This window comes from Bradyrhizobium canariense, from assembly GCF_900105125.1.
Classification (GTDB): Bacteria; Pseudomonadota; Alphaproteobacteria; order Rhizobiales; family Xanthobacteraceae; genus Bradyrhizobium; species Bradyrhizobium canariense_A.
In genome coordinates this window covers 2,721,297-2,951,982 of the sequence record NZ_LT629750.1, presented here as the reverse complement: position 1 = coordinate 2,951,982, position 230,686 = coordinate 2,721,297, and the positions used below count along the sequence as shown (strand labels likewise).

The following is a 230,686-nucleotide window of genomic DNA, read 5'->3' as shown; positions in this document are numbered from 1 at the left end:
TTCAATCGCGGCGCCTATTTGGTGGAGGGGCTGGGCCATTGCGGCGCCTGCCATACACCACTGAACGCATTTGGGGCGAACAAGGCCGACCAGTTCCTGCAGGGCAACCGGATCGACAACTGGACGGCGCCGAATATCACCAATGATGAGCCGTCGGGCCTCGGCAAATGGTCAGTTGAAGAGGTCGTTCAGTATCTCAAGACCGGTCAGACGCGGACCACGATTGCCAGCGGTCCGATGAAGGAGGTCGTCGAATATTCGACTTCGAAGATGCCGGATGCTGATCTCAAGGCGATTGCGGTTTACCTGAAGGAGCGGGGAGCCGCGGGCGCGCCGGCGCCAGCGCCGATCCCCGCGTCGGATCCCCGCATGCAGGTCGGTGAGGCCATCTTTGTCGATACCTGTTCGGCCTGCCATACCCGCATCGGCGCCGGGATTGAGCACATCTTTCCTCGTCTTGCCGGGGACGCCATCGTCAGGCAGGACGATCCCACCACTTTGGTGCGGATTATCCTGACCGGCGTCAGGGGCGCAGGGACCGATGCGTTCCCGACATCGCCTGCGATGCCTTCGCTCGGCTATCGCCTCGACGACAGCCAGGTCGCCGCTGTCGTCACCTACATTCGCAACAGCTGGGGCAATGCAGCTTCAGCCGTTGACGCCGACACAGTGAGGGCTTTGCGGAGCAAAGTATCCGGTCCGCGCGAGCGTTCCGCTTCGCAGTAGTCTCTGCCAGTGGAGCGCTCTTGCACCGATCAGGAAGGCGCTCAAGACCGGGAGATGCATTATGACTGGTGCTGCAGTCTCAGATCAGGAAACGGTGTCGGGTGCTGCCGACATGCGGGTCGTCAGCACGTTTGAGACCTTGCCGAAGCTGCTCGACGCCGATCGTGAACTGCTTCGCGCCGGACGATGGTTGAACGTCGATTGCCTGCTGGGCCCGATCGGTCAGCCGTTGCTGGTTTCAATTCGCCAGGGCCGTATTGCCGAAATGTCCGCAATGCCCAAGATAATGCCGTCCTGGCGCTTCAGCTATACGGCGTCACCTCAGGCATGGATCGAGTATTGGCGGCCTGAACCCAGGCCCGGATGGCACGATCTGCTGGCGCTGACCAAGCGCGGCGAGGCGCATCTGGCCGGCGAGCTGCATCCGTTCATGACGCATTTGCAGTACTTCAAGGATCTGCTGGCGTTGCCGCGTTCCGTGCCGGCGGAGATGTCAGCATGAATGGACAGATAGAACCGATCACCGGCCGATACGTGCAGGTCGACATCAACGGCGTGATGCATCGTGTCTATTTCGAGGAAAACGGCTCGGGCATCCCGCTGGTCTGCCTGCACACCGCCGGCTCCGACACCAGGCAGTGGCGGTATCTGCTCTGCGATGCCGAGTTGACGCAGTATTACAGGATTATCGCGTTCGATATGCCCTGGCATGGCAAATCGAATCCGCCTGATGAAGCAACGGACGAGTACCTGCTGACGACGGCGAGCTATACGCAGAGCATCCGGGCGTTTTGCGCAGCGCTTTCGCTGCAGCGACCGGTGGTGATGGGATGCTCGATCGGCGGCCGCATCGTGCTCAATCTGGCGATTGATCACGCCCGCGAGTTTCGCGCGCTGATCGGGCTTGAAGCGGCCGACTTTCAGCAGCCATGGTACGATACCAACTGGCTCAACAGGCCCGACGTTCATGGCGGCGAAGTCTGTGCCGCGCTGGTGTCCGGGCTGATCGCGCCGCAGAGCCCGCAAAGCGCGCGCCGGGAAACGCTTTGGAGTTACATGCAGGGCGGGCCGGGGGTCTTTAAAGGCGACCTGCATTTTTACCGGGTGGACGGCGATCTGCGCGGACGGGTCGAAAAGATCGATACCGCGACATGTCCGCTTTATCTGCTGACAGGTGAATACGACTTCTCCTGCACACCCGAGGATACGCTGCGCACGGCGCGAAGCATTCCCGGCGCGCAGGTCACGATCATGGAGAAGCTCGGTCATTTTCCGATGAGCGAGAATCCGGCCCAGTTCCGGCAATATATCGCGCCTGTTCTTCACCAGATCCGGCAGGCCGGATGAGCGCTATGGCGCCCTCGACAGCCTGCCGATAGAATCGCGGAGCATGCGGCGGCAGCGTTGATGGCGAGGGTCTGATGCTCGGTGTTTCAAGGTCACCCTGCGACGCCGGCGTCATCCGCGCCACGCCCGTATTCCCGGTCGCCTTGTCGCAACGGCGCAAGCGGCTGACGCTGGCGGCGACGATCCTTGGATCGAGCATGGCATTCATCGACGGTTCGGTCGTGAACATCGCGCTCCCTGCGATCCAGCAGGCACTGCGCGCCGATGCAATATCCACGCAATGGATCGTCAACGGCTATTTGTTGCTATTGGGCGCGCTGGTCCTGGTCGGAGGCTCCGCCGCCGATCTTTACGGCCGCCGCCGGATCTTTCTGGTCGGTGTTGCGCTGTTTACGATGGCCTCGATTGCCTGCGGCCTCTCACCTGACATCGACGTGCTGGTCGCCAGCCGTGCGGTGCAAGGTCTTGGCGCGGCATTGCTGACGCCGGCCAGTCTCGCCATGCTCGGCGCGACGTTCGACGAGCATGAGCGCAGCCACGCGATCGGTGTATGGGCAGGCGTCGGTGCACTGACAGCCGCGGCCGGGCCGGTGCTCGGCGGCTGGCTGGTCGATCATGTGTCGTGGCGGGCAATTTTCCTGATCAATGTGCCGCTCGCGATTGCCGCGGCCGGTCTTGCGATCCTGTTTGCCTGCGAGAGCCACGATCCCCAGGCGAAGCGGCTGGACTGGAAAGGCGCCGCCGCAGTCGCGATCGGTCTTGCGGCAATTACCTGGGGGCTTGGCGCCATTCCGGCGTCGGGATTCCGCGACGTCTTCGTGCTCGGCGCGCTGGGGTTGGGCGCAGCCTTTCTACTGGCGTTCCTCGCCATCGAAGCGTATTCGCCCGAACACGCGATGATGCCGCTGTCGCTCTATCGCTCGCGCGATTTTTCCGGAACCAATGCGCTGACGCTGCTGGTTTATTTCGCGCTTGGCGGCGTGCTGTATTTTCTGCCCTTCGGCCTGATCCGGCTGGGTGGCTATTCCGCAACCCAGGCCGGCGCGACGTTCTTGCCGTATGCGCTGATCATGGGGTTTGGCTCGTCGTCCTCAGGCGCTCTGTCCGACCGTTTCGGTCCGCGGATGTCGCTGACGGCAGGGCCGATCATCACTGCCGCCGGATTGTTATGGCTCTCCTTCGCCGATTGGGGCGGGCCTTATTGGAGCAGCGTGTTTCCCCCGATTTGCACGCTCGCGGTCGGGATGATGATGACCGTTTCACCGCTGACGTCGACCGTGATGGCCTCGGTTGGCGAGGCCCACGCCGGCATAGCCTCAGGCGTCAACAACGCCGTTGCGCGAGTGGCGGGGCTGCTGGCCGTGGCGGCGCTCGGTGCTGTTTTATTCGCCAGCTTCTCACATCATCTGGCGGACATGGCGCCGGCGCACGCCAACGAGGTATTGAACGCGGTTCTGGCCGGACAGGCCGGCGTCACTGGCGCCGCAACTTCGGCATTCGAGCGCGCTTTGCGCACGGTGATGCTGGTTGCAGCGTCATGCGCCGCACTTGGCGGCATCATAGGCTGGTTGACGATCCGGCAGACCGGCGCGGCGATGAAAAGCTGACGCGCGTTATCGCCGGTCGTACTCGTCCGGCTCCATCGCCCACAGCCATTGGTCGTGGCCGGATGCGTAATTACTGTTGGTCTGTGCCGGATTGCGGTTGACCATCGGCCGCAAATACATCGGGTGCGTGGCGCTGCGCACTTCGTGCTCGATGGTGAACAATGGCTTGCCGCTCTCGAGATCGACGATATCGCGAAAACGGTATTGGTATTGGTTGTCTTCGCTATAGATCAGGCCGCGCTCCGACAACTGTCGATAGGGACCGGAGAAATTCGTGATGTACATCTGCACATGGTGGCCGTCATATTCCGGCTGCGGCCGGTCGGTCTCGCGAAATTGCAGATACTGGTCCTTGCCCATCTTCACGCGTGCGAGCTTGCCATCGCCGTTTTTGAGTTCGGCGGGCATCCCCATGATCTTTGGATAGAAGTCGCAAATGGCTTGCGTGGTGCCCATCGGCACGTCGAACTCAACATAGGGGATGCCGAGCGTGATGCGCCCGAAGCGCGCCGCGTCCGGCTCATAGCAGCGCACGCGGTTGCCCCACGGGCACGTCGCCTCGACGTAGTCGTTATTCTCCTTGAACGTGAACGCAGTACCGTCAAGCTTCCTGGCGACGGAGGCAAGCCGGCCGAGCAGCGCTTCACGGCCGGAAATCACGATTCCGGTATGGCCGCGCAGCACCTGCGCTTGGCCGCTCGGCAGGTGAAACTGGCTTCGGCCGACATTGACCCACATATTGCTGTCGGACACCATTAAATAGGGATCGCGGGTGAGCCCGAGCCCGGCGACATAAAATAGCGACGCCAGGCGCTGGTCGGGCACCTGGACGTTGACGTGTTCGAAATGGATCGAGTTGCCAAGGTCCTCGGCGGCGCGGTCGAATTGCTGCTGCATGGATACGGTCCCGGATGCGGATTGCGGCATATTATACTGCAGCGGAATGGACTAATCCAACAATTCGGCGAGACCGGGCAGGGCCACCAGCGGCGGAAATTGGTCAGGAGCACGCCGCCGCGACAGGGCTTTCGGCCCCGTCCATGCGCCGGACCGCCTGCAAGATTGGAGGTCGACAGGTGATGACCCGTCGCACTAGGATTTGAAGACAAACAATGTTTAAGAGTGCGCAGACGATTCCGTCCCGTACCAGAAAAGAGGCAAGGGAAACCATGACCGAACTATTTGAAAAGGGACTCAAGGTCCGCAAAGAGGTGCTTGGCGAGGACTACGTCAACAAATCGATCGCCGGCGCTGACGAGTTCACGCGCACGATGGCCGAATGGTCGACCGAGTTCTGCTGGGGTGCGTTGTGGACCCGGCCTGGCGTCGATCGCCGTACCCGCAGCATCGTCAATCTGGCGATGATCAGCGTGCTCAACCGCCCGCACGAATTGAAGCTGCACGTCAAGGCGGCGCTGAAAAATGGCCTGACCAAGGATGAGATCAAGGAGATATTTCTTCAGGTCGCCGTCTACGCCGGCGTTCCCGCGGGTATTGACAGCTTCCGCATTGCGCGCGAGGCGTTCAAGGAACTGGAAAACGGATAGGGCTTGGGACGAGTTTCCAACCCTTCGGTTGGTTGTATTCCAGCCGTCCGCGAGCAATGATGGGTTCAATCGACTGAAGGAAGCAATCGGGTCAGGAGCATCAAGACTCCGAGGCACCATAAACAGACAGGGGAAACGCAATCATGACCACCATCCGCCGCCATGTCCTGGCGACGCTCGCCGCCGTGACGCTGCTCGCGGCGCCGGCGGTATCCCATGCGGAGACCATCCGCATTGGATTGCCGACCAAAACCTATTGGCCGACGACGGTGGCCGAGGCGGCAAAGTCCCAGAAGCTGTTCGAAAAAGAGGGCATCACGGCCGAGTTGACGATCTATCGCGGTGGAGCGGAGACATTTGAGGCGATGGCCGCGGGTGCAGCCGATCTCATCCTCGACGCACCGTCGCTGCCGGCCGCCGGCCGCAAGAAGGGCGTGATGTCGAAGGTCGTTGCCAACGGAGCGATGGGCAATTTCGGCTGGCAGTTGATGGTGCTGGCGAAGTCGCCACTCGGCGTCAAGGATTTGAACGGCAAGAAGGTCGGCATCACATCGGCAGGTTCGGGATCGGATCTGCTGGCGCTGTGGACGGTTCAGGACAAGAAGATCGATTTCACCCGCGTGCCGGTCGGTGGCGGCGGGCTGGTGCCCAATCTGCTCGCCGGCAACATTGACGCCGCGGTGGTTTATTCGCCGTTGAGTTTTCAGATCGCCAAGTCGGGTGAAGCCAAGACCATCCTCGATTACGCCAAGGACGTTCCGCCGAACCTGACTTCGGGCTGGATCGCCACCGACAAATTCGCGCAGGAAAAGCCTGAAGTGCTGCAGAAGGCGCTCAACGCGCTCTATGGCGGGGTGATGTTCATGCGCAACAACCGCGAAGCGGCGATCAAGCTGATCGCCGATCTGTACGAAATGCCGGCCGATATCGCTGCCGCGGAATACGAGAATACGATCCTGCAGCTTGAGACCAATGGCGACATGAGCGCGCCCAATGTTACGGGCGCGCTTCAGCTTTCGCTCGATATGGCCAAGCTTGGCGGCATGAAGGATCTGGCGCCGGCATCCGAGATCATCTCGACCCAGTTCAAACCGGTGGCCACCAAACCCTGAGGCGAACGCGATGACCGGCACGCTTGGTATAAAGGCAGCGCGCCTCGCTGTCGTGCTGGCGGTGTTTGCAGTGTGGGAAGTGCTGTCGCGAACGGGAGCCGTCAGCCCCCGTTTGCTTCCCTCGGCATCCGATAGCCTTGCCATGCTGGGCGAACTGCTGCAGCGCGCCAGCGTGCGCAACGATCTTGTGGTGACGGCGAGCGAAGTGTTGACGGCCTTTGTTCTGGCGGTTCCCGTCGGCACCCTGATCGGCTTTCTGATCGCGGAGAATCGTTATTTCTCCGAAGTGATGAAACCGCTGCTGTTTTTCGCCTTCAGCATTCCAAAGTCGATCTTCCTACCGATGTTCATTCTGGTGTTCGGGGTCGGCTTCTCGGAAAAGGTCGGCTTCGGCTTCTTCTCCACGATCTTTATCGTCATCATGTCGACGACGACGGCGGTCGAATCCGTGAAGATCGAACATTTGACGGTGGCCCGCTCCTACGGCGCCACCGCCGTGCAGACGGCGTTTCGCGTCTATCTGCCGAGCATGCTTCCGGTGCTGCTCGAGGCGTTGCGGATTTCGATGATCTTCAACTTGACCGGCGTGATCCTTGCGGAGATGTATGCCTCGCGCGACGGTATCGGCCATCAGATCGCGACCTGGGGAGAAAATTTCCAGATGAAGCAATTGCTGGCCGGAGTCTTGATGATCGCCATCATTGCCATGACATTCAACGAACTCGTCCGATGGGTGGAAACGCGATGCAGCCATTGGCGAACATAACCCCGCTCAAGCTGGTTTCACGCGCCGGCGCGATTCAGGTCGACGGCGTCGGTCACACCTATCGGACCTCCGGCCAGGACGTCGTGGCGTTGTCCGACGTCTCGTTCGAGGTGAAGCCGGGGCGGTTTGTCGTGCTGGTCGGCCCCTCCGGCTGCGGAAAATCGTCGCTGTTGATGATGATGGCTGGGCTGCGGCGACCGACGTCGGGAACCATCCTGATCAGCGGCGCGCCGATCGATGTTCCCGATCCGAACCGGGTGGGCGTGGTGTTCCAGGAGCCCAGCCTGTTTCCTTGGCTCACTGCGGAAGAGAATGTCGAATTCCCGCTGACGCTGCGAGGCGTCGCAAGGAAGGAGCGGCGGGCCAAGGCGCAGGAAGCGCTGCAGCTGGTGGGGCTGGATGGCTTCGGGACGCGGCATCCGCATGAATTGTCCGGGGGCATGAAGCAGCGGGTCTCGATTGCGCGCGGTCTGGTTCAGGACCCGCCGGTGCTCCTGATGGATGAGCCGTTTGCGGCCCTCGACGAGCAAACCCGAATGACCATGGGCGATGAATTGCTGCGAATCTGGGCTGCGACCGGCAAGACGATCGTCTTCGTGACACACAGCCTGACCGAAGCGGTCTATCTCGCGGATGAAGTTGTCGTGATGTCGGCGCGTCCCGGCCGCATTGTGGACCGGCTCGAAGTGGCGCTGCCAAGGCCGCGCACGTTCGAAATGCTGAGCGGCGATACCTTCGGAAGCCTGCGCGACCGTATCTGGCGCCATATCCGCAAATCGGCGTGAGGCAAGACGATGTCGTCGACAACGCTGCGCCGCCTCATCATCATTACGCTGGTCGTGTTGTGGGAAGTGCTGCCACGCCTCGGTGTCATTCCCGAACTGTTTCTGCCGTCGCTGTCCTCGACCTTGGCCGCGGGCTGGAATGATGCCGCGGAATACGGGCAGGCACTGCTGGTGACGCTGTACGAGATCGCCGTCGCCATGGTGTTCGCATGTGGGGGCGGAATTCTCGCCGGCGCGATCGTCGGCAGCCTGCCGCGACCGCGCCTGCTGATCATGCCGATGGTCTCGAGCCTTTATGCGATCCCGCTCGTGATCCTCTATCCGGTCTTCACGGTTTGGCTCGGGATCGGCTCGGAGTCCAAGATTGCGTTCGCTTCGATCTACGGTTTCCTGCCGACCATGCTGGCGACCGCTGCCGGCATTCAAACCATCGACCCGCAACTCCTGCTCGCCGCCCGCAGCATGGGTGCGACGCTGAGCCAACGCGTCACGCGCGTGATCATTCCGGCCGCGATTCCCACCGTGCTGTCAGGCTTGCGGGTGGGAGGCGCCCTGGTCATCGTCGGCGTGGTCGTGTCGGAAATGCTGATCTCGTCGGCGGGGATCGGGTATCTGATTTCCCGTTACCGCACCATTCTGGAAAGCGCGCATGTGTTTGCGGGTGTGCTGCTGGTTCTGGCGCTGGCGGTCGCGTTCAACCTGCTGATCAGGCTGGTCGAGCGGCGGGCTGCGGTCTGGCAGACCGGCACACGCGCCGGCCGTGATGCGATGGCGCAAGAAATTCCCGCCGCCGGCTTGCAACCGGCGAATTCCTAACTGACTTCCTTGCGCACCGTGGCTGCGGCGTCGCTCATCGCCTTGAGCTTGCCGAACGCCACGTGGCGCGGCATGTATTTCATGCCGCAATCCGGCGCCGGGATCAGCCGATCGGCGGAGACGTATTTGAGTCCGGCGCGGATCCGATCGGCGATGACATCAGCGGTCTCGATTTCGGGATTACCGAGGTCGATCACGCCGAGCAGGATTTTCTTGGACGACAGATCCGATAGCACGCCGAGATCGAGTTTGGGCTGCGCAGCCTCGATCGAGATTTGCTCGGCGATGGAATCGTCGAGTTCGGCCAGAAACGAATAGCCTGACGGCTTGGTATCGCCGGGAACGACGGCGGCGTACCCGAAACAGACGTGAACGACGGTCGGTACGGTAAGGCCTTGCAGCGCGCGGTTGATCGCTTTCACGGCGTAGCGCTTGGCGGCTGTCGGGTCGTTTCGCACCCACGGCTCGTCGAGCTGGATGACGTCGGCGCCGGCTTTCTGCAGCTCCAGCGCTTCGGCATTGACCGCCGCCGCCATTGCCATGGCGAACTCTTCGTCGTCCTTGTAGAATTCGTTCTTGGCCTGCTGGCTCATCGTGAACGGGCCGGGCAGGGTGATTTTCGCAGCGCGGTCGGTGTTGCGGCGAAGGAATTCCATATCCCTCAACTCGACTGCGCCGTTGCGACGGATTTGCCCGACAACGCGGGGGACCGGGGTGGCCTGGCCGGAGCGAGAGGTGATGATGGCCGGGTTTTCGGTGTCGATGCCTTCCAGCGCCGTCGCAAAGCGGTTGGAGTAGCTCTCCCGCCTGATCTCGCCATCGGTGACGATGTCGATGCCGGCGCGCTCCATGTCTCTGATAGCAACGATCGTGGCATCGTCCTGCGCCTGCTCGAGGTAGGCGTCCGGAATCCGCCACATCTGCGTCATGCGGGTCCGTGGGACGGATTTTGACAGCATCTGGCGGTCGACCAGCCAATCGGGCTGCGGGTAACTTCCAACGACGGTGGTCGGCAACACATGTTTCGGTAACGCCAATGCTTCAACTCCCGCTGACCGGCTGATTGTTCTTGGAGCGAATGTATAGAGCATCCCGGGCGTGTGTAAACGCTGTCCCAGCCGGCGCGTCCCACGCCTCATCGAACCTCACCGCGGTCTCTTGCGTGGGGGCCGAACATCCCGACCGACGCGAGAAGCGCCGAACTGTCCACGGTCAGTGGCCTGCGAGCTTTTCGAATCGCGACACGGACGGTCTCGGACAGGCAATAATCTCACTTCATCGCGCAAGCCAAATGAAGCGCCGGATCAATCCGCCGATGCTGGCATGGTGGCGATGAATATGCGTTCGTGTAACGGCTGGCTGACCAGCGGTGGTTGCGGCGTGGCGCAGTCCAATCGCCTCAAACTGAGCCTTCTGCTCGTCACTCAGCTTGCCGTAGAAATCGTCCAGTGCGGCACGAACGGTCTTCACCGCTTGCAGCAGAATATTCAATCGTTTGCCGACCGCCTCGAGACGGGCCGGCGGCGTGATCGCTTCCTCCGCCTGGCACGAGTTCTTGAGCAGTTCCGCCGCTTTTGCGCTGGCGTCCTGGAGCGCCGCAAGACTGCTACGTTGGGCATCCGTTGGACGAATTTTCGCTTCGATTTCAGCCGCCGGCCAGCTGATTACGCCGGTTTGCGCGGCGCCGCAGCTTTGGGCGAGCGAGCTGGTTGCGCTTCGCCCGGCTTCGCCCTGACGTGCGTCCTGGCCGAGCGCATTCAGCCGCGCCTTCTGCTCGTCGTTCAGCAGGTCGTAAAATTTCTGCAATGGCGGCTGGACGATGGCGACTGCCGCAATCATCGCCTCGATCCGCATTTGCATGGAGGCGAGTCGAGCGGGCGCCGTCAACGATATCTGGGTTGGGCATGCGGCTCTGAGGTCTTGCGCTGCTTTTACCGAGGCATTCGCGAGGTCGTCGAGCGCCGCACGTTGGGTATCATTCGGCTGGATAGCCTGCTGGATTTGATCTATCGGCAGGCCGGCGATGTCGCGGCTGTCCTCGCCGCACATTTGCGCCAATTGGTCGTTTGGCCCGGCGGGAGATGTTGAGGCAGGTTGCTGGGCCGGGGCCTGCGGAGCGATGCCGCCTTGCGGCAAATAGCCTGCGAGGTCGTCGTAGCCATAGGGCGAGAAAATGCCGGCGTAGATGTCATCATAGCCATAGTCCCAGAACGGGCCGCCATATCCCCACATCGCGTAGTCGTACATGTCGTAATAGGCGAATGGCCAAAACAACGGGCCGACCCAGCCGTACCCGCCGTTGCGGTGTCGCCACCAGCCATCTCTGCCGCCGTGGTCGTGACGCCAGCCTCCCATGGCGGCGCTTGCAGCAATTTGAGCACGCGTATTTGGATTGCGCAGCGCGGTCGTGTTGCGCAACGCGCCGGCGACCGAGCGCGAGTTCAACGCATTGCGAACGGCGCGCGACCTTACGCTCGCGGCGCGATTGACGGCGGTGCTTCTATTCTGGCGCGAGGTATTCTGGCCCAAAGAAGCGTTTCGATTGGACCGCAATGTAGCGCTGCGGCCGGCAGTTCGGTTCGAGCCCCCGCGAACGGCAAAAGAGCGCTGCGCGTGGAAACTGGGGCGCGCCGCGGGCCGCGATATTGCCGACCGGCCGATGTGCCCTCCGCCGCCGCCAAAATGCGGGCTACCGCCGCCGCGCCCGCCGCCGAAATGCCCGCCACCGCCAAAATGACCACCGCCACCAAAATGGCCACCACCACCAGCAGCATGCGGGGCTCCTCCGCCGCGACCACCACCGCCGCGCTGCGGAGCCGCGTAAGCACTGGCTGCGACGACGAGCGCCAGAACTGCAACGGCATAAATTTTTACTTTTGACATTGCCCTTGACATGGCGCTCTCGCGCGGCCCGGTTACGTGAGCGAGCTCAGGTGCTCACGTGTCATAACGTTCACACAACGCCCGAGTTCCGAAGGCTGGAGCGCCGGTTCTCGGTATCTAATTGCAGGCTGCGCTGCGGAAGACAGTCTTACTGGTGTCGTCCAGTTGAGTTACTGACGCTCACGACCGATCTGCTTCCTGAGTCTGTACAGAAAATTCTGCCGGCGAAGAATCCTGATGACACCATCGCAATATCAGCTTTTAATGATGTCGGGCAGGCTGCCTGGAGGCGAGAGATGAGTAACCTCGTTCGCTACCGTGCAATGGAATCCTTGTGCCGGCAGAACGCGGTGTTCCGGCCCCTCGAGAGTTGGCGATTGCTGGCCGAAGCCGAGATGTGGCACCACAAAGCGCAGGAAGAGATCGCTTCTCGTTTTAAGCAACGCACTGACGTTTCGCCGGCCGAGGCGGTCACCCGAAGAACGTCCGATGCGCTGGACGACAGCCAATTGTTGGCGAGCTGAACTACAGTAATTGCGTGCGGCATGGCGGCTTCGCGCTTTCTGAACAGCGGAACCTCGCTTTCACACAGGGATTATCGTTGGTCTACCGAAAGGAACGGCCATGAAATCCACGACGCTTGCACTCGCCACGGCCCTGACGCTGTTCGGCGCATTCGCACACGCACAAAGCGGAGTTCCCAGCGGTCGTGGCTCGGTAACCGGCGACCCCGCGGCCAGCTCCGCCACTCCCGGTACCTCGCCGACCACGGGAAACGCGATGAAACCGAGCCGAAGCGGAAGCGGCACCTCCACCTCAGGAGGCAGCGATGCCAATGGAGATCAGGGCCGGGACAAGATGCCTGACAGCAGTCAAGGCGTAAGGCCTTTGAACAAGCAGAGCAAACCCGACAAAATGTAACACTTGGGGTCCGCATTCCCCGTGGTGTTGCCGGCGTATGTCTGCGCCAACGATTATGCCTGCGATTTCGTCCGTGAATGCAGCTGATGACGCAGACCCGGACCTCCGGCATGGCCGCCGGAGGCCCGGGTCGAGGGCCGCAGTTATTCGGCCAGTTCTGAATATGGCGTCGTCGGCACCTGGGCCTCGATCGCCTTTTCCTCAGCGATGATTTTTGGCTTGCGCAGCCAGACGTAAATCTGCGCCACGATCAGTACGACGCTGATGAGGAGAAAGAACGCACTGATCGGACGATCGATAAAGGTCGTCAGATCGCCCCGAGAGATCAGCAGGCTGCGGCGGAAGTTCTCCTCGAAGCGCGGTCCCAGCACAAATCCGAGCAGGATTGGCGCGGGATGGAAGTCGAGGCGCAGCAGGATGTAGCCGAGGATGCCGATGAACAGGGTCTCGCCGACCTGGAACATGTCGTTGTTGGCGGCATAGACCCCGATGCAGACGAAGAACATCGCGCTCGGATAGAGATAGCGGTAGGGAATGCTCAGCAGCTTCACCCACAGGCCGATCATCGGCACGTTGAGGATGACCAGCAGGATATTGCCGATCCAGAAGCTTGCGATCAGCCCCCAGAAGATGTCGGCGTGCTGGCTGATCAGTTGCGGGCCCGGAACGATGCCGTGAATGATGAGCGCGCCCAACAGCAAAGCCATCACGGTGTCGCCCGGAATGCCTAGGCTCATGGTCGGGATGAAATCGCCCTGCACGGAGGAGTGCGTTGACGCTTCCGGACATGCGACGCCCTCGATCGCGCCGTGACCGAAACGCTCCGGCGTTTTCGATATCTTCTTCTCGGTGGCGTAGGACACGAAGGAGGCGATGGTCGGCCCGGTACCCGGAATCAGCGCACAGAGGCTCCCGAGCAAGGTGCCGCGGATCATCGGGAAGAACGATTTCTTGAGGTCCGCCTTCGACGGGAACATGTCGGAGATGCCGACCTTGGCGTACTTCATATCGACGGCTTCGGTATTGTTGATGCTGTTCATGAATTCGGCGATGCCGAACATGCCGAGCGCCAGCGCGACGATTTCGACGCCGTCGAACAACTCAGTGATACCGAAAGTGAAGCGGGGTTGCCCGGTTTCGATATCCGATCCCACGATGCCGACCAGAAGGCCGAAAACCGTCATCGCGATCCCCTTGAGCGGCGATCCCTTGGCCAGCGTCGAGCCTGCGAGCAATCCCACCAGCATCAGTGAGCATACTTCGGCCGGTCCGAATTCGAGCGCCATCTTGACGAGGAACGGCGCAAGGAAAATCATCTCGGTGATGCCGAACGATGCGCCGACAAAGGCCGCGATGATGGTGATGCCGAGCGCCGTGCCGCCCTTGCCCTGCTTTGTCAGTGGAAACCCGTCAAGGCATGTCACCGCGTGCGGTGGATGACAGGGCAAGTTCAGCAGGATCGAGCAGATGGCGCCGCCATACTGCGCGCCGTAATAGACGCCGGAGAGCATCAGGATCGCGGGCACCGGCTGCATCCCGAAGGTCAGCGGGAGCAGAATGGAAATCGTGGCTACAGGGCCCATTCCCGGCAGCACGCCGACGAGGTTGCCGACCAGCACGCCAAGGAAGCAGTACATCAGGTTATGCGGTTCGAGCGCTACGCCAAAGCCGTAATAGAGATCCGTAATTGCAGTGGAGATCACAGGTTGACCCCGCGCAACAAGGGGAACGGGATGCTGAGCAGGTAATGGAACAGCAGGACCCCGAATACCGTGACACCGGCTGCCAGGATGGCCGACGATTTGTAGGTCGCTGTCTTGTCCCCGAGCGCGCAGACAAAGACGCAGGCGAATACAGCAGGGATCATGCCTGCGTATTGTCCGAGGATGATGAATAGGATCGGGCCGGCGATAATGCAGAGCCAGCCGAACCATTGCGGATTGTCCGGCAGGAACCTGGAGTCGTCAGGCTCAGATGAGGCCAGGGCGGTGCCGGCGATCAGGATGCCGAGGAACGCCAGGACAATGCCGAGCATGACCGGCATGAATCCGGGACCCATCCGGGCGAGGCTGCCGAACTTGTAGCCAGTGCCGATGACCGCGGCTCCGACGCCGATCAGCATCATCAGGCCGCCGGCATAATAGTCGCGTTTCAGCTTAAATCTGTCCTGCAACGGCGTATCTCCGGTAAGGTTTTTTCGGACCCTACCCGTAGTGGCGGGGCCTGTCGAGATTGCCCCGTGCTGCCATGCGCCGCAGGGTTGCCGCACCAGCCCAGGGGCGGCTGTATCGGCGCGGGTATTGCGAGTTGCTTAGGCAACGATCCGATATTTTCGGTTGTCACGACATCGCAGCTCGGAGGAGTTGCGACCGCCTGATGCCGATGTGGCGGCAAGTCTGGCTGCCAATCGGTGTTCGACGTGCGGCCCCAGAGAATGGTATCGGCGCCGGGGCGGCGGCCATTCTGCCGACGTTTGGCCAGCTTTCGCCTGAGTTCGAGGAGAGTGATATGAAAAAAGTGAATTCCGCCTCGGCCGCGTTGGCTTTGAGGTGCCGGTGTTGGGCAGCCGGAGTGGTGGTGGGCGTCGGCCTGGCGATCGCGGCTTTTACTTTTCACTCTCCCGTTTTGGCACAACCTGCGGCGGCGCAGGAATTGGCGGTGATCCCGCCCGACAAGGATACCGACCTCAAATTCTACCGAACCGACGGGACAATTCAGGAGGGCGTCGCGGCGCTCGAGCATATGACGTCCGATGCAAACCTCGTTGTCTGGGTTGCCGGAAATCAGTTCTTCGCGATGGACGAGGTGATCGGCGCTTTTCAAAAGGCCTATCCCGGCGTGACGGTTGGGCTGATCACGCTTCCCCCGGGCTTGATCCTGTCGGCGATTGAAGGCGGAGGCTGGCGTTACAACGGCAGGGAGTACCGATGCAGGCCCGACATCTATGCATCCGTCAATCTCGGGCATCTGCAACGGCTCAAGACGGCCGGTCTGATGCTTAAGTATGAGATCTACATGCACAATGAACTGCAGATGATGGTGGCCAAGGGCAATCCGAAGCGGATCGCCGGGATCGACGACCTCGTTCGCAACGACGTTCGAACCTCTCTGCCCAATCCGGTCAATGAAGGGATCATGCAGTTCTATGCGCGCAAGATACTGGAGCGGCACGGAATCTGGACGCAGATTGCGAATGGCCGGGAATGCGCATCCTGTCAGACCACCGAGCGTAACTGGTTTACCGCCGTGCACCATCGGGAAACCCCGGAACGTATTCGCGACGATAAATCCGATGTCGGCATCGTGTGGAAGACAGAAGTGATGCAAGCTCTGCGCCAGGGCGCTCAAGTAGAGGCTGTCGAGCTGCCTGCTTCCGACAGCCTGCGTGATGAAGTGTCGTACGCCGTGGGGGCATTGGAGAACGGCCGGCACAGGGAGAATGCCGACAATTATCTCGCTTTCCTCGCTACCCCCGCCGCACAGGACGCCTACGCGAAGTTCGGGTTCGTCAAAGCCCGGCCGGATGAGCTTACCCTCAAGCCGATCAATTGAATCCGACGGACGGTAGCCGGCGCGGGAAACCGGCGGACGGCCGGTGCGGCGGATGACCCCCGCTCGCCATGTCCCGGTTTAAGGCCGGCCGGCAGGTTGCGTCGCGAAAGGGCGAACGGTGCCGTCGGCGGTTTCCGGTAATTCGGTTGCCCCAGGGCCGTCCGGTTCGGTCCGGCACGCTCCGATCGCCGCAATCACGTTGAATTCACGATGAAACCCGCAAGCTAGGCTTGGCTATGATCTGCCAGGGCTTGTGATCTGCCAGGGCCATCGTCAGAATCATCGTAAGGCATCGGGGCATCAATGACTGCGGTAATTTACAATTTCGATCGCTGGAGCGAAACCAGTCCAATCGACGAGACGGAAAGGCTTGTGTCCGCTTTGGGACGGTACACGAGCGCGGAACTGCTCGAATTGTTGTATGTCGGCGAAGAGCCGGGATTTTTCGAGCTGATGCGCGGACTTTTCGCGCTTTCCGATGAGAGCCGGTTGATCTTGCAGAATTTTCTCACAGCTCTGCCCGGCCAGAAAATGACGATATCGATCGACCAAGAGGGCAGGTGCGTGCTGGCTCCCGAAACCTCTTCGCAATAGCGAAACAGGGCTTGGGGACAGTTCGTCGAGACTACCGCCACCATCCGCGGCGGCGGTATCCTTGCGCTGAGTCCCCATACCGTAGGCTGCGGAGCTCATCCGTTGGCACGCATCGCACGCTTCTCTTGCAGAATGGATTCGGAGATAAACTCGCCGATCCAGTCGCAGCGCTTGGCTTCGATGTGCCAGGCCATCGCCTCCGCCGAGGACGGCGCCGGGTCCGGAATGTCCTTGCGGACCTCCCTGCCATCCAGCCAGCCGCAGCTATGTGAGTAGCGGGTTTTCGAGACCAGGCTGATCGTTTCGCGCTGCTGCAACCGTGCATATCCGTCGGCTGGAAAAAAGGTACCAGCGAGTTCGACCGGGAACGGCAACTGGCGCACCAGCAAAAAGGTGCTGGCAGCTTCCGACTCCGACTCCGAAACCAGCACGCCGAACAGGCTGTGAATGGGGGCGATAGCGTCGGGCGCCACGCGTCCGTTGGGGTCGCGCATGACACCGGCGGTCGCCAGCGAGAGGTATTCGCCGTCAGGGCCCCAGCGGCACGCAATCAGCCACTCGCGGCTGTGGCTGCGGATCAGCGTTGGCTTGGCGTAATCCGACCGGGCAATATCGGCAGCCATCGCAACGACAAAGGCTTTGGCGAGCATTATGGTACTCCAAGACGTGGACGTTTCCGCCTGCCAGACTTTGCGCGACAGGCGTGAGGCCATCGTGAATAGACAGGAGATCGGATGCCCAACCTGTTTGCGCGCGCGGCCTCATCATTACTTGGCGATAGACCGGAGGCGGCCGACGATGCTGATGTCCGATCCCTGTTGCAGGCGCTGGGTTACGCGAGGGAAGCCGGCGCGGATCGCACTGAGAGCGGCCCTGAAACACGCCACCGCGCCTGCCTGCTGAAGCTGGCGTCGCGGTTTCGGCGTGTTTTCGAACTGGCCGCTCCGGACGCCCCCGGCCTGGTCATTTTTGGGGCCGAATTCGATCCCGAGCTTGCGGACCCCTTGCATGCCGGCAGTCCTGGGGTCGGTGTCTCCGGTGTCGGCCTCTCGCTGCAGGAAGCATTTCAAGGGTGCATCGGGGAGGGCGTTGAGTATCTGTCCCAATTGCAGACCGCCAATGATGTGCTGGAATTACCCGGCGCCGCCGGCCCGGCGGCGGGGCTCGGTCCGGCCGCACGGGAATTCCTCGCGACGTTTTCGGCGTACCACGGGCGCGCCGATGTCGAACTTTCATGGTGCCGCGTGACACGTCTCACCGATGGCAGGGAGGTCCTGTTACCCGCAGACCTCTGCCTGCGCCGGCCGTCGGGCAAGCAAGCGATCAAGCCGCCATTTCCGCTAAGTGCCGGATCAGCGGCCGGGAGGTCCTGGGACGCAGCCGCCCTGCACGGTCTGCTGGAGTTGATCGAGCGAGACGCGGCCAGTCTTTGGTGGCGGGGTGGCAACCGCGGCCGGTTGATTCCGCCTGAGCATGAAGCGCAAACCGCGGCCCGGGTTCTGCTGTCGCGGCTGCGGCAAAACGTTTCGTCGCGACGGAGCTGGCTGCTCGATATAACGACGGATATTGGAGTCCCCTGTGTTGCCGCGGTCTCCTGCAAGGCCGATGGCCTTGGCTTCGCTTTTGGTCTCGCCGCGCGGCCGACGCTGGCGGCCGCGGTGCGCTCAGCCGTTCTGGAAATGTGTCAGATCGAACTTGCGCACGAGGTTGTCGAAGCGAAGTGCACCGAACGCGGTGAAGCTGCGCTCAACGAGCGGGACCGGATTCACCGGCGGCGCGCCACCATGATCGTCGCCGATGAATGTCTTTTGCTGCAACCCGTAGCAGAGCGCGCGGAACATCTGAACTTCAACGTGAGCGATCCGGGCGCCTTGCTGCGGCTGATGGCGGATCGCCTCGACCAGTTCGGCATCGAGACCTTCAACCTCAATCTGACCCGTCCGCATTTCGCGATCCCGGTGGCGCGCGTGATTGCGCCCGGCCTGCAGCTCGAACCGTCCGAGCTCATTACGCCGCGATTGGCAGATATGATTGCGCAAACAGGCGGAGGTGCGAGCTATACGGGCGGCGTCGCGCTGATATAGTCGGTTGACCTCGGTGGGACTTTTCGATGCGGCGGGTCGCTAACGTTCAAGAGCTGGCTGAAAGCGAATTCGAGGCGGTGCCCGGAGCCGCGGCGCATCTTTCGGTTTCGTTGGTGGGACGGCTCACAATCAGATTCAAGGGCCGCCTGATCGAGCTTCGGACCCAGAAGGCCGGCGCCGTTCTCAGCTATCTTGCCTTGACCGAGACCAAACACGAAAGCCGCGAACGGCTCGTCGGTTTGTTGTGGAGCCGGTCGGACGAAGAAAAAGCACGGGCCTCGCTGCGTCAGGTCGTTCGCGAATTGCGTGCGGCCTTTGAGGAGGCGGGATGCAGCGGGTTCGTCGCGGGCAGGCTCTCGATTCATCTCGATGCCGAGAACGTGGAGGTCGATGTCGAAAGTATTATCCGGGCCGCCGAAGGCGGCAACGTCCACCCGCTGTTGCTCAATACTCCACAGCTTGGCGAACGGATTCTGGAAGGCATGGACGATCTCGATCCGTCATTCCGGGTCTGGGTGCTCGCAAAACGCCAGACCATTCATGACAGGCTGATGCGAAGCCTCGGCGCCGGTCTGGTGGCGGATGAGGTCGCCGCCGGCGCCAAAAGTCGGATCGCGACCGCGATCTTCAACCTCGATCCCACCCACGAGGAGGCCTGTTGCCATCTGATGCGGACGCACGCCGAGGAAGGCGACGTCGCCGGCGCACTACGCATCTACAAGGCGCTTTGGGATTTGCTGGACCGGGATTATGGCATGGAGCCGTCGCCGGTGACGGAAGAACTCGTTGCAAAGATCAAGCTCGGGGCCTTTGAAAGGCCGCTCGCCGATTCCGGCGCGCGCGGCGCAGCCGACAAGCGCACATTACGTGTGATCAACGGGAGCGTTGAGCATGCCATTCCGCTGGCAGCTGCGCAGATCAAGGCGCCGGCCAAAATGCGCCTCGTGCTGCAGCCTTTTGCCATGCATGGCATCGACAACGATCATGCCCATCTCGTTCAAGGGTTCAACCAGCACCTCGCCGCATCGCTTGTGCGTTTCCGGGAATGGAGCGTGGTCGATCGAGTGACTGCTGCTGTACCTCCCGCGCAGGATTCGGCGCCGCAATATTGCATCGAAGCTACTGCCTATCGGGCGGGCGACGATATCAATATGGTGATGGTGCTGAAAGACGACAGGACCGGTATTTACGTCTGGAGCGAGAGCTTCCGACTCGGTCTGAATAACTGGTTCGAAGCCCAGCAGCGTATTATCCGGCGCATCGCCATGTCGCTGAATGTGCAATTGTCGGCAGAGCGGCTGATGCGGCTTGCGGGCGAACCCGACGTTTCGCTCGATGCTCACGATCGCTGGCTGCGCGGTCAGAGTTTGCATTTCAAATACGATGCGGAAAGCTGGCAGCGTGCGGTCACCATCTTCCGCGATGCGATCCGGGAAAATCCCACGTTCTCGCCTTGCTACAGCAGCCTCGTGCAAATGAACAATGTCGAGCACTTTGTTCACCCTGGCGTGTTCCGCGATCTCGGCAAGGCAAAGGCGACGCTTGAACTTGCCAAGCGTGCCGTTCAACTGGATCCGGTCGATTCCAGGGCGCATCTGTGCTGTGGCTGGTCTTATGTGATGGCGCTGCGCGAGGCCGAGGCGGCGCCGCACATGGACCTCGCCTGTGAACTGAACGACAACGACCCGTGGACCTTGTTGTCCAGTGCAGCCTGTTGCGCTTTTTGCGGATCGATCGATCAAGCTCGGCTGCGGGCCGAGCAGTCGCTGGCTCTTTCGTCAGCGCCCTCATATCTCGGATGGGGTTACCATGGCATCATTCGTGTGCTGAGCGGCGAATATGCCGGCGCCCTCGAGGCCATCGATCGCGCGGAGGGGGTAATAAAGACGCTGCCTGCATGGCGGGCGGCGGCGCTGTTTCATCTCGGACAGTTGGACATGGCTCGGGAAGAGGCTCAGCGCTTCCTCAACGGAATACGTTCGTTTTGGATTGGATCATCCGCCCCGACCGACGAGGCCGTGGTCCGCTGGACCCTGGAAGCGCATCCGATCAGCGTAGGCGCGCGATGGGAAGTCCTGCGCGACGGATTGGGTGGCGCAGGACTTCCTGTCGAGGGTATCGTGCAGTTATCCTGATCACGTAGTTTCAGGAACAGATGCTGATCGTGTAGTCACCGATACGCTCGGCATGCACGCGGAATTTTTCGTCTTCGGGAATGACCGGTTCGATACCGTTGAAGAGGCGTTTGTAGAACGGCGGAAGCGGATAGGTTGCGCCCGGCTTGTTGAGCAGTTCTTCGGAATCGGCGATCATCACCTTGGGCGGCAGGCGCACCAATATCGTCTCCTGGTCGGAGGAGACGAACTTGATCTGCGTGAAGCGTTCCGGCACCGTCGCGAATACTTGTGCCTTGGCGAGTTGCTCCTTGAATTCGTCCATCGTGGTCGGGAGCGGGTATTCGTTGTCGTCGTCGAGATAGTTGTTGCCGGTGGCCCAGGTCTTCACCAGCTTGCCCCAGCGCTCGTGGTTCGTGACTTGCAGTCTTTCGATCGACATGGCTTCAGTCCTCCAGGGTTGGGTGACGCGGAATGAATCCGCCTCACAGGAATGCGGGCACGGCCTGGTGCAGGCCACCGATCTCAGCGGTGAACTCGACCAGCTGATCCATGCGCGCAATTTCGGGTACGTCTTCCAAGACATTTGTCGGGTAGTATTGAGCGGAGATCGCAGCGAGCGCTTCAGACAACGAACCCGCGTTACGTGCGACCGGGAGCGCATTATGTTCGAGCGCACCGAAGATCACTTCCGACACGATGATCGAGCCTAGCGGTCCAAGGTGCTGGCCCGGTGCCTGCGGCTGTTGCATCGCCTCGAACAAGATGAAAAACGGCAGCGGCGGATCATTCGCCAGCGTTTCGATGTCTTCAGCGGAAAGGCCGCCATAGCTTGGTTCGGAAGCCAGCCATTCACGGAGCCGGCTGACCCGGTAGGGACGATCGGCAAGCAGCCGCGAACTATCGATGAAGGAGGGCCGGCGGATCGCAATCTCGTCGATCAGCGCTTCCACGGACCACAATCCGGCGAGAGCCGCGCCGAGAAGATCGCGATAAAGCAGGCCAACCCGGTTGGTCGCGTCGACCGCGGGAAAGATCTGGTCGTTGCCCAGCCCGTCGCTGAGGAACGGGCCGATGCGCCGGCTGAAATTCGGCCGCGATCCCTGGATTTGGAAGAAGCGGGACCACCGCACGATCCATGTCGAGTCGAGCGGCATGTTGACGGGATCGTTCGCCGACGTTTTTTCCAGGGTCTTGCTGAGATCGTGGGTGGCAAGATCGTTGATCACGTATTCGGGCCGCACCATCGCGTGGCCGAAGCGGAACGCGCCATGGGAGAATTCGAGCGGAACCTGCCAGCCATTTCGCTCGCGCAGACCATGCATTGCAGGATCGTGGTCGGCAGGATCGTGGTCGGAATGCGCGGCGCGGTCAATGAAGCTCCGGGTCGGACCGCAATAGGCCGCGTGGATCGCTGGATGCAGCACACGCCGCATCAGATCGTTGCGGATGATGGCGTGATAGATCGATGTCAGGGCATCGCGCGCGCACAGAAACCGCTTGTAGGCGGCGCCGAGATTGGCGTTGATCGCCGTTGCGGGTTCGCCGCGACGTACGACATCGACCAGGCCGTTATGCAGCAGCGCAAACAGTGCAGTCAGCTGCGACATAATGGCGTGGTCGTCATTGCGGGGATCGGCGATCAGCGCTTCCGTCAGCGCAATGCGATGTCCGGCAATGCTTCGGTCGATCCCGGTGACATTCTCGGCTGGTGTCCGCGCGATGTCGCGGAACGGACAGCCGGACTCGACCTCCTTGTCTTTCCAGCGCATGCGACCGAGCCGCAGCTTCGTGCGACGTTCATCGTTCGGCGTATCCTGCGCATACACAAACGGAGAGCCGACAGGGCCGCTTCCAAACAGGGTTTCGAGTTTGAGCGCCGTGCGGCGCGCGTTGGCGGTATCGGCGTCGAGCGTTCCTGTCACCGAAAGCGGTATGGCCGAGTGCACGAGGTCATGCGCGACGAATTGCAGCAGGTATGTATAACCCGACGGTATAAGAGGATTTTCCCAGCGCTCTATCGTGGCGTCATCATGAGGCGGCCAGTTGAGTTCGGCATCCATCCGGCGGGACAACCGGTTCATCAGGGCGCGGACTTTTAGCGAATGTTCCGGCGCGGTTGACGGGTCGATGCCGTAGGCCTTGAACCGTTGTGAAGCGTTGGGCGTATTGAGGAAGTGTCGAAAGCCGGAAGGCATTCCGTGACGATCAGCGAGATCGTCTATCGGAGTTGTTCCCTTGATCGGAAGCGCGAATGCCTTGGTTGCGTTCTGCACGGCAGTTTCTCTCCGCTATCACGTTGCGAGACTGGCGGGTAAGCCGTGAAATTATCGTGATCTGGGAATCGAGCGGCGCTGCGTCGCTTGCAGCCGAAGCGCGCGCGACAAATGGCATCGCAAGATGAGGTGGGAATTTTCCGGCATGCGGAGTGTTCAGAGCGCAAACGGCTTGCGCGAGGCCGATTAGTTCGGCAACGGTGGGCGTTAAGCACGACAAAAGCCGGGCAGGGATCGCCTATCTACTTAAGTTGCGCTATTCGAAGGGGATTTTGCTGCAGTTTCGCTTGCCGAGTGCGCCGGCGCGGTTACAATGGCGGCAATAGTAATAAGATTATCACGTGGAGAGAAACGATATGACGAACACAATCCGGCCGCCTGTTTTTTGGTCATTGCGCGGTCTGCTCGGAGCTACCGCCATCGGCCTGTTGGCGACATCAGGTCAGGCTTTGGCCGCGGACCCGATCAAGTTCGGTGTCATCGCGGAAGCCCAGGCGATCGCGGGCGCATCCATCCCGCAGGCGGCACAACTGGCCGCGGATGAAATCAATGCCAAGGGCGGCGTCGACGGCCGCATGATCGAAATCGTCAGCTACGACAATCACAGCTCTTCGGCGGATTCGGTTCGCGCCTTTCAGCGCGCCGTCAACGAGGACAAGGTTCACGCCGTGATCGCCAGCTATGTCAGCGAGGTCGTGCTGGCGCTGATGCCATGGGCCTCACGCCTGAAGACGCCGATGGTGACTCCGGGCGCTGCCTCCAACGAGATTCCGCTCGGCGTTCACAAGGACTATGACAAGAACAAATATACCTTCCACGGTTATCTAACGTCAGCCTCGCTGGCGCTTTCGGTGTGCGATGCCGCCAAGGATCTTCTGGTCGACCAAAAACACATGAAGACCGCGGTCATCATGAGCGAGGACGCCGCCTGGACCAAGCCGCTGGATGTGGGATACGAGGCATGTCTGCCCAAGATCGGCCTGAAGGTGCTCGACCATATCCGCTTCTCGCCGGATACCACCGATTTCACGCCGATCTTCAACAAGATCGAGGGCTCGAAGCCCGACGTGATCATCACCGGCATTTCCCATGTCGGCGTGCAGCCCACGGTGCAGTGGAAGAACCAGCAGGTGCCGATTCCGATGCTCGGTATCGCTTCGCAGGCAACCAACGAGACCTTCGGCAAGGATACCAACAATGCCTCGGACGGCGTGCTCTATCAGGGCGTCTCCGGTCCGGGCGTAGCGGTGACGCCGAAGTCGATTCCGTTCGCCGAAGCCTTCAAGAAGAAGTTCGGCAACTATCCGTCCTATGCCGGTTATACGGCCTATGATGAGGTCTACTATCTCGCTGACGCGATCAAGCGCGCCGGATCGACCGACGCGGACAAGATGGTGGATGCGCTGGAAAAGACCGACTGGGAAGGCACCATCGGCCGCACCCAGTTCTATGGCAAGGACGACGAATTCACCCACGGCCTCAAATACGGCAAGGGCCTGATCACCGGCCTCATGCTGCAGTGGCAGGATGGTGCGCAGGTCTCCGTATGGCCCAAGGAAGTCGCCAAGGGCGAGTTGAAGTTCCCAAGCTTCATCAAGGTCACGTCGAACTAAAGTCTCGAATGAACAAGCTCCCGGGTCTTCCCGGGAGCCTTTTCATGTGTGTAGTTTCCCAATATGAGGCAGCGGTGCTGCCGCGGCCATTATAAATGCTTGCGTTACAGATCCTGATCGATGGCTTTGCCATCAGCGCGTTGTACGCGCTCGGTGCGACCGGTTTTACGCTGATCTTCGGCGTCTCCGGCGTACTCAATCTCTCACACGGCGCCATCATGGTGTTGGCAGCAGTGGCGGCATGGGCCGCCGCCAGCGTGCTGCATGTCGACACCTATTTTGGCGCGCTGATCGGAGTTGCGGCGGCGCTCGTCGCAGCCTTCGCCACCTATTTCGCGGTGGTGCAGCCGATCCAGAAATCGCGGCGTATTCCCAACGAGGAGAAGGAAATCTTCGTCCTCACCGGCACGTTGCTGTGGGGGATCATGATCCAGGAACTGATCGCCTATTTCTTCACCAACAACGCCAAGACCGTGCTTCCGATCGTTGAAGGGGTTGTCGACATCTTTGGCGTGCGCACGCCGAATAACGAAATCTTCACCGCCCTGGTCTGCTGCCTCGTGATCGGTCTGCTCTGGCTGCTGGTGAACCGCACCCGGACCGGCAAGGCGGTGCTGGCGGCGTCGATGAATCCGCGCGGCGTCACGCTGCTTGGGCTGGAACTCACCAGCATCTATATCGTGGTGTGGGCGATCTACGGCATCCTTGCCGGCATCGCCGGCGTGCTGCTCGGAATGTTCCTAGGGGTCAGCTCCTATAGCGTCGGACCGCTCACCGCGAGCGCGTTCTCGATCGTGGTGCTGGGCGGCCTCGGCAGCGTATCCGGCTCGCTGATTGCCGCGTTTGTGGTCGGCTATCTCGAAACCCTGACGGCCTATCTGATATCGCCGGCCTATCGAACCATTCCGGCGCTGCTGCTGTTGGTTATCGTGATGTACATCCGGCCTCAAGGCCTGCTCGGGAGGCGATGAGCATGGCTGACTTCTTTAAATCGCGGCTGTTCTTCATCTCGCTCGTGGTCGTCATTGTCGCCTCGACGCTGCCGCTCTACGTGTCCGGCTATATTCTCGGCCTGCTCACGGTTGCCTATTACTTCGGCGTATTCGCGATGTCCTGGGATCTCTTGTTCGGCTTCGCCGGCGAAGTGAATTTCGGTCCCACCTTTCTGATCGGCGTCGGCGCCTACACCGCGGGCATCCTCAACAATCAGTATGGATGGTCGGTGTATCTGTGCATCCTGCTTGGCGCGCTGGCTGCTGTGGTTGCGGGTTTCGTGCTGGCACTCCCGGCGCTGCGCGTGCGCGGTCCTTATTTCGGACTGACGACCCTTGTCGCCGTGCTGATGTTGCAGAATTTCATCGTGGTGTTCGCCGATCTCACCGGTGGCGAAATCGGTCTGACCATTCCTGACGTCATCACGATCGACGCCAACATCAACTACTGGATCGCGCTCGGCTTCATGACCATCAGCGCAGCTATCCTGTATGGGCTGTCGCAGTCGCCGATCGGCCTCGTGCTGCAGGCGAGCGGACAGGATCCGGTTCAGGCCGGCGCGCTTGGCTTCAACATCGTCAAGCATAAGCTCGCGGCTTTCATCGTCAGCGCCTTCTTCTCAGGGCTATCAGGCGCGTTGCTGGTGTTCTATTTCGGCACCGCGTCTGTCGGCACGGTGGTGGACGTGGCTGTCGGCGTGAACGTCATCGTCGCCGCGGTGCTTGGCGGGCGCCGCACCGTGCTTGGCGCGGCCCTCGGAGCGATCTTCCTGATCGTTGCCGGTGAATTCCTCAGGCCAACCGGTGAGCTGGCAACGTTCATCGTCTCCGCCGTTGCACTGCTCGTCGTCCTGTTCTTCCCCGGCGGTTTCCTCGGAGCGGCCCTTTCACGCGAGGCCCGCTCGTAATGGACACGACGACCAACAACGCACCCGTTCTCGAAGTCCGCGGCCTGACCAAGCGGTTCGGAGGGCTCACCGCCGTCAAGAATCTGAGTTTCGATTTGCGCGCCGGTGAAATTTTCGGCCTGATCGGCCCGAACGGATCGGGCAAGTCCACCGCGATGAAGAGCGTGATGGGCATCGAGCGCCCGACCGCGGGGGATGTCATCTTTCAGGGCGAAAACGTCGCCGGCCTTCCTGCGCACAAGATCGCGCGGAAGGGTTTCGGCATGGTGTTTCAGCATTCGCGGCCGCTGAACCGGCAGACGGTGCTCGAGAACATCATGGTCGCGCTGCTGCCGGACAGCCTGTTGATGCTGTTTGCCGACAAGGCGCTGACGGAACGGGCCAAGTGGATCGCCAACCGCGTCGGGCTGGGCGCTGTGATGGATCGGCGCCCGCCCACATTGCCATTCGCCGACCTGCGCCGGCTTGAGCTCGCCAAGGCCATCGCCCGGGACCCCAAGGTGGTGCTGGTGGATGAGCCGTTTGCGGGGCTGACGCTGGCCGAGGTCGGCACATTCTCGGAACTGATCCGCAGCTTCCGCGACGAGGGGCGCGCGGTGATGCTGGTCGATCACAACGTCAAGAGCGTCGCCGCGCTGGTCGATCGCGTGCTGGCGATGTATCTCGGCGAGGAAATCGTCACCGGCCGCGCCGATGAGGTGATGCGGAACGAGACCGTGCGGCGGGTCTATCTTGGCGGCGCGATCGAAACATCGGCGCGACCGGAAACCAGCTTCAAGGACAAGGTGCCGTTGCTGCAGGTCGAGAACGTCAGCGTCCATTATGGCAAGGCGCAGGCGCTGGAGAACGTTTCGATCCACGTGCATGAGGGTGAATTTGTCTCCGTCGTCGGCCTCAATGGCGCCGGCAAGACCACGCTGTTCAACACCATCTCGGGTTTCCTTCCCTATACCGGCGAGATCCTTCGCGGCGGCGAAAAGCTGCGCGGCACCAGCGCCGCGCGCATCGCGCGCAGCGGCATCGTGCAGTGTCCGGAGTCGCGCGAGCTGTTCGGCGAAATGACCGTGCGCGAGAATCTCGATCTTGGTGGTCAGCATCTGACCGACGAGGCGAGGGCCACGCAGCTCGCATGGTTGTTCGAGTTGTTTCCGATCCTGCAACAGCGTCAGGGCCAGTTGGCGCAAACGCTGAGTGGCGGCGAGCAACAGATGCTGGCGATCGGCCGCGCGCTGATGATGCAGCCGAAAATTCTGATCCTCGATGAACCGACGCTCGGGCTTGCGCCGGTCATTCTCGAGCTGTTGTCGAAGGCGCTGGAGAAGCTGCGTCAAACCACACCGATCACGGTGTTGCTGGGCGAGCAGAACGTGACCTTCGCGCTGCCCCATGCCGACCGGGTGTATGTGCTCGAACATGCCCGGATCGTGTGGGAAGGCGATCCCGGCCGCTTTGCCGCCGAGGCCGGCGAGGGTTACCTCTGAAGCCCTCATCTCTGGCCGGCATTCCCGATTAATCGGCTGTGTGATGTTTATCACATAACCGGCGATTGAATCGGCCTAGCCTCCTTGTCGAACAACAGGAGGCTCACATGCGCAAATTCATTCTGGTTACGGTGATGGTTCTGGTGTCCGCAACGGCGCAGGCCGGCGGGACGAGAGGTCTGACGCTGGCCTCGAACGACGATCCGGCCGTTGCTGAGCCGGCCGCGCCCGTCGAGACACCGAAAGCTGTCGAGCAACCTTCAGTCATTGACACCAAGACCGAGCAGCCGGCGGCGACACAGTGCCAGCCTGCCACGCCGAAAAACGCGGATGCTTCCGCAACCCCAGTGGCTCCCAAGGCCTCCGAAGCGCCCAAGGCGACGAGGCATACACACCGGCGCGCGTCGGTGGAAGCGCAGGTCATCTCCGAGCTGCATCGGCACGGCATTTATTGGTGATCTGTCCAAATTTTGCAGCGTGATTGCCGTCATAACCTATTGGTTTCAACCCAATCGATACTCCGCCATCACAAACGCGCCGCGGCCTGCGGGCGACAAGGGAGCTGAAAATGACCCTCTTCCGTAACCCGACAATCCGTCAGGCCGGCCTGGCGCTAGCGTTCGCGGTATCTGTCTCGGCGCTGTCGTCGACCTCGAGCTTTGCCTTCAGCGCCGAGGCGCAGCAGATGTGCACCGGCGACGCGTTTCGGCTGTGCAGTTCCGAAATTCCCAACATTCCCCGCATCACCGCTTGCATGATGAAGCATCGGACTGACCTGAGCACCGGTTGCCGGGCTGTGATGGATCGCGATCTGGCTCAGAAGCCGAGCAAGGTTGCGGCCGAATAAATGGCGGTCCCGGCTGCGACCCAGCGGCCAGGCTTTCCAAAGCAGCCTTCGTTGTGATCCGAGATCGCGATCCCTTAGCTCGCAGGCAGCCTTGAGCCGTCGATATCGCTGTTCGTGCTGCCAGTGCGACGTCACATCGGCTCCTGACTTGTTCAGGTGGACGTGTTGATCGATGTGGTCGACCCACGATACCGGAATGAAATGATGGTGCTGGCCGTCGGGCGAACTCTGCTTGGTGAGTTTGATCTTGTCGGAGCCTTGCAGGTGGTCGACTTTCCCGACCATCTTTTTATCGGACGAGATGACGTCCATGTGCTCTTTGATCTGCGCGGTATTCGTCATTTTAAGCTCCTGACACACTCCGAAGCTAACGCATGCACGCCGGGCAAGTTGCTATCTGCCTTTCGGCCGGGAAGCGTCACAGAGCCGGGAAGCGTCACAGAAGCGTCCAAAATAGGGAAGCCTGTCGTACCTAATCCCGAACCGGGTCCCATATCTGCGAGCGACAAATTTCCTCGCCTTCCTCGTCGGTCACCAGAATTGAGCAATGTTGCTGTCGCAGCTCAGGCCTGACGGAATAAAGCTCATTGGCAAGCCGATCCGCTGCATCGGCCGCCAAAATATCATCAGCCAGATCGAGGCCGTTCTGGTCGATGATCGTCTGCTTTCCAATCAGATCAAAATGATATCGAGGCATGGGTGAAGAACGCCGTGCCGGGAAAGGCGTTCCGGCCAATGATCGATGGTGCCGTAGTTCTTTGGTATCGCAGCGCCGTGTCAGCTATCTTCCGTCATCATGAAGACAAGACCTGTCAACGTCGCGCCGACCGCGAACGACAGCACGACGGCCGCTTCGAACAGGATCAATGGCGTCTGGGGACTGGAGCTGTCGCTGATCAGGGTCATGATCCCCGCTGGATCGAAGCGCGTCAGGACGATCACGAAAACCAGACCCATGGCGACCCCCATGGCGGCATGACTTGCCAGCTTCAGAGCGGATGAGAGCAATGCGGCCGATGTCTTTGTGCGCATGGATTTGACCGATTTTTCCAGGCGACGCAGCAACGCACGAGGTCGGCCCGCGGTTCCCTCCGCCGGCCGGCGCCGATGATGCTCCGGGCTAAAAAGCGAAGAGGGCGCGTTCAAAGGGGCGCCAGGTCAGATTTGACGCCGTGGTGCGGTTATGGAATGAGCCACTTTCAGCGGTGTTGAATGTGTCAGTGACCAAGAACGGCTTCCGGTGAAGCCCGGCATTGTATGAGTAAAAGGGGCGTCTGATGGGTATTCAAGTCTACGGCTTTTGGCGCTCGATTGCCTCATTTCGTGTGAGGGTTGCCCTGAAGCTCAAGGGATTGCCGTTCGAGGAAATCCCGATCGATATCCTTTCCGGAGAACAATTCGAGCCCGGTTATGCGGCCGTCAATGCCGAGCGCGTCGTGCCGACGTTTATCCATGACGGGCATTCCGTGTACCAGTCGCTGGCGATCATCGAATATCTCGACGATATCCACCCCACACCGCGGCTGATCCCGGAGGATGTGAAGGAGCGGGCCTATGCGCGCTCGCTGGCGCTGATGACGATCGCCGATGCGCATCCGCTGGTGACGCCTCGGGTCCGCAATCATCTGGCCGAAGCCTTCGGCGCCGATGCCAAAGCGATCGAGGCCTGGGGCAGGCATTGGACGACCGAAGGTCTTGCGACCTATGAACGGCTGCTTGCACGCCGGGCGCCAGCGCCTTTTGCGCTCGGTGCGGAGCCGGGGATCGCGGATATCTGCATTGCGGGCCAGGTTGTGACCGCGCAATACCTCAAACTTGGACTGGACGCTTTTCCCGCGGTGGCCGTGTTAGCCGGCCGTTGTTTTGAGATGCCGGCCTTCGCCACGTCTCATCCGTTCGAGCAACCGGGATTCAAGACGGCGAGCGCGCCCCACTAAGCGAGCCGGCCTCAGAGATCGAGGCCGAGCACCCGGGCGGCGTTGCCGCCGGCGATCTGGGCCAGCGTTATCTCGTCCATCCCGTGCACCCCTGCGATATGCCCGATCGGGTTATATTCGGCCATGTCAAAGGGGTAATCGGTGCCCATCACGATACGATCAGGGCCGAATACGTCGATCATGTACGCCAGCTGGTGATAGGTAAAAACCACAGTGTCGAGATAGACTTGGCGCAGATAGGTCGTCGGCGGCAATGGCAGCTCGCCATGGGCGTCCTGCCGCGCACCCCAGGCGTGGTCGATCCGGCCGGAATAGCCGGGGAGATATCCGCCGCCATGCACGGCCATCAGCTTCAGGTCGGGAAAGCGCGCCAGCGTTCCCGAAAAGATCAGGTTGTGAAGCGCCAGCGTCGTCTCCAGCGGATTGCCGAGAACGTTGTTGAAATAGAAGTGGGTCAGACGCTCCCCATGGGTGAAGCCGTTCGGATGCATCATGATGAATGCGCCGAGCTCCTCGGCCTTGGCGAAGAACGGGCGGAATTTCTCATCTGACAATTCCTGGCCATCGACATTGGTCAGGATTTCGACCCCCTTCAATTTCAGGTCGTTCATGACGTAGTCGAGTTCGCGGACCGCGATCTCGGGTTCCTGCAGTGTCACGACGCCGAGCCCGACAAAACGGTCCGGCCGACGCGAGCAATATTCGACGACGCCATCATTGGCGAGGCGATGCGCGGCTTCGGCGATTTTGGGATCGATCGAGTAATAACATTGGCCTGGCGCCGGTGCCACGACCTGAATATCGATCCCCATGCTGTCGAGGTCGCGCAGGCGGCGGTCGATCGTGGTCATGACCTCGCCGACATCCTTTTCCTGCTGTGCGTTGACCTCCCTGCTGGCGGCATCGGAGAAATGCGCCAGCGGGTTCCGGCTGATATCGATATGCGGTTTGGCGAGTTTCGCGGCCTGCGGGATCACGATGTGGGCGTGGATGTCGATGGTGGGGGAAGCCGGACGCCGGGCGAGGCCGTCGGCATCATGGATACGGGCGGCGGTGCGGCCATAGCGATTTTTGCGATCGATCATGGAGGTGCCTCGGCTTTCAGGAATTTTCGGCTATTGCCCCGCGCCCGATTTGGGATCCGTGATAATGGTCTTCTTCAACACTTCGAAGACGGACGCCGTGTCCTGATCGCCTAATCCCATCGCCATTGCCTGCGTGTAGACCGGCTGGGTCAGCGTAAACATCGGTGTTTCACAGCCGACATCGTCGGCGAACTGGGCGATGATCGCCATGTCCTTTTTCCAGGTCGAGACTTTCATGGTTGCGGGTTCATAGACGCCTTCGACCATCATTGGCGCGCGCATCTGGAACATCCGCGAGCCGCCCGCACCCGGACCGACCAGATCGACCACCATTTTCGGATCAAGCCCGGCGCGTTCCGCCAGCACCATCGCCTCGGCGGTGGCGACATTATGGATCGCGACCAAATGGTTGGCGACGAATTTCATCCGGCTGCCATTGCCGAATGCGCCGAGATCGGCGCTTTGCTTGGCAAAGTCGGCGAACAGGCCGGTGCATTGTGCGATGGCGCGGCTGTCGCCGCTGGCATAGACCACGAGATCGCGAAGCTTCGCCTGCGCGCCGGTTCCGCTGAGAGGGCAGTCCAGCGCGATGTGACCCGCTTTGTTCAGAATAGCCTCGAAGCGAAGCTTGTCGGCGAGGGCGAGCGTGCTGAGCTCGACCACAATCCGTGGCGGCTGCCCGGAATTGGCGATCGTCTGCGCGACGTCCATGACCGCGGCGGGCGTGGGCAGGCTCGTCATGATGATGGGAGTGTCACGAGCGACCTGCGTGGCGTCCGCCGCAATGATGACGCCGGCTTTCGAAAGCTCCGCTCGGCGCGCGGCGTCGATATCGAAGCCGATCACCCGCCATCCGCGCTCGATCAGATTGGGCGCGATCGCGCTTCCCATGATGCCGAGGCCAATGATTCCAACAGTCTTGTTCATGAAGGTCTCCAGCGGAGCAGGTGAACGGTTGCGATCCAGCTATGGCCGCGCCTTGAATAACTAGTGATCAAGCGATAAACAAGGACGAGGTCGCGTCAGTCGGCTACGTTGCAGTGCAGTGCAGCAATCGTTGTTCAAGGGAGACGCGTCATGAAGGTTACCGGCTTCAACCATCTGTCGATCGGTACCAAGGATCTCGCGGAGTCGGTAAAATTCTACGAGACTGTGCTGGGTATGGAGGCCATTCCCAGCTACAATTTTGGTTTCAAGACCAAATATCTCCGCTGCGGCGATCTGCAGTTGCACATCTTCGAACTCGAAGACCAGGTTCCGTTTTATCAGCACTTCGCGGTCGACGTGGATGACTTTCACGCCGCCTATGACGCGGCCAAGGCCATGGGTGCCCTGGATTCGACGGCGTTCCGCAATCCGGTGAACGAGCTTCCGGATGGCTGCGTGCAGATGTATCTGCGCGATCCCGCCGGAAATTTGATCGAGATCGACTGGCCCGATGTCGAGACGCTGGACCGCTCGCGAATTCCCGAGATGAAATTGCTGACTGAATTCGCCGAACAGGATGCGGAAGGACTGTCTGCGTCGCTCTATCTGGATCGGCCGCATCTCAAGCCCGCACGCCGGGCAAGGTAGCGAGGGTCGCACATGGCAAGTGTTGATCGGACGCCGGACACAAGCCCAGCCATGGGACCGGACCATGATGCCTACCTGGCCATGATCGCGCGCGCCAAAGCGCTCGTTCCGAAACTGCGCGATCGTGCGTCGCGGACCGAGGAGCTGCGGCGCCTGCCGCCGGAGACCGAACGTGACCTGCACGACGCCGGCCTGTTCCGGGTGGTGCAGCCGAAGCGGGTGGGAGGATCCGAATTCGATTATGTCGCGCTGGTCGATTGCGCCGATGCGCTCGGGCAGGGCGATGCGTCGGTGGCCTGGAATTTCGCCAACCTCGCCAGCCACCACTGGATGCTGGGCATGTTCGACAGGCGTGCGCAGGACGAGGTCTGGGGCAAGGATGCCAACACGCTGATCGCATCGTCGTTTATCTTTCCGGCCGGGCGCGCCCGGAAAGTCGATGGCGGATATCTGCTGCGAGGCAGCTGGCCGTTCTCGTCCGGCGTCGAGTCCTGCGAATGGAACATGCTTGCCAGCGTCGTTTCATCCGATGACGAAGCCGATGGGATCGAATACCGGATTTTTCTGCTCAACAAGCGGGACTACAAGGTCAAGGACACCTGGAACGCGGCCGGATTGCGTGGCACCGGATCCAACGACGTCGAAGTCGCGGGCGCCTTTGTCGCGGAGCACATGTCTGTCTCGGCGAGCGATCTCGCCGGCGGCCCGACGCCGGGAAGCAGCGTCAATCCGAACGCGCTTTATGCGCTGCCGGTGTTTTCGCTGTTTCCCTATGTGCTGTCGGGAGTGGCGTTGGGAAATGCGCAAGCCTGTCTCGACGACTATGTCGAAATCGCGCGGCATCGCGTTTCGACCTACAACCGCGCCAAGATCGGCGACATGCAGAGCACGCAGATCAAAATCGCTGAAGCTTCCGCCAAGGTCGATACCGCGCGGCTGCTGATGCGCTCGAACTGCATCGCGGCGATGACGGACGCCCGGCGTTACCACATTCCTCACATCGCGGCCAAAACGCGGTTGCGGCGCGACGGCGCCTTTTCGGTCAATCTCTGCACGGAAGCGGTGTCGCTTTTGTTTGCGGCGAGCGGCGCGCGCAGCCTGTTCATCTCAGGCGCCCTGCAACGCCAGTTCCGCGACGGGCACGCGATCAATTCTCACCTGGCTTTCAATTTCGATGCGGCCGGCACCAATTACGGTCGTGTTGCGCTTGGCTTGCCATCGGAAAACCTGACTCTTTGAGACTGCCGGATGACCGACGCCCCCAAGCACCCGACTAATCCGGATCCGGCCGCCGAACTGGCCAGCGATAGTTCCGCGATCGATCCGCGCGATTTTCGCAACGCGCTGGGCACCTATGCCACCGGTGTCACCATCATCACGGCGACGTCAGGGGATGGAAAGCCGTACGGCCTGACCTGCAATTCGTTTGCCTCGGTATCGCTCAATCCGCCGCTCGTGCTCTGGAGCCTGGGGATGTTTTCGCAAGGATTGAGCATCTTCCAGAACGCCAGCCACTTCACGGTCAATATCCTCGGCGCTTCGCAGCAGGCGCTCTCCAACAAATTCGCAAAGTCCTCGGAAGACAAGTTCGCGGGCGTCGAATGGACGCCGGGGCTTGGCAACGCGCCGGTGCTTGCCAATTGCGTTGCGAATTTCCAGTGCCGCGCCGCCAACCGCTATTATGGCGGTGACCACATCATTTTCTTAGGCGCGGTCGAGGCCTATGCCTATAACCGGCAGGAGCCGCTGCTGTTTGCGCGCGGCAGCTACGGCCTATTTAGCCCGCCTGACAGCGTCCCAGGATCGAACAGGTCGTCATGAGCAAGAAAGTCCCGCCCAAGCGTGCTCGTGCCAAGCAGCGGCGGCTTTCCCCGGATGATCGCCGCAAGGAATTCGTCGCCAAGGCGACCGAATTCTTTTCCGAAGAGGGATTTGGCGGCGGCACGCGCGATCTCGCGCGCCGGCTCGGGGTGACCCAGCCGCTGCTCTATCGCTATTTCCCGAGCAAGGACGATCTGATCAAGGAGGTGTACCGCACGGTGTACCTGGAGCCGCTCGATGCCAGCTGGGACAAGCTCTTGTCCGATCGCTCACGGCCCCTGCGCAGCCGGCTGCAGGAATTCTACAGCGCCTATACCAAGCTGATCTTCACGCGCAGATGGCTTCGGATCTATCTTTATTCGGGCCTGAAGGGGCTCGATATGAACCGGTGGTATGTCGGCATGGTCAGGGACAAGATCCTGAGCCGCATTGTCAGGGAATGCCGGCATGAGATGGGGTTGCCTGCGCAAGGCAAGCCGAGCGCGGCCGAACTCGAACTGGCCTGGGTCTTTCACGGCGGAATTTTCTATTACGGGGTCCGCAAATACATCTACGAATCTCCCGTTCTGGAAGACAAAGAGCAGGTGATCAGCGACGCACTGGAAACTTTTCTAAGCGGCTATCAGCGGACGTTCGCATCCGGGGCCGCGCGCGCGCCGGTCAAGGCGGTTGGATAGACCGGCGAGCGGCGTGGCTTCGGATTACAGCCTCGCCATTTCCCCGCGATACCAGTCGCCAATCTCGCTGGCGGTCATCAGCGCGACGCCATCGTGACCGATGACGTAGTCGAGCAATGCTTCCAGATATTTGATGCGATGCGGCACGCCGGTAATGTACGGGTGGATCGAGATCGCCATGATCCGCGCGTTGGTTGCGCCTTCCAAATAGAGCCGGTCGAACTGATCGGTGCAGCGCTTCAAAAACTGTTCGGAAGAGAGATGCTGCAGCGCATGGATCACGATGTCGTTGGTTTCCACCGAATATGGAACCGTGGTCATGACGCCGTGAGGTGTTGCGATATCCTGCGGAAGGTCGTCGATCACCCAGTCGGCCAGATATTCGATACCGTTGAGACGTAAAAGATCGATGGTCTCCTCGGTTTCGGTCAGGCCCGGGCTTTCCCATGACCTCGGCGATTTGCCTGAGAATTTCGCGATGGTGTCGACCGCCCGCTTGATCGCATCGGCCTGGTTCTCCAACTTGTGCATGGGGCCCTGAACAAATCCGTGGCCCATGAACTCAAAGCCGGCTTCGCGTGCGGCCGAAGCCACGCGAGGGTAGGAATTGCAGACATTGCCGTTCAACGCCAGGGTCACCGGCATGTTGCGGTCCGTCAACGCCTTGAACTGCCGCCAGAAGCCGGCGCGCATTCCGTATTCATGCCAGGACCAGTTGGGCACATCGGGCAGCAGCGGCTGGCCCATCGGCGGGCTCAGCACGGTTCGCGGCATCGCATTCTCGATCCGCCACTCCTCGACGTTAAGGATGACCCATACCGCGAGCTTCTTGCCGTCCGGCAACCGCAGTTTCGGCCGGTCGATTTGCGCCAGATAGGGAATGCGATCGGTAAAAGCCACGGCGAAAAACCTTCTTCAATTGGCCGCGGACTATTCCGCGGCGGTGGTCTGTTTCGAGCTAAGCTGCGGTGACCCGCGGCATGACTTTTTCTGCCATCAGGATCATCGACTGGCGTCCGAGCTCGGGGTCCTTCCAGTCCTTGCCGGCATAGAGCAGGGTGCCGAAGGTTCCGACCTCGTCCTGGAAAGCCAGCAACTGATCGGCAACGCTATCGGGGGTTCCATGGATGATCAACTTGTCGCAGATCATTTCGAGCGTCACCTCGTCGTCAGGCTGGTCGCGGCGCGTCTTGAACAGTTCGATGCGGCCGTTGGCTTTCAGTTTGGTCAACAACGAGCGGTAATAGTAAACATACGGCCCGTCCGGGTCGGTGGCGTAGGCCTTGGCCGTCGCCGCGTCCTTGGCGACAAAAACGCTCTTGGCGACGCGCCAGTTCGCAGGCTCGGCCGCGCGGCCGCCGCGCTTGCAGCCCTCGACATACCTGGGCCAATGGCTTTTCACCCAGGCCGGCATCAGGAAGTTCGCGGAAATCGGATCCCAGCCGCGTGCGGCGGCTTCCTCGACACCTTTTGAAAATGGCGCGACCGCGGTCACGACGATGGGCGGATGCGGCTGCTGCAATGGCCGCGCCACATATCCCTGGCCGACATCTTCGATCAGGGTCTTCTGCGTCGAAATGTTCCAGTATTTTCCCTTGATGTTGTAGGGCGCCTCGCCAGCCCAGATATCCAGAACCTGGTTGATCGCTTCCAGAAACATCTCGTTGCGATTGGCGTCGAGATTGCCGAACATCTCCGCATCCGACAGCAGTCCGCCGGGGCTGATCCCGAAAATCAGGCGTCCGTCGAGCATGTGATCGAGCATCGCCATCGAGGCGGCCACCGTGGCCGGATGGGTGTTCGGCATGTTGAGGGTACCGGTGCCGAGCCGGATCTGCCTGGTGGCGGCAGCGACCCACGCCAGAAACGCGATGCTGGAGGTGATGTTCTCGGCCTTGTCGGTAATGTGTTCCCCGACATAGGCCTCGGTGAAACCCAGCTCGTCGGCCAGCACGAAAGCTTCACGGTCCTCCTTGAGGGACTGCCGCCAATCCTTGTCGAGCGGATGGATCGGCATCGTGAAGAAACCCAGTTTCATTGCATGCCCCTCCCTGGGCCGAACTTTTTGCCGCGTCTTATGCCGCGCGTCCTTTACGCTACTATGCCACGTCCGAAAGTCGAATGTCTCTCAAATAATCGTTCGATAAACAAACTTGACCTTTAGGAGTCGCAGCCTTCTAATCGCAAGAAATACGCCGAAAAATTGGCCGGGGAGGACACGTCTGATGAAAGCTTCGGCTTTCAGTTACGCGCGCGCAACCAGCGTTGGAAACGCCCTCGACTTGCTCGTCGCGCATGGCGAGAAGGCGAAGGTGCTGTCGGGCGGCCAAAGCCTGATGCCCGCGATGAATCTCCGTTTGATATCTCCGGAACTGCTCGTCGATATCGGCGAGCTCGCCGAGCTCAGGGGAATTGAGCTCAAGGGCGATGTGCTCAGCATTGGCGCGCTGACGCGTCATGTCGATCTGTTGAACTCGCCTGAAATCGCGGTGCATGTGCCGTTGCTGACGCAAGCGATTGCCCATGTCGCGCATCCCGCAATCCGCAACCGGGGCACACTTGGTGGCAGCCTCGCCCATGCCGATCCCGCATCGGAATTGCCGGCCTGCATGGTGGCGCTCAACGCCACCATCATCGTTCGCGGTCAGGACGGCGAGCGGCGCGTAGCGGCCGAAGATTTCTTCACCGGAATTTACGAGACGGCGCTGTCGGCGCAGGAATTGCTGGTTGCCGTCGAGGTACCGGTCGCGCGAGAGGGCTCGGCGCACTTCTTTCACGAATTTGCGCGGCGGCATGGCGACTACGCCATCGTCGGCGTTGCGGCGCAGGCGATTGTGCAGGGTGGGGTTTTTTCCGATCTTCGCGTTGCATTCTTTGCGGTCAGTGACCGGCCAATCCTGGCTGCGGCAGCAGCGAGATTGGTCAATATTCCGGTCACGCCTGCAATCCTCTCTGAGGCATCGACGGCGCTCGGCGAAGAGCTTGATCCCCAGGAGGATCAGCAGGCGTCCGCCGCGATGCGCCGGCATCTTGCAAAGGTGTTGCTGGTTCGCTGCGTGTCCACTCTGCTGGACCGCACTGACCTTGACGGAGGGCCGGCGTGACGGCCCAACTGCTCATCCCGCCTGTGCCGATCTCGCTCAAGGTCAACGGCGAGCAGGTCGATGCGCATGTGCTGCCGCGCCTTAACCTCGCGGACTTCCTGCGCGAGCATTTGCACCTGACCGGAACGCATGTCGGTTGCGAGCATGGCGTCTGCGGCGCCTGTACGGTGCGCGTGAACGGTGACATCGTTCGCTCCTGCCTGATGCTGGCGGTGCAGACGCACAGCGCATCCGTCGAAACCATCGAGGGCTTGTCCGATAGCGGCGAAATCGCAGATCTGCAGGCCGCCTTTCACAATCGCAATTCGCTGCAATGCGGATTCTGTACGCCGGGAATGCTGATGGCTGCGCAGGATCTGCTGAAGCAGCGACCCGAGCCGGATCGCGAGCAGATCCGCGAGCATCTTTCTGGAAATTATTGCCGCTGCACCGGCTATCAGGCCATTGTCGATGCGGTCGAGGCCACGGCGCGAGCGCGCATGGAGCGCACGCCATGACCATGGCACCCGCAAGCCCTGAGGGTCTCTCGGTGCTGGACCGGTCGAATTCCTATATCGGCAAGGTGGTGCCGCGGCCCAACCTTGAGCGGCTGCTGCAGGGACGCGGGCTTTATGTCAGCGACATGGAGCTGCCGCGGATGGCGCATGTGGTGTACCTGCGCTCGCCCCATGCGCACGCCCAAATAATTGGAATCGACGCCGAGGCGGCAAAGCGCGTCCCGGGTGTCATCGCCATCGTGACCGGCAAGGAATTGTCCGCGGTCATCACGCCGTGGGTCGGCGTGCTCTCGCATATGAAGGGCCTCAAATCCGCGCCGCAGCATGCGATCGCGATCGACCATGTGTGCTGGCAGGGCGAGGCCGTCGCGGCGATTGTCGCGACCAGCCGTGCTGTGGCCGAGGACGCGGCGGAAGCCGTCCTGGTTGAATACAGGGAATTGGAGGCGGTGACGGACATGCGCACCGCGCTCGATCCGGAAACCCCGGTCATTCACGCCTCGCTCGGTGACAACCTCGCTTTCGAACGGAACCTTGATGCCGGTGCGGTCGATCAGGCGTTTGCCGATTCCGATGAGGTCGTGGAAGCGAACTTTATCTTCGGGCGGCATACCGGCGTGACGCTGGAGCCGCGCGCCGTGGTGGCCGACTGGAACGTCGCCGAGGCGCGGCTGACGATCTATCAGGGCACGCAGGCGCCGCACATGGTGCAGAACATCGCAGCGCTGCACTTAGGTCTGCAGGACTCGCAGGTTCGCGTGGTCTGCAAGGATGTCGGAGGCTCGTTCGGCATCAAGGTCCACGTCTACGCTGACGAGATGGCGACCTATGCGCTGTCAAAATTATTGCGCCGGCCGATCAAATATGTCGCTGATCGGGTCGAAAGCTTCAACACGGATATTCATGCCCGCGATCATCGCTGCAAGGGGCGGATCGGGGTCAAGCGCGACGGCACGATCACGGTATTCGAGATCGATGATCTTACCGGCATCGGTCCCTATTCGATGTATCCGCGCACCAGCGCCATCGAAGCCAATCAGATCGTCAATCTGGTCGGTGGACCCTACGTCACCAAAAACTATCGCGCGCGGGCCCGCGTCGTCTTTCAGAACAAAAACGTCATGTGCCAGTATCGTGGCGTCGGCCATCCGGTGGCGTGCTCGGTGACGGAAGGGCTGGTCGATCTGGCGGCGTTGAAGATCGGCATGGACCCGGTCGAGATCCGCCGCCGTAATCTCGTTCCCGATGACGCCTATCCCTGCGCCTCGGCCGCGGGTCTGAAGTTCGAACTGTTGTCGCATCACGCCGCGATGAACAAGCTGATGGCGATGATGAAGTATGACGCGCTGCGCGCCGAGCAGGCGGCGCTGCGGAAGAAGAACATTCATCGCGGCATCGGCATCGCGAGCTTCATCGAGATCACCAATCCGAGCGCGGCGTTTTACGGCGTCGGCGGCGCCCGCATCTCGTCGCAGGATGGCGTCGCGGTGCGGATGGACGCGACCGGATCGGTGATCTGCCAGACCAGCATCACGGAGCAGGGGCAGGGCTCGGAATCGCTGACGGCGCAGATCGTCGGCAGCGTGCTCGGCGTCTCGATGGAACGTGTCCGCGTTATCCTGGGCGATACCGACAACACGCCCTATGGCGGCGGCACCTGGGCCTCGCGCGGCGCCGGGATTGGCGGAGAGGCAGCACTTCAGGCCGCGAAGGTTCTGCGCAGCAATATCCTCGATGTCGCGGCGGCTATCCTGCAGTCCTCGCCATCCGAACTCGACATCGTCAACAACGCGGTCGTGAACGCAAGCGACGGCGTGCAGCGCATCGAATTGAACGAACTGGCGCGGATCGTCTATTTCCGCCCGGACACGCTGCCGCCGGGCCTTCAGCCTGAATTGATCGCGACTCGGCATTTCGTGCCCCGTGAATATCCGTTTGCCTTCACCAATGGCGTTCAGGCGTCGTGGCTTGAGGTCGATACCGATACCGGCTTCGTCAAGCTGCTCCGGCACTGGGTGGTGGAGGATTGCGGGACCATCATCAATCCGCAACTGGTCGACGAGCAGATCAGGGGCGGTGTGGTGCAGGGCCTCGGTGCCGCGCTGTTCGAGAAATGCATCTACGACGAGCGCGGCCAGCTCACCAACGCCAATATGGCCGATTACCTGGTGCCGATGTCCGGTGAAATGCCCGACATCGACGTAGGCCATGTGGTGTCGCCGACTGCCGAGACCGAACTGGGCGCGAAGGGCGCGGGAGAGGCCGGCACGGCGGGGGCGGCGGCCGCGGTGGCAAATGCCGTGAATGATGCGTTGAAGCCGTTCGGCGCTATTATTACCGAGATTCCCTTGACGCCGCAGGTTATCCTGACCGCACTGGGACGAATTTGAGCGACGATACAAACAAGATCAAATATAAATAGCCTGGGAGGACACTATGACAAAAAGCATCACCAAATCCGGATCGATATCCCGCCGCCGCCTTCTGACGACGGTCAGCGCGGGAGCCGCACTTGCCGCCTCGCCCTTTCGCATCAATCTTCTTCAGGCGCAGGAAGCCAATATCAAGATCGGCTTTCCGGTTCCTTTGACGGGACCTTACGGCGCCGAAGCACAGGACCAGGTGCGCGCCGCCCAGCTTGCCATCGCCGAGTTCAACGATGCCGGCGCTCTCAACGGGCGCAAGGCGGAATTGGTCGTGCGCGACGACAAGCTCAATCCCGGCGAAGCGGCAACGCGCACGCTGGAGCTGGTTGAAAAGGAGAAGGTCAATTTCGTGGTCGGCAGTCTTTCTGCCGCGGTCCAGCTTGCGATCAACAACGTCACCAAAGAGCGCGGCGTCATCTTCAATTCGATCAGCCAGTCCGATGCCATCAACGAGGCTGCTGATTTCAGCAAATACACGTTCCATGAAGCCTTGAATCCGCACATGACCGCTGGAGCGGTCGGACGCTACGCGTTTTCAAAATTCGGCAAGAAGGTCGCGTTCCTGACCGCCGACTATGCCTATGGGCACGAAATGGTGCGCGGCTTCCTCGAAGTCGGCAAAACCTTCGGCATCGAGAACCTCGGCGATATCCGTCATCCGCTCGGCACCACCGACTTCTCGACGCTGCTGCCGCGCATCCAGGCGCTGAAGCCGGATATTCTTTGCATCAGCAATTTCGGACGCGATCAGCAGATCGCGCTGAAACAGGCGACCGATTTCGGCGTCAAGAAGACCACGCAAATCATCGCGCCGCTGCTTTCCCATGCCAGCCGCGTCGCGGCGGGACCTCAGGCGTTCGAGGGCGTGATCGGCGGATGTTCTTTCTATTGGGGACTTGAGGAGAAATTCGCTTCCACCAAGGCCTTCAACGAAGCGTTCCGCAAGATGTATGACGGGAAATTGCCGACCGATTACGGCGCGCTCGGCTATGGCGGCGTCCGCACCGTGCTTGCCGCCGTCAAGAACGCGGGCAGCGTCGACACCGACAAGGTGATCGCGGCGCTGGAAGCGCTGAAATACGATTTCTACAAGGGACCGCAATATTATCGCAAATGCGATCATCAATCGGTCCAGTCGGTATTGGTCATCCAGTCGAAGTCAAAGGACTTGCGCAACGAGTCCGACGTCTTCCAGATCATCAGCACCGACGAACCCAATGAGGCAAATCTGCGAAGCTGCGAAGAGCTTGGCCACAAGGCCTGACGTCGTGAAACGGTGCGCGCCTTCGCGGGCGCGCATCGCTGTTTGGGGAAACGCATGGACGGTCTGAGCTTCGATCTCATCGCGCTGCAGTTGTTCGCCGGCCTTGCGCTGGGCGCGATCTATGTGCTGTTCGCGATCGGTCTTTCCCTGATCTTCGGCATGCTGACCGTGGTCAACTTTGCCCATGGCGCATTTTACATGGTGGGGGCCTATGTCGGGGTTTACATCCTCATGCTTGGCGGCAATTTCTGGATCTGCCTGATCGGGGTGCCGTTGGCCGTGGGACTGCTCGGTCTGGTCGTCGAGCGTTTCCTGATCCGGCCGCTCTATGGCCGGGGGATCGACTATCCGCTGCTGCTGACGTTCGGCCTCAGCTATGTGATGGTCGAACTGGTACGGATCGCCTTCGGAAAGACCGGAATTCCCTTCGATACCCCTGAGATCCTCCAGGGTGCGGTGAATATCGGCGTCGGTTATTTTCCGCTCTACCGTTTGTTCGTCATCGGCGCCGCCGCTGTCGTCCTGCTCGCGCTTTGGCTATTCCTGGAAAAGACCAGCTTCGGCCTGATCATCCGCGCGGGCGCGCGCGATCCGCAAATCGTCCGTGTGCTGGGAGTCAATGTCGCGCAGGTCTGGTTGATCGTTTTCGGGATCGGGACCGCGATCGCGGGCTTTGCGGGATTGCTGGCGGCCCCGCTGCAAGGCGTCATACCCGAGATGGGCGGGACCATCCTGGCCGAGGCCTTTGTCGTCACCGTCGTCGGCGGCATGGGATCGATCGGCGGCGCCGTGCTGGCGGGTCTTCTGGTCGGCGTCGTCGTCAGCATGACCTCGCTGTTCGCACCGGAAATGGGCAAGGTCTCGATCTTCGCGCTGATGGCGATCGTCCTGATCGTTCGGCCGCAAGGGTTCTTCGGCCGCGCCGGGCTGATGAGTTGAAGGTGCAGTCCGAGCCATGAATGAATTGACCGAGCCATACCTGCGGACGCAGGCGGCGCCTGAGAGCTGGTTTGAGTTCGCGACCCGGCATCGCGCCAGCCTCGCGAGCCTGGTCGTTCTGGTGTTTCCGCTGGTCATGCCGTTTACGGCTCTGGCCGCCAACATCCTGATCTATGGTCTCTACGCGCTCGGCTTCAATCTGGTTTATGGCTACCTCGGCCTATTGTCTTTCGGGCACGCCGCGCTGTTCGGGACAGGTGCCTATTTCTGCGGCATAGCGATCGCGCATTTTGGACTGCCCTGGTATGCGGCCATTGCGCTCGGCATTGTCGGCGGCCTGTTGATGGCGGCGCTGATCGGCGTGCTGGCCATTCGAACGCGCGGCATCTACTTCGCGATGGTGACGATGGCGCTCTCGCAATGCGTGTACTACCTGTTCTATGAGGCCGTCGACTGGACCGGCGGCGAGAACGGCCTTCGCGGCATCAATGTCCGCGATATCGGCATCTTCGGGTTCAAGCTCGATTTCATCAATCCGTTGACCCGCTATTATGTGATCGCGGCCTTCGTGATCGCAGCCTTCTTCGTGCTGTCGCGGATTTTGGCTTCGCCCTTCGGCGCCGTGATCGAAGCAGTGCGCGAGAACGAGGCGCGCGCCAAAGCCTCCGGATACGATGTGACCGCGACGCGCTTGATCACGTTCATCCTGTCCGGCGGGTTTTGCGGGCTGGCCGGTGCCCTGCAGGCGCTGCATTTGTCGATCGTGCCGATCGAAATCCTGCACTACGACACCTCGGGCATCGTGGTGATGATCGCGCTGCTCGGCGGCATGGGAACATTCTTCGGGCCGATGATCGGGGCTGCGGCATTTCTGCTGCTCGAGAATTTGGTCTCGGTCTGGACGGTGCACTGGCAACTCATTGTCGGAGCCATCTTCATGATCTGCGTGCTGTTCTTCCCGGCCGGCATTTGGGGAACGCTGATCCAGCGTGGCAAGCATGACTGACGCCAACGATCAATCGCGGCAAGTGATCCTGCGCACCAAGGGCGTCGGCAAGATGTTCGGCAAGTTCGTCGCGCTGAACAATATTTCGGCGGAATTTCCCAAGGGCGCGATCACCTCGATCATCGGCCCGAACGGCGCCGGAAAGAGCACCTATTTCAATCTGTTGTCCGGCGCGTTCGCGCCGACGAACGGGACTGTCGAGTTCGAAGGCCGCGATGTGACGGGATTGCCGCAGCATCGCTTCGCCCATATGGGGGTGGCCAAGTCGTTCCAGATTACCAACGTGTTTCCGCAACTGACGACGCGCGAGAATATCCGCATCGGACTTCAGGCGCTGGTGTCGCGCTACGATATGTGGCGTCCGCGCGCGAGGCTTCGCGAACTGACCGAACAGGCCGATGAATTGCTGGCACGGGTCGGCTTGTGGGAATCACGCGGCCGCACAGCAAAAACGCTGGCGCATGGCGAGCAGCGCGCGCTCGAAATCGGAATGGCGCTGGCAAGCCGGCCGCGGCTATTGTTGCTGGACGAGCCGACCGCCGGAATGAGCCCGGAAGAAACCCGCACCATGATGGACCTGATCGTCAAGCTCGCGAGCGAACGGACGGTCATTCTGGTCGAGCACAAGATGAAGCTGGTGCTCGGAATCAGCGATCGCATCCTGGTGCTGCATCACGGCGAGTTGCTTGCGGAAGGAACGCCGTCGGAGGTTCGCAAGAACGAGGCCGTGAAGCGGGTCTATCTTGGCCAGCGGGAGCACTGAGCGGATGTTGCAGATCAGCAACCTGAACGCCTGGTATGGCGCCAGCCACGTGCTGCAGGATATCGACATCGAGATCGCCAAGGGCGAGATCGTCTGCCTGATCGGGCGCAACGGCGCCGGCAAGACCACAACCCTGAAGTCCATCATGGGGCTTCTGGACAAGACGCGTGGGGCCGTCACGTTCAAGGGCAAGGAGTTGCTGGGCCAGCCGGCGCACCTGCGTTTCGCGCTTGGGCTCGCTTATGTGCCGGAAGAGCGGCGTATCGTGCAGGGCCTCTCGGTGCGGGAAAATCTTCGGCTGGGCCTCGTCGCTTCGCCCCAGAAGAAGCGGGAGGCTGAACTGATCGACGGCATCGCGAGCATTTTCCCGCGGCTCGCCGAGCGCCTGGATCAGGAAGCGGTCACGATGTCCGGCGGCGAGCAGCAGATGCTGGCGATCGCGCGGGCGATGATATCAAAACCCGATCTCATCATGCTCGATGAGCCGTCGGAAGGGATCATGCCCGTCTTGGTCGATGAAATGTTCGAACTGTTTCGCGCCATGAAGGCGCAGGGGACCACGGTGCTGCTGGTCGAGCAGAACGTGGAATTGGCATTGGATATTGCCGATCGCGCCTATGTCCTGGATCAAGGCACGGTGGTTCATCAGGCTTCGGCACGGGAATTGCTCGCAGACAGCGAGATCAAGGAGCGTTACTGCTCGGTGTGAGGGGCAGTTCGACTCTTAAAATTCCGGGACGAGCCAACCGAGTCCGGTCTGGCGCGTTATCCTGTTTCCGTTTCCTTTTAAAAAGGATGCCATTTTTTTGGCAAATTTCTGGGCCCGGAAATCGACGGCGGAGCTGACAAGCGAGGCAGCCGATAGCGGTGGTGACGAGACACACCCGCCGCGGCGAACATTATCCGCGCTAAATCTCGTCGGCATCGGCGTTGGCGGCATCATCGGCGCAGGCATTTTCGTGCTGACCGGACACGCCGCCGCGGCAAATGCGGGACCGGCGGTTACGCTTTCTTTTCTTCTCGGCGCCGTGGCCTGCGCGTTCGCCGGTCTGTGCTACGCGGAATTATCCTCGACAATCCCGATCAGCGGCAGCGCCTACACCTATGCCTATGCGACGCTGGGTGAACTTGTTGCCTGGATTATCGGTTGGGACCTGATCCTTGAATATGCGGTCGGCGCGGTCGCGGTCTCCATCGGCTGGTCCGGCTATGTCGTGAGTTTCGCGAAAGACTTAGGCCTGGTCTTGCCCGAACGATTCGTATCATCGCCCTTTGCCTTTGACGCAGCCCAACATGGCTGGTCGTCGACCGGGGCGGTCCTGAATATTCCGGCCATGGTGGTGATCGCGTTCATTACGACGCTGCTCGTGATCGGCATCCGGGAGTCGGCGAGGTTCAATGGCTTCATCGTCGTCGTGAAGCTGATTGTGATCGCACTCTTTATCGCTTGCGCGGCGCCAGCATTCAGCACGGCGAACTGGGTAACGCCAAGCAATCCCGGCGGAGCCTTCATACCTCCGAACGCCGGTATCGGCATTTATGGCTGGTCGGGCGTGCTGCGTGGCGCAGCCGTCGTGTTCTTTGCCTATATCGGCTTTGACGCCGTCTCCACCACCGCGCAGGAGGCCAAGTCGCCGATGCGTGATATGCCCATTGGCATCCTGGGTTCGCTGGTGATTTGCACGATCCTCTATGTCGCGGTCGGATTTATCCTGACCGGGATCGTGCCGTTCGACCGGTTGAACGTGTCTGACCCGATCGCGGTCGGCATCGATGCCGCCGGCGTAAGCTGGCTTTCTCCGTTCATCAAACTCGGTATCGTGTTCGGACTGACCTCGGTCATTCTGGTGTCGCTTCTTGGGCAACCGAGAATCTTGAGCACCATGGCGCATGACGGGCTGCTTCCGCCTGTGGCGGCACGAATTCATCCCCGCTTTCGTACGCCTTACATTGCCACCATCGCAACGGGCATTGTGGCGGCTGTCTTTGCGGGGCTGTTGCCGATCGGGCTGGTCGGAGAACTCGTCAGCATCGGGACGCTGTTCGCATTCACGATCGTATCGATCGGGACCCTTGTGCTGCGGATAACTGAGCCGGAACTGGTCCGGCCTTTCAGGTCGCCCGCCATCTGGATTGTCGCGCCGGGCGGAGCGGCCGTATCGGTATTTCTGATGTTCGGTCTGCCCGTCGATACCTGGATACGCTTGGGCATTTGGCTCGCGATCGGGCTGGCGATCTATTTTTTCTATGGCTCGAGACACAGCCGGATTGCAAATTCCCGTTGAGTTAAATCGATCGGTCTCAGTTTTATTGCCGCTTACAGCGCGTTGAAGAATTCGCCGCGGGCTTGCGGGTTTGGGCCTCGCTCAATTCGGCGGAAAAGCCGAGGCCCAGTGGTAGTGCGCAGAGCAAGGCGGCCTTGAACACCACGTTGAGGAGGGACCTCATTGATGTACTTACTCAGCCGCGGCGTTGCTCAGCACATCGGTTTGACGGGTTGTGACGACGACCTTGATGGCGTCTTCGACGCGCTCGCGGGCGTATCGCAGCGCGGTCGGCAGGTCGGCGAGCGCGAAGGTATGGGTATGGATTTTGGTCGCGTCGAATTTCTTCTCGGCCATCAGCGCCATCGCCCGTCGTGTCGCGCTCTTGCCTTCGCCGCGGATGCCATAGACATAGATGTTGTTCCTGACGATATGGGCGATATCCGTCGTGACCGATTCGTGCGGGAAGGCAGCGAGGCAGATTTTTCCGCCGCGGTTGGTCATATGAATGGCCTGATCGATCGTGGCCTCGCTGCCGGCGCACTCGACCACGTAGTCCGCGCCGATTCCGCCGGTGAGCTGCTTGACCACATCGACGGCATTTTCCTCTGATATGTTGATGACGCGGTCGGCGCCAAGTCCCTTGCCGATCGCAAGCCGCTTGTCGCGCGTGCCGGTCAGGATGACCGGGCTTGCTCCCAGCGCCTTCGCAACGGCGACGGCGAGGAGTCCGATCGGGCCCGGGCCGATCACGACAACGCTTTCCCCGGCCACGAGCCCGCCGAGTTCAGTGAGGCCATACATCGATGTGCCGGCGGTGACCACAAGCGTCGCCTCCGCGTCGCTCATCGTGTCCGGCACGTGCTCCACCGTGTTGATATGGTTGACCGCATATTCGGCAAAACCGCCATCGGTGGTGAAACCGTTGGCGCGATGACCCTTCTCGGGCTTGCCGTAATTCAGGCATGACGTGTACATGCCCTGGCGGCACCGCTTGCACTGGCCGCACCCAGCATGGATTTCCACGCTGACGCGCTGGCCGATTTCGAACTCGTCGACCTCAGGTCCAAGCGCTGCGATCGTGCCCATATATTCGTGGCCGGGCGTGAAGTTCTTGTTGAAGGGCAGGCCGCCCTGAATGCTGGCCGGTGAACCGCGGTGGATGATTTCGAGGTCGGTCGCGCAAATGGCGACGGCGTCGATGCGCACCAGCACCTCGGCGCGCTTTGGCACGGGGGTAGGCTTGTCGCGCAGCGATAGCTCGTCCGGATTGCCCAGCACCCAGGCTTTCATCAGCTCAGGCACGGGAAAATTGGGCGAGGTTTTAACACCGGCAGGATTGTACATGGGCGGCTCCCTTTTTGTTGTAGCTTAGCCGAAATCTGGCGGCGGTGTTAAGCCGGGCTATCAACTAATCTGTGAGGCTGACAATTTATAGACTTCAAGGGCGTCGGCATCGGCGCCGCGCGCTGACTTGGCCAGCCGGAATAATTGTGCGGCAAGCGCCGACATCGGCACCGGGCTCGACGTGTCGCGCGCGACGTCGACGACCGTATCCAGATCTTTCAGCATCGTCGCGATATGGCCGAGCGGCGGGGAATGAATGCCCTGCACCATGCGCGGCACGAACAATTGCAACGGAATTGAATCGGCAAAGCCGCCGGCGAGCGCCTCCGGCAGCCGGTTGGCGTCGATCCCGGCGTTGACCGCAAGGCGGGTGGCCTCGGCCAGCACCGTCATCGCGCACCCGACGATCACCTGGTTGCAGAGTTTGGTGGTCTGGCCTGCACCGGTCGGCCCCATATGCGTCAGCCGTCGCGCCATCGCCAGCACATAGGGTCTTGCCCTCTCGATATCGGCTGCATCGCCGCCGGCCATCACTGCGAGCGTTCCTTCTTCCGCGCCTTTGCTGCCGCCGGAGACCGGTGCGTCGATCCATGCCATGCCGTTGGCTTCCTTCAGCCGGGCCGCGATCGAGCGTGCCGCGTCGGGGTGGATGGAGGAGAAGTCAACGACGAGCTTGCCGGCTCCCGGCGCCGCCGCTAGGCCGTCGTGGCGGAACACCACTTCCTCCACCGCAGCCGCATCGGTGAGGCACATGAAGATGATGCCGGCGGTGGCGGCGACATCGCGAGGATGTGCGGCGAGCTTTGCGCCGGCCTCGACCAGCGCGGCCGCCTTGGCGGTGGACCGGTTCCAGACCGTGACGTCATGACCGGCGTTGATCAGCCGCCGCGTCATGGGAAATCCCATCATCCCGAGCCCGAGGTAACCGAGCTTTTCCGCTTGCCGTCCGTCTGATCCGCCAACCCCAGCCATCCGCTTCCCCTTTGGTATCACTGTTAAATGCTTGTCCGCTGGGCCATCCTTACCATACATCCCCGGCCGGTCGGAATGCGCCACGTCAGGCGCGGGCCGCGCGCGCCTTGCCTGATTGTTTGAACCATGAAAGATTTGGCCGGTGCCGTCTGCGAGGGCGTTCTCGGGGGTACGAAAGTGGAGTGGGGTATGATGCGGTTATCTTCGAAATGGATCCTGGTCGCGGCAACGCTGGCTTCGATTGTTGCGGGCGTGAGCTCATCGCGCGCGCAGCAGACGATCCGCGTCGGCTGGACCATCCCGGCCGAGGAATCGAAATACTGGATGATGCGCAGGCCGCGGGAATTCCCGGATATCGGCAAGACCTACAATATCGAATGGACGCAATTCCAGGGCACCGCGCCGATGACGCAGGCGCTCGCCGCGGGCGCGCTCGATTGCGCGACCCAGGCGCCATTGTCGCTGGCAAACGGCGTGGTCGGCGGAAATCTGAAGGCCTATATCGTCGCCCAACACGTCTACGAAAAACCCGGCGGCTTCTCGGTCTATTGGGCGGTCAAGGACGATTCACCGATCAAGACCATTGCCGATCTCAAGGGCAAGACCATCGGCATTTCCGTGATCGGCGGTGGCACCCAGGGGCCGTTCAACATGCTGCTGAAGCAAAATGGCGTCGACCCGGCCAAGGACATCAAGCTCGTCGAAGTCGGCTTCGCTGTCTCTGAAGACGCACTGCGTCAGGGCCGCGTCGATGCCGTCAACATGAACCAGCCGTTCGCAGCGCGCGCCGAGGCCAAGGGCGGCACACGCAAACTGTTTTCACTCAATCAGGCGATGCCGAACATTGTCCACATTCTCGAAGCCTGCAGGGCAGACTTTGTCGACAAGAATCCTGAACTGGCAAAGGCTTACGTGCGCGACATAACCTTGGGCATGAAGAAGGCGCTGGCCAATCGCGAGGAGACGCTCAAGGTCGTTTCCGAGGTACTGAAGGCGCCGATCCCGGTGCTCGATACCTATCTTCTCAAGGACAATGATTTCGGCCGGGATCCCGGTGCTGCGCCGAACTTCCCGGCGATCCAGAAAATGCTCGACATCTATGCGGAGACAGGAATGTTGCCGAAGATGGACGTCGCACAATTCAAGCATCCGACCATCGTCGCACCGCTGCAGTAAGCGACTGTCATTGCGAGCGCAGCGAAGCAATCCAGAGGGCTGGATCCGGTGCTACTGGATTGCTTCGTCGCGTTGCTCCTCGCAATGACGAGAAGAACGGCTGAACCGTTGCATTTCGAGTCAGACCCCAAGAGACGATACCCATGAAGAAATGGCGATCACGCGTGACGACCGATGGTCTCGACCGTGCGCCCCATCGCGCCTTCATGCGGGCGATGGGATTGGACGACGAGGCGATCGCCAAGCCGATGATCGGTGTCGTCAGCATGAAGGGCGAACAGACGCCCTGCAACATGACGCATGATTTCCAGGTGGCGGCGGCCAAGGAAGGGATCGCTGAGGCCGGTGGCACGCCGCGCGAATTTGCCACGATTTCGGTCTCCGACGGCATCAGCATGAATCATGAGGGCATGAAGTTCTCGCTGCTCTCGCGCGAGCTGATTGCCGATTCGATCGAGGCTGTGGTCCACGGTCTTGCCTACGACGCGCTGATCGGTTTCGGCGGTTGCGACAAGACGCTTCCCGGCGTGATGATGGGAATGATCCGCTGCAACGTGCCGTCGATCTTCATCTATGGCGGCAGCGCGCTTCCGGGGAAATTTGAAGGACGAACGCTGACAGTGCTCGATTCCTACGAGGCCGTCGGCGGCTTCATGACCGGCGAAATCGACCAGGCGACGCTGGCGGGAATCGAGCGGGCGTGTTTGCCGACGATCGGCGCCTGCGCGGGACAATTTACCGCAAACACCATGGCGATGGTTTCCGAGGCGATGGGGCTGACCATGCCTAACGTCTCGATGATTCCGGGCGTGTATGCCGAGCGCGCGCAGGTCGCGCGCAAGGCTGGGCGCCTGGTGATGCAGATGCTGCAGCGGGGCGGCCCGCTGCCGCGCGAGATCGTCACGCGCCGATCGCTTGAGAACGGCGCGGCGATCGTCGCCGCGACCGGGGGCTCGACCAACGCCGCGCTGCATTTGCCGGCGCTTGCCAACGAAGCCGGCATAGCCTTCACCATTGACGACGTCGGCGAGGTGTTCGCGCGCACACCGCTGATCGGTAATTTGCGTCCGGGCGGGAAGTATACCGCCAAGGATGTTTACGACATCGGCGGCACCGCCGTCGTGATCCGCGCGCTGGTCGAAAGCGGCCACATCGACGGCAATTGCCTGACGATTACCGGCCGGACGATCGCGGAAGAATATGGCAGCGCCAATGCGCCCGATGGTGAGGTGATTTATCGCACCAGCGCGCCGATCATGCCAGACGGCGGCGTGGCGGTTCTGAAGGGCAATCTGTGCCCCGATGGCGCTGTCATCAAGATTGCAGGTCTCAAGAAGCTGGTGTTTGAAGGTGCTGCGCGCGTGTTCGAGGATGAAGAACAATGCGTCGAGGCAGTGCGCCATCGCAAATATAGCGAGGGTGATGTTCTCGTCATCCGCAATGAGGGTCCCGTCGGCGGTCCCGGCATGCGCGAGATGCTCGGCGTCACGGCGCTGATCTACGGGCAGGGGATGGGCGAGAAGGTCGCGCTGATCACCGACGGACGCTTTTCCGGCGCCACCCGCGGGATGTGCATCGGCTACGCCTCGCCGGAATCATTCGTGGGCGGTCCGCTGGCGCTGGTGCGCGAAGGCGATCGGATCAGGATCGATGCCGGAGCGCGCCGCATGGATCTGATGATCGATGACAAAGAACTTGCGCAACGCCGACAGGCGTGGACGCCGCGGCCGCCGCGGCATCGGGCAGGGGCGCTTGCCAAATATGCCCGTTTGGTCGGACAGGCCCCCGGCGGCGCTGTTACGCACGATGGTGGGGCGGAATGGCCGTGGTTCGACTAGCGGCAGGGTTGATAATGGATGGATTTTAACGTAACAGGCGACGGCCACGACGTATCGTCAGCGAACGTATCATCGGCGAATTCCTTCTGGAGGGGCACAGATGCTAAAATGGCTCAAAAGTGCTGACAGCGACGATATTACGATGATCGTGTCCGGCTTTGTCGCGATGTTGGCGTTTTGTACGTTCGTGCTCGTTTGGTTTATCGAAGCGCCGGCGCCGGATTGCGGAAGGAATTGCAGCACGGAGTTCTCGTCGGTCAACCGGTAACGGGGGTTCACAGGATCGCCGTTCCGTCTCGGCCCGCGCCTCATCTTGAGCGCGAACAATCGTGCTCCAACACGTCTGATATCGATGATGACCTTCCGCGATGCTGAGGGATCGTCCGCTCGATTTGAAGAAAATGCGGCGGTCAGAATTGACCGGCAGGTCCGCTCCGAGCTACTTCATCCGCTTCCTGTTGGCCCGTTTCTTGATTGGTCCGTTCCCTGATGGAGCATCGCCAAGCCCTGCAAGTTTCCGCTATGCTTGGGCCGTCAATCCAGGAAAACCAGTAGCCAGCATGTGCCCGACGAACCGGTGTCGGGAAGAAGAGCAGAGATGAAGGTATTACCATCGCGGTTGGAGGTTCAGGCGCAATCCGTACCGTTGCGCGGGCAGGTGGCTGCGATGATCGAGATCGATCACGTTTCGCAGGTGTTTCAAACTTCCGCGCGCCAGGATCATCTGGCGCTATCCGATATCTCGCTGACCATCGAAGACGGCGCCTTTGTTTCCATTCTTGGTCCGTCCGGCTGCGGAAAATCGACGCTGCTTTATATCGTCGGCGGCTTCGTCAATCCGACCAAGGGCGTGGCGAAGGTAAAGGGCAAGGCGATCACCGGGCCCGGTCCGGATCGCGGGCCGGTGTTTCAGGAGTTCGCGCTGTTTCCCTGGAAGAGCGTGCTTGGCAATGTGATGTACGGCCCTCGCCAGCAGGGCGTGAAGCCGGCCGAAGCCGAAGCGCAAAGCCGAGCGCTGATCGAGATGGTGGGTCTCAAGGGGTTTGAGAATTTTTACCCCAAGGAATTGTCCGGCGGCATGAAACAGCGGGTCGCGCTGGCGCGCACGCTGGCTTATCATCCAGCGGTGCTGCTGATGGATGAGCCGTTCGGCGCGCTGGATGCGCATACGCGCACGCGCCTGCAGAACGACCTGCTCAATATCTGGGAGCGCGACCGCAAGACGGTGCTTTTTGTCACCCATTCGGTCGAGGAGGCGGTGTTTCTGTCCGACAAGGTCGTGGTAATGACGCGTTCGCCCGGCCGGATCAAGCAGGTCGTGGATATCGACCTGCCGCGGCCTCGCCGCCGCGCCGAGCTTTTGCTCGATACCCGTTTTCAGAAATACGTCGTCGATATCGAACGCATGATCGATGACACCGGCGAAGACGAGTTGCATCCATGATGTCGGCGCGCGCGCTGGTTTCCCGCTTGGCGCCATTGCTTGCCTGTCTCGGCCTGCTCGCGATCTGGCAGGTTGGGTCGCTGATCCTGAACAGCGACAGCTTTCCGACCGCGATGGAAGCGCTCCGCGCCGTCCCGGCGATCCTGGGCGACAAGGAATCGTTGATCAATATTCTTGCCTCGCTCCGCCGGATGGCGATCGGTTTTGGCATCGGCGTTGCCGTCTCTATTCCGCTGGGATTGATGATGGGCCGCAGCCGCGCGGTGGCGTCCTTCTTCAATCCGCTGCTGATGATTATCTATCCGGTGCCGAAGGCGGCGTTGATGCCGATCATCATGCTCTGGCTCGGGGTCGGCGACCTCTCGAAAACGCTCGTGATCTTTCTCGGCGTCAGCCTTCCCGTCATCTATCACAGCTTCGAGGGCGCAAAGGCGGTTGAGGAAAAGATGCTATGGTCGGGCGCCGCCATGGGACTGTCGGCGGCGCAGCGGATGTTCCGGATCGTACTGCCGGCGGCGCTGCCGGAAATCCTCACCGGCTGCCGCACCGGCCTGGTGCTGGCGCTGATCACCATGATCACCAGCGAAATGATCGCGCGACAATCCGGCGCGGGAAACATCCTGTTCAATGCGCTGGACATGGGACAGTACGACACCGTGTTTGCGATGATCATCATCGTCGGCGCGATGGGCATCGGTCTCGACGCCGCGTTCGAAAGACTGCGCCGCAGGCTGGTGAGATGGTCCGAGCCGCGTTTTGACATGCCCTTGAGCTTTTCATGAAGGCGCGCGCGATTACATCGGAAGTTCTGCTCGGCATTGCGCCGATCGCGCTGTTGATCGGCCTGTGGCAGGCGATTGACTCGTTCGGCTATGCGCCGGTGACGCTGCTGCCGCCGCCGGGCCTGGTGTTTGCGCGTCTCTTGCAGCAGTTGACATCAAGCGAATTTCAGCAGGAGATCGCCGCCACGCTGTTCCGGCTGTTTGCGGGTTTTGCGATCGCCGTCGTCTTCGGCGTCGCCCTCGGGCTCGCCGCGGCGGTGAGCCCAGCCACCAACGCCGTGGTGCGGCCGATCGTGCGGGTGCTGGCGCCGCTGCCCAAGGTCGCGTTATATCCGGCGCTGCTGCTATTGCTCGGATTTGGCCACGAATCGAAGATCACGCTGGTTGCGGCGGATGCGCTGTTCCCGATTTTGCTCTCGACCTATTACGGCGCCTCGATGGTCGAGCAGAAATTGATCTGGTCGGCGATGGCCGCCGGCACGCCGCGCCGCCAGATCCTGTTCAAAGTGGTGTTGCCGGCCGCGATGCCGTCAATTCTCACCGGCTGCCGGATCGGGCTTGTGATTTCATGCATCGTGGTGTTTCTGGCCGAGATGATCACCTCGACCGATGGCCTCGGCCACCTCCTGGTGACGGCGGCTCGGACCTTTCAGGCCGTCGACATGTTCGTTCCGTTGATTACGATTTCCCTGCTGGGATTGATCCTCAACGGCCTGTTGCAGGCGCTGCGGTCTTATCTGCTGCGCGGGTTTCCCGAAGTCTGACGCGGCTCGATTGTGGAGATAAAGCATGCTGGCCGATCGCATCGAGGCAAAATGGATCGACGCTTTCTGCGAGATTTTTGAGCGCTGCGCGGTCAAGCCGGGCGACACCGCCGCGATCCTCTCGGAGACGCAGTCGCGTGCGCTCAACGTTCATCTTGCGGAGTTGGCCTTGTTGCGAATGGGTGCGAAGCCATTCCACATCATCGTGCCGACGCCGCGCAACCGGCAGATCGTACCGATCCGTTCCACCGGCGCCAGCGAGGCGATCCAACGATTGGGGCCTGTCATCACCGCGCTGAAGCAGGCCGGCTTCGTCGTTGATTGTACCATCGAAGGGCTGATGCACGCGGTGGAAACGCCGGAGATATTGAAGGCCGGCGCGCGCATCCTGGTGATCTCCAACGAGCATCCGGAGGCGCTCGAACGCATGGTGCCCGATACGGCCCTGGAAAAGCGCGTGCGCGCAGCGGCTAAAATGCTGCGTGGAACGAAGCGGATGCGTGTCACTTCCAGGGCAGGCACCGAACTCGACGTCGATATGATCGGCGCTTCCACCGTTGGCGTCTGGGGCTGGACCGACAAGCCCGGCACGCTGGCGCATTGGCCGGGCGGCATCGTTGTCAGTTTCCCCAAGAGCGGCACCGTCAATGGCACGCTGGTGATGGCAGCCGGTGATATCAATCTCACCTTCAAGCGCTATCTGACATCGCCGGTCAAAATGACGCTGAAGGACGACTACGTCACCGATCTCCAGGGCGAGGGCGCGGACGCCATGATGATGAAGGCTTATCTCGCGGCCTGGGGCGACCGCGAAGCCTACGCAGTGTCACATGTCGGGTTCGGCATGAATCCGGCCGCGCGCTATGAATCGCTGGCGATGTACGACCAGCGCGATACCAACGGCACCGAACTGCGCGCGGTCGCGGGCAACTTCCTGTTTTCCACCGGCGCCAACGAATTCGCCGGACGCTACACCGCCGGACATTTCGATCTGCCGGTGATGGGCACCACGATCGAGCTCGACGGCGTTGCCGTGGTCCGTGAGGGCATGCTGCAGGATGTGTTCGGCTAGAATCTGATTTATCAAAATAGGGCGGTGAAATCGCGTCAGCGGGACTGTGCTCCCTCTCCCTATGGGAGAGGTGACACTGCGCATGCGGTGCGGATCGATCAGAATTTAATCCCGATCGAGAACCGGCGGCCGCGCCAATCCAAAATGCCTGAGCATGTCGACCAGCACCGAGAGGCGCTGCTCGCGATAGGCGTCGACATCGAGGCCGGAATAATCGAGGAAACCGGCGCCGGTCCGCAAGCCGATGCGCCCCTCCTGCATATTGCGAGAGATGACTTCAGGCGCGCGATAGCGGTCGCTGCCGAGCGCGCCCTCGAGATAGCGGCTGGCATAATAGAGAATGTCGCCGCCGCCCCAGTCGATGAATTCCAGAAGTCCCAGCACGGCATAGCGGAAGCCAAAGCCGTAGCGGACCGCCTTGTCGATATCCTCAGGCGTGGCGACGCCTTCTTCCACCATCCGCGCCGCTTCGTTCATGGCAAGCGCCTGGATCCGCGGCACGATGAAGCCGGGCGTGGCCGCGCACACCACCGGCACCTTGCCGATGCCCTCGAGCAGCGCTTTCATCTGCGCGATCACAGCCGGATCGGTTGCTGCGCCCGGCGACATCTCGACCAGCGGGATCAGATAGGCCGGGTTGAGCCAGTGCACATTGAGAAAGCGCCGGGGATGCTCGACCGCGCCGGAGAGATCATCGACCAGAATCGTGGACGTGGTCGAGGCGATGACGACATCGGGCCCGACGCATTTCGAGGCGGCGGCCAGCACCTCGCGCTTGAGGTCGACCATTTCGGGCACGCCTTCGAATACGATGCCCGCGTCAGCAAGGGCGGCGGCGCTATCTCGTGAGGGAACGACCGAGACCCGGGCAATGACAGTCTCGGTTTCATGCTCTTTCAGCAAGCCGAAGCGTGCCAGACTTGCCAGCGTCTTCCTGACTTCGTCGAGTGCCTCGTCCCTAAGTTTGGAAAATTGTTCGGCCGGGCGCGCCTTGACGTCGATCATAGTGACCGCATGGCCGGCATAGGCGAATGCCACCGCGATGCCACGGCCCATGCGGCCGGCGCCGAGACAGGCGATGGTGGGACGCGGAGCGCTCATCGGGCAAAACCTTCGCGCAGCAAAGTTTGCAGTTCGTCGCGGCTGAGATTGCCGAGGCCAAGGCTCGCGAGCGTGCGTCCGTCTTTCACAAAATCCTCGCCGCAGATCGCGCCGCCGATGGACAGAAAAGCTTTTGCCAATGGCGTTGCGATACCAGCGAGTTCGGCGACCGAAACCAGAAACGACAGGCCGAGGCGTAGATCTTCCTGCATATAACGATGTTCGGTCAGGATAATGCGCTCGCGCCAGTCACCGGAATCGGTCAGGCGCTCGTGCGAGCCGCGGCCATACATCCAGATCTCGCCTTCCGTGGCGTAATGATGCGCCAGCGGAAAGTGCGGGCTGCCGTAGCCAAAACCTTCGCGCACCGCGATGCGCTCAGAATCGAGCGCGTCGGTGACCCGACGGATTGACGCCTGGGTGCCTTCCTTGTGAATGTCCCAACGCTCGAAATGCTCCATTGCGCCGGCATTCATCACGATCAGCGGCGGATGAATGATCGGGCCGGCATTCATCAACGCGCCCGACAGCGCGTCGCCGCACGGCTCGATCACGCCGGGAAAGGCCTGTCCGATCACATCGAGCGCATGGCCTGCGGTCTTGAGCGGAAACAGGCCGACCGGCAGCCGCTTGGCGCGGATGGTGATGGCGACTTCGAACGGTCCATGCTTGCGCGTCAACCAGGGCAGCGTGCCGGTCTCGGCAAAACTCACGTTGGTGCGATTACCGGCGTCGTGTGCGGCTTTCGCAAAGATCATCGAGCCGAAGGTCGCCGGCGGCAGGAACACGACCTGTCCATCGCCAAGATGCGGCGCGAGTTGCTTCGCTATGTCCTGCTGGGCAAAGGCCGGGGCAGGGCACAGGATCAGTTCCGCACCGCCGACAGCTTCGGCAATGTCTGATGTCACCAGCGCGAGCTGCACATCGTGCCGGCCATCGGCATCCCTGAGGATGATGCGCGAGCCGGCTTTGCGGTGCGCCGCAATTTGCACCTCATCGCGCCGCCACAAGCGAACCTCATGGCCTTGCAATGCCAAATCGCCCGCGGCAGCAAAGGAACCATTGCCGCCGCCGAGAACCGCGATTTTCAAAGTTTCTCTCCTTGCGCGGGCGCCGACTCGTAAAGCTGTTTCAGCATGAAATGCTGCACCTTGCCTAGCGCCGTGCGGGGCAGGTCATCGACAAAGACGATGTCACGCGGCACCTTGAAGCGCGCGAGTTGCGTCAGCACATGCGCTTTCAAATTCTCCGCTTCGATCGTGCAACCTGCACGCCTGATAACGTAGGCCACCGGCACTTCATCCCATTTCGGATCGGGCCGGCCGACCACGCCGCATTCTGCGACCCCGGGATGCTCCAGCAGCACGCGCTCGACTTCTGCGGGATAGATGTTCTCGCCACCGGAAATAATTAGGTTCTTCTTGCGGTCATGCACCCAGAAATAGCCGTCGGCATCGCGCAGGCCGATGTCGCCGGTGCGGTACCAGCCGTTGTGCAACGCTTCCATTGTTGCTTGCTCGTTGCGCCAATATTCGATGAAGACGTTAGGGCCGCGGACCGCGATTTCGCCCGGAGTATCCGGCGGCAATTCGAGGCCGTCGTCGTCGATCACCGCCGCCTCGCAGCACAGGCCGGGCAGGCCGGTCGAGCCTTGCCGCGAAAGATCGCCGCCGAACCTTGTATAGACCGCGACCGGGCAGGTTTCGGTCGAGCCATAGACCTGAAGCACCGGCACACCGCGCGCGACAAAGCGCTCGATCAGATGCGGCGGCACGATGGTCGATCCCGTCGAGACTGCCTTCAGCGAAGACAGGTCAGTTGTTGCCCAGTTGGGGTGATCGGTCACGGCCTGGATGGTTGCCGGCACCAGCACCGTCAGCGTCGGGCGGGCGCGGTCGAATGCCGCGAGCGTGGCGTCCGGCGTGAAGCGCGAATGGATTGTCACGGTCGCGCCAAAATGCAGCGCCGGCGTGGTCTGGATGTTGAGGCCGCCGACATGGAAGAACGGCAGCACGGTCAGAACATGGTCCTCGGATGTGAGGCCGTGCATGTGCTGGCTCATCACCCCGTTCCACAGCAGCGCATCCTGCCGCAACACCGCGCCCTTGGGTCTTCCTGTTGTGCCCGATGTGTAGACGATCAGCAGCGGACAAGAGAGGTTGATGCCGGGGTTGCGGCCATCGCCGCGCCCTTGTGTCAGCAACTGACCAAATTTTTTTCCGTTGGCAGACGCGAAATCCAGCCCGACGATTTTAGTGTCAGGCAGGCTGGTTTCCAGCCCGGGCAAAACGTCTGCAAAGGCCCGCTCCAGCACAAGCACCTTTACCGCGGCGTCCGAGAGGATGAACGATTGCTCGGCTGCGGCCAGCCGCCAGTTCAGCGGCACCAGCATCGCGCCGAGCCGCGCGCAGGCATAAAGCAGCACGAGGTAATCGGGCCGGTTCAGGCTGAGGATCGCGACGCGATCGCCCTGGCTCACGCCGAATTTGGATTGCAGTGCGCGTGCCGTCTGCGCGATGCGCGCGTGGAACGCGGCATAGGTGAGAACGCTACCCTCGAAAATAATCGCGGCCTTGTCCGGCGCGAAGGCGGCATTGCGCTCGATCAGGTCGGAAAGATCCATTGTGAACTAGTCGTCCGATTCGCCGGTCTCGTACAGCGCCTCGCGGCCGATGCGATCGAGGCAGAGTTCGGCGGTCCATGGTAGCATCAGCGATCCGCAGCGGCTGTCGCGATAGATCCGCTCCAGCGGCAGCGATTTCAGCATGGCCTGTCCGCCGCAGGTCCGGATTGCCAGCGTTGCGATCTCGTTGGCGCCTTCCATGACCGAATATTGCGCGGCGTAAGCGCGCAGCACCTGTTCCTTGGTCGGATTGGCCCGGGCCTCGGTGATCGCCTGAAACCAGATCGCCTTGACCTGTTCGAGCTTGATCTGCATCTGCGCGACAGCGATCTGCTTGGTCGGATACATCCGGCGCTTGACCGGCGGTGTGCCCGGCACTTCGCCGCGCAGATAACGAACGGTGAAATCATAAGCCGCCTGCGCCAGCCCGACATAGGTCGGCGACAGCGTCAGGAACATATGCGGCCAACGCATCGCGGCCTGAAAATACACGCCGCGCGGCATCAGCGCCGCATCTTCCGGCACGAACACATCCTTGAACAGCAGCGTGCGCGAGACCGTGCCGCGCATGCCCAATGGATCCCAATCTCCGACCACGGAGACGCCGTCGGCCTTGGCGGGCAGGGCAAGATAGAGCGTGTTGCGGCGGGAGGCCTTTTCGCCTTCCGCGATCTCGGTGCAGAGTACGCCGTAATAATCGGCGTGACCGGAGAGCGAGGCAAAGATCTTCTTGCCGTTGACGAGCCAGCCACCCTTGGTGGGTTTCGCCTCGGTGCCGAACGCGACGCCCCCGGCCGCAGCCGCGCCGCCTTCGGAGAAGGGTTGCGAATAGATCGCGCCATCATCGACGATGCGCTTGTAGTGTATCGCGCGGCGGCGCTCGTGTTCGGCGCGGGTCGAGGCGTCCATGTCGAGATCGTCGGCCAACGGCCCGGACCACAAGGTCGAGCAGACGTGCATATTCCAGGTCAGCGCGGTCGCGCCGCAATAGCGGCCGATCTCGGCGGCAGCGATGGCGTAAGTCTGATAGTCCGCGCCAAGGCCACCCAGCTTTTTGGGGATGGCGATCCCGAGCAGGCCGGTGCGATGCAGATCCCGATAGTTCTCGGTGGGAAATTTCGCGTCGCGATCGTAGGCCGCGGCGCGGCCGGCGAAAACGGTTTGCCCAAGCCTGCGTGCTGAGGCGATGATTTCGGCCTGCTCGTCGTTCAGACGGAAGGCCTGCGGGTCGAACAGCGGTTTGTCCAGGATGATCTGCTCAGGATCGATTTTGACGGCTGGCATGATCATGACTCGGACCCTGATATTTCGTGGCTCATCGATAGAAAATCCGAGAGCGCCGTATTGAATTCATCGGGACGTTCCAGATTGGCGAGGTGGCCGACGCCCTCAAGTTCAACGTATTGCGCCGAGGGGATGTAGGTTGCCATCTTCGCCATCATGGGCGCCGGCGCGTTATTGTCTCGAGAACCTGACAACAGCATGGTCGGCACCGCGATATCCCTCAGCGCGTTGCGCAGATCGAATCCCATCAGCGCCAGCATGGTGGCGCGATAGGTCGCCGGCGGCACCGACGCCATGCAGTCGAGCGCCAGCTTCATGCCACCTGGGTCGGGATTGTCGCCGACCAGTTCTTTGACCAGCGTTGGCGCCAGCGATACCAGTGTTTCGCCGCGGTCGAGCGGGCCAAGCCGCGCATCGATGAACGATTTCTGCCAGTCGCCATCGGGCTTGCCGAACGCCGGGCTGGTCTGCGCAAGAACGACGGCGCTGGCGGCGCGCGGGTGCTTTATCAGCCATTGCTGCACGATCATGCCGCCGATCGAATGCCCGACAAGAATGGGCTTTGTCGCGCCGACCTGTTGCAGGAAATCCCGCAAGGCGTCCGCAAGCGTTGCGATGCTCACCGCAGGAAGTGACGCCGATCCGCCATAGCCCGGCATGTCCCAGGCCATGGCATGATAACGGCTGCTGAAAAAGTCGAGTTGCCCGCGCCAGGCGCGCGCCGCGCCGCCGATTCCATGCAGGAACACCAGCGGCGGCAGCGCCGCATCTCCGGCGGCCTCATAACCGAAGCGGCCATCGCTTGTTTTCATAGGCGCAAGATTCGGCACGCCAAACCTCTGTGTTGTCCGACCTGCCGATGCTAACAGGCCCTCGATGTATGAAAAGCAATAATTTTATACTTAAAGCAAGCCCGGTGGTGACCCGGTTGTCTGGCTGCTCGAACGGACCAAACCGAGCAGCCGGTGCGCCGGTTTCTTGCAAAAGCTTGAAGTATAAAATATATCTGGCTGCGCCATCGATCATTCATTCTGGAGGCTGCGCATGTCCGGACTGCCGCACTCCGCGCATGCACTTGTGACCGGGGGCGGAAGAGGCATTGGCCGCGCGATCGCCTCCGCGCTGGCGCAGGCAGGGGCAACGGTCACCGTGCTCGGCCGCAATCGCGCAAGCCTGGATGATGCCATTGCCGACGGTTCCGCGCATTTTGCGCAAGTGGCCGATGTGACGGATCAGGCCGCGATCGGTGCTGCAATCGCTGAGGCGGCGGCCCGGCAGCCGATCGATATCCTGATCGCGAATGCAGGCGTTGCCGAGTCCGCGCCGTTCGCGAAATCCGACGCGGCGTTGTTCCAGCGGATGATGGACGTCAATTTCATGGGCGTGGTTCACGCGGTGCAGGCCGCGCTGCCGTCGATGAGGGACCGGCCCCATGGCCGCATCGTCGCGGTGGCATCGACCGCCGGTCTCAAAGGCTATGCCTATGTCAGCGCCTATAGCGCGGCAAAGCACGCGGTTGTTGGCCTGGTGCGCTCGCTCGCATTGGAGCTTGCCGGCACGCACGTGACCGTCAATGCGGTGTGTCCCGGCTTTACCGACACCGATCTGCTCGCCGGCAGTATCGACAACATCATGAAGAAAACCGGCCGCAGCCATGATCAGGCCGTGGCCGAACTGGCCAAACACAATCCGCAGGGGCGCCTTGTGAAACCATCTGAGGTCGCCGACACCGTGCTCTGGCTATGCGGCGACGAAGCCGGCGCGATCACGGGACAAGCTATCGCGGTGGCCGGCGGAGAGATTTGATTGACCCGCGGCGCATGTCGCCCGGAACTGCATAACGATAACCGGTAAGGGAAACCCCATGAGCAGAGCAGCCAATCCCGTCACGTTGCCATTGGCGGATTATTCACCGGAACATTTCCTGCTGGCGGTGACGGACGGTGTGGCGCTGGTGACGCTCAATCGTCCCGAGCGGAAAAATCCGCTCACGTTCGAGAGCTACCGCGAATTGACGGATTTCTTCCGCGCTTGCGCTTTCGACGATGAGGTCAAAGTGATCGTGGTCACGGGTGCCGGCGGCAATTTCTCGTCCGGCGGCGACGTCTTCGAGATCATCGGCCCGCTGGTGCAGATGGATACCAAGGGTCTCACCGCCTTCACCCGCATGACCGGCGATTTGGTAAAGGCGATGCGGAGTTGTCCGCAGCCCATTGTCGCGGCCGTCGAGGGTATCTGCGCGGGCGCGGGCGCGATCGTCGCGATGGCGTCCGACATGCGTCTGGCCGCTGTTGGCGCCAAGGTTGCGTTCCTGTTCAACAAGGTCGGACTTGCCGGCTGTGACATGGGCGCCTGTGCGATCCTGCCGCGCATCATCGGGCAGTCGCGGGCGTCGGAACTGCTCTATACCGGCCGCTTCATGACGGCCGAGGAAGGCGAGCGTTGGGGTTTCTTCAGCCGTATCGTCGCGCCGGAGCATGTGCTGTCACAGGCGCAGCTGCTGGCAAAACAGATTTCCGAAGGGCCGACCTTCGCCAATACCATGACCAAGCGAATGCTGGCGATGGAATGGGCGATGTCGGTGGAGGAGGCGATCGAGGCCGAGGCGGTCGCGCAGGCGCTGTGCATGACGACGGCGGATTTCGCCCGGGCATTTGAAGCGTTTTCCAATAAAGTGAAGCCGGTGTTTCAGGGCAATTGAGACTTGCTGCGGAAATGCTTTAAGTTTAAAATAATTGGATGGTCTGACAGCTGAGCCGGAGGCTCTCATGAAGATCGCGATCATCGGCGGCGGGCCGGCCGGCCTCTATTCTGCGATCCTGCTCAAGAAGCAGCGGCCGGAGGCCGAGATCACGGTCTATGAGCGCAATCGCGCCGACGACACCTTCGGCTTCGGCGTGGTGTTCTCCGACGCGACGCTCGACAATTTCGAGAAATACGATTCTCCGAGCTATCGCCGCATCACCCAGGAATTCGCCTATTGGGACGATATCGCCGTGCATTTCCGCGGCACGGTGCATCGGGTCGGCGGCAACGGCTTCTGCGGTTGCTCGCGCCGCAAGCTGCTTTTGATCCTGCAAGAACGGGCGCGCGAGCTCGGCGTCACCTTGCTGTTCCAGGCCGATGTCGAGGACGAGGCGCGCTTTGCCGACGCCGATCTTGTCGTGCTGGCCGACGGCATCAACAGCCGCTTCCGCGACAAATATGTCGAGCACTTCCAGCCCGAGGTGGATGTCCGTTCCAACCTGTTCGCCTGGATGGGCTCGACGCGGCCGCTCGATGCTTTCACGTTTATTTTCCAGGAGACCGAGTGGGGTCCGTTCATCGCCCACGCCTATCAATATGAAATGGGACGCTCGACCTGGATCTTCGAGACCGATCCCAAGACGTTTGAGCGTGCCGGTCTTAAAGGCCTGAGCGAGACGCAATCCGCCGATCGGATGGCGGAGATTTTCGGCTGGTTTCTCGACGGGCACCAGCTGCTCACCAACCGCTCGATGTGGCGCAATTTTCCGATGATCCGCAGCCAGCGCTGGGTCAAGGACAACATGGTGCTGCTGGGCGATGCCAAGGCGACCGCGCATTTCTCGATCGGTTCGGGCACCAAGCTGGCGATGGAAGATGCGATCGCGCTGGCGGACGCCATGCATCGCGCGCCGACCATCGAAGCCGCATTGCAGCAGTATGAAGAGGGGCGCCGCGAAGAGGTCGAGAAGACCCAGCACGCGGCCGACGTGTCGCTGGTCTGGTTCGAGCATGTCGATCGCTTCTGGGATTTCGATCCCGTGCAGTTCGCTTTCGGCGTCATGACACGGGCCAAGGCGATCACGTATGACAACCTCACATTACGCGCGCCGGATTTTGTTGCCGAGGTCGACAGGGCCTTTGCGCGGCAGGTCCGAGACAAGGGATTTGACGTCGACACCGAGAAGCCGTTGGCGCCGATGTTCCAGCCGTTGCGATTGCGCGAACTGGAGTTGAAAAATCGCGCAGTGGTGTCGCCGATGTGCACGTATTCGGCGAAGGAGGGCGTTCCCGGCGACTTTCACCTGGTGCATTACGGATCGCGCGCCATCGGCGGCGCAGGCCTGATCTTTACCGAAATGACCTGTGTCAGCCGCAATGCACGGATCACACCGGGCTGCGCCGGACTGTGGAACGACGAACAGGAAGCCGCCTGGCGCCGCATCGTTGATTTCGTCCATGCCAATTCGGCGGCGAAGATCTGCCTGCAACTCGGCCATGCCGGGCGCAAGGGCGCCACCAAGCTGATGTGGGACGGCATGGATCGTCCGCTGGAGGAGGGCGGCTGGGATGTGGTGTCGGCATCGCCGATTCCCTACTTCCCGGACAGCCAGGTACCGCGCGAGATGGATCGCGTCGCGATGGATGCGGTCAAGGCGGCGTTTGTCGCGGCCGCCGAGCGCGGCGAGCGCTGCGGGTTTGACATGCTGGAGCTGCATTGCGCCCACGGCTATTTGCTCGCGAGCTTTATTTCGCCGCTGACCAATCAGCGCACTGATGCTTATGGCGGCGCGCTCACCAATCGCCTGCGTTTTCCGTTGGAAGTGTTCGAAGCGTTGCGGGCGGCGTGGCCGGCGCATAAGCCGATGTCGGTGCGCATTTCCGCCACCGACTGGGCTGAAGGCGGCATTACCAGTGATGACGCCGTGCTCATCGCCCGCGCTTTCGCGGAAGCCGGCGTCGATCTGGTCGATGTCTCGACCGGACAGACCGTGCGCGATGCCCAGCCAGTTTATGGACGCATGTTCCAGACGCCGTTCTCCGATCAGGTCCGCAACGAGGCCCGCGTAGCGACCATGTGCGTCGGCAACATCACGACCGCAGATCAGGTCAATACCATCCTCGCCGCCGGCCGCGCCGATCTGGTGGCGCTCGGCCGGCCGCATCTGGTGGATCCGTCGTTCACGCTCCGCGCGGCCGCCTGGTACGGCGCCTCGGATATTTCCTGCCCGCCGCAATATCTGCCGGGCAAGGAGCAGATTTTCCGCAACAGCGTGCGCGACCGACAGGATTTCGATGATCTGAAGCTCAAGGCCAAACCCAAGACCCGGGCGGAGCTGAAGTCGGAGGCGATCAAGCCGCTTGCGGCGGAGTAATCGACTATGCGACCTTAGATCATGATCCGATTGGACTGGATCGGATCATGATCTGATCTCTTGTTTGCGCATGATCTTTTCTGAAAACCGGTTCCCACTTTTCAGGATCATGCTCTAGCGCCGGTTGCGTAACGGGTTTGCGTGGAGTCGGGCGATGAAGGCGATTATCGTCGGAGGCGGTATCGGCGGCCTCACCACGGCGTTGATGCTGCGCGCCCGCGGCATTGGCTGCGAGCTTTTCGAGCAGTCGGACACGATCCGCGAACTTGGCGTTGGCATCAACACGCTTCCGCATGCGATCCGCGAACTGGCGGGCCTCGGGCTGTTGCAAAAGCTCGACGACATCGCGATCCGCACCGACGTGCTTTATTATCTCAATCGCCATGGCCAGGAAGTCTGGCGCGAGTCCCGCGGCATCGACGCCGGCCATGACGTGCCGCAATTCTCCATCCATCGCGGGCGACTGCAAAGCGTGATCCACCGCGCGGTCGAGGGGCGGCTGGGGCGGGAGGCGATTCACACCGGCTGCAGGTTGGGGGCCTTCACCCAGGACGAGGGCGGCGTGACCGCGTATTTCTTCGATCGTTCCGGCGCGCATACCGACACCGTGCGCGGCGATATCCTGATCGGCGCCGACGGTATTCATTCGCGGGTGCGCGAAGTCCTTTTCCCGGATGAAGGGCCACCATGCTGGAACGGGTTGATGCTGTGGCGCGGCGCGCGCGACTGGCCGGTGTTTTTGAGCGGCCGTTCGATGATCGTCGCCGGCGGCCTGCATGCCAAGGTCGTGGTGTATCCCATTGCGGAGGGGTCGAGCCCGGCAAGCCGTCTGACCAACTGGGCCGTGCTGGTGAAGGTCGGCGACGGTAACGCGCCGCCGCCGCGTCGCGAGGACTGGTCGAGGCCCGGCAAGCGCGAAGAACTGATGCCGCATGTCGCGCGGTTCTCGGTTCCCCATGTCGACGTGCCCAGCCTGATTTCGGCGACACCCGAATTCTACGAATATCCGACCTGCGACCGCGACCCGCTTCCCTATTGGTCATGCGGGCGGATCACGCTGCTCGGCGATGCCGCGCACCCGATGTATCCAGTGGGGTCGAATGGTGCCTCGCAGGCCATTCTCGACGCCCGTGCGCTGGCCGACGCGCTGGTGCGTTCCGAGCATCCGCGTCAGGCGCTGATGATGTACGAGCAAAAGCGGTTGCCGATGACGGCGGAGATTGTGCGCTCCAACCGGCGCGGCGGACCGGAAGGCGTGATCGATGCGGTCGAGCAGCTCGCGCCTGATGGCTTCGACGACGTCGAGCGGATATTGAGCTATTCGCAGCGCGAAGCGATCGTGCGTGGCTACGCCAGCAAGGCCGGATTTGCGGCGGTGCCGGGGCTAGCGGCGGTGCGGGCGTAGGCGACCCGCGGCCGTCATTGCGAGGAGCCACCGGGTCGGCGCGAAGCGCCGCCCGATGACAGGCTCCGCGACGAAGCAATCCAGTCTTCTTTCGGCGTCAGATGGATTGCTTCGCGGAGCCTGTCATCGGGCGCGCATTCGCGCGACCCGTTCGCTCGCAATGACGGCTAATGCTTTTTGGAGCCTCACGCCCCAGGCGGCGGTGGCAGGAAGTGAATGTTATATTCCGCGGCCATGGCCACCACGTCCTCCGGCTTTTGCTCCTTCATGTTGTGAAGGCCCCAGAACAGATCGTACAGCCGGCGGGTTGGCGACACCCAGAACAGCACCTTGGCGGTTTGATCGGATTTGTTGAAGATGCCGTGAGGCACACCCATCCCCAGCCGTATCAGATCGCCCGGTGTCGCCTGGGCCTCGGCGCCCGCAAGCATGAAATCCAGCTTGCCCTCCAGCATGTAGAGATATTCATCCTGGTCAGGGTGGATATGCGGCGGCACGAAAGTCCCTGGTGACAGCGTCGCGTGCCAGGAGAAGGAGTGCTCGGTGCAGCTCTTCGGCACATAGGTCTGGCCGAGGATATTCCAGGAAATGCCCTGCATGCCCTCGTTGGCGCGTGTAATGCCGGTGATCTCGCTCTTCATCGCCTTGTTCCTTCCTCCGTTGTGTCGGCCCGGTTTCAGTTAGCAGGCACGCAGTCCCTGGCGTAACGGTCGCCATAATTCTCGAACACCTTCTCGACGATCTCGGTCTGGAATTTGCCGTCGGGGCGTTTTGCGACTTTGGTCAGGTAGAAATCCTGGATCGGATAGCCGTTGGTGTTGAACTTGAAACCACCACGCAGCGAGGTGAAATCCGCTTTCTTCAGGGCCGCCGCAACGGCCTCCTTGTTGGTGAGGTCACCTTTAACGGCCTTGACGGCGCTGTCGATCAGCATCGCCGCATCATAGGCCTGGAAGGCGTAGGTGCCGGGCACGCTGTTATAGGCAGCTTCATAGCTGGCCACGAATTTCTTGTTCTGCGGATTGTCGAGATTTGGCGCCCAGTTGGCGCCCCCGAACATGCCGACCGCCGCGTCCTGCTGCGCGGGTAGCGTCGATTCATCGACCGTGAATGCCGAGAGGAACGGAATGCGATCGGCGAGCCCGGCCTGCTTGTACTGCTTCACCAGACTGACGCCCATGCCGCCCGGCATGAACGTGAACACGGCGTCGGGCTTGAGCGAGGCGATCTTGGAGAGTTCGACCTGGAAATCCAGCGCGCCCAGCGGGATGTAGCTCTCCTCGACAATTTCGCCCTTGTAGTCGATCTTGAACCCGGCGGCGGAATCCTTGCCGGCCTGATAGTTCGGAACCAGCACGTAGACGCGCTTGTAGCCGCGATCCTGCGCGACCTTGCCGAGCACCTCGTGGACCTGATCATTCTGGTAGGAGGTCACATAGAAAAACGGACTGCAGTTCGCGCCGGCGAAGCTCGACGGTCCGGCGTTCGGGCTGATGAGGAAAGTCTTGGAATCCACTAACGGCTTGTGAATCGCTTGAAGGATGTTGGAGAAGATCGGTCCCACCACGAAATCGACCTTGTCCCGCTCGAGCAGGCCCCTGACTTTGGTCACCGCGGCATCTGGCTTGAGCTCGTCGTCGACCACGACGACCTCGACGTCACGGCCAAGCATCTTGCCGCCGAGATCCTTGACGGCAAGCGCAAGGCCGTCGCGTGCCTGCTGGCCGAGCACGGCTGCTGGCCCGGACAGCGTCACAATGACGCCGATCTTGATTTTCTCCTGTGCGACCGCGTGATTGGCCGGGATGCCCAGCAAAATTGCCAATCCGACCAACTTGAATAGCTGTGTCATACTCGCTCCCAGTCGTTATCGGCTAATGCGAGGCTGAAACCCATCTCGTTGAAACGTTCGGGACGGGCAGCTTATTCCGATGAAAGGGCCTGCCGCAAGCAAGGCAACGCCAAGGCGGATGACGAGCATGCAAGCCGCGCGCCAATTATTTCAAACCTAAAGAAATCCAAAAAATGGTGCCGATTGCGGCTACCGGTGTTTTGACTTACAGCACCTGTGAGCTATTTATGGTCGGTATCACCGGGCGAACCAGCAGGCGCGAAGCAGTCACCGCGGTCGCGCCGCTGCGATACCCAAGGCAAAATGATTGCACCATGATCCTCGACTCCGAGACCAAGGCCGTTGAACAACCGCACGAGCATGGCGACGAGCTTAGATTGTGGCTTCGCCTTCTGACATGCACGACCTTGATCGAGGGCGAAGTGCGCGGCCGGTTGCGCGAGCGGTTCGATGTCACGCTGCCACGCTTCGACCTGATGGCCCAGCTCGACAAGGCGCCGGAAGGCATGACGCTGTCGGACGTCTCGAAGCGGATGATGGTCTCGAACGGCAATGTCACCGGATTGGTCGAACGCCTGGTCGAATCCGGCCATCTTGACCGCCGTACGTCAGAGTCCGACCGGCGTGTGCAGGTGATACGGCTGACGAAAGCCGGCCGCATCGAGTTTCGAAGGATGGCCGCCGAGCATGAGACCTGGATTGCCGATATCTTTTCGGATCTTACGCCGAAGGATGTGCGCGAACTGATGCGTCTTCTGGCCAAGACCAAGGGTTCGGCGCAGAAGTCCGCAAGCCGACGGGCGCCGTAAGCCCCGTGGCGGAGATCGACTACGAGGTCGAGTACAACAACCGGGCGCGGGTTCCGGAAAATCCATCGCTGATCGCCGGATGGGCAAGAGACGCCGCGGCCTATCGCGCGCGGTGCAAGCCGCGCGCAATTGCCTATGGTCCCGGCGTCCGCAATACGATCGATTTATTTCCCGCCGCTGGCGAGGGGCCGATCGTCGTTTTCATTCATGGCGGTTACTGGCAGGCGCTGGACGGTTCCTTTTTCAGTCACTGCGCGCGCGGGCTGAACGCCCATGGCTTCAGCGTCGCCGTTCCAAGCTACGACCTGTGTCCCGATGTCACCGTCAACGACATTATCGGGCAAATGCGCCACGCCTCGCGCGAACTGGCCCGGCTCGGACGCCCGCTGGTGATGAGCGGTCATTCCGCGGGCGGGCATCTTGCGGCCTGCCTGCTCGCGACCGACTGGGCCGCCATCGACCGCCCCTTGCCAAAAGACCTCGTCGTTGCGGCCTATACCATCTCGGGCCTGTTCGATCTTGTGCCGCTGGTCGAAACGTCACTCAACAGCGCGCTGCGTCTCGACCAGGCGGCGGCCCGCAGTGCGAGCCCGTTGTTCTGGAACGCGCCCGTGCGCGGAAGTCTCGATGCGGTTGTGGGCGAGAACGAAAGCGCGGAATATCTTCGACAAAGCAGAGCCATCGTCGATCGCTGGGGGGCGGCTGGTCTGCCGACGCGGTTCGGTGTGGTTCCTGAGGCGAACCATTTCACCGCGATCGCGCCGCTGGCCGATCCGGGTTCGTCGATGGTGTCGCGTCTGTTGCAACTGGTCCGCCGCTAGATTTCAAAAAGTGTTGGATCGGCCAAATTTGGGCTATTGCGCCAAATTACTTTAAGTATAAAATGTTTGGGAATAAAGCACTGCCGGACGGCCCAGTTATTGGTCTCAAAGCCTTTCATCCCGAACACGAGGGACGATGGAAATGTCGGGTGGAATTCCCAGCCTTGATTCATCGAGCCTTGGTTCACCCAGCCGTGGTTCATTCAACCTTGGCCCATCGGGTCACGTTGATGATTTTGCGCGGCGCAATCTTCCGCCGTTTGAGCAATGGCCGGAATTGCTGCTCGACCGGCCGGAGTTTCAGTATCCGGAATTTCTCAATGCCGCGGTCGAGCTGACCGACCGGATCGTCGAGAAGGGGCTCGGTGATCGCATCGCACTGATCGGCAACGGTCGCCAGCGCACCTACAAGGAACTGGCGGATTGGTCGAACCGCCTCGCGCATGCGTTGGTGGAGAATTACGGCGTCAAGCCTGGCAACCGCGTTCTGATACGCTCGGGCAACAATCCGGCGCTGGTTGCGGCATGGCTTGCGGCGACCAAGGCAGGCGCCGTCGTCGTCAATACCATGCCGATGCTGCGCGCCGGTGAATTGACCAAGATCGTTGACAAGGCAGAGATCGGTCTCGCGCTGACTGACAGCCGCATCGCCGACGAACTGGTCGCGTGCGCGAAGACCAGCCGGTTCCTCAAGCAGGTCGTGAATTTTGACGGGACGTCAAACCATGATGCCGAGCTCGATCGGGTGGCGCTGAACAAGCCGGTGCGGTTCGACGCCGTCAAAACCGGCCGCGATGATGTCGCCTTGCTGGGATTTACCTCCGGCACCACGGGCGAGCCCAAAGCGACGATGCATTTCCATCGCGATCTCCTGATCGTCGCGGACGGGTATGCGAAGGAAGTGCTCAACGTCACGCCGGACGATGTCTTCGTGGGATCGCCGCCGCTTGCCTTTACGTTTGGGCTGGGTGGTCTTGCGATCTTTCCGCTGCGGTTCGGCGCGACCGCGACGCTATTGGAAAACGCGGCACCGAGCGAGATGGTCAGGATCATCGAAACCTACAAGGCCACGATTTGCTTTACGTCGCCGACCGCGTATCGGGCGATGATGGCTGCGATGGACAAGGGCGCCGATCTGTCGTCGCTGCGTCTGGCGGTTTCGGCCGGCGAGACCTTGCCGGCGCCGGTTTTCGAAAGCTGGACCCGCAGGACCGGCAAGACGATTCTCGACGGGATCGGCAGCACGGAATTGCTGCATATCTTCATCACGAACCGGGTCGGCGACGCCGCTGCCGGAACCACGGGGCGTCCGGTTTCCGGTTACGAGGCAAAGATCGTCGATGAGGACATGAACGAATTGCCGCCGGGCACCGTCGGCAAGCTTGCGGTTCGCGGCCCGACCGGATGCCGCTATCTCGCGGATGTCAGACAGTCGAACTATGTACGCGACGGCTGGAATCTGACGGGCGATGCGTTCGTCCGCGACGACAAGGGCCGCTTGTGCTTCGTGGCCCGGTCGGACGACATGATTATCTCTTCCGGCTACAACATTGCCGGACCCGACGTCGAGGCCGCGTTGCTTAGTCATCCGGCGGTGGCCGAGTGCGGCGTCGTTGGTTCGCCCGACGAGGCGCGCGGCATGATCGTCAAGGCTTACGTGGTGCTGGCGCCCGGCAGCACCGGCGATGCCGTGCTGGTGATGGCGTTGCAGGACCATGTCAAACGCGAGATCGCGCCTTATAAATATCCGCGCGCAATCGAATTCGTCGAGCAACTGCCGAAGACGGAAACCGGCAAACTGAAGCGATTTGCCTTGCGGCAGATGGCTCACGCAGGCACAGGCTCATCGTCGGCAGGCATGGCGGCGGAATGAATAGATCCGAGGGAGACCGGCTAGTGAGCACACCAAAAGGGCCCACACTTGCTGTCGTGCAGGCTGCACGCGGCGAGGCCGCGAAAGATGGTCCGCAGATCTTGCAGCCAAGCGGTTGGCCGATGCCGAAAGGATATGCCAACGGCATGGCGGCCGATGGCCGTTTCGTGGTGACCGGCGGGATCATCGGTTGGGACAGCCAGGGGCATTTGGCCCCCGGCTTTGTCGCGCAGGTTCGTCAGACCCTGAGCAATATTTCGGCCATCCTTGCCGAAGGCGGCGCGCGCCCCGAGCATCTCGTTCGGCTCACCTGGTATGTCGTCGATATCGAGGAGTATCTGGCGAATTTGAAAGCGCTAGGGCAGGCCTATCGCGAGATTTTCGGCGTACATTATCCGGCGATGGCGCTGGTTCAGGTCGTGCGTCTCGTGGAAAAGGCGGCGCGGGTCGAGATCGAAGCAACGGCGGTGGTGCCGCGCTGACGTAACCGGTGTTTCGTCACCCCATGCGCAACCCTGGCTGATACCGGATGATCGAGGTCTTTCATCTCTGGCTTATTCGGGCGTGGATACATGAACGCGTAGCTCGCGCTTCCAAGCTAGCCCGTATCCGCTTTCGGGATAATTCGAACATCTCTTTTCCACGGCGTAGCGTCAGCCGTTGACCCCGAGCGGACCTAGACGCTTCTTATGCGGTCATGGAATGTGGTGTAGTGCAACTCAAGGAACGGGGGGCTAAGATGAAGTGTCTGCGCGTTTACTCGACAGCCGACGGCGAGTCCCACTTCGATGAGGTCGAAATTCCGACAACCTCTCGACAGGTTCACCCCAATGCCGCTGCATTCGAAGTGTCGGCGAAGTACGCGGCGTCAGGCATCCGTTTCACGCACATTCCGGCGGGTGCGCGACAGGTCGATTGGCATACAGTGCCGGAGCGCGTACTGACAGTGAGGCTGGATGGATCGGCAGAATACCAGACAAGTGACGGAGATGAGAGGCGCGTACCGGCTGGTAGCTTCGTCTTGTTTGAGGACGTGGATGGCAAGGGACACAAATCGCTACATTCGCCGGAAGAACAGACAGTGCTCTGGATTAGTCTGCCTCAGGGTCTCGAGAACCCTTGATGCTGAGTGGCAAAATCGGCGGTCCAGTTTAGCTCGGCTCTATGACCGTTCATGGCACTTTTCGGACCTTGTGCCTGTCCTGGCCGAAGTCCGTTCTTGGCGGCAACGCAGACTTGATCCGGTCGCTCGCTGATGTGGCCTTTAACCCATTTGAGACATCGAGCCAGCTTGCTTTCCTTGGAAGTTTCGTCAATATCGACCGTATGACTGTCGTCGTGATCACGTTTGCGAACTTGTGGTGGCGCTCCACTTAGGAGCGGCACGGCTTTGTCATTCACCCAACCGTCGCCGCCGTTCATCGGCTTGCGAGGTTGCTTGCATCAACAGTCCGATCGAACGGCGGTTCCTATCTGGAGAACCGCGATGCAACATTCGTCAGCCACCCTCCCTGTTATCTTGACCGGCGACAGAACCACCGGCCCATTGCACCTGGGGCATTACGTCGGTTCGTTGAAGAACCGCGTCACCCTTCAGACGACGCACCAGCAGTACCTGCTGCTGGCGGATGCCCAGGCACTCACGGACAACGCGCACAATCCTGGTCGATTGCGTGACAATGTCCTTGAGATCGCGACAGACTACCTGGCTGTCGGGATCGATCCGAACCTGACCACGATCTGTCTTCAATCGCATCTTCCGGCACTTGCCGATTTGACCCTGCTGTACATGAACTTTGTCACGGTGGCGCGGCTTGAGCGCAACCCAACCATCAAAGACGAAATCCAGGCACGAGGTTTTGGCAGAGATATTCCTGCAGGCTTTCTCTGCTATCCCGTTGCCCAGGCCGCCGACATCACCGGCTTCAAAGCAACGATTGTCCCGGTCGGAGAAGATCAAGCTCCATTGATCGAGCAAACCAACGAGGTCGTTCGCCGCATCAATCGCCAGGCTGGTGTTGACGTGTTGCCCGAAGCCCGCGCGCTTATTCCTCGCGTCGGACGCCTTCCCGGCATCGACGGTAAAGCCAAAATGAGCAAGTCGCAGGGTAATGCCATTCCGCTGTCAGCCACGGCCGATGAAATACGTGAGGCCGTCCGGCGTATGTTCACGGATCCAAACCATCTAAGGGCATCCGACCCGGGTCGCGTCGAAGGCAACGTGGTCTTCACGTACCTGGATGCGTTCGACGATGGTCACATTGCGGTTGAGGATTTGAAGGCACGCTATGTCCGCGGCGGTTTGGGCGACAGCATTGTGAAGAAACGCCTGGATGACGTGCTGCAGGCAGTTCTCGCGCCAATCCGAGATCGTCGCCGCGCGCTCGCTCGTGATCCCGGCTATGTGCTGCAAGTCATCAAGCGCGGCACTGCGGAAGCGCGTGAGATAACAGATGCCACTTTGCGGGATGTTCGCGCCGCGCTTGGTCTATTCATCCTGAACTAATCGGATTGGGGCCAAGCCAGGGTATGTCCGGATTGGCGCAAGGCCGACATGCCGCACGTCGTGAAAGTGTCCGCGTTTTGGGTATCAGCGGGCACTGAACGTGCCATCGGCATGTTTGGTATGCTCTAATTCCGATACGAGCTGTCGACCCGGTCGAGCTTCCGCAGCAGCGCCGGCCACGCCAGATCGCCATTGCGGTTCGGCAGGTTCGGGCGCGGCTTCACCTTGTCGAAGGTGGCTTCCAGGATGTCCTGTGGCGGATAGACCAGCTTGGTGTTGCAGGACAGCGCCATGACCTGCACCTCGCAGGCGCGCTCCATGCGATAGAGCAGGTTGAACGCCGCAGGAATGGTCCGTCCGACGACCAGCAGTCCGTGGTTACGTAACACCATCGCTTCGTGATCGCCGAGGTCGGCCACCAGCCGCTCACGCTCACCGACATCGTCGGCGATGCCTTCAAAGTCGTGGTAGGCGATGTGGAGAAACCGCATCGAGGTCTGCGCCAGCGGCAGCAATCCACACTCCATCGCCGAGACCGCCATGCCGGCCGGCGTATGGGTATGCGCGACGCAGTCGACGTCGCGCCTTGCCATGTGAATGGCGCTATGAATGACGAAGCCCGCGGCGTTGACGCCGTAGTCCGAGGCGTTGAACAGGGTGTTGCCGTCGACGTCGATCTTGATCAGGCAGGAAGCATCGATTTCTTCGTAAAGCATCCCGTAAGGGTTGATCAGGAAATGATCGTGCGATCCCGGCACGCGGCATGAGATGTGGTTGGCGATCATCTCGGTCATGCCGTACATCGCGGTGAGACGGTAGCAGGCGGCGAGATCGACGCGGGTCTGCCATTCCTCGGGGCTCACCTGTTCACGGACCGATTTGACGACTTTGATGGCAGGAGAACTCACGGGAGGGGTCATGGCGCTGCTCCGAAACGGTTTTATTTTCTGATTTCCGAAAAGTGCTTGATCGGCTGGTCGTCACGATAGCGGCAACCCCTGTTGCGCCGCAAGATGGGTCAAGCCGCCATCATTGCAACGCAGCCATCGCCGGTGCGCTGCGGCAGGGCTTTTCGGAGGTCAAAATCCGGTAAAAAACCTGTCGGCAGAAGTCGAAAGTCCGGCCGCGGCGCCCTACGGTCGCACCGCCGGGGTCTCGATCGGCATGCCCTGGGCGCGAGACATCAGATAGAGCTCGAGTTCGACCAGTTCCGGCGCGCCGTAATCATAAGGCTGCGCGCGCGTGCCGATCATGCAGTTGCGCAGCCGTCGCTGCAGCGAACCCAGCGATTGCCACTCCAGCCGGTATAGCGGATAGCCGGTCGGCTGGCCTTGCGTGATGGCCGAGCCCGCGAGGTGCTTCTCCCAATTATCGTCGTGGCAATTGGCGCAGGCCAGATTGAGCTGGCCCTGGCGATGCATGAATAGCTCGCGTCCCTTGGCGACGAAGGGTGCGAGCTGCGGATCGATTTCAGAGGCAATGGGAACGCCGCGCGATTGCTGCGCGACGAACGCGGTGAGCGCAAGCAGGTCGCGGCTCTCATAGGCAAGCGGTGTCGCCTGTTGATGGTTGGCGCGGCATAGATTGATGCGCTGTTCCAGATTAACGGGACGTCCAAGCGCCGGATCGAAGGCCGGATAGTGTGCCGCGACGTCCTTCATGCTTGCATGCGCGTTGCCATGGCAATCGGAGCAGGCCTTGCCCGCCGCGCCGGCCTTTGCATTCCACAACGCTTCGCCGTCCAGCACCCAGAGCATGCCGGGATTGGCGGTGTCGTCGTTCTGCATGGCCTGGGTGTCCGGCGTCATGAAGCTGTAGCCGGACCGGCGTTGCGCTGGCGGGATTTCGGTGCCGAGGAGGGGAGCGGCGGCGGCCGCCGCGATCAGCAGCGCCGCTATCGCGCAGATCGATCTCATTCGACGATGATGGATGCCGACGCGGTTTCGGTGAAACCTTTGTCGCCGATCCAGTCGAAATCGAATTTACCGCTCTCGGTCGCGACCGTGAGGAAGCTGATGAACGGGTTGGCTGCAATCGCCGGAAACAGATCGGCGCGAAAAATCTCGACGCCGTTGTAACGGCAGCTAAAGCTCGTGATGATATCGCGCGGAATAACTTCACCGGTCGCGGTGCGGCGATAGCCGGTCTCCATGATATGCGACATCAGCGTCTTGATCTCGATGATGTCGCCGCGTTTGGCTTTGGCCGGAACGTTGATCAGGGCCGATGCCATCAGATCACCTCCTCGGTGCAGGCAGCCAGCGTCACCACGACGTCGATGCTTGCCGACCAGAACGAGTCGTCCGACAGCCGCGCGATGGCGACGATCTTCTGGCTGTCGGCAAGACGGATGCGGGTTGCGATCTGGGCCCGGCCGGCGCGCGGGCCGAGATAGAAATTGCCGATATTCGGCTGGGGGTTCTTTTCGTTGAAGACGTGAATGCTTTTGACGTAATCATCGGGAGTCATCGGGCTCAGGACGCTTACGGTCATGGGCACGGTGTTGCCGTTCTCGACCAGTGGTGGAATGTCGAGCTTGACCCTGCCGGTCTTCACCACGGCCTCTCCGGTAACGTTCCGCATGGCGCTCGCGAGCATCGCAGGTGTCGCGTCCGCCGGTCTGATCGTCACGATGGGGACGGCGCCAAGCACGGCCGCGCCGCCGGCAAGGCCGAGGAACTGACGGCGGGTTGAGGCGTTCGGCTCCTGCATCGCTTCTTCTTCCATCATCCTAATCACGCAATGTCCCGAGATAGGCCACGATATCTTCGATCTGCTCGGCCGACAGCATAGGCTTGCCGCGCCATGCCGGGCCGACGCGATCGAGCCCGTCCACGCGGTAGAAGGACGGCATGATCGTTGCGGCATTGAAGCGCGCCGCGTCAACGAGCCGGAGCCGAAGCTGTCCCTCCGACCAGCGGCTGCCTGCACCGGCCAGATTTGGCGCAAGATCGCCCTGGAAATTCTGCTCGGGAAATGGGCCGCTGTGACACAGGATGCAAGTGCTGCTGCGATCAACGATCAGTGCACGCCCGCGTACCGGATCGCCCGGCGCACCGGTCAGCGAGTCCGGAATGGCGTCTCCCACGACGTCATAGCCGCGCAAGGCCTGGGCATCGGCCGCGCAGGGCAGGGCGGACACCGACGCGGCGAGCCACATGGCCGCTGAAAAAACTGCTGTCCTAACCAAACGTGTCCACCGTGATCGTTTTGAACCAGGCTTCCGCAATCGTCGCTTCGTGTTGGCGGACTTCGCGCGGCGCGTCGATGGGGCTGGTGATGTTGCCTTCGAGCTCGGCGAACTGGCCGTCCTTCGGCTGATAAACCCCTGACAGGGAAAACGCGTAACCGGGGGCGACCGTATTATAGCAGGCGCCATTGAGCCGGGGGATTTCGGGCGATTTTCCCGACATCAGATTGACGATGGCCGCCGCACAGGCCTTGGCCTCGGCGTTGGCGGCCGATGCTGATTTGGGGATGCTGCCGGCAATACAGGCGTCGCCAATGACATGAATGTCCGGCACGAGCTTCGAGGCGAACGTCACCGGATCGATCGGGCACCAGCCGGTATTGTCGACGGCGCCTGCGATCTCGGCGATGTGGCCGGCCTTTTGCGGCGGAATGACGTTGGCGACATCAGCGGTATAATTGCCGAAATCCGTGACGACCGTATTGGTCGAAGGATCGACCGACACGACCCGGCCGCCCTGCGACAGCGATATCCGCTCGATCATCCCCGGGTAAAGCTCCTTCCAGGCATTCTCGAACAGCCGCTGCTGGGGAAAGACATCCTTGGCATCGAGCAGCATGACCTTGGAGCGCGGCTTCCTGGTTTTCAGATAATGCGCCATCAGGCTGGCGCGTTCGTAAGGCGCCGGCGGACATCGTGACGGGCTCGCGGGAACCGCAAGCACGACAAGGCCGCCATCTTCCATGGCTTCGAGCTGCCGGCGCAGCAACGCCGTCTGTTCTCCCGCCTTCCAGGCATGAGGCATCTTGGCGGCTGCTGTCTCGTCATAGCCGGGCAGGGCGTCAAAGCGCAGATCGATGCCGGGCGACAGCACCAGACGGTCGTAGGCAAGCGAAGTGCCATCAGCCAGCCCAACGGTGTGCGTGTGCGGATCGATTTTCGTCGCCGCCTGAGCCATGACGGCGACGCCCTCAGCGGCGATCCTGTCATAGGTGAATTGCTGGGCGTCCAATTCGCGCAATCCCGCGATCACCTCGTTGCTGAACGGACACGCGGTGAAGGTCCGGTTTGGCTCGATCAGCGTGATCTGCAATTTCGGATCGATCCGCCGCAGCGCCCGTGCGCAGCTTGCGCCGCCAAAACCGCCGCCGATCACGACGACACGCGCCGCGGACTGCGCCAGCAACGGAGCGGGCAATGTCAGGGCTGCGGCGGCCGCCGCCATACCACGGACGACGTCTCGCCGCGTCTTCAGGCGCTGTGCGTCCATCAGCACGATCCGGTGGATGAGCGGCGGCCGCAAGGACCGCCGCTCCGGTTTAATCAGGCGAAGCTGATGTTCTGATCCCGCAGCGGCACCGAGCGAAGCCGCTTGCCCGTTGCCGCGAAATAGGCGTTCAGCACCGCAGGCGCCGCGACGCAGATCGTCGGCTCGCCGACGCCGCCCCAGAAACCTCCGCTCGGCATCACGATCGATTCCACCTTCGGCATTTCATTGATCCGCATCGAGTTGTAAGTGTCGAAGTTGGTCTGCTCGATATAGCCGTCCTTGACGGTGCAGCCGCCATAGATCAGCCCGGTCAGGCCGTAGACGAACGAACCGGCGATTTGCCGTTCGATCTGCGCGGGATTGACCGCGTAGCCGGGATCGGTGGCGGCAACGATACGATGCACCTTGATCTTGTTGCCGTCGCTCACGGATATCTCGGCTGCCGCTGCGACGTAGCTGCCATAGCCCATGTGCTGCGCGATGCCGCGATAGACACCCTGCGGCGCAGGTGTGCCCCAGCCGATTTTTTCGGCAACGGCATTGAGCACGGCAAGGTTCTTCGGATGCTTTGTCATCAGCTTGCGGCGGAACTCGACCGCGTCCTGGCCGGCCGCGTGGGCAAGCTCATCCATGAAGCATTCGAGGTAGATCGCGTTATGATTGACATTCACGCCACGCCAGAAGCCCGGCGGGACGTGCGGATTGCGCATGGCGTGTTCGATCAAGAGATTCGGGACCGAATATCCGATTGCTGCCTCGCCGCTCGCGGCCAGCCCCTGGAATGCGGCCGGATCCATGCCGTTGACCAGCGCCTCGGGTCGCAGGCTGAACAGGATCGATTGCCCTGATAAGCGCAGATGCAGCGCCGTCAGATTGTTGTCGGCATCGAAAGCGCCGGTCAATTTGCAATGCGTGATCGGATGATAGGTGCCGTGCTGCATGTCCTCTTCGCGCGACCACAGCAGTTTGATCGGCGTGCCCGGCATCTGCTTGGCGATGGCAACCGCCTGCCGGACATAGTCGGTCTGGCCGCGGCGGCCGAAGCCGCCGCCGAGCATGATCTTGTGCACGTCGCATTTGTCGGCCGGCAACCCGGAGACTTCCAGTGTCGCGGCGAAAGCGGCCTCGCCGTTTTGCGTCCCGCACCAGACCTCGCATTTATCCGCCGTATATAAAGCCGTGGCATTCAGCGGCTCCATCGCGGCGTGGTTCTGGTAGGGATAGTTATATACCGCCTCGACTTTCCTGGCGGCGCCTGCAAGGGCAGCTTTGGCATCGCCATTCTGGTTGCCGATAAAGGCCGGCTGGGCATCATCAAGACCTTCATCGAGCCATTTTGCGATTGTCGCGCTGGTGACCCTGGCGTTCTCGCCTTCATCCCAAACGATCGGCATGGCCTCGAGCGCGCTCTTGGCGTGCCACCAGGTGTCGGCGACGACGGCGACGGCATTGTCGTTGACCCGCACCACCTTCTTGACGCCTTTCATGCCCATCGCTTTGGCTTCGTCGAAGCTTTTCAGCTTGCCGCCGAATACCGGGCAAGCCTTGACCGCAGCGTTGAGCATTCCCGGGAGCTTGAGGTCGATGCCGTAGATCATCTTGCCGGTGGTCTTGTCGACGGTATCGAGCCGCTTGAGGCCCTTGCCGGCGATTTTCCAATCCTTGGGATCCTTCAGCTTGACGTCGGTCGGCGGCTCGACCTTGGCGGCGGCTTCGGCCACCTTGCCGAAGCTCGTCGTGCGCCCCGACGGCGTATGCGTAATGATGCTGTTGGCGGCGGTGCATTCCGACGCCGGCACCTTCCACTCATTCGCCGCCGCCTGAATCAGCATCAGGCGGGCGGTTGCGCCACCCTTGCGCACATACTCATGCGACGTTCTGATTCCACGGCTGCCGCCGGTGGAAAAATCGCCCCACACCCGCTTGCGGGCAACGCTCTGACCCGGCGTCGGATATTCGGTCGTGACCTTCGACCAGTCGCATTCGAGTTCTTCAGCAACGAGCTGGGCGAGGCCGGTGAGCGTGCCCTGGCCCATTTCCGAACGCGCGATCCGGATTACGACGGTGTCGTCAGGCCGGATCACCACCCAGGCATTGACCTCCGGCGGGATTTCGGCGGCACGCACGGCCTCGGGACCGCCAAAAGGAATATCGAAGCCAAGGGCGAGGCCACTGCCGACAGCGGCGGCGCCGACGACAAAGGCACGACGATTGAGCGCCGGCAGATTGAGCATTTGATTCATTTCCGCCTCCTCAAGCGTTCGCGGCGGCGTGAATTGCCTCGCGCACCTGTTTGAAGGTGCCGCAGCGGCAGATATTGGTGATGGCGTCGTCGATGTCCTGGTCGGTCGGCTTTGGATTGTCCTTGAGAAGGGCCGCCACCGCCATGATCATTCCGCTCTGGCAATAGCCACATTGCGGAACGTCGTCGTTGATCCAGGCTTGCTGCACCTTGTGCAGGGCGCCGTTGCTGGCGAGCCCTTCAATCGTGGTGATTTGCTTGCCGACGGCTTCGCTGACCAGCACGCCGCAAGAGCGCGTCGCAACGCCGTCAATATGAACGGTGCAGGCGCCGCATTGCGCGATGCCGCAGCCGTATTTGGTGCCGGTCAGGCCGACATTCTCCCTGATAGCCCATAAAAGCGGTGTATCTGCTTCGACATCGATATCGATTGTTTTGCCGTTGATAGTGAGGTTTGCCATCGCGTTCCCCTGTTTAGTCCAATCCATCGATTGAACTTCACCGCAATGGTGGACTGGAAACTGCAACAGTTCAAATCAAGATTCTGCGTTTGCAGAACGGAAGATCGTGGGTTTTCTGGTGTTGCCTTGCGCGCGGATTGTTGTCGATGGCGGCCGTCGCGTTATCGCGTGACGGTCAGGCGCAGGAAGCTCATCACGCTTCCGAGCGCGGCAAATCCGGCGCCGAGCGCCAGTGCGAGTGCTGCTCCCTCGCGATCGGCGAGCCCGAAGCACAAGGCCGCCAGCGCTGCGCCGGCCGTTTGTCCGATCAGGCGCGCCGTTGCCACGATGCCGCTCGCACTGCCACTGCGGTGCGACGGCGCGCTGGACATCAGGGCTTTCATGTTCGGGGTTTGAAAGAAGCCGAAACCGAGCCCGCAAATCGCCATGCGCCAGACGATATTGGCAACGCCGGGCGTTGCGGGAAGCATCGCCAGCAGCGCCATTCCGATGCCGAGCAACGCCAGGCCAATTCCGCCGAGAATGCCGGCGGGGTAGCGGTCAGACAGACGGCCGCCAATCGGCGCCATGATCGCCACCACGAGAGGCCAGGGCGTCATGAAAAAACCGGTCTCGACCTGCGAGCGCAGCAGCACGTCTTCGAAGTAAAACGGCAACGAGACGAACGCCAGCCCCTGGACCACGAACGAACAGACGGCCGTGGCGGCGGACAGCGCGAACATCGACCGCCGAAACAGGTCGATGGGCAGCATCGGGGCCGGATGATCCGCATGCCGGCGGGTCAAGACCCACCCCAACAAGAGCGCGGCGACCAGCTCGATCACGACGAGCGTCGGCGATGCCTTGTGGGCGGCGCTGCCGATCCCGATGATGAAGAGGCCGAGGCAGCTCGCGGCCAAAGCGGCGCCGAGAAAATCGAACGCATGCACAGCGCGCGGCGTCGGCGGCAAGGTCCTCCAGCCGATCAGGATCGCGATCACGCCGAAGGGAATGTTGATGGCGAACAGCCACGGCCAGTGCCCAACCGCCAATATGCCGGATGCGATGGTCGGGCCGAGCGTGAAGGCGGTGGCGACCACCAGCGCGTTATGGCCAAAACCACGTCCCAACATGCGGCTGGGGTAGACGAAGCGAACCAGCGCCGTGTTCACGCTCATGATGCCGCTGGCGCCCAGCCCCTGCAGGGCCCGGGCTATCAGCAGGCTGGGCAGCGACCAGGCCAGCGCACAGCCCAGCGAGGCCAGGGTGAACAGCAAGAGACCGCCGAGATAGATGCGCTCGTGGCCGACGATTTCGCCCAGCGCGCCCAGCGGCAGCAACGTTGCAACCAGCGCGATCTGGTAGACGTTGACGACCCAGATCACGTCCGCCGCACTGACATGAAGGTCTGCCGCAATAGCAGGCAGCGCGATGTTGGCGATCGCCGTATCCAGCGAGGCCATCGTGAGGGCGGTGAAGATCGCCGCAACGGCCCATCGCCGGCGTTCTGTCGGCAAACCGTCCATGACCGGCGCGGCAGGTTTCTTTGCCGCAATGGTATCCGTTGACATACTCTAGAGCTCTCCAGACAGGCGGCGATGCGATGACGCCGCCTGCGGCATGTACTACGGACACGGGGCGCTCCCCAGACGCGCCACTGCATGATGCGTATGCGATGGATCGGCCAAAATAATGCGTGAATGATCGGATTAATCGCCTTGGGCGCGGTTGCGTGCCCGATCGGTTGCTCGGATGAGCCGAAATCCGGCGCCTGTGCTATGTCCGCCGCCGACTTTCTGATAGCTTTCCCCGCGCCAGGCGATCGACTAGGTTTGGCGTGCAGTGCGACCGCAAACACCAATAAAGACGGTTGCCGGCCAGGGGAAGCGCTTTGAACGGACGGGCGGGCCGACGCACGGAAGTGGTGCGCGATAGTGGCGACAACAGTCATCGGCGTCTGTGGACCAGTTTGTGGGTTGCGCTGTTGCTGGCGATCCTGGGCTTTCTGGTCATCTATCCCGTTCTTACCCTGCTGCTGGGTGCATTGACCGACACCAATCCGGTAGTCGACGGCTTCAGCCTCAGCCATCTTTCGGTCGCCAACTTTCTCGCCGTCCTGGTCAATCCGAACGTCGCCGAAGCGCTGTTCAATACGCTTGTCGTCTGCGGTGGCGGGACCCTGATCGCGGTCGTGATCGGGCTGGCGTTCTCCTGGATCGTGGTGCGGACCAACACGCCGTTCAAAGGCTTCATCGCGGCGGCCAGCGTGCTGCCGCTGTTCGCGCCGCCGCTGGTCGCGGGCGTGGCATGGACCATCTTCGGCTCACCGAAGACCGGCCTCATCAACACCATGTTCAAGTGGGCGCATCTCGACTGGCACGTGAATTTCTATTCGCTGTGGGGATTGGTGTTCGTGTTCGGCATTTACTACGCGCCGTATGTCTACATGTTCACCGCTTCCGCGCTGCGCAACATGGATCCCAGCCTGGAGGAAGCCGCCGAAATTTCCGGCGCCAGCGCTTTCGCTACCCTGTTCTCGGTCACGTTTCCGTTGATCATGCCGGCGATCGTTTCCGGCATGCTGCTGTCGTTCATCGTGATGCTCGGCATCTACGGCATCCCGGCGGTGCTCGGCGCGCCGGCCAACATCAACGTGCTGACGACCTATATTTTCAAGCTCACCAATTGGTCGCCGCCGCTCTACAACACCGCAGCGGCGGTTGCGATCCTCCTGATGGTGGTGACAGGCTTGCTGGTGTTTCTACAGCAAAAGGTGTTGAGCGGACGCAGCTACACCACGGTTGCCGGTAAAGCGTATCGGCCGCGCCATCTCGATCTCGGTCCCTGGCGCTGGTTCACGTTCGGCCTCGGCATCGTCTATCTGCTGGTGGTGGTGATCCTGCCGGGTCTGGCATTGATCGTGGCGGCGTTCCGCAAGTTCATGTTCATCCGCGATGCCGCCAGCCTGTTCGACATGCGTCAATATTCGCTGATGCATTTCTACAGCATCTTCGACAACCCGTTGACCCTCAACTCGATCTACAACGCGATGGAGGTCGGCATCATCACTGCCGTGGTTGGCGGCGCGCTCGCCTTTGCGATCGGCTACACCATTCATCGCACCAACGTGCCGGGCCGCCGCGGGATCGATTTGATATCGACCATACCGGTCGCGATTCCAGGCCTCGTGATCGGCGTCGCCTATTTGTGGGCCTGGATCGGCATTCCCGGCGGGCTCTATGGCACCATCTGGATCCTGGCGCTGGCCTTCATCGCGCGCTTCATGCCGGATACGGTCAAGGCATTGTCGACCTCGTTCCTGCAAATTCATCGTGAGCTGGAGGAAGCGGCCTGGGTCTGCGGCAAAGGCATGCTCGGTACCATCAGGACGATCGTGCTGCCACTGGCGCGGCCGGGCGTCATCGCGTCGATGACGCTTCTGTTCGTGCTCGCCATTCGCGAGCTGGGCTCGTCGCTGTTTCTCTACACCAGCAACACCATGGTGATGTCGGTGTTGCTGCTCGATTATTACGAAGGTGGAAATCTCGGAAAGACCGCCGCATTCAGTCTGGTTCAGACGGTTTTGCTGGGTGTTTTGATCGGTGGCGCAAACTGGTTGTCGCGGGGCGCGGCTCAGCGCAGCGTCGCCCGCACCGGATAGATAAATAAAAAGGGAGGATTGGCCTTGAACAAAAAAATTATCGCCAAGATCGTCGCCAAGATCATCACCATGGCCGGCGTCGTCGGTCTCGGCTTTGTGTTGAACAGCGTACCGGCGCTGGCACAGCAGGAGGAGTTCGGCTCGCCCGAACTGATCGCAGCGGCCAAGGCCGAGGGAAAACTGGTGTTCTACACGGCGAATTTTGCCGAAGTCGAACAGGAAGTCATCAAGGAGTTCAACAAGCGCTTTCCGGAGATCAAGGTCGAGATGGTGCGCGCGCCGGGTGGCCAGCTTATCACCCGCGTCAGGACGGAGGCCGCGGCCGGCAAGCTGATCGCCGATATCGTCGATCATTCCGACCGTGCGCTGATGCTGCCGCTGGTCGATCTGTTCCAGGATTACGCGCCGCCGAATGCCGCCGACTACAATCCCGATGCGCTGATTTCGCCCAAGCTGTGGCCGCGCGCGACGGTGGTCTGGTCGATCGCCTACAACACCGAACTGGTCAAGGACCCGCCGAAGACCTGGATGGACCTGACCAAGCCGGAATACGACAAAATGACCGGGCAGGTGTTCGCCCAATCCGGCGGCACCACCTGGACCCGCATCATGTTCGAGCGTCAGGTGCTCGGCGAGGATTACTGGGCCAAGCAGGCCGCGACCCATCCGATCCTCTATCCGTCCGGGGCGCCGATGGCGGATTCGCTGGTGCGTGGCGAGGTTGCGATGGGTCCGCTGCTGTATAACGCGATCTACCCGAAACAGGTGGAGGGCGCACCGGTCAAGATTATCTTCCCGCCGGAGGGCGTGCCGGCCAATCCCTACGCCTCCGGAATTCCGAAGACGGCCGCCCATCCCAACGCCGCGAAACTGTTCCTCAACTGGTGCTTGTCGAAAGAGGGCCAGACTTTCATGATCAAGAATCTTGGCAACCTCACGTCGTTGAAAGTGGCGCCGTTCTATCCCGAAGGCTTCGATCCCAAGGTGGTCAAGGTCTGGCTTCCCAAGTTCGACGACTATGTGAAGTTGCACGCCGCCTGGGTTGCCGATTGGGACAAGACCTTCGGGTATCGGCAGTGATCGATGCGTCGATGAAGCGATTGCACCGATGACCGCAACTCTCGACGTTACCGATCTGCGCAAGCAGTTCGCGATCGGCCGGCCGGCCATCGACGGCGTAAGCTTCGCTGTGCCGGCCGGCGAGATCGTCGTCCTGCTCGGCCCGTCCGGCTGCGGCAAGACCACGACGCTGCGCTGTGTCGCCGGGCTTGAGCATCCGACCGATGGCGAAATCAGCATTGGCGGGCGCGTGGTGTCGTCGCCCATGCGCGGCATCCTGGTGCCGCCCAGGTCGCGCGACCTCGGCATGGTGTTCCAGTCCTACGCCGTGTGGCCGCACATGACGGTGCGGCAGAACGTGGTCTATCCGCTCAAGCACCGGAAGATCACGCGCACCGAGGCCAATCGCAAAGTGGAAGAGGCGCTGGAACTGGTCGGCCTGTCGGAATATGCCGATCGCCCCGTCGTGGCGTTGTCCGGCGGGCAGATGCAGCGCGTCGCGCTGGCGCGCAGCATTGTCTATCGGCCGCAACTTCTGCTGCTGGATGAGCCGCTGTCGAATCTCGACGCCAAGCTGCGGCTGCGACTGCGCGATGACCTGCGGGTCATCCTCAAGCAGACCGGCATGACCGCGCTTTACGTCACCCATGATCAGGCCGAGGCGGTCGTGCTCGGCGACCGCATCGGCGTGATGCGCAATGGCAAGCTGCTGCAGATGGGCACGCCGGACGAGATCTATAACCGGCCGGCCGATCTGTTCGTCGCCAATTTCACCGGCGCCACCAACGAACTGGTCGGCACGCTGGTTAGCCGCAGCGGCGAGTTTGGCGTGGTTGATTTCGGCGACGGGCGGCGAGGGGAGGCCGCATTGCTGCAATCGCTGAGCCCGGGCGAAAAAGTGCGCATCGCCTTGCGGCCGGAAAACATCGGCATCGGCAAACAGGACGGCGCCAACATATTTCCCGCGCGCGTTCTCGATCGCCGCTATCAGGGCACGCAGACCGTCTACGCGATCGATTTGTTCGGCCTGCGGCTGGAGGCGCTTGAACTCGGCACCGCGGCGCGCCATCAGGTCGGGGCGGAGACGCAAGTGTCGCTGCCTCGGGAGGCCTGCTGGGCCTATGGCGACAGCGGCCCGTCGCCCTATGAATAGCGGTCACCGAGGTGAATACGAGCCGGCCGCGCGTGCGATCGAAGGGACGTCCGCCTACGCGCTGTTAATGCAACGTAAATCCGCAATTTTATTGATTTGAAGCCCAGTACCTTTACGGCTTTGCGCTAGCTTCCCCGTATCGCCGGGGGAGCCATGTTTTTTGCGAAAATCCAGTCGCGCACTGCGTCAATTTCCGATGCGATCTACATCGAAGTCATCGCCACGCTTTACGGTACTATGGTTCCCATCCTTGTCGCCGGTGTCTGCCAGGCGATCGTGGGAACGATTTCGGTTGCGCAGACCGGGGATGATTTTACCGCAATCCTGACCGTTCTTGGCATCATTGTCGCCCTCGCGCGCATGCTCGTCGTGCTTACATTCCGGCGGAAGACCCGGCGGAAGCCGTTGCTCGATCGGTCCGAGGCGCTTGCCTGGGAACGGCGCTACGCCGCGGGCACCTTCACCACCGCTTTGCTTCTCGGCCTGTTCGCCGCCCGCAGTCTGTTCGTTGGAGACGCCATCTGTCTGGTGATGGCGGTCGGCATCGCATTCGGGTTTGGCGCTGGTATCGTCGCGCGGCTTTCATTGCGGCCGGTCGTTGCGCTCCTGGATTTCTGCGCCGTGGGACTGCCCGCGGTCGTGGCCACCTTCCTGAAGCAGTGGGACGTGCCGCACATTGCGATGGGCCTGATGTTCCTGGTCTTCATCGTCGCCGGCTTTGAAATGGTTCGGCTGTCCTATAACTCGACGCTCAACCAGATGACGCTGAAGCAGAAGTTCGAGCAGTTGGCCCGCATCGATCCGATGACCGGCCTGCTCAATCGCTCGGTGCTGGCGACCGACCTCGAGCGGATCGTAGCCGATGGCGGCAGCGGAATGGTAGCGGTCCAAGCGATCGATCTTGATCATTTCAAGGCCGCCAACGATCGCTACGGCCATCCGGTCGGCGACGCCCTGCTCAAGCAGGTCGCGGCGAGGCTGATGTCGGTCGCCGGTCCAGCCGACCTCATCGTCCGGATGGGCGGCGATGAATTCATTCTGGCTCAAAGGTCGGTAGGATCTCGCGGCGACGCGGAGTTGATGGCACAACGAATCTTCGAAACGATCAGTGCGCCCTACCATGTGGATGGCCATGAGATCGTGATTGGAACCAGCATTGGGATAGCGTTGTCGCCGGAACACGGGAAGACGGTCGAAGCCTTGCTTGCCCGATCGGACGCGGCACTCTATCGGGCGAAGGAACGTCGCGGCGGATATGTGCTCGCGAGCGAACCATCGAAGAGCCAGGACCGTCAGCACGCGGCCTGAGGGCTATTCAGCCGCGCCAAGACCCAGGCTCGCATAAATACGCCGCGCATAGGCGCCGAATTCGTCCGTGGTCTTGATCGGCAAGGCGCGCGGAAACGGCAGTTCGATCGGGAAATATTCCGCCATGCGCGCCGGGCCCGCGGTCAGCACGGCGCAATGGGAGGCGAGGAATACCGCCTCCTGGATGCTGTGCGTGACAAAGATGATTGTCTTGCCGCTTTCGCGCCAGATCCGCAGCATTTCGAGATTCATCTGCTCCCGGGTCAGCGCGTCGAGCGCGCCGAACGGCTCATCCATCAGGATCAGCTTGGGATCGTGAATGAAGGCGCGCGCGATCGCCGTGCGCTGCTGCATCCCGCCGGATAATTGCTGCGGGTATTTGTCCTCATAGCCGGCAAGCCCGACCAGATTGAGAAGATCACGCGCGCGCGCCCGCGCCGCCTGCATCGGAAGCCCGACGATCTCCGCCGGCAGCAACACGTTGTCGAGGATGGTGCGCCATTTCAACAGCAGCGCCTGCTGAAACACCATGCCAATGTCGCGCGCGGGATCGAACCGCGTCTTTGCGTTGCCGATTTTGACGATGCCGCCATCGGCGTCGTGAAGTCCGGCGAGTATTTTCAGGACAGTGGTCTTGCCGCAGCCGGACGGCCCGACCAGTGAGACCAGTTCGCCTTCCACCACATCCATGGTGACATCGGAAACCGCGAGAAACTCCGTCCCTCCGGATCGATAGACCTTGCGGACGTTACGCAGGCTGACGAAAGGCTCCTGCGCCGTCATGCCAGCCATTTCCCGAGATTGGCGGCAACGAAATCGTCATCGCTGAGATCGGCATGCTCGTTGCAGACACGGTCGATCTCCTGCATCTGGCCGGGGCTCAAACCCTCGGCCGGATCGAGGCACCAGATGCCCTCGAGCAGCCCTTGTCGCCGCAGAACTTCGTGGCAGCCGGCGATGCAGCCGTGAAAATTATGGGCGACGTCGAAGAACGCGCTGTTGCAATCGGTGACGCGCGCATCGAGCGCCAGCAGGTCGGCCGGCACACTGTCCTTGTGGCGCGCGGCCTTGCACCTTTCAAACTGCTTGATCGCGCTTGCGGTCCATACCGACCAGTGGCCGAGCAGCCCGCCGCGAAAATAGGTGCGCGTGGTGACGCCGTTGTCGCGCAGGTCGAACGGCAAGGTAAGGTCGAGCAGGATGTGATCGTCATTTCCGGTGTAAAGCGCGACGCGATCGAGCGCGCCGGCCGCGCTGACGCCGCGCAGGACGTCGAGCGTACGATAGCGATTGAAGGGAGCGATCTTGATGGCGATGACATTGTCGATCGCCGCAAAGCGCCGCCAGAAATCCGCGCTGAGGATGACGCCGCCGACCGCCGGCTGCAGATAAAACCCGACCAGCGGGATTTCCCGCGCCACCGCCTCGCAATGGGCGATGATCTCGTGCTCGGATGCTGATTTCATCGCCGCAAGGCTGAGCAGTCCCGCGTGATAACCGATGCCGCGCGCGATCTCGGCCTCTACAACGGCCTGCTGCGTCGGTCCGGCCAACCCGGCGACCAGCGCCAGCGGCCGCCTGGTCCAGTCTGATGCGGTCTCGGCGGCGAGTTCAAGCACCGGCCGGTACATGCCGACATCGCGGATAGCAAATTGCGTGGTGTGCACGCCGACCGCGAGCCCGCCGGCGCCGGCGTCGATATAATAGCGCGTCAGGGCGCGCTGGCGTCGGGCATCGAGCTTGCGGCTGGCGTCAAGCGCCAGCGGGTGCGCCGGCAGCACCGTGCCATCGGCAATCAGGCGCCGCACCTCGGATTTCATCTCGCTATGATGCATGGCGATACTTCCTATCCATATTCCGGACCGGCAACGGCAAACGGGAGGTCTGCGGCTTGTGTCGTGGCGCGGCCGAAGCGCATGCGCTGAAACGGCCGCTCACTGGTCCAGCCGGAGTTGGTCAGGCCGTCGAGAAATTCGCTTTGAGAGGTCACCGCGTCGATCAGCACCGGGCGGGTCTCGTTGCGAGCGATTTCATCGACTAGCGCAAGCGCGCTTTCCGGATCATCCGCAAACAAGGGGCCGATATGCCGGGCGGCGCGGCCGTCGCGAACGAGCGACATGGCCGCGCCGTTCGACAACACGCGCGAAGCGGGACGCGCGCTGAGTTCGCTCAGCAAATCGCCGCGGTCAAAACCCATGGCGCTGATATCGCGGGCGGCGAATTCGGTGAGATCGCAGGCCGATAATCCTCCGCGAGTTTGCGCGGGCGTCTGGGACTCCAGACGAAGGCGCCGCAATTGCAGCGTTGGCGTGAAGCCGAGGGGACCGTAGACGGCCGCGCCGGCGGGCGTTGCGTCAAGCCAGGTGGTAAGGCCCCGTTTTGTCGCGGTATCGAGACACGCATCGACCAATCGGGTCGCCAAGCCGCGACGGCGCCAGCTCGCGGTCACCAGCACCATGCTGATCCAGGCGTCGCTGGATGTATAGGGCAGTAGTGCTGCGGTGGCGACCAATTGGCCGTCTTTGTCGCGCACGCCGAACACGGTTCCTTTACTCAGGAAAAATCGCCAATCCGCTTCGTTCTGGTTCCAGTGCGCTTCGGCCGACAATGCGAGTCCGGCGAGCGCATCGCTGGGATCGAGCCGGACAATAGCAGGCTCGTCAATAACGGCCATCGCGCACCTCGTATTTGGTGGGCTTGCCAAGGCTCGGCATCGATCGCGCGACCCAGTCCGCGGTCCAGGCGATCAGTTGCGCGGTATCGACGATCGGCAGGCCGAATAGTTTTACCGCCTGCGATGTGTCGGTGAGCCATGCGGTCGGCTCTTCCTTGCCGACGATGACCGGTTCACGGCCGAGCCGTGCGCCGAACTTTGCCGCGAGGTCCCGCACGGCGAGGATCTCGTGACCGCTGACATTAATCGGCGAGGTCGGCGTGTCGCAATGGGCAAGGCAGCGCAACGCCTGCGCGGAAGCATCGCCCTGCCAGATGAAGTTGACATGGCCGAGGCTGACGTCGATCGGTTTGCCCTGCCATACTTTGGAGGCGATGTCGTGCAGCACGCCGTAGCGCATGTCGATCGCGTAATTCAGCCGGAACAGCCGGCCGGGGGTGGCGAACTTGTGTGAGAAATATTCGAACATCCGCTCGCGTCCAACGCAGGACTGCGCGTACTCGCCGGGCGGATTGGGCGCCATGTCCTCGTCCGAGCCTTTTCCATCGACCGGTACGAACGGATAGACGCAGCCGGTGGAGAACGCCACGATCCGCGAATCCCGGAAGGCTTGCGCGATCAGCACAGGAACATGGGCATTCATCGCCCAGGTCAGCGACAGGTCGCCCTCGGCGCCGAACTTGCGCCCGGCCATGAACACGATGTTCGGTATCTTCGGCAGCGAATGGATGGCGGCTTCATCGAGCAGATCGCAGTTGATGGTCTCGATGCCGCGACTCTCCAGCCAGATTTTCACACTGGCATCGCTGAAGCGTGCCACGCCGATGACCCGGCGACCGGGCACAGCCGCCTTGGCGAGACCGGCCAGCGTCGGTCCCATTTTGCCGGCGACGCCGAGGATCATGATATCGCCGTCGATCCTCGCGAGATCATCGATCAGCGCCTGGCTGGGCCGGCACAACAGATCCTCAAGGGCTGAGATATCAGGGATCGTCTCCGGCAGGTTGTCGCGCGTCAGCAGCATGTCTTGTTCCCGATTTTCTTATTGCAGCCTGACGTCCCTGACCACGAACAGCCGTTCGAGACCAAGAACCAGGCCGTACAGCGCGACGCCAAGTAACGTCAGAAACACCACCGCCATCACCATGGCGGGGGTGTCGAGCGAGGATTGCACCTGAATCATCAGGTAACCGAGGCCGCGATCGGAGGCGATGAACTCGCCGACGATCGCGCCGGCCACGGCCAGGATGGCGCCGACCTTCATCCCGGAAAACACATAAGGCAGCGAGCCCGGCAGCTGAATCTTGCGAAATAATGTCCAGCGCGACCCGCGCAACGATTTCACGAGGTCCAGGAGATCAGGTTCGACCTCGCGCAATCCACGCGCGGTGGTCAGCAGGATCGGAAAAAAGCAGATGCTGAACGCGATCAGGATATTTGGCAGGATCCCGTAGCTGAACCAGACAATGAACAGCGGCCCCAATGCCACCTTCGGAATCATGTTCAGCGTGACGAACAGCGGCAGCAGCAGCAGGCTCGCCAATGGCGACCAGCTGAACGTCACGGCCAGCGCAACGCCGACCAGAGCGCCAAGACAGAACCCGCCGAGAATTTCGATCGCCGTGACCAGGATATTCGGAAGCCAAGCATATTTGGCGGAGCCGAGTGTTGCAAGCGTCGCAAGCGGCGAGGGCAGAATGAACTTCGGCACATGAAACGCGTCGACCAGAACTTGCCAGAGCACGATCACGACGAGGTGCACGATCAGGATGATCGCCAGAGATCGCGCCGGTCGTGCTCCCTCACCGAGCAAGGTTTAACCCTCCAATACGCCGTCGCTTGACTAACGCAGAGTGCCAATCTAGCGCGACCGTCGCCAGGTTTCAACCATCTGGTTGATTAGAGAACTTAAGGCCGCAGCGCTTGCAGGACCAGGTCGACCACATGTTTGCGGCGGGCGCGCTTGGCGGCCGCGCTGCCGAGGTCCTTGCCGAAGATCGCCGACAGGGTAGGCGTATTCGAGAAAAAGAAGTAGCTGAGGCCCGCGATCGAAATATAGAGATGGACCGGGTTGACCCCCTTGCGAAAGATTCCGGCGCGCACGCCCTCGCGCAGGATCTTCGAAACCATGCTGACCAGAGGCGAATGCATGGCCTCGAGCTTTCTCGAACCCCGTACATGCCGCGCGCCGCCGCGGTTTTCATCGTTGAGAAGCAGGATGAAATCGGGATGGGCTGCGAGGTGATCGAAAGAACCCTCGATCAATTTCCGGATCGCCTGCTGCGGCGGCAGCCCCTCGAGGTTGAGCTTGCGCTCCTGGGCCCGGATTTCCTCGTAGACCCATTCAAGGACGGCGAGGTAGAGCGCGTCCTTGTCGCCGAAATAGTGATAAACGAGCTGCTTGTTGACGCCCGCGCGGTCGGCGATCTCGTCGACCCGCGCGCCGGCGAGGCCGCTATTGGCGAATTCGCGCCGTGCCGCCGTCAGCAGTTTTTGCCGCGTGCCGGCCGGGTCGCGCCGCTGCGGCTTTTTGTCGTTCGATCGTGGTTTAGGCATTTCCAACCAGATAGTTGACAATTCGGTCTGTCCCTTGTTGCATTGGTAGCGTCACGGGCGTGCCGCGACAAGGCCGCGCTTGCCAACAGGGAGCTTGCCATGAAGTGTCTTCGGATAGCGGGATTGGCGCTCGCACTCGCGGCGCCAGCGGCTCCCTTGCATGCCGCCGAGTCCGTCAATCTGATCTTGAACTGGACGCCGACGGCCGATCATTCACCGTTTTATTACGCCAAGGCGCAGGGCTGGTACGAAAAGGCCGGTATCGATCTCACCATCGAGGTCGGCAAGGGATCCGGCGTTTCGGCGCTGAAGGTCGGATCCGGCGGCTCGCCATTCGGTATCGCCGACCTCGCCACCATGCTGGTCGCGCGCAGCAAGGGCGCCGACGACGTGGCGCTAATGAGCATCTATGCCAATACCGGCCAGACCTTTTACTGGCTGAAAAGCTACGGCGTTAACGGGGTCAAGGATTTCCCCGGCCACAAGATCGGCAATCCGCCCGGCGATGCCTCGCGGGTGATGTGGCCGGCCTTCGCCAAGGCCGCCGGTATCGCGCCGGACTCGGTGAACTTCGTCAATGTCGGGCCGACCGCCAAGATCGCGGCGCTGAAGAGCCACACCGTCGATATCATCAGCGATTTCTACAACGAGCATGATCTAAAGGTGAGCGAGTTCGGCAGCGACCTTGGTTTCATCAACTGGAAGGATATCGGACTTAATCCTTACGGCAATTCATTGATCGTTAATGGCGCGTTTCTGCAGAAGAACCCGAAGCTGGTCGAGGATTTTGTCCGAATCACCCAGAAGGCCTATGCGGCCTGTGTCGCCGATGCCGCGCCGTGCCTGAAGGCATTGCTCGATCAAGTGTCCGGCCTCGACGAGCAGGTGCAGAAGAACCAGTGGGAACGGATCAAGTTCCTGATGACCGACGACTTCACCACGACCAAGGCGCTTGGCTGGATCGACGGCGAGCGGATGAAGAAGGATTACGAGTTGGTGCAGACCTATCTCGGCATGGAGAAGCCATTCCCGGTCGACAGCGCCTTTACCACTGGGATGCTCGATACCTCGATCAAGATGGATGCGAGCAAGGTGAGGAAGTGAAGAAAAAAGGAAAATTTAGATCGTCATTGCGAGCGTAGCGAAGCAATCCAGAACTGTTAGTGCTGGATTGCTTCGTCGCTTCGCTCCTCGCAATGACGCGAGGTTGGCATGCCTCACTGCTGCGGGATGCCGGAAGCTTTGACCACAGTGGTCAGCTTCTCGTAGTCCGCTTTCATCAGGCTCGCCAACCCATTCAGCGGCATCGGCTTGCCCGGGATGTCGGCGACCGCGAGCTGACGCTGAACATCAGGATTTTCCAGCGCCTTGTTGATCCCATTGTGGATTTTTTCGACAATATCATCCGGCGTTGCCGCGGGCACATAGATTCCGTACCAGGAAACATAGGACGCGCCGGGATAGCCGGCTTCGGCGATGGTCGGCACGTCAGGAAGATCCGGCACGCGCTTGTCGGTAAAGACCGCAAGCGGCTTTGCGGTGCCGTCCTTGATGTGCGGCAGCGCCAGCGCGAGGGACACGACCTCGAAATTCATCCGGTTCGTCATCAGGTCGACCAGCGCCGGCGGCTGGCCCTTGTAGCCGATATTGGCGAGATCGATGTTGGCAACATTGAACAGCTTCTTCGCGGTCAAATCGATCGACGAGCCGGTGCCTGGATTTCCGAAGTTGAGCTGACCCGGTCTCTTGTGTGCATATTCCACGAAGTCGGCGAGCGTCTTGACCGGCATTGAGGGATTGACGACGGCGACGCTTTGATTCCAGACCGCAAGTCCAACGCATTTGAAGTTCTGCATCGGATCCCAGCCGGCGTCCTTGTATAGAGTGGGATTGACCAGCACTGCAGGGCCTGTGACCAGCCAGGTGTAGCCGTCCGGATCGCTTCTGGCGACGGACGCTGTGCCGATGTTGCTGTTGGCGCCGGGTCTCGAATCCGAAACGATCGCCTGTTTCCAGTCGCGGCCGACCTGCTCGGTCACGGCACGGGCGACGATGTCGACGATGCCGCCCGCCGGGTAGGGCACGACGACATGGATCGGCCGGTCCGGATAGCTGCTCTGCGCCTGCGCGGATAAATCCGTGCCAAACAACAGCGCCGCAACGCTTGCGGCCAGAGCGGCCGCGCGGATTGCGCTCATTGATTCCTCCCATGGTCGCAACGTCGTTTCGTCGACGTGTTTTCTGATCCGATTGGCGTAACGAAGTCGGTGCTGTGGCGCGGTGTTTCCCTAGACGTTGGCAACGAGCGATCGAATGCTGCGCGCGAGGCCGAGGATTCGCGGCCCGCATTCGCGCTCGATCTGCTCGGCGCTGAATCGAAACGAGGGAATGCCGCAGTTCACCGACAGGCAGTCGCCCGCCGGCGTACGATAGAGCGGCGCCGCGACACCAAATATCTCCCGCCGCCACTCGCCAAGCGAGATGGCAAATCCCCGTTCCTTGCAAAGCTCAATATCCGGCAGCGTCCGTGTTCGAACGTATTCGATCTCGTCCGGGCGCTCCGTCCTGGTGGTTTGCACGTAGAGTTCGAGCTCTTCCGGGGTGGAGAGTGACAGCAATGCGCGCCCGACCGCCGTGGTGGCGAGCGATCCCGTAAACCCGACGTCGGGAATGTGCGGCACCGCGTCGGTGGTGCGCAGGGTTTCGACATAGATGAAGTCGAGACCGAACGGCATCGCGATCGATACGGTGCCGCCCGCATAGGCTGCGAAGTCGCGCATCAGCGGCCGCGCCAGTTGCCGGACTTTCAGCGCTGACAGCACGGGATATGCCGCGGCCAGGATGCCAAGGCCGAGCTCGAAGCGGCCCTTGGCATCGCGCTTGAGATAGCCGAGTTGCGCCAGCGTGTAGGTGAGCCGCGATACCGTCGGCCGGGACAGGCCGGTATGCAGCGCGAGGTCGGCGTTCGACAGCGAGCCGGGGCTGTTGCGGAAAGTGGCCAGCACATCCAGCCCATGCGCCAGGGTGGTCGCGAACGAGGGATCGGTTTGATCTCCCGCCATTTTGGACCGGGATAGCGCGGACGAACCTGAGGACGGTGCAGCCATGCTAAATAATGAACACGATATGAAATTTTGTCAATATATCGAAACATATTTGCCATCCGTTCTAATATGCGTTTAGATGTCGCTCCATCAGCGGGGAGACATCATGGATTTCGAGCTTTCCGGCCGGTCGGAACAGTGGCGCAAGAAGCTGCAGACGTTTTTCGATCAGGAGGTGCTCCCCCGTCACCGCGCCTGGGTCGACCACGTTGCGAACCATCGCGAAGCGCCGCCTTTCATGGGCGATCTGCAACAGAAGGCGCGGGCGGCGGGATTGTGGAATCTCGGTCTGCCCGAACTTGCGGCCGACGAGCCGGGGACCCGTCTTTCAAACCTTGAATACGCGCCGCTGGCCGAGATCATGGGGCGGCTGTTCTGGGCTTCTGAAGTCTTCAACTGTCAGGCGCCCGATGTCCCCAACATGATCGCGCTGCAGAACTGCGCGACATCTGAACAGAAGCAACGCTGGCTGCGGCCGCTGCTCGAGGCCAAGACCCGTTCGGCATTCGGGATGACCGAACCTGATGTCGCGTCGTCGGACGCCACCAATATCGCGACCAGAATGATCCGCGACGGTGATGACTACATCATCACCGGGCGTAAATGGTTCATCACCGGCGCGGCGCATCCGCGATGCAGTTTCCTGATCGTGTTGGGTGTGACCGACCCGGACGCGGAGCGAACCCGTCGCCATTCCTGCATCATCGTGCCGATGGACTCGCCGGGCGTCCGCCTGGTTCGGTCGCTGCGCTGGATGGGCTGCGAGGATCACGTGGCGCCGATCGGCGAACTCGCCTTTGACAATGTCCGCGTGCCCAGAGCGAACCTGCTTGGCGGAGAGGGCGAAGGCTTCAAGGTCTCCCAGGTCAGGCTCGGACCCGCGCGGATCCATCATTGCATGCGCTCGATCGGGCTGTGCGAGCTCCTGATCGAATTGATGATGGTGCGGTCGGCGGAACGCTCGGCGTTCGGCCGCACCGTGATTCAATATGACACCATACAACGCTGGATTGCCGAATCCCGTGTCGAGCTGGAGCAGGCGCGCTTGCTCGCCTATCGCTGCGCGTGGCGGCTGGATCAGAGCGGCCATCATGGCGCAAGTTCTTCCATAAAGACAAGTTCTTCCATAAAGAATTGGCGCGACGTGTCGCTGATCAAGGTCGCGGTGCCCGCGATGCTGCAGCGGATCGCCGACCGCGCCATGCAGGTGTTCGGCGCCATGGGCGGATCGGATGATACGCCGATCCATCAGGCGCTGGCCTGGGGACGCTTGCTCCGGATCGGCGATGGTCCGGACGAGGTGCACCTGCGGCAGATATTCCGCATGGAGCCGATGCCTTCGTGGTCGGTCGAAAGCTCGCCCTATCTCGCGGCGCATCCGTCATGACCTTGGAGTTCGTCATGTCCGGGTCATGCCCGGCCATGACGACAGAGAAACTCATTTCAAGCGTAGATGGACGAGGGAGGACAATGACATGACCGAGACAGCCAACAACGAAGCCCCCAAGGAAACCCCCAAGGAAGCCTCGGCATCGGTTGTCGCGCAGCACGCCGCGACTCTGAAAGCGCTGCCGTTTTCGGATACGCGCGATTTCGACGAGGCGGCGCGCGGCTTTCTGGGCACGATTGAGAATGCGAAGATTATGTCGGCGCAGGGCAGGGTGGTCTGGAGCCTTGAACCCTATGGCTTTCTCGCCGCCGCGGACGCGCCCACGACGGTCGACCCGAGCCTGTGGCGGCAGTCGCGCCTCAACATGCATCACGGCCTGTTCGAGGTAGTGCCCGGCGTCTACCAGATCCGCGGCCTCGACATCGCCAACATGACGCTGATCGAGGGCGATCGTGGCGTGATCGTGGTGGATACGCTGACCTCGATCGAAGGCGCGCGCGCCGCGATGGAGCTTTATTTCCAGCACCGCGGCAAGCGGCCGGTCACCGCTGTCATCTTCACCCACACCCATACCGATCATTGGGGCGGGGCGCGCGGTGTGCTGGACGACGAAACGCTGGCGAGCGGAAGCGTCCCGATCATCGCGCCCAATCTTTTCATGGAGCACGCCGTTTCGGAAAACATCATCGCGGGGCCGGCGATGCTGCGGCGCGCGCAATATCAGTTCGGGCCGTTCCTGGCGAAGGGGCCGCGCGGGCAGGTCGATTGCGGACTTGGCAAATCGATGGCGGCAGGCTCGGTCGCGCTGTTGCGTCCGACCGATCTGATCATCGCGACCGGAGACAAGCGAACCATCGACGGGCTGGAGTTCGAATTTCAGATGGCGCCGAACAGTGAAGCGCCGGCGGAAATGCATTTCTTCATTCCGCGCTACAAGCTGTTGAACCTGGCGGAAAACTGCACCCACAATTTCCACAATCTGTTGCCGTTCCGCGGTGCCGACGTGCGTGATGCGCTCGCCTGGTCGAAATATCTTGGCGAAGCGTTGCAGATGTGGGGTGGCAAGGCCGACGCCATGTGCGGCCAGCATCACTGGCCGGTCTGGGGCCAGGAGCGGATCGACACCATGATCCGCCAGCAGCGCGATCTCTATAAGTTTGCGCATGACCAGACCATCCGCCTGATGAATCACGGGCTCACGGCCCCCGAAATCGCCGAGACCATCAAGCTTCCGGCGAGCCTCGACGGTGCGTGGCACGGGCGCGGTTACTACGGCCATATCCGGCATAATGTGAAGGCGATCTACCAGAAATATCTCGGCTGGTACGACGCCAATCCGGTCAATCTCGATCCGCTGCCGCCGGTTGAGTCCGGCCGCAAATATGTCGAATACATGGGCGGCGCGGACGCGATCCTCGATCGCGCCGCCAAGGATTTTGCGAAGGGCGAATTCCGTTTCGTGGCGCAGGCGGTAAGCCATCTGGTGTTTGCCGAGCCCGACAACCAGCGCGCCCGCGCCATGCTCGCCGATACTTTCGAGCAGCTCGGCTATTCCGCCGAGAGCGCGACCTGGCGCAACGCCTATCTGTTCGGGGCGCAGGAATTGCGGCAGGGCATGCCGAAAGCGCCGCCGCGGCCGCCAATGCCGCGCGAGACGCTAGCGGCCTTGCGCACCGAGCAGCTATGGGACGTGCTCGGCGTCCGGCTCAACGGCCCCAAGGCCGAAGGCAAGCGCATCGTGCTCAACTGGAGTTTTACCGACACCAACGAGAATTTTGTTCTCAACCTCGAGAACTGCGCGCTGACCTATGTCGCGGGCGCGCAGGCATCCGCGGCAGACGCCAGCTTCACCCTGCCGCGCAGCACGCTCGACGAAGTGATCGCGAAGCAGACGACCTTTCCGGAAGCCGTGGCAGCCGGCAAGATCAAGTTCGCCGGCAATCCGATGCGGCTTGGCGAGCTGATGATGCTGATGGATGAATTCCCGCGCATGTTCGAGATCGTCGAGCCGAAGCGGACGGCGGTGGCGTAAGCGAAAAGCAGTCCAACGTCATTGCGAGGAGCGGAGCGACGAAGCAATCCATTCTTTCCTTCTGTGATGAGATGGATTGCTTCGCTGCGCTCGCAACGACGGTGAAGATATCGTAGCCCGGATGAGCGAAGCGATATCCGGGAGCGAATGCGATGCCGCCCCGGATATCGCTTGGCTCATCCGGGCTACGCTGCTCGCTCCAGTGATTCTGCTGTCCAGTTCTGTTTTCGAAATTATTTCGCTTCCTTGCCTGCTAGAAACAGCTGTAAGCCGAATCTGTCCCGCCCCAAACAGGGGCGTATCGCGATCGTCACGGACGCGGGGCGGGATGCGGTGGACGCGGCAGCGTCGGGCGTGTGACGTGATCGTAGGGCGGGTTTCCCGTGAGCGGTCAACGGCGCGCAGACGACAGATGTTGCTGCGGACGGCGAAGTCGTGTGGTCCTGACGCCTCGACGCCGGCGTCAAGTTCAGCGGAGGCGAAGTCGGCCCGACCGGGCTCTGACAAAACCTTCATCCGCTGGACGACGGTGACAAGAAAGCCCGATCACCGGGGAGAGCGCGAAGGAAACCGTTAAAACCATTGCGTGCGGGAATGCCGGGTGAACCCGGTGGACTCGTGGTGACTAACTCGTGTGCCATCTCACTTTTACACACGAGGCTGCGGGTGCGGCGGGCACCCGGCATTCCCCACGCCCTCCGGGCGGATGATTCCTGCACAACCCGGGCGCATCGCGCCGTGGGATCGCGGACGCGCATCTTTTTCTCGGCTGTTTGAAAATTTGGATCGAGGCTAGCGGCCGTCATTGCGAGCGCAGCGAAGCAATCCAGAGCCAAGTTGAAGATTCTGGATTGCTTCGTCGCTTCGCTCCTCGCAATGACGACGGAGTGTTTCGCTAGATCCCCAGATACGCCGCCTGTACCTGCTTGTTGTTGGCGAGTTCGGCGCTGGTGCCCTGCATGATCACATTGCCGCTTTCCAGCACGTAGGCGCGCTGAACCAGCGACAGCGCGCGGCTGACATTCTGCTCGACCAACAAGATGGCGGTGCCCATCTTGTGGATTTCGCCGATCTTCTCGAAGGTCACATCGGTCATGACGGGGGCCAGGCCCAACGAGGGTTCGTCAAGCATCAAAAGCCGCGGCTTCAGCATCAGGCCGCGGCCGACCGCGAGCATCTGCTACTCGCCGCCGCTCATGGTGCCCGCCAGTTGCTTCTTGCGGTCGGCCAATCGCGGAAAGATGCCATAGACCAGCTCAAGGGTACGGCTGCGTTCCGCTTTCGCCTTCGGCACGTAGGAGCCGATCTCGAGATTTTCCTGCACGGTCATGTCAGGGAAAACCTGGCGGCCTTCCGGCACATGGGCGATCCCCAATTCCGGAATTTTATGCGGCGGAAGCGACGCGAGATTGACGCCGGCAAACGTCACCATGCCCGATGTCATTTTCACGAGGCCGGAGACTGCGCGCAGGGTTGTGCTTTTGCCGGCACCGTTGGCGCCCAACAGGCCGACAGCTTCACCTTCGCCGATCTCGATGCTGACATTGTGGATCGCCGGCACCGACCCGTAGCTTGCGCTCACGCCTGATAATTGGAGCACTAGCTCTCTCCCGCGGTCGGTGGATGCACATAGGAGCCCAAATAGGCGCGGACCACCTCCGGATTTTCCACGATCTCCTTAGGGGAGCCTTCGGCGATCTTCTGCCCGTGATCGAGCACCACGATGTGACGGGCAACCGCCATGATGGCGCGCATCACGTGTTCGACGATGACGATGGTAAGCCCGCGCTGGGAGAGCTTTCCAATCAGGCCGACCGCCTGGTCGATCTCGGATGGATTTAGCCCGGCCATCACCTCGTCGAGCAGCAGCAGCCGCGGCTGGGTGGCCAGCGCCCGCGCCATTTCAAGCCGGCGCTGATCGATCGTGGTCAGATCCTTCGCCGGCGTGTTCTCCTTGGCCGCGAGGCCGACGAACTCGATCACTTCGCGGGCCTTCTCACGCGCGACAGTGGCGTTCTTGTCGCGCAGGAAAGCGCCGGTCATGACGTTGGCGAGCACGGTCATGGCGCCAAACGGCTTTGCGACCTGAAACGTTCGCGCCAGGCCGTGCGCGCAGATATCATGAGGTTTCAGGCCGACGATCTCGCGGCCATAGGCCATCACCGAGCCTGAGTCGGGCCGATGAAAGCCGGTGATCAGATGAAAGCTCGTGGTCTTGCCGGCGCCGTTCGGTCCGATCAGTGCGACGGTCTCGTTTTCCTTCACCGAAAAACTGACGTCCTGCACGGCGCGCAGGCCGCCGAAGCGTTTGCTCAATCCACGGATAATTAGCGCGTCTGCCATGGCTGTCGCCTACGCTCGCGCCGGACGGCGGTGGACATAGCGCTGATAGGCGTCGGTCACGACTCCGATCAACCCGGTCGGCCGCCACAGAATGACGGCCATCAGGATCAGGCTGTAGACGGTTAGTTGCAGACCGGCGATCGAGCTGCCGAGCCAGCTTTGCAACAGCGTGGATGTCGTCTCCAATAAGATGGTTCCGATCACCGGTCCCCATAACGTTCCGATGCCGCCGACGATCGACACCAGCGCGGCCTCGATCGAGATATTGAAACTGAAGGCGGTCGCGGGATCGATGAAGTAGATGTATTGGGTATAAAACGTGCCGGCCAGCGCGGTGAGGAAGGCGCTGATCATGTAGATGTTGCGCTTCATGCTCGGCGCGTTGACGCCGATGGCTTCGGCAGCGTCTTCATCCTCGCCGATGGCGACGAGATAATAACCCATCCAGGAGTTTTCGATCCGGTAGGTGATCGCGAGCCCGAAGGCGAGCAGTCCGAGCACGACGTAATAGTAAGAGGATTTTGCGTCGAACTGCATCATCAGCGGTGCGTTGCCGAGATTTGGAATGGTCGTGCCTTCGGCGCCCCAGGCGAAGTCGCGAAATTTCAGGAAGATCAGCATCAACGCTTGCGCGGTCGCGATGGTGGCGATGGTGAAATAAGGGCCGCGCAGGCGGAAACACAGCCAGCCGATCGGCAGGCTCGCCAGCATCGCCACCACGCCGCCCGCGACCATCCCGATCCAGGGCGAGATGCCGAAATCGACCTGCATGATCGTCGAGGTGTAGGCGCCCAGTCCGAAATAGGCGGCGTGTCCCAGCGACAACTGCTTGGCGTACCCGCCCATCAGATTCCAGGCGACCCCGATGAAGGAGAACAGCAGGATGCGGATGAAGATGTCGATCGCAAAACCGTTGGTGACCACCTGCGGCAGCACGATCATAACCGCGGCAAGCGCCGCGATCGAAAGCACGCTCCATTTGCTGATTTTGTGCACTAGCGCGCTCTCCCGCCGCCAAGACCGTTGGGCTTAAAGGCCAGCGTCAGAAGAAGCATGGCGAACACGACGATCAATCCGGAATCGGCGCCGACATATTGAATGCCGAGCGACTCCGCTACTCCCATCATCAGGCTGGCGATCAGCGCACCCATGACGTTTCCAAGCGTTCCCAGCACCACAGCGACAAACGCCATCAGCACGAAGACTTGTCCGACAAATGGGTAGGCCGAGTAGAACGGCATCAGCAGCGAGCCTGCCGCGCCGGCCAGCGCCAGCGCGATGCCGAGCGCGACGCAGAACACGCGGTTGGGATTGATGCCCATCAATGTAGCGACGTCCCGGTTCTGGGATGCGGCGCGCATCGCCTTGCCGAGATCGGTGGTGTGCAGGAACACCCAGAGCGCTCCGCTCAGGATCATCGCGACGACAAAGGCAATGAGTTTTGCCACCGGGATATAAAGGCCGCCGAGATGGAAGGCTTCATCCGAATAGGAGGTGTGGACGGTGCGGTAGTTCGCGCTGAACAACATCAGCGCGAGGTTCAGCAGCAGCAGCGACAAGGCAAATGTCAGGAAGATCTGGGGCATGTCGTTCGGCCCCAGCACCCTGCGGATCAGAAAATGCTGGATCAGCACGCCCGCCAAAAACAGCACCGGCATGGTGACGACCAGCGATACCAGCGGATCGATGCCGAAATAGGTGGCGAGAAAGAAGCTGATATACATCCCGATCATCACGAATTCGCCCTGGGCGAAATTGACGATCTTGACCACGCCGAAGATCAGCGTGACGCCGATGCTGACGAGCGCGTAGATGCCGCCGATGAGCAGGCCGTTGATCACGGCCTGGGTCACTGTCTCCAACATCTGATCCGACCGGCGTCAGGTTTTCAGCAGCGGTGCGCGGGCATCTTCCTTCGGAAACACGCTGGCCAGATCGCCGTTCTGCCACTGCACCCCGACCGGGCGGCCATATACGTTCTTGCCGTCGGGGCCGAATTTGACCTTTCCGCCCGGCGCCATTGCCGCGTAGCCCGACGAAACGTCGAGCGTCGACAGCGCTTCGCGAACCTTTTGCGGATCGGGGGAGCCTGCACGCTCCAGCGCGTCGGCGATCATGAAGGTCTGCGCGACCAAGCCGCCGGCATATTCGAACAGGAAATCGCCGGTGCGCTTTTTGTATTCGGCATTCACCTTCTGGGCGTTGTCGTCCATGTCGTGGTTCCAGTGCGCCACACCCTGCAAGCCTTCTGCGAGCTTGCCGACATTCTTGTAGAAATCCGGGATCACGAAGCCGCCGGAGCCGCCGTTGATCGCGATATCGAGGCCGACCTGCTTGACGGTCCGCACGATCAGAATGAGGTCGTTGAGGTAGGAAACCGAGAACAGGGCGTTGGCGCCTGACGATTTGACCTTGTTGATCAGCGGGCTCGCGTCGGTGAACCCGGCAGAGTAGGGCTCGAACATGACGATCTCGACGCCCTCGGCGGGCGCCAGCTCCTTGAGCCCGTTCGAGGTCGAGGTGCCGAACGCGGTATTCTCGAAGATCACGGCGACCTTCGGCTTGTCGCTGACGAGTTTCGCCATCTGCAACTGCGCCCGCGCAAACTGCGAGGCGCGCGCAAACGGCGTGAAGGTGTAGGTCCGTCCCTTGTTGAGCTGATCTGAACTCGAACCGGTAAGCAACGGCACCTTTGCGCGTTCCGCCACTTCGCTGGCGATCAGCGTCAGCGCGCTGGCGAAGCAGCCATGGATCGCCGACAATTTATTTCCGGTAATCAGCCGGTCGGTTTCGGTGCGGGTGACCGTGGTGTCGCTCTGCACGTCGGAGAGGATCAGGTTGAGTTTGGCGCCGCCGAGCGATTTGATGCCGCCGGCGTCGTTGATCATCTCGACCGCGAGTTTGGCCGCAGCGACGCAGCCGACGCCGATTTGCGCCATGCTTCCGGTGGTTGGATAAAGCGCGCCGATATTGACGGGGTCGGCGGCCCAGCCGCGCAATGGCACCGCGCCGAATGCGCCGGCGGCAAGCACGCCGCCTGTCTTCAGAAGGAATTGGCGGCGGCTCTGCGGCTTCGACAGAGTTGGATTTGCGCTGTTCTTGCGGCCGAGGACGGATTGCTGGCGATCTTTTTTCATATCGTCTCCCCCTGTGCGATCCGCCGCAGACTTCAGTCTGCTCGTCCGCTCGTTTTGTTATTCGGCGGGGATCGTAGTCCCGTTGAATATTGTTTACAATATAGTTTTCAATATTATTCTCCCCGATGCGGGCTGCGCCGGGTGCGGCGTCTCTCGATCGGAGAACATATGGCCGGAAAGCCACTCACACGGGCGGATGGGCGAGCGGCCAAATCCGGTTCGGCGCTCGAAGCGCCGGCGCGCGAACCCGCGGCAGCCATCATCATCGCGCGGAGTATCGAGGAAGATATCGTTCTCGGACGACGTCTGCCGCGAGAGCGTTTGATCGAGCAGGATCTCTGCGATCTGTTCCAGACCCACCGCGGCGACGTGCGGCTGGCGCTTTTCGAGCTGGAAAAAAAGGGCCTCGTCGAACGCATCCCCAATCGCGGCGCCATGGTCCGCGGACTAACGCCTCAGGAAGTGAAGGAGATTTACGCGGTTCGGGAAGAACTGGAAGTGATGGCGGTCCGCATCATTCCGTTTCCGGTTAGCGCGCAGGATATTGAACGGCTGGAAGAACTGCAGCGCCAGCACGCCGCAGCCGTCACTGCGGGCGAACTGCTGACCGTCTTTTACAGCAACCTTAGCTTTCACCAGGCTTTGTTCGGGCTCTGCGGCAATGCCAGCCTGATCGAAACGATCGATCTACTGGCGCAGAAGGTCTACGGGATCAGGTTCTACGCCAATGCGTTTCCTGAATCACTCGACCGCGCGCGCCTTGATCATCTGGATATGATCAAGGCGCTTCGCGGATCGCGGCGGGACGATTTGATCGCGCTCACCCGGCGTCACCTCAAGCCCTCTCCGGAAGCCTATATCAAGGCCTATGAGCGGCGCTTCGGCAAAACCGAGTCGATCCCCGGAAATTAATCTCGGCTATTCGGCGCTGCTCACCAGCTTGATGCGAGGCTTGGCGGCTTCCATCAGGCTGCGATAGGCGGCGAGGTAGTCGAGCGCCATGCGGCGCGCGGTGAAGCGTGTTTCAAACTGCTTGCGGATCGCGTTGCGGTTCAAATCCGGAAGCCGGTTGACGGCGGCCACAGCACTGGTTTCGTCTTCGACGATAAAGCCGGTCAGGCCCTCATCGATGATCTCGGGAACCGAACCGCGATTATAGGCGATCACCGGCGTGCCGCACGCCATCGACTCGATCATGACGAGGCCGAACGGCTCGGGCCAGTCGATCGGCAGCAGCAATCCGATAGCGCCGCTCAAAAAGTCTGATTTTTCGTGATCGCTGATCTCGCCGATATATTCGATAAGCGGGTGAGCCATCAGGGGACGAATAATCTCGTCGTAATATTCCTGGTCGGCGCGGTCCACCTTCGCAGCGATCTTCAGCGGAATGCCGCATCGGATCGCGATCTTGATGGCGCGGTCGACGCCTTTTTCGGGGGCGATCCGGCCCAGCACGGCGAGATAACCTGGAGTCACCGGCTGTGGCGTCAGCAATTTTTCCGGCAAACCATGATGGATGGTCCGCACCCAATTGGCCTGCGGTACCGGCCGCCGCTGCGCGTTGGAGATCGAAATCACCGGAACGGCGGAGAAGGTGGTGAACACAGGTTGATGCTCAGGCAGATCCAGTCTGCCGTGCAGCGTCGTCAGGAAGGGAGTCGGTTGCCGGTAGAACAGCGAGAACGGATAATAATCGAGATGAAAGTGGAGGAAGTCGAATTCCTCGTCGTCGCATTTTTGCCGAACGCGTTCCAGCATCACCATATGGAGCGCGTTGGGATCGCGGACGGAGCCGTCAAGGCGCAGCGCCCTTGGCCATGTCGCGTCCAGTTTCGCGGAGGTATGGGAGTCGCCGCTGGCGAACAGCGTCACGTCATTTCCCAGCGCCACCAGCTCCTCGGTCAGCCAATGTACCACCCGCTCGGTGCCGCCATATAGCTTGGGCGGTACAGCCTCCGTTAGCGGTGCAACCTGCGCGATGCGCATCTATCCGTCTCCTGTCATGGTCTGAGTGAAAAAAGCCCCACTTTGCGGTTGGCACCGGCATGCCGGACAGGGAACGTTTCTGCATATGCGAAGTTCCCAAAGAAGCGCACTTCCTCCACGCCAAGGCCATGCTGATGCCACCACGCCCGATCAGATTTGTGCCGTTGTTACTGGTGCAGAATTATTGCGCGGTGATGGCGACACGGTGGGAGCTGCAAGAAAGCACCCGCCGACCATTCGAGTGAAACACAGTGAGACAAGATTTCTTCTTCTCTACCAAAGGGTTTGCAGGCATATGGACAATCTTTCAGGATATGCGCACCGACCGCTCGCCTTCGTGCTGCGCTATCTCCGCCAGCGCCCAGGACCTCACGCGGTCATCCTGATCGCGGTTGCTGCAGCGGTAGCTTGTTCCGTGGGCACGCAATATGGCGTCAAGAACCTGGTTGACGGATTGACTGGCGGTCCGGCCCGTGCGGGCAGCGTATGGCTGGCATTCGTTTTTCTCATGTCGCTGATCGCGGCAGACAATTTTCTGTGGCGGATCGCGAGCTGGACAGCGAGCTTTACCTTTGTCGGTGTGACCGGCGACCTCCGCCGCGACATATTTCGTCATTTGACCGGACACGCGCCGAGCTACTTCTCCGACCGCCTGCCGGGAATGCTGACCAGCCGCATTACGGCCACATCCAATGCCGTCTTCACCGTCGAAAACATGTTTGTCTGGAATGTGATACCGCCGTGCTTTGCGACGGTTGCGGCGATTGCGCTGATCAGCACGGTCAGTCCGGCGATGGCGGGCGGGTTGATCGTCGTTGCCGTGGCCATGGTGTTTGCGCTGTTCAAGCTGGCCGCCGCGGGCAAGCCACTGCATGACGATTTCGCCAACAAGGCCGCTGCCGTCGATGGCGAGATGGTCGACGTCATCAACAACATGCCGTTGGTGCGCGCGTTTTGTGGTCTCAGATTCGAACACGACCGGTTTGATGAAACCGTCAACCGTGAATTGACCGCGCGAGGCCGTAGTCTCCGCTATCTCGAAAAATTAAGGCTCGCTCACGCCGCAGTTACGGTGGCCCTGATCATCGGTTTGCTGGCCTGGGCGATCATGCTGTGGCAACGTGGCGCCGCATCGACCGGCGATGTCGTTCTGGTCTGCACACTTGGAATTTCGATTCTGAGTGCGACGCGCGATCTTGCGGTGGCGTTGGTCGACGTGACCCAGCACGTCGCGCGGCTGACAGAAGCGATTGCAACGCTGCTGCTTCCGCATGAGCTGCAGGACCACCCTGAAGCCGAGCCTCTGGTAAAGGCAGGAGCGGCGATCACCTTCAACAACATCTCGTTCCGCTATCCCGGTGGTCTCAAGGTGTTCGAAAGATTCAACCTTCGTCTTCAGGCCGGCCAAAGGGTTGGGCTGGTTGGTCAGTCCGGCGGCGGTAAATCCAGCCTGTTCGTTTTGTTGCAGCGGTTCTACGACGTGCAGAAAGGCAGCATCACGATCGATGGTCAGGATATATCTCGCGTCACGCAGCAAAGCTTGCGCGAGGCGATCTCCGTCGTGCCGCAGGATATCTCGTTGTTTCAGCGCTCGATCCTGGAAAACATCCGTTATGGACGGCCGACGGCGACAGATGACGAAGTATTGCGCGCAGCCATCTCAGCCCGGTGCGATTTCGTCGAGACCTTGCCGGAGGGGCTCGCGACCATGGTCGGCGATCGCGGCGTAAAGCTTTCGGGTGGTCAGCGGCAGCGCATTGCGATTGCGCGCGCATTCCTGAAGGATGCGCCGATCCTGCTGCTCGATGAAGCCACCGCCGCACTCGACAGCGAATCCGAGGAAGCGATCCGCGAAGCATTGAGCCGCCTGATGCGCGGCCGCACCGTGGTTGCGATTGCCCATCGGCTGGCGACACTCCGCAATTTCGACAGGGTGGTGGTGTTGAGAGCCGGCAAGATCATCGAGGATGGTTCGCCGGATCGGCTGATGCAAGGCCAAGGCCCGTATCGTGAGCTGGTGACGCAGGAAATGAGCCGCCTTGCGACACATGCGGCCTGATGTATCGCGGTAGTGTTGAGTCCTAGTGCGTTTATCGCAAGGCCCGGGGAAACCGCGCGAGGTCAAATGCCAGCCGAAGTCGTAACTCAAGCCATGACGGCCAGAACCGTCGAACTGGTCGCAGAATCGCCTTTCTACATTCCGATGACAGGGCCCGCGGCGAGGCCGCGGCGCTCGCTCAAGCACGACGACACCTTCATTGTGCTGGATAGCCACGGCGACATCGGCGCATCCGCCGGTGGACCCGACGGGCTGTTCAATGCGGACACGCGTTATCTTGCCCGGCTGGAACTTGTCCTCAATGACGTCCAGCCATTGTTGCTCGGGTCGAATTTGCGCGACGACAATTCTGCGCTGACGATCGATCTCACCAATCCCGATGTGTACCGCGACGGCCGGATCGTGCTGCAGAAGGATATGCTGCACATTGTGCGCACGGTCTTCCTATGGCGCGGAACGGCCTATCAGCGCATCGGCATTCAGAATCACGGCGAGAACCAGGCAAGCTTTGACGTGACGCTGCTGTTCGACAACGACTTCGCCGATCTGTTCGAAGTGCGCGGCGAAAGGCGGCCCCGGCGAGGGGTCGGCACCAGCAAGCTGCTCGGCCCCACCGACGTCATGCTCGAATATAAAGGGCTCGACGGCAAGATCCGCGCCACGGCGCTGCATTTCGATCCGCGGCCGACGCGCCTTGCGGTGAATGCCGCAACCTATCATTTCGACCTGGCACCGCAGCAGTCAAGCTCATTGTTTGTAGCTGCATCCTGCAACAAACCGGCGCCGTTCAAGCCGGTTCCGTTCTTCCGGGGATTGCTGGCGCATCGCCGTGAAATGCGTCAGTCGACCAGGGGCGCCGCCAGCATCGAGACGTCAAACAACATTTTCAACGAGGTGGTGTGCCAATCGATGGCCGACCTCAATATGCTGATGACGGATACCGCGCAGGGGCGATATCCCTATGCCGGCATCCCCTGGTATTCGACGACATTTGGCCGCGACGGCATCATCACCGCGTTGCAGATGTTGTGGATCGATCCGCGGGTCGCACGTGGTGTGCTGAAACGGTTGGCATTTTATCAGGCAAAAACGACTGATCCGCTTGCCGACGCCGAACCTGGAAAGATCCTGCACGAGATGCGTGGCGGCGAGATGGCTTCGCTGCACGAAGTGCCGTTCGCGCAATATTATGGCAGCGTCGATTCGACGCCGCTGTTCGTGTTGCTGGCAGGCCTTTACGTCGAGCGCACGGGCGACGAGGAGACGCTGGTTGAGCTGTGGCCGGCGATCGAAGCCGCGCTACGCTGGATCGACGGCGCCGGCGATCCCGACCGCGACGGATTTGTCGAATATCAGCGCGCTTCCGAAAAGGGGCTTGCCAATCAGGGCTGGAAAGACTCCTACGACGCGATCTTCCATGCCGACGGCCGGCTGGCTGAGGGGTACATCGCGCTCGCGGAAGTGCAGGGCTACGTTTTTGCCGGCAAGCAACTGGCGTCGCGTTGCGCACTGCGTCTTGGCAAGACCGATCAGGCCCAAAAGCTCGAAGCGGATGCGAAGCAGCTCGCTGAGCGATTTGAGGACGCATTCTGGTGCGAGGAACTCGGGACCTACGCGCTTGCGCTCGACGGCGCCAAGCAACCGTGCAAGGTGCGGGCGTCAAACGCAGGGCAGCTTTTGTTTACCGGCATCGTTCGTGAAGACCGCGCCCGCAAGGTCGCCGCCGATTTGATGCTGCCGCACTTCTTCACGGGCTGGGGCATTCGCACCGTGGCGCGCGGCGAAGCGCGCTACAACCCGATGTCCTATCATGATGGCTCGATCTGGCCGCACGACAACGCGCTGATTGCGCTTGGGCTCGGGCGTTACGGGCTGAAGCATGCGGTAGAGCATGTGTTCAAGGGCCTGTTCGACGCTGCCGCCTATATGGATTTGCGGCGGTTGCCGGAGCTTTTCTGCGGTTTCAGACGCGAAAAGCAGCGCGGTCCGACGCTATATCCGGTCGCCTGCGCGCCGCAGGCCTGGGCAAGCGCGACGCCGTTTACGCTGCTCGAAGCAGCACTCGGTCTCGAATTCGATGTGCAGCGTGGTGAAATTCGCTTGCGCAATCCGCGCTTGCCGGCCTTCCTCAATGAGGTGGTGCTGCGCGATTTGCAGCTTGGCCCTTCAAGCGTCGATCTCCGTGTTCGCCGTCATGGTGATGACGTATCGATGGAGGTGTTGCGCACGCGCGGCCAGATTCAGGTTTCGATCGTGCTGGCTCATTAAAGCCGCACTCGATGGAGGAGGCCATATGCGCGTAAACCGCCTGGTCGCGTCGCTTGCCATCATTCTTTTATCGCTCGCGGCGGCTCCGGCCTGGACAGCCGACAACCCGGGTTCGCCGCCGGCAGCTAATAATCCGCCGGTATCGGCCCCGCCGCAAAATGCAACGCCGCCAGCCCCACCGAAAGAGCCTCCGCCTGCGCCGCCGCCATCGGTCACCATCCTTGGCGCGAAGGAGGCACATGGCGTGCTGGGCCGCGACGTTCGTAGCGCGGCGAATGAGGATATGGGGCACATCGTCGATGTGATCGTCGATCGCACCGGTACCGTGCGCGCGGCTGTGATCGATTTCGGTGGCTTTCTCGGTGTCGGCAGCCGAAAGATCGTCGTGGACTGGAACGCGCTGCGTTTCGGACGCGTTTCCGACAAGAGCGACGCCGTCACGCTTGAACTGACAAAGGACCAGGTCAAGGCCGCGCCTGAATACAAAGAGGATACGCCGATCGTGGTGCTTGGCGCCTCTGGCAATCTGGAACCGCTACAATTTGACGACCAATAGAGAAGCGGAGAGAGATCCTGTTCGCTCGCTCATCCATATACCCGATTGAGAGGAACGGTGGCGGTGATCGCGAGCGAGCGATTGGTGGCGATCGCAACGCGCCGTTGCGTGCTGAGCCGGGAGCTCCGCCGCCGAAACGGTCTCCTTCGCGCGAGAGCTTGCGCGGCCTCGACTGGTTTATCTTCTTTCTGGCCGATGTGCAGACCGGGTTCGGTCCGTTTGTCGCGGTTTATCTGACGACGGAAAAATGGACCCAGGCCCAGATCGGTCTGGTGTTGTCGATCGGTGGAATCGTCGGCCTGATCGGGCAGATGCCCGGCGGAGCCATCGTCGATGCTGCGCGCTCCGAACGGCTGGTGGCGGCGCTCGCGGTCGCGACCATCGGCACCAGCGCGCTCGGATATGCGGTATGGCCGATTTTCCCTGTCGTCGTGATGGCTGCGACACTGCACGCCGCCGCGAGCTGTGTGCTTGGTCCGGCCATTGCCGCGATCAGCCTCGGCCTGGTCGGGCCACATGCGATCGGCGAGCGGTTCGGACGCAATGCCCGTTTCGCGTCGCTCGGCAACGGAACAGCCGCCGCCGTCATGGGCACCTCCGGCTATTTGTTGTCCAGCCGCTCGGTATTTATCGTCACCTTTATCCTCGCCATTCCCGCATTGCTCTCGCTCGCCCGTATCCGTGAGCGCGAAGTTGATGCCACCCACGCGCATGGCGCTGTCGAGCCCGAGGTGGATGCCGTCAAGGTCACCAGTATCCTCAGCCTTATACGTCAGCGCGCGCTGTTGATCTTCGCCGGCAGCATCTTCCTGCTGCAACTCGCCAACGCGGCGATGCTTCCCTTGATGGCGGGCGTTGTCACCACCCGGTCGAGCCGGTGGGCGCCGGTGTTGATCGCCGCCTGTATCGTCGTGCCGCAGGCCATCGTGGCGTGGACGTCACCCTCGGTCGGGCGCAAGGCGCAGCAATGGGGACGGCGGCCATTGCTGCTACTTGGTTTTGCGGCGCTGGCGATCCGCGGTCTGCTGTTCGCGACCGTCAGCGATCCGTATTTCCTGGTGGCCGTGCAGATCTTCGACGGCATCACGGCTGCGGTCTTCAGCGTGATGGTGCCGCTGATTGTCGCGGACGTCGCGTGCGGCAGCGGCCATTTCAACCTTGCGCAAGGTATTGTCGGCACCGCGACCGGGATTGGTGCGTCACTGAGCACCGTGCTTGCCGGTTATGCCAGCGACAAATTTGGCAGCAGCGTCGCCTTCACCGGGCTTGCCGGCGTCGCGGCGCTGGGTCTTGCCCTGGTCTGGTTGGTGATGCCGGAAACGCGACGGAACGTGCCGTGAGGGCGGTCGCCACTTTTTTCGGATCATGCGCCTTAAGCCGACAACGCCTTCCGATACAGCGCGCCGTAACACGCTGCGGAGATATCCCAGCTGAATGACCGGGACATCGCGTTGCGGCGCATCGAGTTGAGGCGATCCTTGGTCGCGAAGGTCGTGAACGCGCGCCGGACGCCGCCAAGAAACGATTCCGTGGAAGGCTGGGTGAACAGAAATCCGGTTTCGCCGTCCAGGATGGTTTCCGCCAGCCCGCCGGTCTGATGACCGATCGGCAGAGATCCGAACTTCTGCGCGTACATCTGGCTCAATCCGCAAGGTTCGAACCGCGACGGCATCAGGGTGAAATCACTGCCGGCAAAAATCCGCCGGGCCTGGCCGTCGTTAAATCCGAGCGCGACGCCGATGGCGTCCGGCCGGCGGCGATGTGCTTCGACCAGAGCCTGTTCGATATGAGGCTCGCCGCTGCCGGTCACGACAATCTGTCCTCCGGCTTCGATGATCTCGTCCGCAGCCGATAGCACGAGATCGACGCCCTTCTGGTGAACGAGACGGGCAACGAGGCCGAAAATCGGACCGCGCGACACTGCCAACCCGAATTGCTGGCGTACGTAGTTGGCGTTCGCCCGCTTGCCTTCCCAATCCCCGGCACCAAATGGCTGCGCCAATTGCGCGCACACCTGCGGGTCCCAGCTTTCGTCGATGCCGTTCAATATGCCTGTCAATTGTGCTGCGTCGGAGCGAATGCGCAGCAGCCCCTCGAGCCCGCAGCCGAGCTCCGGCGTGGTGATCTCCCTGGCATAGGTCTCGCTGACCGTGGTCAGATGCGAAGCGTAGACAATGCCGCCCTTGAGAAAGGATAATTTATCGTAAAACTCGAGCCCATCGATATGGAAGGAGTTCTCCGGCGCACCGATCCGGCGCAGCGACTCTTTCGGGAACAGGCCCTGATAGGCCAAATTGTGGATGGTCAGGATGCTCGGGATCCTGACCGCATTCCAGGCGAGGTAGGCCGGCACAAGCGCGGCCTGCCAGTCGTTGGCGTGAACGAGGTCCGCTGCCCAGTTTCTGTCCACCATGCCCGCTGCCAACCGGGCTGCCGCCGAGGCAAATCGTCCGAAGCGAAGATCGTTATCGGGCCAGTCCCGCCCCGAGGCGTCGCCATAGGGGTTACCGGGTCGATCGTAGAGTTGCGGACACAACAGAACGTAGACGGGAAGACCGTCCCTGGTTGATGCCAGCCCAATCGTGCAGGCCGGCATTTCCGCCAGAGCCGGGCAATGGCCGATGATTTCAATATGGGTGAGTTGCTCGATGACGTCCTGATAGCCGGGAAGAAAAATCCTGACGTCGTTCCGAAGGCGCAGTGCGCGGGGGAGGGCGGCTGACACGGCCGCAAGACCGCCGACGCGGACGAAGTCGTCCATTTCCGTGGTGACGAACAGTACTTTCAAGAAGTGCCCTCGGACCAGCCTAAATTCCAGCTATGCAAGAATGGGTCCAGTTTTGCTTTGGAGTAAAATGCTCCGACACGGCAGGTCGATCTCAAGGGAAATGCTTCCCTGCCGTGTCGGCGCAATTTAGGGTCACGCCGCGCGGAAGAACGCGGCCCAAGAACGCGAAACTAAGGAGCTTTGGAAATGACCATAGCGGGAAACGATGAGGGTAATTTGACAAAGAGCTTCCAGGGCCTTCGCGTGCTTGATTTTTCGACCACGATCGCCGGCCCGCATTGCACGCGGATGCTGGCGGACATGGGAGCGGAGGTCATCAAGATCGAGTCGGCCGAAGGGGAGACGATGAGGACCCGCCCGCCGGTCCGGAATAAGTCCAGCTCGGCCTTCGGCCAACTCAATGCCGGCAAGAAAAGTCTCGTGCTTGATCTGAAATCGCCGAACGCGATTGAAGTCGTCCGCAAGCTGGTTTTGAGCGCGGATATTCTGGTCGAGAATTTTCGCCCCGGCGTGATGCGACGACTGAAGCTGAACTACGATTCGCTGCGGCAACTCAATCCAAAACTGATCTATTGTTCGATCTCCGGATACGGCCAGACCGGACCGTCAGCCGAACTGCCGGCCTACGCGCCGGTCATCCATGCGGCCTCCGGTTACGACATGGCTCATTTGTCGTACCAGCCGGGGCGAAGCCGGCCGGACTATTGCGGCATTTATCACGCCGACGTCGTTACCGGTGTCTATGCGTTCGGAGCCATCGCGGCGGCGCTGTATCAGCGTCGTGATAGCCAAAAAGGTCAGCACATCGACGTTTCCATGATGGAATCGATGCTCAGCCTGACCCTGAATGAAGTGCAGTGGTCGCAATTCGCGGTGGCGTCGCCGAGCCGCCCGATGTTCGGCCCGGTCGAGACCGCGGATGGTTATGTGATGATCGCCATCGCCAGCGAAAAGACGTTCCAGAACCTCGTCACGGCTGCCGGCCATACCGAATGGATCAGCGATCCGCGCTTTGCGAAATACACTGATCGGCGCACCAACTGGGAAGGCCTGATGGACGGTATCGAGACGTGGTCGCGCACCCTCTCGACCGAACAATGCCTTGCCGAACTCAACAAGAACGGAGTTCCCAGTTCGGCCTATCGCACCGTGGCGCAAGCCCTGTCCGATCCCCAGATCGCGCACCGCGGCGCGCTGGCCGAAGTGGAGGATGATGGCGGCACGTTCAAGGTCATGAATTTGCCGTTCCGGATGTCCGGAGCCAAGGTTTCGGCGGGCCGGCGCGCGGCGACGCTGGGCGAGCATACGGTTGTCTATCTCAAGGAGAGCGGTCTGTCGGAAGACGAAATCGCGGCCTTCACCGGAAAGCCTGCGATGGCCCTGCAGCGCTGAAGCGCATGTGGCCTTGCGCGTTTGTTTCGACTGCGCGGACGTGGCAGTGTCGGTCCAAGAGAATAATGAGCAAAAACCAACAAAAACATCGGGAGAGAAGCGATGAAGAGTTTCCAGGTTGTCGAGTTCAACGCTCCTTTGAAAGAGGTCGACCAGCCCACGCCGCAACCGTCGGGAACGCAAGTGCTGATCAAGGTGAAGGCGGCCGGCGTCTGCCACAGCGATCTGCACATCTGGGAAGGCGGTTATGATCTCGGCCACGGACGGAAGCCGCTTTCGCTGAAGGATCGCGGCGTCTCGCTGCCGCGAACGATGGGGCATGAGACGGTCGGCGAAATCGTGGCGTTCGGACCGGACGTCAAGGCCGGCGACAAGGCCGATCTCAAGGCCGGCGACGTCGCGCTGGTCTATCCCTGGCTCGGCTGCGGCAAGTGCGAGACCTGTCTCGCCGGCGAAGAGAATATGTGTCTGAAGCCCAATGCGCTGGGCGTCTATTGCGACGGCGGCTATGCCGACTACATGACGGTGCCGCACCCGCGTTATCTCCTGAATTTGAAGGGCCTCGATCCCGTCACCGCCGCGCCCTATGCGTGTTCCGGTGTTACGACCTACAGCGCGCTGAAGAAGGTCGAAGCCGATTTCAACACGCCGATCGTCATTTTTGGCGCCGGCGGCCTCGGCCTGATGGCGCTGTCGCTTCTGAAGGCAATGGGCGGCAAGGGCGCTATCGTCGTCGATATCGACGCACGCAAGCGTGAGGCTGCGGAAAAAGCCGGTGCGTTGGCGACGGTCGACGGCAAGGCGCCCGATGCGCTGGAACAGCTCGCCAAGAAAGCCGGCGGGCCGATCCGCGCGGTGATCGATCTCGTCGGAAATGCCGCCACTACCCAGCTTGGCTTCGACTGCCTGACCAAAGGCGGCAAGCTCGTGATCGTCGGGCTGTTCGGCGGCGGCGCGCCATGGGCGCTGCCGCTGATTCCGATCAAGGCCATCACCATCCAGGGCAGCTATGTCGGCAATCTCAGGGAAACCCAGGAGCTGCTCGATCTCGTGCGCACCAAGAAGATCGCGCCAATTCCGGTGACGCCGATGCCGCTTGCCAAAGCCAATGAGGCACTGGTTGATCTGCAGAAGGGCAGGCTGGTCGGTCGCGCGGTGTTGACGCCGTAGATAACTGTCATTCCGGATGGTCCGAAGGACCAGACCTCAGATGTGCAATTGCACATCGGGAAATCTCGAGATTCCGGGTTCGATGCTTCGCATCGCCCCGGAATGACATCAAACTCTCCGTCTCTTAAGGAAATTCCATGTCAGCTAACGACACATTCCATATCGCCGTGCTTGCCGGCGACGGCATCGGGCCTGAAGTGATGGCGCCGGCGCTCGAGGTCCTGCGCAAGATCGAGTCGAAATCGGGTCTGAAGTTTCGCTTCACCGACGCGCCGGCCGGCGCCAACCATTATCGCGAGACCGGCAAGTCGATGCCTGACAGCACCGTGCGGCTGTGCGAGGAGGCGGATGCGATCCTGCTCGGCGCCTGCGGCCTGCCGTCGGTGCGTTACCCCGATAATACCGAGATCATGCCGCAGGTGGAGCTGCGCTTTCACTTCGACCTCTATGCCGGCGTGCGTCCGGCGCGGCTGATCCCCGGCGTACCCAGTCCGATCGTCGGCGCCGACCAGCGCGGCATCGATCTGGTGGTGATCCGGGAATCCACCGAAGGGCTGTTTGCCTCGATGGGCAAGGGCGTCGTCACCGATACCGAAGCGCGCGAAACATTGGTGATCACGCGCAAGACGTCGGAGCGGCTGTTTGAATTCTCGTTTCGGCTGGCGGAGCGCCGCAAGGCGCGCGGGCGTGCCAATGGAGGATTAACCTGTGTCGATAAAGCCAATGTGTTCAAGGCGTTCGCGTTCTTTCGCGAGATGTTTGATGAGGCCGCTCAACGCCATCCCGACGTCAAGACCGACCGGCTTTATGTCGACGCCTGCTCGGCGATGCTGGTCAAACGGCCCTGGGATTTCGACGTGATGGTGATGGAGAACATGTTCGGCGACATTCTCTCCGACATGACGGCGGGCCTGATCGGCGGCATGGGCATGGCGCCGTCCGCCGACATCGGCGACCGTTACGCCGTGTTCCAGCCATGTCACGGCACCGCGCCCGACATTATGGGGCAGGGCAAGGCCAATCCCACCGGGATGATCCTTTCCGCGGCGATGATGCTGGACTGGCTCGCCGACAAGCATGGCCTTGAAGGCGCGACTGAGGCCGGCGAGCGCATCGAGAAGGCCGTCGACAAGGCCTATGCTGATGGCATCAAGCCGATGGAGTTCGGCGGCCGCAATGGGACCGCCGATATTGCGAAGGCAGTGCTCGCGGCGCTGTAGAGCGGTACGGCCCGGAGAGCGCTTTGCTCTCAACGTCTTCGCGCACGCGGGGACGACGCAATGTGGCGTGCATTCGCGCTCAGTGAGTCGCTACGGATTCAATTTTCAGACAGCCAGGAAAAACCCCAAACGCGCATCCGCGATCTCGCGGCGCGATGCGCCCGAGCTTTTACAAATACTTTCGCCCTGAGAGGGCGTGGGGAATGCCGGGTGCCCGCCGCACCCGCAGCCTCGCGTGCAAAGGGTGGAAAGCACACGAGTTAGTCACCACGAGTCCACCGGGTTCACCCGGCATTCCCGCACGCAATGGTTTTAACGGCTTACTTCGTGCTCTCCCCGGCGACGAATTCCTCTTGTCACCGTCATCGGCGGATTTAAGGTTTTGCCGGACCCGGTCGGGCCGACGTCACCTCCGCCAACTTGACACCAGCAACGGGTGCCAGGACCACACGACTTCGCCGTCCGCGTTGGCGCCGTTCGTCCGCGCGCCCGGCGATCGCTCACGGGCTCCTGCGAACCCGCCCTGCGACGCCATCGCGCGCCCGCCGCCGCCGCGTCCACCGCATCCCATGCCCAACGTCCGTGACGATCGCGATACGCCCCTCTCCGGGGGCCGGGACGGCGCGGGATATGGAGGTGTTTCCACCGGGCGGGAAACAGGAAAATTTTTGAGAAGGGGACTGGACTGCCCAAATCAGCGGACCGGGCGAGGAACTGGGATGACCGCAGCGCTATGCGGAACTCCAACGGAATCCGGAATCGCTGCGCTCGTCTGGAAGCCTCGGTTTTCCGGAAGCTGCCCCAACCCAGATATTGCCGAACGCCGTCACGTATGCGACGATCTGTAGCGTTACAAGAGGCCCAACATGGATGAAAGCCTGCCCGAACTGGGTGACCTCGAACGAGAGGTAATGCAGCTGGTTTGGGCCAACGGCCCGGTCACGGCGGAGGCCGTGCGTGAGCGGCTTTCTCGTCCTCTCAAGGAATCGACCGTTCGGACCGTGCTGCGAAGGCTGGAAGATAAGGGTTACACGACGCACACGGTCGATGGGCGAACCTATGTCTACCATGCGGCTGAGCCGCGCGGACGGGTTGCGGCGAAAGCCGTCCAGCGCATCGTTGACTGGTTCTGCAACGGTTCCGTCGAAGAGGTTTTGGTCGGCATGGTGGACACAGCCATGCTCGATCAACGGCAGCTGCGCATGCTTGCTGACCAAGTTGCGAAGGCGAAGGCGAAGGGAGGGAAAAAATGATGCTGGCGATTCTGGCGGAATCGGCGCTGCGCTCCTTGCTGCTCGGCAGCGTCGTATGGGTTGGCTTGATTCTTTTCCGTATCCAAAATCCGCATGTGCAGATGACGTCCTGGATATCAGTGCTGGTGGCGTCATTGTCGATGCCGCTGCTGATGCATTGGACCACGGTAACCATCACCTTGGATCCGTTGCCGGTACCGGCATCGGAAAACCTTTGGCCCGCCGGGAGTTCTCTGGCGGAGCCGCTTGGCTCGTCGTCGCTCCCGTCGGAATTCGACATCCCCGGTGCAGTTCACGGCAAGACGCACGAAGCCGTCAATGGGTGGGCCGTCGCGACGGCGGTCTACGCATTTGTTGCCGGAGCGCTGTTGCTGAGATTGGCCGTCGGCATCTACCTGACGTGGCGGCTGGTCCGTGCCGCGAAACCGATCCGTGAATCCTGGTGTGCCGGCGCAGACGTGCGCGTGAGCGTTGCCATCGGCGGCCCCGTCACCTTCGGCTCAACCATTCTGCTTCCTCCTCAATGTTTCGATTGGGATTCCCCGAAGCGGCAAGCCGTGCTTGTGCACGAGGGCGCCCACGTCGCCCATGGCGATTTCTACGTGCTGGTTTTGGCCTCGCTCAATCGTGCGGTGTTCTGGTTCAGCCCGTTTGCCTGGTGGCATCTGATCCGGCTGGCTGAGCTTGCCGAAATCATCAGCGACGCCCGTGCGATCGAAGTTCTTGAAGACAGGGTTTGCTACGCCGAGATTCTCCTCGATCTCATGCAGCATGGTCGGCAGGTGCCGGCGGGCCTGGAGATGGCAAGGGGGTGTACGGTCCACACCCGCGTTGCGCGTATTCTTGGCGCACCCGCCGTGCCTGCAAGGGCAGGGTGGCGGAAACGGATCTGGACCGCAGCGGCCATTGCGCCGGTTGTCATCGTATCTGCCGGCAGCATCGCCTACAGCACTTCGCCGGGATCGACGCCGGTCATTGGCGGCGCAGCGGACGCGACGACCGCCGTGCGCAAGCCGCAACTGGTCGATTTTTATTCGGTTGGTCCAGCATCGATCTTCGCCGTTTTTCGGGAAGGCAATGATCTCTTCGGACAACTCACCGGGCAGCGAAAGCTCCGATTCTCCGTGGAGCCGAACGGCGCTTATTCCTACCCGGCTGCCGCCGGCCAGATTACGTTCGCCATCGATGGCGAACGACGACCAGAGTTGATGTTGCGCCAGAACGACCACGACTTGCGAGCGGTTCGGATCGCCCAAATGTCCGGCCCGGGCACCGAGGCCGATGCAAGTCGGCTCGATTCGTATGTCGGCTGGTACGAGTTGACGGCAAACCGCGTGCTCACCGTAACCCGCGAGGGCGATCGGATGCTTGTGCAGGAGACGGGGCGATCGAAATTCGAAGTCACCGCTCATGGCGCCGATGCCTTTTCCAGCGACCAGGATGACCTCGTCATTTTCCTGCGCGACGACCAGGCAAAGGTGACCCGAATCCTGTTTCAGCAGCCGACGTCAGGCGCCCGGCTCGCGCCGCGGGTCGACGTTGCCAGGGCAACGATGGTCGAAGAACAATTTGCACGGCGAATTGCCGAAGCTCCGGATCGATTCAGAGAACAGATGCCGGTGCCAGGCAGCAAGGATGCGCTCCTGAGAGGGATCGCGGACATGCAACGCGGCACCCCGAACTATGACCGCATGAGTGCACCTTTGGCTGCCAGGGTCCGCCGTCAGGCCTCGGAGCTGCAGGCGATGCTGACAGCCCTCGGCGCGGTCGAGTCGATCTTCTTTCGCGGCGTCGGTCCTGGCGGTTACGACATTTATGGCGTGAAGTTCGCCAATGGGTTTGCCGAGTTTCGGCTTCTGCTGGGAACGGACGGCAAAGCGGACGATGTCCTGTTCCGGCCTGATGGCAACGATGCGCTCGGCGGGGTCGCCGCCTGTTCCGACGAGCAGGGTTTGAGATCTCACGGCGAGACCGCGCCGATCAAACTGCTGTTCTACAACAGCAGCGGGAGCGACATCCGCCTGTACAAGTTGGACTCCGAGGGAAAACGCACGGCCCAGGGCATGATCGGTGATAATATGTCATCCTCGGTCTTGACCTATGTCGACAGTCCATGGGTCGTCGCCGACACGTCAGGACAATGTCTGGAGATCGTCCTGCCGGGACAGCGCACCCGCTATCATAACGTCGAAGCGTCCGCTGCGGGCAGTCAGCCGGAGCACGCGGCGTCGCGGCGCACCGCTCCATTGGCCCGCAGCGAGGAGATGCTGCGCCAATATATCGAGGCCTTGGGCCGCGGCGAACCGAACTACGATCGCATGACCCCTGAAGTCGCGGCGCAGACGCGTCAGCAGCTTGCCTTGGACCAGGCAATTCTCGCCAAGCTTGGCGCGCTGCGAGCCGTCTCGTTTCGGGGCGTCACCGCTCTCGACAGCGACGTCTACATGGCCCATTTCGCCAACGGCTCGGCGGAATGGAGAATAGGCCTGGTCAAGGACGGCATGATCGGAAGGATCGCGCTGGGTCCGCAGTCCTGAGGCAATTCACAGGCCGCAAATTGCTGCGGAAGTCAGGCTCGATCTGACCGGGGGTTTGAGAGCCGCGCTCGGGACTCACTCGGGACTTGCGCTGAACAGCCCTTAGTGCTACGAGTCGTAGCGTTACGTCTTGTAGTCATGTTGAGGCTATAAGCGCTAGGTCATTACCCGCGCGCTGTAGCTTCGTATCTTTCGGGCCGTTGCTATGAGCAGTTCCGCAAAAGCCGAGGCCGCGCTGGCCCTCCACCGGTTTGGCATGGGGCCGCGCCCGGGATCGATTGCGGCCATCGAGGCGGACCCGCGTGGGGCTTTGATCGCCGAACTCGAGCGGTCGCCTTCAGGCCAGGTCGCGGCATCCGCGTTACCTTCAAGTTCGCTGCCTTCAAGTGCGTTGCCTTCAAGTTCTCGGGCTTTCCGCACGGTTGCCGATGCCAACGCGAAGCGGCAAGCCCGAACGATCGTCGCAACGCGAGCCCAGGACGAAGCGAAACGACAACAGATGTCGGAGGCATCCTCAATGGTTGAGGGCGCCGGGCAAGACGGTAACGAGATGGCGGCAAAGATCGCCGCCGATGCCGTTCCCGACCCAGGTCGGCCGATCTATCTCGAAGAGGCGAAGCTTCGCACCGAAACTGCTCTCAACGCCGAAATCGGATTTACCGAGCGGCTCGTCTGGTTCTGGTCCAATCATTTCTGCGTCTCGGCTGACAAGATCCAAAGCATGTCCGGCGCCTATGAGCGCGAGGCGATTCGTCCGCACGTGCTTGGCCGGTTCGCCGATATGCTGCTGGCCGCCGAGGGCCATCCGGCCATGCTGTTCTACCTCGATAACACCGCTTCGATGGGGCCGAATTCGATCGCCGGCATCAATCGCAACCGTGGCCTCAACGAAAATTTTGCGCGCGAAACCCTGGAGCTGCACACGCTGGGGGTTCGGAGCGGCTATAGCCAGGATGATGTCATCAGCTTCGCCAACGTGCTCACCGGATGGACCCTGGTGCCACCGGGCGACAACCCCGAGCATGGTGGCGAGTTCACGTTCAATCCGCGCCTGCACGAACCCGGCGCGAAGACGGTGATGGGCAAGGTCTACGAGGACGAAGGGGTGGAGCAAGGCCGCGCCGTACTCCGAGATCTGGCGGCGCATCCTGCGACTGCGACGCATTTGGCCACCAAGCTGGCACGCCACTTCGTTTCCGATACGCCGCCTGCGCCACTGGTTGAGAAGATGGCAAAGGCTTTCCTTGATACCGGCGGCGATCTCAAGGAGACGGCCAAGGTGATGGTCGCGTCTGCCGAATCCTGGACGCAGACGCCCACCAAACTCAAACGTCCAAGCGAGTGGGTCGTCGGCATCGTGCGCGCAACCGGCATTACCCAAGTCGACCCCGTGCGATTCACGGCAGGGCAGGCGCTTCTCGGCGAGCCGTTGTGGCGACCCTCGTCACCCAAAGGCTTTCCCGACGACGAGGCGAGCTGGATCGACGGAATTGGGCGGCGGCTGGATGTTGCCAACAACTTCGCTGAACGCGTAGCGGACAAGGTCGATCCCCATGATGTCATCGAGGCCGTCTTCGGATCGACTGTGTCGGCCGAAGTGAAGGAGACCGTGGGGCGTGCCGAAAGCCGTCAGCAGGCACTGGCGCTGCTGTTCATGTCGGCTGAACTCCAGAGGAGGTGACCATGACCTTTTGCCGCCACCTGCCCAGCCGTCGCGAGATGCTGATCGGTTCCGGCGCTCTCTTTGCCTGGACTCAAATGCCCAAGCTGGCACGAGCGGAAGGCCGCGATCCACGCATGCTCGTCATCGTACTGAGAGGCGCTCTTGACGGACTGGGCGCGGTGGCACCGGTCGGCGACCCCGACTGGATTAGCCTGCGCGGCGATCGCGCCCTGGTGCTCGACGGCAAAACGCCCGCACTGCCGCTCGACAGCTTGTTCGCGCTCAATCCCGCGATGCCAAACCTGCACCGGCTTTACAAGGCACAGCAAGCCTCGATTGTTCATGCCACGGCGACACCGTATCGCGAGCGCTCGCATTTCGATGGCCAGGATGTTCTCGAGAGCGGGGTGGCTCGGCCCGGCGCGATCGATACCGGCTGGCTCAATCGCGCTCTGCTCGCGCTGGCATCGGACGGCCGGGTGGATCTGCGCGGCAGCCGCGCCATCGGCGTGGGTCCGGTGACGCCCCTGGTGGTGCGAGGCAAGGCCCCGGTGATGTCCTGGGTCCCGCAGCAATTGCTTCCTGCCAGCGACGACACCCAGGCCCGCTTGCTGGACCTCTATCAGCACACCGATCCAGGACTTGCGGTTGCGCTTGAGGCGCGCATCCGCCTTGCGGCACTCGGCCCCACCGGAGGCGAGGCTTCGAAGTCCGCCGGCACCCCGCTGCCACCGCCCGGCATTGCGCGCGTGCGCGCCTATTTTGCCGATGCTGCCGGCACCGCTGCCCGCTTTCTCGCCAAGCCGGACGGCCCGCGTGTCGGAGCGGTGGGCTTTGTCGGGTGGGATACGCACATCAACGAAGGCGCGGCGTCCGGTCAGCTCGCCAATCTGCTGGGAGCCCTCGACGGCGCGCTGGCCGCTATCGAGACCAACATGGGCGAGGCCTGGCGCGAGACGGTGGTCGCGATCGTCACCGAGTTCGGGCGCACCGCACGCATCAACGGGACTGCCGGAACAGACCACGGTACAGGCACCGTCGCGTTTCTCGCTGGAGGCGCAATCCAGGGCGGACGCATGATCGCTGACTGGCCGGGACTGAAGCCCGGCCAACTCTATGAGGGACGCGACCTCAAACCAACCACCGATCTGCGCTCCGTGCTCAAGGGTCTGCTGAGGGATCATTTGAGAGTGGAAGAGAGCGTGCTCGCAAGCACCGTGTTTCCTGACAGTGCCAACATCGTGCCGACCGCCGGTCTTGTCGGCTAATCAAGGAGGTCTACCATGAAGCGATTGGCCGTTATCGTGTTGCTCGCGATTTCGAGCATCGTTCTGTCGTCCGAATTCACGACAGCGTCAGCCACCAAGATGGATGGCAGGTGTTGCGCGTCGTCCGATGGAGGCCGCTCCTACAGATACAGGATGGCGATGCGCAGGGCTGCGATCCCTCACACCTGCAGCGCCTATGCAGCTTCGTGCATACGCGATTCCAGCGCGCAGGCCGACAGCCTCCGGATGTGCGTGGCAGCGAAATCGCAATGCATGCAGACCGGCGTTCATGTCGGCCCTTACAGCGGCCGGCAATACGCCGGAATGCAAAAGATGTAGCTCCCACGCCGTGCTCGTGTCGGCATTCCGGGCTTCTGATGTCAATTCTCACCGGCCGCGAACTTGAATTTCTCGCCAGCTTGAACACAAGCTGGAAGAGACTCTATTGCAACGAACTCGCGCGTCTTTTGAATGAGCATGACGGCCCATGTGATACCCGACGCGAGACCCGGCCCGAAGCCGATTCCGTCGCTCCCGCAATCCGGCTTCTCGAACGGTTTCGTTTGCAGCCGGGAGGCTGAACTTCCCCGCGCTATTTTCCCTTGAACTGCGGCTTGCGCTTTTCCATGAAGGCGCGGCGGCCCTCGCGGAAATCCTCTGAGTCCATGCAGTCGGTACCGATCTGCCTGATCGCGTTCATGTCGCGATCGTCAGGGTCTTTCAGCACCTGCGCAATGGTGATCTTGGCAGCCTTGATCGCCAGCGGAGCATTGCCGGAAATGGTGCGGGCGATCTCCATGGTCTCGCCCCAGAGTTCGCCGGTGGGAATCACGCGATCGACCAATCCGATCCGCAGCGCTTCCGCAGAATCGATCCGCATTCCCGTGTACATCAGCAGCCGCGCCCACGAAGGGCCGACCAGCGAAACCAGATGGCGCAAGCCATCAAAGCCATAGGCGATGCCGAGCTTGGCGGCGGGAATGCCGAACTGGCTGTCCGTAGCGGCAATGCGGATATCCGCCGACATCGCGACCTGCATGCCGCCGCCGAGGCAGAAGCCGCGGATGCAGGCGATGATCGGTTTCGGATAATCGGCGAGCAGGGCGCGCTGCGCGGCGCTGCGCTTGGAATACTCTTCCGAGGCCTCTGCGTTGTGGCGGGTTTTCTCGAACTGGCTGATATCCGCGCCCGAGACGAACGCCTTGTCGCCGGCGCCGACCAGGATCACCACGCGCACCTCGGCATCGTCGCGCAGTTCGATCAGGGCCTGTCCCAGCCCCTCCCACATGTCGAGCGACATGGCGTTGCGCTTTTCGGCATTGTTGAAGGTGATGACGCCGACGCCATCGGCGATCCGTTGCAGGATCTTGCCGTCGGCATAGGGTTTGTCGCTGGTTTGGGGGACATCGAGCATCGGAGCTGCTTTCGGTGATGAAGCTATGATCGGTGGTTCAGACCGTGGTGATAAAGGGATCGAATTTCGCCCGCGCGAAGGCCGGTCGCGCCTGTATTTTAGTCCACCATTCGGTGACGCGGGGATGTTTCTGTGCCGTCACCTCATCCGGAGCGATTTCCTCGTCGATCCGCTTCACAAACGGCACCGCGGCGATATCGGCGATCGAATAGGCCCTGCCGACCAGCCAGCCGGCGGGTTTCAGCGCTTCTTCCATCCGGTCCAGAAGCTGATGGGTCAACTTGGCGCGCGCGGCGGCGCGCTCTTCCTCGGTGTAGGGCTTGCGCGCCACCCGTAACCAGGACTCCTGGCGCTCCTTGCTCGGGATGTTCTTGAGTTTCTCGGCCAGTTCTTCGTCCGACCATTGCGCCGCGACCTTTTGCAGATGGTGCCGCCAGTTGAAGATGATGAGATTGTGAATCAGCCCGTCGATATGCCTGATCCAGTTGCGCATCAGCGCGCGATCGTAGGGGCTGTCCGGCCGCAGCGGCGGATCGGGAAAAGTTTCGTCGAGATATTCGCAGATGGTGCCGCTCTCGTGCAGCGGCCGGCCGTCATGGATCAGCGTCGGAATCACGCCCAGCGGATTGATCTTCAGATATTCCGGCGAATGGTGTTCCATCTGCGCCATGTCGACCACATGGCCCTCATAGTCGAGGCCTTTTTCCTCAAGGCACAGCCGCACGCGACGCGATGCGCTGGAGCGCCAGCCGTGGTGAAGGATTATCATTGGCGTCTTCCGTTACGCGGAATTTTGATTGTATTGGAAGACTATCCATTCACTGCGCAAGATGGGCCGTCAATGGATGATTGGCGGCCTGGCTGAAAAACGCCGCTTCCTCGGCGGTGGCTTCCAGAAGCTGTTCATCCTGGTCATAGATGTCGTTGCGGAACTGAACGGTCTGGTCCTTTGTCATCCACGCCGTGAGATAGACCCAGGCCACCGGGACCTTCTTGGGTAGCGCGATGTCTTCGCGCTGGCCGGTGGCGATGGCGGCGTCGATCGCGGCGCGATTCCATTTCGGCATTTCTTCCTGCAGCAGCCACGCGGCGAGGTCGCGCACATTATCGACCCGTGCGCAGCCGTGCGAGTCGAAGCGGTAGTCGTCGCTGAACAGGCTGCGCTGGTTGGTGTCGTGCATATAGACCGAGTAAGGGTTCGGCATGTCGATCTTCACGGCGCCCAGCGCATTCCAGGTGCCCGACTGCTGACGCACCGTGAAGTTCGGCGTGTGGGCGCCGGACCAATCGACCGAACCCGGATCGATCGGGCTGTCGTGGGCATCCAGCACTTCCATGTGCATGCGGGAGAGATAACCGGGATCCTTGCGCATATGGGCGGAGATTTCAGTCTTCGCGATCGACGAGGGGACGGTCCAGGTCGGGTTGAGATTGACGCTGGTGATTTCGGCTGTGAGCGTTGGCGAAGGCTTTTCGGTCTTGCCGACGATCACGCGATAGCGCCGGACCACCTTGTCGTTCTCGACCGCCTCGGCGAATGTCGCGGGCAGGTTCACGACCACGTAGCGCTCCCCAAACGCGAAATTCATGTTTTCAAGGCGTTCGAGCGAGGCCTCAAGCTGCCTGATGCGTTTCTGCACGGGCACGTTAAGGGCGGCCAGTGTACGCGGCGTCACGATGCCGGTCGGCGCAAGGCCGTGGCGCGCCTGGAAACGCATCACCGCCTCGGTGACATCGGCATCGTAAGGGCCGGAGGCCTTGTCGGCGGCAAGATCGCCGCTGATCAGAAGACGCTTGCGCAGCACATCGTCATGCGGTCCCGGCACGCCGGATACGAATTTGGCATCAGTGGGAATCATCGGCCACCCGCCGCGCACCGCCAGATCCGAATAGCTCAGCGCGGCCTCCTTGATCCGCCCCGCCGTTCCCTGATCGAAGGTCGGCTCGTGTGACAGCGCCAGCGCCGCCGAGGAACGTGATTCCGCTGTTGATGCGGCCACGGGCTTTGCCACGGTTGCGGCGGCGGGTTTGGTCGGAGACGAGGCGCCGGAAGTGACCGTGCCCGCGCTTTGGCCGAATGCCGATGCGGTTGCAAACACGCTGGCAACGGCAATGAGTGTCAATCTTCGCATATCTGTTGCCCCTGGGATGCGCCGTGGCGCTGACGTTGAAAAATGAACAGGCTGGGCTCAAATCGGGCCGAAGAATCAGGTGAAGACTGATCGGCAAATGTTTCTGAATATTGGCGGGTCGGAGTTGCGTTCTGATTAAACCTGTGCGGCTGCTGCACCGCCGCAAGCGCTGGATTGCCTTTGCTATGTCTCCGGGATAGCTAATCAGGTTCGCGAAGCTATTCGCTGAAATAAAATGAATGTGGGTTTGGGAGGACGAATGCTGTGGAATCGTCGACAGGCGATTGCCGGATGTGGCGGTGCGCTGACCTTGCTGACGGGGCTGCCGACCGTTGCCGAGAGTAGCTATCCCAGCCAGACCATCAAGATCATCGTGCCTTATCCCGCCGGCGGCACGACCGACTTCCTCGGCCGCCTGGTTGCCGATCAGCTCCAGACCGGGCTTCGCGCCGGCGTTATTGTCGAGAACAAGCCGGGGGCCGGCACGACGCTTGGTGCGGAGCTGGTCGCAAGAGCCCAGCCTGACGGTTACACGCTGCTGATCGCAACTTCGACCACGCTCGCGATCAACAAGACGCTGTACAAGAAGCTGCCTTACGATCCGGTGAAGGATTTTACGCCGATCGCGCTGGTCGCCGGCGTGCCGTTTGCGCTGATCGTCAACCCTTCCGTTCCGGCAAATACGCTGTCCGAGTTCATCGCCTATGCCAAATCGAAGCCGGGGCTGGCCTACGGCTCGGCCGGCAATGGCAGTCCGCAGCATCTCGGTGCCGAGATGCTGAAAACGGCCGCGGGAATCGATATCCGCCACGTTCCATATCGCGGCAGCGTACCGGCGATGCTGGACGTGATCGCGGGACACGTTCCCTTCATGGTGGCGGATCTTCAACCCGCGCTGCCGCAGATTCGCGAAGGCAAGGTCAGGGTTCTCGGCGTGACCACGGCGAAGCGGGTCACGGCTGCGCCCGACATTCCGACCCTGGCCGAGAGCGGCCTTCCCGGTTTTGAGCTTGTCGCATGGCAGGGCGTGGTCGGCCCCGCCGGCATGCCGCGGCCGATCGTCGACCAATTGGCGGCGCAGCTTGCAAAGTTGATTGCCGATCCCGCCGCGCGCGACAAGTTCAAGATCGCCGCGCTGGAGCCGCTACCCGGATCGACCCCGGACAGCTTTGCCGCCTATGTGAAGACCGAAGTGGATCGATGGGCTGGCATCGTCACGGCTTCCGGCGCCGAGCTGGAATGACGCTGGCCATTCGCTTGGCTGATCTTTGGCTGAAACTCTCTCGAGATACGATTGATGGCCGAAATGACTGACTCTGATGTACTGATCGTGGGCGCGGGCCCGGTTGGGCTGACGCTGGCGATCGATCTGGCGTGGCGGGGAATCAACGTCACGGTCGCGGAAACGCGCGCCCGTGCCGCGCCTCCGGAGCCGAAATGCAATCACGTTGCCGCTCGCACCATGGAAACCTTCCGGCGGCTCGGCATCGCCGAACAGGTGCGCAACGCCGGATTGCCGGCCGATTATCCGCATGACATCAGCTATCGCACGTCGTTTACCGGGCGGGAACTGGCGCGCATTCCAATTCCCTGCCGTCGCGACCGCTTCACCATGACGGACGGTCCTGATTGCAACTGGCCGACGCCGGAGCCGCCGCATCGCATCAACCAGATCTTCCTTGAACCGATCCTGTTTGAGCATGCCGCCGCGCAACCGCGCATCCGCATCGTCAACCGGACATCGGTCGAAGACGTGGTGGTGGAGGATACTTCCGCAACCGTCAGCCTGCGCGATCTTGAAACCGGGACGGTGAAGCGTTTGAGCTGCCGCTTCCTCATTGGCTGCGACGGCGCACGCTCCGTCGTCCGCAAGGCGATGGGCGCGGAGCTGACCGGGGATGCCATCATCCAGCGTGTTCAGTCGACCTACATCCGCGCGCCCGGGCTGATCGATCGCCAGCAGTCCGCGAATGCCTGGGGCACCGGCGCGATCAATCCGCGGCGCTCCGGCATGGTGTACGCGATCGATGGCCGCGAGCGATGGCTGGTGCACAATTATATGAAACCCGGCGAGACCGAGTTCGAGGCGGTCGATCGCGATGCCTGCCTTCGGACCATTCTCGGCGTGGGAGCGGACTTCAAATACGACATCATCTCGAAAGAGGATTGGTACGGACGCCGCCTGATCGCCAACAAGTTTCGCGATCGTTGCGCGTTCATCGCCGGCGATGCGGCCCATATCTGGGTGCCCTATGCCGGTTACGGAATGAACGCGGGCATCGCCGATGCGATGAATTTATCCTGGCTGCTTGCCGCCCATCTCAACGGCTGGGCGCCGGCTTCGATTCTCGACGCCTATGAGGCGGAGCGCTGGCCGATCACCAGCCAGGTCTCGCGTTTTGCGATGTCGCACGCCGAGGCTGAAATTCGCCGCCGTGGTGCGGTCCCCGATGAAATCGAAGATGCGGGATCCGCCGGCGAGCTGGCGCGGGCGGAGGTCGGGCGTCTCGCCTATGAGATCAACGTGCAGCAATATGCCTGCGCGGGCCTCAACTTCGGCACCTATTATGATCGTTCGCCGATCATCGCCTATGATGGCACTGAGCATCCGGCCTATACGATGAGCAGCTATACGCCCTCGACCGTGCCGGGTTGCCGCACCCCGCATCTGTGGCGCGAGGGCGGCGCCTCGATCTACGACGCCATGGGACCCGAGTTCACTTTGTTGAGGTTTGATTCCGCCGTGGACGTTACCGCGCTGCAGGCTGCGGCGCGCGAGCGGGGCGTGCCGCTAAAGCTGCTTGAGATTGCAGAGCCCGAGACTGCCGCTTTCAACGGCAGCAAACTCGTGCTGTCGCGTCCGGATCAGCACGTCGCATGGCGCGGCGACAAACTGCCGTCCGATCCGCTGGCGCTGATCGATCACGTCCGTGGCGCTATAAATTAGAAAGGCTGGGCCGGACCAGCCATGACGTTTCGTGAAGCCGCCTGAAAATTGGCGGGTCAAACGTTAGTCTTCGTTCGCGGCGATCGATTCCATCAGAGACACGAGCTGACGTTGCACGGTCTGATCCTTGATCTTGCTATAGGCGCGCAGCAATCTCAGGCTGAACGAGCTATCGAGAAACAGCAGGCTTTCGACTTCCCGTGCCTTGCCGTCACCGTCGTAAAAGAACGTGACGGGCACATCGAGCGCGGTGGCAATTTGCTGAAGACGAGCAGCGCCGACGCGGTTGACGCCCTTCTCGTATTTCTGGACCTGCTGAAAGCTGACGCCAAGCTGCTCACCGAGCTCCGCTTGCGAAATTCGTTGCTCGACACGTCGCAATCGAATCCGCTTGCCCAGTTCAATGTCGGGTTTTCCGGCACTGCGCTGCTTCATCTTCTTTGCGGCTGATTTATTCATTCTGCTTTTACCGTCCTTCGGTCGAGAAGCCCCTGAACAGCTGGGTCAGGGATTCATCTTATATACCGCTTAGTTCGCTGGGATGGTGGAATTCTTAGCTAAGTCACGGGAATTTTGTCGCGCCAAAGGCCACCACAAGGCGGCCGGTCATCCGGCGCATTTGCAAAGCATAATAGGATAGATCGAACAGGAAATGCAATTCTAGGTTCAGAGGTACTATCTTCCGCCGGCCGGGGCAGGACTTAATTCTTATGGCAATTTGGAACTTATTTGGGGCGCTTCGAGGCGGAATGCCTGGAACTGGCTCTCCGGCACGGCGGCGATCAATGGCCCGGCTCCCGGCGGTGCCGCATTATTGATCGAGATAATCTTGTGCATCCGCTACATGAAGCCGGATTAATCCCGCAGATCGGCGTCAGGTTTGGCCCAGGCGCGGGGCGCGGCCAGCCACCAGGAATGATACCGACTTCATGATTCACGATGTTTCGATCCCCGCCGCGCTGATCGCAGGTCTGGTCAGTTTCCTGTCGCCGTGCGTGCTGCCTTTGGTGCCGCCCTACCTGATCTATCTGACGGGAGCGACGATCGAGCACGTCGCCAATGACGAACCCGCGTCCGCCTCACGGCGGGCCGTGATGATTTCAGCGTTCATATTCGTGCTGGGCTTTTCGACCGTATTTGTGGCGCTTGGCGCCAGCGCCTCCCTGATCGGCACGCTGATCCGCGCCTGGTCGGCGGAGCTGTCGATCCTTGCCGGCATCGTGATCATCATCATGGGGCTGCATTTCCTTGGGTTGACGCGGATTGGATTTTTGATGCGGGAAGGGCGCCTGGCGATACCCAAGCCGGTCGGGCTGTGGGGGGCCTATGTGATGGGCCTGGCCTTTGCGTTCGGCTGGACACCCTGCATCGGGCCGATCCTCGCAGCGATCCTGTCGGTTGCGGCCGCCGAGGCGACGGTGACGAAAGGTGCCGGCCTGCTTGCGGTTTATTCCGCCGGCCTCGGCATTCCCTTCCTGCTCGCAGCTTTCATGCTGGAGCGGTTTTCGTCGCTGTTCTCGCGGATGAAACGGCATCTCGCCAATGTCGAGCGGGCGATGGGCGTGCTCATGGTCATCACCGGCGTTGCCTTTCTCACCGGCGCGGTATCCACCGCCAGCATCTGGCTGCTGGAGACGTTTCCGGCGCTGCAGAATTTTGGCTAGAACGCATAACCCCGGCTTGCCAGCCGTCCGTTAAAGATTGCTGTCGGTAATCGCCGCGTAAACCATGGTCCGCAGCTCGCGCCGCAACGGATAGGCGCTCGACGGCAGCACCTGGGTCATGAAGATCGCGATCAGTTCCTCGGCCGGATCGATCCAGAACGATGTCGTCGCAGCGCCACCCCAGGCATATTCGCCGGCGCTGCCGGGGATTAATGTTTTGGCGGGTTCCATGGTGACGGAGAAGCCGAGACCGAAGCCGATGCCGTTGTAGGTCGCTTCGCTGAACAGCGAGCGCGACATCTCCGGCAGGTCGCGTCCGCCCGGAAGATGATTTGATGTCATCAGCGCCAGCGTCTTCGGACCGAGCAGCCTGACGCCGCCGAGTTCGCCGCCATTGAGCAGCGCACGGCAGAAGGTGAGATAATCGGCCGCGGTTGAGCACAACCCGCCGCCGCCTGAAATCAACGTGGGCGGCGACAGGAAAGAGCTTGTGGTCGGATCATCCTGCAGCGTCAGGCCGCCTTTGCGATCGGCAGCATGAAATGTCATGCCTCCTTGCGGGTCGGCCGAGTAACAGGCCGCGAAACGATGCACCTTGTCGGCCGGCACGAAGAAGTCGGTATCGTTCATGCCGAGCGGATCGAAGATCCGTTCTTTCAGAAACTGCTCGAACGGCCGGCCGCTGATCTTGCCGACGAGATAACCGATTACATCGGTCGAGACCGAATAATTCCAGGCGTCGCCGGGCGAGAATTCGAGCGGGATTTTTGCAAGATCCTCGATCATCGACTGCAGCGTGCCGGCCTTGATGACCTCGCCGATCTTCTTTTCGCGGTAGGCGGCGTCGACATTGGAGCGCTGCTGGAAACCATAGGTCAGACCGGAAGTATGCCGCAGCAGGTCCACGATCAGCATCGGCCGTGACGGCGGCTTGGTCAGGAAGCCCGGCGCGTTCCCGGCTGCGAAAACCCCAAGGTTTTTCCACTCCGGAATATATTTATGGACGGGCTCATCGAGCGCGACGCGGCCTTCCTCGAACAGCATCATGAAAGCCACGGTCGTGATCGGCTTGGTCATCGAATAGATGCGAAAGATGGTGTCGTCCTTTACCGGCACTTTGCGCTCGACATCGGCAAACCCCTGCACCGCGCTGTGGACCACCTTGCCACGACGATAGACCAGCAACTGGGTGCCGGGAAAGCGGCCGGCCTCGATGTAGCGATGCTTGAGATGATCCTCGATACGGTCGAAAGCGGCCTTGGACATGCCGGCGGATTCGGGCGAGGCGGGGGTCGGGGCTAACATCGGGCGTGTCTCCGGTGCTGTCGAGGGTTGTCTTGATAGCCGAAAAGTGCGCTCTGTTCCAACCGCTACATGCTTACCCCGGCCGGGTCGCTGGTGTAAGCTAGCGACCGCAATCGTGCACCCGCAGGACAGTCCCAATGCCCCAATTCAACGACACCGAATTGACCGCCGCCGTTATCGACAGCTTTGAGGAGACGCCGGACCCGCGGGCCAAATTCCTGCTTCAGGAGTTGGTGAAGTCGCTGCACGAATATGTCCGCAAGACCGATCTGACCTTCGAAGAATGGGAATATGCGATCGATTTCCTGACCCGCACCGGGCAGAAATGCACCCCGATCCGGCAGGAGTTCATCCTGCTGTCGGACGTGCTCGGGGTTTCGATGCTGGTCGATGCGGTGAACCACAGGGAACGCGAGGGCGCCACCGAGACCACCGTGCTCGGCCCGTTCTATGTCGGCGAACACAAACAGATGCCGCACGGCACCGATATCTCCGCCAATCTGCCGGGAGAACGCATGTTCGTGCAGAGCCGGGTCACCGACCTCAAGGGCAAGCCGCTGGCCGGTGTGCCGGTCGACGTCTGGCATGCCGACGATGACGGCTTTTACGATTCGCAAAAGGCGTCCTATGCGACGCAGGGGCCATCATCGCGGGCGCGGTTTGTTACCGACGCCGATGGCCGGTTCTTCTTTCGCACCATTCTGCCGTGCAGCTATCCGATCCCGACCGATGGTCCGGTCGGTGAGATGATCCTGCAGACCAGGCGGCATCCGATGCGGCCAGCGCATGTGCATTTCCTCGCCAATGCGCGGGGCTATGAGCCGCTGATCACTCACGTGTTTATCGACGGCGACAAGTATCTGGATTCCGACGTGGTGTTCGGCGTGAAGAACGATTTGATCGCCAAGATCGAAAAGCGCACCGACGCCGTGATGCCCGACGGCAAGCCGGCGACGACGCCGTGGCATTTGATGACGTATGAGTTTCATATGAAGCCGGGTCAGGGCACGGCGCCGCAGCCGCTTGGCGTCAAGGCGACCGAGGACGCCTAGCGTATACAATCCGAACCTCTTGCTCATTTATTGTGCGGCGCACAAGGATTGAGCGAATCGCAAATTTTAGAAGCGGCGCTCGAACTTGGAGCGCCGCCCGGCGCGATATCTAACATATTATAATTCCTGAATTTTTTGCGCTGCAGCGGCTTGGCACGAAGCTTGAATAGCCTATGCCGACGCCATCGAAGCCGTCCCTCGAAATCAATCATCCGAACTGTAACGCCGCTAGGCTGGGGCCTCCCCAGCGTGCGCTTCCGTGTCTGGAACGCGGCCGCGATGACACCGGACGAATCGACATTCAGCGCAGGCAGAAAGGAATCTTCAGTGAGCAAGCAGAACCCGACCTGGATCTCAGAATGGAAACCGGAGGACGAGGCGTTTTGGAACGCGACGGGCAAAACCGTCGCCAAGCGTAATCTGATCTGGTCGATTGTTGCGGAGCATGTCGGATTTTCCGTCTGGCTGATCTGGAGCATCGTCGCGACCAAATTGCCGCAGGCCGGCTTCCACTACACAACCGACCAATTGTTTCAGCTGGTGGCGATACCGGGATTGATCGGCTCGCTGATGCGATTTCCCTACACGTTTGCGGTGACGATGTTCGGCGGCCGCAACTGGACCATCTTCAGCGCGTCCGTGCTTCTCATCCCGACGCTCGGGCTCGCCTATTTCGTGAGCCAGCCCGATACCCCGTTCTGGCTGATGCTGCTGGTGGCGTCCACCGCAGGTCTCGGCGGCGGCAACTTTGCCTCGAGCATGGCCAACATCTCCTTCTTCTATCCCGACCGCATGAAGGGCTGGGCGCTTGGCTTGAATGCCGCCGGCGGAAATATCGGCGTCAGCAGCGTCCAGCTGTTGACGCCCATTCTGATGGGGGTCGGCCTTATCAACCTCTACCAGGCGACACCGGTTGCGGGGGTGTACCTCCAGAACGCCGGACTGATGTGGGTGCTGCCGCTGATCGTCGCGGTGTTCGGCGCGGTCTTCTTCATGAACAACCTCACCTCGGCCAAATCCTCGTTCAAGGACCAGCTCGCCATTGTCGGGCGCAAGCATACCTGGATCATGTCCTTCATCTATATCGGGACGTTCGGCTCCTTCATCGGTTACTCGGCGGCGTTTCCGTTGCTGATCAAGACGCAATTCCCGGCTGTCACGTTGGGCATCGCGTTCCTTGGACCGCTGGTCGGCTCGCTGTCGCGGCCATTGGGCGGCTTGCTCGCCGATAAGATCGGCGGTGCCATCATCACGTTCTGGAATTTCATCGCGATGGGCGCTGCAACGATCGGTGTTTTGTACTTCGTCGGGATCAAGGACTTCACCGGCTTCCTCGTGATGTTCCTTATCCTTTTCGTCACAACCGGAATCGGCAACGGATCGACCTACCGGATGATCCCGTCGATTTTCCGCGAGGAGAATCTGCGGAAGGCACAGGGCAAGGGCGAAGCCGGCCGGGCGCTCGCCATGAAGACCGCCAGCATCGAGAGCGGTGCTGCGCTCGGTTTCATCGGCGCGATCGGCGCCTGCGGCGGTTACCTGATCCCGAGCGGCTTCGGCAAGTCGATCGCCGTCACCGGTGGTCCGCAGCTCGCCCTGGAAATCTATCTGGCGTTCTACGCGACCTGCCTGGCGCTCACATGGTGGTTCTACCTGCGCAAGAGCCCGGTGGCGTCGGGCGCCACGAGCCTCGCCGAGGCGCGGGTGTGAAGGCTGCCTGAAGCGCCGCCAGCGCGTGCCGGAATTCCTCTGTGAGCGGCAGCGTCTGTTGAGGCGGCTTGGTTCTCTCACCCTCGCCCCGCTTGTGGGGCGAGGCGACAACAAGAGGAGTGAACAAACATGACACCTGATCAAGTCAACCTCGTGCAGCAGAGCTTTGCGAAAGTCGCGCCGATTTCAGAGCAGGCGGCCGTGCTGTTCTACGATCGTCTGTTCGAAGTCGCGCCCTCCGTGAAGGCGATGTTTCCATCCGACATGACGGAACAGCGCAAGAAACTGATGGCGACGCTGGCCGTCGTGGTGAACGGGCTCGGCAATCTGGAATCCGTATTGCCGGCCGCGAGTGCGCTGGCCAAACGCCACGTCAGTTACGGCGCAAAGCCGGAGCATTATCCGGTCGTCGGCGGCGCGTTGCTGTGGACGCTGGAAAAGGGACTCGGAGACGGATGGACGCCTGAAGTCGCGGATGCCTGGACCACGGCTTACGGGACGCTTTCCGGATTCATGATTTCCGAAGCCTATGGCCGCTCGCAGGCCGCCGAGTAGAGAGTAGCCGCCGTGAGCGAACCCCTGGTTGTCGTCGGTAACGGAATGGCGGCTGCGCGCCTGGTCGATGAACTCGCCAAGGTCGCGTTGGGCCGTTACGCCATCGCCGTGATCGGCGACGAGCCACGGCTTGCCTATAATCGCGTGTTGCTGTCGTCGGTGCTTGCTGGCGAGACGCAATCGCATGACATCGAGCTCAAGCCCGCGACATGGTGGCGCGACCGCGGCGTCACGTTGAAATATGGCTGCTTGGCCACCGAGATCGACGTCGGCCGGCGTGAGCTCAAGATCGCCAATGAAGAGAGCGTTTCGTTTTCCAGGCTGGTGCTCGCCACCGGTTCGATGCCGCTGTGGTTGAATTTACCCGGCGCGGATCTCGTCGGCGTCCATACCTTTCGCGATACCCGCGACGTCGATCTGCTGCTGACGCTGGCCGCGCAGAAAAAGCGCGTTGTCGTGGTTGGCGGCGGACTGTTGGGACTGGAGGCGGCCTATGGCCTTGCCAAGGCGGGCGCCCCGGTGACGCTCGTTCACTTGATGGACCGGCTGATGGAGCGCCAGCTCGATGCGCCGGCCGCGGACTTGCTGAAATCACTGGTCGAGCCGAAGGGCATCAAGGTCCTGCTGAACGCCAACACCGCGCGCATTCACGGCGATACCCGCGTCGAGGGCGTCGAACTGACGGATGGCCGAAAACTTGATGCCGATGCGGTGATTTTCGCGGCGGGCATTCGGCCCAATATCGCGCTGGCAAAGGAAGCCGGGATTGCCGTCAACCGCGGCATCGTCGTCGACGATCACATGCAGACCGCGGCACCGGATATCTTCGCGCTGGGCGAATGTGCCGAGCATCGCGGCATCTGTTACGGCCTGGTTGAGCCGGCCTACGAACAGGCGCGCGTTCTGGCACGGCATCTGGCGGGCGAAACCGCTGTTTATGGCGGCAGCGTGGTCGCGACCAATCTCAAGGTCTCCGGTGTCAGCGTATTTTCCGCGGGCGATTTCATCGGCGCCGACGGCAGCGAAACCATCATGCTCAAGGATATCAGGCGCGGGACCTATAGAAAGCTCGTGATATCCGAGGGCCGGCTCACCGGGGCGGTCCTGGTCGGCGATGTCGGCGACGCGCTCTGGTATCTCGAATTGATCCGCACCCGCGAGCCTGTCGCAAGCATCCGCAGCGGCATGATGTTCGGCCGCTCGTTTGCGGTCCGGCAGGAGGCCGCATAACCTGATGACGCGATCGCTCCCATGACAGCCATCGATCCCGCCTTGCGCGCCACCCGCACCACCTGCGCTTATTGCGGCGTCGGCTGCGGCGTGCTGGCGACGCCTGACGGCAACGGCGGTGCCGCGATTTCGGGCGACACCGAGCATCCCGCCAATTTCGGGCGGCTTTGCTCCAAAGGCTCGGCGCTCGGCGAAACGCTCGGGCTCGAGGGCCGGTTGCTCCATCCCATGATCCGCTGCAGCAACGGCGTCATGGAACGGGTGGCGTGGACCGACGCGCTCGACCATGTTGCCCATCGCTTTCATCACATCATCGCGCGCGACGGCCCGGGTGCGGTGGCGTTTTATCTCTCGGGGCAGTTGCTGACCGAGGATTATTACGTCGCCAACAAGCTGATGAAGGGATTCATCGGCAGCGCCAATGTCGATACCAATTCGCGGCTGTGCATGTCGTCGTCGGTCGCGGGACACAAGCGCGCGTTCGGCGCCGACACCGTGCCAGGCTGCTATGAAGATCTCGACGAAGCCGACCTGCTGGTGCTGACAGGCTCGAACGCCGCGTGGTGCCATCCGGTCTTGTTCCAGCGCATGCTTGTCAACAAGCAACGCCGCGGCGCGCGCATCGTCGTGATCGACCCGCGCCGCACCGATACCGCTGGAGACGCCGACCTGTTTCTCGGCCTCAAGCCGGGCACGGACACCGCGCTGTTCAGCGGACTATTGGTATATCTCGCCGACAATGGCGCGCTCGATCGCGACTACATCGAGCGCTATACCGCCGGCTTCGAAGACGCGATGGCGCGGGCGCGCAGCATCGCCGGCAGCACGGCGGCGACTGCGCTGGCGACCGGACTTGCCGAGAAAGATGTCGCCGCGTTCTTCCAGATGTTTGCGAACACGCCGCGCGTGGTCACGCTGTACTCACAAGGCGTCAACCAGTCGGCGCAGGGCACCGACAAGGTCAACGCCATCCTCAACTGCCACCTTGCGACAGGGCGGATCGGCAAGCCCGGTGCTTCGCCGTTCTCGCTGACGGGGCAGCCCAATGCGATGGGCGGACGAGAAGTCGGAGGGCTCGCCAATCAGCTCGCTGCGCACATGAATTTCACGCCGCCGGATATCGATCGGGTGCGGAGGTTCTGGAAAGCGCCGCGTATCGCGACACATGAAGGGCTGAAGGCGGTCCAGATGTTCGAGGCGATCGCGCGCGGTGAAATCAAGGCACTGTGGGTGATGGGCACCAATCCCGCGGTGTCGTTGCCGGATGCCGACGCCGCGCGGGCGGCGCTTGGTAAACTTGAACTGTTCGTGGTTTCCGAAAACGTTCGCTCCAACGATACCGTCAACTCAGGTGTGCACGTCCTGTTGCCGGCGCAGGCCTGGGGCGAGAAATCCGGCACCGTGACCAATTCGGAACGGCGGATCTCGCGTCAGCGCGCATTCCTGACCCCGCCCGGAGAGACCAAGCCCGATTGGTGGATCGTCGGCGAGGTCGCAAAGCGACTCGGTTTTGGCGCGGCTTTCAATTTCAACTCGGCGGCCGATGTATTCCGCGAACATGCCGCGCTATCGGCGTTCGAAAATGGCGGCAGCCGTGATTTCGATGTCGGCGCGTTGAGTTCGCTGTCGGACGAGGCGTTCGATGCGATGGCGCCGGTGCAGTGGCCGATACGCGCCGGCGAGGCGCCGCGGCCGCGCCTTTTCGCCGATGGAAGATTTTTTTCCAACGACCACAAGGCGCGTTTCATTGCACCGGAAGTGCCTGTCTTGCGGACCGAGACGACGGCGGCGAGGCCGCTGCGGCTCAACACCGGCCGCATCAGGGACCAATGGCATACGATGACCCGCACCGGCGCCAGCCCGCGGCTGGGTCAGCATCTGCCGGAGCCGTTCGTCGAAATTCACCCCGATGACGCGCTAAAATCCGGTGTGACCGACGACAGCTTTGCGCGCATCACCACCGATTACGGACAATGCATCCTCAAAGTCGTCGTCAGTGAGCGGCAGCAGCGCGGCATGCTGTTCGCGCCGATCCACTGGAGTGAGGAGACGGCGTCCGACGCGCGCGTCGGCGCGCTGGTGGCGCCATTTACCGATCCATATTCCGGCCAGCCCGAGAACAAGGCGACGCCGGCATCAATCGTGCCATACGAATATGTCTTTCGCGGCTTTGCGTTGTCGCGCGCGCTACTGGCCCTGCCGCCGCAGATCTGGTGGACGCGCGTGTCGGTCAGTGGCGGCCACGGCTATCTGCTCGCCAACAATGCCGATCTCGCGGGTTGGCAATCCTGGCTGCACGCCGCGGCCGGCGACGATCTCGCCGAATACAAGGATGTTGGCGGCGGGGTCTACCGGGCGGCGTCCTTTTCGAATGACCGCATCGAGACCTGCCTGTTCGTGGGGCCCGCGCGCGACGCCGGCGACTGGAATGTGGTCAAGAGCCTGTTTGCCGCGGAGGCCCTGAGCAACGATCAACGCCGGACCTTGCTGTCGGGCAGGTCGATGGACGGGCTCGCAAGCGCAGGCCCGGTGGTCTGCGCCTGTTTCGGTGTCGGCCGCACCACGATCTGTGATGCGATCGCAGCCGGTGCCGGCACCGCCGCCGAGATCGGAGCGCGGCTCAAGGCTGGAACCAATTGCGGTTCGTGCATTCCGGAATTGAAACGGTTGATCGCGCAGGCGCCTGTTCCCGGCGCTGATTCCGACCAGCGTCAATTGGCAACCGCTTCTAACTGAGATCTGTTCATTTTCGCTCCTCATGGTGAGGAGGCACTCTTGCGCCATCCTTCGAGACGGGCGACTGGACAACGCAAGCGCGTTATCAGGAGAACGCACTCCGATGGTTCCTTTTCGTCATGGCCGGGCTCGTCCCGGCCATCCACGTCTTCTTGTTTTCTGGCCGCAAAAACGTGGATGCCCGGCACAAGGCCGGGCATGACGAGTTTACGCGAGGGTCCAGTTTTGTTGGCTGCGTCATGAGTAAGACTCTCAAGAACGAGGCAATCGACGACGCCGACGATGTCATCTATGGTGCACCTCATTCCCAATGCAGGTGACGCCACACGATGATGTATCTCGATACTCCACCACGGCTTATTCAGGCCGAGGTTTTCTCGGCGATGCCCGATCAGTTCCGGCGCAAGGGCGTCAACACGGAATGGGCCGACGCCAACCGGCCGGGCCAGCCGACCGATTGCTTCATCGAAGGTCCGTCGTTCGACGCCGATGGCAACCTCTACATCGTCGATATCCCGTTCGGACGCATCTTCAGGATCGCGCCCGGCGGCCAATGGTCGCTCGTTGTCGAATATGAGGGATGGCCGAACGGGCTGAAGATCAGCCGCGATGGCCGCATTTTCGTTGCCGATTACCGGCGCGGCATTGTGGAACTCGACGCCCGAGCAGGGCGGATGATGCCGGTGCTGGCGTCGCGCAATTCGGAATCTTTCAAGGGGTGCAACGATCTGCATCTCGCCTCCAATGGCGACATCTATTTCACCGATCAGGGACAAACCGGCCTTCATGATCCGACCGGGCGGGTTTACCGGCTGGCAAAGAGCGGGCGGCTGGACTGCCTGATCGACACCGGCATCAGCCCTAACGGTCTGGTGCTCGATCCCGCGGAAGCCGTGCTGTTTGTGGCGATGACGCGCGACAATGCGGTGTGGCGGATGCCCTTCATGAAGGACGGCAGCGTCTCGAAGGTCGGCCGCTTCTGCTCGATGTTCGGTCCCAGCGGTCCCGACGGCATGACGATGGACAAAGCGGGTCGCCTGTTCGTGGCGCACGCATCGCTCGGCCATGTGTTTGTGTTTGCGCCCAATGGCGAGTTGATCGCGCGCATCAAATCCTGCGCCGGACAAAGCTGCACCAACGTCGCAATCGGCGGCAACAACAGCGACCGCCTGTACATCACGGAGTCGGTGACCGGCACCGTCATGGTCGCCGACATCAGCGTTATCAATTCGTCATTGCGAGGAGCGTGAGCGACGAAGCGTATATTTTTCTGTCATTCCGGGATGGTGCGAAGCACCAGACCCGGAATCTCGAGATTCTCCGATGTGCAATTGCACATCGTAGTTCGATGCTTTGCATCGCCCCGGAATGACGATCCTGACTATCTTCGGGCGTGTTCGTGACCCCGCCGGTTCGCAAGGACGGCAAGAGAGATAGCGAGGCAATCATGAGGCAGCGAATATTCGGCAACACTAACGTCGAAGTACCCGTGATCGGGCAGGGCACCTGGTACATCGATCGCGCGGACCGCAAGAGCGCGGTCGCTGCGTTGCGCCGCGGCATCGATCTCGGCATGACCCATATCGACACCGCCGAAATGTATGGCGATGCCGAACCGGTGGTCGCCGAGGCGATCGCGGGAAGGCGCGAGGATGTGTTTCTGGTCTCGAAGGTCCTGCCGAGCAACGCGTCGCGGCGCGGCACCATTACAGCCTGCGAGCGTTCATTGGCGCGGCTGAAAACCGATCGGCTCGATTGCTATCTGCTGCACTGGCGCGGATCGTATCCGCTCGCGGACACCGTCGCGGCGTTCGAGGAATTGGTCGATGCGGGGAAAATCCGCAGCTGGGGCGTCAGCAATTTCGATGCCGACGATCTCGACGAACTCAAAGCGGTCGCGGGCAACGGCAAAATCGTCTGCAATCAGGTGCTCTATCATCTGCAGGAACGGGCCATCGAGCACGCGGTCATTCCGTGGTGCAAGCAGCACGGCGTCGCCGTGGTCGCCTATTCGCCGTTCGGTCACAATGATTTCCCGTCACCGCGCAGCCAAGCGGGGCAGGTGCTGCAGACGATCGCCGATGCGCACGGCGCATCACCGCGGCAGGTCGCCTTGGGCTTCCTGACGCGCGATCCCCAGGTGTTCGCCATTCCGAAAGCCTCGACCTCCGAACACGCCGCCGACAACGCCGCGGCCGGCCAATTGACGCTGAACGAAAACGAGCTGGCGTTGCTGGATCAAGCGTTTCCGCGCGGCCCGAAGCCACGCGGCTTGCCGATGTTGTAGCGGACACGATCTTTTACAAAGTGTTTCAGCGGCTGCGGCGAGCCGTCGCGCTCAATCGCGCATATCGGCGTCCTGTTTTCGGTCCTTGCCGATCGCGGACATTTGTCGTTCCTTGAAAGCTCGCTTGATTCGATCATCTATTTTTTTCTGAGCTTAGCCGTTGACCCCGCCATCAGCCGTGTCCGCCAGGCTGGACCATGCTCCATTGCCTTTGCCCGCGAAGAAGCCGCCCGCACGTACCGCGCCGGCGCGAGCCGATCGGCCGTTCCGCGGCATCGCGCTGATCCTCGCATCGACGGTGTTTCTGGGGTCTTCGGACGTCACGTCGAAATATCTGTCGGCGACGCTGCCTTCGACCGAGATCGCGTGGATTCGATTTCTGGTGTTCGCGCTGATCATGTTTCCCGCGATGCTGCCGGGTTCGCCGCTTTATGCGCTGCAAACCAGGCGGCCCGGTCTGCAGGTCGTCCGGGGCGTCGCGCTGCTCGCGTCTTCGCTGTTCTTCATTTCCGGCTTGCGATTTCTCCCGATGGCGGAAGCGTCCGCCACCAGCTTCGTCTCGCCATTGTTCGTCACCGCGCTGTCGATCGTCTTTCTCGGAGAGAGCGTCGGCGTTCGCCGCTGGTTGGCGACCGCGGTTGGATTGATCGGTGTGCTGATCGTCCTGCGGCCGGGCTCCAGCGCATTTCATCCCGCTGCATTTTTTCCCATCGTGTCGGCACTGGCCTGGGCCTGCACCTTGATCATGACGCGCATGATGAGCGGCACCGAGCACGCGATCACGACCATGACCTATTCCGCGATCGTCGGTCTCGGCATTCTGTCCGCGCTGGTGCCGTTCGTCTGGGTCCATCCGAGCTGGCACGACATCTTCTTCGGCATTGTCGTCGGCATCGCGTCGACGGCGGGACAGTGGATCGTCGTGCTGGCATTTCGCTATGCGGATGCTTCCGTGCTCGCGCCGTTTTCATACACGCAATTGCTGTGGGTCAGTATCCTCGGTTTCATCGTGTTCGGCGAGGTGCCTGACGTCTGGACCGTAACCGGCGCCGCAATCATCGTCGCCAGCGGTCTTTATACCGCGCACCGGGAGCGGTTGCGGCGATCTGAGGTGTTGGTGCAGTCCGAGCCGTCGCCCAATCCCTGACGGCGTCCGATCGCAGAGCGTTCGGACGGTCCGCTCCGCTTTCGCCGTTTCCATCGCCATGTTTATGTGGAAGGGAAATACAACACATAATATCCGAGGGACACCCATGCGCGCTGCCATTTTCAGGAACGGCGAGATCGTGGTCGGCACGTTGCCCGACCCCAAACCGGCCGCGGGGCAGGTGCTGGTGAAGACGCTGGCCTGCGGCATTTGCGGCTCGGACTTGCACGCGCGCAAGCACGCCCATCGCATGGTCGAAATGACAAAGCACCTTCCCGGCCGCAAACCGATGGATTTGGCCCGCGACGTCGTGTTCGGCCACGAGTTTTGCTGCGAGATTCTCGATTACGGGCCGGGCACGCAGCGCAAGCTGAAAGCCGGCACCCGGGTGTGTTCGCTCCCCGCGCTGCTGACGCCGGAGGGCCCGCAGGGCATCGGTTATTCCAACGACAATGTCGGCGGCTATGCCGAGCGCATGGTGCTCAGTGAGGCGCTGCTGCTTGAAGTGCCGAACGGACTTGCGGCGGAGCATGCGGCGCTGACCGAGCCCCTCGCGGTCGGCGTTCACGCCGTGGCAAAAGCGAATGTGCGTGGCGGCGAGGTGCCGCTGGTGATCGGCTGCGGGCCGGTCGGGCTTGCGGTGATCGCAGCGCTGAAGATCAAGGGTTTGCATCCGATTGTCGCCGCGGATTATTCGCCGGCGCGGCGCGCGCTGGCCGAGAAGATGGGCGCCGATATCGTCATCGATCCCGCGCGCACGCAACCTTACGTGGCCTGGGCCGAGCACGCGGCGATGTCGCCGGAAGAAAAAGCGGCGCGGCCGCCGTTGCAGGCGATGCTGCCAGCGCTCAAGCCCGCGCTGATCTTCGAATGCGTCGGCATTCCCGGCGTGCTGCAGCAGGTGTTCGAAGGCGCGCCGCGCGATGCCCGCGTCGTCGTGGTCGGCGTCTGCATGGAAACCGATCGCTCCGAGCCGATGCTCGGCATCCTGAAGGAGCTGAATGTTCAATATGTGCTGGGCTACACGCCGGAGGAATTTGCCTATTCCCTGCGGTTGATCGCGGAAGGGCAGGTCGATGCGGCGTCGCTGGTGACGGCAAGCGTCGGCATCGACGGCGTGGCCCAGGCGTTTACGGACCTCGCCAACCCCGAGCGGCATACCAAGATCATTGTCGAGCCGTGGCGCTAGTGCCGCGCGAGAACGAGCATCCGCCCGTTCTCAGGCGTCTTCGTCCTACCCCGGGATATCGATCACGAGCCTGCCGGCTGCTGTCCCGTCTTTGAGGGCCTGATACGCATCGAGGATCGTATCGAGCGTGAAACGGCGCGGGTCGATGCGAGTCTCGATCTTTCCGGACTCCACCATTTTGGTCGCCTCGCGCAGGATTTCCCCATGATGCGCGCGGCCTTTGCCGGTCAGGATCGGCAGCAGCGTAAAGACGCCTGAATAGGTCGCTGCACGGAATGAAAGCGGCGCAAGAGAGTGGGTACCCCAGCCGAGCGCGCTGACGACGTGACCGAACTGCGCTACCGTATTGAACGAGGCATCCAGCACGGAGCCGCCGACGGTGTCGTACACCACATCGAATCCCCGGCCGGCGGTGTGTTGGGCGACGTAGTCCGAGGCCGGCGTCTGCTTGTAGTCGATGAAGACTGCGCCAAGTTGCTCGATATAGGTCTTGTCGTTGGCAGACCCGGTTGCGAACACTTCTGCGCCGTTGGCACGAGCGATCTGGACCGCGATACGGCCGACGCCGCCGGCACCGCCATGGATGAGAACGCTCTGTCCCGAGCGGACCTTGGCGCGATCGATCAGGCCCTCCCACGCTGTGATGACATTCAATGGGAGGCTAGCGGCTTCCCGCACCGTCAGATTGACCGGCTTTGCTGCCAGCAGATCGGCGTCGACAGCCGCATACTGCGCCAACGATCCCTGCAGGCCACCGACGCCGCCCGTCATCCCATAAATCTCATCGCCGTGCCGGAAACCGGTCACGCCGTCTCCGATCGCTTCCACAACCCCGGCAACATTCATCCCGAGGATGCCCGGCAGCGGATGTCGGGCGTGAGCGGCCTGGCCCGCGTAGATCTTGGTGTCCAGCGGAGTGACACCGCTGGCCTTGATCCGGATCAGGACCTGCCCGGTCCCGGGCTTGGGCCGGGCGATCGGGCCGACCCGAAAAGGTAGATTGGGACTGTCCAAAACCGCCGCCTGCATTGTATCCGTTGTAGCCATGGTGGATCCCTTCCGTTTCCGTCCCTCCAGCTAGGGTCATGCGGATTGTTTTGAAATCCAAATGAATGCATAAAATCCATTCAAAATTGAATGGATGCCGATTCCATGGAATGGAGCGATCTCCGGATATTTCTCGCGGTTGCCCGCGAGGGCACGCTTGGCGCAGCGGCGCGCAAGCTCGGGCAGAGCCAGCCGACCATGGGACGACGGCTGCGCGCGCTCGAGCAAGCGGTGGGGCAAACGCTGTTTCAGCGCACCGATGGCGGCTTCGTGCTGACCGACGAAGGATCGGCGGTGCTGTCGCATGCCGAGCGGATCGAGGAAGAGGTGCTGGCCGTCCAGCGGCAGCTTGCCGGTCACGACCGGCACCTTGATGGGGCCCTTCGCGTGTCCTCATCGGACTGGTTTGGTATCCACCTGCTGACGCCGGTGTTTGCCGAATTCACCAGGATGCAGCCGCGCGTGGTGATCGAATTGCTCACCGACGCCCGGCTTTACAGCCTGCCGCGGCGCGAGGCCGACCTGGCGTTTCGGATTACGCCGTTCAGGGAGCCTGAAGTGATTTCCCGCCGGCTGATGCACATTGAATACGGCGTCTACCTCAAATCAGGTCTCAAATCGCCGCGCCCGGGCGACGGCGCGGGGACGCCGATTATCACCATGGACACCGCGTTTGGCGGCGTGCCCGACGCCGTGTGGCTGCAACGCGTTCTTCCAAATGCCCGCATTGTGTCACGCAGCAATAATCGCGACGTGCAGGCGCAGCTGTGTGCGCATGGCGTCGGTGTCGCCGTACTGCCGCGGCCGCTCGGCGATACGCTCGCGGGCGTGAAGCGCATTGATCTCGGCGAGCAGCCACCCGGCCGGAACACCTATGTCGGTTATCATCGGGACTTGAAACGGCTGGCGCGGCTGCGCGCGTTGCTCGATCTCGTCATCGAGCGGCTGGCGAACTGAATAGCGGGATAACGACGTGGATCCCGGCACATTGCGCCCTCGGAGACATAGATGTTCAGCTCTTTGAAAACTAAATAATTCTACCCTCGTCGTCCCGGACAAGCGCGCGTAGCAAGCGCGATCCGGGACCCATACGCCGCGGCGGTAGTTGTCTTGTCGCGGTGGTCGACGGCTTTCTTCGACAATTAAGACCCTGTGGTTATGGGGCCCTGCTTTCGCAGGGACGACAATAAACAAAGTCCTCACACCGGCAGCGCGATCGAATATTTGACCTGGCTCAGCGCAAAGCTCGACTCGATCGAGGCGATGCCGTCGAGCCGCGTCAGCTTGTTTTTCAGGAACGCTTCGTAGGAGGAGAGGTCGGCTGCGACCACGCGCAACAGATAGTCGCGGTTTCCGGTCATCAGATAGCATTCGAGAACCTCATCCCATTTCGAAATCGCCCTGGCGAAACGATTGAGATCTTCCTCCTTCTGCCGCGCCAGCTTGATCGAGATGAAGACGCTGACATGCAGTCCGAGCGACTTCTGGTCGACGGTTGCGATGTAGCGCGTGATCACGCCGCGCTCTTCCAGCAGCTTGACGCGGCGATGGCATGGCGAAACCGACAGGCCGACCTTGTCGGCCAGCTCCTGCATCGTCATCCGGCTGTCGGATTGCAGCAGGCTGAGAATTTTGCGATCGATGGCGTCGAGCGTGGGCATTGGTATAAACTCTGGGTAATGGGGTCTGTAGTGGGAATTTATCCCAATTTTTGGCGGTATGTCGCGAGAATTTGAGATTTTTAGCGACCGCAGGCCCGCTAACATCCGGACTCAATCACCGTGTCCGGAGCACCACCATGGCCGTCGAACCCGCACGCCTCGAACTGCTGTCCGCGCTCGCACGCAAAGTCCTGTGGCTGTCGTCGTGGACCATCCATCACGCCAATCACATCCGGCCCAACACCGATGGCTTGAAGGTCGGCGGCCATCAGGCTTCGTCGGCGTCGCTCGCCAATATCATGTCGGCTTTATACTTCTCGGTACTGCGTCCGGAGGACCGCGTCGCGGTGAAGCCGCATGCGAGCCCGGTGTTTCACGCCATCCAGTATCTGTTCGGGCACCAGACGCGCGAAAAGCTGGAGAATTTTCGCGGCTTCAAGGGCGCGCAATCCTATCCGTCGCGAACCAAGGATGTCGACGATGTCGATTTCTCGACCGGCTCAGTCGGCCTCGGCGTCGCGCAAACGCTGTTCGCCTCGCTGGTGCAGGATTACGTCACGGCGCATGGCTGGATGAAGGACCGGCCCGAGGGGCGGATGATCGCGCTGGTCGGTGACGCCGAGATGGACGAAGGCAATATCTTCGAGGCGCTGCTGGAGGGCTGGAAGCACGGGCTGCGCAACACCTGGTGGGTGGTCGATTATAACCGGCAGAGTCTGGACGCCGTGGTGCGTGAGGGGCTGTGGGAGAAATTCGAATCCATGTTCCGCAATTTCGGCTGGGACGTGGTCATCGTGAAGTATGGCAGGCTGATGCGGGCGGCGTTTGCCGAGCCCGGCGGCGAGGCACTGAAGCAGTGGATCGATGCCTGCCCGAACCAGATGTATGCGGCGTTGTGCTTTCAGGGCGGGGCGGCGTTCCGCAAGCACCTGCGCGACGAGATCGGCGATCAGGGTGCGGTGTCGGAACTGATCGAGCGGCGCAATGACGACGAATTGCTGGCGCTGATGTCCAATCTCGGCGGCCACGACATGGCGAGCATGATCGAGGCTTTCGAGTCGATCGATCATGACCGGCCGGTTTGTTTCATCGCCTACACCATCAAGGGTGTCGGCCTGCCGTTCCAGGGACACAAGGACAACCATGCCGGATTGATGACGGTTGCCCAGATGGAGAAATGGCGCAGCACCCAGAACATCCGGCCCGGCCATGAATGGGAGAAGTTCGAAGGGCTGTCTCAGGACGCGGCGGAGCTGGAGGCTTTTCTGACAGAGGCGCCGTTCAATCGCGACGGCCGTCGCCGCCTGAGCGACGACGTCATCGAGGTCCCGCAGCAGCTTTCGTTCAAGCCGGCAGCGCAAATGTCGACCCAGCAGGGGTTTGGACTGGTGCTGAACGAGCTGGCGCGCGGGGATACCACACTGGCCTCGCGCATTGTCACCGCATCGCCCGACGTCACCGTGTCGACCAATCTCGGCGCCTGGGTGAACCGGCGCGGGCTGTTTGCGCGCGCTGAAAAGGCCGATTTGTTCCGGAGCGAGAAGATCCCGTCCACCTTCAACTGGGACTTTTCGCCAAAGGGCCAGCATATCGAACTCGGCATCGCCGAGATGAACCTGTTTATCCTGATGTCGGCGCTGGGGCTGTCGCACTCGATCAACGGGGCGCGACTGCTCCCGATCGCGACCCTGTATGATCCCTTCATCGAGCGCGGCCTCGATGCGTTGAACTACGCCTGTTATCAGGATGCCCGCTTCATGGTGGCGGCGACGCCATCGGGAATCACGCTGGCGCCGGAAGGCGGCGCGCACCAGTCGATTGCAACGCCCCTGATCGGGATGGCGCAGGATGGCCTCGCCTCGTTCGAGCCGGCGTTCGTCGATGAACTGGCCGTCATCATGGGCTGGGGATTCCAGCATATGCAGGGTGAAGCCGGCGAGGGCGGGTCGGTTTATCTGAGGCTATCGACGCGGACCATCGAGCAGGCGCAGCGGATCATGACGCCTGACCTGCAAAAGGGCATCACCGATGGCGCCTATTGGCTGCGCCCGCCCGGGCCGAACTGCGACCTGGTGATCGCCTATACCGGCGCGGTCGCGCCTGAGGCGATCGAAGCGGTGGGTTTTGTCGGTGAAAGCCACCGGGATGTCGGCCTGCTGGCCGTCACCTCGGCGGACCGGCTGCATGCGGGCTGGACCGCGGCGCGGAAGCTGCGCCGTGACCGGCGCGGCGTGGCGCATCTCAGCCACATGGAAAAGCTGCTGGCGCCGCTGTCGCGCGATTGCGGTATCGTGAGCGTGATCGACGGGCATCCGGCGGCGCTGGGCTGGCTCGGCAGCGTGCGCGGGCATCGCGTCGAAGCGCTCGGTGTCGAGCATTTCGGCCAGACCGGCACCATCGACGACCTCTACCGGCACTACGGCGTGGATGCCAACGCCATCATCGATGCGGCGGAAAGCCTCACCGTCGGCGCGCCCGTGCGGCACCGCAAAATGGCGGTATAGGATCTGAAATCGTCGTTCTGGGGCGCGCGAAGCGCGAGCCCGGAATCCATAACCACCATCGTGCGTATGGATTCCGGGCCTGCGCGATCCAAGTCGGCTATTGCCGACTTGGAAAATTCGTATGGCCAAACTCGGGTAAACCCGAGTTTGGGCGGCGCATCCCGGAATGACGGCTGAGGTCTTGCCACCCTCATACCCCCAATCTTATATCCAGCGTTCGCCGCAATGCGGCACCCCGCATATGGCGGTTCAATTTGCCCAGCTTTCGTGCAAGGATGCCTGCCGAACGCTCCGTTCCCCCTTCATTCGCTCCGAAATCAAGAGGTTTACGATGGTCAATCGCATGCAATTCTACATCGACGGCGCCTGGGTCGATCCCGCCGTCAAGAAGTCCACGCCCGTCGTCAACCCGGCGACCGAAGAAGCGATGTATGAAGTTGCGCTCGGCTCCAAGGCCGATGTCGACAAGGCCGTAGCCGCCGCCAAGCGCGCGTTCGAGACCTTCTCCGTGACCAGCCGCGAGGAGCGCGTGGCGCTGCTCTCCAGGATCATCGAGGTCTACAAGACCCGCATCAAGGACATCGGCGCTTCGGTCTCCGACGAGATGGGCGCGCCGCTGCCGATGGCGGAGAAGCTGCAGGCCGGCGCCGGCCTCGGTCACATTGTCGCGACCCTCGACGTTCTCAAGAACTATCATTTCGAGGAAACCATCGGCTCGGCCGTGGTGGTGCGCGAGCCTGTCGGCGTCATCGGCATGATCACGCCTTGGAATTGGCCGCTGAACCAGATCGCCTGCAAGGTCGCGCCCGCGCTCGCGGCCGGCTGCACCATGATCCTGAAGCCGTCGGAATTCACACCGACCTCGGCGTTGATCTTCGCGGAAATCCTGCATGAAGCGGGCGTGCCGAAGGGCGTGTTCAACCTCGTCAACGGCCTCGGCCCTGAGGTCGGCGCTGCCATGAGCGAGCATCCGGATATCGACATGATCTCGTTCACCGGTTCGACCCGCGCCGGCATCGACGTCGCCAAGCGCGCCGCGCCGACGGTCAAGCGCGTCAGCCAGGAACTGGGCGGCAAGTCGCCGAACGTCATCCTCGAAGGCGCCGACCTGACCAAGGCCGTCACCGGCGGCGTGATGCACATGTTCAACAACTCCGGCCAGTCCTGCAACGCGCCGTCGCGGATGATCGTGCCGCTGTCGAAGATGAAGGAAGTCGCCGCCATCGCCAAGGGTGTGGCCGACAAGACCAAGGCCGGCGATCCCCGTGCCGAAGGCACCACCATCGGTCCGGTCGTCAACCGCATTCAGTGGGACAAGATCCAGGGCCTGATCCAGAAGGGCATCGAGGAAGGCGCGACCCTGGTCGCCGGCGGCCCCGGCCTGCCGGAAGGCGTCAACAAGGGCTTCTATGTTCGCCCGACCATCTTCGCTGACGTCACCGAGAACATGACCATCGCGCGCGAGGAAATCTTCGGGCCGGTGCTCGTGGTCATGGGTGCCAAGAACGAAGACGACGCGGTGAGGATTGCCAACGACACGCCCTATGGCCTGGCGGGTTACGTCTCGGCCGACAGCGTCGAGACCGCTCGCAAGGTCGGCCGCAAGATCCGCGCCGGCAACGTCAATCTGCAGGGCGTGCCGAACGATCGCACCGCGCCGTTCGGCGGCTACAAGCAGTCCGGCAACGGCCGCGAATGGGGCAAGTACGGCTTCGAAGAGTTCCTCGAGGTCAAGGCGATCGCTGGCTTCAACGCCGCATAACCCAATCCTCGCGACCTAAGAAAAAGCCGGAGCGGATATTCCGCTCCGGCTTTTTTGTTGTTCGCGAGATCCGTTTGCTCCGCACCCTTGACCTCAAGGGGAGGGTGAGCGGGAACGCCTATCCCCCTAATGCTCCTTGCGTATTCACATAGAGCGCGTAGATCGACTGGCTCGAAGCCATGAACAGCCGGTTGCGTTTCAACCCGCCGAAGCAAAGGTTGGCGCAGCGTTCGGGCAGCGCAATGCGGCCGATCATCACGCCGTCGGGCGCGAACAACACGACGCCGTCGAGCTCGGGATCGCCCATGCCCCAGCCGCACCACAGATTGCCATCGATGTCGGCGCGCATGCCGTCCGGCGTGCCGGGGCCGGCATCGACGAACACGCGCTTGTTGGAAACCTTGTCGCCGCTATCAGCGACGTCGTAGGCGAGGATCTTGCGGGTCGGTACGCCGCGCGATTCAATCACGTAGAGAATCTTCTCATCCGGCGAAAAGCACAGCCCGTTCGGACCGAGCACGCCTTCGGCGACAATGGTGGCTTTGCCGGTCTCGGCGTCCAGCCGATAGACGTTCATGTCGAGCTCCGGCTCGGCCTTGTAGCCTTCGTAATTGCCGAGCAGGCCGAAGATCGGATCGGTGAACCAGATCGAGCCGTCCGATTTCACGACAACGTCATTCGGCGAATTCAGCCGCTTGCCATTGAAGGAGTCGATCAGCACCGTGATGGAGCCGTCATATTCCGTGCGGGTGACGCGGCGGCCACCATGCTCGCAGGTGACCAGGCGCCCCTGGCGGTCGCGGGTATTGCCGTTGGCGAAATTCGACGGCTTGCGGAAGATGCTGACCGCGCCGGTTTCTTCTTCCCACTTGATGATACGCTGATTGGGAATATCGCTGCACAGCAGGTAGCGTCCGTCGCCGAACCACACCGGGCCCTCGGCCCAGCGCAAGCCGGTGGTCAGCCGCTCGACGGCCGACAGTTTCAGCCAGTACTTTTCGAACCGGGGATCGAGTGCGTGGATTGCGGGATCTGGATAATAGGTCGCCGGACGCCAGCCGGCGGAATTTGATGCTGCTTCGGACATTTGCTGTTCTCGTTGTTCTCTGTGCTTCCTGACCAGTCCTGGTCTGCTATCATCGCAACCGTGCAGCGGCAAGCATCCGTGCCGGGGTGTGATGCGATGACCGAACACCCTGCGCGGTGTGCGGGGCATGTTTGTGTGCCATCGCTTGCCGCCATGTCATCGCCGCGCCATACTCGTTTCACGCGATAAAACAGAGGGATGAAATGCCACGCATATTGATGACCGGCGCCTGCGGGGGAATCGGCACAAGCCTGCGCAAACTGCTGCCGCCGATCTATCCGGACTTGCTGCTGAGCGACCTGAAACCGCCCGCCGATCTCGGCGCCAAGGAGAAATTCAAGGCCGCGGAACTGTCCGATCCGGCACAGGTCGAGGAAATCTGCGAGGGCATCGACGGCATCCTGCATTTCGGCGGCTTTTCAGTCGAAGGCCCGTGGGACAACATCCTGCAATCCAACATTATCGGTTGCTACAATCTGTTTGAAGCGGCGCGCAAAAAGGGCGTCAAACGCGTCGTGTTCGCCTCCTCGAACCACGCGGTCGGCTTCTATCCGCGCCATCACCGGATCGGGACCGATGTGACCGCGCGCCCGGACAGCCGTTACGGCGTCAGCAAGGTGTTCGGCGAGGCGGTGGGCGCGCTTTATGCCGACAAGCACGGACTGGCCGTCACCTGCATCCGGATCGGCAATTTCGGCGACAAGCCGCTGGACCATCGCCGGCTTTCGATCTGGCTCAAGCCGGAAGACCTGGTGCAGCTCTGCCGGATCGGGCTCGATCATCCCGATATTCATTTCGAAATTCTTTACGGCGCATCCTACAATGAACGCTCGTGGTGGGATAATCACCGCGCCTACGACCTCGGCTATCGTCCGACCGGCCGGGGCGAGGATTTTCGCGAGCATGCCATGGCCGAGCAGGCCAAGATCGGGCCCGATCCGGTCGGCGATTTCTACCAGGGCGGCGCCTTCTGCGGCATGGAGTTCGACGGCGACCGCAGCAGGATCGTGGACTGGAAATAACTCTTACGTCATTCCGGGCTGCGCGCGCTTGCAGCGCAGACCCGGAATCCATACTCATTGTCGTAATTATGGATTCCGGGTTCGCTCGTTTCACTCGCGCCCCGGAATGACGATCTGAATAGTGAGCGCCGGCAAGTAGCGCAAAGGAACTGAAATGGCTGACGGACTGCGCAAGGGTTTGACGAGTTATGGCGACGCCGGGTTTTCGCTGTTCCTGCGCAAGGCCTTTATCAAGGCGATGGGCTATTCCGACGACGCGTTGAATCGCCCGATCGTCGGCATCACCAACACCTATAGCGACTACAATCCCTGCCACGGCAACGTGCCCGAGATCATCGAGGCGGTGAAGCGCGGCGTGATGCTCTCGGGCGCGATGCCGATGGTGTTTCCGACCATCTCGATCGCGGAGAGTTTTTCCTATCCGACCTCGATGTACCTGCGCAATCTGATGGCGATGGACACCGAGGAGATGATCCGCGCCCAGCCGATGGATGCGGTGGTGGTGATCGGTGGTTGTGACAAGACGCTGCCCGCCCAAATCATGGCTGCGCTCAGCGCCGATCTGCCAACGGTCGTGATCCCCGTGGGGCCGATGGTGGTGGGCCATCACAAAGGCGAGGTGCTCGGCGCTTGCACCGACTGCCGCCGGCTGTGGGGAAAATATCGCGCCGGCGAGATCGACGATGTGGAGATCGAGGCGGTCAATGGCCGTTTGGCGCCTTCCGTCGGAACCTGCATGGTAATGGGCACCGCCAGCACCATGGCCTGCATCACCGAAGCCATGGGCCTGTCGCTGCCGATGAGCGCGACGATACCGGCGCCGCATGCCGAACGCTTCCGTTCCGCCGAAGCCAGCGGCAGGGTCGCCGCCGCGATGGCGGCTGCAAAGGGACCGCGCCCGAGTGAATTCCTGACGGCGGCATCGTTCAGGAATGCCCAGGTGGTGCTGCAGGCGATCGGTGGCTCGACCAATGGCCTGATTCATCTCACGGCCATTGCGAACCGCACCAGGCATCGCATCGATCTCGAAGCCTTCGACAAGCTCGGCCGCGAGGTACCGGTGCTGATCGACCTGAAGCCGTCAGGCGAGCATTATATGGAACACTTCCATCATGCCGGCGGCGTGCCGAAGCTGATGCAGCAGCTTGGTGACCTGATCGACCTCGACGCCAGGACCATCACCGGCCAAACGCTGCGCGATGTCGTCGCCGGCGCGGAGGAAGTCCCGGGCCAGGATGCGATCCGGCCGCGCAGCAGTCCGATCAAGCCGGAAGGCGCGATGGCCGTGCTGCACGGCAATCTCGCGCCGCGCGGCGCCGTGATCAAGCATTCGGCGGCGAGCCCCAAACTGCTGCAGCATACCGGGCGTGCTGTGGTGTTCGAATCCGTCGAGGATATGACGCTGCGGGTCGACGATCCCGACCTCGATGTCAACGCCGACGACGTGCTGGTGCTGCGCAACGCCGGCCCCAAGGGCGCGCCGGGAATGCCGGAGGCCGGCTATTTGCCGATCCCTCGCAAGCTGGCGCGCGGCGGCGTCAAGGACATGGTGCGGATATCGGACGCACGGATGAGCGGCACCGCGTTCGGCACCATCGTCCTGCACATTACGCCGGAATCCGCGGTGGGCGGTCCGCTGGCGCTGGTGAAGAACGGCGACATGATCCGCCTCGATGTCGCCAAACGAAGCATCGATCTCCTGGTTGACGCCGCTGAACTGGAAAAGCGGCGTGCGGCGCTCAAGCCTGCAACGACGCCGGATTGGGCCAAGCGCGGTTACGCGCATTTGTTCAACGAGACCATCCTGCAGGCCGATGAAGGCTGCGACTTCGATTTCATGCGCGGCAAGGGAAAAGGATAGCTTCTTCGTTCGCATAGACGGTCGTCATGCCCGCGAAAGCGGGCATCCAGTATTCCGGCGAGGTTGCGATTGAAGCGAGACGCGGCGGCGTACTGGATCATCCGCCGGAGCCTGTCATCGGGCGTCGCTTTAAGCCGACCCGGTGGCGGATGATGACATCCGCGTAAATCGCGATCGTCATCAGCTATCTCGCACGTGCGTTATGGGTTCGCGGCCTGATGTTCGATTGACAATCAAACGACCCCGATGGGATGATCCGGAAAACATCGGGGGAGACGATGGGCGGCCTGAGGAAAATTCTCGGTGCGGCCGCGGCTGCATCAGCGATCCTGGTGGCCGCAAGCGCGAACGCGCAGGAGGTGAAGCATTATCGCTTTGCCTATGATCAGCCGAAGACGACGGGCTACGGAATACTTGGCGATATTTTCGGCGACAAGCTCAAGGAATTGAGCAAGGGGACGATGCTGATCGACCAGTATGCCGGCGCCCAGCTCGGGCAGGAGCCGCAGGTGCTGCAGCTCGTGAAATCAGGCGATATCGAATTCTGCATTTCCTCCTCGGCCAACGCCGCGACGTTGTCGCCGGAGGCTGGCGTGATGTCGATGCACTTCCTGTTCCGCTCCGAAGCGCATCTGATCAAGGCGATCGCCGATCCCGAGGTATCCAGGGCGGTCAAGGCGATGATCGCGGAAACCGTACAGGGTACGCATGTCATTGCGCTGGCGACGCTCGGTCTTCGCGACATGTATTCCAAGCGCGAGATCAGGAAGATCGAGGATATGAAAGGCCTCAAGGTGCGGGTGCAGGCAACCCCCACCGAGGACGTCATGTTTCCGGCCTATGGTGCCCAGATCGTGCATATGCCGTTCGGCAGCGTCTATACGTCACTTCAGACCGGCGTGATGGATGTCGCGGAAAATGGCGTGAACGTGTATCTGGCGAACAAGCACTACGAAGTGGCGCCGGTGCTTTCGATGACCGAACACGAGGCCAATAACAGCCTGGTCTGGGTTAGTGACAAATTGTGGAACAGCCTGACTCCGGAACAGCAGGGATGGGTCCAGGCTGCGGCCGACGAGGCCAACCAGAAGCAGCCGGCCAAGGCGATCGAGCTCGAGCATCAGTCGCTATCGAAACTTAAATCGATCGGCGTGAAGGTGGTGGCTGACGTCGATAAATCGGGTTTTACGGCGATCGCCGATCCCTACCTCGACAAGCTCTCCAGGCAGCTCGGCCCGCATGCCGAGAAGATCAAGACGTTGATACGGGCGATCAACTAAAGCTGCGTGAGCGCGATGTCTGATTGACAATCTTGCGACCCCGATGGGATGATTGAGAAAATCATAACGGGGGGAAACAAGTGGCTTATCCGGCAAGGACAATCGGCGGGCTGATCGTTGCGTTCGCGATGGCGATCACGGCGAGCGCGGGCGCCCAGGAGGTGAAGCATTATCGCTTCGCCCACGACCAGCAGCTCAACTCCGGTTACAGCATTGCCTACGACATATTTTCAGCCAAGCTCAAGGAATTGAGCAAAGGCACTATGCTGGTCGACCAGTATCCCGGTGCGCAGCTCGGGCAAGAGCCGCAAATCCTGCAACTGGTCAGGTCCGGCGATATCGATTTCGCCATCGTCTCCTCCGCGAACACCTCCACGATCTCGCCGCAGGCCGGCGTGATGTCGCTGCATTATCTGTTCCGCTCCGAAGACCACAACATCAAGGCGCTCGCGGACCCCAAGGTCTTCGAGGCCGTGCGGGACATGATCGACGGCACCACGCAGGGCATTCATGCGATCGGGCTCGGCACCCAGGGCTTCCGGCATCTGTATGGCAAGAGGGAAGTGCACAAGGTCGAGGATCTCAAGGGTTACAAGGTTCGGGTCCAGGCCACCGCCACCGAAGATACCATGTTTGCCGCCTATGGCGCGCAGACTGTGCACATGCCGTTCGGCAGCGTCTACACATCATTGCAGACCGGCGTGATGGATTTTGGCGAGAACGCCGTCAACGTCTACCTCATCAACAAGCACTACGAAGTGGCGCCGGTGCTGTCGATGACCGAGCATGAAGCCAATAACGCGATCCTGTGGATCAGCGACAAACTCTGGCAGAGCCTCAACGCCGACCAGAAGCAGTGGGTGCTGGATGCGGCCAGGGATGTCAGCCAGCAGGAGCCCAAGCGGGCGTTCGATCTCGAACGCTCCGCGGCAACCAAGCTGCAGAAAATGGGCGTCAAGATCGTCGCCGATGTCGACAAGACGGGTTTTCAGAAGATCGCCGATCCCTATCTCGACAAGCTCGCCAAGGAGCTCGGTCCGCATGCGGAGAAGATCAAGACCCTGATCCGGGCGATCAATTAGTGCCCTATCCGCGCGTCGTCCCGGCCTGGCGCGCAATTGCGCGTGAGGCGCCGGGACCGATACGCCGCCGCCTTTTGGTCGGGCAACCAGGTAGACACTTTTTGCCAACAATGGACGCCGGTGGTTATGGGTCGCGGCGTTCGCCGGGACCACAGAGTTTGATCCGAGACGACGGAGAGCTTGATGGCCATCGCCGACAAACTGGTGTTGCAGCGGCAGCATCACCTGAAATGGCGGTGGCTCGACAGGCTTGAACTGGTGCTGATGATCGTCTGCGGCGTCCTGTGTTTCGGCTTCTCGCTGTCGGTCATGTTCGACATTATTACCCGCACCATCGGCCATCCCTGGCTGTGGCTGCAGGAAGTCACCTCGACGCTGTTTATCTATGGGATATTCATCGGTGCGGCGGTCGCCACCCGTCGCAACGACCATCTCTATCTGACCGCGATCTCCGAGGCGTTGCATGGCACCCCGCGGCTGATCGTCGAGATCGTGATCCGGCTGGTCGTTCTCGGCGTCGCGTTTTGCCTGATCTGGTTCGGCTACATCAATTATCTCAGGGGCTTTGGCAGTTTCCGGCTGCCGTCGGGTACGCCGATCGCCTCGCTCTACGCGGTGATTCCGCTGTCAGGCGTTTTGGTGGCGCTGTTCACGATCGAGCAGCTGGTGAACGGCATCCGCAATGGATTTGACCATCCAGAGCCGCCGGACGAGGACCTGCCGATTCCGGCAATCGACACCGGCATTCAGAAGAGGACGCTGCCGTGAGCGCGCCCATCGTCCTTGCGCTGATGTCGCTCTGCTTCCTGTTTTTCGGCTATCTCGGCGTGCCCGTGCCATTCTCGCTGATGGCCGGCGTTTTCGTCGGCGCCATGCTGACGGACGTTTCGCTTGCCGCGATCATCCAGAAGATTTTCGACGGCGTGGACTCCGAAGCCTTGCTGGCGATTCCGTTTTTCCTGCTGGTCGGCGAGCTCATGAGTTCGGCGAATGTCGTGGTACGGATCGCCAATTTGTCGCTGTCGCTGGTCGGGCATATCCGGGGCGGGCTGTCGCAGGTCGTCGTCGTCTTCAGCATGTTCTTCTCGGAAATGTCGGGATCGACCACCGCCGACGTCGCGGTCATGACTCGCGCATTGGGCGGGCCGATGAAGCGGGAAGGCTATAACCCCGCCTTCATTGCCGCGATCATTGCCTCGGCGTCCACGATCGCAGCGCTGGTGCCGCCGAGCATCACCGCCGTCGTCTACGGCGCGGTGGGCAATGTCTCGATTGCCGGCTTGTTCATGGCGGGCGTGGTGCCGGGATTGATGATCGGCATCGGGCTGATGATTTATTGCTATTTCTTCGGGCCCACCGGCATGAGCAAGCCGCGGGCGCCGTTACGCCAGGTGGTGTTTGCGACCGGCGATGCGGCGCTTCCGCTGATGATACCCGTGATCCTGCTCGGCGGCATTCTCACTGGCTGGTTCACGCCGACGGAAGCCGGTGTCGTTGCGGTGGTATGGATCATCGCCGTTGTCATTCCCGCGCTCAATCGCGGTCACCTGCGGAAAATCCCCTACGATTTCTGTCTCGCCGGCCTGATCTTCTCGCTGCCGTTGATCACGATCGGCGCCGCCAACGCCTTTGGCTGGATGCTCGCCTATCTGCGCGGCGCCATCGTGATCGCCGACTGGATCACCTCGATCGCAGGCAGCAATCCGCACTACATCATGTTGCTGATGGTGGCGCTGTTCACCGTCGTCGGCGATTTCATCGAGCCGGTGCCGACCATCATCATCTTCATGCCGCTGGTGAATGCGCTGACCCAGGCCGGCGACATCAACGGCGTGCATATGGGTGTGGTGCTGATCGCGACATTGGCGTTCGGACTGATCACGCCGCCCTATGGCCTGGTGCTGTTGATGGCCTCGAAATTCGTCGGCGTCAGCTTTGGCAAAGCGTTGCGCGCGGCGCTGCCGATCTACGTGGTGTTTCTGGTCACGATCTGCTTCACGATCTATTTCCCGAAAGTGGTGCTTTGGCTGCCCAAGCACGTGATTCCGGAATCGGTCGGTTGTTTCAAGTCACCGGCGGGGACGGGATATATCTGCCCGGATTGATAGCGTCCGCGTGGACCAAGTCGTCATGCCCCGCGAAAGCGGGGCATCCAGTAATCCGAGACCGAGCCTGAAGCCGAGATGCCGCGGAGTACTGGATCATCCGCTTCCGCGGATGATGACGGCCCAAACTATTTCATCTTGCTGGTGAACTTCTTCACCGCCACACGGAACTCTTCGCTGTGCATGCAGTCGATGATGGCGTCGCGCTCGGCATCGAGCTGCTGTTCGATCGGGGTCGTCGGCGCCCGATGGATCAGTGCCTTGGTGGCTGCGAGCCCGGCTGGAGCGTTTTGCGCCAGGCGTTGCGCCAGCTCACGGGTGGCGGCTTTCAGTTCGGCCGCCGGAACCACCTTGGCGAGCAGGCCCCAATCATAAGCCTGTGCCGCCGAAAAGCTGTCTTCCGCGAGGAAGATCTGCAAGGCGCGCCGCGTGCCGACGCTCGCCGCAAGGCCGACGGTTCCGCCGCCGTCCGGCGACACGCCAAGTTTTGAATAGGCTGGCGTGAAGCGGGCGTCTTCAGTGGCGATACAGAGGTCCGCCACGAAAGCGAGCGACATTCCGGCGCCGGCAGCCGAGCCATGCACGCTTGCCAGCACGATCTTCGGCATCCGCCGCAGCGTCGTGATGAAGGCGTGGTAGTGCTGCAGCAACTCGCCGACCACGGGCGCAATGGTATCGGTCGCCGCCGCGGCGCCGATGGTTTGCAGATCGCCGCCGGCACAGAATGCGCGGCCTTCACCTTCGATCACGAGCACCCGAATATCATCGGACGCCTCGACCTCGGCGCTGAGCTGTTCCAGTTTTTTGGCGATGGAAAGATCGATCGAGTTGAACGCGGTTGGCCGATTGAGCGTGATGGTCGCAATCGGGCCTTCGATCCTGAGCAGGGCCGGATCGTCGGGCAGGGAGGTGGTGGCGGGTATCGGCATGGGGATAGCCCTGAAGAACGTCGCTGGTCATTTAAATAGCAGAAGGGAAGAGGTGACAATCCCCGGCCAAGTCTGCAGAATATGGACAAACGGCCGGGCGGCTCACCGCATTGCAACAGCCGGAAGCGGGAGGGTTCGTGATGAGCATGGAAGCGACAGTCGACCGTCCGGTCTCCACCATCGATCCCTTTTCCCACGCGTTCCTGAGCGATCCCTATCCACACCATGAGGCGATGCGCGAAGCGGGGCCGGTGGTTTGGCTGGAACATTACGGCATCTGGGCGATGGCGCGACATCAGGAAGTTCGCGACGCGCTGACCGACTGGCAGACCTACTGCTCCGGAGCCGGCGTGGGTTTGAGCGACTTCCGCAAGGAACCGCCCTGGCGTCCGCCGAGCATCATCCTCGAAGCCGACCCGCCGTTGCACACGCGCACCCGCGCGGTGCTGACGCGCATCCTGTCGCCCGCGGCCATCAACATCCTGCGCGAGACGTTCGCGCGCGAGGCGGAAGCGCTGGTCGACCGTCTGCTGGAGCAGCGGGAGTTCGACGGCGTAGCCGATCTGGCCGAGGCTTACCCGCTGAAAGTGTTTCCGGACGCGGTCGGCATTTCCGAGGAGGGGCGCGAGAATCTGCTGCCTTACGGCAGCATGGTGTTCAACTCGTTCGGCCCGCGCAATGATCTGTTCGACAAGGCCATGGCCAACGCCGGGCCGGTGCGCGACTGGATCATGTCGAAATGCAGCCGTGCGGCGCTGGCGCCCAGCGGATTGGGCATGCGGATATTCGAAGCCGTCGACGCTGGTGAATTGTCCGAAGCCGAAGCCGGCATGCTGGTGCGCTCGTTCCTTTCGGCCGGTATCGACACCACCGTCTATGGGCTTGGCAACGCGCTATATTGCTTTGCGAGCAATCCCGAACAATGGACCATCCTTCGTGAGAGCCCGAACCTGATCCGCGGCTCGTTTGAAGAGGTGTTGCGGTTCGAAGCGCCGGTGCAGACCTTCTTCCGCACCACGACCAAAGCTGTGGACGTGGGCGGCGTGCATATCGGCGATGGCGAGAAAGTGCTGCTGTTTCTCGCGGCCGCCAACCGCGATCCACGGCGCTGGGACAAGCCTGACACCTTTGACGTCAGGCGCCGCGCGACCGGACACATGACGTTCGGCACCGGCATTCATGGCTGCGTCGGGCAGGCGGTGGCGCGGCTTGAAAGCGAGGCGATTTTTGGCGCTCTCGCCAGGCGCGTCGCCTCGTTCGAGATGACCGGCCAGCCGGAGCGGCGGCTGAACAATACGCTGCGCGGGCTCGACACCTTGCCGCTTCGCGTTGTACCGGTCTGACGGAATGGCGAAGCAACCTGTTTTAATTGTCGGCGCAGGGCACGCGGGCTTTCAGCTCGCGGCATCGTTGCGGCAAGCGGGGTATGGCGAACCGGTCTGCCTGATCAACGACGAGAGCCATCTGCCGTACCAGCGGCCGCCGCTGTCCAAGGCCTATCTGAAAGGCGGCGGCGCTCCGGACAGCCTGATGTTTCGTCCGGACAAATTCTATCGCGACCAGAACATCGAATTGATCGCCGACCGTGCTGTCGCGATCGATCGTGCCACGCGCCGGCTGCTGCTCGCCTCCGGCTCGTCGCTCGATTATGAGCATCTGGTACTGGCGACCGGTGCGCGTAATCGTTTGCTTGATATCCCGAACGCCAATCTTGAAGCCGTGCGCTATCTGCGGACGCTCGACGAAAGCGAAGCATTGCGGCAGTGGCTTGTGCCGGGCCAGCGGGTGGTGGTGATCGGCGCGGGGTTTATCGGGCTGGAATTCGCCGCCACGGCTCGCGCCAAAGGCCTCGACGTGGATGTGCTCGAACTCGGTACGCGCGTCATGGCGCGCGCGGTGACCGCGGAAATCTCGGAATTCTTTCAAGACCGGCACACCGCAGCGGGCATCCGGCTTTATCTGGGTGTGCAGGCCACCAGCATCGAGGGCCACGACGGCAAAGTGACAGGTGTGAGCCTCAGCGACGGCCGGCATGTGGCCGCCGATCTGGTCGTGGTCGGCGTTGGCGTCCTGCCCAATGTCGAACTGGCAGCGGAGGCTGGCCTGCCGGTCGCCTCTGGCATCATCGTCGACGAGCAGTTGCTGACTTCGGATTCGAATATCTCGGCGATCGGCGACTGCGCGCTGTACGCAAGCCAGCGTTTTGGCGGGTCGCTTCGGCTCGAGTCCGTGCAGAATGCCACCGATCATGCAAAATGTGTCGCGGCGCGGCTGACCGGTGACGCAAAACATTATGACGGGCTGCCCTGGTTCTGGAGCGATCAGGGCAGCGACAAGCTTCAGATCGCCGGCCTGACCACCGGATATGATCGCGTCGCGGTGCGCGGCGACCGGGAGCAGGGCGCGTTTTCCGCGTTCTGCTATAGGTCAGAGCAACTCGTCGGCATCGAGTCGGTCAATCGTGCCGGCGATCACATGTTCGGACGGCGTTTGCTCGCTGCCAACGGCTCGATTACGCCGGAGCAGGCGGCGGACATCAGCTTCGATCTAAAGAGCGCGTTGAGTTGAAGATTAGCTAAACAGATCCGTAGGGTGGGCAAAGCGCAGCGTGCCCACCAAATCCAATCGCACAAGAAATGGTGGGCACGGCGCGAGTGCGCCTCTGCCCACCCTACGAAGCTGTCCGTAAAATTTGTCGTCCCGGAGAACGCGGGTGTCCATACGCCGTGAACCATCATTAAGGCACCTTGGCAGACGTCTTGCACGATCAACAAACGCCGGTGACTATGGGTCCCGGCGTGCGCCGGGACGACGCGTGGAGATGGCCGTCTCGACTTCCGATATCGTTGGCATCGACGGCGCAGCGCCCATTCGCTGCACGCAGATCGACGCTGCAACGTTGGCGTAATTCAGCGCATCGCTAATAGGATTCCCCGTCGCCAGTTGCGCCGCCACCGCGCCGACAAAACAATCGCCCGCACCGGTGGTGTCGACAGCCTCGACGGCGAGGCCCGAAATAATCAGCGGTTTTCCATCCACCAGCGCGACCACGCCTCGCTTGCCTAACGTCACGCAGACGATCTTGTCTTTGCCGCCTCGCAAAGACCTAGCGGCTTCGATGAAGCGCGTGTGATCGTCGGTGTCGCGGAGTTCAGTCTTTGAGAGAAGACCGAGCTCGCTCTCATTGAGGATGAGAATATCGACGAGATCGAGCATTTCAGCGTCGAATTCGATCGCCGGCGCTGGATTGAGGATGGTTGTAGCGCCCACGGCGCGAGCCCGTTTAAAGAACGCGCTGATGGTGGGGAGCGGAATCTCGAACTGGCTGACGGCGATGTCGCCTTTTGCCAATAAGGGGGCCGCAACATCGGTGACGCCAACAAGCGCGTTCGCGCCGGGAATGACGACGATGGTGTTGTCGGCCTTGGCGATGGTGATGATGGCGGTTCCGGTCTGCGCTCCGGAAGTTTCCTGCACGAAGCTCAGGTCTATCTCCTGGGTGGCAAGAAACGCCTTCAGCTCGCGGCCGAACGCATCCTGGCCGAGCCGGCCGATCAGTGTTGTCGGCGCGCCGAGCTTTGCCGCCGATACCGCCTGGTTCGCGCCCTTGCCTCCGGGAAAATAAAGCACCTGCTGTCCGGCGATGGTCTCGCCGATCCGCGGGTGCCGGTCGGCGGTCGCCACCACATCCATGTTGATGCTGCCGGCAACGAAAACGCGGCCCATACCTGATCCCAAGATTTTCTAGTCCCAAAATTCCTTCTTGCGCCCGATTTGAAACTCCTGCTTGACGGCTTCGATATCGGCGAGCGTCGGCAATCCGGCCTCGTTGCCGAGCCGCTGGATCTTGTAGGTCGATGCAGCGCGCGCGAATTCGAAATGGTCGTGCCAGCTTTTGCCGGGATTGTTGAGATATGAAAACACATAAGCGCCATGAAATACGTCCCCGGCGCCGTTAGTATCGAGCACGCGCTCACGCGCAATCGGGAGCGCGGGCATGGTACGAACCGTGCCCGTCTCGTCGTACCAGACCAGGCCTTTTTCACCCTGGGTGATGCCGCCGACCCGGCAGCCCCGGCTCTTGAGATAATCCAGCATCTTGTCCGGCGTCAGATCCATCTGCTCGCACAGCCGCTCGGCGACGATAGCGATATCGATAAACTCAAGAAGCTCGTGGGTGTTGGTCCGCAGGCCGCCGCCGTCGAGCGAGGTCAGGATGCCGGCCTCGCGACACAGCTTGGCATAATGGATTGCGGCGTCCGGCTGATGACCGTCGACATGCAGCGCACGGCAGCCCTTGAGATTGAGCATGGGAAAGGGATGGATATGTTCGTCGTCGCGGCAACGCACGATGGCGCGCTTGCCATCCTTCGGCATGATGAAGGACAGTGACGAGGAATTGACTTTGCGCGGATGGATCGAGATCCCGTATTTCGCGCTCATGTCCTGAAACATCCGTCCGAGCCAGTCATTGGCCACGGTGGCGATCAGATCCGGCACGATTCCGAGCTTGGCACAGCAAAAAGCCGCTGTGACCGCATTGCCGCCGAACGAGACCGCGTAGGCGGATGCGACGTGCTTTTCGTCGCCGGTCGGCATGTGGTCGGTGATGAAGGTGACGTCGATATAGGTTTGTCCGATGAAGAGAGCCTGCATTCGTTTTCCGTCGTGGCTGATGGGTGGTCCCGGCCGCGGACATACATTAGCACCGCTTATGCCAGATCATTCGCTAAAATTATTCGCAACCGGACCGTTGGCGAGATAACCTTGGGGCAGACTACGATGTCCCCGGCGTCGGGCCTCCGATCTAACGGCCTGCGTCCGTTCCGGGTTCCGGACAGCGAGACCAAAGAGGGTGAATGATGACTGTCTATTCCGGTCCGGTGTTCGACATGGCAGTGAACCAGTTCGGGGTGATTGCCAATTACCTTGAAATTCCGATGGACGAGCGTGATCGCTTGCTGTTGCCCAAGCGTGCGATCACGGTTTCCTGTCCGATCCATCGCGACGACGGCTCAGTCGCGGTATTCGAGGGATATCGCGTTCAGCATCACCTCACGCTTGGTCCCACCAAGGGCGGTACGCGGTTTTCTCCCAGCGTCGATATCGGCGAAGTGGCCGCACTGGCGATCTGGATGAGCTGGAAATGCGCGTTGGTCGGTCTGCCCTATGGCGGCGCCAAGGGCGGGGTGAATGTCGATCTCTCCACCATCTCCAAACGCGAGCTGGAAGCGCTGTCGCGGCGCTATATGCAGGAGATGATTCCGTTCGTCGGGCCGCATACCGACGTGATGGCACCCGACATGGGCACCAACGAGCAGGTGATGGCCTGGTTCATGGACACCTATTCGATGTATCAGGGACAGACCGTGACCGAGATCGTTACCGGCAAGCCGGTAGCCTCCGGCGGCACCCTGGGCCGGCGCGAAGCCACCGGCCGTGGCGTCGCCTATCTCGCCGGGCGGGTGATGAGAGAATTGTCGATCGATACCAACAATGCCACGGCGGTGGTCCAGGGGTTCGGCAATGTCGGTTCCTATGCCGCGTTCGGATTGCATCAGTTCGGCCTCAAGGTGATCGCGGTCAGCGATCACACCGGCGCGCTTCATGATTCGGCCGGCCTCGACATTCCCGCCTTGATGCGGCACGCCACCACCCATGGCAGCATCGCCGGCTTTTCCAGCCAGTTGCAGTTCGATCCTGCGCAGATCCTGACTCTGCCCTGCGACGTTCTGGTGCCGGCGGCGATGGAGCGCGTGATCGACGCGCGCGTCGCGGAAAACCTGAAGTGCCGAATATTGGCGGAAGGCGCCAATGGCCCGACCACGCCGGACGCCGATCTGGTACTGGACAAGCGCCGGGATGAAGTCTTTCTCATTCCGGACATCCTCTGCAACTCCGGGGGCGTTGTCGTCAGCTATTTCGAATGGGTGCAGGATCTGCAGCAATTGTTTTGGGAAGAGGAGGAAGTGACGCGGCGCGAATATCACATCCTCGATCGCGCTTTTGAACTGATGCTCACGCGCGCCAGGACGGATGGTGTTTCCCACCGTACCGCGGCGATGGCGATCGGCGTGGAGAAGGTCCGCGCGGCCAAGAATACCCGAGGACTTTTCCCTTGATCACCGGGCTCGATCACGTCGTCGTCCTCGTCAGCGACATCGAGGCTGCTGGAGCGGCTTATCAGACACTGTTTGCGCAGGCGCCATCCTGGAAGAGCACGGGCGACGGCGCCGACCGCGTGCTGTTCACGCTCGACAATATGACGTTGGAGCTGATGGCCCCCAGCGGCGACGGCACGAGCGCTGATCGGATTCGCGCGGTTCTTGCGCAGCAGGGCGAGGGGTTGGCAAGTATCTGCTTCCGCACCGATGATATTTCGAAAATGCATCGCCGGCTGGACCGGCTGACGCTCAAGCCGGAACCGATCGCGGAAGCCAACAGCCGCGACGCTACCACCGGCGCCACGCTGTCGTGGAAGCGGACTCGTGCCGCGACCGACATGACACGCGGCGTGCGGATGTTTTTTCTTGAACTGGAAAATGAGCGCCCGCATTCCGTGCCGACGGCGTCGTCGCCAATGGTTGCAATGGATCATGTGGTGGTCGGCACGGCTGATCCCGAACGCGCCGCCGCACTCTATGGCGCGCGGCTTGGGCTCAATATGGCGCTTGACCGGTCGCATCCGGATTGGGGCCGGCTGATGTTCTTCCGCTGCGGCGATCTCATCGTCGAAGTGGCGCACCGGCCGGGCAAAGACGCGGCTGACACGCCGGACAGGCTGCGGGGTATTTGCTGGCGTGTTACCGATATCGAGGCGACACGGGCCCGACTCGTTGCAGCAGGCGTCGATGTTTCGGAGCCGCGCAAAGGCCGCAAGCCGGGCACCCGGGTGATGACGGTGCGCGATGGTACCTGCGGCGTTGCCACGCTGCTGGTAGAGCGGACGCCTCGGCCCGATAACGATCGCTAGAGTCCGATTCAGCATCGCTGAATCGAACTCGTCGCTTTATATTTTTTGGCATGATCTTTGCCGAAAACCGGTTTCCACTTTTCGGGATCATGCCCTAGGCATCCACGCCGATGACGTCCGCGACATTCCTGACGCCGTCGCGCGCCAGCAATTGCGAAAGTCCGGCTGTGATCGTGCGTACGACGCCGGGGCCGTGGTAGATCAGCGCGGTCAGCAGTTGCACCAGCGATGCGCCCGCGCGGATTTTGGCATACGCATCTTCGGCCGTGGACACGCCGCCGGCGCCGATCAGCACGTGGCGTTTGCGATCCATGCGTTTGAAGGTCTCGCGGATGCAGAAGTCGGCAAGTGCTGCCGCCGGTGGACCGGACACGGCGCCCGGCATCGCGCGCCAGATTTGCTCAGGGGTGCGCAACCCCTCGGGCTTGACCGGCGGCAGGTTGAACATGAAGCCGGCGACGAAATCCCGGCCGTCGGCCGCGGCCAGCACACGTTCGATCGCCTCGATACCGCCGAGCGGAGACACTTTCAGGAACACCGGCAGCCGCGGTCGGGTTTCACCGAGCGCCGTGAGGCAGGCATCGAGATGACCCGCGTCGGCAAAGAAATCGCGGCCGTCTACGGTGTTCGGGCACGACAGGTTCAGCATCAAATAATCCGCGTGCGGCGCCATGGCTTTGGCAGCCGCGGCGTATTCGCCGATGATCTGGTCCGCATTCAAGGGAGCCGCACCGGGCCCGCGATTGGTAACCACAAGGTTGATCCCCAGCGGCACCGGCAGGCGCATTCTATCCAAACGTTCGGCGATTGCATCGACGCCATCGTTCGGCAGCCCGTAATAGACGACGATGGCTTCGTCGTCGGGCAAGCGCCACAGCCGGGGTTTTGGGTTGCCGGCGGACGGGTCGATGGAGATCGAACCGATCTCGACAGAGCCAAAGCCAAGACCGGCGAGCGCTGGGATCGCCGAGCCGCTCTTGTCGAAGCCGGCGGCAAGCCCGATCGGGCTGGGGAAATGCAGGCCGTCAACGTTGGTTGCAAGCCGCTCGTCGTCGATGTGGGTGGTGCTTCGCATCGCGTTCGCGGCCCAGCCGAGATGCGAACCAGCCGCAATCGCGAGATGATGCGCGGCTTCGGGATCGAGCTGGAACGCGAGCGGACGAATAAGGGTCGAGTAGATCGTCATGGTGGATCATAAACACGTTGATGGCCGCATCGCCAGGCGGCGGAAGGTTGATGGTCGCCTGCCAGCGAGACGGCCAGGGGACATGATTCATTCTCAAACCGGGCCTTGCATGCTACATGCGAAGTCCTGTGCCGATGTTTTTTAAGAGAATGACAGGTCTTTACTGTGGCCAAGGCAAAACGAATTTTGAAATGGCAGCGCGATCCCGAGGGCATGCGGCTTCGCATCCTTGAGGCCGCCAAGCAGGAATTTGCCACGCATGGCCTTGCGGGCGCCCGTGTCGACCGGATCGCGGTCAAGGCCGGCGCCAACAAGCGCATGCTGTATTATCACGTCGGCAAGAAGGACGATCTCTATCTCGCGGTGCTCGAAGGCGCCTATGAGCAGATCAGGGTGGAGGAGCGCGGTCTCGATCTGGAACATCTCGATCCGCCGGAAGCGATCGAGCGGTTGATCAGTTTCACCTGGAATTATTTCATCCGCAATCCGGAATTTCTGGCACTGCTGAACACTGAAAATCTGGCGCGGGCGCGCCATTTGAAGCGATCGACCAAGGTCAAATCGATGCATTCGCCGTTCGTCGAGATGATCCGCACCGTGGTGCGGCGCGGCGTCGAAAGCGGCGACTTCCTGGTTTCGGTCGATCCGGTGCAGCTCTACATTTCGATCGCGGCGTTGAGTTTTTTCTATCTCTCCAACAGCGCGACCTTGAGCGTGATTTTTGGCCGCGATCTCTTGGCGAAAGAGGCCAGGGACGAGCGCCTCGAGCACATGGTGGCTTTGGTGCTGGCGGCCTTGACCGGAAAATCGACGGCCATTTTCGGCAGGAACAAAGCGCCAAAACTGCGTGCTTCGGCACATCATACCGCTTGAAACAAACGGGCCCCGGGGCGGTCCGGGTTAGACGAAAGGCCGCAAATTCGCCGATTGGAAAAGGCTAGACAGTATTTATCCAACGGGTTAATTCTGACTGGAAAGCGGCCTGCACAGGAGAGGAAATTGGCGGAATCACAGAGCGCCGGAAGCGTGTCGAAAGCGCTGAACGCTGCGTGGATTCGCCCGTTTTTGTTCCTGATTTTCATCGTCGTTGCCTGGGATCTGGCGATCCGGCTGTTCCGGATTCCGGCCTACCAGGTACCTGCGCCCGCCGATGTCGTTGTGGTGCTGTGGCAGGATTGGCCGGAATTGTTGCGGCAGGCGTGGCCGACGACCTACGCAACACTCGGCGGCTTCCTGTTGTCGGCTGCGTTCGGCATTCCGATCGCCATGCTGATTGCGGGATCAAAGACGGTGGAAAGCTACGTCTATCCGCTCTTGGTGTTCTCGCAATCGGTGCCGAAAGTCGCGATCGCGCCGCTGTTCGTGGTCTGGTTCGGCTTCGGCATCGTTCCTAAGGTTATTTCGGCGTTTCTGCTGGGGTTTTTCCCAGTGGTGGTATCAGCCGTGCAGGGCTTTAAATCGGTCGATCCTGATATGGTCGATCTCGCGCGCGCGATGCAGGGCAGCCGGTTCCAGGTATTCTGCGCCGTCAACCTGCCGCATGCGATGCCGTCGATTTTTTCCGGCTTGAAAGTCTCGGTGACGCTGGCCGTGGTCGGTGCTGTCGTCGGCGAATTCGTCGGTTCCAATTCCGGCATTGGCTATGTGCTGCAGCGCTCGATCGGCACGTTTGATCTGCCAACCATGTTCGCGGCGCTGGTGATCCTGGCGCTGCTCGGTGTCGTCTTGTTCTGGATCGTCGACCGGATCGAACGCTTTGTGATTCCCTGGCATGTCAGCCAGCGCGAGGACATCATTTTCGCCGCCTGAGCGGCGGGACATAAACAGCGGCCTATCCAAAGGCTGAAACAAAACACGAAGGGGAGGACGAGATGGTGCGGTTTGTGACGGCGTTTTCTGCAGCATTGATCTGGACGGCGCTCGCGGCGGCTCCCGCAGCCGCGGCGGACAAGGTCGTGCTGATGCTGAACTGGTATGTCTATGGCGAGCACGCGCCGTTCTATTATGGCAAGGCCAAAGGCATCTACGCCGCCGAGAATATCGATCTCGAAATTCAGGAAGGCCGGGGCTCTGCCGCGACCACGCAGGCCGTCGCGGCCAAGACGGCCGACTTTGGCTATGTCGATGTGCCCACCATGATGCGCGCGACGGTGAAGGGTGCACCGATCATCGCCACCGGCGTGTTGCTGCAGACCAGCCCGATGTCGGTGATGGGTTTGGCCGACAAGAACATTCGCAAGCCGGCGGATATCAAAGGCAAGACCGTGGCGATCACGCCGGCGGATTCGATGACGCAGATCTGGCCGCTGTTCCTCAAGAAGACCGGCCTGAAGGAAAGCGACTTCAACACCGTCGCCGGCGACGGCCAGACCAAGCTGAACGCCGTGATCAACGGACAGGCGGACCTGCTGCTGGGCTACGTGATGGACCAGTCGATGAAGATCAAGGACGCCACCGGCAAGGACGTCTATCCGATCAAGTTCGCTGACTACGGCATCAACATGGTTTCTTCCGGCCTCGTCGCCAACACCGACTACGTCAAGGCGAACGCCGATCTGGTCAAGCGCTTCATGTCGGCGACCACCAAGGCCGTCGAAGCCGCCGAGAAGGATCCAAAGGGTGCGGCGCAGTCGATCCTCGATGCCAACCCGAAGGGTGGCAAGATCGACACCCTCACGCAGGGCTTTGAACTGACGATCCCGCTCTACCGCACGCCGGAGACCAAGGACAAGCGGCCGTTCCAGGTGACCGATCAGAACATGACCGACAGCGTCAACCTGATGGTCGAGTATGGCGGTCTCGATGCCAAGGCCAAGGACAATCCAAAGGCGTTTTATACCAATGACTATCTGCCGAAATAGGGTCGCTCGTCATTGCGAGCACAGCGAAGCAATCCAGAAAGCCAGAAAAAAGTCTGGATTGCTTCGTCGCTTCGCTCCTCGCAATGACGGCCCTAGAAACGGCTTTCGAATGGACTGGACGAAATGAATCCGGCGATAAAGACAACCAGCGCAGTCCCATCGGGCGCGCATCTGCGCGTGGTGTCGGACCGTACTGCTGACCCCACCTCGGGGATTCAGCTTTCCGGCGTATCCAAAACCTATCGTTCGCGCGATGGCGACGTGCCGTCGTTGCGTCCATTGGATTTCCATATCAACGCGGGCGAATTCTTTGTCGTGGTCGGACCGTCCGGTTGCGGCAAATCCACGCTGCTCAAAATGATCTCCGGCCTGCTGCCGCCTTCGACCGGCGAGATTCTGGTCGAGGGCGAACAGGTGACGAGCCCGCACGGCAATGTCGGGATCGTGTTCCAGAACGCGTTGCTGCTGCCGTGGCGGAATATTCTTTCCAACGTCATGCTGCCGATCGACATGAAGCGGTTGCCGCGCGACGAATATCTGCCGCGCGCAAAAGCGCTGCTGAAGCTGGTTGGCCTCGAGGGCTTCGAGAAAAAGCTTCCCTGGCAATTATCCGGTGGCATGCAACAGCGCGCGTCGATCTGCCGGGCCCTGGTGCACGATCCCAAGATCATGCTGATGGATGAGCCGTTCGGCGCGCTCGATGCCATGACGCGCGAGCGCATGAATGTCGAGCTGATGCGGATTCAGCGCGAAACCGGCAAGACCGTGCTGCTGATCACGCATTCGATTCCGGAAGCCGTATTCCTTGCCGATCGCGTGCTCGTGATGACCGAGCGGCCCGGTGCGATCGCCGCGATTTACGACGTGCCGCTGCCGCGGCCGCGTTCGCTCGATGTCATGGCGGATCCGGTGTTCACCGAGCTGGTGCAGCGGATCCGCAAGCATTTCTTCACCCAGGGCGTGCTGGATTAAGGCTGAACACCATGCCGCTTCGTTTGGCCGTGCGGGATATCGCATTTTTTGAGCGGCCGGTTCGCTTTGTCAGGCCGTTCCGGTTCGGTGCCGTGGTCATCAACGCGGCATCGCAGGCGTTCGTGCGCGTCGAGATCGAGGTGGAAGGCAAGGGCACGTCGGTGGGCGCCAGCGCCGAAATGCTGGTGCCGAAATGGTTCGACAAGCGTCCGCAGCTTACGCCGGAAGAGACCGTGACCGAGCTGCGCCGCTCGCTAATGATCGCGCGCGAGCTCTATCTGGTTCGTTCCGGCTTTGACACGGCCTTCGGATTGCATGCCTGTCGCGTCGCGGCGCAGACAGAGGCTTGTGCGAAGGAAGATATCCCGCCGCTTGCTGCCGCCTATGGTCCTGCTGAAATCGACAAGGCGATCCTGGATGCGCTACTGCGCAGCGCCGGCGTCAATTTCTTCGACGGCATGATGGGGAATATTGCGGGGATCGATGCGGGTTTGTCGCCCGACCTGCAGGACGGCGACCTCGCGCAATTTCTTGCGGGCCGCAAGCGGCTGGAGCGCGTCGCCATCCGGCACACCGTTGGTCTCGATGACCAGGTCGAGGGAGTGGGCGGCGTTGCCGATGCCAGGGAGAATACCGGCGCACGCTATTTCAAGCTGAAGCTCAACGGCGATCCCGAAGCCGATGTCGCGCGGCTGATCCGCATCGGCAGGCAACTGGCCACGCTTTCCCGCGATTATCACGTCTCGCTGGATGCCAATGAGCAATATGCCGATCTCACGGCGCTTGGCGCGCTGGTCGATCGTCTTGACCGCGACAGCGCGCTGAAGCCGATCGCGGCAAAACTGCTCTATATCGAGCAGCCGATGCCGCGCGATATCACCAGGCAATCGCCGCTGGGCGAGCTCTCCCGCCGCGATTTCATCATCGATGAGGCGGACGATTCCTATGATGCCTTCCCCGCGGCGCGTGCGCTCGGCTATCGCGGCATCTCTTCCAAATCATGCAAGGGAATCTACAAGTCGGTCGTCAACGCGACGCGAGCTGCGAAGTGGAGCGGTAAGGGCGAAAAATTCTTCGTCACCGGCGAGGACCTGACCTGTCAGGCCGGTCTCGGCGTGCAGCAGGATCTCGCGCTTGGCGCGCTGATCGGCGTCACCCACGCCGAGCGCAATGGTCATCATTATGTCGATGGCTTTGGCGATGCGCCCGCCATAGAGGCACAGGCGTTTCTCGCCGCCCATCCCGATCTCTATGTCAGCGACGGCAACTCGGTCCGGCTGTCGGTCCACGACGGCGATCTACTCACGGGATCGCTGACGGCGCCGGGCTTCGCCTCATCAGTCCACCCGAATTGGTCGGCGCTATCAGCCCTGCCACAACCAAAAGCAAGAACAAAGGAGCAAGCAATATGACGACGCAACGTCTCGGCGTGATCATGAACGGTGTCACCGGCCGCATGGGACTGAACCAGCATCTGATCCGTTCGATCGTCGCTATTCGCGACCAGGGTGGCGTGCTGCTCGGCAATGGCGACCGGATGATGCCGGACCCGATCCTGGTGGGCCGCGACGCCGACAAGGTCGAGCGTCTTGCCAAGCGATTCAACGTCCAGCGCTGGACCACCGACCTCGACAAGGCGCTGACCGACAAGAATGACACCATCTTCTTTGACGCCGCGACCACGCAGGCGCGCCCGACGCTGCTGACGAAGGCGATCAACGCCGGCAAGCACGTCTATTGCGAGAAGCCGATCGCGACCAATCTCGACGAGGCCGTGGCGGTGCTGAGGCTTGCCAACGCCAAGGGCGTCAAGCATGGCACCGTGCAGGACAAGCTGTTCCTGCCGGGTCTGAAGAAGCTGGCGTTCCTGCGCGATTCCGGTTTCTTCGGCCGGATGCTCTCGGTGCGTGGCGAGTTCGGTTACTGGGTGTTCGAAGGCGGCTGGCAGGAGGCGCAGCGGCCGTCCTGGAATTATCGCAGCGAAGATGGCGGTGGCATCATTCTTGATATGGTCTGCCACTGGCGCTACGTGCTCGACAATCTGTTCGGCGAGGTCGAAAGCGTGAGCTGCACCGGCACCACCGATATTCCGGAGCGTTTTGACGAGAAGAACAAGAAGTACACCGCGACCGCGGACGATTCCGCTTACGCGACCTTCCGCCTCAAGGGTGGCGTGATCGCGCATATCAATATGTCCTGGGTGACGCGGGTTTATCGCGACGATCTCGTCACCTTCCAGGTCGACGGCACCCACGGTTCGGCGGTCGCCGGCCTCACCGAGTGCATGATTCAAGCGCGGCAAGCGACGCCGCGCCCGGTGTGGAATCCCGACGAAAAGCGCATGCACGATTTCTATGCCGATTGGCAGAAGCTGCCGGAGAACGTCGTCTACGACAACGGCTTCAAGGAGCAGTGGGAAATGTTCATCCGTCATGTCTGCGAGGACGCACCCTACAAGTATACGCTGCTGGAAGGCGCCAAGGGCGTGCAGCTTGCGGAATGCGCGCTGCAAAGCTGGCGCGAACGGCGCTGGATCGATGTCGCTCCGATCAAGGTGTGAGGGAATCACGACCATGAACAAACCGGTTTTGCCTGTCTCGTCGTATCAGCTGAAATTGCCGACCGCCGATCGTGGAATCGAGACCTATCGCCTCGCGGCGTCGCGGACGTTTCCTTCAAAACTGCAGGGCACGCTCAATCGCGTGGCGTTCTCTGCGGCGCATGTGGTGGCGGATCCGCTTGCCGACGCCGACCCGTGGCTGACAGCCGCCGTCGACTGGGACCGGACGATCGCCTTTCGCGAGCATATCTGGGACCTCGGTCTCGGCGTGGCCGAGGCGATGGACACCGCTCAGCGCGGCATGGGATTGGACTGGCCAACCTCGCTGGAGTTGATCAGGCGTTCGGTCGCGGCAGCCAAGGCAAGGGGCAATGCGCTGGTATTTTCCGGCGCGGGCACCGATCATCTCGCGGTGGAAGATGCCAAGAGCGTCGACGACGTGATCCGGGCCTATGAGGAACAGATCGCGGCGGTCGAAAAGGCCGGCGGCAGGATCATCCTGATGGCGTCGCGGGCGCTGGCAAAGCTTGGCCGCAATGCCGATGATTACGCCAAGGTCTACAACCGCGTGTTGTCGCAGGTGGCGCAGCCCGTGATTATCCATTGGCTCGGCGACATGTTCGACTCGGCATTGGCGAATTACTGGGGGACATCGAACCTGGATGAAGCCATGGATACCGCCGTCGGCATCATCAACGCGAATGCCGCCAAGGTGGACGGCGTCAAGGTCTCGCTGCTCGACAAGCAGCGTGAGATCGATATGCGCCGCCGGCTCGATGAGAACGTCAAGATGTATACCGGTGACGATTTCAACTATGCCGAACTGATCGCCGGCGATGCGCAAGGCTTCTCGCATGCGTTGCTGGGCATCTTCGACGCCATCGCGCCGGCAGCATCCTACGCGCTGTCGCGGCTGGCGGCGGGCGACGAGGCCGGTTTCCGCGACGTGCTCGAGCGGACCGTGCCGCTGTCGCGCCATATCTTCAAGGCGCCGACCCGGTTCTACAAGACCGGCGTGGTGTTCATGGCTTATCTCAACGGCCATCAGGATCATTTCACCATGGTCGGCGGGCAGGAGAGCGCGCGCTCGACGCTGCATCTGGCTGAACTGTTCCGTCTTGCGGACAAAGCGGGACTTCTCGCCAATCCTGAATTGGCGACGCGACGGATGCAGGCGGTCCTTGCGCTACGTGGCATCGAAAGCTGATGCGGGATTTCTCTTCTGATCATCGCTGGCTGTCGCTGAATACGGCGACGGTCCGCAAGCAGGGCGATCTTGCGCAGATCATCGACGCCTGTGCGCGGCACGGCATCCGTGCCATCGATCCCTGGCGCGACCAGGTGGCAGCTATCGGCCTCGACCGCGCGGCCCGCGTGGTGCGCGATGCCGGGCTCGAACTGTCGGGCTATTGCCGTGGCGGGATGTTTACCTCAGATGCCGCACGTCGCTCCGAGGTGCGCGATGATAACCGTCGTGCGATCGATGAGGCCAAGGCGCTCGGCGCGCCCTGCATCGTGCTCGTGGTTGGCGGGTTGCCGCAATATTCGCGGCCGGGAAGCGATGCTTCAAAGGATATCGTGGCCGCCCGCGCGCAGGTCGACGATGCCATCGCCGAGATGTTGGACTACGCAAAACAGGCCAACATGCCGCTGGCGATCGAGCCGCTGCATCCGGCCTATGCCGCCGACCGGGCCTGTGTGAATACGACCAGGCAAGCGCTCGATATTTGCGACCGGCTGGATCCGCAACGCACCGGGGCATTGGGGGTCGCGCTCGACGTCTATCACATCTGGTGGGATCCGGAGCTGTTGCCGCAGATCGCTCGCGCCGGCAAGGAGCGGTTGCTGGCGTTCCACGTCTGCGACTGGCTGGTGCCGACCAAGGATATTCTCAACGACCGCGGCATGATGGGCGACGGCGTGATCGATATCAAATCGGCACGCCGCGCAGTCGAAGCGCAGGGCTTCGCCGGTTACTCCGAGATCGAGATTTTCTCCAACGACTGGTGGGCCAGGCCGATGGATGAGGTCTTGCAGACCTGCATCGGGCGGCACCGGTCGGTGGTTTAGAGTTTAGAGCGTTTTCGAGCGAAGTGGATACCGGTTCGCGTGAAGAAAACGCGTCAAATCAAAGGTTAGAGCCTCGGTTCTGATTCAATCAGAACCGAAAAGGCGCTCACTCGATCACTTCGTCGGCAAGCGCCAGCAATGTCGGCGGAATCTCGATGCCGATGCTCTTGGCGGTTTTCAGATTGAGCGCAAACGGATACAGGGTCGGCTGCTCGAACGGCAGGTCAGCCGGCTTTGCGCCCTGGAAGACGCGGGCAACCAGCGCCGATGCACGCTCGAACGACTCCGTTAAATCGGGTCCGTAGGACATCAGACCGCCGTCCCGAACGATGAAGTCGTATTCATAGATCGCCGGCAATTTCTTGGCGACGGCGAATTCAAATACGCGCTTGCGATTGAGATTGGTCAGCGCGTCGGCGACCATCAGGATGGCATCCGGCCTATCGTTGTTCATGACCTCAAACGCCTCGTTGAAATCATCCGGCTCGCGGACGCCGACCGCCTGCACCGAAATTCCAATGGACTCGGCAACACTCGCTGAGGCCTGGTAGCGTAGCGTCATGCCCAGATCATCCTTGTTCCAGAGCATCGCCACCTTCCGAAGTTTCGGCGACAGTTCCTTCAGCAACGACAGACGCTTGGTCGTGAGCGCGGCCGCCACGTCCGAAATGCCGGTGATGTTGCCACCGGGATGGGCCAGGCTGTCGATCAGCTTGGTCTCGACGGGATCGCCGAGGCCGGTCGCCCCGATGATTGGAACACCGAGCGGCTTTGCGGCCAGCGCGGACGGAAAGCCGACGACCAGGATGGCATCAGTGCCGCTGGCTTTCAATTCCTGCAGCACTCCTGGAATTTTTGCGTTATCGCCCATCGAACTGCGGGCGTCGTAAGTCAGGTTTTGTCCGAGTATGTAACCGTGCTGCGCCAGCGTCTTGATGATAATCTTTCCGAATGGGCTGGCCTCGGTCATCGGCGCCACCGGGTGGAGCGTGCCGAGGTGGTAGGTCTTGCCCGGCGTTTGCGTGAAAGCGGCCCGAGGGTACGCCAACGCCGCGCCGCCAAGCATGGCCATGAACTCACGCCGCTTCATACTGGAATCCCTTCAGCCATTGGGCGTTTCGAGGACTGCAATAGCACGGGTTCACGCGTAAAGGCAGTTGATCGTGGAAGGGATCGCTTTTGCACCCTAGCGGACCTCGCACGGCACGCTCAAAAATCCGCGAAAGCGAACGCGCCCACCCCGAACCGGTGCGCCATTCAGCGCATAGCCGGGAAAGCGCGCTAAAAATCGTGAGATCGCGATGGCGCCTTCCAGCCGCGCCAGCGCCATCCCGGCGCATTGGTGCGGGCCGGTGGCAAAGGCCAGATGCCGGTTCGGCGTGCGGCCGATATCGAGCCCCTCGGGGTCTGCGAATTGCGCGGGATCGCGATTGGCGGCGCCGATGCACAGCGTTATCGGCGTCCCCGCGGGTAGCGCGACGCCGCCAAGTTCGACCGGTTCGGTCGTCATGCGATTGCCGAGCTGGTTCGAGCTTTCGAACCTCAGGATTTCCTCGACCGCGGTTTTGATCAAATCAGGATTTTCGATCAGCCGCTGCTTCTGCGCGGGATGGCCCGATAGCGCCACCAATCCGTTGCCGATCAGGTTGGTGGTGGTCTCATGTCCGGCATTGAGCAGGAAGATGCAGTTATGCAGCAATTCCTTTGAGGTCAGCCGCTCGCCATTGTCTTCACCCTGAATGAGCCGCGTCAACACGTCGCGTTCCGGATTGCCCGGTTCGGCCCGTCGCCGCTCGACCAGGATTTCCAGATAGGCGAGAAAATCCTTCACGGCGTTGTTGCCGCGCGCAAAAGCGTCAGGCCCGATCACCGGCTCCAGCGCGCCCAGGATCGCCAGCGACCAGTCGCGCAATGGCTCGCGCTCTTCGTGGGGCACATCAAGCAGATTGCCGATCACTTCAACGGGGATCGCGGATGCAAAATCGGCGATCAGTTCGACATTGCCTTTCGCAGCGAGGGCATCGAGCAGCCGATCCACCAGCGCGATCAGATAGGGCTCCATCTCCGCGATCGCGCGGGGCGACAGCGCGCCCATGATCAGCCGGCGCACGCGGGTGTGCGCGGGCGGATCGTTGAAAACGAGGCTGGTGGTGTGGTGTTCATAGAGCAGCGAATCGCCGTATTTCGGCGCGAACTCCTTCCTCTTGTCGGAACTGAAGAGTTTCGTGCTTTTGTAGGCGCTGACCAGGTCGTCATAGCGCGTCAGAAAATAGGAGCCGTTCGGCAGCCGTTTGACCGGTTCATGCTCCCGCAGTGCACGATAGGTCGGATAGGGGTCGGCATAGAACGCCGGGGTCAGTTTCTCGAGGTCGAAACTGGCCGCGAGTTCTGTCGCATTTGTATTCATGCTGCCATACTCTTTATGCGGGCCGATATGCCGTTTTCGCTCTTTCCGAAACCGCGGCGCCGTCTACAGTCCCGCACCGAAATACAGTCTCGTCAACCGACTGGAAATGAAAATGCACGCTCGCGCCGACACGGCTTCCGAAACCCTGCCTACCTGGCCGGACGATATTTTTACGATTTTGCAGCGGTTCGACGTCCGCCAAGTGCCCTATGTGCCGGATGCCGGACATTCGCAGCTGATCGAGCGCGTGCTGGCCACCCCCTCGATGCGGGCGGTGCCGCTGACCACGGAAGAAGAGGGCGTGGCGCTGCTGGCCGGGGCCTGGGCCGGCGGCCAGCGCGGCGCGCTGCTGATGCAGTCGAGCGGCGTCGGCAATTGCATCAACATGCTGTCATTGACCCAAGTGCTCCGCTTTCCGTTCCTGACGCTGGTGACGATGCGCGGCGAATGGGGCGAATTCAATCCCTGGCAGGTGCCGATGGGATCAAGCACGCAGGCCGTGTTCGAATTATCCGGGATCAAGGTGCTGCGGGCCTCACATCCCGATGAAGTACGCGAGGTCGTCGAGGCCGGGGCAGGGCAGGCTTATAACGCCTGTACGCCAACTGCCGTTTTGCTGTCGCAGCGTCTGATCGGTGCAAAGGTTTTCGTGAAATGAGCAAGGCTAATCTTCTCGAACGGCGCAGCGTTGTTTCCAGCCTGCTGGCCAAGCGCAAGGATGCCGTGGTGGTCGGCGGATTGGGCGCTTCGACCTACGATATCGCCGCGGCCGGTGACCACGATCGCAACTTCTATCTGTGGGGCGCCATGGGCGGCGCGGTCATGATCGGACTTGGCGTGGCTCTGGCACAACCCAAGCTGCCGGTGATCGTGATCACAGGCGACGGCGAGATGCTGATGGGCATCGGGAGTCTCGCGACCGTTGGTCTGCAAAAGCCCAAGAATCTCACGATCGTCGTGCTCGACAACGAGCGCTACGGCGAGACCGGCGGACAGGCGAGCCACACCGCCGCTACCGTTGATCTGGTCGGCGCTGCCAAGGCATGCGGCATATCTGACGTCCGGGCGATCGCCACCATGGCCGAGATCGAGGCCTTTGCCTCTGCAATCCAGGACGTTTCCGCCGGGCCGCGCTTTGCCAGCGTCAAGATCGATGGCGCCAATCTCGAGCGGGTGCTCGCCAATCGCGACGGCACCTTTCTCGTGAATCGCATCCGCGGCGCGCTGGGATTCAACGCGATCTAGCCCAGCCTTTTTCAGCCCAAGCCTGGTTTCGAGCGAAAGCAAGCGTCGGGCTTGACGCGGGCCGGCTACCGGCTCGCGCGCGGAAAACGTGTTAAATCAAAGACTTATAGAATCGGCTTGCTTCAACTCGGGCCGGGCGGGTGCCGCATCGTGCGTGGTGCGTTGCAATGAATTATTGACATTTGGTAAGGTGAGTGATTACTCACGTGCCTATGTCTACCTTGCGCATGACCAGCGACCTGCGGCGGCAACTCATTCTGGGTGCAGCCAAGCGTTGCTTTGCCCGCAACGGTTTTGCGGGCACCACGACCAAGAGCGTCGCGGCGGCCGCCGCGATCTCGGAAGGACTGCTGTTCAAGCATTTTCCGTCCAAAGCGGCGCTCTACGCCGAAATCCTCGCAGAGGAGTGCGAGGCCGATCCACATCTGGCCCATCTCCTCGGACAGGAGCCCTCGACCGGGACGCTCGTCGAACTGGTCAAAGGCATGGTCCGGCACTTCATGCAAATATCGGATGGGCCGGATGAAGAGGAAGCGCAACGCCTGCGGCTGATGACCACCAGTCATCTCGACGATGGCGAATTCGCAAGGATACTGTATGCGAAGGTCGGGAATCTGATCGGGCCGATATTTACTAACTCGCTGGATCGCGCCGTGGCGGCCGGCGAAGCGTCGCGTATCGGGAGCGAGCCGCTGAATCTGTTCTGGTTCGCGCACCACACGGTGCTGATGGCGGCGTTAACGAGACTTCCGGTTATCCCCTGTCTCGCTTACGGCAATGTCGCCGATCTCGAACGGCAGCTTTGTGAATTCATTCTCCGCGGAATTGGGCTCAACGAAACCGCGATTGTCTCGCATCTGGATCGCCAATTGTCACGGGATCCAGGGCAATCGGTAATTGCAGAAAGTGCATGACATGAATATTGCGACCGAAGCCCATATCGCGGGCAAGCCGATCGTCGAAAAACCGCGTGCGCGTCCGGTTCGGATGGTGCGCTGGTTCATCATTGTTGGACTGTTGCTCGCGTTGCTGGTGGGGGCGCTGGTCGGTTTCAACGCCTTCCGCGACCACGCGATCAAGCAGTTCTTTGCCGGCAACAAGCCGCCTCCGACATCGGTCGCGATCGCCGAGGCCAAGTCCGAAGTGATTCCGAACCTGTTGACGGCGGTCGGTGACCTCGCTGCCGTGCACCAGGTGAACGTCACCTCTGATGTCAGCGGGCGCATCATCGATATCATGTTTACCGCAGGTTCCACCGTAAAGTCCGGAAGCCCGCTGGTGCAATTGTTCGACGCTCCCGATCAGGGCGATCTCGCGAACTTCAAGGCGCAGGCCGTCGTCGCGCAACTGTCGCTGGATCGCGCCAAGCAGCTTGCGGCGCGTCAGTTCGGTCCGCAGGCAACCGTCGATCAGGCACAGGCGACCTATGACCAGGCCAATGCGGGTATCGCCAAAACCGAGGCACTGATCTCGCAAAAGCTGGTGCGGGCCCCGTTCGACGGCGAGCTTGGCGTTCGTCACGTCGAGGTCGGCCAGTTCCTCACCGCCGGTACGCAGATCGTGACGTTGACGGATTTGTCGATGCTCTACGCCAATTTCACGGTGACGGAGAAGCAGAGCGCGCAACTCAAGGTCGGTCAGACCGTGCGCGTGGCGGTCGACGCCTATCCCGGCCGCACGTTCGAAGGAAAAATCACCGCGATCGAGCCTCAGATCTCAACTGATACGCGCAACATCCATGTTCAGGCGACGATCGAGAATCCCGATCACATCCTGAAACCTGGGATGTTCGCGACCACGACGGTGGTGCTGCCCGACAACCTGCCGGTCATCACCGTTCCCGAAACAGCTGTCGATTATACGCTGTATGGCGACTCCGTTTTTGTTCTGACCGAGAAGACGGGGGATGACGGCAAGACCAGCCTGACCGCCGTGCGCACCTTCGTGCGTACCGGCAACCGGATTGACGGAAGAGCCGAAATCGTCAGCGGAGTGAAGCCCGGTGACCGGGTGGTCGCCGTGGGCCAGCTCAAGCTGCAATCGGGAGCGGCGGTATCGATCTCAACTGATCAGCCGCCGCCGATTCCGGCAAATCCGCCGCGTTACTGAGCATGATCCGGAAAACCGGGAACCGGTTTTCCGCTCAAACATAAAGAGATGAGATCATGATCCGATCTAATCGGATCATGATCTGAGCCTGGAGCGCATCGCGATGGTATGGACCGACATCTTCATCAAGCGGCCCGTGTTATCAGTGGTCGTAAGCCTGCTGATCCTCCTGATCGGATTCAAGGCCGCGACCAGCCTGCCGATCCGGCAATATCCGAAACTGTCGAACACGGTCGTCAATGTCACCACGGTTTATCCCGGTGCGTCGGCCGACCTGATCCAGGGCTTCATCACGACCCCGATCGAACAGGCCGTCGCATCGGCCGAAGGCGTCGACTATATGACGTCGTCTTCGGTGCTCGGAACCAGCACCATCCAGGTCTACATCAAGCTGAATTTTGATCCGAACCAGGCGCTGACTGAGGTCCTCGCCAAGGTGAACTCGGTCAAATATCTGATTCCGAAGGAATCGAACGATCCGATCGTGACCAAGACCACCGGCCAGACCACGGCCGTGATGTATCTCGGCTTCTCCAGCGAGGTGCTGTCGGGTTCGGCGATATCGGATTATCTGACGCGCGTCGTTCAGCCGGTGCTGTCGACGGTCGACGGCGTCGCTTCCGCCGATATTCTGGGCGGCCAGACGTTCGCGATGCGTTTATGGCTCGATCCGGTTCGCATGGCGGGTCGCGGCGTTTCCGCCGGCGACGTTGCCGCGGCGATTGCGGCCAATAATTTCCAGGCCGCCGCCGGTCAATCCAAGGGTTATTTCATCGTCTCGAACGTGTCGACCAATACCGACCTGCAGAATCTCGATCAATTCAAGCGCATGATCATCAAGTCCAAGGACGGCGGCTTTGTACGGGTGGAGGACGTCGCCACCGTCGAACTTGCGGCGCAAAGCAGCGACGCCAGCGTCGCCTTCAATGGCGAGCATGCGATCTTTATCGGCGTTCAGGCGACGCCGCAGGGCAATCCCTTGACGCTGGTCAAAGGCGTTCGCGCGTTGTTCCCGGAGTTGGAGCGCAACCTGCCGCCGTCAATGAAAATGAAGGTGGCCTACGATTCCACCAAATTCATTCAGTCTTCGATCGACGAGGTCGAGAAAACGCTGGGCGAAGCGATCATCATCGTCGTCGTCGTCATCTTCCTGTTCCTGGCCTCGTTCCGCTCGGTGATCATCCCGGTGGTGACCATTCCGTTGTCGCTGGTTGGCGTGTGCACCCTGATGCTGATCATGGGATTCAGTATCAACCTTTTGACGCTGCTGGCGATGGTGCTGGCGATCGGACTGGTGGTCGACGACGCCATCGTGGTGGTGGAGAATATTCACCGGCATCTCGAGGAGGGCAAACCCCCGGTGCAGGCCGCCATGCAGGGCGCCCGCGAGATCGTCGGTCCCGTCATATCCATGACGATCACGCTGGCCGCGGTGTATGCGCCGATCGGCTTCCTCGGTGGCCTGACCGGCGCGCTGTTCCGGGAGTTTGCGTTCACGCTGGCCGGCTCGGTGATCGTATCCGGCGTCATCGCGTTGACGCTATCGCCGATGATGTGTTCGGTCTTCCTGAAGAACGCCGAGGAAGGCCGATTTGCGAAGATCGTCAACAAGGTCTTTGGCGCGGTGACGCGCTGGTATGGCCGGCAGCTCGACCGTTCGCTCGATTATCGTCCGATCACCGCAATGTTCGCGCTGACCATCCTCGGGCTGGTCGGCTTCCTCTACATGCATACGTCGAAGGAGCTGGCGCCTGAAGAGGATCAGGGCATCGTGTTCGCGGTGACCAAGGCGCCGAAATACGCCAACATCGACTATGCGGATTTTTACGGCGAGAAGCTCGACAAGGAATTCGCCAAATTCCCGGAGACCGATCTGCGCTTTGTTTTGAACGGCATCAACGGTCCGCAAGGCGGCATCGCCGGCATGCTGCTCAAACCGTGGGATGAGCGAAAGCGCTCGGCGATCGCGCTCAAGCCGCTGGTTCAGGCCGAACTCAGCAAGATCGAAGGCGTCAGTGCATTCGCCTTCAACCTGCCGCCGCTGCCGGGCGGCCCCGGCGGCTTGCCGGTGCAGATGGTGATCAGCTCGACCGCCGGATTCCAGGCGGTTTACGAGCAAATGGTCAAGCTCAAGGACGCCGCGCGCAAGAGCGGATTGTTCATCGTCAGCGACAGCGATCTCGACTTCAATCAGCCGGTGGTTCGGATCAAGATCGACCGGACCAAGGCCAGCGATCTCGGCATCACCATGCAGAGCATTGGCAATACGCTCGCGACCTTGCTTGGCGGAAATTACGTCAACCGGTTCAACCTCGAGGGACGATCGTACCAGGTCATCCCGCAGGTGCCGCGCGACAAGCGGTTGTCGCCGGAATCGCTGGGCGAATATTACATCTCGACGGCGACAGGTCAGCAGGTGCCGCTGTCGACGCTGGTATCGATCGATACCGGGACCGATCCCAACGCGCTGACGCATTACAACCAGTTGAACTCCGCCACCTTCCAGGCCGTGCCGATGCCCGGTGTGACCGTCGGGCAGGCGGTCGATTTCCTCGAGGGTGAGGCCAAGAAGCTGCCGGCCGGCTTCAGCCACGACTATCTGGCGGATTCCCGGCAATATGTGCAGGAAGGCAACCAGCTCGCGGTGACCTTCGGCTTTGCGCTGATCATCATCTTCCTGGTGCTGGCGGCGCAATTCGAGAGCCTGCGCGATCCTCTGGTCATCATGATCAGCGTTCCCATGGCGATCGTCGGTGCGATGCTGCCGTTGTTCTTTGGCGTCGCCACGATGAACATCTATACCCAGGTCGGCCTGCTCACGCTGGTTGGACTGATCAGCAAGCACGGCATCCTGATGGTCGAATTCGCCAACGAGTTGCAGCTCAATGAGGGGCTCGACCGGCGTTCGGCGATCGAGATGGCGGCGCGGGTCCGGCTTCGTCCGATCCTGATGACGACCGCCGCGATGGTCACCGGCTTGATTCCGCTGCTGACGGCGAGCGGGGCGGGTGCGGCGAGCCGGTTCTCGATCGGGCTTGTCGTCGTCGCCGGCATGTCGATCGGCACGCTGTTCACGCTGTTCGTGCTGCCCGCGGTCTATGTGGCGATCGCCACCGATCACAGGGCGGGCGCCGAATCCAAGCGGGCCAAGGAAATCGCTGACTTCGATCTCGGCCCGAAAGTGCTCAAGGCGAGCTAACGCATTCCGGACCGTAGTTTGCAGGACGGCGGCCTTTGGGCCGCCGTTCGCATTTCAAGGTTGCCGTGATCTGCTGTCCTGACAGGCGCCCCTGCGTTGCGTCCAATGGCGCCCGGCGTTTCCCCGTGCAATTGTAACGGGGCAATTAGGGGATACCAGACATGACGACGCAGGACTTTTCGGCCGGAAATTATCGTTTCATCCCGGCCGTGTTTCAATATTCCAGCGGTGCGGCGGCCAATGCAGGCTTTGAGATCGAGCGCGTGCGTTTCGACCGGCTGCTTCCGTTAGCCGAGGGTTTCGCGCAAGTCGCGAAGTACATTCAGTCCGCCCGGCGGCCGCTGACGTCGTTTTGTGCCTGTGAATTGCGCTCGCCGGCGGTGTTTACCGAGGACGGGTTTCGGAAATTCAACGAGCACTACGTCAAGACGCTTGCGGAATGGGGGCTGTTCGACGGCACCACCAATCCGGTGGCGCGGAGCAATGTCTGCCTCGAGATCGATCCGCCGGCCGAGCCGTCATTCTATGCGTTTTCCTTCACCCGGCCGAGCGGCCATGCGACGCCGTCGTTCGTGATTGCCGGGGGCGCCGAAACACGAGGTGGAAGTGGAAGCTACCCCGAGCGCATCGTGCGCTATCGCGAGACCAGCGTGGAAGCGCTGAAGGAGAAAGTCCAGTGCACGGTCGGACAGATGGAGGATCGGCTTCGAACCTTTGGATTTAGCTGGAAGGACACCACGGCGGCGCAAGCCTATTCCGTGCGTGATTTCCACCCGGTCATGGTCGATGAACTGGTTCGCCGCGGCGCCATGCGTTCGGGCCTGACCTGGCATTTTGCCCGGCCTCCGGTGGTCGATCTGGAATTCGAGATGGATTGCCGTCGTGTGACGCGGGAAGTGTTGATCTGAAGGAGATTACTCGGCGTGCGGATCAAGCGCGTCGCGCAATCCGTCACCGACCAGGTTGAACGATAGCACCACGAGAAAGATCGCCAGCCCCGGCCACAGCGCCATCCATGGCGCGTTGCTCAGGAAGCGTTGCGCGGCATTCAGCATGCTGCCCCAGGATGGCCCGGGCGGCTGCTGTCCCAGGCCCAGGAACGACAGTGCGGCTTCGGCGATAATGGCCGCAGCAATGGAAAGCGTGGCCTGCACCAACAGCGCCGGCATGATGTTGGGCAGAATGTGAACCACAGCGATCCGCCAGGGCGGATTGCCGACAGCGCGCGCGGCCTCGACGTAGTCCTCGACCTTGACATTCATGGTCTGGCCGCGGGTCAACCTCACGAAGATCGGGGTTGCCGAAATGCCGATGGCGATCATGGCGTTGCCGAGGCTCGGACCCAGGAACGCGGCGAGCGCGATCGCAAGGATCAGGAACGGGCAGGCCAGCATGGCGTCGGTGATGCGGCTGATCAAGGCATCGATGAAACCGCCCCGGTAGCCGGACAGCAGCCCCAGCGGCACGCCGACGCTGAACGCGATACCGACCGAGATGGCGCCTGCCGTCAGCGAGGCGCGTGTTCCGTAGATCACGCGGCTGAGGACATCGCGGCCAAGATCGTCGGTGCCGAACCAGTGCAGCATCGAAGGCGGTTTGCGCACCATGGTCCAACTGGTGGCGATCGGATCGTAGGGCGCAATCAAGGGCGCAAAGAGCGCGAGCACAACAAACGTCGCGATCACGACCAGCCCCACGACCGCGCCCTTGCGCCGCAGCAGCCGGCGCAACGCGCGCCGGGCCGGGCTTTCCCATTCGCCGATCGCGGTAGCCGGCCTGGCGCCAAGCACTGCCTCGGTCATGTGCTATCCCTCAGTCGGGGATTGGCCAGGATGTAGGCGAGATCGGCGATCAGGTTCAGCGTGATATAGGTCGTGGCGGTGACCAGCACGACGCCTTGCACGACGGCATAATCGCGGTTGAATACCGCATCCACGATCAGCTTGCCGAAGCCGGGAATAGAGAAAATCTGCTCGGTCAGCACCGCGCCGGACAGCAACGTGCCGAGTTCGAGCGCGCCCAGCGTGATGACGGGCGTGAGCGCGTTGCGCAAGGCGTGTTTCAGGATCACGGCGCTTTCGGAAATGCCCTTGGCGCGCGCGGTGCGAATGTAATCGCTGTCGAGCACCTGCAACATGGCGGCACGGGTGTGCCGCATCAGGATAGCGGCGATGGCGTTTCCGAGCACAAAGGCCGGCATGATCGTTGAGGCAATACTGGCGCGCCAGTTTTCGGCAAGCGACACATAGCCCGATGCCGGCAGCCAGCCCAATTTGATCGAGAACAGGAAGATCAGCATGATCCCGAGCCAGAAATTGGGTGTCGAGATGCCCCACAGCGAAAACAGGTTTGCGGCGTAGTCCCAGGCCGTACCTTTCTTGACCGCCGAGACGATGCCTGCGGGAATGCCGATCAGGAGAGCGATCACGATCGCCATTGACGCCAATTGCAACGTGACGGGCAGTTTCTCCGCGATCAGGCTGCGCACCGGCTCCTTGTTGCGAAGCGACTCGCCGAAGTCGCCGGACAACACGCCTTTCACCCAATAGAGATACTGGACCGGGATCGGCCGATCGAGCCGGTATTGCTGGCGGATCTGCGCAATGACCGCGGGATCGCGCTCCTCGCCGGCCATGACAAGCGCGGGATCGCCGGGCAGCAATTGCTGCAGCGAAAAAATCATCACCGACACGAAGAACAGTGTCGGTATCAGCTGGGCCAGGCGCTTGGCGAGGAAATTCAGCATGGATTAACCTCGCGCAGCCGTTTTCATTTCAGCTTCAATCCCACCACGCGTATCAACCCATCCGGCATCTGCTTGTATCCTTCGAGCCTGGTGGTGTGCGCGATCAGGAGCGTGCGGTGATAGAGATAAATGATCGGCTCGTCGTTGAGCACGATCTTGGTCAGCTTCTCGTAAATCGGTTTGCGCTGTGCCGGGTCACTGACGAGGCGGGCATCTTCCATCAGTTTATCGGCTTCGGGATTGGAGTAGCCGCCGTCGTTCTGTGGCGCCTTGCTGTGCAAAAAGACGTAAGAATTCCCGTCGGGATCGATCCGGCCGCTCCAGTTGATCTGGAAGACCTGGAATTCACCGGCCTGGGCTTGCTTGAACGAGGTCGCAAATTCGATCACACGGATTTTGAGATCGAAACCTGCTTCGGCTGCCATCGATTGAACGACCTGCGCGACGGCTTCGTTCTCGGCGCCTTTGGTGACCATGTAGTCGACGCTGACGGGCAGGGCGACGCCGGCCTCTTTCAACAGCGCCTTTGCCTTTTCAACGTTCCGGGCCTGAATCGGAAACGACTTTTGATAATAGGGATGGACGGGACTGACCCACTGATTGCCGGGTGTGAATTCGCCATTGAATACGACCTGGTTGAGTGCTTCACGGTCGATCGACAGATCAAGGGCCTGCCGTACTTTCTGGGACTGGCTGAGCGCGCCTTTGCTTTTATCGTTGGCGATATTGATGGTGAGACCGAGATAGCCGAGCTCAGGCGCGGTCGACAGCACGAGACGCGGATCGGCGCGGACGTCCTTGATGTCGGTGGCCAGCACGCGCTCGATCAGGTCCAGTCCGCCGGATTTCAGATTGGCAAGCCGCACCGTTGCATCGACGATCGGGAGAAACACCACGCGGTCGATGAAGACGTTATCCTTGTTCCAGTAATCCGCGAATTTCTCGAACACGATGCGGTCCTGCGGCACGCGCTCGACGAATTTGTAGGGGCCGGCGCAAACCGGGTGCAGCCCGAACTTGTCGCCTTCCTCCTTGGCCGCCTTGGGGGAGACCATCATGCCGGCGCGATCGGTGAGCTGGGCGATCAGCGGCGCAAACGGGGTCTTGAGCACGAGTTTAATGGTCAGGGGATCGACGATTTCGACATGATCCACGCTCGCCAGTTCCGATTTGCGGAACGACGTCGGCAGCGTCATGTGACGCTCGATGGAGAATTTCGCGGCTTCCGCGTCCAACGGTTCGCCGTCGTGAAATTTGACGCCGGGCCGCAGCTTGATCGTCATCGCTTTGCCGTCGGCGGACGTTTCATAGGACAGCGCGAGCTGCGGCACGATGTTGAGTTTTTCGTCGATGTCGAACAGCTTGTCGCAGAAGGCGGAGAACACGATGCGGCCGACATAGGTGCGCGCGATCGATGGGTCGAGGATATCGGGGTCTTCGGCAAGTCCGATGCGTAACGTGGTCTGGGCTTGAGCACCCGCTCCGAGCGACAGCAACAGGGCAGCCGCAGCTATTGCCCAACGGTAAGCCTTCATTGTCTCGGTCCCCATTCACTGCAGCGCCGCTGTTGGCGCTATCCGACTATATCAACCCCGCAACAGCCGGCTACTTCCGCCTGCTTGTCCGGCCGGTCATCCGTTTCACCAATTATATTATCGAGCGTCATCCTGGTTTGTCCGCCATCGCCGCTTCGATGCTGATGTCGATGGTGTCGCGATCGGTAATGCCGGCCGGGTTTTTGCGCGTGGGCAGGAACTGCCGGAAATGCACCCAGCGTTCGCGGCTGACTTGTTCAAGCCGGTCGAGTTCACCCAACGGATCGAGATGGTCGTCGACACGCAGGTCAAGCGCCGACCATTCGTCATCGCCGTAAATCAGCAGCGCCGCCGATTGCTTGCCGCGTTTATCGCCGCCGGCACGTTCGCCGGCCTGCAGCGCCGCGATCAGGCGCTGTGCAAAAGGCATATTCTGGTTCGCCGTGTATGCCCTTGCGGTTTCGTCGAGCACGCCGGCGCCTGTCAGCATATTGCCGGCAATCGAGAAGCCATTGCCCTCGATATGTCCGCACCAGTCGACGCATTCCCGGCCCGTGTGGGACGCGATGCGGCCATTGGCGTCGATGACGTGGACCTGCCGGCTCTCGCGACCGCTATCGGCTGCGATCAGGGTTTCGATGATGTCACGCGGACTGCAGCCGTCGCGCAGCAGCTTCACGCCGTCGATGCCGTAATAGGGATTGACCAATGCCTGCGTCGCGATCGCACCGAGGCCTGGGGCGACGAAGGGAACGCGCGCGCCCGCGGCAAAGAACCGTGTCGCGACGGCGATGCCGAATTGGCCGGTCAATCCGTCGCGGGCGATGATTGACCAGGTCATCTCGGCCTTTACCTTCCGGCCGCGTAGCCCTGCATGCCGCGCGGGTTCGCGGCGGCCCGCCGGCGTTTGCCGATTTTCGAGGCCGCGGTGAGGCGGCCCTCCGACCAGCTCGGGCCGGTCTCGACGATATGGCCGCGGTCTTTCAGCGTATCGACGGTGGCCTTCGGCACCCGATCTTCCACCACCAGCACGCCGGGTCGTGCGGTGCGTGGCCAGAACGAGATCGGGAAATGCTCCGAATGCCAGGCGGGTGCGTCGATCGCTTCCTGCAGGTTCATTTTGGTGTGGACATGCCGCAGGAAGAATTGCGTGATCCATTGATCCTGCTGATCGCCGCCGGGCGAACCCCACGCCAGATACGGCTCGCCGTCGCGCAGCGCCATGGTCGGGCTGAGCGTGGTGCGCGGCCGCTTGCCCGGCGCCAGCGCGGCAGGATGATTTTCCTCGAGCCAGAACATCTGCGCGCGGCTGCCGAGGCAGAAGCCGAGTTCGGGAATGACCGGCGATGATTGCAGCCAGCCGCCGGAGGGCGTTGCCGAGATCATGTTGCCGGCCTGATCGATAATGTCGAAATGCACAGTGTCGCCGCGCACCTCGCCGAAGCGGCCGACGGTGGGCTCGCCTGCGCCCATGGCGCCGACGGCTTCCCGGTGACCTTCCTGACGGCGCAATTTCACCACCGCACCGAACCCCTCGACCGAGCCGGGGATGAAATCGAGCGAGGCCTGATCCGAGATCAACTTGCGTCGCTCGTCATTATAGGCATCGGACAGCAGCGTCGCGATCGGGATTTCGCTGAACTTCGGATCGCCATAAAACTTCTCGCGATCGGCGTAGGCAAGCTTGGCGCATTCGATTTGCAGATGAATAAACTCGGGGCCAGCAGGGTCGAGGCCATCAAGCGTAAATCCCTTGAGCAGCGCGAGCTGCTGCAGCATCACCGGGCCCTGGCTCCAGACGCCGGGCTTGCAGACGGTATAGCGGCCATAGTCGTAGGTCAGCGGCGCCTCGATGGTCGGCTGCCAGCGCGCCATGTCGTCGGCAGTGAGCACGCCGCGATGCGGCGCGCCGCTGACATCCATGACCTCCTGTGTCCGGCAGAATTGCCCGATGGCTTCTGCGACGAAGCCGTGCGACCAGGCTTTTCGTGCCCGTTCGATCTGCGCGACACGGTCGGCGCCCGCGCTTTCGGCTTCCTTTAGAATGCGGGCATAAGTCTCGGAAAGCCTTGGGTTGGTGAAGAGGGTGCCGGGCTTCGGCACTTCATTGTTCGGCAAATAGACCGCCGCCGACGTGGTCCAATGTTTCCTGAACAGTTGCTCGACGGTCTGGATCGTCGCCGCGGCGCGCTCCACCAGCGGATAGCCGTCACGGGCATAGGCGATGGCCGGTTCCAGCACATCGCGCAGCCGCAGCGTGCCGTAATCGCGCAGCAGCAGCATCCAGGATTCGAACGTGCCGGGGACGCAGGCGGCCAACAGCCCCGTGCCGGGCACCATGTCGAGGCCTTCGCCGCGGTAGTGCGCGATGGTTGCGCCTGCGGGGGCCGGGCCCTGGCCGCAGATCACCTCGGTACGGGCGCGTTTGACATCGTGCACGATGATCGGCACGTCGCCGCCCGGGCCGTTCAAATGCGGTTCCACCACCTGCAGCGTAAACGCAGTGGCGACACCGGCGTCGAAGGCGTTGCCGCCTCTCTCCAGAATGCCCATTCCAACCGCGGTAGCGATCCAGTGGGTCGAGGTGACGACCCCGAACGTGCCTTCGATCTCCGGCCTGGTGGTGAACGGATCGGGGTTAATATTGCTCATTGGAATCCATCATTTCGCTGGCGTCGTGGTGCGGGCGCACTTGACCACAGGGCGGGCGTGCTGCCAACCGCTCCGAAACAACGCTTTGCTCGCATCCCCGTGATCATGCGGGCGCAGCCACAGGTACTGGATTGTTAACGGCGTGGCAGGCAACGCCGTCGATCAGCGCCGGGACCTCTTTGCGGCAGCGGTCGAACACCAGCGGGCAGCGCGGATTGAATGCGCAGCCGGCAGGCGGATCGATCGGATTGGGAATTTCGCCCTTGACCGGAATCCGCTGGCGGCCCGACATCGCCAGATCCGGCACTGCACCGAGCAGCATTTTGGTGTAGGGCATTCGCGGGCGGCTGAACAATTCGCGGCCCTCCGCGATCTCGACGATACGGCCGAGATACATCACGCCGATGCGGCTCGCCATGTGCCTGACCACGGCGAGGTTGTGACTGATGAAGAGGTAGGTGAGACCGAATTTGTCCTGCAGGTCGCGCATCAGGTTCAGGATCTGCGCCTGCACCGACACGTCGAGCGCCGAGGTCGGCTCGTCGCAGACGATGAACTCGGCCTCGGATGCCAGTGCACGGGCGATCGCGATCCGCTGCCGTTGACCGCCGGAAAATTCGTGCGGATATTTCCAGCCATCGTCGGCATGCAGGCCGACCAGATTCAGCAACTCACCGACGCGCGCCTGAATGTTGCGCTCGCCCTGGATCAGATCGAATGCCCGTATCGGTTCGGCAACAATGGCATCGACCCGGAAGCGGGGGTTGAGGCTCGCATAGGGATCCTGGAAGATCATCTGGATCCGGCGGCGCAGCAGCCGGCGCGCTTGCGCTTGGCGGGGGTCGCTCATCGAGACACCGTCGATGACCACTTCGCCTGACGTCGGCGGCAATAACCCGACGACCATTCGGGCAACGGTGGTTTTTCCCGAGCCGGATTCGCCGACCAGCGCGAACGTCTCCCCCCGCTTGATGTCGAAGGTCACGCCGTCGACCGCCTTGAGAAATTCCAGATGGCCACCCTCGAGCACTCGGTTCAGCCACGGCTTCGAGACGTCGAACACGCGACGCAGATTTTTGACGTCGATGAAGGGCGCCGATGTCATGCTGCGGTTTCCTTCGCGGCAGCGTCGTAGAGATGGCAGGCGACGGATTGCGCGCCATGCCTGATCGGCTCCGGCCGTTCGACCCGGCAGCGATCGAACGCAAACGCGCAGCGCGGATTGAACGAGCAGCCGGGCGGGATTGCGGAAAGCCGTGGCATCGAGCCCGGGATCTGGACCAGGCGGGCGGCGTCGCCCGCAAGCGTCGGGATCGCGCCCATCAGGCCCTTGGCGTAGGGGTGCAGCGGATTCTGCACGACATCCTGCACCGGACCGATCTCGGCGATGCGGCCGGAATACATCACGGCGACGCGATCCGAGGTCTCGGCGATCACGCCCATGTCGTGAGTCACCAGCATCACGGCGGTGCCGTGGTCGCGTCCGAGACGCTTGATCAGCGCGATGATCTGCGCCTGCACCGAGACATCGAGCGCCGTGGTCGGCTCGTCCGCAATGATCAATTCCGGCTCGGCGCAAATCGCAAGCGCGATGACGACGCGCTGGCGCATCCCGCCGGAGAATTCATGCGGATAGGCATCGATGCGCTTGTCGGGCGCGGGAATGCCGACTTCGGCGAGCAGGTCGATGGCGCGTTTGCGCGCGGCGGTTTCTGTAAGACTGAGATGGGTCCTGATGGTCTCGACCAGTTGATCGCCGACGCGATACAGCGGATTGAGGCTGGTCAGCGGATCCTGAAAGATCATCCCGATCCGTTTGCCGCGGATTTTGCGGATTTCCTCAGGCCGCAGATTGTCGATCCGCAGACCGGACAGACGGATCTCGCCGCCGGCAATGCGGCCGGGCGGATCGATCAGGCCGATGACCGCAAGCCCCGTGACGGATTTTCCGGCGCCGGATTCGCCGACCACGCCCAGCACTTCGCCCTTGGCGATATCGAAGGAGATGCCGTCGATCGCGCGCAGCACGCTGCGGCGGGTGACGAATTCCACCTCGAGGTTACGCACGGAAAGAACGGGTTCGGTCATGCGGTCAGACCGTCGGAAGTTGCAGCACTTCTCATCGGAGTTTCGGATTGAGCGCGTCGCGCAGCCAGTCGCCGAGCAGATTGATGGAGAGGATCAGCGCCGCAAGCGCAAAGCCGGGGAAGGCGACAATCCACCATTCACCCGAGAACAGATAATTGTTGCCGATCCGGATCAAGGTGCCAAGCGATGGCATGGTATCGGGCATGCCGGCGCCCAGAAACGACAATGTCGCCTCCGTGATGATCGCGAGCGCCAGATTGATAGTGGCGATCACCAGGATCGGTCCCATCGTGTTCGGCAGGATGTGCCGCAGCATGATCACAGGCGCGGGAAGGCCGATCAATTGCGCCGCCGCGACGTAATCCCGGTTCTTCTCCACCATGACCGAGCCACGCACGGTGCGGGCATATTGCACCCAGAAACTCAACCCGATCGCAAACACCAGAACCGCGAGCGTACTCATCGCGTCGAGCCGATTGCCGAATACCGATTTGACGACGCCGTTGATGAGCAGCGCGATCAGAATGGCAGGGAAGGTCAACTGCACATCGGCGATCCGCATGATCAGGCTGTCGATAGGGCCGCCGAGATAACCGGCAATGAGTCCCAGCAAGATGCCCAGCGTTCCCGCGAACAGCACGCCGAGAACACCGACGGTCAGCGAAATGCGCAAGCCGTAAAGGATGGCGGAGAGGACATCGCGGCCCTGCTCATCGGTGCCGAGCAGGAACGGGCTTTGACCATCAGCGGTCCATAACGGCGCGATCCGCGAATTCATCAGTTGGAGCTGCGCCGGATCGAACGGATTTTGCACGGCAAGAACGGGAGCCAGGATCGCAACCAGAAAAAAAAGCACGGTCACGGCGGCCGCGACCATGGTGAGGCGGGAGCGACGGAACGAATAGAATACGTCGCTGTCGAGCGCGCGCCTGAACCAGCCACCAGCGGACAACCGCGCGCGGGACGCGCTCGGTTCGGCCTGGTGCGGAACGACGCTTTCGGACATGGGATATCTCGCCTTTACGCCGGACGGCCGATGGTCGAGCGCAGGCGCGGATCGACCACCGTGTAGAGGATATCGACCACGAGATTGATGGTGACGAAGATCAGGGACACCATCAGCAGGTACGCGGCCATGATCGGAATATCGACATTCTGCACCGCCTGCAGGAACAACAGTCCCATGCCCGGCCACTGGAATACGGTTTCAGTGATGATCGCAAATGCAATAACCGAGCCAAACTGCAGGCCGGCAACGGTAATGACGGGAACCAGGGTGTTCTTCAGCGCGTGACCGAAATGGATCGCCCGCGTCGTCAATCCGCGCGCCCGCGCAAAGCGAATGTAATCGGTACGCAGCACCTCGAGCATCTCGGCCCGTACCAGCCGCATGATCAGCGTCATCTGGAACAGGCCGAGCGTAATCGACGGCATGATCAGGGCCTTGAGTCCCGAGACCGTGAGCAGCCCGGTGGTCCACCAGCCGATCCGCACGACGTCGCCGCGTCCGAATGAGGGCAGCCAGCCCAATGTCACGGCAAACAGGTAGATCAAGAGGATGCCGATCAGGAAGGTCGGTAACGAGATTCCGATCAGCGATATCGCCTGGAACAGTTTTGCAAGAACGCTGTCGCGCCGAAGCGCCGAATAGACGCCCATCAGGATGCCGAACACCATCGCGAACACCGTGGCGCAGGCCGCGAGTTCCAGCGTTGCGGGCGCGCGCTCCATCAGGAGGTTGGCGACCGGCTGGCGGAACTGGTAGGACACGCCGAACTTGAACTGCATCGCGTTGCCGAAGTAGCGCGCGAACTGCACCAGCACGGGATCGTCCAGACCGAGCGACTTGCGGACCGCGGCGCGCTCGGCCGGCGGCGTGTCGAGCGAGACGATCTGATTGACCGGATCGCCGGCGAAGCGGAACATCGAAAACGATATGATCCCGACCGCGATCATGACGCCGATGGCCTGGATCGCCCGGCGGAGAGTGAAAGCGAGCATAGGTTCCTTTCACTTCTTTTTTGACGGGGCGCGCCTCATCGCGAACCCCAAATGAAAAATCCCGGAAGCGCTGAGCTCCGGGACCTTCTGCGGCAACTGTCCTATTCCTGTTTGGTCATCCAGTAGGGCAGCACCTGATTGTCGGCGCGCTGCACTACTTTCAGTTTTTTCGACACGCCCCAGGCCAGAGCCTGCTGATGCAGGGGAATATAGGCGTAGTCCTTGTTGGCGATTTCGAAAGCCTGCTTGATCAGTTGATTGCGCTTGTCGGTGTCGGTCTCCTGCAACACCTTGTCTGTGAGGGCATCGAAATCCTTGTTGCAGTAACCGCCGAGGTTGGTTTCGCCGCGCGGGGATTTGGGGTCGTCGCGGCAGCCCATGATGTCGTACATCACGTTGTGCGAGTCGAGCGTGCCGGGCGTCCAGCCCAGCATGTAGAAGGAGGTCTGATAGCCACCGGGCTTGAGGATCTTGGCGAAGTACTGCGCCTTGGGCTGCGCCAGCAGGTCGATCTTGACGCCGATGCGGGCCAGCATGCCGACCACAGCCTGGCAGATCGCGGCATCATTGACGTAGCGGTCATTCGGGCAGTCCATGGTGACTTCGAAACCGTCAGGATATCCCGCCTCGGTCAGGAGCTTCTTGGCTTCGACGGGATCGAATTTCGGCCGCGTGAAATCCTTGGAAAGTGCGAATAGCTGCGGTGCGATCATCAGCGCCGACGGGGTCGAGAGCCCGCGCATCACGCGGTTCTTGATCAGGTCGATGTCGATCGCCTTGTAGAAGGCTTCGCGGACGCGGACGTCCTTGAAAGGATTTTTCCCCTTGACGTTCGAATACAAAAGTTCGTCGCGGGTCTGGTCAAAGCCGAGAAAGATGGTTCGCAGTTCCGGCCCTTTCAGCACCTGCGCGTTGGGGCTCGCATCCACGCGCGAAATATCCTGAATCGGAACAGGCTCGATGATATCGACTTCGCCTGACAGCAGTGCTGCGACGCGCGTCGCATCGGAGGCGATCGGCGTGAAGACGATTTCCTTGAGATTGTGTTCGGGCTTTCGCCACCAGTTCGGGTTGGGCTTGAATACAGTTTTCACGCCGGGCTGATGGCTTTCGATCATGAATGGACCGGTGCCGTTGGCATGAAGCGAGGCGTAGCTTGGCGACGTGGCGGAGGCCGGCGTCGGCGCCACCGCGTTGTTCTCCTCGCACCACTTCTTGTCCATGATGTACCAGGTGTCCCATTGCGAATTCAGAATGGGATTTGGCTTGGTCAGGACGAAATCCACCGTGTAGTCGTCGACCTTGACGACCTTCACATCGGCATCGATACGGGTCTGCAGGTTCGAGCCCTTGGCGCGAACGCGGTCGGCCGAGAACACGACGTCGTCGGCGGTGAAGGGATCGCCGTTCTGGAACTTGATATTCTTGCGCAGATGAAATCGCCAGCGCGTCGGCTCCGGCGTTTCCCAGCTTTCCGCCAGCGCGGGGACAATCTTCAGATCCTTATCGCGGGCGACAAGTCCTTCATAGACCTGCCCGAGATGGGCGTGGGTGGTGGTTTCATTGAGCGTATCGGGATCAAGCGACTTGAGATCGCCCTGGTTGGCGTAGCGCAAGGTCTGGGCCGATGCCGGCGTCATCGCAAAAGCCATGATCGACGCGGTGGTCGCCGCAAGCAAGATTTGACGTACCCGCATGTGTCCCCGTTCTCCGTGACCCGCTATTCCCAGCAATATCGAGAGCGATTGCCGATCCATGTTGCCAGAGTTTGGCTGCCACGCAAGCGCGATTCCACGGTCAAAACCGGTTTGCGCGACCATGCCGTCATCACTAGCATGACCATAAGCAACGATACTGAGCGCGTTACATTCAACTTTCGGATTGGCGGATGGCGGAATTAAAGGCGGATGTTGTTGTCCTGGGCGCGGGTATGGTCGGCGTCGGCGCCGCCTTGCATCTGCAGAAGCGGGGGCGGGATGTGATCCTGGTCGACCGGCACGCCCGCGCCGGCGAGGAGACCAGCTTCGGAAATGCCGGGTTGATCGAGTCCGCCTCGGTTTTCCCCTATATGTTTCCCCGGGATTTCGGCCAGATCCTGCAATACGCGATGAATCGCGCGCCGCAGGTTCGCTATCAGCTTTCCGATGTGCCATCCTATCTGCCATGGCTAGTGCGCTACTTCCTGGCATCTTCGCCGGAACGGGCACTGCACAGCGCGATGGCCGAACTGCCCTTGATCCGGCGCAGCCTGATCGAGCATGAGGCGCTCATTGCGGAAGCCGAAGTACCGGAATTGCTGCGGCGGACCGGCTGGATCAAATTATTTCGCACCGACGCAACGCTGGCAAATGCCGTCGGCGATCTCGATCGCGCGAAGCAGTTTGGCGTCGAAGGCGAAGTTCTCGACAGCAAGGCGATCGCGGAGCGGGAGCCGAATCTGACCGGGGATTTCACGGGCGCGGTTTATTTTCCGGCGCCCGGCTTCATTCCCGACCCCGGCGGGTTGGCCAAGGCCTATGCGTCGCTGTTCGAGCGCAAGGGCGGACGCTTTGTCGTGGGCGACGCGCGAACCCTCGAACAATCCGCGCGCGGCTGGCGCGTGAGCGGCGCCAATGGCACGGTGGTCGCGCGTGAAGTGGTCGTGGCGTTGGGGCCCTGGTCGGACCTGGTGTTTCGCCCGCTCGGCTATTCCATCCCGCTTGGCGTCAAGCGCGGTTATCACCTGCATCTGGCGCCAGGCGGCAATGCCGTGCTCAATCATCCGGTTCTCGATTCAGACAATGGTTATCTGCTGGCCCCGATGAATCGCGGCATCCGTCTCACCACGGGCGTGGAGTTTGCTCGCCGCGACGCGCCGCCTTCGCCGATCCAGGTTCAGCAGGCTTTGCCGCGTGCGCGCGCCATGTTTCCGCTGGGCGATGCGATCGATGCCGAGCCATGGAAGGGCGCGCGGCCGTGTTTGCCCGATATGATACCCGTGATCGGCAAGGCGCCCCGCCATCCCGGTCTCTGGTTCGATTTCGGGCACCAGCATCACGGTCTGACCCTTGGCCCGGCAACCGGCCGCCTGCTGGCGGAGATGATGACCGGCGAGACGCCGTTTGCCGATCCCAAGCCCTATGCCGTCGAGCGCTTCGGTTGACCATAGCAGGCGAATGTTGCGGTGCGTCCTGCTTGGTCCTGACAGGCTGCTTGCGTGACCCGGCCTGTCGCGGTGATACTGTTGCAGGCAGGCACATCGCGATCAGGAGCGGACATGAAGGTAAACATCGAGATCGACTGCACGCCGCTCGAAGCCCGGCAGTTTATCGGGCTTCCGGATGTGCAGCCGATGCAAACGGCTGTGATGGACAAGCTACAGCAGCAGCTGATGGCCAACATCGAGAAGATTTCGCCGGAATCACTGATGCAGAGCTGGTTCACTTTTGATCCGAAGATCGCTGAACGATTCCAGGACATGTTCGTGACCATGGCTGGTCTCGGCGGTTCGAGTGTAAAGAAGTAGCCGCGGTTACGGCAGGAGGGCACCGGTGGAAGAACGTCGACTTCGCCCGCCCAGCCCGTTGCTGATGCTGGCCGAGGCGAGAGGCATATTCGAGTTCAACGCCAGCCTGCTGCTTTCGCCGCTCTTGATGCGCGCGCCGAAAGGCGATGGTCACCCTGTTTTGGCATTGCCGGGCTTCCTTGCCAGCGATCTGTCGATGGCGCCGATGCGGAGGTACCTGAGGGACCTCGGATACGACACTTACGCCTGGCGAATGGGTCGTAACGTCGGCGGCGTCTCGCGGATGCGGGCCGCGCTGCGGGATCGGCTCACCGAGATTCACACTGCGACCGGCCGCAAGGTCAGTATTATCGGATGGAGCCTGGGGGGCGTCTATGCCCGCGACCTCGCGCTGCAACTGCCTGACATCGTTCGCTCCGTCATCACGCTCGGGAGCCCTTTTTCAGGCGATGTGAGGGCGACCAACGCCACCCGGCTCTACGAGGCGCTGTCAGGTGAAACCGTCGATGACGCTTCCGAGCTTCGAATGGCGATTGCCGGTGATCTGCCGATGCCCACCACATCGATCTATTCACGCACCGACGGCATCGTGAACTGGCGAACCAGCGTGCTGCGTCCTTCCGATACCGCCGAGAATATCGAGGTCTATCTCGCCAGTCATATCGGGCTCGGCGTGAATGCCGCGGCGCTGTGGGCGATCGCGGATCGTCTGGCCCAGGCGGAAGGCGAGTTCAGTCATTTTGACCGATCCGGGCCGTTTGCCATTGCATATGCGCCTCCGAAAAATGCACAATCGGCCTGAACGCCAGAAGCGCCGTTAAGGCGCCGCGTGATCTTTCCCGGGAGGAGGAAAATATGGGTGACGCCAAAAAGCTGTCCTCATTGGACGCGTCGTTTCTGTACCTAGAGACTCCGGAAATGCCGATGCATGTCGGGAGCATGGCGATCTTCCGGCTGCCCGAGGACTACAGCGGCGACTTCTTCGAGGATTTCAAGGCGATGATCGCCGCGCGGCTGCACATCGCGCCGATCCTGAAAGCGCGACTGGAAAAGACCCCGCTGGACATCGATCATCCGTCCTGGGTCGAGGACGACCAGTTCGATATCGATCGCCATATCTTCCGCGGCAGTCTTCCCGCACCCCATGACCGCGCGACGCTGGAACGCATCGTCGGCTGGATGCATGCCAAGCTTCTCAATCGCGCCCGCCCGCTGTGGGAGTTTTATGTCTTTGAAGGCATGAAGGATCGCGAGATCGGGCTTTATTCCAAGATGCATCACGCCTGCATTGACGGCGGCGCAGGCGCGGCACTGACCAGCATGATTTACGACGTGACGCCGGTTCCAAGGGAAGTCGATCAGCCGACGGCGCAAAAGGTCGGGCAAGAGCCGCGCGATATCGCCGCCAACCTCCTCGATTCCTACCAGCGGCTTTGGCTGCAGTCTTTCGACGCCTCGGCCGCGGCCAAGAGCATCGATCTGCCGCGCACGGGCAAAAGCGATCTTGGCTCGATCCTGTTCGACAATGCGATGTACCAAATCGAGGCCGCGGTTAAGTTCGCCGGCAGCGTTCCCACCATGCTCAAAAGCGTGTCGGAGGTGGTCGGCAAGATCTCCGATCCGAAATCGCGCGACAGCATCGCCAGCATGATGTCGCCGCCGACCATCCTGAACAAATCGATTTCGTCAGAGCGCAGTTTTTCCGGCGTATCGATCTCGCTGTCGCAGGCAAAGGCGCTGGCGAAACAGGCCGGCGGCAAGCTCAACGACGTGGTGCTGGCGATTTCGAGCGGCGTGGTCAGGCGATATTTGGTGGAGCGCGGCGCGCTCCCGGCGAAGTCGATGACCGCCGCGGTGCCGATCTCGTTGCGTGAGGAGGGCAACACCGACGCCAACAATCAGGTGTTCGGCATGATCTGCTCGATCGCCACCAACATCGAAGACCCCAAGGCGCGCCTGGAAGCCATCATTGCGCAATCCACCAAATCGAAGGAAATGTCGCATCCGCTGCGGGCGCTGATGCCGCAGGTGTCCAATATCTCGATGCTGGGCTCGCCGATCCTGGTCCAGATCCTGGCGCTGCTGTACAGCCGCTCCAGCCTCTCAGACGTGTTGCCGCCGGCGGCGAACATCACCGTTTCCAATGTGCCGGGGCCGCGTCAGACGCTCTATGCCGCCGGTGCGGAGCTACTGAACATCTTTCCGGTGTCGATCTCGACCCATGGCCTGGCGCTGAACATCACCGTGCAGAGCTATCGCGACCAGCTTGATTTTGGCTTCATCGCTGGCGCCAACATCATTCCCCACGTGCAGGTCCTGTGCGACATGCTGCCGGGAGAATTCGCGGCGCTGCAAGCCGCCTTTGCGCCGCCAGCCGATCTCAAGAGCGCAAGCTGAGTGGGGGTTGAACCATGATCGAGATGCCGCCGCTACAGTTCGCCCAGACCAACGGGATTCGCATGGGCTATTACGAGGCCGGTCCGAAAACCGATATGCCGCCGGTCGTGCTCTGCCATGGCTGGCCGGAGATCGCGTTTTCGTGGCGTCACCAGCTCAAGGCGCTGAGCGCGGCGGGCATTCGCGTGATCGCGCCGGATCAACGCGGCTATGGCGCGACCGACCGGCCTGAGCCCGTGGAGGCTTATGACATCGAGCATCTGACGGGCGATCTCGTCGGCCTGCTCGATCACCTCAAGATCGACAAGGCTATCTTCGTCGGCCACGACTGGGGTGGTTTTATCGTCTGGCAAATGCCGCTGCGGCATATCGATCGTGTCGCCGGCGTGGTCGGGGTCAACACACCGCACACCAATCGGCCGTGGGCCGATCCGATCGAATTGCTGCGCGCCCGCTTTGGCGAGCACATGTACATCGTGCAGTTTCAGGACCCCGCACGTGGCGCCGACAAGATCTTCAACAGCCGGGTCGAGCAGACCTTTGATGCCTTCATGCGCAAGCCAGTGCCGCGCAGCGAAAGTGCGCCGCCGGAACTGCCGGTCGCTGGCGTCGGCGCGTCACCGAGACTCAATCTGGCGTTTCCACAAATGATTGCCGGTTACGACGCCAAACACGATCCGCGGACACCGATCCTGTCGCCGGAAGAGAAGAAGGTGTTTGTCGACACTTTCACCAAAACCGGTTTCACCGGCGGCATCAACTGGTACCGCAACATGTCCCGCAACTGGCAGCGTTCGGCTGACATCGACCAGACCGTGCGCGTGCCGTCGCTGATGATCATGGCCGAGAACGATCAGGTGCTACCGCCATCCTCGACCGATGGCATGGAAAAACTGATTCCCGACCTCGAGAAGTATCTCGTCCGCGGCAGCGGCCATTGGACGCAGCAGGAAAAGCCGGAAGAGGTCAGCGCCAAGCTGATCGAATGGCGTAGAAGGCGGTTCGTTTGAGCTGACTTGCAGGACCGTCATTGCGGGCGGAGCGAATCCAGACACCGTCATTCCGGGATGGTCCGAAGGACCAGACCCGGAATCTCGAGATTCCGGGTTCGATGCTTCGCATCGCCCCGGAATGACGGTACGAGACGCTTCGATCGCAATGACGGGTCGAGGTTGAGATCAGGCAGGAGACACTTACGTAATGGCGTCGACCAACAGATTGAGCCCGATCCCGCATCCGCCGACCAAGCCGGTGGTCGGCAACATGCTGTCGCTGGACTCCACCGCGCCGGTACAGAACCTGGCCCGGCTGGCGAGGGAATTGGGTCCGATCTTCTGGCTCGACATGATGGGCGCGCCAATCGTCATCGTCTCCGGCCACGACCTCGTGGAAGAGCTCAGCGACGAGAAGCGCTTCGACAAGGCGGTGCGCGGACCGCTGCGCCGCGTGCGCGCGGTCGGCGGCGACGGGTTGTTCACCGCCGATACCTCGGAGCCGAACTGGAGCAAGGCGCATAACATCCTGCTGCAGCCGTTCGGCAATCGCGCGATGCAGTCTTACCACCCGAGCATGGTCGACATTGCCGAGCAGCTCGTCAAGAAGTGGGAACGGCTGAACGCCGACGACGAAATCGATGTCGTGCATGACATGACCGCATTGACGCTCGATACCATCGGGCTGTGCGGCTTCGACTATCGTTTCAATTCGTTTTACCGGCGCGACTACCATCCCTTTGTCGCCTCGCTGGTGCGTTCGCTCGAGACCATCATGATGATCCGCGGCCTGCCGCTGGAAAATCTGTGGATGCAGAAGCGCCGGCGCGATCTCGCCGCCGATGTCGCCTTCATGAACAAGATGGTCGACGAGATCATCGCCGAGCGGCGCAGAAGCACCGACATCGCCGAGGGCAAGAAGGACATGCTCGGCGCCATGATGACCGGCGTCGACCGCGCCACCGGCGAACAGCTCGACGACGTCAACATCCGTTACCAGATCAACACATTCCTGATTGCCGGACACGAAACCACCAGCGGCCTGTTGTCATGCACGCTGTATGCGCTGTTGAAACATCCCGAGGTTCTCAGGAAGGCCTATGAGGAGGTTGACCGGGTGCTTGGGCCCGACGTCAACGTCAGGCCGACCTACCAGCAGGTTACGCAACTCACCTACATCACGCAGATCCTGAAAGAGGCACTGCGGTTATGGCCGCCGGCACCCGCCTATGGCATCTCGCCGCTCAAGGATGAGACCATCGGCGGCAAGTACAGGCTGAAGAAGAACACGTTCATCACCGTGCTGGTGCTGGCGCTGCATCGCGATCCGAGCGTGTGGGGGCCGAACCCCGATGCGTTCGATCCGGAAAATTTCAGCCGCGAGACCGAGGCCGCGCGCCCCGTCAATGCCTGGAAACCGTTTGGCAATGGCCAGCGCGCCTGCATCGGCCGCGGCTTTGCGATGCACGAAGCCGCGCTTGCGATCGGCATGATCCTGCAGCGTTTCAAGCTTATCGATGTCAACCGCTACCAGATGGTGCTGAAGGAAACGCTGACGATCAAGCCGGACGGCTTCAAGATCAAGGTGCGTCCGCGTACCGACCGGGACGGCGGTACTTATGGCGGCGCCCCCTCCGGGGCGGCGGTTGCCAGTGCGCCGACGGCGCCGCGCGCGCGAACGCGTCCGGGGCACAATACGCCGTTACTGGTGCTCTACGGATCGAACCTTGGCACCGCGGAAGAACTCGCTACCCGCGTCGCCGATCTCGCCGAGGTCAACGGCTTCGCCACCAAGCTCGCACCGCTCGATGATTTCGTCGGCAAATTGCCGGGGCAGGGCGGCGTCCTGATTTTCTGCGCGTCCTATAATGGCGCGCCGCCTGACAACGCCACGCAGTTCATCAAATGGCTTGGCAGCGACCTGCCGAAAGGCGATTTTGCCAAGGTGCGCTATGCCGTGTTCGGCTGTGGCAACAGCGACTGGGCCGCGACCTACCAGTCGGTGCCGCGTTTCATCGACGAGCAACTCGCAGCGCATGGCGCTCGCAGCGTCTATACGCGAGGCGAGGGCGATGCGCGCAGCGATCTCGATGGCCAGTTCGAGAGCTGGTTTGCAGCCGCGGCTCCGGCCGCAACGAAGGAGTTCGGGCTTGATTCGAATTTCAGCCGCAGCGCCGATGACGAGCCGCTCTACACGGTCGAGCCGGTAGCGCCATCGGCGGTCAATACCATCGTCACCCAGGGCGGCATCTCGCCGATGAAGGTGCTGGCCAATGCGGAGTTACAAAACAAGGCCGGGGTTAATGCTTCCGATCGCTCGACCCGGCATATCGAGGTACAGCTGCCGCCAGGAACCACCTATCGCGTCGGCGATCACCTCAGCGTCGTGCCGCGCAACGATCCGGTGCTGGTCGATTCCATCGCGCGCCGCTTCGGCTTTTTACCAGCTGACCAGATCCGGTTGCAGGTCGCCGAAGGCCGCCGCGCGCAATTGCCGGTCGGTGATGCCGTCTCCGTCGGGCGGCTGTTGACCGAATTTGTCGAGCTGCAGCAGGTCGCCACCCGCAAGCAGATCCAGATCATGTCGGAACATACGCGCTGTCCGATGACCAAACCAAAACTGCTTGCTTTTGTCGGTGACGACGCGGCTTCGACCGAACGCTACCGCGCAGAAATTCTCGGCAAACGCAAATCGGTGTTCGATCTCCTGGAGGAACACCCCGCCTGCGAGTTGCCGTTCCATGCCTTTCTCGAAATGCTGTCGCTGCTGGCGCCACGTTATTACTCGATCTCGTCGTCGCCGGCTGGTGAGCCCGCGCGTTGCAGCATTACCAGCGCGGTGGTCGTAGCCCCCGCGAGCTCAGGACGCGGCATCTACAAAGGCGTCTGTTCGAACTATCTCGCCGGTCGCCGCACCGGCGACACCATCCACGCCACGGTGCGTGAAACCAAGGCTGGCTTCCGGTTGCCGGATGATCCGTCAGCTCCGATCATCATGATCGGCCCCGGAACGGGTCTGGCGCCGTTCCGCGGTTTCCTGCAGGAGCGGTCGGCGCTGAAGGCCACGGGCGCAGCGCTCGGCCCCGCCATGTTGTTCTTCGGCTGCCGCCATCCCGACCAGGATTATCTCTACGAGGACGAGCTAAAGGCGTTCGCCGCCGAAGGGATTACTGATCTGCGTGTCGCATTCTCGCGTGGGGACGGACCGAAGACCTATGTGCAGCATCTGGTCGCGGCCGAGAAGGATCGGGTCTGGGCCCTGATCGAGCAGGGCGCGATCATTTACGTCTGCGGTGACGGCGGCAAAATGGAGCCGGACGTCAAGGCCGCGCTTGTGGCGATCTATCGCGAACGCTCCGGCGCCGACGCGGACACAGCGCAGCGCTGGATCGACGATCTCGGCGCCAAAAATCGTTACGTGCTCGACGTCTGGGCGGGCGGGTAAGATTTTTTCGGTCGTCCCGGCGTGCGCCGGGACGACGAGAGATTTTTGGCCTGTGCCACGCGAGCTCGCGTTACCGCGGCGGTAACCGTTCGAAGGTCGGCAATCCCTCCGGTATTTGATGGAAGGGCTGCTTGTCGACGGTATAGATCGCGATCTGCGCGGCGCCAAAAACCGTGGGATCGTCCAGCGTGCCGACTTTCAGGACCACGGCGGGCAGGCCCGGCCGTCGTGTCACGATATGCGTACCGCAGTCGGCGCAGAACTCCCGGGTGACCGCGCCCTCGAGATCGTTGCGCATGAATTTCTTGGGTGTTCCCTTGGTATAACTGAAGCCATCAGGCGGCATCAGGACGAACAAGTTCGGCGCACCGCCGCTGATATATTGGCATTCGCGGCAGTGGCACTGCGCCTTCAGCATCGGCTCGCCTTCGGACTTGTAACGCAGCTCACCGCAATAGCATCCGCCTTCCAGTTTCATGCTGCTCTCCCTGTGTTGTCGTCCCGCTCTATTTTTGACGCTTAAACTGCGTTTTGGCGGCCTCCGAACATCTCTCTATTCACGCTAATGAATCGCCTTCGCGACGGCCGCATGAGCATGCTTGTCGATCGCGTCGATAATCTGCGGCCACATCGGGATCGGCAGCGCATGGCCCATGCCTTCGATCATCAGGAGCTTTGCGCCGGGGATCGAGGCCGCAGTGTCCTTGCCACCCTCCGGGCGCACCAGCGGATCAACCGTGCCGTGAATGACGAGCGTCGGCGCCTTGACCGACGCCAGCCGCTCCTTGCGGCTACCCGACGCCAGGATCGCGCGGAGTTGACGCCCGACACCGGCGGGATTGAGCCCGCGCTCATAGGTGCGTTCGGCGCGCGAGCGATCCAGCGCTTCGTCTTCCGGGAAACGGCCGGCGCGCAGCACCTTCCAGGTCTGGGCAAAGCGAACGAAGTATTCTTCCTTGGTGGCCGGCGGCGGCGCCATCAGCACGGCGGACGCCTCGCGGCTGGGCGGCGGCACTTTTGGGTCGCCCGTCGTCGACATGATCGAGGTCAGCGATCGTACCCGCTGCGGAAACGTGATGGCGATCTCCTGGGCGATCATGCCGCCCATCGACGCGCCGACCAGATGCGCGGACGCAATGCCGAGCGCATCCATCAGCCCGATCGTATCCTTTGCCATGTCGGACAGTCGGTAGGGCGCCGCGACCGGGATCTTCAGGAACCGCAACTTTAGCAGTTCGAGCGGCGACAGGCGCTTGCCGCCGGTTAACCTGCTGGACTTGCCGATGTCGCGATTGTCGAAGCGAATGACGCGAAACCCGCGCGCGGCAAGCTGCCGGCAGAAATCGTCATCCCAGTGGATCATCTGGGCGCCCAGCCCCATGATCAGCAGCATCGGTTCGGCGTCGGCATTGCCGAAGATCTCGTAACAAAGATCGATGCCGTTGGCGCGGGCGGTCTGCGGCGGCTGATGGGCGAGCGAGTTCACCGGCTGTTCCCTCGGGGTATTCGGATAGGAGCTCTATGGCACGGTTTCCGGCGCTGCAGAAGGCTTTCCCGCCAATGCGTGCTGTTGACCGGCCAGCCGCAACGGTGTCGTATGAGTGAAAATGGCGAAGGCGAAACAGCCTCGCGATCATGGCGGGGAGGACGCCAATGGCCGACAAAAGCAACGATCCGGTCGCGATCTGGCAGACCATGATCGGCGAGATGGAGAAGGGATTCAATTCCTTCGCCAATCAGGCGATGACCTCGCCGGAATTTAGCAAGTCGATGAACCAGGTCGGCGGTGCGACGGCAGGCGCGCAGAAGCAGCTTGGCGATCTCATGGAGAAATATCTCGTCAGCATGAATCTGCCGAGCCGGGCACAGATGGTCGGCATGGCCGAGCGGTTGCAGTCGATCGAAGGCCAGTTGAACGAGATCAAGGCGATGCTGCATCAGGTGCAGCGCCAGTCCGCAACGGCGGATAACGACTATGCCGGTGCGCCGCGTCCACCGCGCACCAGGCGCCCGCCATCGGCGGATGGAGGGCAAAAATGAACGCCCCCGCAGGCCTCGATCTTGCGTCGATCCCGGAGCGGATCCAGTCCGAGGTGCAGCGCGCGATCCAGCGCAGCATCAAGGGCGTCGAATATTTCTCGACGTCGGGACCGTCGCTGGGTTCGACGCCGAAGGATATCCTTCATGTCCGCGGCACGATGAATCTGTATCACTATCGGCCGGTCGCTGACGAGATCTATCGTGTGCCGATCCTGATCGTGATGGCGACGACCAATCGCGGCTATATCCTCGATATGGTGCCCGGCCAGAGCTTCATCGAGTTTTTGCTCAAGCGCGGCTACGACGTCTACATGCTGGACTGGGCTGCCCCCAGGCCGGAAGAGAAGTCGCTGCGGATGGAGGATTATGTTCTCGACTTCATTCCGGATTGCATTCGTCGCGTGCAGCAGGATTCCGGCGAGACCGACGTCACGGTGATCGGCTATTGCTTCGGCGGCGTGCTGTCGCTGCTTTACGGCTCGATCTTCAACGACGGGCCGATGAAGAATTTGATCTGCTTTACGACGCCGATCGACTTCCGCGAAATGAAGCTGTTCCAGAATTTTTCGGACCGGCGCTATTTCGACGTCGACCGGCTGGTCGATAGTGTCGGCAACGTGCCGCCGGAAATGATCCTTTCGTCGTTCGAGATGCTGCGGCCGGCCTCGCGTGCCGCAAGCCAGGTGCAACTCTGGGAAAACATCTGGAACGACGAGTTCGTCAAGTCCTACCGGATGTTCGATCGCTGGGCGACCGATATGCTGCCGCTGGCGGGCGAGTATTTCCGTGCGATCACCAAGGATCTGATGTGGGACAACAAGCTGTTCAACGACACGATGTCGGTGGGCGGCCGGCCTGCGGATCTGTCCAGGATCACCGTGCCGATCCTGCACGCAGTGGCCGAGCACGATCACATCGTCCCCTATGACGCGGCGAAGCATCTGATTCCGAAGGTCGGCTCGACCGACAAGGAAGAAGTGATGCTGAAAGGCGGTCACGTCAGCCTTGTCGCCGGCGCCAACGCGATCAAGCGGCTGTGGCCGAAACTGGACTCCTGGTTAGGTGGAAGATCGATATGAGTGAAACACGTTCCTATCCGCGGCACGCCAAGACCGATGCCGGCGACATTGAATTCCGCCTGATGTCGCGAACGGACGAAGCCGCCGTGCTCGACTTCGCGCAAAAGCTTCCCGGCCATGATCTTTTGTTCCTGCCGCGCAATATCAGCGAGCCGAAAGTGCTGTCGGCATGGATCAACGAAATCGAGCGCGGCGCGATCAAGAGCCTGCTCGCGGTGAGGGCGGACAAGGTGGTCGGTTGCGGTACGCTGGTGCGTGATCCGCATTCGTGGTCGCCGCATGTCGGCGAGATCCGGATGGTGGTGTCGCTGGATGTTCGCGGCCAGGGCGTGGGGCGGGCGCTGTCGCAGGAAACCTTTGCGCTGGCTTTGGGCGCGGGCCTCGAAAAGCTGTCGGTGCAGATGACGGTCGATCAGCAGGCGGCGATCGCGCTGTTCGAAAGCCTTGGCTTCAAGGCCGAAGCGCTGCTGCGCGACCATGTCCGGGATGTCGACGGCAAGAAGCACGATATTGTCGTGCTCGGACATAACGTGGCGCAGGTCCGGGCCCAGATGGAGGCTTACGGGCTGCCTGGGGCGGTCCAGCACTAGGTGGTGTGGACTCTAAGGATTCCCTTTTAGGAGCAAATCAGATTCAAGGCTTCTTTTTGGGAGGCGGCCTTGGGTGTGATGGATCGGTTGGTTTTGAGCGATGCGGCTTGGGAGCGGATGGCGCCTCTGATTATAGGTCGGCCTGACCAGAAAGGCTCCACCGGGCGCGACAACCGGATGTTCGTGGAAGGTGTGCTGTGGATCGTGCGGACGGGCTCTCCCTGGCGTGATCTTCCGGAAGCGTTCGGGGATTGGAACAGCGTGTTCCGGCGCTTCAGTCGATGGAGCATCAAGGGTGTTTGGTGGCGGATCTTCGAGGCGATGTCCGACGACCCGGATTTCGAATATCTGATCGTCGATTCCACCGTCGTCCGGGCGCATCAGCACGCTGCCGGGGCGAAAAAAGGGGGTCTGAAGATCAGGCGCTTGGCCGCTCGCGCGGCGGCCTGAGCACCAAGATACATCTGGCCGTTCGCGGCCTGGGATGTCCGGTGCGCTTCACGCTTACCGCAGGTCAGAAGGGCGATGCACCGCAAGCCGCCGCATTGATCGAGGGATTGCCCGCCGAGATCGTTATGGCCGATACAGCCTATGACGCCGATCATTTGCGCGAAGCCATCGCCGCCAAGGGAGCGCTCGCCGTCATCCCCAACAACCCGTCACGCGCGCTCAAATATCCGCTCGACAAACATCTCTATGCCCAGCGCCATCTTGTCGAATGCTGCTTCTCCAAGCTCAAGCAATTCCGCCGCGTCGCCACCCGCTTCGAAAAGACCGCTCGAAATTACCTTGCCGTCATCACTCTCGCAGCCATCATCTTATGGATGCGATAAGTGTCCACACCACCTAGCGTTGCCGGTTTCCTGGCCAGATCGCTTCATAATCAGACTTATCACGAATTCGTGATATTGCGATGCAACATAGATATTGCATCGCACCATTAACTATGACAGAACAATTGGGCCCCGGGCCAAATCCGGACGGGGTGAGCCCATAGCTCAAACCTGAGGATGGAGAGACCCCATGACCACCGAAACCAACTCCGTGCTGAACAGCGTCAAGGATGCTTTCGCGCCCGTGACCGATGCCCTCAAGAACCTTGAGGTTCCCGAGGCTGCCCGCGAGTTCGTGAAGAAGACTGCCAATACTGCCAAGGACCGTGCCGCTGACATTCATGCTGGCTCGGAGAAGGTGACCTTCGCGATCGAGACCGCCGTTGCCGGTTCGGTCAGCGAAGTCGCCAAGATCAGCCGCAACATCCAGCAGGCGATCTACCAGGATGCCGAAGCTTTCTTCTCCGGTATCGATAAGCTCGCTTCCGCGAAGTCGCTGAACGAGGCGGTTCAGATCCAGTCCGATCTGGTTCGCGCCAGCGGCGAAGTGTTCGTGTCGCGGGCGAAGTCGACCACCGAATATCTCGGCAAGCTGGTCACCGAAGGTGCCAAGAACGCCCAGGATAACTTCTCGAAGGTCTACAGCAAGACCGCCTGATCGCGATCACCCGGCCAATACTTGTTCGAAGGCTCGCTCAGGCGGGCCTTCTTTTTTTGGCGTAACACTGGCTGGTGCGTGGACGCCCGGCTTGATCTCTACCGTCATTCCGGACGACGCGAAGCGGCGATCCGGAATCTCAAGATTCCGGGTTCGTGCTTCGCACGCCCCGGAATGACGGCGACGGGCACGTCGCGTTATGCTTGAATCCGATCAACTCTGCGGAAGTCTTCATGGCTCTCCCCGCCACATTCGTCATTAACGCTCCCGGCGACGTAGCGCGCGCGGCGGAGCTTCGGCGTGTCAAGGCGCTGGCGACGCTGGTTCTGGCCGCAACGCTGGCGCTGTTCGTCGTGGCGAAGGTGTTGCTGCCGCTGCATCCGGTGTTCGGCTTCGTTGCGGCGTTCGCGGAAGCCGCCACCATCGGTGGCCTCGCAGACTGGTATGCCGTGGTGGCGCTGTTTCGCAGGCCTCTGGGATTGCCGATCCCACACACCGCGATCATCCAGAGCAATCAGCACCGCATCGCGGACAAGCTCGGTGAATTCATCGAGCAGCATTTTCTCGAAGCCGGGCCGGTCGAAGCCAAACTACGCCAGATCGACTTCGGTTCTTTCATCGCCGACTGGCTGCGCGATCGCAAACGCAGCGCCGATCTTGCCCGCTTCGTGCTTCGTCTGTTGCCGGAAGCGGTCTCGGCAACGGAAAACTCTGGCCTGATGACGTTCATCGTCAGGCGCATCACCACGCAATTGCTGTCGATCGATCTCGCGCCGCTGGCCGCAGGCACGCTACGCGCCTTCGTGGCCGAGGGTCGGCATCAGGGATTGCTCGACGATCTCCTGCGCGCCATTCATCAATCGCTGACCCAGCCGGAGACCATGGCGCTCATTCGCGGGAAAATCCGCGATGAATTGCCGACGCTGCTTAAGCTTTATCGCACCGACAAATTTCTGGTGAACAAGATCGTCGCGTCCGCGACTTCATTCTTCGAAGAGGTCCGCAACGATCCCAATCATGCATTTCGCGGCGAGTTCGACCGCATGCTGCTGACGTTCGTGGACCGGCTCGGCAACGATCCGGCCTATGCCGATCGTATCGACGGCTTGAAACGCGATCTGCTGGCGCGGCCCGAACTCGGCGACCTCGCGCGAAACATCTGGTCGAACGCGCGGTCCTTCATCGAACGCAGCGCGGCCGGCGAGACCCAGGTTCTGCAGCATCATCTGGCGCGAATGTTCGCGGAAGCCGGCGAGGCGCTTGCGGGCGATATCGAGTTGCGCGGCGAGATCAACCAGGGCCTGGTGACCGTGTTCAGGAGCTTTATCGCGGATCAGAAAAGCGGCGTATCGAGCTTCATCTCCGATCAGGTCAAGGCGTGGGATATGGGACAGTTGCTACAACTGATCGAAATCAACATCGGCCGGGATCTGCAATACATTCGCTTCAACGGCTCGCTGATCGGCGGCCTTGCCGGACTGGCGCTCTATACCGCTGAATTCCTGTTGCGGTGGCTGTGACTTTTGGACCACGGCAGCCAGTTTAAATGTTGAGGCCCATTGTCTCGTCCGATGTCAGCGGCTTGAATGCAGGAATCGAGGCCCTAGCTTGATTCATGGATATGTTGCGTTGCGGAACGATTTGACGAGGTTTGCGTCTTTCCATTGATCCATTGGCCGGCTGCCGAGACGTAAGGAGCCCGGTCAGAACAGGAGATCCGATGTCCGTCGCCGCGCAGACACTTCACCCGCCGTCCAAGACGCTGATGTTTCTGGAAGGGCGAGCCATCCACGAACTGGGTGCCTTTCTTGGGGCCTTGCCGCTTCTCAGCCTCGCGCCACGAGGCGACGGACACCCGGTATTGGTATTGCCGGGGCTGGTCGCTTCCGACGTCTCGACGCGGCCGTTGCGCGCATTTCTGAAAAGCCGTGGCTATGCGGTCAGCGGCTGGCGTCAGGGCCGCAATCTCGGCCTGCGCGAAGGCGTGCAGCACGCGATGGTCGATCTGGTGCAGGAATTGAGTGACGCCCATGGGCGCAAGATCAGCCTTGTCGGCTGGAGCCTGGGTGGTCTTTACGCACGCCAGCTTGCCAAGATGATGCCGGATCGGGTGCGCTCGGTGATCACGCTCGGCAGCCCGTTTGCCGGCAGTCCGAAGGCGACGAATGCCTGGCGCGTCTATGAGATCGCGAGCGGCCGCCGCGCCGACGAAGAGGATACGCGCTTTGGCGGATCGTTGGCGGATACGCCGCCGGTGCCGACGACCGCGATCTTCAGCCGCACCGACGGCATCTGCGCCTGGCAGGGCTGCATGGAGAAAACCTCGGCGACGTCGGAAAGCATCGAGGTGGAAAGCAGCCATTGCGGCATGGGCCATCATCCAGCGGTGGTCTATGCGGTCGCCGATCGTCTGGCGCAGCCCGAAGGCAAATGGGCGCCGTTCGACCGCAGCGGCTGGCGCAGCGTCGTCTATCCCGATCCCAACAGGTAATCGCATCGCTGGCGCCAAGCCGGCGTTGTCGAGAATCCGAAAAACGCGGTATGCGTTGATACATGCCGCAGCCGCTTGCCCGCATCATCGAACAACTCAAGCGCGAACCTTCGCGCACCGGCTCTATCGTCATCACCGTGTTCGGCGACGCGATCGTGCCGCGTGGCGGTTCGGTCTGGCTCGGAACGCTGCTCGAGTTTTTCAAGGCGCTCGATATCGACAGCGGCGTGGTGCGCACCGCGATGTCGCGGCTTGCCGCCGATGGATGGCTTGAGCGTAATAAAGTCGGCCGCAACAGTTTCTATCGGCTGGTCAAGAAGGGACAGCAGACCTTCGATGCCGCAACCCGGCACATCTACGATCCGCCGCCGTCCGACTGGACCGGGCGTTTCGAACTGCTGCTGATCGGAAACGCCGGGGATCGCGATGCCTCTCGCGATGCGCTGAGGAACGCTGGTTTCGGAAGCCCGCTGCCCGGCGTATGGATCGCGCCATCGGGCGTGCCCGTTCCAGAAGAAGCCGCGGCCGCGATCCGCCTCGAGGTGTCCGCCGAGGACGAGAGCGGCCGGCGGCTGCTCGGCGAAAGCTGGCCGCTCGATCGTACCGCCGACGCTTATCTGAAATTCATGAAAACCTTCGAGCCGTTGCGTGGCTGGATTGTCCGCCGGGAAACCCTGTCGGACGCGGACGCTTTCACCGCGCGAATCCTGCTGATCCACCATTACCGCCGCGTGGTGTTGCGCGACCCGCTGCTGCCGACGGCTTTACTGCCCAAGGATTGGCCGGGCAGGGCGGCGCGCCAGCTCTGCGGCGAAATCTATCGCGGGCTACTTCCACAGTCCGAGCAATGGCTTGACCGCCACGCGACCAACGAACACGGGGCGTTGCCGAAGGCGAATGGCGAGCTGGCGCGACGGTTCGGTGAGACGTAAATATGTTACAAAAATAACTTGTTTTTTATAATTTATGTTATACGTTGGTGCCAAGAAATCGTGGGAGGCCGGCCATGTACACGCAAGCGCTCAACACGTCGGACGCCGAAGACCGCAACATCGAGGATGCCGGCCGCGCTGCGCAGTTTCAGGCGCGTATCGATGTTGACGATCGCATCGAGCCGAATGACTGGATGCCGGCGGCCTATCGCAAGACGCTGACGCGGCAGATTTCCCAGCACGCCCATTCCGAAATTGTCGGCATGCTTCCCGAAGGCAATTGGATCACGCGGGCGCCATCGCTGCGCCGCAAGGCTGCGCTGCTCGCCAAGGTGCAGGACGAATGCGGCCACGGACTTTATCTTTACGCCGCCGCTGAGACGCTCGGCACCTCGCGCGAGGAACTGGTCGATTTGATGCTCGCCGGCAAAGCCAAATATTCCTCGATTTTCAATTATCCGACGCTGACCTGGGCTGACATCGGCGCGATCGGCTGGCTGGTCGATGGCGCGGCGATCATGAATCAGATTCCGCTATGCCGCTGCTCGTATGGACCCTATGCGCGCGCGATGATCCGGGTTTGCAAGGAAGAGTCTTTTCATCAGCGCCAGGGTTATGAGATCATGCTGACGCTGTCGCGCGGCACCGAGGAGCAGAAGGCGATGGCGCAGAGCGCGCTCGATCGCTGGTGGTGGCCGGTGCTGATGATGTTCGGTCCGCCTGACAAAGCGAGCCAGCACAGCGACACCTCGACCAAATGGAAGATCAAGCGGTTCTCGAACGACGAACTGCGCCAGAAATTCGTCGACGCCACGGTGCCGCAGGCGCAGTATCTCGGCCTTACCATTCCCGACCCCGGCATGAAGCAGAACGCGGCGGGAAACTGGGAGTATAGCGCGATCGACTGGAACGAATTCAATCAGGTGCTGGCCGGCAACGGCCCGTGCAACCGCGATCGTCTGGCCGCGCGCCGCAAGGCGCATGATGAAGGCGCCTGGGTGCGCGAGGCCGCGCAAGCCTATGCCGAGAAACGCCGGCAACGGCAGGCCGCGTAAGCTGAACTCAAGGGAGGTCATGATGGCCACACCGAACAGTCCGCTCTGGGAAGTCTTTATTCGCAGCCGCAACGGCCTTGCGCATAAGCATGTCGGCTCGCTGCATGCGACCGATGCGACGCTGGCGCTACAGGCCGCTCGCGATATCTACACGCGGCGCGGCGAGGGGCTGTCGATCTGGGTGGTGCCGTCGAATGCGATCACCGCGTCTGATCCGTCCGAGAAGGGCATGATGTTCGAACCGGCGGAATCCAAGATCTATCGCCATCCGACTTTCTATGACGTGCCGGACGAAGTCGGACATATGTGATTTTCTTCCTCATGGTGAGGCCGGTTCACAGCACGGAAACCGTCATTGCGAGCCAACGGGTCGCGCGAATGCGCGCCCGATGACAGGCTCCGCGAAGCAATCCATAGGGCCTCAAAGCAAAGGCTGGATTGCTTCGTCGCTTCGCTCCTCGCAATGACAACGATATTGTTAGCTTAGGCAAGTTGGAAAACATGGCTGTCGCGTCCATTGCCGTCACCGAAACCCCACTGGTGCTGTACACGCTGCGTCGCGCCGACGATGCGCTGATTCTGGGGCATCGGCTGTCGGAATGGTGCGGTCACGCGCCGATGCTGGAAGAGGACATGGCACTTGCCAATATGGGTCTCGATCTGCTCGGCCAGGCGCGCGAGCTCTACGGTTATGCCGCAAAGGTCGAAGGCAACGGTAACGACGAGGACAAATTCGCTTACCTCCGTGACGTCAGGCAGTACCGCAACCTGCTGCTGGTGGAACAGCCGAACGGCGATTTCGCGCAGACCATGGTGCGACAGTTCTTCTATGCCGCTTTCGCCGATCTCTACTGGCGCGCGATGATGAAGTCGAGCGACCCGACACTCGCAGCGATCGCCGCCAAATCCGAAAAGGAAAGCGCCTATCATCTAAGGCATTCGTCGGAATGGATCGTCCGCCTTGGTGACGGCACCGAGGAAAGCCATCGTCGTGCGCAAACGGCGATCGACCTTCTCTGGGCTTACACCGGCGAGATGTTCCATGTCGACGGCAGCGAACGCGGCCTGATCGATGCCGGCATTGCGATCGATCCTGCGGCGTTGCGTCCGCAGTGGCTCAAGACCGTTTCCGAAATCGTAAGCGAAGCGACACTTGTTTTGCCCAAAAGCGACTGGATGCAGCAGGGCGGCCGCGATGGCCGGCACAGCGAGCATCTCGGTCATCTGCTCAGCGAACTTCAATCGATGCAGCGCACGTTTCCGGGTGCCACATGGTGACCACGACACTCAGCGATAGCGAATTGCGGCAGCGCGCATGGGACACTGCGGCGCAAGTCGTCGATCCCGAGATTCCGGTTCTCACCATCGCCGATCTCGGCGTGCTCCGCGACGTCGCGGTGAGCGATGGTCACGTCGAGGTCGCGATCACGCCGACCTATTCCGGCTGCCCGGCGATGAACATGATTGCGCTCGAAATCGAACTGGCGCTGGAGCGCGAAGGGTTTCGCCAGCCGAAAATTCGCACCGTGCTGTCGCCGGCCTGGACCACGGACTGGATGAGCGACGACGGCCGCCGCAAGCTCCACGACTATGGCATCGCGCCGCCGCAGGCTGGAAGCGGGCGCCGCGCCCTGTTCGGCGAACAGCAGGTGGCGTGTCCGCAATGCGGCTCTGGGGATACCGAAGTGCTCTCCGAATTCGGCTCGACCTCCTGCAAGGCGCTGTGGCGCTGCAAGAGCTGCCGCGAGCCGTTCGATTACTTTAAGTGCCATTGAGATCAGTCGCTCCATCCCGTCATTGCGAGCGAAGCGAAGCAATCCAGAGCCGCAAAACAAAGTAAGAGTGGATTGCTTCGTCGCTTCGCTCCTCGCAATGACGGGAAGTGAAGTTAAAGTAGAGAACAAAACTTTCGATGTCCTATGCACCACGTTTCCATCGTCTGGCGGTCAACGATCTGCGCCGTGAGGCGCCCGATGCGGTATCGCTGACGTTTACGATTCCCCAAGAGCTGGCGGACGATTACAGCTTCGCGCCCGGGCAGTACCTGACCTTGCGCATGACCATGGACGGCGAGGAAGTCCGCCGCTCCTATTCGATCTGCTCCGGGCCCGACGACGGCGAGCTGCGCATCGCGGTGAAGAAGGTCGATGGCGGCGCGTTTTCGAGCTGGGCTGCCGACGAGTTGAAAGCCGGCGACGAACTGGACGTGATGACGCCGACCGGCCGTTTCGGCGTCGCGCCCGCGCCCGGCGAGGCGCGGGTCTATGTCGGCTTTGCCGCGGGCTCCGGCATCACGCCGATCCTGTCGATCGTCAAAGGTGTGCTGGCGCGCGAACCCGATAGCCGGTTCTTTCTGTTCTATGGCAATCGTTCGACCGGTGGCATGCTGTTTCGTGAAGCGCTGGAGGAACTGAAAGACCGCTTCATGCAGCGACTGTCGGTATTCCACGTCATTTCAGGCGAAGAACAGGATATCCCGATCTTGCATGGCAGGCTCGATGGCGAGAAGGTGAGGGTGCTGTTGCGCTCGCTGGTCCCGGCGTCGAGCGTCGATCATGTCTTTATTTGCGGCCCGACCGGCATGAGCGAGGACATCGAGACGACCTGCCGCGACATCGACATTTCGGAAGACCGTATTCATGTCGAGCGCTTTGTTTCCGGCTTAGGCGGCAAGCCGCGCGCCAAAGCCATCGTACCGATAAGCGCGCCGCCAAAGGCAGTGGCCTCGCTCGTCATTGACGGCAAGCGCCGCGAGGTGCCGGTCGCGGAAGGGGAGTCCATTCTCGATGCCGCCTTGCGCGCCGGCATGGATCTGCCATTCGCCTGCAAGGGCGGCATGTGCTCGACCTGCCGCGCCAAGCTCGTCGAGGGCGATGCCGAGATGGAGGTGAACTATTCGCTCGAGCCGTGGGAGCTCGAGGCGGGATTCATTCTCACCTGCCAGGCGCGGCCGGTGTCGGAAAAGGTCGTGGTGGATTACGACCATGTCTAGGTGGGCGGGCGCGATCTAGATCTTCGGCGGTGGCGCCGAGCCCAGGATGCCCTCGATGGAAAGCCCGAGCGCCAGCAGCTTCGTATCGCTGCCGACGGGACCATCGATCTCGAGTCCGACCGGCAGGCCGCCCGGCGTCATGCCTGCGAATAACGACAGGCCGGGAATGCCGGCATTGCTGCCAGGGTCGGTGTTGCGGATCATGGTGTCGAACGTTGGCACCGGCTCATCGCCATTGATCGACATTTCGCCCGATCCTTTCTCCGTGTGGATCGCCGGGGCCGGAGCAACCGTGGTCGGAAACAGGATGCCGTCCAGATTGTTGTCGTGGAAATACGTCTCGTACATCTTCTGCAGCGCCGGCCGCTGTACCGTGATGGCATCCTGGTAGGCGGCGCCGAAGGCATCGGCGGTGATGGCGCCGAATGCGCCCTTGACGTCGGGGCTGGCGATCTTAGCGGCAATGTCGGCCAGCGTGATGCCCTCGATGCCGGAAGCCTTGAGATAGGCGGCGATATCGTCGATCGGTTCATGCAGTGCGACCGGGAACGAGACCTTGGCATTCTGTTCGAACAGTCCGGCGATATCGGCATCGACCAGAACGACCCCGGCATCCCTGAGTTTCGCGCGCGCAGCCCTGGCGACGGCTTCTACATCGCGATCAAGCCCGCTCCAGAACGCGGCGGGAATGCCAAGCCGCTTGCCGCGCAGTGGCTCCGCTTCGGCCATCGGAGTGCCGGTAATGACGGAGTCGAGTAACGCCACATCCGCGACCGTGCGGCCCATCGGCCCAACGGTGTCGCGGGTATGACTGATCGGAACCACCATGTTGGCATCGTGGTAGCGCCGTTGCGCGCCACCGTTGCCGACCGACGGTCGCAGCCCGACGGTACCGGTCAGCGCCGCCGGTACGCGGGTCGAACCGCCAGTATCGGATCCCAGCCCGCAAGTAGTGATGCGCGCAGCGATCGCCGCTGACGTTCCACCTGATGAGCCACCGGGAATCCGGGTCTTGTCATAGGGATTTCTCACGGGCCCTGCGAATGACGAGAGATTGGTGCTGGTTATCCCGAACGCGAGCTCATGCATGTTGGTTTTGCCGATGATGATGGCGCCGGCGTCCAGCAATTTCTGCAGCGACGGCGCATTCCCTGTCGGTCGCGCGTTCTGCAGCGCCGGGGTGCCGCCCGACGTCGGCATGTCATCGGTATTGATGTTGTCCTTGACGACAACGGGCAGACCGGCGAGGGGGCCGGTCTTCTTGCCCTCATCGACCTGAGCCGCTGCCGCCAGCGCCCCATCCCTGTTCAGGATAATGAATGCGTTGAGGTCTTTAAGTTGCTCCGCGCGTTCGAGCGCCGCCCGCACGGCGCTGACGGCAGTCGTCTTTTTGCTGCGGATGGAAGCGACGATCTCGGCCGCGGTAGGAGAACTGGAATCGGCCATTGCTGAACTCACTTTCCGAGAGAACGAAGTGCCGCACCGGCGACGGCCTTTGACGATATCAGGACATCGCGGCGCGAGAGAGACTTGTGGTCATGGACGCCTCCCGATTTGGAGTGGCCTGATATTTATCCCTTCGGCCGCTTGTCGAACACCCGCCTGGCCTTGCCCAGCGAACGCTCCAGCGTTTCCGGCGCAACCACCCTGATCTGCGTGCTGATGCCGATGGTGTTCTTGATAAAGGTCGAAACCTTCTCGGCATGAGCGGTCAAGCCGCTGCCGTCCCAGCTTTCCGGCCGCGCTTCCGCCAGCACCGTCATCTCGTCCATGCGGCCTTCGCGCGTCAGCTCGATGATGAAGTGGCCGCCGCACCAGTCGGTGGCGAGCAATACCTCCTCGATCTGGGTCGGGAACACATTGACGCCGCGCAGGATGATCATGTCGTCGGAACGCCCGGTGACCTTTTCCATGCGCCGCATGCCCGGCCGCGCGGTGCCTGGCAACAACCGCGTCAGATCGCGGGTGCGATAGCGGATGATCGGAAACGCTTCCTTGGTCAGCGAGGTAAAAACCAGCTCGCCCTTTTCGCCGTCGGGCAGCACTTGGCCGGTCTCGGGATCGATCACCTCCGGATAGAAGTGGTCTTCCCAGACGTGCAGGCCGTCCTTGGTCTCCACGCATTCCTGCGCGACGCCGGGGCCGATCACTTCCGACAATCCGTAAATATCGGTGGCGTCCATGTCGAACGCCGCCTCGATCTCGGCGCGCATCGCGTTGGTCCAGGGCTCGGCGCCGAAAATGCCGAACTTCAGTGACGATTTGCGCGGGTCGAGACCCTGTTTCTTGAACTCGTCCAGGATCGCCAGCATGTAGCTCGGCGTCACCGTGATGATGTCGGGCTTGAAGTCGTTGATGAGTTGCACCTGCCGCTCGGTCATGCCGCCGGAAACCGGCACCACCGTGCAGCCCAGCCGCTCCGCGCCGTAATGCGCGCCAAGGCCGCCGGTGAACAGGCCATAGCCATAGGCGTTGTGCATGATCATGCCGGTGCGGCCGCCAGCGGCGCGGATCGAGCGGGCCATCATGTCCGACCACATATCGATATCGGCCCTGGTATATCCGACCACGATCGGTTTGCCTGTCGTGCCGGATGAGGCGTGGACGCGGACCAGCTTCTCGCGCGGCACCGCGAACATGTTGAACGGGTAATTGTCGCGCAGGTCGGTCTTCACCGTGAACGGAAATTTGGCGAGATCCGCGAGCTGCTTGAAGTCGGATGGATGCACGCCGGCCTTGTCGAAGGCGTTTTTGTAGTGCGCGACGTTGGCATAGGCGTGCGCCAGCGACCAAGCGAGGCGTTTTGTTTGCAACGCCATGATCTCGTCGCGGGAGGCGCGCTCGGTCTCATCCATTTCGGCGTTGTAACCGCTTCCCTGGTTGGTCGAAGCCATCGCGTTTCCCTGAAATCAAATTTTAGTTGGTGTCGGTCTCTGCCGGCAGCCATGTCCCGCTGATGGCGCGGGAATGGCCGCGAAATTCTGCGATCACGGTATCATCAACGGTGACGCGCACATCATAGATGCCGGACCGCCCGCTGCGGGAAATTTCCTTCGCCGTTGCGACCAGCCGGTCGCCGAGCTTGCCCGGCCGGATGAAGGTGATGTTGCCCTGGGCCGCGACGACGCGGTCATTATGGGTGTTACAGGCAAAAGCGAACGCCGAATCCGCCAGCGTAAAGATGAAACCGCCATGGGCGATCCGCTGGCCGTTGACCATGTGCGGCTGGACGGTCATCGCCAGCGTCGCCTGGCCCGGCTTGATCTCGAGGATCTCCATGCCGAGGCCTTGGCTGGCGTCGTCTTCCTTCCACATCGCGTCGGCACAGGCGCGTGCGAGGTCATCTGGCGACAGCGTGGCCTTGACGTTCACAGCGGTCTCCCCGCAGTTCCAGACGGATCCAAGACGTTCTCCCTGAGTTGGCCCTGCCGAAGCCACCAGGACGGGTGCTTTCAGGTCCGTAAGCCACGGGCTTGTTGGAACAAGCCTCTTGAACTAAGCGATTAGTCAGCTAGTCATGATGCGAAGCGACCATGGTGTCAACGATCCCAATGGGCGTCAAATCGCGTTCGAAAAGTCTGGAATGTCCATGGCGTCAGCCCCCAAAATATCGGACGGTTTGCCCGTAGCCGTCGAGGCGCGCTGTGTCCGTCTGCTGGCGAAGGCCGACGATCCGGCTTCGCTGGCGCCGGTGGTCGAGCGCCGCGTGTTGTCACGGGCCGCCAACGAGGTGCTGATCGAGGTCAAGGCGGCGGCGGTCAATCCGTCCGACGTGAAGGCCGCCACCGGCCTGATGCCTTACGCCGTTTTCCCGCGCACATCCGGCCGCGACTACGCCGGCTGTGTGATCGATGGCCCGGCCGGCTGGGTCGGGCGCGAGGTATTCGGCTCATCGGGCGATCTTGGAATCCGGCGCGACGGTACGCACGCCACGCATCTTGCCGTCGAGGCCGATGCCGTGGTGGAGAAACCGAAAAACCTGTCGTGGGAGGAGGCCGCCGGTATCGGTGTTCCCTTCGTGACCGCGATGGAGGGCCTTCGCCGTGCCGGCATACCTGGGAACAACGAAACCGTGCTGGTCATGGGCGTCAACGGCAAGGTCGGTCAGGCCGCGACTCAAATCGCAACGTGGCACGGCGCGCGCGTCATCGGCGTGGTGCGCAAGAGCGAACCCTACGAAGGTCATGCCAATTCAAACGTCGAGATCATCGATGCCTCGGTAGTCGATGTCGCGGCCTGCGTTCGCGAGCTAACGGAAGGCAAGGGCGCCGATATCGTTTTCAACACTGTCGGCGATCCCTATTTCCAGGCGGCGCACAAATCGCTGGCTTTGCGCGGCCGTCAGATCCTGATCGCGACCATCGAACGGACCGTGCCATTCAACATTCTGGAATTCTATCGCGGCCAGCATACGTACGTCGGCATCGATACGCTGGGACTTTCGTCGATTGCGACCGGCGCGGTGCTCAGGGAGCTCGGTCCCGGTTTTGCCAGTGGTCATCTCAAGCCGTTCCCGATCAAGGCTGAT

General features: G+C 61.6%; 209 protein-coding genes and 1 pseudogene (2 of these 210 only partly in view). 130 read left to right on the top strand and 80 right to left on the bottom strand.

Annotated elements, in window-relative coordinates; translation table 11 throughout:
- From BLV09_RS14055 to BLV09_RS14040, 4 genes are all read left to right on the top strand, one after another.
- Positions 1-726: the 3' portion of a cytochrome c gene (locus tag BLV09_RS14055; RefSeq protein ID WP_146687746.1), read on the top strand. Its footprint begins 561 nt before the window's first position; the window shows 726 of its 1,287 coding nt (coding positions 562-1,287); its start codon lies off the left edge, out of view; it ends in the stop codon at positions 724-726.
- Positions 727-787: 61 nt separating this feature from the next.
- A complete protein-coding gene (locus BLV09_RS14050) occupies positions 788-1,228 on the top strand; it encodes a hypothetical protein (protein ID WP_244549080.1) in 441 nt (146 codons plus the stop codon).
- The gene (locus tag BLV09_RS14045; protein ID WP_146687745.1) at positions 1,225-2,073 is read left to right on the top strand and encodes an alpha/beta fold hydrolase; all 849 of its coding nucleotides are present in this window, start codon (positions 1,225-1,227) and stop codon (positions 2,071-2,073) included. The genes BLV09_RS14050 and BLV09_RS14045 overlap by 4 nt, the downstream gene beginning before the upstream one ends.
- Positions 2,074-2,147: 74 nt before the next feature.
- Positions 2,148-3,680: an MFS transporter gene (locus tag BLV09_RS14040; RefSeq protein ID WP_146687744.1), complete on the top strand. Its 1,533-nt coding sequence runs from the start codon at positions 2,148-2,150 to the stop codon at positions 3,678-3,680.
- A 6-nt stretch (positions 3,681-3,686) separates the two neighbouring features.
- On the opposite strand, the gene BLV09_RS14035 is transcribed toward BLV09_RS14040, so the two are convergent.
- A complete protein-coding gene (locus BLV09_RS14035; protein ID WP_146687743.1) occupies positions 3,687-4,577 on the bottom strand; it encodes a hypothetical protein in 891 nt (296 codons plus the stop codon).
- Positions 4,578-4,849: 272 nt separating this feature from the next.
- Here BLV09_RS14035 and BLV09_RS14030 point away from each other — a divergent pair, with 272 nt between their 5' ends.
- The 5 genes from BLV09_RS14030 to BLV09_RS14010 all read left to right on the top strand — a co-directional run bounded on the left by BLV09_RS14030 (position 4,850) and on the right by BLV09_RS14010 (position 8,706).
- Positions 4,850-5,227, top strand: a complete 378-nt coding sequence (locus BLV09_RS14030) for a carboxymuconolactone decarboxylase family protein (protein ID WP_100380494.1) — start codon at positions 4,850-4,852, stop codon at positions 5,225-5,227.
- Positions 5,228-5,370: 143 nt separating this feature from the next.
- The gene (locus BLV09_RS14025) at positions 5,371-6,339 is read left to right on the top strand and encodes an ABC transporter substrate-binding protein (RefSeq protein ID WP_100380495.1); all 969 of its coding nucleotides are present in this window, start codon (positions 5,371-5,373) and stop codon (positions 6,337-6,339) included.
- A 10-nt stretch (positions 6,340-6,349) separates the two neighbouring features.
- Entirely contained in the window at positions 6,350-7,105 is a 756-nt protein-coding gene (locus BLV09_RS14020; protein ID WP_146687742.1) for an ABC transporter permease, read from the top strand.
- Positions 7,084-7,890 carry an ABC transporter ATP-binding protein gene (locus BLV09_RS14015; RefSeq protein WP_244549079.1) on the top strand — a complete coding sequence of 269 codons (807 nt, stop codon included), beginning with the start codon at positions 7,084-7,086 and terminating at the stop codon, positions 7,888-7,890. The genes BLV09_RS14020 and BLV09_RS14015 overlap by 22 nt, the downstream gene beginning before the upstream one ends.
- Before the next feature lie 9 nt (positions 7,891-7,899).
- Positions 7,900-8,706 carry an ABC transporter permease gene (locus BLV09_RS14010; RefSeq protein WP_100380498.1) on the top strand — a complete coding sequence of 269 codons (807 nt, stop codon included), beginning with the start codon at positions 7,900-7,902 and terminating at the stop codon, positions 8,704-8,706.
- Here BLV09_RS14010 and BLV09_RS14005 read toward each other — a convergent pair.
- From BLV09_RS14005 to BLV09_RS38045, 3 genes are all read right to left on the bottom strand, one after another.
- Positions 8,703-9,743, bottom strand: a complete 1,041-nt coding sequence (locus BLV09_RS14005) for a 5-methyltetrahydropteroyltriglutamate--homocysteine methyltransferase (RefSeq protein ID WP_244549078.1) — start codon at positions 9,741-9,743, stop codon at positions 8,703-8,705. The genes BLV09_RS14010 and BLV09_RS14005 overlap by 4 nt on opposite strands.
- A gap of 238 nt (positions 9,744-9,981) precedes the next feature.
- The gene (locus BLV09_RS14000; RefSeq protein WP_244549077.1) at positions 9,982-11,151 is read right to left on the bottom strand and encodes a Spy/CpxP family protein refolding chaperone; all 1,170 of its coding nucleotides are present in this window, start codon (positions 11,149-11,151) and stop codon (positions 9,982-9,984) included.
- Between the two features lie 23 nt (positions 11,152-11,174).
- Entirely contained in the window at positions 11,175-11,480 is a 306-nt protein-coding gene (locus BLV09_RS38045) for a hypothetical protein (protein WP_244549252.1), read from the bottom strand.
- A 486-nt stretch (positions 11,481-11,966) separates the two neighbouring features.
- Here BLV09_RS38045 and BLV09_RS37240 point away from each other — a divergent pair, with 486 nt between their 5' ends.
- Both BLV09_RS37240 and BLV09_RS13990 read left to right on the top strand, forming a co-directional pair.
- Positions 11,967-12,113 carry a hypothetical protein gene (locus BLV09_RS37240; RefSeq protein ID WP_167558557.1) on the top strand — a complete coding sequence of 49 codons (147 nt, stop codon included), beginning with the start codon at positions 11,967-11,969 and terminating at the stop codon, positions 12,111-12,113.
- Positions 12,114-12,213: 100 nt separating this feature from the next.
- Entirely contained in the window at positions 12,214-12,510 is a 297-nt protein-coding gene (locus BLV09_RS13990; RefSeq protein WP_146687739.1) for a hypothetical protein, read from the top strand.
- Between the two features lie 143 nt (positions 12,511-12,653).
- Here BLV09_RS13990 and BLV09_RS13985 read toward each other — a convergent pair whose 3' ends face one another.
- Positions 12,654-14,147 carry a tripartite tricarboxylate transporter permease gene (locus tag BLV09_RS13985; RefSeq protein ID WP_433994422.1) on the bottom strand — a complete coding sequence of 498 codons (1,494 nt, stop codon included), beginning with the start codon at positions 14,145-14,147 and terminating at the stop codon, positions 12,654-12,656.
- Positions 14,148-14,209: 62 nt separating this feature from the next.
- Positions 14,210-14,683, bottom strand: a complete 474-nt coding sequence (locus tag BLV09_RS13980; RefSeq protein ID WP_244549076.1) for a tripartite tricarboxylate transporter TctB family protein — start codon at positions 14,681-14,683, stop codon at positions 14,210-14,212.
- A 74-nt stretch (positions 14,684-14,757) separates the two neighbouring features.
- Between BLV09_RS13980 and BLV09_RS13975 the strand changes: the two genes are divergently transcribed.
- Positions 14,758-16,062 (top strand): molybdate ABC transporter substrate-binding protein, encoded by a 1,305-nt coding sequence (locus tag BLV09_RS13975; protein WP_146687737.1) that lies wholly within the window; start codon positions 14,758-14,760, stop codon positions 16,060-16,062.
- A 303-nt stretch (positions 16,063-16,365) separates the two neighbouring features.
- Positions 16,366-16,656: a hypothetical protein gene (locus BLV09_RS13970; RefSeq protein ID WP_146687736.1), complete on the top strand. Its 291-nt coding sequence runs from the start codon at positions 16,366-16,368 to the stop codon at positions 16,654-16,656.
- Between the two features lie 95 nt (positions 16,657-16,751).
- Here the strand turns inward: BLV09_RS13970 and BLV09_RS13965 are convergent, their stop codons facing one another.
- Positions 16,752-17,369 carry a hypothetical protein gene (locus tag BLV09_RS13965; RefSeq protein ID WP_167558721.1) on the bottom strand — a complete coding sequence of 206 codons (618 nt, stop codon included), beginning with the start codon at positions 17,367-17,369 and terminating at the stop codon, positions 16,752-16,754.
- 21 nt (positions 17,370-17,390) lie between these two features.
- On the opposite strand from BLV09_RS13965, the gene BLV09_RS13960 reads away from it, so the two are divergent.
- Together BLV09_RS13960 and BLV09_RS13955 are read left to right on the top strand one after the other, a co-directional pair.
- A complete protein-coding gene (locus BLV09_RS13960; RefSeq protein ID WP_146687734.1) occupies positions 17,391-18,740 on the top strand; it encodes a YcaO-like family protein in 1,350 nt (449 codons plus the stop codon).
- A gap of 26 nt (positions 18,741-18,766) precedes the next feature.
- Complete coding sequence (locus BLV09_RS13955; protein ID WP_146687733.1) at positions 18,767-20,875, top strand: BTAD domain-containing putative transcriptional regulator; 2,109 nt, start codon at positions 18,767-18,769, stop codon at positions 20,873-20,875.
- A gap of 10 nt (positions 20,876-20,885) precedes the next feature.
- Here BLV09_RS13955 and BLV09_RS13950 read toward each other — a convergent pair whose 3' ends face one another.
- Positions 20,886-21,296: a hypothetical protein gene (locus tag BLV09_RS13950; RefSeq protein WP_100380509.1), complete on the bottom strand. Its 411-nt coding sequence runs from the start codon at positions 21,294-21,296 to the stop codon at positions 20,886-20,888.
- A 43-nt stretch (positions 21,297-21,339) separates the two neighbouring features.
- A complete protein-coding gene (locus BLV09_RS13945; RefSeq protein WP_100380510.1) occupies positions 21,340-23,130 on the bottom strand; it encodes a hypothetical protein in 1,791 nt (596 codons plus the stop codon).
- 356 nt (positions 23,131-23,486) lie between these two features.
- Between BLV09_RS13945 and BLV09_RS13940 the strand changes: the two genes are divergently transcribed.
- The 6 genes from BLV09_RS13940 to BLV09_RS38040 all read left to right on the top strand — a co-directional run bounded on the left by BLV09_RS13940 (position 23,487) and on the right by BLV09_RS38040 (position 28,971).
- Entirely contained in the window at positions 23,487-24,743 is a 1,257-nt protein-coding gene (locus tag BLV09_RS13940; protein WP_100380511.1) for an ABC transporter substrate-binding protein, read from the top strand.
- 95 nt (positions 24,744-24,838) lie between these two features.
- Entirely contained in the window at positions 24,839-25,714 is an 876-nt protein-coding gene (locus tag BLV09_RS13935; RefSeq protein ID WP_100380512.1) for a branched-chain amino acid ABC transporter permease, read from the top strand.
- Positions 25,715-25,716: 2 nt separating this feature from the next.
- On the top strand, positions 25,717-26,643 hold the full coding sequence (locus BLV09_RS13930; RefSeq protein WP_146687732.1) for a branched-chain amino acid ABC transporter permease: 927 nt from the start codon (positions 25,717-25,719) through the stop codon (positions 26,641-26,643).
- Positions 26,643-28,124: an ATP-binding cassette domain-containing protein gene (locus BLV09_RS13925; protein ID WP_146687731.1), complete on the top strand. Its 1,482-nt coding sequence runs from the start codon at positions 26,643-26,645 to the stop codon at positions 28,122-28,124. Before BLV09_RS13930 ends, BLV09_RS13925 begins: the two co-directional genes overlap by 1 nt.
- Before the next feature lie 107 nt (positions 28,125-28,231).
- Positions 28,232-28,582, top strand: a complete 351-nt coding sequence (locus BLV09_RS13920; protein ID WP_146687730.1) for a hypothetical protein — start codon at positions 28,232-28,234, stop codon at positions 28,580-28,582.
- 110 nt (positions 28,583-28,692) lie between these two features.
- Entirely contained in the window at positions 28,693-28,971 is a 279-nt protein-coding gene (locus tag BLV09_RS38040; protein ID WP_146691112.1) for a hypothetical protein, read from the top strand.
- A 120-nt stretch (positions 28,972-29,091) separates the two neighbouring features.
- On the opposite strand, the pseudogene BLV09_RS13910 reads toward BLV09_RS38040, so the two are convergent.
- The 3 genes and pseudogenes from BLV09_RS13910 to BLV09_RS13900 form a co-directional block, all read right to left on the bottom strand.
- A pseudogene (locus tag BLV09_RS13910) lies at positions 29,092-29,313 on the bottom strand (DUF2171 domain-containing protein); the annotation flags it as partial.
- Positions 29,314-29,443: 130 nt separating this feature from the next.
- Entirely contained in the window at positions 29,444-29,707 is a 264-nt protein-coding gene (locus BLV09_RS13905) for a DUF6894 family protein (RefSeq protein WP_244549075.1), read from the bottom strand.
- Between the two features lie 41 nt (positions 29,708-29,748).
- Complete coding sequence (locus tag BLV09_RS13900) at positions 29,749-30,003, bottom strand: hypothetical protein (RefSeq protein WP_146687729.1); 255 nt, start codon at positions 30,001-30,003, stop codon at positions 29,749-29,751.
- 245 nt (positions 30,004-30,248) lie between these two features.
- Here BLV09_RS13900 and maiA point away from each other — a divergent pair, with 245 nt between their 5' ends.
- Positions 30,249-30,908, top strand: a complete 660-nt coding sequence (maiA, locus tag BLV09_RS13895) for a maleylacetoacetate isomerase (protein ID WP_146687728.1) — start codon at positions 30,249-30,251, stop codon at positions 30,906-30,908.
- 11 nt (positions 30,909-30,919) lie between these two features.
- On the opposite strand, the gene BLV09_RS13890 is transcribed toward maiA, so the two are convergent.
- Together BLV09_RS13890 and BLV09_RS13885 are read right to left on the bottom strand one after the other, a co-directional pair.
- The gene (locus BLV09_RS13890; protein WP_146687727.1) at positions 30,920-31,993 is read right to left on the bottom strand and encodes an amidohydrolase family protein; all 1,074 of its coding nucleotides are present in this window, start codon (positions 31,991-31,993) and stop codon (positions 30,920-30,922) included.
- A gap of 30 nt (positions 31,994-32,023) precedes the next feature.
- Positions 32,024-32,920, bottom strand: coding sequence for an NAD(P)-dependent oxidoreductase (locus BLV09_RS13885; RefSeq protein ID WP_146687726.1), 897 nt, complete (start codon positions 32,918-32,920; stop codon positions 32,024-32,026).
- A gap of 150 nt (positions 32,921-33,070) precedes the next feature.
- Between BLV09_RS13885 and BLV09_RS13880 the strand changes: the two genes are divergently transcribed.
- The 4 genes from BLV09_RS13880 to BLV09_RS13865 are packed head-to-tail and all read left to right on the top strand — an operon-like array spanning position 33,071 to position 36,066.
- Positions 33,071-33,568, top strand: coding sequence for a VOC family protein (locus tag BLV09_RS13880; RefSeq protein WP_146687725.1), 498 nt, complete (start codon positions 33,071-33,073; stop codon positions 33,566-33,568).
- Positions 33,569-33,580: 12 nt separating this feature from the next.
- The gene (locus BLV09_RS13875; protein ID WP_146687724.1) at positions 33,581-34,807 is read left to right on the top strand and encodes an acyl-CoA dehydrogenase family protein; all 1,227 of its coding nucleotides are present in this window, start codon (positions 33,581-33,583) and stop codon (positions 34,805-34,807) included.
- Positions 34,808-34,816: 9 nt separating this feature from the next.
- Positions 34,817-35,389 carry a flavin reductase family protein gene (locus BLV09_RS13870; RefSeq protein WP_146687723.1) on the top strand — a complete coding sequence of 191 codons (573 nt, stop codon included), beginning with the start codon at positions 34,817-34,819 and terminating at the stop codon, positions 35,387-35,389.
- On the top strand, positions 35,386-36,066 hold the full coding sequence (locus BLV09_RS13865; protein ID WP_100380526.1) for a TetR/AcrR family transcriptional regulator: 681 nt from the start codon (positions 35,386-35,388) through the stop codon (positions 36,064-36,066). The genes BLV09_RS13870 and BLV09_RS13865 overlap by 4 nt, the downstream gene beginning before the upstream one ends.
- Positions 36,067-36,090: 24 nt before the next feature.
- On the opposite strand, the gene BLV09_RS13860 is transcribed toward BLV09_RS13865, so the two are convergent.
- Positions 36,091-36,966, bottom strand: coding sequence for a polysaccharide deacetylase family protein (locus BLV09_RS13860; protein ID WP_146687722.1), 876 nt, complete (start codon positions 36,964-36,966; stop codon positions 36,091-36,093).
- A gap of 58 nt (positions 36,967-37,024) precedes the next feature.
- Entirely contained in the window at positions 37,025-38,104 is a 1,080-nt protein-coding gene (locus tag BLV09_RS13855) for an LLM class flavin-dependent oxidoreductase (protein ID WP_146687721.1), read from the bottom strand.
- A 187-nt stretch (positions 38,105-38,291) separates the two neighbouring features.
- Here BLV09_RS13855 and BLV09_RS13850 point away from each other — a divergent pair, with 187 nt between their 5' ends.
- The 9 genes from BLV09_RS13850 (at position 38,292) to BLV09_RS13810 (ending at position 48,350) form a co-directional block, all read left to right on the top strand.
- Positions 38,292-39,170 carry an FAD binding domain-containing protein gene (locus BLV09_RS13850; protein WP_146687720.1) on the top strand — a complete coding sequence of 293 codons (879 nt, stop codon included), beginning with the start codon at positions 38,292-38,294 and terminating at the stop codon, positions 39,168-39,170.
- Positions 39,167-39,667, top strand: a complete 501-nt coding sequence (locus BLV09_RS13845) for a (2Fe-2S)-binding protein (RefSeq protein ID WP_244549074.1) — start codon at positions 39,167-39,169, stop codon at positions 39,665-39,667. Before BLV09_RS13850 ends, BLV09_RS13845 begins: the two co-directional genes overlap by 4 nt.
- The gene (locus BLV09_RS13840) at positions 39,664-42,057 is read left to right on the top strand and encodes a xanthine dehydrogenase family protein molybdopterin-binding subunit (RefSeq protein ID WP_146687719.1); all 2,394 of its coding nucleotides are present in this window, start codon (positions 39,664-39,666) and stop codon (positions 42,055-42,057) included. The genes BLV09_RS13845 and BLV09_RS13840 overlap by 4 nt, the downstream gene beginning before the upstream one ends.
- A 46-nt stretch (positions 42,058-42,103) precedes the next feature.
- Positions 42,104-43,357 (top strand): ABC transporter substrate-binding protein, encoded by a 1,254-nt coding sequence (locus BLV09_RS13835; RefSeq protein WP_146687718.1) that lies wholly within the window; start codon positions 42,104-42,106, stop codon positions 43,355-43,357.
- A 54-nt stretch (positions 43,358-43,411) separates the two neighbouring features.
- A complete protein-coding gene (locus BLV09_RS13830) occupies positions 43,412-44,296 on the top strand; it encodes a branched-chain amino acid ABC transporter permease (protein WP_100380532.1) in 885 nt (294 codons plus the stop codon).
- A gap of 16 nt (positions 44,297-44,312) precedes the next feature.
- The gene (locus BLV09_RS13825) at positions 44,313-45,302 is read left to right on the top strand and encodes a branched-chain amino acid ABC transporter permease (protein WP_146687717.1); all 990 of its coding nucleotides are present in this window, start codon (positions 44,313-44,315) and stop codon (positions 45,300-45,302) included.
- The gene (locus tag BLV09_RS13820; RefSeq protein ID WP_100380534.1) at positions 45,295-46,065 is read left to right on the top strand and encodes an ABC transporter ATP-binding protein; all 771 of its coding nucleotides are present in this window, start codon (positions 45,295-45,297) and stop codon (positions 46,063-46,065) included. The genes BLV09_RS13825 and BLV09_RS13820 overlap by 8 nt, the downstream gene beginning before the upstream one ends.
- 4 nt (positions 46,066-46,069) lie before the next feature.
- Positions 46,070-46,774 (top strand): ABC transporter ATP-binding protein, encoded by a 705-nt coding sequence (locus BLV09_RS13815; protein WP_146687716.1) that lies wholly within the window; start codon positions 46,070-46,072, stop codon positions 46,772-46,774.
- A 97-nt stretch (positions 46,775-46,871) separates the two neighbouring features.
- The gene (locus tag BLV09_RS13810) at positions 46,872-48,350 is read left to right on the top strand and encodes an amino acid permease (protein ID WP_146687715.1); all 1,479 of its coding nucleotides are present in this window, start codon (positions 46,872-46,874) and stop codon (positions 48,348-48,350) included.
- A 171-nt stretch (positions 48,351-48,521) separates the two neighbouring features.
- Here the strand turns inward: BLV09_RS13810 and BLV09_RS13805 are convergent, their stop codons facing one another.
- Positions 48,522-49,676, bottom strand: a complete 1,155-nt coding sequence (locus BLV09_RS13805) for a zinc-dependent alcohol dehydrogenase (protein ID WP_146687714.1) — start codon at positions 49,674-49,676, stop codon at positions 48,522-48,524.
- A 60-nt stretch (positions 49,677-49,736) separates the two neighbouring features.
- Entirely contained in the window at positions 49,737-50,648 is a 912-nt protein-coding gene (locus BLV09_RS13800; RefSeq protein ID WP_146687713.1) for an NAD(P)-dependent oxidoreductase, read from the bottom strand.
- Between the two features lie 192 nt (positions 50,649-50,840).
- Here BLV09_RS13800 and BLV09_RS13795 point away from each other — a divergent pair, with 192 nt between their 5' ends.
- The 7 genes from BLV09_RS13795 to BLV09_RS13765 all read left to right on the top strand — a co-directional run bounded on the left by BLV09_RS13795 (position 50,841) and on the right by BLV09_RS13765 (position 57,724).
- Positions 50,841-51,824, top strand: coding sequence for an ABC transporter substrate-binding protein (locus BLV09_RS13795; protein WP_433994421.1), 984 nt, complete (start codon positions 50,841-50,843; stop codon positions 51,822-51,824).
- Between the two features lie 143 nt (positions 51,825-51,967).
- Positions 51,968-53,662, top strand: a complete 1,695-nt coding sequence (gene ilvD / locus BLV09_RS13785) for a dihydroxy-acid dehydratase (RefSeq protein WP_146687711.1) — start codon at positions 51,968-51,970, stop codon at positions 53,660-53,662.
- A 100-nt stretch (positions 53,663-53,762) separates the two neighbouring features.
- Positions 53,763-53,930 (top strand): hypothetical protein, encoded by a 168-nt coding sequence (locus BLV09_RS37235; protein WP_167558720.1) that lies wholly within the window; start codon positions 53,763-53,765, stop codon positions 53,928-53,930.
- A 330-nt stretch (positions 53,931-54,260) separates the two neighbouring features.
- Entirely contained in the window at positions 54,261-55,106 is an 846-nt protein-coding gene (locus BLV09_RS13780; protein WP_146687710.1) for an ABC transporter ATP-binding protein, read from the top strand.
- Positions 55,103-55,888: an ABC transporter permease gene (locus tag BLV09_RS13775; RefSeq protein WP_146687709.1), complete on the top strand. Its 786-nt coding sequence runs from the start codon at positions 55,103-55,105 to the stop codon at positions 55,886-55,888. The genes BLV09_RS13780 and BLV09_RS13775 overlap by 4 nt, the downstream gene beginning before the upstream one ends.
- On the top strand, positions 55,885-56,652 hold the full coding sequence (locus tag BLV09_RS13770; protein ID WP_146687708.1) for an ABC transporter permease: 768 nt from the start codon (positions 55,885-55,887) through the stop codon (positions 56,650-56,652). Before BLV09_RS13775 ends, BLV09_RS13770 begins: the two co-directional genes overlap by 4 nt.
- Before the next feature lie 25 nt (positions 56,653-56,677).
- Entirely contained in the window at positions 56,678-57,724 is a 1,047-nt protein-coding gene (locus BLV09_RS13765; protein WP_146687707.1) for a peptidase M29, read from the top strand.
- Positions 57,725-57,829: 105 nt separating this feature from the next.
- Here the strand turns inward: BLV09_RS13765 and BLV09_RS13760 are convergent, their stop codons facing one another.
- The 5 genes from BLV09_RS13760 to BLV09_RS13740 are packed head-to-tail and all read right to left on the bottom strand — an operon-like array spanning position 57,830 to position 63,544.
- Positions 57,830-58,825: a 3-hydroxybutyryl-CoA dehydrogenase gene (locus tag BLV09_RS13760; RefSeq protein WP_146687706.1), complete on the bottom strand. Its 996-nt coding sequence runs from the start codon at positions 58,823-58,825 to the stop codon at positions 57,830-57,832.
- On the bottom strand, positions 58,822-59,916 hold the full coding sequence (locus tag BLV09_RS13755) for an NAD/NADP-dependent octopine/nopaline dehydrogenase family protein (protein WP_146687705.1): 1,095 nt from the start codon (positions 59,914-59,916) through the stop codon (positions 58,822-58,824). Before BLV09_RS13755 ends, BLV09_RS13760 begins: the two co-directional genes overlap by 4 nt.
- The gene (locus BLV09_RS13750; protein ID WP_146687704.1) at positions 59,913-61,448 is read right to left on the bottom strand and encodes a class I adenylate-forming enzyme family protein; all 1,536 of its coding nucleotides are present in this window, start codon (positions 61,446-61,448) and stop codon (positions 59,913-59,915) included. Before BLV09_RS13750 ends, BLV09_RS13755 begins: the two co-directional genes overlap by 4 nt.
- A 6-nt stretch (positions 61,449-61,454) precedes the next feature.
- Complete coding sequence (locus BLV09_RS13745; protein ID WP_146687703.1) at positions 61,455-62,738, bottom strand: acyl-CoA dehydrogenase family protein; 1,284 nt, start codon at positions 62,736-62,738, stop codon at positions 61,455-61,457.
- The gene (locus BLV09_RS13740; RefSeq protein ID WP_146687702.1) at positions 62,735-63,544 is read right to left on the bottom strand and encodes an alpha/beta fold hydrolase; all 810 of its coding nucleotides are present in this window, start codon (positions 63,542-63,544) and stop codon (positions 62,735-62,737) included. Before BLV09_RS13740 ends, BLV09_RS13745 begins: the two co-directional genes overlap by 4 nt.
- A 232-nt stretch (positions 63,545-63,776) precedes the next feature.
- Here BLV09_RS13740 and BLV09_RS13735 point away from each other — a divergent pair, with 232 nt between their 5' ends.
- From BLV09_RS13735 to BLV09_RS13720, 4 genes are all read left to right on the top strand, one after another.
- Positions 63,777-64,538: an SDR family NAD(P)-dependent oxidoreductase gene (locus tag BLV09_RS13735; RefSeq protein WP_146687701.1), complete on the top strand. Its 762-nt coding sequence runs from the start codon at positions 63,777-63,779 to the stop codon at positions 64,536-64,538.
- Between the two features lie 58 nt (positions 64,539-64,596).
- The gene (locus BLV09_RS13730) at positions 64,597-65,433 is read left to right on the top strand and encodes an enoyl-CoA hydratase family protein (protein ID WP_146687700.1); all 837 of its coding nucleotides are present in this window, start codon (positions 64,597-64,599) and stop codon (positions 65,431-65,433) included.
- Between the two features lie 67 nt (positions 65,434-65,500).
- Positions 65,501-67,852, top strand: a complete 2,352-nt coding sequence (locus BLV09_RS13725) for a bifunctional salicylyl-CoA 5-hydroxylase/oxidoreductase (protein WP_146687699.1) — start codon at positions 65,501-65,503, stop codon at positions 67,850-67,852.
- 154 nt (positions 67,853-68,006) lie between these two features.
- Positions 68,007-69,257: a flavin-dependent oxidoreductase gene (locus BLV09_RS13720; protein ID WP_146687698.1), complete on the top strand. Its 1,251-nt coding sequence runs from the start codon at positions 68,007-68,009 to the stop codon at positions 69,255-69,257.
- 185 nt (positions 69,258-69,442) lie between these two features.
- Here the strand turns inward: BLV09_RS13720 and BLV09_RS13710 are convergent, their stop codons facing one another.
- Entirely contained in the window at positions 69,443-69,898 is a 456-nt protein-coding gene (locus tag BLV09_RS13710) for a cupin domain-containing protein (RefSeq protein ID WP_100380554.1), read from the bottom strand.
- A 35-nt stretch (positions 69,899-69,933) separates the two neighbouring features.
- The gene (locus tag BLV09_RS13705; RefSeq protein WP_146687697.1) at positions 69,934-71,109 is read right to left on the bottom strand and encodes an ABC transporter substrate-binding protein; all 1,176 of its coding nucleotides are present in this window, start codon (positions 71,107-71,109) and stop codon (positions 69,934-69,936) included.
- Positions 71,110-71,423: 314 nt separating this feature from the next.
- Here BLV09_RS13705 and BLV09_RS13700 point away from each other — a divergent pair, with 314 nt between their 5' ends.
- From BLV09_RS13700 to BLV09_RS13685, 4 genes are all read left to right on the top strand, one after another.
- The gene (locus tag BLV09_RS13700; RefSeq protein ID WP_167559073.1) at positions 71,424-71,918 is read left to right on the top strand and encodes a MarR family winged helix-turn-helix transcriptional regulator; all 495 of its coding nucleotides are present in this window, start codon (positions 71,424-71,426) and stop codon (positions 71,916-71,918) included.
- A 5-nt stretch (positions 71,919-71,923) separates the two neighbouring features.
- Positions 71,924-72,739 carry an alpha/beta hydrolase gene (locus tag BLV09_RS13695; protein ID WP_100380556.1) on the top strand — a complete coding sequence of 272 codons (816 nt, stop codon included), beginning with the start codon at positions 71,924-71,926 and terminating at the stop codon, positions 72,737-72,739.
- A 142-nt stretch (positions 72,740-72,881) separates the two neighbouring features.
- Complete coding sequence (locus tag BLV09_RS13690; protein ID WP_146691111.1) at positions 72,882-74,612, top strand: AMP-binding protein; 1,731 nt, start codon at positions 72,882-72,884, stop codon at positions 74,610-74,612.
- 23 nt (positions 74,613-74,635) lie between these two features.
- Positions 74,636-75,094, top strand: a complete 459-nt coding sequence (locus BLV09_RS13685; RefSeq protein ID WP_146687696.1) for a RidA family protein — start codon at positions 74,636-74,638, stop codon at positions 75,092-75,094.
- Between the two features lie 619 nt (positions 75,095-75,713).
- Here BLV09_RS13685 and BLV09_RS37230 read toward each other — a convergent pair.
- Complete coding sequence (locus tag BLV09_RS37230) at positions 75,714-76,034, bottom strand: hypothetical protein (protein ID WP_167558719.1); 321 nt, start codon at positions 76,032-76,034, stop codon at positions 75,714-75,716.
- A 64-nt stretch (positions 76,035-76,098) separates the two neighbouring features.
- On the opposite strand from BLV09_RS37230, the gene trpS reads away from it, so the two are divergent.
- Positions 76,099-77,118 (top strand): tryptophan--tRNA ligase, encoded by a 1,020-nt coding sequence (gene trpS, locus BLV09_RS13675; protein WP_146687695.1) that lies wholly within the window; start codon positions 76,099-76,101, stop codon positions 77,116-77,118.
- Between the two features lie 125 nt (positions 77,119-77,243).
- Here trpS and BLV09_RS13670 read toward each other — a convergent pair whose 3' ends face one another.
- From BLV09_RS13670 to BLV09_RS13630, 9 genes are all read right to left on the bottom strand, one after another.
- Positions 77,244-78,038, bottom strand: coding sequence for a class II aldolase/adducin family protein (locus BLV09_RS13670; RefSeq protein WP_146687694.1), 795 nt, complete (start codon positions 78,036-78,038; stop codon positions 77,244-77,246).
- A gap of 213 nt (positions 78,039-78,251) precedes the next feature.
- Positions 78,252-79,034, bottom strand: a complete 783-nt coding sequence (gene soxA, locus BLV09_RS13665; RefSeq protein ID WP_146687693.1) for a sulfur oxidation c-type cytochrome SoxA — start codon at positions 79,032-79,034, stop codon at positions 78,252-78,254.
- The gene (gene soxZ / locus BLV09_RS13660) at positions 79,031-79,351 is read right to left on the bottom strand and encodes a thiosulfate oxidation carrier complex protein SoxZ (protein ID WP_146687692.1); all 321 of its coding nucleotides are present in this window, start codon (positions 79,349-79,351) and stop codon (positions 79,031-79,033) included. Before soxZ ends, soxA begins: the two co-directional genes overlap by 4 nt.
- Positions 79,351-79,848 (bottom strand): SoxY-related AACIE arm protein, encoded by a 498-nt coding sequence (locus tag BLV09_RS13655; RefSeq protein WP_433994393.1) that lies wholly within the window; start codon positions 79,846-79,848, stop codon positions 79,351-79,353. Before BLV09_RS13655 ends, soxZ begins: the two co-directional genes overlap by 1 nt.
- A 1-nt stretch (position 79,849) precedes the next feature.
- On the bottom strand, positions 79,850-80,278 hold the full coding sequence (gene soxX / locus BLV09_RS13650) for a sulfur oxidation c-type cytochrome SoxX (RefSeq protein WP_146687691.1): 429 nt from the start codon (positions 80,276-80,278) through the stop codon (positions 79,850-79,852).
- Between the two features lie 22 nt (positions 80,279-80,300).
- Positions 80,301-81,533, bottom strand: coding sequence for an FCSD flavin-binding domain-containing protein (locus BLV09_RS13645; protein ID WP_433994420.1), 1,233 nt, complete (start codon positions 81,531-81,533; stop codon positions 80,301-80,303).
- A 98-nt stretch (positions 81,534-81,631) separates the two neighbouring features.
- A complete protein-coding gene (locus tag BLV09_RS13640) occupies positions 81,632-83,812 on the bottom strand; it encodes a molybdopterin cofactor-binding domain-containing protein (protein ID WP_433994419.1) in 2,181 nt (726 codons plus the stop codon).
- 19 nt (positions 83,813-83,831) lie between these two features.
- On the bottom strand, positions 83,832-84,281 hold the full coding sequence (locus BLV09_RS13635) for a (2Fe-2S)-binding protein (RefSeq protein WP_167558718.1): 450 nt from the start codon (positions 84,279-84,281) through the stop codon (positions 83,832-83,834).
- Positions 84,282-84,442: 161 nt separating this feature from the next.
- On the bottom strand, positions 84,443-85,831 hold the full coding sequence (locus BLV09_RS13630) for an MFS transporter (protein ID WP_146687688.1): 1,389 nt from the start codon (positions 85,829-85,831) through the stop codon (positions 84,443-84,445).
- A 320-nt stretch (positions 85,832-86,151) separates the two neighbouring features.
- Here BLV09_RS13630 and BLV09_RS13625 point away from each other — a divergent pair, with 320 nt between their 5' ends.
- The 4 genes from BLV09_RS13625 (at position 86,152) to BLV09_RS13610 (ending at position 91,441) form a co-directional block, all read left to right on the top strand.
- On the top strand, positions 86,152-87,921 hold the full coding sequence (locus tag BLV09_RS13625; protein ID WP_244549073.1) for an ABC transporter permease: 1,770 nt from the start codon (positions 86,152-86,154) through the stop codon (positions 87,919-87,921).
- Between the two features lie 24 nt (positions 87,922-87,945).
- Positions 87,946-89,001 carry an ABC transporter substrate-binding protein gene (locus BLV09_RS13620; protein ID WP_244549072.1) on the top strand — a complete coding sequence of 352 codons (1,056 nt, stop codon included), beginning with the start codon at positions 87,946-87,948 and terminating at the stop codon, positions 88,999-89,001.
- A gap of 28 nt (positions 89,002-89,029) precedes the next feature.
- Positions 89,030-90,133: an ABC transporter ATP-binding protein gene (locus BLV09_RS13615; protein WP_146687687.1), complete on the top strand. Its 1,104-nt coding sequence runs from the start codon at positions 89,030-89,032 to the stop codon at positions 90,131-90,133.
- A gap of 153 nt (positions 90,134-90,286) precedes the next feature.
- The gene (locus BLV09_RS13610) at positions 90,287-91,441 is read left to right on the top strand and encodes a GGDEF domain-containing protein (protein WP_146687686.1); all 1,155 of its coding nucleotides are present in this window, start codon (positions 90,287-90,289) and stop codon (positions 91,439-91,441) included.
- A gap of 3 nt (positions 91,442-91,444) precedes the next feature.
- Here BLV09_RS13610 and BLV09_RS13605 read toward each other — a convergent pair whose 3' ends face one another.
- The 6 genes from BLV09_RS13605 to BLV09_RS13580 all read right to left on the bottom strand — a co-directional run bounded on the left by BLV09_RS13605 (position 91,445) and on the right by BLV09_RS13580 (position 96,671).
- Positions 91,445-92,233 carry an ABC transporter ATP-binding protein gene (locus BLV09_RS13605; RefSeq protein WP_146687685.1) on the bottom strand — a complete coding sequence of 263 codons (789 nt, stop codon included), beginning with the start codon at positions 92,231-92,233 and terminating at the stop codon, positions 91,445-91,447.
- Entirely contained in the window at positions 92,221-93,276 is a 1,056-nt protein-coding gene (locus tag BLV09_RS13600) for a dihydrodipicolinate synthase family protein (protein WP_146687684.1), read from the bottom strand. Before BLV09_RS13600 ends, BLV09_RS13605 begins: the two co-directional genes overlap by 13 nt.
- 11 nt (positions 93,277-93,287) lie before the next feature.
- Positions 93,288-94,115, bottom strand: a complete 828-nt coding sequence (locus tag BLV09_RS13595; RefSeq protein ID WP_146687683.1) for a GNAT family N-acetyltransferase — start codon at positions 94,113-94,115, stop codon at positions 93,288-93,290.
- Entirely contained in the window at positions 94,102-95,139 is a 1,038-nt protein-coding gene (locus tag BLV09_RS13590; RefSeq protein ID WP_146687682.1) for an NAD-dependent epimerase/dehydratase family protein, read from the bottom strand. The genes BLV09_RS13595 and BLV09_RS13590 overlap by 14 nt, the downstream gene beginning before the upstream one ends.
- An 18-nt stretch (positions 95,140-95,157) precedes the next feature.
- Positions 95,158-95,928 (bottom strand): ABC transporter permease, encoded by a 771-nt coding sequence (locus tag BLV09_RS13585; RefSeq protein WP_146687681.1) that lies wholly within the window; start codon positions 95,926-95,928, stop codon positions 95,158-95,160.
- Between the two features lie 95 nt (positions 95,929-96,023).
- The gene (locus BLV09_RS13580) at positions 96,024-96,671 is read right to left on the bottom strand and encodes a TetR family transcriptional regulator (protein ID WP_146687680.1); all 648 of its coding nucleotides are present in this window, start codon (positions 96,669-96,671) and stop codon (positions 96,024-96,026) included.
- A 99-nt stretch (positions 96,672-96,770) separates the two neighbouring features.
- Here BLV09_RS13580 and BLV09_RS13575 point away from each other — a divergent pair, with 99 nt between their 5' ends.
- Positions 96,771-97,775 (top strand): ABC transporter substrate-binding protein, encoded by a 1,005-nt coding sequence (locus tag BLV09_RS13575; RefSeq protein ID WP_146687679.1) that lies wholly within the window; start codon positions 96,771-96,773, stop codon positions 97,773-97,775.
- Between the two features lie 113 nt (positions 97,776-97,888).
- On the opposite strand, the gene BLV09_RS13570 is transcribed toward BLV09_RS13575, so the two are convergent.
- Together BLV09_RS13570 and BLV09_RS13565 are read right to left on the bottom strand one after the other, a co-directional pair.
- Complete coding sequence (locus tag BLV09_RS13570; protein WP_146687678.1) at positions 97,889-98,869, bottom strand: Bug family tripartite tricarboxylate transporter substrate binding protein; 981 nt, start codon at positions 98,867-98,869, stop codon at positions 97,889-97,891.
- A 90-nt stretch (positions 98,870-98,959) separates the two neighbouring features.
- Positions 98,960-99,733, bottom strand: a complete 774-nt coding sequence (locus BLV09_RS13565; RefSeq protein WP_167558717.1) for an IclR family transcriptional regulator — start codon at positions 99,731-99,733, stop codon at positions 98,960-98,962.
- A 148-nt stretch (positions 99,734-99,881) separates the two neighbouring features.
- Here BLV09_RS13565 and BLV09_RS13560 point away from each other — a divergent pair, with 148 nt between their 5' ends.
- On the top strand, positions 99,882-101,162 hold the full coding sequence (locus tag BLV09_RS13560) for an acyl-CoA dehydrogenase family protein (protein ID WP_146687676.1): 1,281 nt from the start codon (positions 99,882-99,884) through the stop codon (positions 101,160-101,162).
- An 88-nt stretch (positions 101,163-101,250) separates the two neighbouring features.
- Positions 101,251-103,197 carry an alkyl/aryl-sulfatase gene (locus BLV09_RS13555; protein ID WP_146687675.1) on the top strand — a complete coding sequence of 649 codons (1,947 nt, stop codon included), beginning with the start codon at positions 101,251-101,253 and terminating at the stop codon, positions 103,195-103,197.
- A gap of 895 nt (positions 103,198-104,092) precedes the next feature.
- On the opposite strand, the gene BLV09_RS38770 is transcribed toward BLV09_RS13555, so the two are convergent.
- Genes BLV09_RS38770 through BLV09_RS13525 form a run of 6 tightly spaced genes read right to left on the bottom strand, consistent with a single transcriptional unit; the run spans position 104,093 to position 108,677 of the window.
- Entirely contained in the window at positions 104,093-104,374 is a 282-nt protein-coding gene (locus tag BLV09_RS38770) for a hypothetical protein (protein WP_244549071.1), read from the bottom strand.
- A gap of 3 nt (positions 104,375-104,377) precedes the next feature.
- Positions 104,378-104,797: an ABC transporter ATP-binding protein gene (locus BLV09_RS38765; protein ID WP_244549070.1), complete on the bottom strand. Its 420-nt coding sequence runs from the start codon at positions 104,795-104,797 to the stop codon at positions 104,378-104,380.
- On the bottom strand, positions 104,797-105,540 hold the full coding sequence (locus BLV09_RS13540; protein ID WP_146687674.1) for an ABC transporter ATP-binding protein: 744 nt from the start codon (positions 105,538-105,540) through the stop codon (positions 104,797-104,799). Before BLV09_RS13540 ends, BLV09_RS38765 begins: the two co-directional genes overlap by 1 nt.
- Positions 105,541-105,549: 9 nt before the next feature.
- Complete coding sequence (locus BLV09_RS13535; RefSeq protein ID WP_244549069.1) at positions 105,550-106,536, bottom strand: branched-chain amino acid ABC transporter permease; 987 nt, start codon at positions 106,534-106,536, stop codon at positions 105,550-105,552.
- Positions 106,536-107,405: a branched-chain amino acid ABC transporter permease gene (locus BLV09_RS13530; protein ID WP_146687673.1), complete on the bottom strand. Its 870-nt coding sequence runs from the start codon at positions 107,403-107,405 to the stop codon at positions 106,536-106,538. Before BLV09_RS13530 ends, BLV09_RS13535 begins: the two co-directional genes overlap by 1 nt.
- A gap of 15 nt (positions 107,406-107,420) precedes the next feature.
- Positions 107,421-108,677 carry an ABC transporter substrate-binding protein gene (locus tag BLV09_RS13525; protein WP_146687672.1) on the bottom strand — a complete coding sequence of 419 codons (1,257 nt, stop codon included), beginning with the start codon at positions 108,675-108,677 and terminating at the stop codon, positions 107,421-107,423.
- A gap of 168 nt (positions 108,678-108,845) precedes the next feature.
- Between BLV09_RS13525 and BLV09_RS13520 the strand changes: the two genes are divergently transcribed.
- Entirely contained in the window at positions 108,846-109,589 is a 744-nt protein-coding gene (locus BLV09_RS13520; protein ID WP_146687671.1) for a GntR family transcriptional regulator, read from the top strand.
- A 6-nt stretch (positions 109,590-109,595) separates the two neighbouring features.
- On the opposite strand, the gene BLV09_RS13515 is transcribed toward BLV09_RS13520, so the two are convergent.
- Positions 109,596-110,663, bottom strand: coding sequence for a glycosyltransferase family 4 protein (locus BLV09_RS13515; RefSeq protein ID WP_146687670.1), 1,068 nt, complete (start codon positions 110,661-110,663; stop codon positions 109,596-109,598).
- A gap of 295 nt (positions 110,664-110,958) precedes the next feature.
- Between BLV09_RS13515 and BLV09_RS13510 the strand changes: the two genes are divergently transcribed.
- The 4 genes from BLV09_RS13510 (at position 110,959) to BLV09_RS13495 (ending at position 116,886) form a co-directional block, all read left to right on the top strand.
- Positions 110,959-112,722 carry an ABC transporter ATP-binding protein gene (locus BLV09_RS13510; RefSeq protein WP_146687669.1) on the top strand — a complete coding sequence of 588 codons (1,764 nt, stop codon included), beginning with the start codon at positions 110,959-110,961 and terminating at the stop codon, positions 112,720-112,722.
- A gap of 66 nt (positions 112,723-112,788) precedes the next feature.
- Positions 112,789-114,990, top strand: coding sequence for an amylo-alpha-1,6-glucosidase (locus BLV09_RS13505; RefSeq protein ID WP_146687668.1), 2,202 nt, complete (start codon positions 112,789-112,791; stop codon positions 114,988-114,990).
- Between the two features lie 25 nt (positions 114,991-115,015).
- Positions 115,016-115,546: a PRC-barrel domain-containing protein gene (locus BLV09_RS13500; RefSeq protein WP_146687667.1), complete on the top strand. Its 531-nt coding sequence runs from the start codon at positions 115,016-115,018 to the stop codon at positions 115,544-115,546.
- Between the two features lie 80 nt (positions 115,547-115,626).
- Positions 115,627-116,886: an MFS transporter gene (locus tag BLV09_RS13495; RefSeq protein WP_167559072.1), complete on the top strand. Its 1,260-nt coding sequence runs from the start codon at positions 115,627-115,629 to the stop codon at positions 116,884-116,886.
- Between the two features lie 32 nt (positions 116,887-116,918).
- Here the strand turns inward: BLV09_RS13495 and glgA are convergent, their stop codons facing one another.
- The gene (gene glgA / locus BLV09_RS13490; RefSeq protein ID WP_146687665.1) at positions 116,919-118,334 is read right to left on the bottom strand and encodes a glycogen synthase GlgA; all 1,416 of its coding nucleotides are present in this window, start codon (positions 118,332-118,334) and stop codon (positions 116,919-116,921) included.
- Positions 118,335-118,520: 186 nt separating this feature from the next.
- On the opposite strand from glgA, the gene BLV09_RS13485 reads away from it, so the two are divergent.
- The 8 genes from BLV09_RS13485 to BLV09_RS13445 all read left to right on the top strand — a co-directional run bounded on the left by BLV09_RS13485 (position 118,521) and on the right by BLV09_RS13445 (position 129,176).
- A complete protein-coding gene (locus tag BLV09_RS13485) occupies positions 118,521-119,726 on the top strand; it encodes a CaiB/BaiF CoA transferase family protein (protein ID WP_146687664.1) in 1,206 nt (401 codons plus the stop codon).
- Positions 119,727-119,828: 102 nt separating this feature from the next.
- On the top strand, positions 119,829-120,896 hold the full coding sequence (locus BLV09_RS13480) for an alcohol dehydrogenase (RefSeq protein ID WP_100380591.1): 1,068 nt from the start codon (positions 119,829-119,831) through the stop codon (positions 120,894-120,896).
- 137 nt (positions 120,897-121,033) lie between these two features.
- Positions 121,034-122,116 carry an isocitrate/isopropylmalate dehydrogenase family protein gene (locus BLV09_RS13470; RefSeq protein WP_146687663.1) on the top strand — a complete coding sequence of 361 codons (1,083 nt, stop codon included), beginning with the start codon at positions 121,034-121,036 and terminating at the stop codon, positions 122,114-122,116.
- Positions 122,117-122,982: 866 nt separating this feature from the next.
- The gene (locus BLV09_RS13465; protein WP_100380594.1) at positions 122,983-123,369 is read left to right on the top strand and encodes a BlaI/MecI/CopY family transcriptional regulator; all 387 of its coding nucleotides are present in this window, start codon (positions 122,983-122,985) and stop codon (positions 123,367-123,369) included.
- Positions 123,366-125,906 (top strand): M56 family metallopeptidase, encoded by a 2,541-nt coding sequence (locus BLV09_RS13460; protein WP_349536754.1) that lies wholly within the window; start codon positions 123,366-123,368, stop codon positions 125,904-125,906. Before BLV09_RS13465 ends, BLV09_RS13460 begins: the two co-directional genes overlap by 4 nt.
- Before the next feature lie 205 nt (positions 125,907-126,111).
- A complete protein-coding gene (locus BLV09_RS13455) occupies positions 126,112-127,587 on the top strand; it encodes a DUF1800 domain-containing protein (protein ID WP_146687662.1) in 1,476 nt (491 codons plus the stop codon).
- 2 nt (positions 127,588-127,589) lie between these two features.
- Positions 127,590-128,837: a DUF1501 domain-containing protein gene (locus BLV09_RS13450; protein WP_146687661.1), complete on the top strand. Its 1,248-nt coding sequence runs from the start codon at positions 127,590-127,592 to the stop codon at positions 128,835-128,837.
- A gap of 15 nt (positions 128,838-128,852) precedes the next feature.
- Complete coding sequence (locus BLV09_RS13445; RefSeq protein WP_146687660.1) at positions 128,853-129,176, top strand: hypothetical protein; 324 nt, start codon at positions 128,853-128,855, stop codon at positions 129,174-129,176.
- A gap of 253 nt (positions 129,177-129,429) precedes the next feature.
- Here BLV09_RS13445 and BLV09_RS13435 read toward each other — a convergent pair whose 3' ends face one another.
- The 3 genes from BLV09_RS13435 to BLV09_RS13425 are packed head-to-tail and all read right to left on the bottom strand — an operon-like array spanning position 129,430 to position 132,383.
- Positions 129,430-130,251, bottom strand: coding sequence for an enoyl-CoA hydratase (locus tag BLV09_RS13435; RefSeq protein ID WP_146687658.1), 822 nt, complete (start codon positions 130,249-130,251; stop codon positions 129,430-129,432).
- Positions 130,252-130,288: 37 nt separating this feature from the next.
- Positions 130,289-131,020, bottom strand: a complete 732-nt coding sequence (locus BLV09_RS13430; RefSeq protein ID WP_197685044.1) for a glutathione S-transferase family protein — start codon at positions 131,018-131,020, stop codon at positions 130,289-130,291.
- A gap of 49 nt (positions 131,021-131,069) precedes the next feature.
- On the bottom strand, positions 131,070-132,383 hold the full coding sequence (locus tag BLV09_RS13425) for a L,D-transpeptidase family protein (protein ID WP_146687657.1): 1,314 nt from the start codon (positions 132,381-132,383) through the stop codon (positions 131,070-131,072).
- Positions 132,384-132,642: 259 nt separating this feature from the next.
- On the opposite strand from BLV09_RS13425, the gene BLV09_RS13420 reads away from it, so the two are divergent.
- Both BLV09_RS13420 and BLV09_RS13415 read left to right on the top strand, forming a co-directional pair.
- Positions 132,643-133,626 (top strand): Bug family tripartite tricarboxylate transporter substrate binding protein, encoded by a 984-nt coding sequence (locus BLV09_RS13420; protein WP_167558716.1) that lies wholly within the window; start codon positions 132,643-132,645, stop codon positions 133,624-133,626.
- Between the two features lie 63 nt (positions 133,627-133,689).
- On the top strand, positions 133,690-135,330 hold the full coding sequence (locus BLV09_RS13415) for an FAD-dependent oxidoreductase (RefSeq protein WP_244549067.1): 1,641 nt from the start codon (positions 133,690-133,692) through the stop codon (positions 135,328-135,330).
- A 63-nt stretch (positions 135,331-135,393) separates the two neighbouring features.
- On the opposite strand, the gene BLV09_RS13410 is transcribed toward BLV09_RS13415, so the two are convergent.
- Positions 135,394-135,789 (bottom strand): helix-turn-helix domain-containing protein, encoded by a 396-nt coding sequence (locus tag BLV09_RS13410; RefSeq protein WP_100380604.1) that lies wholly within the window; start codon positions 135,787-135,789, stop codon positions 135,394-135,396.
- A gap of 470 nt (positions 135,790-136,259) precedes the next feature.
- On the opposite strand from BLV09_RS13410, the gene BLV09_RS13405 reads away from it, so the two are divergent.
- On the top strand, positions 136,260-136,994 hold the full coding sequence (locus BLV09_RS13405; RefSeq protein ID WP_146687654.1) for a cytochrome c biogenesis CcdA family protein: 735 nt from the start codon (positions 136,260-136,262) through the stop codon (positions 136,992-136,994).
- 30 nt (positions 136,995-137,024) lie between these two features.
- Here BLV09_RS13405 and BLV09_RS13400 read toward each other — a convergent pair whose 3' ends face one another.
- Positions 137,025-138,299, bottom strand: coding sequence for a serine hydrolase domain-containing protein (locus BLV09_RS13400; RefSeq protein WP_146687653.1), 1,275 nt, complete (start codon positions 138,297-138,299; stop codon positions 137,025-137,027).
- A gap of 137 nt (positions 138,300-138,436) precedes the next feature.
- Here BLV09_RS13400 and BLV09_RS13395 point away from each other — a divergent pair, with 137 nt between their 5' ends.
- From BLV09_RS13395 to BLV09_RS13350, 9 genes are all read left to right on the top strand, one after another.
- On the top strand, positions 138,437-139,351 hold the full coding sequence (locus BLV09_RS13395; protein WP_146687652.1) for an intradiol ring-cleavage dioxygenase: 915 nt from the start codon (positions 138,437-138,439) through the stop codon (positions 139,349-139,351).
- A gap of 279 nt (positions 139,352-139,630) precedes the next feature.
- On the top strand, positions 139,631-141,061 hold the full coding sequence (locus BLV09_RS13390; protein WP_146687651.1) for an MFS transporter: 1,431 nt from the start codon (positions 139,631-139,633) through the stop codon (positions 141,059-141,061).
- A gap of 129 nt (positions 141,062-141,190) precedes the next feature.
- On the top strand, positions 141,191-141,616 hold the full coding sequence (locus tag BLV09_RS13385) for a globin family protein (protein WP_100380609.1): 426 nt from the start codon (positions 141,191-141,193) through the stop codon (positions 141,614-141,616).
- A 12-nt stretch (positions 141,617-141,628) separates the two neighbouring features.
- A complete protein-coding gene (locus BLV09_RS13380) occupies positions 141,629-142,846 on the top strand; it encodes an NAD(P)/FAD-dependent oxidoreductase (protein WP_146687650.1) in 1,218 nt (405 codons plus the stop codon).
- 21 nt (positions 142,847-142,867) lie between these two features.
- Complete coding sequence (locus tag BLV09_RS13375; protein WP_146687649.1) at positions 142,868-145,582, top strand: nitrate reductase; 2,715 nt, start codon at positions 142,868-142,870, stop codon at positions 145,580-145,582.
- Positions 145,583-145,914: 332 nt separating this feature from the next.
- A complete protein-coding gene (locus tag BLV09_RS13365) occupies positions 145,915-146,832 on the top strand; it encodes an SMP-30/gluconolactonase/LRE family protein (RefSeq protein WP_146691103.1) in 918 nt (305 codons plus the stop codon).
- Between the two features lie 197 nt (positions 146,833-147,029).
- Positions 147,030-147,869, top strand: a complete 840-nt coding sequence (locus BLV09_RS13360) for an aldo/keto reductase (protein ID WP_146687647.1) — start codon at positions 147,030-147,032, stop codon at positions 147,867-147,869.
- A gap of 205 nt (positions 147,870-148,074) precedes the next feature.
- Entirely contained in the window at positions 148,075-149,016 is a 942-nt protein-coding gene (locus tag BLV09_RS13355) for a DMT family transporter (RefSeq protein ID WP_244549066.1), read from the top strand.
- Positions 149,017-149,122: 106 nt separating this feature from the next.
- The gene (locus BLV09_RS13350; RefSeq protein WP_146687646.1) at positions 149,123-150,205 is read left to right on the top strand and encodes a zinc-binding dehydrogenase; all 1,083 of its coding nucleotides are present in this window, start codon (positions 149,123-149,125) and stop codon (positions 150,203-150,205) included.
- A gap of 45 nt (positions 150,206-150,250) precedes the next feature.
- On the opposite strand, the gene BLV09_RS13345 is transcribed toward BLV09_RS13350, so the two are convergent.
- Positions 150,251-151,252 carry a zinc-dependent alcohol dehydrogenase family protein gene (locus BLV09_RS13345; protein ID WP_146687645.1) on the bottom strand — a complete coding sequence of 334 codons (1,002 nt, stop codon included), beginning with the start codon at positions 151,250-151,252 and terminating at the stop codon, positions 150,251-150,253.
- A 105-nt stretch (positions 151,253-151,357) separates the two neighbouring features.
- Between BLV09_RS13345 and BLV09_RS13340 the strand changes: the two genes are divergently transcribed.
- On the top strand, positions 151,358-152,209 hold the full coding sequence (locus tag BLV09_RS13340; protein WP_146687644.1) for a LysR family transcriptional regulator: 852 nt from the start codon (positions 151,358-151,360) through the stop codon (positions 152,207-152,209).
- Positions 152,210-152,451: 242 nt separating this feature from the next.
- Here BLV09_RS13340 and BLV09_RS13335 read toward each other — a convergent pair whose 3' ends face one another.
- A complete protein-coding gene (locus BLV09_RS13335) occupies positions 152,452-152,913 on the bottom strand; it encodes an Lrp/AsnC family transcriptional regulator (protein ID WP_146687643.1) in 462 nt (153 codons plus the stop codon).
- A gap of 137 nt (positions 152,914-153,050) precedes the next feature.
- Between BLV09_RS13335 and BLV09_RS13330 the strand changes: the two genes are divergently transcribed.
- Both BLV09_RS13330 and BLV09_RS13325 read left to right on the top strand, forming a co-directional pair.
- Complete coding sequence (locus BLV09_RS13330; protein WP_146687642.1) at positions 153,051-155,417, top strand: transketolase; 2,367 nt, start codon at positions 153,051-153,053, stop codon at positions 155,415-155,417.
- Positions 155,418-155,748: 331 nt separating this feature from the next.
- A complete protein-coding gene (locus tag BLV09_RS13325; protein ID WP_146687641.1) occupies positions 155,749-157,179 on the top strand; it encodes an aldehyde dehydrogenase family protein in 1,431 nt (476 codons plus the stop codon).
- Between the two features lie 118 nt (positions 157,180-157,297).
- On the opposite strand, the gene BLV09_RS13320 is transcribed toward BLV09_RS13325, so the two are convergent.
- The gene (locus tag BLV09_RS13320) at positions 157,298-158,266 is read right to left on the bottom strand and encodes an SMP-30/gluconolactonase/LRE family protein (RefSeq protein WP_146687640.1); all 969 of its coding nucleotides are present in this window, start codon (positions 158,264-158,266) and stop codon (positions 157,298-157,300) included.
- Positions 158,267-158,469: 203 nt separating this feature from the next.
- Here BLV09_RS13320 and BLV09_RS13315 point away from each other — a divergent pair, with 203 nt between their 5' ends.
- The 6 genes from BLV09_RS13315 to BLV09_RS13290 all read left to right on the top strand — a co-directional run bounded on the left by BLV09_RS13315 (position 158,470) and on the right by BLV09_RS13290 (position 165,616).
- Positions 158,470-159,288: an NAD-dependent epimerase/dehydratase family protein gene (locus BLV09_RS13315; protein WP_146687639.1), complete on the top strand. Its 819-nt coding sequence runs from the start codon at positions 158,470-158,472 to the stop codon at positions 159,286-159,288.
- A gap of 154 nt (positions 159,289-159,442) precedes the next feature.
- A complete protein-coding gene (locus BLV09_RS13310) occupies positions 159,443-161,149 on the top strand; it encodes an IlvD/Edd family dehydratase (protein ID WP_146687638.1) in 1,707 nt (568 codons plus the stop codon).
- A 278-nt stretch (positions 161,150-161,427) separates the two neighbouring features.
- Positions 161,428-162,429, top strand: a complete 1,002-nt coding sequence (locus BLV09_RS13305) for a TRAP transporter substrate-binding protein (RefSeq protein ID WP_146687637.1) — start codon at positions 161,428-161,430, stop codon at positions 162,427-162,429.
- Between the two features lie 128 nt (positions 162,430-162,557).
- Complete coding sequence (locus BLV09_RS13300; protein WP_146691101.1) at positions 162,558-163,511, top strand: TRAP transporter substrate-binding protein; 954 nt, start codon at positions 162,558-162,560, stop codon at positions 163,509-163,511.
- 183 nt (positions 163,512-163,694) lie between these two features.
- Positions 163,695-164,279 carry a TRAP transporter small permease gene (locus tag BLV09_RS13295; RefSeq protein WP_146687636.1) on the top strand — a complete coding sequence of 195 codons (585 nt, stop codon included), beginning with the start codon at positions 163,695-163,697 and terminating at the stop codon, positions 164,277-164,279.
- Positions 164,276-165,616 (top strand): TRAP transporter large permease, encoded by a 1,341-nt coding sequence (locus BLV09_RS13290; protein WP_146687635.1) that lies wholly within the window; start codon positions 164,276-164,278, stop codon positions 165,614-165,616. The genes BLV09_RS13295 and BLV09_RS13290 overlap by 4 nt, the downstream gene beginning before the upstream one ends.
- Before the next feature lie 128 nt (positions 165,617-165,744).
- Here the strand turns inward: BLV09_RS13290 and BLV09_RS13285 are convergent, their stop codons facing one another.
- Positions 165,745-166,539, bottom strand: a complete 795-nt coding sequence (locus BLV09_RS13285) for an enoyl-CoA hydratase/isomerase family protein (RefSeq protein ID WP_167559070.1) — start codon at positions 166,537-166,539, stop codon at positions 165,745-165,747.
- Between the two features lie 146 nt (positions 166,540-166,685).
- Between BLV09_RS13285 and BLV09_RS13280 the strand changes: the two genes are divergently transcribed.
- Together BLV09_RS13280 and BLV09_RS13275 are read left to right on the top strand one after the other, a co-directional pair.
- Positions 166,686-167,888, top strand: coding sequence for a cytochrome P450 (locus BLV09_RS13280; RefSeq protein WP_146687633.1), 1,203 nt, complete (start codon positions 166,686-166,688; stop codon positions 167,886-167,888).
- 4 nt (positions 167,889-167,892) lie between these two features.
- Entirely contained in the window at positions 167,893-169,113 is a 1,221-nt protein-coding gene (locus tag BLV09_RS13275; protein ID WP_146687632.1) for an NAD(P)/FAD-dependent oxidoreductase, read from the top strand.
- Between the two features lie 216 nt (positions 169,114-169,329).
- Here the strand turns inward: BLV09_RS13275 and BLV09_RS13265 are convergent, their stop codons facing one another.
- Both BLV09_RS13265 and BLV09_RS13260 read right to left on the bottom strand, forming a co-directional pair.
- Positions 169,330-170,271, bottom strand: coding sequence for a ribokinase (locus BLV09_RS13265; protein WP_146687631.1), 942 nt, complete (start codon positions 170,269-170,271; stop codon positions 169,330-169,332).
- Between the two features lie 18 nt (positions 170,272-170,289).
- Complete coding sequence (locus BLV09_RS13260) at positions 170,290-171,201, bottom strand: sugar kinase (protein WP_146687630.1); 912 nt, start codon at positions 171,199-171,201, stop codon at positions 170,290-170,292.
- 206 nt (positions 171,202-171,407) lie between these two features.
- Between BLV09_RS13260 and BLV09_RS13255 the strand changes: the two genes are divergently transcribed.
- Entirely contained in the window at positions 171,408-172,667 is a 1,260-nt protein-coding gene (locus BLV09_RS13255; protein WP_146691100.1) for a Glu/Leu/Phe/Val family dehydrogenase, read from the top strand.
- The gene (locus tag BLV09_RS13250) at positions 172,664-173,518 is read left to right on the top strand and encodes a VOC family protein (protein WP_146687629.1); all 855 of its coding nucleotides are present in this window, start codon (positions 172,664-172,666) and stop codon (positions 173,516-173,518) included. The genes BLV09_RS13255 and BLV09_RS13250 overlap by 4 nt, the downstream gene beginning before the upstream one ends.
- Positions 173,519-173,612: 94 nt before the next feature.
- Here the strand turns inward: BLV09_RS13250 and BLV09_RS13245 are convergent, their stop codons facing one another.
- Entirely contained in the window at positions 173,613-174,704 is a 1,092-nt protein-coding gene (locus tag BLV09_RS13245; RefSeq protein ID WP_146687628.1) for a quinone-dependent dihydroorotate dehydrogenase, read from the bottom strand.
- Positions 174,705-174,869: 165 nt separating this feature from the next.
- Between BLV09_RS13245 and BLV09_RS13240 the strand changes: the two genes are divergently transcribed.
- The 8 genes from BLV09_RS13240 (at position 174,870) to BLV09_RS13205 (ending at position 183,167) form a co-directional block, all read left to right on the top strand.
- Positions 174,870-175,577, top strand: a complete 708-nt coding sequence (locus BLV09_RS13240) for a TetR/AcrR family transcriptional regulator (RefSeq protein WP_174556538.1) — start codon at positions 174,870-174,872, stop codon at positions 175,575-175,577.
- Positions 175,578-175,703: 126 nt separating this feature from the next.
- The gene (locus BLV09_RS13235) at positions 175,704-176,513 is read left to right on the top strand and encodes an ABC transporter permease (RefSeq protein WP_146687626.1); all 810 of its coding nucleotides are present in this window, start codon (positions 175,704-175,706) and stop codon (positions 176,511-176,513) included.
- 62 nt (positions 176,514-176,575) lie between these two features.
- Entirely contained in the window at positions 176,576-177,565 is a 990-nt protein-coding gene (locus BLV09_RS13230) for an ABC transporter substrate-binding protein (RefSeq protein WP_146687625.1), read from the top strand.
- Between the two features lie 123 nt (positions 177,566-177,688).
- Positions 177,689-178,537, top strand: a complete 849-nt coding sequence (locus BLV09_RS13225; RefSeq protein ID WP_146687624.1) for an ABC transporter ATP-binding protein — start codon at positions 177,689-177,691, stop codon at positions 178,535-178,537.
- Positions 178,538-178,548: 11 nt separating this feature from the next.
- Positions 178,549-179,949: a hypothetical protein gene (locus tag BLV09_RS13220; protein WP_146687623.1), complete on the top strand. Its 1,401-nt coding sequence runs from the start codon at positions 178,549-178,551 to the stop codon at positions 179,947-179,949.
- On the top strand, positions 179,946-181,097 hold the full coding sequence (locus BLV09_RS13215; RefSeq protein ID WP_146687622.1) for a Gfo/Idh/MocA family protein: 1,152 nt from the start codon (positions 179,946-179,948) through the stop codon (positions 181,095-181,097). The genes BLV09_RS13220 and BLV09_RS13215 overlap by 4 nt, the downstream gene beginning before the upstream one ends.
- A gap of 13 nt (positions 181,098-181,110) precedes the next feature.
- Complete coding sequence (locus BLV09_RS13210) at positions 181,111-182,304, top strand: dihydrodipicolinate synthase family protein (protein ID WP_146687621.1); 1,194 nt, start codon at positions 181,111-181,113, stop codon at positions 182,302-182,304.
- Positions 182,304-183,167, top strand: coding sequence for a sugar phosphate isomerase/epimerase family protein (locus tag BLV09_RS13205; RefSeq protein ID WP_146687620.1), 864 nt, complete (start codon positions 182,304-182,306; stop codon positions 183,165-183,167). Before BLV09_RS13210 ends, BLV09_RS13205 begins: the two co-directional genes overlap by 1 nt.
- A gap of 106 nt (positions 183,168-183,273) precedes the next feature.
- Here BLV09_RS13205 and BLV09_RS13200 read toward each other — a convergent pair whose 3' ends face one another.
- The gene (locus BLV09_RS13200; protein ID WP_146687619.1) at positions 183,274-184,257 is read right to left on the bottom strand and encodes an ABC transporter substrate-binding protein; all 984 of its coding nucleotides are present in this window, start codon (positions 184,255-184,257) and stop codon (positions 183,274-183,276) included.
- 96 nt (positions 184,258-184,353) lie between these two features.
- Positions 184,354-185,574 carry a cytochrome P450 gene (locus BLV09_RS13195; protein WP_146687618.1) on the bottom strand — a complete coding sequence of 407 codons (1,221 nt, stop codon included), beginning with the start codon at positions 185,572-185,574 and terminating at the stop codon, positions 184,354-184,356.
- A 112-nt stretch (positions 185,575-185,686) separates the two neighbouring features.
- Here BLV09_RS13195 and BLV09_RS13190 point away from each other — a divergent pair, with 112 nt between their 5' ends.
- The 6 genes from BLV09_RS13190 (at position 185,687) to cnbZ (ending at position 193,035) form a co-directional block, all read left to right on the top strand.
- Complete coding sequence (locus BLV09_RS13190; RefSeq protein WP_100386716.1) at positions 185,687-186,232, top strand: thiamine pyrophosphate-binding protein; 546 nt, start codon at positions 185,687-185,689, stop codon at positions 186,230-186,232.
- On the top strand, positions 186,229-186,819 hold the full coding sequence (locus BLV09_RS13185) for a thiamine pyrophosphate-dependent enzyme (RefSeq protein ID WP_100380640.1): 591 nt from the start codon (positions 186,229-186,231) through the stop codon (positions 186,817-186,819). The genes BLV09_RS13190 and BLV09_RS13185 overlap by 4 nt, the downstream gene beginning before the upstream one ends.
- A 212-nt stretch (positions 186,820-187,031) precedes the next feature.
- On the top strand, positions 187,032-187,733 hold the full coding sequence (locus BLV09_RS13180) for a TetR/AcrR family transcriptional regulator (RefSeq protein ID WP_146691099.1): 702 nt from the start codon (positions 187,032-187,034) through the stop codon (positions 187,731-187,733).
- A 1-nt stretch (position 187,734) separates the two neighbouring features.
- Positions 187,735-188,928: an efflux RND transporter periplasmic adaptor subunit gene (locus tag BLV09_RS13175; RefSeq protein WP_100380642.1), complete on the top strand. Its 1,194-nt coding sequence runs from the start codon at positions 187,735-187,737 to the stop codon at positions 188,926-188,928.
- Positions 188,929-189,031: 103 nt separating this feature from the next.
- Positions 189,032-192,127 (top strand): MexW/MexI family multidrug efflux RND transporter permease subunit, encoded by a 3,096-nt coding sequence (locus BLV09_RS13170; protein ID WP_146687617.1) that lies wholly within the window; start codon positions 189,032-189,034, stop codon positions 192,125-192,127.
- 161 nt (positions 192,128-192,288) lie between these two features.
- The gene (gene cnbZ, locus BLV09_RS13165; protein ID WP_146687616.1) at positions 192,289-193,035 is read left to right on the top strand and encodes a 2-amino-5-chloromuconate deaminase CnbZ; all 747 of its coding nucleotides are present in this window, start codon (positions 192,289-192,291) and stop codon (positions 193,033-193,035) included.
- Between the two features lie 6 nt (positions 193,036-193,041).
- On the opposite strand, the gene BLV09_RS13160 is transcribed toward cnbZ, so the two are convergent.
- The 10 genes from BLV09_RS13160 to BLV09_RS13115 form a co-directional block, all read right to left on the bottom strand.
- Positions 193,042-193,929, bottom strand: coding sequence for an ABC transporter permease (locus tag BLV09_RS13160; RefSeq protein WP_146687615.1), 888 nt, complete (start codon positions 193,927-193,929; stop codon positions 193,042-193,044).
- The gene (locus tag BLV09_RS13155; RefSeq protein ID WP_146687614.1) at positions 193,926-194,873 is read right to left on the bottom strand and encodes an ABC transporter permease; all 948 of its coding nucleotides are present in this window, start codon (positions 194,871-194,873) and stop codon (positions 193,926-193,928) included. Before BLV09_RS13155 ends, BLV09_RS13160 begins: the two co-directional genes overlap by 4 nt.
- A 23-nt stretch (positions 194,874-194,896) precedes the next feature.
- Positions 194,897-196,408: an ABC transporter substrate-binding protein gene (locus BLV09_RS13150; protein WP_146687613.1), complete on the bottom strand. Its 1,512-nt coding sequence runs from the start codon at positions 196,406-196,408 to the stop codon at positions 194,897-194,899.
- Positions 196,409-196,535: 127 nt separating this feature from the next.
- On the bottom strand, positions 196,536-197,249 hold the full coding sequence (locus BLV09_RS13145) for a DUF1028 domain-containing protein (protein WP_146687612.1): 714 nt from the start codon (positions 197,247-197,249) through the stop codon (positions 196,536-196,538).
- Positions 197,250-197,257: 8 nt separating this feature from the next.
- Entirely contained in the window at positions 197,258-199,060 is a 1,803-nt protein-coding gene (locus tag BLV09_RS13140; protein WP_146687611.1) for a gamma-glutamyltransferase family protein, read from the bottom strand.
- Between the two features lie 103 nt (positions 199,061-199,163).
- Positions 199,164-200,165, bottom strand: coding sequence for an ABC transporter ATP-binding protein (locus BLV09_RS13135; RefSeq protein ID WP_146687610.1), 1,002 nt, complete (start codon positions 200,163-200,165; stop codon positions 199,164-199,166).
- Positions 200,162-201,148 carry an ABC transporter ATP-binding protein gene (locus tag BLV09_RS13130; RefSeq protein WP_146687609.1) on the bottom strand — a complete coding sequence of 329 codons (987 nt, stop codon included), beginning with the start codon at positions 201,146-201,148 and terminating at the stop codon, positions 200,162-200,164. Before BLV09_RS13130 ends, BLV09_RS13135 begins: the two co-directional genes overlap by 4 nt.
- Positions 201,149-201,179: 31 nt before the next feature.
- A complete protein-coding gene (locus BLV09_RS13125) occupies positions 201,180-202,154 on the bottom strand; it encodes an ABC transporter permease (protein WP_146687608.1) in 975 nt (324 codons plus the stop codon).
- Positions 202,155-202,168: 14 nt separating this feature from the next.
- On the bottom strand, positions 202,169-203,149 hold the full coding sequence (locus tag BLV09_RS13120; protein WP_100380652.1) for an ABC transporter permease: 981 nt from the start codon (positions 203,147-203,149) through the stop codon (positions 202,169-202,171).
- Positions 203,150-203,250: 101 nt separating this feature from the next.
- A complete protein-coding gene (locus BLV09_RS13115) occupies positions 203,251-204,846 on the bottom strand; it encodes an ABC transporter substrate-binding protein (RefSeq protein WP_146687607.1) in 1,596 nt (531 codons plus the stop codon).
- A gap of 191 nt (positions 204,847-205,037) precedes the next feature.
- Between BLV09_RS13115 and BLV09_RS13110 the strand changes: the two genes are divergently transcribed.
- The 6 genes from BLV09_RS13110 (at position 205,038) to BLV09_RS13085 (ending at position 213,488) form a co-directional block, all read left to right on the top strand.
- Positions 205,038-206,291 (top strand): NAD(P)/FAD-dependent oxidoreductase, encoded by a 1,254-nt coding sequence (locus tag BLV09_RS13110; protein ID WP_146687606.1) that lies wholly within the window; start codon positions 205,038-205,040, stop codon positions 206,289-206,291.
- Between the two features lie 114 nt (positions 206,292-206,405).
- A complete protein-coding gene (locus tag BLV09_RS13105) occupies positions 206,406-206,654 on the top strand; it encodes a DUF6489 family protein (protein ID WP_100380655.1) in 249 nt (82 codons plus the stop codon).
- 64 nt (positions 206,655-206,718) lie between these two features.
- Positions 206,719-207,456 carry a lipase family alpha/beta hydrolase gene (locus BLV09_RS13100; RefSeq protein ID WP_244549162.1) on the top strand — a complete coding sequence of 246 codons (738 nt, stop codon included), beginning with the start codon at positions 206,719-206,721 and terminating at the stop codon, positions 207,454-207,456.
- Positions 207,457-207,509: 53 nt separating this feature from the next.
- The gene (locus tag BLV09_RS13095) at positions 207,510-209,051 is read left to right on the top strand and encodes a WS/DGAT/MGAT family O-acyltransferase (protein WP_146687604.1); all 1,542 of its coding nucleotides are present in this window, start codon (positions 207,510-207,512) and stop codon (positions 209,049-209,051) included.
- Positions 209,052-209,065: 14 nt separating this feature from the next.
- Positions 209,066-210,061, top strand: coding sequence for an alpha/beta fold hydrolase (locus BLV09_RS13090; protein ID WP_146687603.1), 996 nt, complete (start codon positions 209,066-209,068; stop codon positions 210,059-210,061).
- Positions 210,062-210,251: 190 nt separating this feature from the next.
- Entirely contained in the window at positions 210,252-213,488 is a 3,237-nt protein-coding gene (locus tag BLV09_RS13085) for a bifunctional cytochrome P450/NADPH--P450 reductase (RefSeq protein WP_146687602.1), read from the top strand.
- Positions 213,489-213,558: 70 nt separating this feature from the next.
- Here BLV09_RS13085 and BLV09_RS13080 read toward each other — a convergent pair whose 3' ends face one another.
- On the bottom strand, positions 213,559-213,966 hold the full coding sequence (locus BLV09_RS13080) for a GFA family protein (RefSeq protein WP_146687601.1): 408 nt from the start codon (positions 213,964-213,966) through the stop codon (positions 213,559-213,561).
- A gap of 84 nt (positions 213,967-214,050) precedes the next feature.
- Positions 214,051-214,974 (bottom strand): alpha/beta fold hydrolase, encoded by a 924-nt coding sequence (locus tag BLV09_RS13075; RefSeq protein WP_146687600.1) that lies wholly within the window; start codon positions 214,972-214,974, stop codon positions 214,051-214,053.
- Between the two features lie 167 nt (positions 214,975-215,141).
- On the opposite strand from BLV09_RS13075, the gene BLV09_RS13070 reads away from it, so the two are divergent.
- From BLV09_RS13070 to paaE, 13 genes are all read left to right on the top strand, one after another.
- Complete coding sequence (locus BLV09_RS13070; protein ID WP_146687599.1) at positions 215,142-215,528, top strand: hypothetical protein; 387 nt, start codon at positions 215,142-215,144, stop codon at positions 215,526-215,528.
- Entirely contained in the window at positions 215,525-216,607 is a 1,083-nt protein-coding gene (locus BLV09_RS13065; RefSeq protein ID WP_146687598.1) for an alpha/beta fold hydrolase, read from the top strand. Before BLV09_RS13070 ends, BLV09_RS13065 begins: the two co-directional genes overlap by 4 nt.
- Complete coding sequence (locus BLV09_RS13060; protein ID WP_146687597.1) at positions 216,604-217,197, top strand: GNAT family N-acetyltransferase; 594 nt, start codon at positions 216,604-216,606, stop codon at positions 217,195-217,197. Before BLV09_RS13065 ends, BLV09_RS13060 begins: the two co-directional genes overlap by 4 nt.
- A gap of 69 nt (positions 217,198-217,266) precedes the next feature.
- Positions 217,267-218,030 (top strand): IS5 family transposase gene (locus BLV09_RS13055; protein WP_146686312.1). Its coding sequence is split into 2 segments (ribosomal slippage): positions 217,267-217,602 and positions 217,605-218,030, totalling 762 coding nucleotides; the frame shifts between segments, so codons are not numbered across the junction.
- Positions 218,031-218,220: 190 nt separating this feature from the next.
- Positions 218,221-218,688, top strand: coding sequence for a phasin (locus BLV09_RS13050; protein WP_146687596.1), 468 nt, complete (start codon positions 218,221-218,223; stop codon positions 218,686-218,688).
- Between the two features lie 233 nt (positions 218,689-218,921).
- Positions 218,922-220,208, top strand: a complete 1,287-nt coding sequence (locus tag BLV09_RS13045; protein ID WP_146687595.1) for a DUF445 domain-containing protein — start codon at positions 218,922-218,924, stop codon at positions 220,206-220,208.
- Positions 220,209-220,408: 200 nt separating this feature from the next.
- A complete protein-coding gene (locus BLV09_RS13040) occupies positions 220,409-221,179 on the top strand; it encodes an esterase/lipase family protein (protein ID WP_146687594.1) in 771 nt (256 codons plus the stop codon).
- Positions 221,180-221,241: 62 nt separating this feature from the next.
- Complete coding sequence (gene paaX / locus BLV09_RS13035; RefSeq protein ID WP_146687593.1) at positions 221,242-222,111, top strand: phenylacetic acid degradation operon negative regulatory protein PaaX; 870 nt, start codon at positions 221,242-221,244, stop codon at positions 222,109-222,111.
- Positions 222,112-222,185: 74 nt separating this feature from the next.
- Positions 222,186-223,166, top strand: a complete 981-nt coding sequence (paaA, locus tag BLV09_RS13030) for a 1,2-phenylacetyl-CoA epoxidase subunit PaaA (RefSeq protein WP_146687592.1) — start codon at positions 222,186-222,188, stop codon at positions 223,164-223,166.
- A gap of 22 nt (positions 223,167-223,188) precedes the next feature.
- Positions 223,189-223,476: a 1,2-phenylacetyl-CoA epoxidase subunit PaaB gene (gene paaB / locus BLV09_RS13025; RefSeq protein ID WP_100380669.1), complete on the top strand. Its 288-nt coding sequence runs from the start codon at positions 223,189-223,191 to the stop codon at positions 223,474-223,476.
- A gap of 191 nt (positions 223,477-223,667) precedes the next feature.
- Positions 223,668-224,444, top strand: coding sequence for a 1,2-phenylacetyl-CoA epoxidase subunit PaaC (gene paaC / locus BLV09_RS13020; RefSeq protein ID WP_146687591.1), 777 nt, complete (start codon positions 223,668-223,670; stop codon positions 224,442-224,444).
- Positions 224,438-224,941: a 1,2-phenylacetyl-CoA epoxidase subunit PaaD gene (gene paaD, locus BLV09_RS13015; protein WP_146687590.1), complete on the top strand. Its 504-nt coding sequence runs from the start codon at positions 224,438-224,440 to the stop codon at positions 224,939-224,941. Before paaC ends, paaD begins: the two co-directional genes overlap by 7 nt.
- Before the next feature lie 137 nt (positions 224,942-225,078).
- Positions 225,079-226,158 (top strand): 1,2-phenylacetyl-CoA epoxidase subunit PaaE, encoded by a 1,080-nt coding sequence (paaE, locus tag BLV09_RS13010; RefSeq protein WP_146687589.1) that lies wholly within the window; start codon positions 225,079-225,081, stop codon positions 226,156-226,158.
- Between the two features lie 15 nt (positions 226,159-226,173).
- Here paaE and iaaH read toward each other — a convergent pair whose 3' ends face one another.
- From iaaH to paaI, 3 genes are all read right to left on the bottom strand, one after another.
- Positions 226,174-227,604: an indoleacetamide hydrolase gene (iaaH, locus tag BLV09_RS13005; RefSeq protein ID WP_146687588.1), complete on the bottom strand. Its 1,431-nt coding sequence runs from the start codon at positions 227,602-227,604 to the stop codon at positions 226,174-226,176.
- Between the two features lie 125 nt (positions 227,605-227,729).
- Positions 227,730-229,052: a phenylacetate--CoA ligase PaaK gene (gene paaK / locus BLV09_RS13000; protein WP_146687587.1), complete on the bottom strand. Its 1,323-nt coding sequence runs from the start codon at positions 229,050-229,052 to the stop codon at positions 227,730-227,732.
- 22 nt (positions 229,053-229,074) lie between these two features.
- A complete protein-coding gene (gene paaI, locus BLV09_RS12995) occupies positions 229,075-229,530 on the bottom strand; it encodes a hydroxyphenylacetyl-CoA thioesterase PaaI (protein WP_167558715.1) in 456 nt (151 codons plus the stop codon).
- Between the two features lie 217 nt (positions 229,531-229,747).
- Here paaI and BLV09_RS12990 point away from each other — a divergent pair, with 217 nt between their 5' ends.
- Positions 229,748-230,686, top strand: the 5' portion of a protein-coding gene (locus BLV09_RS12990; RefSeq protein WP_146687586.1) for a quinone oxidoreductase family protein. The gene runs 87 nt beyond the window's last position; only the first 939 of its 1,026 coding nucleotides appear in the window; the start codon lies at positions 229,748-229,750; its stop codon lies beyond the right edge, outside the window.

Excerpts from the sequence above, each read along its gene's own strand:
- BLV09_RS13565 (WP_167558717.1), bottom strand. The coding sequence starts at position 99,733 with ATGGCGGGAGATCAAACCGATCCCTCGTTCGCGACCACCCTGGCGCAT.
- paaC (WP_146687591.1), top strand. The coding sequence starts at position 223,668 with ATGGCTGTCGCGTCCATTGCCGTCACCGAAACCCCACTGGTGCTGTAC.
- BLV09_RS13520 (WP_146687671.1), top strand. The coding sequence starts at position 108,846 with ATGGCCGGAAAGCCACTCACACGGGCGGATGGGCGAGCGGCCAAATCC.
- BLV09_RS13255 (WP_146691100.1), top strand. The coding sequence starts at position 171,408 with ATGACTGTCTATTCCGGTCCGGTGTTCGACATGGCAGTGAACCAGTTC.
- BLV09_RS13950 (WP_100380509.1), bottom strand. The coding sequence starts at position 21,296 with ATGTCGATCGAAAGACTGCAAGTCACGAACCACGAGCGCTGGGGCAAG.
- BLV09_RS13275 (WP_146687632.1), top strand. The coding sequence starts at position 167,893 with ATGGCGAAGCAACCTGTTTTAATTGTCGGCGCAGGGCACGCGGGCTTT.
- paaB (WP_100380669.1), top strand. The coding sequence starts at position 223,189 with ATGGCCACACCGAACAGTCCGCTCTGGGAAGTCTTTATTCGCAGCCGC.
- BLV09_RS13445 (WP_146687660.1), top strand. The coding sequence starts at position 128,853 with ATGAAGCGATTGGCCGTTATCGTGTTGCTCGCGATTTCGAGCATCGTT.
- BLV09_RS13555 (WP_146687675.1), top strand. The coding sequence starts at position 101,251 with ATGACCGAGACAGCCAACAACGAAGCCCCCAAGGAAACCCCCAAGGAA.
- paaE (WP_146687589.1), top strand. The coding sequence starts at position 225,079 with ATGTCCTATGCACCACGTTTCCATCGTCTGGCGGTCAACGATCTGCGC.
- BLV09_RS13280 (WP_146687633.1), top strand. The coding sequence starts at position 166,686 with ATGAGCATGGAAGCGACAGTCGACCGTCCGGTCTCCACCATCGATCCC.
- paaK (WP_146687587.1), bottom strand. The coding sequence starts at position 229,052 with ATGGCTTCGACCAACCAGGGAAGCGGTTACAACGCCGAAATGGATGAG.
- BLV09_RS13645 (WP_433994420.1), bottom strand. The coding sequence starts at position 81,533 with ATGGCGGCGGCCGCCGCAGCCCTGACATTGCCCGCTCCGTTGCTGGCG.
- BLV09_RS13720 (WP_146687698.1), top strand. The coding sequence starts at position 68,007 with ATGAAGGCGATTATCGTCGGAGGCGGTATCGGCGGCCTCACCACGGCG.
- BLV09_RS13955 (WP_146687733.1), top strand. The coding sequence starts at position 18,767 with ATGCGGCGGGTCGCTAACGTTCAAGAGCTGGCTGAAAGCGAATTCGAG.
- BLV09_RS13970 (WP_146687736.1), top strand. The coding sequence starts at position 16,366 with ATGACTGCGGTAATTTACAATTTCGATCGCTGGAGCGAAACCAGTCCA.
- BLV09_RS13480 (WP_100380591.1), top strand. The coding sequence starts at position 119,829 with ATGAAGAGTTTCCAGGTTGTCGAGTTCAACGCTCCTTTGAAAGAGGTC.
- BLV09_RS13160 (WP_146687615.1), bottom strand. The coding sequence starts at position 193,929 with ATGACCGAGGCAGTGCTTGGCGCCAGGCCGGCTACCGCGATCGGCGAA.
- BLV09_RS13430 (WP_197685044.1), bottom strand. The coding sequence starts at position 131,020 with ATGATAATCCTTCACCACGGCTGGCGCTCCAGCGCATCGCGTCGCGTG.
- BLV09_RS13985 (WP_433994422.1), bottom strand. The coding sequence starts at position 14,147 with ATGTACTGCTTCCTTGGCGTGCTGGTCGGCAACCTCGTCGGCGTGCTG.
- paaX (WP_146687593.1), top strand. The coding sequence starts at position 221,242 with ATGCCGCAGCCGCTTGCCCGCATCATCGAACAACTCAAGCGCGAACCT.
- cnbZ (WP_146687616.1), top strand. The coding sequence starts at position 192,289 with ATGACGACGCAGGACTTTTCGGCCGGAAATTATCGTTTCATCCCGGCC.
- BLV09_RS13560 (WP_146687676.1), top strand. The coding sequence starts at position 99,882 with ATGGATTTCGAGCTTTCCGGCCGGTCGGAACAGTGGCGCAAGAAGCTG.
- paaD (WP_146687590.1), top strand. The coding sequence starts at position 224,438 with ATGGTGACCACGACACTCAGCGATAGCGAATTGCGGCAGCGCGCATGG.
- BLV09_RS13750 (WP_146687704.1), bottom strand. The coding sequence starts at position 61,448 with ATGGATCTTTCCGACCTGATCGAGCGCAATGCCGCCTTCGCGCCGGAC.
- BLV09_RS13140 (WP_146687611.1), bottom strand. The coding sequence starts at position 199,060 with ATGAGCAATATTAACCCCGATCCGTTCACCACCAGGCCGGAGATCGAA.
- BLV09_RS13760 (WP_146687706.1), bottom strand. The coding sequence starts at position 58,825 with ATGAGCGCTCCGCGTCCCACCATCGCCTGTCTCGGCGCCGGCCGCATG.
- BLV09_RS13880 (WP_146687725.1), top strand. The coding sequence starts at position 33,071 with ATGAAGGTTACCGGCTTCAACCATCTGTCGATCGGTACCAAGGATCTC.
- BLV09_RS13770 (WP_146687708.1), top strand. The coding sequence starts at position 55,885 with ATGAAGGCGCGCGCGATTACATCGGAAGTTCTGCTCGGCATTGCGCCG.
- BLV09_RS13050 (WP_146687596.1), top strand. The coding sequence starts at position 218,221 with ATGACCACCGAAACCAACTCCGTGCTGAACAGCGTCAAGGATGCTTTC.
- BLV09_RS13135 (WP_146687610.1), bottom strand. The coding sequence starts at position 200,165 with ATGACATCGGCGCCCTTCATCGACGTCAAAAATCTGCGTCGCGTGTTC.
- BLV09_RS13145 (WP_146687612.1), bottom strand. The coding sequence starts at position 197,249 with ATGACCTGGTCAATCATCGCCCGCGACGGATTGACCGGCCAATTCGGC.
- BLV09_RS14025 (WP_100380495.1), top strand. The coding sequence starts at position 5,371 with ATGACCACCATCCGCCGCCATGTCCTGGCGACGCTCGCCGCCGTGACG.
- BLV09_RS13940 (WP_100380511.1), top strand. The coding sequence starts at position 23,487 with ATGACGAACACAATCCGGCCGCCTGTTTTTTGGTCATTGCGCGGTCTG.
- BLV09_RS13085 (WP_146687602.1), top strand. The coding sequence starts at position 210,252 with ATGGCGTCGACCAACAGATTGAGCCCGATCCCGCATCCGCCGACCAAG.
- BLV09_RS13690 (WP_146691111.1), top strand. The coding sequence starts at position 72,882 with ATGTCGGGTGGAATTCCCAGCCTTGATTCATCGAGCCTTGGTTCACCC.
- BLV09_RS13930 (WP_146687732.1), top strand. The coding sequence starts at position 25,717 with ATGGCTGACTTCTTTAAATCGCGGCTGTTCTTCATCTCGCTCGTGGTC.
- BLV09_RS13505 (WP_146687668.1), top strand. The coding sequence starts at position 112,789 with ATGCCAGCCGAAGTCGTAACTCAAGCCATGACGGCCAGAACCGTCGAA.
- BLV09_RS13155 (WP_146687614.1), bottom strand. The coding sequence starts at position 194,873 with ATGCTGAATTTCCTCGCCAAGCGCCTGGCCCAGCTGATACCGACACTG.
- BLV09_RS14045 (WP_146687745.1), top strand. The coding sequence starts at position 1,225 with ATGAATGGACAGATAGAACCGATCACCGGCCGATACGTGCAGGTCGAC.
- BLV09_RS13935 (WP_100380512.1), top strand. The coding sequence starts at position 24,839 with ATGCTTGCGTTACAGATCCTGATCGATGGCTTTGCCATCAGCGCGTTG.
- BLV09_RS13510 (WP_146687669.1), top strand. The coding sequence starts at position 110,959 with ATGGACAATCTTTCAGGATATGCGCACCGACCGCTCGCCTTCGTGCTG.
- BLV09_RS13700 (WP_167559073.1), top strand. The coding sequence starts at position 71,424 with ATGATCCTCGACTCCGAGACCAAGGCCGTTGAACAACCGCACGAGCAT.
- BLV09_RS13315 (WP_146687639.1), top strand. The coding sequence starts at position 158,470 with ATGCCACGCATATTGATGACCGGCGCCTGCGGGGGAATCGGCACAAGC.
- BLV09_RS13735 (WP_146687701.1), top strand. The coding sequence starts at position 63,777 with ATGTCCGGACTGCCGCACTCCGCGCATGCACTTGTGACCGGGGGCGGA.
- BLV09_RS13065 (WP_146687598.1), top strand. The coding sequence starts at position 215,525 with ATGAACGCCCCCGCAGGCCTCGATCTTGCGTCGATCCCGGAGCGGATC.
- soxZ (WP_146687692.1), bottom strand. The coding sequence starts at position 79,351 with ATGGCATCGGCCCTGATCAACGTTCCGGCCAAAGCCAAACGCGGCGAC.
- BLV09_RS13630 (WP_146687688.1), bottom strand. The coding sequence starts at position 85,831 with ATGTCAACGGATACCATTGCGGCAAAGAAACCTGCCGCGCCGGTCATG.
- BLV09_RS13485 (WP_146687664.1), top strand. The coding sequence starts at position 118,521 with ATGACCATAGCGGGAAACGATGAGGGTAATTTGACAAAGAGCTTCCAG.
- BLV09_RS13090 (WP_146687603.1), top strand. The coding sequence starts at position 209,066 with ATGATCGAGATGCCGCCGCTACAGTTCGCCCAGACCAACGGGATTCGC.
- BLV09_RS13540 (WP_146687674.1), bottom strand. The coding sequence starts at position 105,540 with ATGGCAGACGCGCTAATTATCCGTGGATTGAGCAAACGCTTCGGCGGC.
- BLV09_RS13515 (WP_146687670.1), bottom strand. The coding sequence starts at position 110,663 with ATGCGCATCGCGCAGGTTGCACCGCTAACGGAGGCTGTACCGCCCAAG.
- BLV09_RS13210 (WP_146687621.1), top strand. The coding sequence starts at position 181,111 with ATGAACAAACCGGTTTTGCCTGTCTCGTCGTATCAGCTGAAATTGCCG.
- BLV09_RS13745 (WP_146687703.1), bottom strand. The coding sequence starts at position 62,738 with ATGATCATGCCAGCCGTCAAAATCGATCCTGAGCAGATCATCCTGGAC.
- BLV09_RS13405 (WP_146687654.1), top strand. The coding sequence starts at position 136,260 with ATGATTCACGATGTTTCGATCCCCGCCGCGCTGATCGCAGGTCTGGTC.
- BLV09_RS13825 (WP_146687717.1), top strand. The coding sequence starts at position 44,313 with ATGAATGAATTGACCGAGCCATACCTGCGGACGCAGGCGGCGCCTGAG.
- BLV09_RS13590 (WP_146687682.1), bottom strand. The coding sequence starts at position 95,139 with ATGCTGCTGACGCGCGACAACCTGCCGGAGACGATCCCTGATATCTCA.
- BLV09_RS38040 (WP_146691112.1), top strand. The coding sequence starts at position 28,693 with ATGACCCTCTTCCGTAACCCGACAATCCGTCAGGCCGGCCTGGCGCTA.
- BLV09_RS13175 (WP_100380642.1), top strand. The coding sequence starts at position 187,735 with ATGAATATTGCGACCGAAGCCCATATCGCGGGCAAGCCGATCGTCGAA.
- BLV09_RS13670 (WP_146687694.1), bottom strand. The coding sequence starts at position 78,038 with ATGACCCCTCCCGTGAGTTCTCCTGCCATCAAAGTCGTCAAATCGGTC.
- BLV09_RS13360 (WP_146687647.1), top strand. The coding sequence starts at position 147,030 with ATGAGGCAGCGAATATTCGGCAACACTAACGTCGAAGTACCCGTGATC.
- BLV09_RS14030 (WP_100380494.1), top strand. The coding sequence starts at position 4,850 with ATGACCGAACTATTTGAAAAGGGACTCAAGGTCCGCAAAGAGGTGCTT.
- BLV09_RS13450 (WP_146687661.1), top strand. The coding sequence starts at position 127,590 with ATGACCTTTTGCCGCCACCTGCCCAGCCGTCGCGAGATGCTGATCGGT.
- BLV09_RS13655 (WP_433994393.1), bottom strand. The coding sequence starts at position 79,848 with ATGATGGAAGAAGAAGCGATGCAGGAGCCGAACGCCTCAACCCGCCGT.
- BLV09_RS13420 (WP_167558716.1), top strand. The coding sequence starts at position 132,643 with ATGCTGTGGAATCGTCGACAGGCGATTGCCGGATGTGGCGGTGCGCTG.
- BLV09_RS13965 (WP_167558721.1), bottom strand. The coding sequence starts at position 17,369 with ATGGCCTCACGCCTGTCGCGCAAAGTCTGGCAGGCGGAAACGTCCACG.
- BLV09_RS13150 (WP_146687613.1), bottom strand. The coding sequence starts at position 196,408 with ATGAAGGCTTACCGTTGGGCAATAGCTGCGGCTGCCCTGTTGCTGTCG.
- BLV09_RS13070 (WP_146687599.1), top strand. The coding sequence starts at position 215,142 with ATGGCCGACAAAAGCAACGATCCGGTCGCGATCTGGCAGACCATGATC.
- BLV09_RS13335 (WP_146687643.1), bottom strand. The coding sequence starts at position 152,913 with ATGCCCACGCTCGACGCCATCGATCGCAAAATTCTCAGCCTGCTGCAA.
- BLV09_RS13725 (WP_146687699.1), top strand. The coding sequence starts at position 65,501 with ATGAAGATCGCGATCATCGGCGGCGGGCCGGCCGGCCTCTATTCTGCG.
- BLV09_RS13400 (WP_146687653.1), bottom strand. The coding sequence starts at position 138,299 with ATGTTAGCCCCGACCCCCGCCTCGCCCGAATCCGCCGGCATGTCCAAG.
- BLV09_RS13385 (WP_100380609.1), top strand. The coding sequence starts at position 141,191 with ATGACACCTGATCAAGTCAACCTCGTGCAGCAGAGCTTTGCGAAAGTC.
- BLV09_RS13115 (WP_146687607.1), bottom strand. The coding sequence starts at position 204,846 with ATGCGGGTACGTCAAATCTTGCTTGCGGCGACCACCGCGTCGATCATG.
- ilvD (WP_146687711.1), top strand. The coding sequence starts at position 51,968 with ATGAAGAAATGGCGATCACGCGTGACGACCGATGGTCTCGACCGTGCG.
- BLV09_RS13740 (WP_146687702.1), bottom strand. The coding sequence starts at position 63,544 with ATGAAAACAAGCGATGGCCGCTTCGGTTATGAGGCCGCCGGAGATGCG.
- BLV09_RS13410 (WP_100380604.1), bottom strand. The coding sequence starts at position 135,789 with ATGAATAAATCAGCCGCAAAGAAGATGAAGCAGCGCAGTGCCGGAAAA.
- BLV09_RS13460 (WP_349536754.1), top strand. The coding sequence starts at position 123,366 with ATGATGCTGGCGATTCTGGCGGAATCGGCGCTGCGCTCCTTGCTGCTC.
- BLV09_RS13095 (WP_146687604.1), top strand. The coding sequence starts at position 207,510 with ATGGGTGACGCCAAAAAGCTGTCCTCATTGGACGCGTCGTTTCTGTAC.
- BLV09_RS13060 (WP_146687597.1), top strand. The coding sequence starts at position 216,604 with ATGAGTGAAACACGTTCCTATCCGCGGCACGCCAAGACCGATGCCGGC.
- BLV09_RS13805 (WP_146687714.1), bottom strand. The coding sequence starts at position 49,676 with ATGTACAATCCTGCCGGTGTTAAAACCTCGCCCAATTTTCCCGTGCCT.
- BLV09_RS13040 (WP_146687594.1), top strand. The coding sequence starts at position 220,409 with ATGTCCGTCGCCGCGCAGACACTTCACCCGCCGTCCAAGACGCTGATG.
- trpS (WP_146687695.1), top strand. The coding sequence starts at position 76,099 with ATGCAACATTCGTCAGCCACCCTCCCTGTTATCTTGACCGGCGACAGA.
- BLV09_RS13780 (WP_146687710.1), top strand. The coding sequence starts at position 54,261 with ATGAAGGTATTACCATCGCGGTTGGAGGTTCAGGCGCAATCCGTACCG.
- maiA (WP_146687728.1), top strand. The coding sequence starts at position 30,249 with ATGGGTATTCAAGTCTACGGCTTTTGGCGCTCGATTGCCTCATTTCGT.
- BLV09_RS14020 (WP_146687742.1), top strand. The coding sequence starts at position 6,350 with ATGACCGGCACGCTTGGTATAAAGGCAGCGCGCCTCGCTGTCGTGCTG.
- BLV09_RS13830 (WP_100380532.1), top strand. The coding sequence starts at position 43,412 with ATGGACGGTCTGAGCTTCGATCTCATCGCGCTGCAGTTGTTCGCCGGC.
- BLV09_RS13260 (WP_146687630.1), bottom strand. The coding sequence starts at position 171,201 with ATGCAGGCTCTCTTCATCGGACAAACCTATATCGACGTCACCTTCATC.
- BLV09_RS13815 (WP_146687716.1), top strand. The coding sequence starts at position 46,070 with ATGTTGCAGATCAGCAACCTGAACGCCTGGTATGGCGCCAGCCACGTG.
- BLV09_RS13170 (WP_146687617.1), top strand. The coding sequence starts at position 189,032 with ATGGTATGGACCGACATCTTCATCAAGCGGCCCGTGTTATCAGTGGTC.
- BLV09_RS13110 (WP_146687606.1), top strand. The coding sequence starts at position 205,038 with ATGGCGGAATTAAAGGCGGATGTTGTTGTCCTGGGCGCGGGTATGGTC.
- BLV09_RS13850 (WP_146687720.1), top strand. The coding sequence starts at position 38,292 with ATGAAAGCTTCGGCTTTCAGTTACGCGCGCGCAACCAGCGTTGGAAAC.
- BLV09_RS13375 (WP_146687649.1), top strand. The coding sequence starts at position 142,868 with ATGACAGCCATCGATCCCGCCTTGCGCGCCACCCGCACCACCTGCGCT.
- BLV09_RS13320 (WP_146687640.1), bottom strand. The coding sequence starts at position 158,266 with ATGTCCGAAGCAGCATCAAATTCCGCCGGCTGGCGTCCGGCGACCTAT.
- BLV09_RS13300 (WP_146691101.1), top strand. The coding sequence starts at position 162,558 with ATGGCGATCACGGCGAGCGCGGGCGCCCAGGAGGTGAAGCATTATCGC.
- BLV09_RS13800 (WP_146687713.1), bottom strand. The coding sequence starts at position 50,648 with ATGGCTGGGGTTGGCGGATCAGACGGACGGCAAGCGGAAAAGCTCGGT.
- BLV09_RS13610 (WP_146687686.1), top strand. The coding sequence starts at position 90,287 with ATGTTTTTTGCGAAAATCCAGTCGCGCACTGCGTCAATTTCCGATGCG.
- BLV09_RS13415 (WP_244549067.1), top strand. The coding sequence starts at position 133,690 with ATGACTGACTCTGATGTACTGATCGTGGGCGCGGGCCCGGTTGGGCTG.
- BLV09_RS13245 (WP_146687628.1), bottom strand. The coding sequence starts at position 174,704 with ATGACGATCTACTCGACCCTTATTCGTCCGCTCGCGTTCCAGCTCGAT.
- BLV09_RS37230 (WP_167558719.1), bottom strand. The coding sequence starts at position 76,034 with ATGAACGGCGGCGACGGTTGGGTGAATGACAAAGCCGTGCCGCTCCTA.
- BLV09_RS13885 (WP_146687726.1), bottom strand. The coding sequence starts at position 32,920 with ATGAACAAGACTGTTGGAATCATTGGCCTCGGCATCATGGGAAGCGCG.
- BLV09_RS13605 (WP_146687685.1), bottom strand. The coding sequence starts at position 92,233 with ATGGCTGGCATGACGGCGCAGGAGCCTTTCGTCAGCCTGCGTAACGTC.
- BLV09_RS14035 (WP_146687743.1), bottom strand. The coding sequence starts at position 4,577 with ATGCAGCAGCAATTCGACCGCGCCGCCGAGGACCTTGGCAACTCGATC.
- BLV09_RS13120 (WP_100380652.1), bottom strand. The coding sequence starts at position 203,149 with ATGCTCGCTTTCACTCTCCGCCGGGCGATCCAGGCCATCGGCGTCATG.
- BLV09_RS13705 (WP_146687697.1), bottom strand. The coding sequence starts at position 71,109 with ATGACACAGCTATTCAAGTTGGTCGGATTGGCAATTTTGCTGGGCATC.
- BLV09_RS13835 (WP_146687718.1), top strand. The coding sequence starts at position 42,104 with ATGACAAAAAGCATCACCAAATCCGGATCGATATCCCGCCGCCGCCTT.
- BLV09_RS13865 (WP_100380526.1), top strand. The coding sequence starts at position 35,386 with ATGAGCAAGAAAGTCCCGCCCAAGCGTGCTCGTGCCAAGCAGCGGCGG.
- BLV09_RS13960 (WP_146687734.1), top strand. The coding sequence starts at position 17,391 with ATGCCCAACCTGTTTGCGCGCGCGGCCTCATCATTACTTGGCGATAGA.
- BLV09_RS13190 (WP_100386716.1), top strand. The coding sequence starts at position 185,687 with ATGCACGCTCGCGCCGACACGGCTTCCGAAACCCTGCCTACCTGGCCG.
- BLV09_RS13045 (WP_146687595.1), top strand. The coding sequence starts at position 218,922 with ATGGCTCTCCCCGCCACATTCGTCATTAACGCTCCCGGCGACGTAGCG.
- BLV09_RS13365 (WP_146691103.1), top strand. The coding sequence starts at position 145,915 with ATGTATCTCGATACTCCACCACGGCTTATTCAGGCCGAGGTTTTCTCG.
- BLV09_RS13615 (WP_146687687.1), top strand. The coding sequence starts at position 89,030 with ATGACCGCAACTCTCGACGTTACCGATCTGCGCAAGCAGTTCGCGATC.
- BLV09_RS13225 (WP_146687624.1), top strand. The coding sequence starts at position 177,689 with ATGAATCCGGCGATAAAGACAACCAGCGCAGTCCCATCGGGCGCGCAT.
- BLV09_RS13900 (WP_146687729.1), bottom strand. The coding sequence starts at position 30,003 with ATGCGCACAAAGACATCGGCCGCATTGCTCTCATCCGCTCTGAAGCTG.
- BLV09_RS13775 (WP_146687709.1), top strand. The coding sequence starts at position 55,103 with ATGATGTCGGCGCGCGCGCTGGTTTCCCGCTTGGCGCCATTGCTTGCC.
- BLV09_RS14050 (WP_244549080.1), top strand. The coding sequence starts at position 788 with ATGACTGGTGCTGCAGTCTCAGATCAGGAAACGGTGTCGGGTGCTGCC.
- BLV09_RS13340 (WP_146687644.1), top strand. The coding sequence starts at position 151,358 with ATGGAATGGAGCGATCTCCGGATATTTCTCGCGGTTGCCCGCGAGGGC.
- BLV09_RS13470 (WP_146687663.1), top strand. The coding sequence starts at position 121,034 with ATGTCAGCTAACGACACATTCCATATCGCCGTGCTTGCCGGCGACGGC.
- BLV09_RS13395 (WP_146687652.1), top strand. The coding sequence starts at position 138,437 with ATGCCCCAATTCAACGACACCGAATTGACCGCCGCCGTTATCGACAGC.
- BLV09_RS13185 (WP_100380640.1), top strand. The coding sequence starts at position 186,229 with ATGAGCAAGGCTAATCTTCTCGAACGGCGCAGCGTTGTTTCCAGCCTG.
- BLV09_RS13920 (WP_146687730.1), top strand. The coding sequence starts at position 28,232 with ATGCGCAAATTCATTCTGGTTACGGTGATGGTTCTGGTGTCCGCAACG.
- BLV09_RS13220 (WP_146687623.1), top strand. The coding sequence starts at position 178,549 with ATGCCGCTTCGTTTGGCCGTGCGGGATATCGCATTTTTTGAGCGGCCG.
- BLV09_RS13730 (WP_146687700.1), top strand. The coding sequence starts at position 64,597 with ATGAGCAGAGCAGCCAATCCCGTCACGTTGCCATTGGCGGATTATTCA.
- BLV09_RS13350 (WP_146687646.1), top strand. The coding sequence starts at position 149,123 with ATGCGCGCTGCCATTTTCAGGAACGGCGAGATCGTGGTCGGCACGTTG.
- BLV09_RS13600 (WP_146687684.1), bottom strand. The coding sequence starts at position 93,276 with ATGCATCATAGCGAGATGAAATCCGAGGTGCGGCGCCTGATTGCCGAT.
- BLV09_RS13310 (WP_146687638.1), top strand. The coding sequence starts at position 159,443 with ATGGCTGACGGACTGCGCAAGGGTTTGACGAGTTATGGCGACGCCGGG.
- BLV09_RS13205 (WP_146687620.1), top strand. The coding sequence starts at position 182,304 with ATGCGGGATTTCTCTTCTGATCATCGCTGGCTGTCGCTGAATACGGCG.
- BLV09_RS13570 (WP_146687678.1), bottom strand. The coding sequence starts at position 98,869 with ATGAGCGCAATCCGCGCGGCCGCTCTGGCCGCAAGCGTTGCGGCGCTG.
- BLV09_RS13080 (WP_146687601.1), bottom strand. The coding sequence starts at position 213,966 with ATGAAACTGGAAGGCGGATGCTATTGCGGTGAGCTGCGTTACAAGTCC.
- BLV09_RS13795 (WP_433994421.1), top strand. The coding sequence starts at position 50,841 with ATGCGGTTATCTTCGAAATGGATCCTGGTCGCGGCAACGCTGGCTTCG.
- BLV09_RS38770 (WP_244549071.1), bottom strand. The coding sequence starts at position 104,374 with ATGCTCGCGGTCGGCCGCGGCCTGATGCTGAAGCCGCGGCTTTTGATG.
- BLV09_RS13525 (WP_146687672.1), bottom strand. The coding sequence starts at position 108,677 with ATGAAAAAAGATCGCCAGCAATCCGTCCTCGGCCGCAAGAACAGCGCA.
- BLV09_RS13265 (WP_146687631.1), bottom strand. The coding sequence starts at position 170,271 with ATGGGCCGCGTTTTCGTTGCCGGCAGCATCAACATGGATGTGGTGGCG.
- BLV09_RS13710 (WP_100380554.1), bottom strand. The coding sequence starts at position 69,898 with ATGAAGAGCGAGATCACCGGCATTACACGCGCCAACGAGGGCATGCAG.
- BLV09_RS13230 (WP_146687625.1), top strand. The coding sequence starts at position 176,576 with ATGGTGCGGTTTGTGACGGCGTTTTCTGCAGCATTGATCTGGACGGCG.
- soxA (WP_146687693.1), bottom strand. The coding sequence starts at position 79,034 with ATGAGATCGATCTGCGCGATAGCGGCGCTGCTGATCGCGGCGGCCGCC.
- BLV09_RS13975 (WP_146687737.1), top strand. The coding sequence starts at position 14,758 with ATGCGCCGCAGGGTTGCCGCACCAGCCCAGGGGCGGCTGTATCGGCGC.
- BLV09_RS13105 (WP_100380655.1), top strand. The coding sequence starts at position 206,406 with ATGAAGGTAAACATCGAGATCGACTGCACGCCGCTCGAAGCCCGGCAG.
- BLV09_RS13125 (WP_146687608.1), bottom strand. The coding sequence starts at position 202,154 with ATGTCCGAAAGCGTCGTTCCGCACCAGGCCGAACCGAGCGCGTCCCGC.
- BLV09_RS13765 (WP_146687707.1), top strand. The coding sequence starts at position 56,678 with ATGCTGGCCGATCGCATCGAGGCAAAATGGATCGACGCTTTCTGCGAG.
- BLV09_RS13875 (WP_146687724.1), top strand. The coding sequence starts at position 33,581 with ATGGCAAGTGTTGATCGGACGCCGGACACAAGCCCAGCCATGGGACCG.
- BLV09_RS13330 (WP_146687642.1), top strand. The coding sequence starts at position 153,051 with ATGGCCGTCGAACCCGCACGCCTCGAACTGCTGTCCGCGCTCGCACGC.
- BLV09_RS14040 (WP_146687744.1), top strand. The coding sequence starts at position 2,148 with ATGCTCGGTGTTTCAAGGTCACCCTGCGACGCCGGCGTCATCCGCGCC.
- BLV09_RS13580 (WP_146687680.1), bottom strand. The coding sequence starts at position 96,671 with ATGCCTAAACCACGATCGAACGACAAAAAGCCGCAGCGGCGCGACCCG.
- BLV09_RS13640 (WP_433994419.1), bottom strand. The coding sequence starts at position 83,812 with ATGCTCAATCTGCCGGCGCTCAATCGTCGTGCCTTTGTCGTCGGCGCC.
- BLV09_RS13100 (WP_244549162.1), top strand. The coding sequence starts at position 206,719 with ATGCTGGCCGAGGCGAGAGGCATATTCGAGTTCAACGCCAGCCTGCTG.
- BLV09_RS13435 (WP_146687658.1), bottom strand. The coding sequence starts at position 130,251 with ATGCTCGATGTCCCCCAAACCAGCGACAAACCCTATGCCGACGGCAAG.
- BLV09_RS13635 (WP_167558718.1), bottom strand. The coding sequence starts at position 84,281 with ATGGCAAACCTCACTATCAACGGCAAAACAATCGATATCGATGTCGAA.
- BLV09_RS13130 (WP_146687609.1), bottom strand. The coding sequence starts at position 201,148 with ATGACCGAACCCGTTCTTTCCGTGCGTAACCTCGAGGTGGAATTCGTC.
- BLV09_RS13295 (WP_146687636.1), top strand. The coding sequence starts at position 163,695 with ATGGCCATCGCCGACAAACTGGTGTTGCAGCGGCAGCATCACCTGAAA.
- BLV09_RS13595 (WP_146687683.1), bottom strand. The coding sequence starts at position 94,115 with ATGGCCGTTATTGACGAGCCTGCTATTGTCCGGCTCGATCCCAGCGAT.
- BLV09_RS13390 (WP_146687651.1), top strand. The coding sequence starts at position 139,631 with ATGACACCGGACGAATCGACATTCAGCGCAGGCAGAAAGGAATCTTCA.
- BLV09_RS14015 (WP_244549079.1), top strand. The coding sequence starts at position 7,084 with ATGCAGCCATTGGCGAACATAACCCCGCTCAAGCTGGTTTCACGCGCC.
- BLV09_RS13180 (WP_146691099.1), top strand. The coding sequence starts at position 187,032 with ATGTCTACCTTGCGCATGACCAGCGACCTGCGGCGGCAACTCATTCTG.
- BLV09_RS13465 (WP_100380594.1), top strand. The coding sequence starts at position 122,983 with ATGGATGAAAGCCTGCCCGAACTGGGTGACCTCGAACGAGAGGTAATG.
- BLV09_RS13195 (WP_146687618.1), bottom strand. The coding sequence starts at position 185,574 with ATGAATACAAATGCGACAGAACTCGCGGCCAGTTTCGACCTCGAGAAA.
- BLV09_RS13855 (WP_146687721.1), bottom strand. The coding sequence starts at position 38,104 with ATGAAACTGGGTTTCTTCACGATGCCGATCCATCCGCTCGACAAGGAT.
- BLV09_RS13325 (WP_146687641.1), top strand. The coding sequence starts at position 155,749 with ATGGTCAATCGCATGCAATTCTACATCGACGGCGCCTGGGTCGATCCC.
- paaA (WP_146687592.1), top strand. The coding sequence starts at position 222,186 with ATGTACACGCAAGCGCTCAACACGTCGGACGCCGAAGACCGCAACATC.
- BLV09_RS37235 (WP_167558720.1), top strand. The coding sequence starts at position 53,763 with ATGCTAAAATGGCTCAAAAGTGCTGACAGCGACGATATTACGATGATC.
- BLV09_RS13425 (WP_146687657.1), bottom strand. The coding sequence starts at position 132,383 with ATGCGAAGATTGACACTCATTGCCGTTGCCAGCGTGTTTGCAACCGCA.
- BLV09_RS13820 (WP_100380534.1), top strand. The coding sequence starts at position 45,295 with ATGACTGACGCCAACGATCAATCGCGGCAAGTGATCCTGCGCACCAAG.
- BLV09_RS14010 (WP_100380498.1), top strand. The coding sequence starts at position 7,900 with ATGTCGTCGACAACGCTGCGCCGCCTCATCATCATTACGCTGGTCGTG.
- BLV09_RS13575 (WP_146687679.1), top strand. The coding sequence starts at position 96,771 with ATGAAGTGTCTTCGGATAGCGGGATTGGCGCTCGCACTCGCGGCGCCA.
- BLV09_RS13215 (WP_146687622.1), top strand. The coding sequence starts at position 179,946 with ATGACGACGCAACGTCTCGGCGTGATCATGAACGGTGTCACCGGCCGC.
- BLV09_RS13305 (WP_146687637.1), top strand. The coding sequence starts at position 161,428 with ATGGGCGGCCTGAGGAAAATTCTCGGTGCGGCCGCGGCTGCATCAGCG.
- BLV09_RS13455 (WP_146687662.1), top strand. The coding sequence starts at position 126,112 with ATGAGCAGTTCCGCAAAAGCCGAGGCCGCGCTGGCCCTCCACCGGTTT.
- iaaH (WP_146687588.1), bottom strand. The coding sequence starts at position 227,604 with ATGGCCGATTCCAGTTCTCCTACCGCGGCCGAGATCGTCGCTTCCATC.
- BLV09_RS13345 (WP_146687645.1), bottom strand. The coding sequence starts at position 151,252 with ATGGCTACAACGGATACAATGCAGGCGGCGGTTTTGGACAGTCCCAAT.
- BLV09_RS13890 (WP_146687727.1), bottom strand. The coding sequence starts at position 31,993 with ATGATCGATCGCAAAAATCGCTATGGCCGCACCGCCGCCCGTATCCAT.
- BLV09_RS13840 (WP_146687719.1), top strand. The coding sequence starts at position 39,664 with ATGACCATGGCACCCGCAAGCCCTGAGGGTCTCTCGGTGCTGGACCGG.
- BLV09_RS13990 (WP_146687739.1), top strand. The coding sequence starts at position 12,214 with ATGAAATCCACGACGCTTGCACTCGCCACGGCCCTGACGCTGTTCGGC.
- soxX (WP_146687691.1), bottom strand. The coding sequence starts at position 80,278 with ATGTGGCTCGCCGCGTCGGTGTCCGCCCTGCCCTGCGCGGCCGATGCC.
- BLV09_RS13530 (WP_146687673.1), bottom strand. The coding sequence starts at position 107,405 with ATGTTGGAGACAGTGACCCAGGCCGTGATCAACGGCCTGCTCATCGGC.
- BLV09_RS13500 (WP_146687667.1), top strand. The coding sequence starts at position 115,016 with ATGCGCGTAAACCGCCTGGTCGCGTCGCTTGCCATCATTCTTTTATCG.
- BLV09_RS13870 (WP_146687723.1), top strand. The coding sequence starts at position 34,817 with ATGACCGACGCCCCCAAGCACCCGACTAATCCGGATCCGGCCGCCGAA.
- BLV09_RS38045 (WP_244549252.1), bottom strand. The coding sequence starts at position 11,480 with ATGCTGCTGGTGGTGGTGGCCATTTTGGTGGCGGTGGTCATTTTGGCG.
- BLV09_RS13200 (WP_146687619.1), bottom strand. The coding sequence starts at position 184,257 with ATGAAGCGGCGTGAGTTCATGGCCATGCTTGGCGGCGCGGCGTTGGCG.
- BLV09_RS13925 (WP_146687731.1), top strand. The coding sequence starts at position 26,643 with ATGGACACGACGACCAACAACGCACCCGTTCTCGAAGTCCGCGGCCTG.